At 38.4% G+C, this 230,686-nt stretch carries 206 protein-coding genes and 1 riboswitch (2 of these 207 running past the window's edge); of the genes, 100 read left to right on the top strand and 106 right to left on the bottom strand.

Annotated elements, in window-relative coordinates:
• The 3 genes in view from ACN9MR_RS25395 to ACN9MR_RS25385 are tightly spaced (at most 30 nt apart) and all read right to left on the bottom strand, a layout consistent with a single transcriptional unit that may run on beyond the window.
• On the bottom strand, nucleotides 1-963 hold the 5' portion of the coding sequence (locus ACN9MR_RS25395) for a Gfo/Idh/MocA family protein (RefSeq protein ID WP_426327243.1). 492 nt of this gene lie to the left of the window's left edge; the window shows 963 of its 1,455 coding nt (coding positions 1-963); its start codon is at nucleotides 961-963; the stop codon falls past the left edge of the window.
• Nucleotides 964-993: 30 nt separating this feature from the next.
• Nucleotides 994-4,467: a DUF1080 domain-containing protein gene (locus ACN9MR_RS25390; protein WP_426327242.1), complete on the bottom strand. Its 3,474-nt coding sequence runs from the start codon at nucleotides 4,465-4,467 to the stop codon at nucleotides 994-996.
• 22 nt (nucleotides 4,468-4,489) lie between these two features.
• Nucleotides 4,490-5,776 (bottom strand): Gfo/Idh/MocA family oxidoreductase, encoded by a 1,287-nt coding sequence (locus ACN9MR_RS25385; protein WP_426327241.1) that lies wholly within the window; start codon nucleotides 5,774-5,776, stop codon nucleotides 4,490-4,492.
• A gap of 224 nt (nucleotides 5,777-6,000) precedes the next feature.
• Here ACN9MR_RS25385 and ACN9MR_RS25380 point away from each other — a divergent pair, with 224 nt between their 5' ends.
• The 4 genes from ACN9MR_RS25380 to ACN9MR_RS25365 all read left to right on the top strand — a co-directional run bounded on the left by ACN9MR_RS25380 (nucleotide 6,001) and on the right by ACN9MR_RS25365 (nucleotide 9,207).
• A complete protein-coding gene (locus tag ACN9MR_RS25380; RefSeq protein ID WP_426327240.1) occupies nucleotides 6,001-7,254 on the top strand; it encodes an ROK family protein in 1,254 nt (417 codons plus the stop codon).
• Between the two features lie 101 nt (nucleotides 7,255-7,355).
• Nucleotides 7,356-8,138, top strand: coding sequence for an alpha/beta fold hydrolase (locus ACN9MR_RS25375; RefSeq protein WP_426327239.1), 783 nt, complete (start codon nucleotides 7,356-7,358; stop codon nucleotides 8,136-8,138).
• A 76-nt stretch (nucleotides 8,139-8,214) separates the two neighbouring features.
• Nucleotides 8,215-8,898 carry a GNAT family N-acetyltransferase gene (locus ACN9MR_RS25370; RefSeq protein ID WP_426327238.1) on the top strand — a complete coding sequence of 228 codons (684 nt, stop codon included), beginning with the start codon at nucleotides 8,215-8,217 and terminating at the stop codon, nucleotides 8,896-8,898.
• 84 nt (nucleotides 8,899-8,982) lie between these two features.
• Nucleotides 8,983-9,207 carry a CDGSH iron-sulfur domain-containing protein gene (locus ACN9MR_RS25365; protein ID WP_426327237.1) on the top strand — a complete coding sequence of 75 codons (225 nt, stop codon included), beginning with the start codon at nucleotides 8,983-8,985 and terminating at the stop codon, nucleotides 9,205-9,207.
• 189 nt (nucleotides 9,208-9,396) lie between these two features.
• Here the strand turns inward: ACN9MR_RS25365 and ACN9MR_RS25360 are convergent, their stop codons facing one another.
• Nucleotides 9,397-10,200: a helix-turn-helix domain-containing protein gene (locus ACN9MR_RS25360; protein WP_426327236.1), complete on the bottom strand. Its 804-nt coding sequence runs from the start codon at nucleotides 10,198-10,200 to the stop codon at nucleotides 9,397-9,399.
• Nucleotides 10,201-10,393: 193 nt separating this feature from the next.
• Nucleotides 10,394-11,272 (bottom strand): oxidoreductase, encoded by an 879-nt coding sequence (locus ACN9MR_RS25355; protein ID WP_426327235.1) that lies wholly within the window; start codon nucleotides 11,270-11,272, stop codon nucleotides 10,394-10,396.
• 148 nt (nucleotides 11,273-11,420) lie between these two features.
• On the opposite strand from ACN9MR_RS25355, the gene ACN9MR_RS25350 reads away from it, so the two are divergent.
• The 7 genes from ACN9MR_RS25350 (at nucleotide 11,421) to ACN9MR_RS25320 (ending at nucleotide 16,012) form a co-directional block, all read left to right on the top strand.
• Nucleotides 11,421-11,600 (top strand): hypothetical protein, encoded by a 180-nt coding sequence (locus ACN9MR_RS25350; RefSeq protein WP_426327234.1) that lies wholly within the window; start codon nucleotides 11,421-11,423, stop codon nucleotides 11,598-11,600.
• A 106-nt stretch (nucleotides 11,601-11,706) separates the two neighbouring features.
• On the top strand, nucleotides 11,707-12,105 hold the full coding sequence (locus tag ACN9MR_RS25345; RefSeq protein WP_426327233.1) for a winged helix-turn-helix transcriptional regulator: 399 nt from the start codon (nucleotides 11,707-11,709) through the stop codon (nucleotides 12,103-12,105).
• Nucleotides 12,106-12,201: 96 nt separating this feature from the next.
• Nucleotides 12,202-12,735, top strand: a complete 534-nt coding sequence (locus ACN9MR_RS25340; RefSeq protein WP_426327232.1) for a hypothetical protein — start codon at nucleotides 12,202-12,204, stop codon at nucleotides 12,733-12,735.
• Nucleotides 12,736-13,165: 430 nt separating this feature from the next.
• Nucleotides 13,166-13,468, top strand: coding sequence for an ArsR/SmtB family transcription factor (locus ACN9MR_RS25335; RefSeq protein WP_029276735.1), 303 nt, complete (start codon nucleotides 13,166-13,168; stop codon nucleotides 13,466-13,468).
• An 11-nt stretch (nucleotides 13,469-13,479) separates the two neighbouring features.
• Complete coding sequence (locus ACN9MR_RS25330) at nucleotides 13,480-14,580, top strand: NADH:flavin oxidoreductase (RefSeq protein WP_426327231.1); 1,101 nt, start codon at nucleotides 13,480-13,482, stop codon at nucleotides 14,578-14,580.
• Between the two features lie 253 nt (nucleotides 14,581-14,833).
• A complete protein-coding gene (locus tag ACN9MR_RS25325) occupies nucleotides 14,834-15,724 on the top strand; it encodes a pirin family protein (protein WP_426327230.1) in 891 nt (296 codons plus the stop codon).
• Between the two features lie 6 nt (nucleotides 15,725-15,730).
• Nucleotides 15,731-16,012: a GNAT family N-acetyltransferase gene (locus tag ACN9MR_RS25320; RefSeq protein ID WP_230142325.1), complete on the top strand. Its 282-nt coding sequence runs from the start codon at nucleotides 15,731-15,733 to the stop codon at nucleotides 16,010-16,012.
• 18 nt (nucleotides 16,013-16,030) lie between these two features.
• Here ACN9MR_RS25320 and ACN9MR_RS25315 read toward each other — a convergent pair whose 3' ends face one another.
• Nucleotides 16,031-17,224 (bottom strand): hypothetical protein, encoded by a 1,194-nt coding sequence (locus ACN9MR_RS25315; protein WP_426327229.1) that lies wholly within the window; start codon nucleotides 17,222-17,224, stop codon nucleotides 16,031-16,033.
• Complete coding sequence (locus tag ACN9MR_RS25310; RefSeq protein WP_426327228.1) at nucleotides 17,221-17,859, bottom strand: RNA polymerase sigma factor; 639 nt, start codon at nucleotides 17,857-17,859, stop codon at nucleotides 17,221-17,223. Before ACN9MR_RS25310 ends, ACN9MR_RS25315 begins: the two co-directional genes overlap by 4 nt.
• Before the next feature lie 173 nt (nucleotides 17,860-18,032).
• On the opposite strand from ACN9MR_RS25310, the gene ACN9MR_RS25305 reads away from it, so the two are divergent.
• On the top strand, nucleotides 18,033-18,896 hold the full coding sequence (locus ACN9MR_RS25305; protein WP_426327227.1) for a hypothetical protein: 864 nt from the start codon (nucleotides 18,033-18,035) through the stop codon (nucleotides 18,894-18,896).
• 58 nt (nucleotides 18,897-18,954) lie between these two features.
• Here the strand turns inward: ACN9MR_RS25305 and ACN9MR_RS25300 are convergent, their stop codons facing one another.
• Both ACN9MR_RS25300 and greA read right to left on the bottom strand, forming a co-directional pair.
• Nucleotides 18,955-19,353 carry an HIT family protein gene (locus ACN9MR_RS25300; RefSeq protein ID WP_057931477.1) on the bottom strand — a complete coding sequence of 133 codons (399 nt, stop codon included), beginning with the start codon at nucleotides 19,351-19,353 and terminating at the stop codon, nucleotides 18,955-18,957.
• 89 nt (nucleotides 19,354-19,442) lie between these two features.
• Nucleotides 19,443-19,916, bottom strand: a complete 474-nt coding sequence (gene greA / locus ACN9MR_RS25295; protein ID WP_029276724.1) for a transcription elongation factor GreA — start codon at nucleotides 19,914-19,916, stop codon at nucleotides 19,443-19,445.
• A gap of 321 nt (nucleotides 19,917-20,237) precedes the next feature.
• On the opposite strand from greA, the gene ACN9MR_RS25290 reads away from it, so the two are divergent.
• On the top strand, nucleotides 20,238-22,118 hold the full coding sequence (locus tag ACN9MR_RS25290) for a M1 family metallopeptidase (RefSeq protein ID WP_426327226.1): 1,881 nt from the start codon (nucleotides 20,238-20,240) through the stop codon (nucleotides 22,116-22,118).
• 59 nt (nucleotides 22,119-22,177) lie between these two features.
• Here ACN9MR_RS25290 and ACN9MR_RS25285 read toward each other — a convergent pair whose 3' ends face one another.
• From ACN9MR_RS25285 to ACN9MR_RS25275, 3 genes are all read right to left on the bottom strand, one after another.
• Nucleotides 22,178-22,645, bottom strand: coding sequence for an OsmC family protein (locus ACN9MR_RS25285; RefSeq protein WP_426327225.1), 468 nt, complete (start codon nucleotides 22,643-22,645; stop codon nucleotides 22,178-22,180).
• Nucleotides 22,646-22,783: 138 nt separating this feature from the next.
• The gene (locus ACN9MR_RS25280; protein ID WP_426327224.1) at nucleotides 22,784-23,242 is read right to left on the bottom strand and encodes a hypothetical protein; all 459 of its coding nucleotides are present in this window, start codon (nucleotides 23,240-23,242) and stop codon (nucleotides 22,784-22,786) included.
• A 174-nt stretch (nucleotides 23,243-23,416) separates the two neighbouring features.
• Entirely contained in the window at nucleotides 23,417-24,346 is a 930-nt protein-coding gene (locus ACN9MR_RS25275) for a 2-hydroxyacid dehydrogenase (RefSeq protein ID WP_426330243.1), read from the bottom strand.
• Between the two features lie 217 nt (nucleotides 24,347-24,563).
• Between ACN9MR_RS25275 and ACN9MR_RS25270 the strand changes: the two genes are divergently transcribed.
• From ACN9MR_RS25270 to ACN9MR_RS25260, 3 genes are all read left to right on the top strand, one after another.
• Complete coding sequence (locus ACN9MR_RS25270; RefSeq protein ID WP_426327223.1) at nucleotides 24,564-27,050, top strand: TonB-dependent receptor domain-containing protein; 2,487 nt, start codon at nucleotides 24,564-24,566, stop codon at nucleotides 27,048-27,050.
• Nucleotides 27,051-27,157: 107 nt separating this feature from the next.
• Complete coding sequence (locus tag ACN9MR_RS25265) at nucleotides 27,158-27,712, top strand: NUDIX domain-containing protein (RefSeq protein ID WP_426327222.1); 555 nt, start codon at nucleotides 27,158-27,160, stop codon at nucleotides 27,710-27,712.
• 253 nt (nucleotides 27,713-27,965) lie between these two features.
• Nucleotides 27,966-28,724, top strand: a complete 759-nt coding sequence (locus ACN9MR_RS25260) for a lysophospholipid acyltransferase family protein (protein WP_426327221.1) — start codon at nucleotides 27,966-27,968, stop codon at nucleotides 28,722-28,724.
• 444 nt (nucleotides 28,725-29,168) lie between these two features.
• On the opposite strand, the gene ACN9MR_RS25255 is transcribed toward ACN9MR_RS25260, so the two are convergent.
• Together ACN9MR_RS25255 and ACN9MR_RS25250 are read right to left on the bottom strand one after the other, a co-directional pair.
• Nucleotides 29,169-29,918: a LytR/AlgR family response regulator transcription factor gene (locus tag ACN9MR_RS25255; RefSeq protein ID WP_057931485.1), complete on the bottom strand. Its 750-nt coding sequence runs from the start codon at nucleotides 29,916-29,918 to the stop codon at nucleotides 29,169-29,171.
• 57 nt (nucleotides 29,919-29,975) lie between these two features.
• Nucleotides 29,976-31,010 carry a sensor histidine kinase gene (locus tag ACN9MR_RS25250; protein ID WP_426327220.1) on the bottom strand — a complete coding sequence of 345 codons (1,035 nt, stop codon included), beginning with the start codon at nucleotides 31,008-31,010 and terminating at the stop codon, nucleotides 29,976-29,978.
• A 259-nt stretch (nucleotides 31,011-31,269) separates the two neighbouring features.
• Between ACN9MR_RS25250 and ACN9MR_RS25245 the strand changes: the two genes are divergently transcribed.
• The 4 genes from ACN9MR_RS25245 (at nucleotide 31,270) to ACN9MR_RS25230 (ending at nucleotide 34,927) form a co-directional block, all read left to right on the top strand.
• The gene (locus ACN9MR_RS25245) at nucleotides 31,270-31,527 is read left to right on the top strand and encodes a hypothetical protein (RefSeq protein WP_426327219.1); all 258 of its coding nucleotides are present in this window, start codon (nucleotides 31,270-31,272) and stop codon (nucleotides 31,525-31,527) included.
• A gap of 4 nt (nucleotides 31,528-31,531) precedes the next feature.
• Nucleotides 31,532-32,440 carry an ABC transporter ATP-binding protein gene (locus tag ACN9MR_RS25240; RefSeq protein ID WP_426327218.1) on the top strand — a complete coding sequence of 303 codons (909 nt, stop codon included), beginning with the start codon at nucleotides 31,532-31,534 and terminating at the stop codon, nucleotides 32,438-32,440.
• A gap of 1 nt (nucleotide 32,441) precedes the next feature.
• On the top strand, nucleotides 32,442-33,239 hold the full coding sequence (locus tag ACN9MR_RS25235; RefSeq protein ID WP_426327217.1) for an ABC transporter permease: 798 nt from the start codon (nucleotides 32,442-32,444) through the stop codon (nucleotides 33,237-33,239).
• Nucleotides 33,240-33,358: 119 nt separating this feature from the next.
• Nucleotides 33,359-34,927: a M28 family metallopeptidase gene (locus ACN9MR_RS25230; protein WP_426327216.1), complete on the top strand. Its 1,569-nt coding sequence runs from the start codon at nucleotides 33,359-33,361 to the stop codon at nucleotides 34,925-34,927.
• Nucleotides 34,928-35,027: 100 nt separating this feature from the next.
• On the opposite strand, the gene ACN9MR_RS25225 is transcribed toward ACN9MR_RS25230, so the two are convergent.
• Entirely contained in the window at nucleotides 35,028-35,258 is a 231-nt protein-coding gene (locus ACN9MR_RS25225) for a response regulator transcription factor (protein WP_057931491.1), read from the bottom strand.
• A gap of 406 nt (nucleotides 35,259-35,664) precedes the next feature.
• Here ACN9MR_RS25225 and ACN9MR_RS25220 point away from each other — a divergent pair, with 406 nt between their 5' ends.
• From ACN9MR_RS25220 to ACN9MR_RS25185, 8 genes are all read left to right on the top strand, one after another.
• Entirely contained in the window at nucleotides 35,665-36,114 is a 450-nt protein-coding gene (locus ACN9MR_RS25220; RefSeq protein ID WP_426327215.1) for a hypothetical protein, read from the top strand.
• 10 nt (nucleotides 36,115-36,124) lie between these two features.
• Entirely contained in the window at nucleotides 36,125-36,820 is a 696-nt protein-coding gene (locus ACN9MR_RS25215) for a hypothetical protein (protein ID WP_426327214.1), read from the top strand.
• Between the two features lie 104 nt (nucleotides 36,821-36,924).
• Complete coding sequence (locus ACN9MR_RS25210; RefSeq protein WP_426327213.1) at nucleotides 36,925-37,578, top strand: sensor histidine kinase; 654 nt, start codon at nucleotides 36,925-36,927, stop codon at nucleotides 37,576-37,578.
• Between the two features lie 4 nt (nucleotides 37,579-37,582).
• Nucleotides 37,583-38,224 (top strand): response regulator, encoded by a 642-nt coding sequence (locus ACN9MR_RS25205; protein WP_426327212.1) that lies wholly within the window; start codon nucleotides 37,583-37,585, stop codon nucleotides 38,222-38,224.
• A gap of 219 nt (nucleotides 38,225-38,443) precedes the next feature.
• Nucleotides 38,444-38,821, top strand: a complete 378-nt coding sequence (locus ACN9MR_RS25200; RefSeq protein ID WP_029280636.1) for a BlaI/MecI/CopY family transcriptional regulator — start codon at nucleotides 38,444-38,446, stop codon at nucleotides 38,819-38,821.
• Nucleotides 38,818-40,806, top strand: a complete 1,989-nt coding sequence (locus ACN9MR_RS25195) for a TonB family protein (protein WP_426327211.1) — start codon at nucleotides 38,818-38,820, stop codon at nucleotides 40,804-40,806. The genes ACN9MR_RS25200 and ACN9MR_RS25195 overlap by 4 nt, the downstream gene beginning before the upstream one ends.
• Nucleotides 40,807-40,811: 5 nt before the next feature.
• Nucleotides 40,812-41,438, top strand: coding sequence for a TonB-dependent receptor plug domain-containing protein (locus ACN9MR_RS25190; protein WP_426327210.1), 627 nt, complete (start codon nucleotides 40,812-40,814; stop codon nucleotides 41,436-41,438).
• Nucleotides 41,439-41,464: 26 nt separating this feature from the next.
• Nucleotides 41,465-41,863: an energy transducer TonB gene (locus ACN9MR_RS25185; protein ID WP_426327209.1), complete on the top strand. Its 399-nt coding sequence runs from the start codon at nucleotides 41,465-41,467 to the stop codon at nucleotides 41,861-41,863.
• Between the two features lie 494 nt (nucleotides 41,864-42,357).
• On the opposite strand, the gene ACN9MR_RS25180 is transcribed toward ACN9MR_RS25185, so the two are convergent.
• The 3 genes from ACN9MR_RS25180 to ACN9MR_RS25170 all read right to left on the bottom strand — a co-directional run bounded on the left by ACN9MR_RS25180 (nucleotide 42,358) and on the right by ACN9MR_RS25170 (nucleotide 45,891).
• Nucleotides 42,358-43,128: a succinate dehydrogenase/fumarate reductase iron-sulfur subunit gene (locus ACN9MR_RS25180; RefSeq protein WP_029278232.1), complete on the bottom strand. Its 771-nt coding sequence runs from the start codon at nucleotides 43,126-43,128 to the stop codon at nucleotides 42,358-42,360.
• 85 nt (nucleotides 43,129-43,213) lie between these two features.
• On the bottom strand, nucleotides 43,214-45,193 hold the full coding sequence (locus ACN9MR_RS25175) for a fumarate reductase/succinate dehydrogenase flavoprotein subunit (protein ID WP_426327208.1): 1,980 nt from the start codon (nucleotides 45,191-45,193) through the stop codon (nucleotides 43,214-43,216).
• A gap of 17 nt (nucleotides 45,194-45,210) precedes the next feature.
• Entirely contained in the window at nucleotides 45,211-45,891 is a 681-nt protein-coding gene (locus ACN9MR_RS25170) for a succinate dehydrogenase cytochrome b subunit (protein ID WP_426327207.1), read from the bottom strand.
• A gap of 337 nt (nucleotides 45,892-46,228) precedes the next feature.
• Between ACN9MR_RS25170 and ACN9MR_RS25165 the strand changes: the two genes are divergently transcribed.
• On the top strand, nucleotides 46,229-47,350 hold the full coding sequence (locus ACN9MR_RS25165; protein WP_426327206.1) for a TlpA family protein disulfide reductase: 1,122 nt from the start codon (nucleotides 46,229-46,231) through the stop codon (nucleotides 47,348-47,350).
• Nucleotides 47,351-47,439: 89 nt separating this feature from the next.
• On the opposite strand, the gene ACN9MR_RS25160 is transcribed toward ACN9MR_RS25165, so the two are convergent.
• Together ACN9MR_RS25160 and ACN9MR_RS25155 are read right to left on the bottom strand one after the other, a co-directional pair.
• Nucleotides 47,440-47,631 carry a cold-shock protein gene (locus tag ACN9MR_RS25160; protein WP_010599638.1) on the bottom strand — a complete coding sequence of 64 codons (192 nt, stop codon included), beginning with the start codon at nucleotides 47,629-47,631 and terminating at the stop codon, nucleotides 47,440-47,442.
• Between the two features lie 281 nt (nucleotides 47,632-47,912).
• Entirely contained in the window at nucleotides 47,913-48,416 is a 504-nt protein-coding gene (locus ACN9MR_RS25155) for a hypothetical protein (RefSeq protein ID WP_426327205.1), read from the bottom strand.
• Between the two features lie 290 nt (nucleotides 48,417-48,706).
• Here ACN9MR_RS25155 and ACN9MR_RS25150 point away from each other — a divergent pair, with 290 nt between their 5' ends.
• The gene (locus ACN9MR_RS25150) at nucleotides 48,707-49,051 is read left to right on the top strand and encodes a four-helix bundle copper-binding protein (RefSeq protein ID WP_083505280.1); all 345 of its coding nucleotides are present in this window, start codon (nucleotides 48,707-48,709) and stop codon (nucleotides 49,049-49,051) included.
• Nucleotides 49,052-49,110: 59 nt separating this feature from the next.
• Here ACN9MR_RS25150 and ACN9MR_RS25145 read toward each other — a convergent pair whose 3' ends face one another.
• On the bottom strand, nucleotides 49,111-50,658 hold the full coding sequence (locus tag ACN9MR_RS25145) for a trypsin-like peptidase domain-containing protein (RefSeq protein ID WP_426327204.1): 1,548 nt from the start codon (nucleotides 50,656-50,658) through the stop codon (nucleotides 49,111-49,113).
• A gap of 327 nt (nucleotides 50,659-50,985) precedes the next feature.
• Here ACN9MR_RS25145 and dapF point away from each other — a divergent pair, with 327 nt between their 5' ends.
• The 9 genes from dapF to ACN9MR_RS25100 all read left to right on the top strand — a co-directional run bounded on the left by dapF (nucleotide 50,986) and on the right by ACN9MR_RS25100 (nucleotide 63,785).
• Nucleotides 50,986-51,768 carry a diaminopimelate epimerase gene (gene dapF, locus ACN9MR_RS25140; protein WP_426327203.1) on the top strand — a complete coding sequence of 261 codons (783 nt, stop codon included), beginning with the start codon at nucleotides 50,986-50,988 and terminating at the stop codon, nucleotides 51,766-51,768.
• A gap of 417 nt (nucleotides 51,769-52,185) precedes the next feature.
• Nucleotides 52,186-53,355, top strand: a complete 1,170-nt coding sequence (locus ACN9MR_RS25135) for an efflux RND transporter periplasmic adaptor subunit (RefSeq protein WP_426327202.1) — start codon at nucleotides 52,186-52,188, stop codon at nucleotides 53,353-53,355.
• Nucleotides 53,356-53,403: 48 nt separating this feature from the next.
• A complete protein-coding gene (locus ACN9MR_RS25130; RefSeq protein WP_426327201.1) occupies nucleotides 53,404-56,580 on the top strand; it encodes an efflux RND transporter permease subunit in 3,177 nt (1,058 codons plus the stop codon).
• A gap of 10 nt (nucleotides 56,581-56,590) precedes the next feature.
• Nucleotides 56,591-57,991 (top strand): efflux transporter outer membrane subunit, encoded by a 1,401-nt coding sequence (locus ACN9MR_RS25125; protein WP_426327200.1) that lies wholly within the window; start codon nucleotides 56,591-56,593, stop codon nucleotides 57,989-57,991.
• A gap of 229 nt (nucleotides 57,992-58,220) precedes the next feature.
• A complete protein-coding gene (locus ACN9MR_RS25120) occupies nucleotides 58,221-61,112 on the top strand; it encodes a DEAD/DEAH box helicase (protein WP_426327199.1) in 2,892 nt (963 codons plus the stop codon).
• A 203-nt stretch (nucleotides 61,113-61,315) separates the two neighbouring features.
• Nucleotides 61,316-61,633 carry a YgaP family membrane protein gene (locus ACN9MR_RS25115; RefSeq protein WP_029278253.1) on the top strand — a complete coding sequence of 106 codons (318 nt, stop codon included), beginning with the start codon at nucleotides 61,316-61,318 and terminating at the stop codon, nucleotides 61,631-61,633.
• 64 nt (nucleotides 61,634-61,697) lie between these two features.
• Nucleotides 61,698-62,480, top strand: coding sequence for a 3-keto-disaccharide hydrolase (locus tag ACN9MR_RS25110; RefSeq protein WP_426327198.1), 783 nt, complete (start codon nucleotides 61,698-61,700; stop codon nucleotides 62,478-62,480).
• Between the two features lie 115 nt (nucleotides 62,481-62,595).
• On the top strand, nucleotides 62,596-63,177 hold the full coding sequence (locus ACN9MR_RS25105; RefSeq protein WP_426327197.1) for a hypothetical protein: 582 nt from the start codon (nucleotides 62,596-62,598) through the stop codon (nucleotides 63,175-63,177).
• Entirely contained in the window at nucleotides 63,177-63,785 is a 609-nt protein-coding gene (locus tag ACN9MR_RS25100) for a TMEM175 family protein (protein ID WP_426327196.1), read from the top strand. The genes ACN9MR_RS25105 and ACN9MR_RS25100 overlap by 1 nt, the downstream gene beginning before the upstream one ends.
• 209 nt (nucleotides 63,786-63,994) lie before the next feature.
• Here the strand turns inward: ACN9MR_RS25100 and aat are convergent, their stop codons facing one another.
• On the bottom strand, nucleotides 63,995-64,630 hold the full coding sequence (aat, locus tag ACN9MR_RS25095; protein WP_426327195.1) for a leucyl/phenylalanyl-tRNA--protein transferase: 636 nt from the start codon (nucleotides 64,628-64,630) through the stop codon (nucleotides 63,995-63,997).
• 73 nt (nucleotides 64,631-64,703) lie between these two features.
• Here aat and ACN9MR_RS25090 point away from each other — a divergent pair, with 73 nt between their 5' ends.
• Together ACN9MR_RS25090 and ACN9MR_RS25085 are read left to right on the top strand one after the other, a co-directional pair.
• Nucleotides 64,704-66,146 carry a DUF1800 domain-containing protein gene (locus ACN9MR_RS25090; RefSeq protein WP_426327194.1) on the top strand — a complete coding sequence of 481 codons (1,443 nt, stop codon included), beginning with the start codon at nucleotides 64,704-64,706 and terminating at the stop codon, nucleotides 66,144-66,146.
• Between the two features lie 96 nt (nucleotides 66,147-66,242).
• Nucleotides 66,243-67,442, top strand: coding sequence for a DUF1501 domain-containing protein (locus ACN9MR_RS25085; protein WP_029278263.1), 1,200 nt, complete (start codon nucleotides 66,243-66,245; stop codon nucleotides 67,440-67,442).
• A 179-nt stretch (nucleotides 67,443-67,621) separates the two neighbouring features.
• On the opposite strand, the gene ACN9MR_RS25080 is transcribed toward ACN9MR_RS25085, so the two are convergent.
• On the bottom strand, nucleotides 67,622-67,975 hold the full coding sequence (locus tag ACN9MR_RS25080) for a hypothetical protein (protein ID WP_426327193.1): 354 nt from the start codon (nucleotides 67,973-67,975) through the stop codon (nucleotides 67,622-67,624).
• Nucleotides 67,976-68,081: 106 nt separating this feature from the next.
• Between ACN9MR_RS25080 and ACN9MR_RS25075 the strand changes: the two genes are divergently transcribed.
• The gene (locus ACN9MR_RS25075; protein WP_039472680.1) at nucleotides 68,082-68,450 is read left to right on the top strand and encodes a YccF domain-containing protein; all 369 of its coding nucleotides are present in this window, start codon (nucleotides 68,082-68,084) and stop codon (nucleotides 68,448-68,450) included.
• A 311-nt stretch (nucleotides 68,451-68,761) separates the two neighbouring features.
• On the opposite strand, the gene ACN9MR_RS25070 is transcribed toward ACN9MR_RS25075, so the two are convergent.
• Complete coding sequence (locus ACN9MR_RS25070) at nucleotides 68,762-69,736, bottom strand: App1 family protein (protein WP_426327192.1); 975 nt, start codon at nucleotides 69,734-69,736, stop codon at nucleotides 68,762-68,764.
• A 57-nt stretch (nucleotides 69,737-69,793) separates the two neighbouring features.
• Between ACN9MR_RS25070 and ACN9MR_RS25065 the strand changes: the two genes are divergently transcribed.
• Complete coding sequence (locus tag ACN9MR_RS25065) at nucleotides 69,794-70,681, top strand: diacylglycerol/lipid kinase family protein (RefSeq protein ID WP_426327191.1); 888 nt, start codon at nucleotides 69,794-69,796, stop codon at nucleotides 70,679-70,681.
• Here the strand turns inward: ACN9MR_RS25065 and ACN9MR_RS25060 are convergent.
• The 5 genes from ACN9MR_RS25060 to rbfA all read right to left on the bottom strand — a co-directional run bounded on the left by ACN9MR_RS25060 (nucleotide 70,655) and on the right by rbfA (nucleotide 73,563).
• Nucleotides 70,655-71,059: a hypothetical protein gene (locus tag ACN9MR_RS25060; protein WP_426327190.1), complete on the bottom strand. Its 405-nt coding sequence runs from the start codon at nucleotides 71,057-71,059 to the stop codon at nucleotides 70,655-70,657. The two genes, ACN9MR_RS25065 and ACN9MR_RS25060, sit on opposite strands and share 27 nt — an antisense overlap.
• The gene (locus tag ACN9MR_RS25055; protein WP_426327189.1) at nucleotides 71,060-71,713 is read right to left on the bottom strand and encodes an energy transducer TonB; all 654 of its coding nucleotides are present in this window, start codon (nucleotides 71,711-71,713) and stop codon (nucleotides 71,060-71,062) included.
• 143 nt (nucleotides 71,714-71,856) lie between these two features.
• The gene (locus tag ACN9MR_RS25050; protein ID WP_426327188.1) at nucleotides 71,857-72,543 is read right to left on the bottom strand and encodes a peptidoglycan DD-metalloendopeptidase family protein; all 687 of its coding nucleotides are present in this window, start codon (nucleotides 72,541-72,543) and stop codon (nucleotides 71,857-71,859) included.
• A 7-nt stretch (nucleotides 72,544-72,550) separates the two neighbouring features.
• Complete coding sequence (gene trhA, locus ACN9MR_RS25045; RefSeq protein ID WP_426327187.1) at nucleotides 72,551-73,180, bottom strand: PAQR family membrane homeostasis protein TrhA; 630 nt, start codon at nucleotides 73,178-73,180, stop codon at nucleotides 72,551-72,553.
• Nucleotides 73,181-73,185: 5 nt separating this feature from the next.
• The gene (gene rbfA, locus ACN9MR_RS25040; RefSeq protein WP_029274533.1) at nucleotides 73,186-73,563 is read right to left on the bottom strand and encodes a 30S ribosome-binding factor RbfA; all 378 of its coding nucleotides are present in this window, start codon (nucleotides 73,561-73,563) and stop codon (nucleotides 73,186-73,188) included.
• Nucleotides 73,564-73,784: 221 nt separating this feature from the next.
• On the opposite strand from rbfA, the gene ACN9MR_RS25035 reads away from it, so the two are divergent.
• Nucleotides 73,785-74,141, top strand: a complete 357-nt coding sequence (locus ACN9MR_RS25035) for a four helix bundle protein (protein WP_116249127.1) — start codon at nucleotides 73,785-73,787, stop codon at nucleotides 74,139-74,141.
• 152 nt (nucleotides 74,142-74,293) lie between these two features.
• Here the strand turns inward: ACN9MR_RS25035 and hflX are convergent, their stop codons facing one another.
• From hflX to ACN9MR_RS25010, 5 genes are all read right to left on the bottom strand, one after another.
• Nucleotides 74,294-75,484, bottom strand: coding sequence for a GTPase HflX (hflX, locus tag ACN9MR_RS25030; protein ID WP_086548764.1), 1,191 nt, complete (start codon nucleotides 75,482-75,484; stop codon nucleotides 74,294-74,296).
• A gap of 89 nt (nucleotides 75,485-75,573) precedes the next feature.
• The gene (trpC, locus tag ACN9MR_RS25025; protein WP_426327186.1) at nucleotides 75,574-76,395 is read right to left on the bottom strand and encodes an indole-3-glycerol phosphate synthase TrpC; all 822 of its coding nucleotides are present in this window, start codon (nucleotides 76,393-76,395) and stop codon (nucleotides 75,574-75,576) included.
• 94 nt (nucleotides 76,396-76,489) lie between these two features.
• The gene (locus tag ACN9MR_RS25020) at nucleotides 76,490-77,077 is read right to left on the bottom strand and encodes an anthranilate synthase component II (RefSeq protein ID WP_426327185.1); all 588 of its coding nucleotides are present in this window, start codon (nucleotides 77,075-77,077) and stop codon (nucleotides 76,490-76,492) included.
• Between the two features lie 52 nt (nucleotides 77,078-77,129).
• Nucleotides 77,130-78,527, bottom strand: a complete 1,398-nt coding sequence (locus ACN9MR_RS25015; protein WP_184465000.1) for an anthranilate synthase component I family protein — start codon at nucleotides 78,525-78,527, stop codon at nucleotides 77,130-77,132.
• Between the two features lie 374 nt (nucleotides 78,528-78,901).
• Entirely contained in the window at nucleotides 78,902-79,345 is a 444-nt protein-coding gene (locus tag ACN9MR_RS25010; RefSeq protein WP_426327184.1) for a cytochrome B, read from the bottom strand.
• A 113-nt stretch (nucleotides 79,346-79,458) separates the two neighbouring features.
• On the opposite strand from ACN9MR_RS25010, the gene ACN9MR_RS25005 reads away from it, so the two are divergent.
• The 5 genes from ACN9MR_RS25005 (at nucleotide 79,459) to ACN9MR_RS24985 (ending at nucleotide 89,314) form a co-directional block, all read left to right on the top strand.
• Nucleotides 79,459-82,479 carry an amidohydrolase family protein gene (locus ACN9MR_RS25005; protein ID WP_426327183.1) on the top strand — a complete coding sequence of 1,007 codons (3,021 nt, stop codon included), beginning with the start codon at nucleotides 79,459-79,461 and terminating at the stop codon, nucleotides 82,477-82,479.
• A complete protein-coding gene (locus ACN9MR_RS25000; protein WP_426327182.1) occupies nucleotides 82,469-83,785 on the top strand; it encodes an amidohydrolase family protein in 1,317 nt (438 codons plus the stop codon). The genes ACN9MR_RS25005 and ACN9MR_RS25000 overlap by 11 nt, the downstream gene beginning before the upstream one ends.
• Before the next feature lie 233 nt (nucleotides 83,786-84,018).
• The gene (locus ACN9MR_RS24995) at nucleotides 84,019-87,225 is read left to right on the top strand and encodes a carboxypeptidase regulatory-like domain-containing protein (RefSeq protein WP_426327181.1); all 3,207 of its coding nucleotides are present in this window, start codon (nucleotides 84,019-84,021) and stop codon (nucleotides 87,223-87,225) included.
• A gap of 103 nt (nucleotides 87,226-87,328) precedes the next feature.
• Nucleotides 87,329-89,080: an ABC transporter ATP-binding protein gene (locus tag ACN9MR_RS24990; RefSeq protein ID WP_426327180.1), complete on the top strand. Its 1,752-nt coding sequence runs from the start codon at nucleotides 87,329-87,331 to the stop codon at nucleotides 89,078-89,080.
• A gap of 18 nt (nucleotides 89,081-89,098) precedes the next feature.
• Nucleotides 89,099-89,314: a PLDc N-terminal domain-containing protein gene (locus ACN9MR_RS24985; RefSeq protein WP_426327179.1), complete on the top strand. Its 216-nt coding sequence runs from the start codon at nucleotides 89,099-89,101 to the stop codon at nucleotides 89,312-89,314.
• A gap of 381 nt (nucleotides 89,315-89,695) precedes the next feature.
• Here the strand turns inward: ACN9MR_RS24985 and ACN9MR_RS24980 are convergent, their stop codons facing one another.
• From ACN9MR_RS24980 to ACN9MR_RS24945, 8 genes are all read right to left on the bottom strand, one after another.
• On the bottom strand, nucleotides 89,696-90,982 hold the full coding sequence (locus ACN9MR_RS24980; RefSeq protein ID WP_426327178.1) for an MFS transporter: 1,287 nt from the start codon (nucleotides 90,980-90,982) through the stop codon (nucleotides 89,696-89,698).
• Between the two features lie 177 nt (nucleotides 90,983-91,159).
• Nucleotides 91,160-93,037, bottom strand: coding sequence for a RagB/SusD family nutrient uptake outer membrane protein (locus ACN9MR_RS24975; RefSeq protein WP_426327177.1), 1,878 nt, complete (start codon nucleotides 93,035-93,037; stop codon nucleotides 91,160-91,162).
• Nucleotides 93,038-93,072: 35 nt separating this feature from the next.
• Nucleotides 93,073-96,345, bottom strand: coding sequence for a SusC/RagA family TonB-linked outer membrane protein (locus ACN9MR_RS24970; RefSeq protein WP_426327176.1), 3,273 nt, complete (start codon nucleotides 96,343-96,345; stop codon nucleotides 93,073-93,075).
• Between the two features lie 473 nt (nucleotides 96,346-96,818).
• Nucleotides 96,819-98,924, bottom strand: coding sequence for an ATP-dependent DNA helicase RecG (recG, locus tag ACN9MR_RS24965; RefSeq protein ID WP_426327175.1), 2,106 nt, complete (start codon nucleotides 98,922-98,924; stop codon nucleotides 96,819-96,821).
• Between the two features lie 6 nt (nucleotides 98,925-98,930).
• Nucleotides 98,931-99,833, bottom strand: a complete 903-nt coding sequence (locus ACN9MR_RS24960) for an EamA family transporter (RefSeq protein ID WP_426327174.1) — start codon at nucleotides 99,831-99,833, stop codon at nucleotides 98,931-98,933.
• A gap of 2 nt (nucleotides 99,834-99,835) precedes the next feature.
• Nucleotides 99,836-100,216, bottom strand: a complete 381-nt coding sequence (locus ACN9MR_RS24955) for a RidA family protein (RefSeq protein ID WP_086548751.1) — start codon at nucleotides 100,214-100,216, stop codon at nucleotides 99,836-99,838.
• 10 nt (nucleotides 100,217-100,226) lie between these two features.
• Nucleotides 100,227-100,364: a DUF6728 family protein gene (locus ACN9MR_RS24950; RefSeq protein WP_317039670.1), complete on the bottom strand. Its 138-nt coding sequence runs from the start codon at nucleotides 100,362-100,364 to the stop codon at nucleotides 100,227-100,229.
• Between the two features lie 97 nt (nucleotides 100,365-100,461).
• Nucleotides 100,462-101,805: an OmpA family protein gene (locus ACN9MR_RS24945; protein ID WP_426327173.1), complete on the bottom strand. Its 1,344-nt coding sequence runs from the start codon at nucleotides 101,803-101,805 to the stop codon at nucleotides 100,462-100,464.
• A 171-nt stretch (nucleotides 101,806-101,976) separates the two neighbouring features.
• Here ACN9MR_RS24945 and ACN9MR_RS24940 point away from each other — a divergent pair, with 171 nt between their 5' ends.
• Entirely contained in the window at nucleotides 101,977-103,266 is a 1,290-nt protein-coding gene (locus ACN9MR_RS24940) for an aminopeptidase P family protein (RefSeq protein ID WP_426327172.1), read from the top strand.
• Nucleotides 103,267-103,317: 51 nt separating this feature from the next.
• Here ACN9MR_RS24940 and meaB read toward each other — a convergent pair whose 3' ends face one another.
• Nucleotides 103,318-104,217 carry a methylmalonyl Co-A mutase-associated GTPase MeaB gene (gene meaB, locus ACN9MR_RS24935; RefSeq protein WP_426327171.1) on the bottom strand — a complete coding sequence of 300 codons (900 nt, stop codon included), beginning with the start codon at nucleotides 104,215-104,217 and terminating at the stop codon, nucleotides 103,318-103,320.
• A 58-nt stretch (nucleotides 104,218-104,275) separates the two neighbouring features.
• Between meaB and ACN9MR_RS24930 the strand changes: the two genes are divergently transcribed.
• The 7 genes from ACN9MR_RS24930 to ACN9MR_RS24900 all read left to right on the top strand — a co-directional run bounded on the left by ACN9MR_RS24930 (nucleotide 104,276) and on the right by ACN9MR_RS24900 (nucleotide 111,973).
• Nucleotides 104,276-105,151 (top strand): glycosyltransferase family 2 protein, encoded by an 876-nt coding sequence (locus tag ACN9MR_RS24930; RefSeq protein ID WP_426327170.1) that lies wholly within the window; start codon nucleotides 104,276-104,278, stop codon nucleotides 105,149-105,151.
• Nucleotides 105,152-106,138, top strand: a complete 987-nt coding sequence (locus ACN9MR_RS24925; RefSeq protein WP_426327169.1) for a glycosyltransferase family 2 protein — start codon at nucleotides 105,152-105,154, stop codon at nucleotides 106,136-106,138. It begins immediately after the preceding gene.
• A 130-nt stretch (nucleotides 106,139-106,268) separates the two neighbouring features.
• Nucleotides 106,269-108,086: an ABC transporter ATP-binding protein gene (locus tag ACN9MR_RS24920; protein WP_426327168.1), complete on the top strand. Its 1,818-nt coding sequence runs from the start codon at nucleotides 106,269-106,271 to the stop codon at nucleotides 108,084-108,086.
• 4 nt (nucleotides 108,087-108,090) lie between these two features.
• The gene (locus ACN9MR_RS24915) at nucleotides 108,091-108,924 is read left to right on the top strand and encodes a hypothetical protein (protein WP_426327167.1); all 834 of its coding nucleotides are present in this window, start codon (nucleotides 108,091-108,093) and stop codon (nucleotides 108,922-108,924) included.
• On the top strand, nucleotides 108,917-109,924 hold the full coding sequence (locus ACN9MR_RS24910) for a hypothetical protein (protein ID WP_426327166.1): 1,008 nt from the start codon (nucleotides 108,917-108,919) through the stop codon (nucleotides 109,922-109,924). The genes ACN9MR_RS24915 and ACN9MR_RS24910 overlap by 8 nt, the downstream gene beginning before the upstream one ends.
• A gap of 15 nt (nucleotides 109,925-109,939) precedes the next feature.
• On the top strand, nucleotides 109,940-110,839 hold the full coding sequence (locus ACN9MR_RS24905; RefSeq protein WP_426327165.1) for a glycosyltransferase family 2 protein: 900 nt from the start codon (nucleotides 109,940-109,942) through the stop codon (nucleotides 110,837-110,839).
• A gap of 15 nt (nucleotides 110,840-110,854) precedes the next feature.
• Nucleotides 110,855-111,973, top strand: coding sequence for a glycoside hydrolase family 99-like domain-containing protein (locus tag ACN9MR_RS24900; protein ID WP_426327164.1), 1,119 nt, complete (start codon nucleotides 110,855-110,857; stop codon nucleotides 111,971-111,973).
• 49 nt (nucleotides 111,974-112,022) lie between these two features.
• Here ACN9MR_RS24900 and ACN9MR_RS24895 read toward each other — a convergent pair whose 3' ends face one another.
• Nucleotides 112,023-113,132 carry a glycosyltransferase family 4 protein gene (locus ACN9MR_RS24895; RefSeq protein ID WP_426327163.1) on the bottom strand — a complete coding sequence of 370 codons (1,110 nt, stop codon included), beginning with the start codon at nucleotides 113,130-113,132 and terminating at the stop codon, nucleotides 112,023-112,025.
• 239 nt (nucleotides 113,133-113,371) lie between these two features.
• On the opposite strand from ACN9MR_RS24895, the gene ACN9MR_RS24890 reads away from it, so the two are divergent.
• Nucleotides 113,372-114,376 carry a glycosyltransferase family 2 protein gene (locus tag ACN9MR_RS24890; protein WP_426327162.1) on the top strand — a complete coding sequence of 335 codons (1,005 nt, stop codon included), beginning with the start codon at nucleotides 113,372-113,374 and terminating at the stop codon, nucleotides 114,374-114,376.
• Nucleotides 114,377-114,379: 3 nt separating this feature from the next.
• Here the strand turns inward: ACN9MR_RS24890 and ACN9MR_RS24885 are convergent, their stop codons facing one another.
• From ACN9MR_RS24885 to ACN9MR_RS24875, 3 genes are all read right to left on the bottom strand, one after another.
• Nucleotides 114,380-115,468, bottom strand: a complete 1,089-nt coding sequence (locus ACN9MR_RS24885) for an acyltransferase family protein (protein WP_426327161.1) — start codon at nucleotides 115,466-115,468, stop codon at nucleotides 114,380-114,382.
• Between the two features lie 277 nt (nucleotides 115,469-115,745).
• On the bottom strand, nucleotides 115,746-117,206 hold the full coding sequence (locus ACN9MR_RS24880; RefSeq protein WP_426327160.1) for an MAC/perforin domain-containing protein: 1,461 nt from the start codon (nucleotides 117,204-117,206) through the stop codon (nucleotides 115,746-115,748).
• Between the two features lie 160 nt (nucleotides 117,207-117,366).
• Entirely contained in the window at nucleotides 117,367-118,596 is a 1,230-nt protein-coding gene (locus ACN9MR_RS24875) for a S41 family peptidase (RefSeq protein ID WP_426327159.1), read from the bottom strand.
• Nucleotides 118,597-118,852: 256 nt separating this feature from the next.
• On the opposite strand from ACN9MR_RS24875, the gene ACN9MR_RS24870 reads away from it, so the two are divergent.
• Nucleotides 118,853-119,086, top strand: a complete 234-nt coding sequence (locus tag ACN9MR_RS24870; protein ID WP_426327158.1) for a helix-turn-helix transcriptional regulator — start codon at nucleotides 118,853-118,855, stop codon at nucleotides 119,084-119,086.
• A gap of 54 nt (nucleotides 119,087-119,140) precedes the next feature.
• Here the strand turns inward: ACN9MR_RS24870 and ACN9MR_RS24865 are convergent, their stop codons facing one another.
• The 5 genes from ACN9MR_RS24865 to ACN9MR_RS24845 form a co-directional block, all read right to left on the bottom strand.
• Nucleotides 119,141-120,373 (bottom strand): ATP-binding protein, encoded by a 1,233-nt coding sequence (locus ACN9MR_RS24865; RefSeq protein ID WP_426327157.1) that lies wholly within the window; start codon nucleotides 120,371-120,373, stop codon nucleotides 119,141-119,143.
• Nucleotides 120,374-120,544: 171 nt separating this feature from the next.
• Nucleotides 120,545-123,646, bottom strand: coding sequence for a translation initiation factor IF-2 (infB, locus tag ACN9MR_RS24860; protein ID WP_426327156.1), 3,102 nt, complete (start codon nucleotides 123,644-123,646; stop codon nucleotides 120,545-120,547).
• A 62-nt stretch (nucleotides 123,647-123,708) separates the two neighbouring features.
• A complete protein-coding gene (gene nusA / locus ACN9MR_RS24855; protein WP_025143392.1) occupies nucleotides 123,709-124,953 on the bottom strand; it encodes a transcription termination factor NusA in 1,245 nt (414 codons plus the stop codon).
• A gap of 2 nt (nucleotides 124,954-124,955) precedes the next feature.
• Entirely contained in the window at nucleotides 124,956-125,420 is a 465-nt protein-coding gene (gene rimP, locus ACN9MR_RS24850) for a ribosome assembly cofactor RimP (RefSeq protein WP_426327155.1), read from the bottom strand.
• A gap of 121 nt (nucleotides 125,421-125,541) precedes the next feature.
• Nucleotides 125,542-125,973, bottom strand: a complete 432-nt coding sequence (locus tag ACN9MR_RS24845; protein ID WP_426327154.1) for a hypothetical protein — start codon at nucleotides 125,971-125,973, stop codon at nucleotides 125,542-125,544.
• A gap of 18 nt (nucleotides 125,974-125,991) precedes the next feature.
• Between ACN9MR_RS24845 and ACN9MR_RS24840 the strand changes: the two genes are divergently transcribed.
• Nucleotides 125,992-126,336 (top strand): phage holin family protein, encoded by a 345-nt coding sequence (locus ACN9MR_RS24840; protein ID WP_426327153.1) that lies wholly within the window; start codon nucleotides 125,992-125,994, stop codon nucleotides 126,334-126,336.
• 60 nt (nucleotides 126,337-126,396) lie between these two features.
• On the opposite strand, the gene ACN9MR_RS24835 is transcribed toward ACN9MR_RS24840, so the two are convergent.
• A complete protein-coding gene (locus ACN9MR_RS24835) occupies nucleotides 126,397-127,536 on the bottom strand; it encodes an acyl-CoA dehydrogenase (RefSeq protein ID WP_426327152.1) in 1,140 nt (379 codons plus the stop codon).
• Nucleotides 127,537-127,731: 195 nt separating this feature from the next.
• Here ACN9MR_RS24835 and ACN9MR_RS24830 point away from each other — a divergent pair, with 195 nt between their 5' ends.
• Together ACN9MR_RS24830 and ACN9MR_RS24825 are read left to right on the top strand one after the other, a co-directional pair.
• The gene (locus ACN9MR_RS24830) at nucleotides 127,732-128,805 is read left to right on the top strand and encodes a helix-turn-helix domain-containing protein (RefSeq protein ID WP_426327151.1); all 1,074 of its coding nucleotides are present in this window, start codon (nucleotides 127,732-127,734) and stop codon (nucleotides 128,803-128,805) included.
• Nucleotides 128,806-128,913: 108 nt separating this feature from the next.
• Nucleotides 128,914-131,292: an outer membrane beta-barrel protein gene (locus tag ACN9MR_RS24825; RefSeq protein ID WP_426327150.1), complete on the top strand. Its 2,379-nt coding sequence runs from the start codon at nucleotides 128,914-128,916 to the stop codon at nucleotides 131,290-131,292.
• Nucleotides 131,293-131,302: 10 nt separating this feature from the next.
• Here ACN9MR_RS24825 and ACN9MR_RS24820 read toward each other — a convergent pair whose 3' ends face one another.
• The 3 genes from ACN9MR_RS24820 to panC all read right to left on the bottom strand — a co-directional run bounded on the left by ACN9MR_RS24820 (nucleotide 131,303) and on the right by panC (nucleotide 133,593).
• Nucleotides 131,303-132,283, bottom strand: coding sequence for a lysylphosphatidylglycerol synthase transmembrane domain-containing protein (locus ACN9MR_RS24820; protein WP_426327149.1), 981 nt, complete (start codon nucleotides 132,281-132,283; stop codon nucleotides 131,303-131,305).
• 4 nt (nucleotides 132,284-132,287) lie between these two features.
• Nucleotides 132,288-132,638, bottom strand: a complete 351-nt coding sequence (panD, locus tag ACN9MR_RS24815) for an aspartate 1-decarboxylase (RefSeq protein ID WP_029274491.1) — start codon at nucleotides 132,636-132,638, stop codon at nucleotides 132,288-132,290.
• A gap of 109 nt (nucleotides 132,639-132,747) precedes the next feature.
• Nucleotides 132,748-133,593, bottom strand: a complete 846-nt coding sequence (panC, locus tag ACN9MR_RS24810) for a pantoate--beta-alanine ligase (RefSeq protein WP_426327148.1) — start codon at nucleotides 133,591-133,593, stop codon at nucleotides 132,748-132,750.
• Between the two features lie 149 nt (nucleotides 133,594-133,742).
• Here panC and ACN9MR_RS24805 point away from each other — a divergent pair, with 149 nt between their 5' ends.
• Both ACN9MR_RS24805 and ACN9MR_RS24800 read left to right on the top strand, forming a co-directional pair.
• Nucleotides 133,743-134,567 (top strand): glycogen/starch synthase, encoded by an 825-nt coding sequence (locus tag ACN9MR_RS24805; protein ID WP_426327147.1) that lies wholly within the window; start codon nucleotides 133,743-133,745, stop codon nucleotides 134,565-134,567.
• 22 nt (nucleotides 134,568-134,589) lie between these two features.
• A complete protein-coding gene (locus tag ACN9MR_RS24800; RefSeq protein WP_426327146.1) occupies nucleotides 134,590-136,017 on the top strand; it encodes a DUF4270 domain-containing protein in 1,428 nt (475 codons plus the stop codon).
• 144 nt (nucleotides 136,018-136,161) lie between these two features.
• On the opposite strand, the gene ACN9MR_RS24795 is transcribed toward ACN9MR_RS24800, so the two are convergent.
• The gene (locus ACN9MR_RS24795) at nucleotides 136,162-136,599 is read right to left on the bottom strand and encodes a single-stranded DNA-binding protein (protein WP_057931563.1); all 438 of its coding nucleotides are present in this window, start codon (nucleotides 136,597-136,599) and stop codon (nucleotides 136,162-136,164) included.
• Nucleotides 136,600-136,655: 56 nt separating this feature from the next.
• The gene (mutY, locus tag ACN9MR_RS24790; RefSeq protein ID WP_426327145.1) at nucleotides 136,656-137,717 is read right to left on the bottom strand and encodes an A/G-specific adenine glycosylase; all 1,062 of its coding nucleotides are present in this window, start codon (nucleotides 137,715-137,717) and stop codon (nucleotides 136,656-136,658) included.
• Between the two features lie 170 nt (nucleotides 137,718-137,887).
• Here mutY and ACN9MR_RS24785 point away from each other — a divergent pair, with 170 nt between their 5' ends.
• From ACN9MR_RS24785 to ACN9MR_RS24765, 5 genes are all read left to right on the top strand, one after another.
• Nucleotides 137,888-138,190 (top strand): HU family DNA-binding protein, encoded by a 303-nt coding sequence (locus tag ACN9MR_RS24785; RefSeq protein ID WP_025143406.1) that lies wholly within the window; start codon nucleotides 137,888-137,890, stop codon nucleotides 138,188-138,190.
• Nucleotides 138,191-138,199: 9 nt separating this feature from the next.
• Nucleotides 138,200-139,078: a tetratricopeptide repeat protein gene (locus ACN9MR_RS24780; RefSeq protein ID WP_426327144.1), complete on the top strand. Its 879-nt coding sequence runs from the start codon at nucleotides 138,200-138,202 to the stop codon at nucleotides 139,076-139,078.
• Between the two features lie 279 nt (nucleotides 139,079-139,357).
• Nucleotides 139,358-140,908 (top strand): Rne/Rng family ribonuclease, encoded by a 1,551-nt coding sequence (locus ACN9MR_RS24775; RefSeq protein ID WP_116249171.1) that lies wholly within the window; start codon nucleotides 139,358-139,360, stop codon nucleotides 140,906-140,908.
• Nucleotides 140,909-141,045: 137 nt separating this feature from the next.
• Nucleotides 141,046-142,422 (top strand): DNA repair protein RadA, encoded by a 1,377-nt coding sequence (radA, locus tag ACN9MR_RS24770; RefSeq protein WP_426327143.1) that lies wholly within the window; start codon nucleotides 141,046-141,048, stop codon nucleotides 142,420-142,422.
• A 322-nt stretch (nucleotides 142,423-142,744) separates the two neighbouring features.
• The gene (locus ACN9MR_RS24765) at nucleotides 142,745-143,209 is read left to right on the top strand and encodes a DUF4920 domain-containing protein (RefSeq protein ID WP_426327142.1); all 465 of its coding nucleotides are present in this window, start codon (nucleotides 142,745-142,747) and stop codon (nucleotides 143,207-143,209) included.
• A gap of 176 nt (nucleotides 143,210-143,385) precedes the next feature.
• Here ACN9MR_RS24765 and ACN9MR_RS24760 read toward each other — a convergent pair whose 3' ends face one another.
• Nucleotides 143,386-144,450 carry a branched-chain amino acid aminotransferase gene (locus ACN9MR_RS24760; protein ID WP_057931568.1) on the bottom strand — a complete coding sequence of 355 codons (1,065 nt, stop codon included), beginning with the start codon at nucleotides 144,448-144,450 and terminating at the stop codon, nucleotides 143,386-143,388.
• 145 nt (nucleotides 144,451-144,595) lie between these two features.
• On the bottom strand, nucleotides 144,596-145,561 hold the full coding sequence (locus ACN9MR_RS24755; protein WP_426327141.1) for a tryptophan 2,3-dioxygenase family protein: 966 nt from the start codon (nucleotides 145,559-145,561) through the stop codon (nucleotides 144,596-144,598).
• A gap of 64 nt (nucleotides 145,562-145,625) precedes the next feature.
• Nucleotides 145,626-145,688, top strand: a riboswitch (Fluoride riboswitch).
• A 19-nt stretch (nucleotides 145,689-145,707) separates the two neighbouring features.
• Between ACN9MR_RS24755 and ACN9MR_RS24750 the strand changes: the two genes are divergently transcribed.
• Nucleotides 145,708-146,997, top strand: coding sequence for a voltage-gated chloride channel family protein (locus ACN9MR_RS24750; protein WP_426327140.1), 1,290 nt, complete (start codon nucleotides 145,708-145,710; stop codon nucleotides 146,995-146,997).
• A 177-nt stretch (nucleotides 146,998-147,174) separates the two neighbouring features.
• On the opposite strand, the gene ACN9MR_RS24745 is transcribed toward ACN9MR_RS24750, so the two are convergent.
• Together ACN9MR_RS24745 and ACN9MR_RS24740 are read right to left on the bottom strand one after the other, a co-directional pair.
• Entirely contained in the window at nucleotides 147,175-148,476 is a 1,302-nt protein-coding gene (locus ACN9MR_RS24745) for an HAD-IB family phosphatase (RefSeq protein ID WP_426327139.1), read from the bottom strand.
• Nucleotides 148,476-149,438 carry an NAD-dependent epimerase/dehydratase family protein gene (locus ACN9MR_RS24740; protein ID WP_426327138.1) on the bottom strand — a complete coding sequence of 321 codons (963 nt, stop codon included), beginning with the start codon at nucleotides 149,436-149,438 and terminating at the stop codon, nucleotides 148,476-148,478. The genes ACN9MR_RS24745 and ACN9MR_RS24740 overlap by 1 nt, the downstream gene beginning before the upstream one ends.
• 71 nt (nucleotides 149,439-149,509) lie before the next feature.
• Here ACN9MR_RS24740 and ACN9MR_RS24735 point away from each other — a divergent pair, with 71 nt between their 5' ends.
• From ACN9MR_RS24735 to ACN9MR_RS24725, 3 genes are all read left to right on the top strand, one after another.
• Nucleotides 149,510-150,691, top strand: coding sequence for a formimidoylglutamase (locus ACN9MR_RS24735; protein ID WP_426327137.1), 1,182 nt, complete (start codon nucleotides 149,510-149,512; stop codon nucleotides 150,689-150,691).
• Nucleotides 150,692-150,808: 117 nt separating this feature from the next.
• Nucleotides 150,809-151,969 carry an ATP-binding protein gene (locus ACN9MR_RS24730; protein ID WP_426327136.1) on the top strand — a complete coding sequence of 387 codons (1,161 nt, stop codon included), beginning with the start codon at nucleotides 150,809-150,811 and terminating at the stop codon, nucleotides 151,967-151,969.
• Nucleotides 151,970-152,177: 208 nt separating this feature from the next.
• Nucleotides 152,178-153,332 (top strand): redoxin domain-containing protein, encoded by a 1,155-nt coding sequence (locus ACN9MR_RS24725; protein ID WP_426327135.1) that lies wholly within the window; start codon nucleotides 152,178-152,180, stop codon nucleotides 153,330-153,332.
• 64 nt (nucleotides 153,333-153,396) lie between these two features.
• Here the strand turns inward: ACN9MR_RS24725 and ACN9MR_RS24720 are convergent, their stop codons facing one another.
• From ACN9MR_RS24720 to dcd, 6 genes are all read right to left on the bottom strand, one after another.
• On the bottom strand, nucleotides 153,397-153,903 hold the full coding sequence (locus ACN9MR_RS24720) for an SMI1/KNR4 family protein (protein ID WP_426327134.1): 507 nt from the start codon (nucleotides 153,901-153,903) through the stop codon (nucleotides 153,397-153,399).
• 10 nt (nucleotides 153,904-153,913) lie between these two features.
• Nucleotides 153,914-155,185, bottom strand: coding sequence for a phosphoribosylamine--glycine ligase (gene purD, locus ACN9MR_RS24715; protein WP_029274471.1), 1,272 nt, complete (start codon nucleotides 155,183-155,185; stop codon nucleotides 153,914-153,916).
• A gap of 65 nt (nucleotides 155,186-155,250) precedes the next feature.
• The gene (locus tag ACN9MR_RS24710; protein ID WP_426327133.1) at nucleotides 155,251-156,132 is read right to left on the bottom strand and encodes an SDR family oxidoreductase; all 882 of its coding nucleotides are present in this window, start codon (nucleotides 156,130-156,132) and stop codon (nucleotides 155,251-155,253) included.
• An 87-nt stretch (nucleotides 156,133-156,219) separates the two neighbouring features.
• Nucleotides 156,220-156,981, bottom strand: a complete 762-nt coding sequence (locus ACN9MR_RS24705) for an enoyl-CoA hydratase/isomerase family protein (RefSeq protein ID WP_426327132.1) — start codon at nucleotides 156,979-156,981, stop codon at nucleotides 156,220-156,222.
• 98 nt (nucleotides 156,982-157,079) lie between these two features.
• A complete protein-coding gene (locus ACN9MR_RS24700; RefSeq protein WP_426327131.1) occupies nucleotides 157,080-159,770 on the bottom strand; it encodes a TonB-dependent receptor plug domain-containing protein in 2,691 nt (896 codons plus the stop codon).
• Between the two features lie 425 nt (nucleotides 159,771-160,195).
• Entirely contained in the window at nucleotides 160,196-160,732 is a 537-nt protein-coding gene (dcd, locus tag ACN9MR_RS24695; protein ID WP_108197254.1) for a dCTP deaminase, read from the bottom strand.
• A 71-nt stretch (nucleotides 160,733-160,803) separates the two neighbouring features.
• On the opposite strand from dcd, the gene ACN9MR_RS24690 reads away from it, so the two are divergent.
• The 6 genes from ACN9MR_RS24690 (at nucleotide 160,804) to ACN9MR_RS24665 (ending at nucleotide 164,932) form a co-directional block, all read left to right on the top strand.
• The gene (locus tag ACN9MR_RS24690) at nucleotides 160,804-161,451 is read left to right on the top strand and encodes a 4'-phosphopantetheinyl transferase family protein (protein ID WP_108197253.1); all 648 of its coding nucleotides are present in this window, start codon (nucleotides 160,804-160,806) and stop codon (nucleotides 161,449-161,451) included.
• 11 nt (nucleotides 161,452-161,462) lie between these two features.
• The gene (lipB, locus tag ACN9MR_RS24685; RefSeq protein WP_426327130.1) at nucleotides 161,463-162,191 is read left to right on the top strand and encodes a lipoyl(octanoyl) transferase LipB; all 729 of its coding nucleotides are present in this window, start codon (nucleotides 161,463-161,465) and stop codon (nucleotides 162,189-162,191) included.
• Nucleotides 162,191-163,249 carry a serine hydrolase gene (locus ACN9MR_RS24680; RefSeq protein ID WP_426327129.1) on the top strand — a complete coding sequence of 353 codons (1,059 nt, stop codon included), beginning with the start codon at nucleotides 162,191-162,193 and terminating at the stop codon, nucleotides 163,247-163,249. The genes lipB and ACN9MR_RS24680 overlap by 1 nt, the downstream gene beginning before the upstream one ends.
• Before the next feature lie 27 nt (nucleotides 163,250-163,276).
• Entirely contained in the window at nucleotides 163,277-164,002 is a 726-nt protein-coding gene (locus tag ACN9MR_RS24675) for an SGNH/GDSL hydrolase family protein (RefSeq protein WP_426327128.1), read from the top strand.
• A gap of 86 nt (nucleotides 164,003-164,088) precedes the next feature.
• On the top strand, nucleotides 164,089-164,598 hold the full coding sequence (locus tag ACN9MR_RS24670) for a DUF5684 domain-containing protein (protein ID WP_426327127.1): 510 nt from the start codon (nucleotides 164,089-164,091) through the stop codon (nucleotides 164,596-164,598).
• Between the two features lie 7 nt (nucleotides 164,599-164,605).
• The gene (locus ACN9MR_RS24665) at nucleotides 164,606-164,932 is read left to right on the top strand and encodes a DUF2752 domain-containing protein (RefSeq protein WP_426327126.1); all 327 of its coding nucleotides are present in this window, start codon (nucleotides 164,606-164,608) and stop codon (nucleotides 164,930-164,932) included.
• On the opposite strand, the gene ACN9MR_RS24660 is transcribed toward ACN9MR_RS24665, so the two are convergent.
• Nucleotides 164,929-165,672 carry an RDD family protein gene (locus ACN9MR_RS24660; protein WP_426327125.1) on the bottom strand — a complete coding sequence of 248 codons (744 nt, stop codon included), beginning with the start codon at nucleotides 165,670-165,672 and terminating at the stop codon, nucleotides 164,929-164,931. The two genes, ACN9MR_RS24665 and ACN9MR_RS24660, sit on opposite strands and share 4 nt — an antisense overlap.
• 200 nt (nucleotides 165,673-165,872) lie before the next feature.
• Between ACN9MR_RS24660 and ACN9MR_RS24655 the strand changes: the two genes are divergently transcribed.
• The 6 genes from ACN9MR_RS24655 (at nucleotide 165,873) to ACN9MR_RS24630 (ending at nucleotide 172,016) form a co-directional block, all read left to right on the top strand.
• Nucleotides 165,873-166,826, top strand: coding sequence for a stage II sporulation protein M (locus ACN9MR_RS24655; protein WP_426327124.1), 954 nt, complete (start codon nucleotides 165,873-165,875; stop codon nucleotides 166,824-166,826).
• Nucleotide 166,827: 1 nt separating this feature from the next.
• A complete protein-coding gene (locus ACN9MR_RS24650) occupies nucleotides 166,828-167,712 on the top strand; it encodes a hypothetical protein (protein ID WP_426327123.1) in 885 nt (294 codons plus the stop codon).
• A 1-nt stretch (nucleotide 167,713) separates the two neighbouring features.
• Entirely contained in the window at nucleotides 167,714-168,442 is a 729-nt protein-coding gene (locus tag ACN9MR_RS24645) for a DUF4129 domain-containing protein (protein WP_426327122.1), read from the top strand.
• Nucleotides 168,439-169,629 carry a DUF4350 domain-containing protein gene (locus ACN9MR_RS24640; protein ID WP_426327121.1) on the top strand — a complete coding sequence of 397 codons (1,191 nt, stop codon included), beginning with the start codon at nucleotides 168,439-168,441 and terminating at the stop codon, nucleotides 169,627-169,629. The genes ACN9MR_RS24645 and ACN9MR_RS24640 overlap by 4 nt, the downstream gene beginning before the upstream one ends.
• Nucleotides 169,610-170,587 (top strand): AAA family ATPase, encoded by a 978-nt coding sequence (locus tag ACN9MR_RS24635; protein WP_426327120.1) that lies wholly within the window; start codon nucleotides 169,610-169,612, stop codon nucleotides 170,585-170,587. Before ACN9MR_RS24640 ends, ACN9MR_RS24635 begins: the two co-directional genes overlap by 20 nt.
• Nucleotides 170,588-170,669: 82 nt before the next feature.
• Entirely contained in the window at nucleotides 170,670-172,016 is a 1,347-nt protein-coding gene (locus tag ACN9MR_RS24630; protein ID WP_426327119.1) for a DUF58 domain-containing protein, read from the top strand.
• 236 nt (nucleotides 172,017-172,252) lie between these two features.
• Here ACN9MR_RS24630 and ACN9MR_RS24625 read toward each other — a convergent pair whose 3' ends face one another.
• The 4 genes from ACN9MR_RS24625 to ACN9MR_RS24610 form a co-directional block, all read right to left on the bottom strand.
• Nucleotides 172,253-173,311, bottom strand: coding sequence for a nucleoid-associated protein (locus tag ACN9MR_RS24625; protein WP_426327118.1), 1,059 nt, complete (start codon nucleotides 173,309-173,311; stop codon nucleotides 172,253-172,255).
• A gap of 87 nt (nucleotides 173,312-173,398) precedes the next feature.
• The gene (locus tag ACN9MR_RS24620) at nucleotides 173,399-173,881 is read right to left on the bottom strand and encodes a MarR family transcriptional regulator (protein ID WP_426327117.1); all 483 of its coding nucleotides are present in this window, start codon (nucleotides 173,879-173,881) and stop codon (nucleotides 173,399-173,401) included.
• Nucleotides 173,881-174,384: a GNAT family N-acetyltransferase gene (locus tag ACN9MR_RS24615; protein WP_426327116.1), complete on the bottom strand. Its 504-nt coding sequence runs from the start codon at nucleotides 174,382-174,384 to the stop codon at nucleotides 173,881-173,883. The genes ACN9MR_RS24620 and ACN9MR_RS24615 overlap by 1 nt, the downstream gene beginning before the upstream one ends.
• Nucleotides 174,385-174,484: 100 nt before the next feature.
• On the bottom strand, nucleotides 174,485-175,066 hold the full coding sequence (locus tag ACN9MR_RS24610; RefSeq protein WP_426327115.1) for a TlpA family protein disulfide reductase: 582 nt from the start codon (nucleotides 175,064-175,066) through the stop codon (nucleotides 174,485-174,487).
• A 633-nt stretch (nucleotides 175,067-175,699) separates the two neighbouring features.
• On the opposite strand from ACN9MR_RS24610, the gene ACN9MR_RS24605 reads away from it, so the two are divergent.
• On the top strand, nucleotides 175,700-178,012 hold the full coding sequence (locus ACN9MR_RS24605) for a TonB-dependent receptor (protein ID WP_426327114.1): 2,313 nt from the start codon (nucleotides 175,700-175,702) through the stop codon (nucleotides 178,010-178,012).
• Between the two features lie 298 nt (nucleotides 178,013-178,310).
• Here ACN9MR_RS24605 and ACN9MR_RS24600 read toward each other — a convergent pair whose 3' ends face one another.
• The 3 genes from ACN9MR_RS24600 to ACN9MR_RS24590 form a co-directional block, all read right to left on the bottom strand.
• Nucleotides 178,311-179,390: an NADH:flavin oxidoreductase/NADH oxidase gene (locus ACN9MR_RS24600; protein WP_426327113.1), complete on the bottom strand. Its 1,080-nt coding sequence runs from the start codon at nucleotides 179,388-179,390 to the stop codon at nucleotides 178,311-178,313.
• A 107-nt stretch (nucleotides 179,391-179,497) separates the two neighbouring features.
• Nucleotides 179,498-180,487 (bottom strand): aldo/keto reductase, encoded by a 990-nt coding sequence (locus ACN9MR_RS24595; protein ID WP_426327112.1) that lies wholly within the window; start codon nucleotides 180,485-180,487, stop codon nucleotides 179,498-179,500.
• 2 nt (nucleotides 180,488-180,489) lie between these two features.
• Nucleotides 180,490-180,885 carry a DoxX family protein gene (locus tag ACN9MR_RS24590; RefSeq protein ID WP_426327111.1) on the bottom strand — a complete coding sequence of 132 codons (396 nt, stop codon included), beginning with the start codon at nucleotides 180,883-180,885 and terminating at the stop codon, nucleotides 180,490-180,492.
• Between the two features lie 231 nt (nucleotides 180,886-181,116).
• Here ACN9MR_RS24590 and ACN9MR_RS24585 point away from each other — a divergent pair, with 231 nt between their 5' ends.
• The 5 genes from ACN9MR_RS24585 to ACN9MR_RS24565 all read left to right on the top strand — a co-directional run bounded on the left by ACN9MR_RS24585 (nucleotide 181,117) and on the right by ACN9MR_RS24565 (nucleotide 185,109).
• On the top strand, nucleotides 181,117-181,944 hold the full coding sequence (locus ACN9MR_RS24585) for an ATP-binding cassette domain-containing protein (protein ID WP_426327110.1): 828 nt from the start codon (nucleotides 181,117-181,119) through the stop codon (nucleotides 181,942-181,944).
• A 3-nt stretch (nucleotides 181,945-181,947) separates the two neighbouring features.
• Nucleotides 181,948-182,745 (top strand): hypothetical protein, encoded by a 798-nt coding sequence (locus ACN9MR_RS24580; RefSeq protein WP_426327109.1) that lies wholly within the window; start codon nucleotides 181,948-181,950, stop codon nucleotides 182,743-182,745.
• Nucleotides 182,746-183,120, top strand: a complete 375-nt coding sequence (locus tag ACN9MR_RS24575; RefSeq protein ID WP_426327108.1) for a GntR family transcriptional regulator — start codon at nucleotides 182,746-182,748, stop codon at nucleotides 183,118-183,120.
• A gap of 3 nt (nucleotides 183,121-183,123) precedes the next feature.
• Entirely contained in the window at nucleotides 183,124-183,981 is an 858-nt protein-coding gene (locus ACN9MR_RS24570) for a hypothetical protein (RefSeq protein WP_426327107.1), read from the top strand.
• 141 nt (nucleotides 183,982-184,122) lie between these two features.
• On the top strand, nucleotides 184,123-185,109 hold the full coding sequence (locus ACN9MR_RS24565; RefSeq protein WP_426327106.1) for an alpha/beta fold hydrolase: 987 nt from the start codon (nucleotides 184,123-184,125) through the stop codon (nucleotides 185,107-185,109).
• A gap of 126 nt (nucleotides 185,110-185,235) precedes the next feature.
• Here the strand turns inward: ACN9MR_RS24565 and ACN9MR_RS24560 are convergent, their stop codons facing one another.
• The 3 genes from ACN9MR_RS24560 to ACN9MR_RS24550 are packed head-to-tail and all read right to left on the bottom strand — an operon-like array spanning nucleotide 185,236 to nucleotide 187,993.
• Nucleotides 185,236-186,126, bottom strand: a complete 891-nt coding sequence (locus tag ACN9MR_RS24560) for a DUF6263 family protein (RefSeq protein ID WP_426327105.1) — start codon at nucleotides 186,124-186,126, stop codon at nucleotides 185,236-185,238.
• 16 nt (nucleotides 186,127-186,142) lie between these two features.
• On the bottom strand, nucleotides 186,143-186,916 hold the full coding sequence (locus ACN9MR_RS24555; RefSeq protein ID WP_426327104.1) for a zinc-dependent peptidase: 774 nt from the start codon (nucleotides 186,914-186,916) through the stop codon (nucleotides 186,143-186,145).
• A gap of 51 nt (nucleotides 186,917-186,967) precedes the next feature.
• Nucleotides 186,968-187,993, bottom strand: coding sequence for a Gfo/Idh/MocA family oxidoreductase (locus ACN9MR_RS24550; RefSeq protein WP_426327103.1), 1,026 nt, complete (start codon nucleotides 187,991-187,993; stop codon nucleotides 186,968-186,970).
• 103 nt (nucleotides 187,994-188,096) lie between these two features.
• Between ACN9MR_RS24550 and ACN9MR_RS24545 the strand changes: the two genes are divergently transcribed.
• Nucleotides 188,097-188,441 carry a hypothetical protein gene (locus tag ACN9MR_RS24545; RefSeq protein ID WP_131028267.1) on the top strand — a complete coding sequence of 115 codons (345 nt, stop codon included), beginning with the start codon at nucleotides 188,097-188,099 and terminating at the stop codon, nucleotides 188,439-188,441.
• A gap of 639 nt (nucleotides 188,442-189,080) precedes the next feature.
• Here ACN9MR_RS24545 and ACN9MR_RS24540 read toward each other — a convergent pair.
• From ACN9MR_RS24540 to ACN9MR_RS24525, 4 genes are all read right to left on the bottom strand, one after another.
• A complete protein-coding gene (locus tag ACN9MR_RS24540; protein ID WP_029274435.1) occupies nucleotides 189,081-189,758 on the bottom strand; it encodes an OmpA family protein in 678 nt (225 codons plus the stop codon).
• A gap of 176 nt (nucleotides 189,759-189,934) precedes the next feature.
• Nucleotides 189,935-190,627: an ABC transporter ATP-binding protein gene (locus ACN9MR_RS24535; RefSeq protein WP_426327102.1), complete on the bottom strand. Its 693-nt coding sequence runs from the start codon at nucleotides 190,625-190,627 to the stop codon at nucleotides 189,935-189,937.
• A gap of 2 nt (nucleotides 190,628-190,629) precedes the next feature.
• A complete protein-coding gene (locus ACN9MR_RS24530; protein ID WP_426327101.1) occupies nucleotides 190,630-192,102 on the bottom strand; it encodes a DUF5687 family protein in 1,473 nt (490 codons plus the stop codon).
• 66 nt (nucleotides 192,103-192,168) lie between these two features.
• On the bottom strand, nucleotides 192,169-193,449 hold the full coding sequence (locus ACN9MR_RS24525) for a replication-associated recombination protein A (RefSeq protein ID WP_426327100.1): 1,281 nt from the start codon (nucleotides 193,447-193,449) through the stop codon (nucleotides 192,169-192,171).
• Nucleotides 193,450-193,570: 121 nt separating this feature from the next.
• On the opposite strand from ACN9MR_RS24525, the gene ACN9MR_RS24520 reads away from it, so the two are divergent.
• Nucleotides 193,571-193,951, top strand: a complete 381-nt coding sequence (locus ACN9MR_RS24520; protein WP_426327099.1) for a VOC family protein — start codon at nucleotides 193,571-193,573, stop codon at nucleotides 193,949-193,951.
• A 106-nt stretch (nucleotides 193,952-194,057) separates the two neighbouring features.
• Here ACN9MR_RS24520 and ACN9MR_RS24515 read toward each other — a convergent pair whose 3' ends face one another.
• On the bottom strand, nucleotides 194,058-195,356 hold the full coding sequence (locus ACN9MR_RS24515; protein WP_426327098.1) for an MFS transporter: 1,299 nt from the start codon (nucleotides 195,354-195,356) through the stop codon (nucleotides 194,058-194,060).
• A gap of 159 nt (nucleotides 195,357-195,515) precedes the next feature.
• Between ACN9MR_RS24515 and ACN9MR_RS24510 the strand changes: the two genes are divergently transcribed.
• Nucleotides 195,516-196,253, top strand: a complete 738-nt coding sequence (locus ACN9MR_RS24510; RefSeq protein ID WP_426327097.1) for a class I SAM-dependent methyltransferase — start codon at nucleotides 195,516-195,518, stop codon at nucleotides 196,251-196,253.
• A 106-nt stretch (nucleotides 196,254-196,359) separates the two neighbouring features.
• Here the strand turns inward: ACN9MR_RS24510 and hisS are convergent, their stop codons facing one another.
• The 6 genes from hisS to ACN9MR_RS24480 all read right to left on the bottom strand — a co-directional run bounded on the left by hisS (nucleotide 196,360) and on the right by ACN9MR_RS24480 (nucleotide 201,866).
• On the bottom strand, nucleotides 196,360-197,751 hold the full coding sequence (gene hisS, locus ACN9MR_RS24505) for a histidine--tRNA ligase (RefSeq protein ID WP_426327096.1): 1,392 nt from the start codon (nucleotides 197,749-197,751) through the stop codon (nucleotides 196,360-196,362).
• Nucleotides 197,752-197,995: 244 nt separating this feature from the next.
• On the bottom strand, nucleotides 197,996-198,739 hold the full coding sequence (locus ACN9MR_RS24500) for a LytR/AlgR family response regulator transcription factor (protein WP_426327095.1): 744 nt from the start codon (nucleotides 198,737-198,739) through the stop codon (nucleotides 197,996-197,998).
• A 1-nt stretch (nucleotide 198,740) separates the two neighbouring features.
• On the bottom strand, nucleotides 198,741-199,397 hold the full coding sequence (locus ACN9MR_RS24495) for a sensor histidine kinase (protein WP_426327094.1): 657 nt from the start codon (nucleotides 199,395-199,397) through the stop codon (nucleotides 198,741-198,743).
• A 2-nt stretch (nucleotides 199,398-199,399) separates the two neighbouring features.
• Nucleotides 199,400-200,329 carry a hypothetical protein gene (locus ACN9MR_RS24490; RefSeq protein ID WP_426327093.1) on the bottom strand — a complete coding sequence of 310 codons (930 nt, stop codon included), beginning with the start codon at nucleotides 200,327-200,329 and terminating at the stop codon, nucleotides 199,400-199,402.
• A 193-nt stretch (nucleotides 200,330-200,522) separates the two neighbouring features.
• A complete protein-coding gene (locus tag ACN9MR_RS24485) occupies nucleotides 200,523-200,873 on the bottom strand; it encodes a translation initiation factor (RefSeq protein WP_426327092.1) in 351 nt (116 codons plus the stop codon).
• Nucleotides 200,874-200,984: 111 nt separating this feature from the next.
• Nucleotides 200,985-201,866, bottom strand: coding sequence for a diacylglycerol/lipid kinase family protein (locus ACN9MR_RS24480; protein ID WP_426327091.1), 882 nt, complete (start codon nucleotides 201,864-201,866; stop codon nucleotides 200,985-200,987).
• Nucleotides 201,867-202,091: 225 nt separating this feature from the next.
• Between ACN9MR_RS24480 and metK the strand changes: the two genes are divergently transcribed.
• Nucleotides 202,092-203,342: a methionine adenosyltransferase gene (metK, locus tag ACN9MR_RS24475; protein ID WP_029277640.1), complete on the top strand. Its 1,251-nt coding sequence runs from the start codon at nucleotides 202,092-202,094 to the stop codon at nucleotides 203,340-203,342.
• 957 nt (nucleotides 203,343-204,299) lie between these two features.
• Here metK and ACN9MR_RS24470 read toward each other — a convergent pair.
• From ACN9MR_RS24470 to ACN9MR_RS24450, 5 genes are all read right to left on the bottom strand, one after another.
• Nucleotides 204,300-206,411 carry a peptidase domain-containing ABC transporter gene (locus tag ACN9MR_RS24470; protein ID WP_426327090.1) on the bottom strand — a complete coding sequence of 704 codons (2,112 nt, stop codon included), beginning with the start codon at nucleotides 206,409-206,411 and terminating at the stop codon, nucleotides 204,300-204,302.
• A 5-nt stretch (nucleotides 206,412-206,416) separates the two neighbouring features.
• Nucleotides 206,417-207,577 carry an HlyD family secretion protein gene (locus tag ACN9MR_RS24465; protein WP_426327089.1) on the bottom strand — a complete coding sequence of 387 codons (1,161 nt, stop codon included), beginning with the start codon at nucleotides 207,575-207,577 and terminating at the stop codon, nucleotides 206,417-206,419.
• A gap of 62 nt (nucleotides 207,578-207,639) precedes the next feature.
• Entirely contained in the window at nucleotides 207,640-207,846 is a 207-nt protein-coding gene (locus ACN9MR_RS24460; protein WP_057931632.1) for a bacteriocin, read from the bottom strand.
• 310 nt (nucleotides 207,847-208,156) lie between these two features.
• The gene (locus ACN9MR_RS24455; RefSeq protein ID WP_426327088.1) at nucleotides 208,157-208,690 is read right to left on the bottom strand and encodes an ExbD/TolR family protein; all 534 of its coding nucleotides are present in this window, start codon (nucleotides 208,688-208,690) and stop codon (nucleotides 208,157-208,159) included.
• A 201-nt stretch (nucleotides 208,691-208,891) separates the two neighbouring features.
• Nucleotides 208,892-209,422, bottom strand: a complete 531-nt coding sequence (locus tag ACN9MR_RS24450; protein ID WP_426327087.1) for a superoxide dismutase family protein — start codon at nucleotides 209,420-209,422, stop codon at nucleotides 208,892-208,894.
• Between the two features lie 119 nt (nucleotides 209,423-209,541).
• Between ACN9MR_RS24450 and ACN9MR_RS24445 the strand changes: the two genes are divergently transcribed.
• Entirely contained in the window at nucleotides 209,542-209,889 is a 348-nt protein-coding gene (locus tag ACN9MR_RS24445; RefSeq protein WP_426327086.1) for a hypothetical protein, read from the top strand.
• 116 nt (nucleotides 209,890-210,005) lie between these two features.
• Entirely contained in the window at nucleotides 210,006-210,857 is an 852-nt protein-coding gene (locus ACN9MR_RS24440) for an EamA family transporter (protein WP_426327085.1), read from the top strand.
• On the opposite strand, the gene ACN9MR_RS24435 is transcribed toward ACN9MR_RS24440, so the two are convergent.
• On the bottom strand, nucleotides 210,858-211,142 hold the full coding sequence (locus tag ACN9MR_RS24435; protein ID WP_426327084.1) for a putative quinol monooxygenase: 285 nt from the start codon (nucleotides 211,140-211,142) through the stop codon (nucleotides 210,858-210,860).
• On the bottom strand, nucleotides 211,114-211,743 hold the full coding sequence (locus ACN9MR_RS24430) for an NAD(P)H-dependent oxidoreductase (protein ID WP_426327083.1): 630 nt from the start codon (nucleotides 211,741-211,743) through the stop codon (nucleotides 211,114-211,116). Before ACN9MR_RS24430 ends, ACN9MR_RS24435 begins: the two co-directional genes overlap by 29 nt.
• A gap of 99 nt (nucleotides 211,744-211,842) precedes the next feature.
• Here ACN9MR_RS24430 and ACN9MR_RS24425 point away from each other — a divergent pair, with 99 nt between their 5' ends.
• Nucleotides 211,843-212,745 (top strand): LysR family transcriptional regulator, encoded by a 903-nt coding sequence (locus ACN9MR_RS24425; protein WP_426327082.1) that lies wholly within the window; start codon nucleotides 211,843-211,845, stop codon nucleotides 212,743-212,745.
• Nucleotides 212,746-212,839: 94 nt separating this feature from the next.
• The gene (locus ACN9MR_RS24420) at nucleotides 212,840-215,335 is read left to right on the top strand and encodes a PAS domain S-box protein (RefSeq protein ID WP_426327081.1); all 2,496 of its coding nucleotides are present in this window, start codon (nucleotides 212,840-212,842) and stop codon (nucleotides 215,333-215,335) included.
• 311 nt (nucleotides 215,336-215,646) lie between these two features.
• Here the strand turns inward: ACN9MR_RS24420 and ACN9MR_RS24415 are convergent, their stop codons facing one another.
• Both ACN9MR_RS24415 and hutH read right to left on the bottom strand, forming a co-directional pair.
• Nucleotides 215,647-217,653 carry a urocanate hydratase gene (locus ACN9MR_RS24415; protein WP_426327080.1) on the bottom strand — a complete coding sequence of 669 codons (2,007 nt, stop codon included), beginning with the start codon at nucleotides 217,651-217,653 and terminating at the stop codon, nucleotides 215,647-215,649.
• A gap of 19 nt (nucleotides 217,654-217,672) precedes the next feature.
• Nucleotides 217,673-219,208 (bottom strand): histidine ammonia-lyase, encoded by a 1,536-nt coding sequence (hutH, locus tag ACN9MR_RS24410; RefSeq protein WP_426327079.1) that lies wholly within the window; start codon nucleotides 219,206-219,208, stop codon nucleotides 217,673-217,675.
• A gap of 76 nt (nucleotides 219,209-219,284) precedes the next feature.
• Between hutH and ACN9MR_RS24405 the strand changes: the two genes are divergently transcribed.
• On the top strand, nucleotides 219,285-220,178 hold the full coding sequence (locus tag ACN9MR_RS24405) for a LysR family transcriptional regulator (protein ID WP_426327078.1): 894 nt from the start codon (nucleotides 219,285-219,287) through the stop codon (nucleotides 220,176-220,178).
• Between the two features lie 34 nt (nucleotides 220,179-220,212).
• Here ACN9MR_RS24405 and ACN9MR_RS24400 read toward each other — a convergent pair whose 3' ends face one another.
• From ACN9MR_RS24400 to tssD, 7 genes are all read right to left on the bottom strand, one after another.
• On the bottom strand, nucleotides 220,213-221,106 hold the full coding sequence (locus ACN9MR_RS24400; RefSeq protein ID WP_426327077.1) for a hypothetical protein: 894 nt from the start codon (nucleotides 221,104-221,106) through the stop codon (nucleotides 220,213-220,215).
• A gap of 13 nt (nucleotides 221,107-221,119) precedes the next feature.
• Nucleotides 221,120-225,751 (bottom strand): RHS repeat-associated core domain-containing protein, encoded by a 4,632-nt coding sequence (locus ACN9MR_RS24395; protein WP_426327076.1) that lies wholly within the window; start codon nucleotides 225,749-225,751, stop codon nucleotides 221,120-221,122.
• 11 nt (nucleotides 225,752-225,762) lie between these two features.
• Nucleotides 225,763-227,046: a tetratricopeptide repeat protein gene (locus ACN9MR_RS24390; RefSeq protein WP_426327075.1), complete on the bottom strand. Its 1,284-nt coding sequence runs from the start codon at nucleotides 227,044-227,046 to the stop codon at nucleotides 225,763-225,765.
• Between the two features lie 17 nt (nucleotides 227,047-227,063).
• The gene (locus ACN9MR_RS24385) at nucleotides 227,064-228,881 is read right to left on the bottom strand and encodes a type VI secretion system Vgr family protein (protein WP_426327074.1); all 1,818 of its coding nucleotides are present in this window, start codon (nucleotides 228,879-228,881) and stop codon (nucleotides 227,064-227,066) included.
• A gap of 24 nt (nucleotides 228,882-228,905) precedes the next feature.
• Nucleotides 228,906-229,751 (bottom strand): hypothetical protein, encoded by an 846-nt coding sequence (locus ACN9MR_RS24380; RefSeq protein WP_426327073.1) that lies wholly within the window; start codon nucleotides 229,749-229,751, stop codon nucleotides 228,906-228,908.
• A 1-nt stretch (nucleotide 229,752) separates the two neighbouring features.
• Entirely contained in the window at nucleotides 229,753-230,472 is a 720-nt protein-coding gene (locus tag ACN9MR_RS24375; RefSeq protein ID WP_426327072.1) for a hypothetical protein, read from the bottom strand.
• A 91-nt stretch (nucleotides 230,473-230,563) separates the two neighbouring features.
• A protein-coding gene (gene tssD / locus ACN9MR_RS24370) for a type VI secretion system tube protein TssD (protein ID WP_025141860.1) crosses the window boundary here: on the bottom strand, nucleotides 230,564-230,686 show its 3' end. 273 nt of this gene lie beyond the right edge of the window; 123 of the gene's 396 nt are visible here — the last part of the coding sequence; its start codon lies beyond the right edge, outside the window — the gene reads right to left on this strand; it ends in the stop codon at nucleotides 230,564-230,566.

Genomic DNA, 230,686 nt, shown 5'->3' with positions numbered 1-230,686 from the left:
CACCTGAACCTCATGTTTGGTTTTTGGCGTTTTAGCGAAAGTCAAAATAACATGGCTAGATGGCGGGCAGCTTTCTGGCAAATAAGCACGCTTAAATTCATCAACATATACACTGCCAACGCTGCATTCTACGCTGATCGGGGTATCCAGACCTAACACCCTAAAAGGAGGCTCTACTAAATGGCAGCCCATATCACCAATGGCACCAGTACCATAATCCCACCATCCCCTCCAGTTAAAAGGAACCAGTTTATTTACATATTCTTTATATGGAGCACTGCCTAACCACAAATCCCAATCGAGCTCTTTTGGTATTTCGGCTTTTCCGCTTGGCCACGAAATTCCTTGTGGCCATACTGGTCTGTTGGTCCAACAGTAAACGGTATGAACTTTACCTATCCTGCCTGCATCGTACCATTCCTGAAGTCTTCTTACACCATCGCCCGAAGCACCCTGATTACCCATCTGTGTAACCACTTTATAGCGGTTTGCAGCTTCGGTTAACATCCTGGCTTCGTAAATATCGTGCGTTAAAGGCTTTTGCACATATACATGTTTGCCCAATTGCATGGCCGCCATGGCAATTTGTGCGTGGGTATGATCGGGTGTAGATACTGTTACGGCATCAATATTTTTACCTTCTTTATCCAATAACTCACGGTAGTCTTTGTAATATTTTGCCTTTGGGAAATTTTTTAATGAATTTGCCGCTCTTCTATCATCTACATCGCATAAAAAAGCAACATCTGTTTTTCCTCCCCTAACAATACTGGCAATATCGCCCTCTCCTTTTCCACCTACACCTATTCCGGCCAATTGCAAACGATCGCTTGGCGCCAGAAATCCTGGCCCACCCAACACATGCCGGGGTACAATCATAAATCCAGCGGCTGCAAGCGCCGTTGTTTTAATAAAGTTTCTTCTCGAATTTTCAGTTTTCGAATTTGCCTTATCTTCTATCATTATTTAATCAGTTATAATGCTAAATTTAACTTATTTCTTTTTACCTGCAGCTTTTGTATCCGTTTCTTTTTGAGCTGGCGCTTTCTTGCTCAGGTCTTTAATCCTGATGTTGCGGAACTGAACGGGAGAACCATGACCTAAGAAGCCTATATGTCCGCTTTCGCGTGATAAACCCGGGTGTTCTTTATGGTCTGGCGTCCCGTTTTTCTTAAATGGTTCGATATCGCCATCTAAAATTACGGTGCCGTTTAAGATCACTTTAATCTTCGATCCTTTGGCAATCACTTCTTCATAGTTCCACTCGCCGGTAGGCTTTAAAAAACCTCTTTTGGCAGCGATAGTACCATAAACAGAACCATGGTACTGGTATTCTTTCAGGTCTTTATAAATCGGCGCATCGTTATCCAGTATCTGCAGTTCCATACCCACATAAGCTGCATCGCCTTCTAAAGGAGCTCTGATTCCTAAACCGTTATTTGCACCTGGAGTGAGCTGAAATTCGAAACGGTAAACAAAATCGCTGAATTCTTCTTTGGTGAATAAGTTACCGCCTGATCCTTTACCTGGTTTTGGCCGGATAGCGATGTTTCCATCTTCGATAACATAATCGGTCGTATTACCTGTCCAACTGTGCATATTGGTTCCATCGAACAATACTTTATAACCTTCTTTTTTCTCTTGTGCACTTAGCTCAAAAGGTTTTGGGCGAGGAATTTCTTTGATGTAGATATCGCGGTAGGCTACAGGCGATCCATGCGCCTGTAATTCGATCTGCTCTTCTGCGAAAATCGGCAAACTTCTGTCCCAATAATTTTCTAAAATTACATTATCGGTAACCAACTGTCCGTTCAGATAAACGGTAACACGGTCGCCTTTCATTAAAATCCTGAAGGTATTCCACTCATCTAACTTGTTATCGGCAACTTTAAGCGGCTTACTTTCGTTCGTTTGATTGTTGTACAAACCACCAGAACCAACCTGGGCACCAACTTTTGTACGGGCAAGATCCCAGATCTGCACCTGTGGCGTACCGCGCAGGTAAATACCCGCATCGCCTTCTCCTTTTTTATCATCGATGATTTTCCAGTCTACCAGCATTTCAAAATCACCATATTTTTTAACGGTAGCCAAGTTATTGCCATGACTTTGAAACTGTAGTTCGCCGTTGATTACTTTCCAGCTTTCCTTTGCTTCGGCATCAGCTTTGGTTTGCGCTTCGGCTAAGGTTTTTTCATCCATTTTTGATCTTTTGATCGGATCGGCCACAAGCCCTTTCCAGCCCGATAAATCTTTACCGTTAAAAACCTGAACGAAGCCTTCACCAGCTTTCATTTCAGAAATATACTTACGCATACCTTCTTTCTGATAACCCGCGTCGCCTCCTGTAATTACCGCAATGGTTTTATTTAACAAGCCTTTTACAATGTCGCCATTATAAGTTCCGGCCATGGTGATATTCATCACCGCGTTTGCCGCAGCCTGTTGTAAAGTAGCATCATCTAAATACTGACCTGCAAATACTATCGCATTAAAACATTTGGCCTGTTCAGTATCCTTAAGAATCTGCTGGTGTTGTGCTGGTGTTTTAGCTACAGCCATCGCATTGCGCAACAATAGTAAACGTTGCTCAGCAGGATACTTTGTATTTCTTACTAAAGTTAAGTAACCTGTAACCGCCTGGTTCAAAAGGTCTGGGTTGGTGGTAGTACGTGCAATACTGATCAATGCATCTGTTGAGCCTGCGTCTGACCATGAAGAAAGTGCTTCAATTGCAGCTTTTTTGGTGGCGTCATCGCCTGTGGCATACGCTTCCGACACCGATTTTAAAGATTGCTGGCCACCTAAACTGCCCAGCACTTTATAAAAAAGCAATTTCTTATCAGCCGGTGTATTGCTCATTTGCTGAAGAATGGCATTGGTTTGTGCCGCTTTATCTGTTGATCCTTTTACCGAAGCAATAATGGCATCCTGTACAGCAGTAAGTTCGCCAGGATCTGTGGTATTATTTAAAAGCTCAAATAATTGCGCTTTATTTTCTGCTACAGCAACATGTTGTAATGAAAGGAATGCTGCTTTTCGTACCTCAGGTTTTTTACTGTTCAATGCAGCATAAATAACTTCCGTTTGGCTTGTTGCTGCGCGGGCTGCTAAAATATTAATCAAGGCAACCTGTACTTCTGGTTTAGCCTTCGGAAGATAAGCGCCAACTTTAGTGGCTACATTTTCACCTTTTATTCTTAAAATACCTTTAGAAAGGTCCGCAATATCTGCGGTATCTCCTTTGCCCATTAACTTTAGCAGATTATCTATAACCTTTTCCTGTCCAAGTTTTACAGCAGTGTTAATTGCAGCCAGTTTTACCTGTTTATCGTCACTTTTAATTAGTTTGAGTACGGCTGGCAAGGCAGATTTTGCTTTACTATTGCCCAGCATGTCTAAAATAGAAACCTGGGTTGGGGCATCAACCTTTTTTAACTGGCTTACCCAGGCTGCACTATTGGTATCGTTTACGCCATCAGCAGCGAATTTAACCGCAGCCGCACGAAATTCGAACTGTTTATCTGCCATTGCAGCTAACAAGGCCTGTTGATCGGTTTGTGTTGCCGAAAGTAATTTTAAGGCTGCAATACGTTCGTTTACCTGATCATCAGCCGTTGCTTTTTCTAATATTGTTTTGGCTATCGTTTCTACTCCGGTTTTATCGGTTGCAATATTTTTCTGTGCATACACCAATAAAGCGGCTACGGCATTGGTTTGGTCGTATTTATAACCTGCCTGTTCAGCAGCTTTTACCAAAATTTCTTTGGCAGATGCATCGCCAATATTCGCCAGTGCATACAAACTTACCTTGGTTAATGCTTTATCTGTTCCGGTAGCCAATGGTGCAATAGCTGTTGCTGCTGCCTTAGCATTAGTATGGCCCAATGCTTCTACAATGGCAATTTTTGCTTTGCCATTTGCTTTACTCAAGCTACCAACCAATGCATTTGTAGCAGAGGCAGTACCAATTTTGGCCAGTGCTCTTGATGCTTCGTCAGCCAATTGTTCGTCAGTAAGGTAATCTGTTAAACAAGATATTGCAGCATCATTTCCAACCAGATCGAACTGACTGATGATAAATGCTTTATTCTGTTTATCAGATAATTTAGCCAATGCTTTGCAATAGGCACTGATGGCCATACTTCTTAAGTTCTGTTGACCGGTTTTGGTAACATAAGCAGTAAAACCACCTACCGCATACTCAATAAGGGCGTTATTTCCTTTTTCAGAAGCGGTTAAACCACTAATTAAGGCTGCATACCCTTCTTCACCTAAGTCGGCAACTTCTTTCATATTGCGTTCCAGTTGCGCAGCGTTTCTGGCTGGTAACTGCGCCAATAAATCGGCAATACGTGTGGTTGTTGTTCTTTCGTCTTTTTTATCTTGGGCCAGGGCCGTTAACGTAAATAACGCATTGGAAAGCATTATAATGGCTAACAGCACCAATAATATTTTTTTATTCATGATCGTCGTATTTTGGATGTTTTTAAATAGAAAATGGTGCACGCATTACAGGATTAATCAATCTGTTAGCAGCCTCATCATCTACGAATTCTTGCTTAACGGGGTCGAATTTTAACGATCTTCCCAATCTTAAGGCAGCCAAACCAATATTTACAATGTTGCATGAACGATGTCCGTTCTCTTCATTTAAAGCGAATTTTTTCCTCGATCTTACCGATTCTGAAAATTCTACAATTTCCGGATCAGGATCAGGAAACTGCGCCAGTTTACGTTCCAGATCAGGAATATCCGATTTAAACCCTGGATACAACTTACCTTTTGGCCCTTCTATATAAGGCACATTGGCATCTTTACCTTCACCATCCAGAATAATCTGGCAACCATCGGCATAAGTGTAGGTAATCCTGCGCCAAATGCCTACAGCATCGGTATGTTGTTGTGGTGCATCAACCTCTACAGAAACCGGGTTGGTATCATCCTTACCTAAAAAGTATTGTATCGGGTCGATATAATGTTGTCCCATATCGCTCAATCCGCCACCATCATAGTCCCAATAGCCTCTAAAAGTTTGGTGAACGCGGTGTGCATTGTAAGGTTTGTATGGTGCAGGGCCTAACCATGCATTATAATCTAATTCTGGTGGTACTGGCTGAGGCTCTAAATGATCTTTGCCCACCCAGTAAAATTTCCAGTCGTAACCGGTATGTTTACTTACCGTTACTTTCAATGGCCAGCCCAGCATACCACTGTCTACCAATTTTTTAATTGGTTTTACAGTAGTGCCCATTCCGTAAAAAGTATCTTTAAACCTAAACCAGGTATTTAACCTAAACATTCTACCATGCTGTTTTACCGCTTCTACCACCCTTTTGCCTTCGCCTATGGTATGGGTCATTGGTTTTTCGCACCAAATATCTTTACCTGCATTTGCGGCATCTACAGCCATTATGCCATGCCAGTGCGGTGGGGTAGCAATGTGAACAATATCTACCTCAGGTAATTGTATCAGTTCTCTATAATCACTAAATGTTTTTACACCTTTATCTAACATTGCCGCAGCTTGTTTAAGGTGGTTCTGATCAACATCACATATGGCTACTACCTGGGTACCTTCGTAGCCAAAATGGCCTCTGCCCATTCCTCCAACACCTATTACGGCTTTGGTTAATTTATCGCTTGGGGCAAGATATCCTTGTCCGCCCAATACATACCTTGGCACAATAGTAAATGCTGCCAGGCCAATTGCAGATTTCTTGATAAAATCGCGTCTGGTGTTTTGTTCATTTTGTGGTTCTTCTTTAGTTTTCATTTGTTTCTTGGTGTTGTAAAAACTTATATGATAGTTTGGTTCCGAAAGCATTAGAATGCTGGAGCATAGGATTTATCGATCTGGTTAGATTAAATTATAAGGTTAATGTTAATAAGAAATTATTATAAAGACAAAACATCGTTGATTTCTTTACGCATTAAAAAAACTTTAATAAATTTTTAATAGAAGTTATTTATATTTATCGAAATAGTGCAATTAACAATATGAATCTTAATCTATTAAATAACCTAACCTCAGAAACCAACGATAAGCACTCGATCCAAAAACACAAGCTCATAAAACACCTTTTTAATTTAGGGGCATCTTCGGTTTCTACTTTATGCGAAATCATGGAAATGAGTACGCCGAGTATTCTGAAGCTTCTGCTTAGCCTGATTAATGAAGGCTGGGTAGAAAAGAAAGGATATGGTTTATCTATTGGCGGGCGAAAACCCGACCTCTATTGTTTAAAGGATAAAAAGGTTCTGATTCTCTGTATAGACATTGAATTATTTCATACCAAAATAGCCGTTATTGACAACAATTATAATTTTGTGCTGGATGTTAAAACCATTATGGTACCCATTTCAAAAAGCAGGACTGACTTTTTCAATATTTTACATACACACCTTCAGGATATCATGAAATCGGCAGGTATTCAGCATAAGCAGTTTATTGGCTGTAGTGTTGGCATGCCTGGCTTAATTGATGCTGAAAAGGGAGAAAATTACAGTTATTTTTTAAGTGATGATGAAAATATCCCTTTAACAGCCGCATTTGAAAAAATGCTGAACATACCTGTAGTGATCCAAAATGATGTGAATGGTTCATCAATGGCAGAATTTACGCATGGAATGGCTAAGGGGAAAAAGAATGTACTCGTATTGTTAATGGATTGGGGCGTAGGTTTAGGCATTATAATGGACGGCAAACTGAGGCAAGGCACCTGCGGTTTCTCAGGCGAATTAGGCCATATGCCTTTTGTAGAGAATGGCGCACTCTGTTACTGCGGAAAACACGGCTGCCTCGAAACCGTTGCATCTGGAAACGCGCTGTCAGAAATGGCAAAAGAGGGTATTTTATTGGGCAAAAACTCCATGCTTACCAATCTCTCGAATGAAGAACTGGAAAGAATTGAGCCTGCGCTGATTATTAAGGCAGCAAATAAAGGCGATCAATACGCTATTCAGCTGCTCTCTAATGTTGGCACTCATATGGGCAAAGGAATAGCTGTTCTGATCCAGTTATTCAATCCCGAACTGATTATCCTAAGCGGCAAAATTGCCGGGGCCAAACAATACATCACACTACCCATGCAACAGGCAATAAACACCTATTGTATGACCCAAATTAGAGAAAAAACAACAATAGTTTCTTCTGAGCTGGGCGAAAACTCCAGGTTACTGGGATATGCAGCAGCAGGCATCGATCAATTTCTGGGCGCCTATATCAAAAAGGTAAAAAAGCTTAAGAAGTAAGCTTCCACTTGGCTCAAACCACCCTAAATTTGTCTGTTATCAGCACCTTATTTTCCGATAGCTTATTTAGATTTGTATGGCAAAATTTTAAACCGAGACCCATGGAAAAATATAAAAAAGCAGGACATGAAAAGGTAAATGGCATTAACATGTATTATGAAATTTACGGTGAAGGAGAAATCCCACTGGTAATGATACATGGTGGTGGTTCTACCATACAGTCTACGTTCGGCAGACTTATTCCTTTTTTGGCAAAATCTGGTCAGGTGATCGCTGTTGAACTTCAGGCACACGGGCGTACCAGCGATCGTGATCAAGCAGAATCTTTCGAGCAGGATGCAAAAGATGTGACCGCTTTATTAAATCAGCTAAAAATAACAAAAGCCAATTTTCTAGGTTTCAGCAATGGCGGAACAACAACTTTGCATATTGCAGCACACCATCCGGCCATGGCGAATAAAATCATTGTCATTTCGGCCAATTATCAACGCGAAGGCTTAATTGACGGCTTTTATAATGGCTTTGGAGATGCAACCATCGACCATATGCCGGAGCCACTGAAAACAGCTTTTTTAGCAGTAAACCCAGATCAAAATGCACTACAGACGATGTTCGAAAAGGACAAACAGCGCATGCTCGATTTTACCGACCTGAGCGATGACGATGTGAAGGGAATTACCTCCGATACGCTTTTAATGGTAGCAGACAAAGATGTTATCAAGTCCGAACATGTGGTTAAAATGTCGAGATTGATTGCAAATGCGCAACTGGTTATTTTACCTGGTATGCATGGTGCTATGATCGGCGAAAACCTTAATCCGGATGTAAGCGACAAAACAATTGAGATTACGGCACATCTGGTGGAAACTTTTTTAAATAAATAGTTGCTCAACTATGAGTGTATAGGTTAATCTGCATAAAATTACCCTCGTCTGATTTAGCATTTAATATCTTTGCCGGATGGAACACGTATTGGATAATCCAATTTATTATGCCTTAACATCCGGACATAGCCATATTGCAAAAGGCCTTGATGAGGTAAAATATTATATTGAAGATATCACCGCATTTGCCGGCTTAAAAGATAATTCACAGGAGAACCTGAACACCCTTTATCAGATCAGCCCTGCAGAAAGCCTTTTCGTATTTTTCTCTAAATTACCTGTCGAAATACCTGCACAGTGGAAGTTGCTAACCCGTATCGATATGTTTCAATTTATTTTCCGCGGCAAGGAAGTACCAATGGCAGATGCAGCGGGAATAACAGACCTTGATCTGGAACATGTTGCAGAAATGATCGATCTTGTGGAGTTAACTAAACCAGGGCCTTTTCTAGCAAAAACGATCAATCTTAGTAATTACACAGGCATATTTGTTGATGGGAAATTGGCAGCTATGGCCGGACACCGGTTCCATCCCAGCCCTTACCGCGAAGTAAGTGCAGTTTGCACCCATCCCGACCATTTAGGCAAAGGTTATGCTTTTAAGATTTTACAAGAACAGATTAAACGGATACTGCTCCGTTCGGAAATACCGTTTTTACATGTTAGAAATGATAATGAGGGGGCCATTAAACTTTATCATAAATTGGGTTTCGAGATCAGGACAGACATGATTGCCTATGTCATCAAAAAAGAGGCTTAAACCAAGAAGAGAATGTTTCTAAATAAAAAACCATTCAGAAATTACCACTTCAATGCTTTAGTTTTGCAATAAACTAACATATACATGTCTAAAACAAAACTTACCATTAACAATAACGGCTCTGTTAAAATTGAGGGCGATTTCGAAATTGTAGATAGAAACGGAAACGTTTATGGCCTACAGGGCAGAGAAGTACTTTCAATCTGCCGTTGTGGTTTATCAAAAAACAAGCCTTTTTGCGATGGTGCACATAACGGCCATTTTGAGCATGAGGCAGTAGCCTTTGATCTTCCTCCAAAAAAGGTTTAATAACGAAATTAAATTTTTAAAGAGGTTATATCATAAATATAGATTTGTCATCCTGAGCCTGCCGAAGGACCTTTTAATTTACTCCTTAAGGTATTTCGACAAGCTCTCCGTAGGAGTCCTTTGGACAACATGACAGCATCTGAGGTAAAATCATCTTCACAACCTCTTTATATTTTGAAAACAGCATAACTAAATACCTACCCTTGATGGTGCCATGCCATAAGCTTTTTTAAAGGCGAAAGAGAAATGTGACAGGTCTTTAAACCCAACTTCGAGGTACACATCTGATGATTTCCATCCTTTTTCGGTTAAGAGATAATAGGCATCATTCAAGCGTTTTTTCTGCAGCCAGCGGTTGGGTGAAAGGTTAAAAATCTTCTCAAAATCCCTTTTAAATGTGGCCAAACTCCTGCCCGTTAAATAAGCAAAACGGTTAATATCAACATTGAACTTATAATTGGCATTCATGTAGGCTTCCAGATCAATTTTTCCAGGTTCCGAAAAATCGAAAAGCACATCTTTTAATACCGGGTTGGTCTGCAATAAAATCATTACCGCTTCTTTAACCTTTAAATCGATCAAAGCCTGATTAAACTCGTTATTTCCATCTAAATATGGCCATATCGAATCGATATAATTCTTCAAAAGACCATTGGCCTCTAATGCCAGGCCTTTAATATCGTGATTCGGCTTTTGCATGTGCAGATCATATTCATTGCTGATGCGATGCAGAATATCCTGATCAATGTTAATGCTAATCGACTTAAACTCTCCTCCTGCTGGTGGGTATTTGGTATACCGGGCCAATTGATTTCGCCTGAAAAAACGAAAATCACCATCCGAAAACACGAATTTCTCTCCTCCGATAAAAATTTCGGATGTACCCGCAATAACCAGTCCTAGCGAATGATTGGGAATAAACTGTTCGCCCTCACTACTTTTCTGGGCATAGCAGGAATACAGTATCTTAGGACGTTTTTCTTGATTTGGCATCTTAATCAAATTTATGGATTTATGGCGAGACATCGTCATCCCCGTGCAGACGGGGATCTTAATGCAAATAAGCTTTGGTAATGGCATTAAGATTCCCAATCAAGTTGGGAATGACGTACCGCCAAATATGGTATGGATCTTTAATAAATTTCTCGACTGCGCTGCACTTCGCTAGAAATGACGATGCAACCAATTATTTCTTTGTAAAAGATTTACCCAGATCAGTTGCCAAAAAATCCTCAGCCTCATCATGATCTGTTGATAAACTTACCTCCATCCATTTCTCCATTTCGGCAGTCCTGGTAGCATCGGCATGTTTAAGCATTCCAATGGCTTCACTTCCAAATACCAGGTGTACCGGTGGTTCAGGGTTCTCTACCAGCGCCAGCATGGCTTTCGCTGCTTTTTGCGGATCGCCCATCGGTATAAAGTTACCGCTCTGGAAAAAATCTGAGCGTTTTTCTACAGTAGATTCGTACCCTTCAACATGAGGTGCATATGACATTGAGGCACCAGCCCAATCGGTACGAAAACCGCCAGGTTCTACACTGGTTACATAAATTCCTAAATCTGCTACTTCTTTTGCCAGGGCCTCACTAAAGCCGCTCAACCCAAACTTTGCTGCCTGGTAAATGCTTACTCCGGCATTACCTACCCGCCCGCCTATCGAGCTGATCTGAAGAATTCTACCCGAACGTTGCTTACGCATAAATGGCAATACAGCCCTCGTAATTTCGATCGGTGCATATAAATTTGTTTCCAACTGACTGCGCACCTGTTCTTCAGTAAAAGCTTCTGCCGCACCAACAATACCAAAACCGGCATTGTTAACCAAAACATCTATTTTACCAAAATGGGCCACAGCCGATTCTACTGCCAAATACACCTGGTCGTAATCGGTAACATCTAAAGTGATCGGAAAAATCTGATCAGGGTATTTTTCTACAAGATCATTTAAAGCTGCTGTATTTCTTGCTGTTGCCGCAACTAAATCGCCTTTTGCCAATACTTGTGCTGTTAGGTCACGTCCCAATCCACGGGAGCTACCTGTTATAAACCATACTTTTTTCATTTTTCTAAATTTTATAGAATCAAAGGTAGGCCGATAATCAAGGTAAAGTTTTGCTTCAAGGCTCAATTTACTTTGTTAAAAAGCTCAATTGCTTTATCAGAACTTTTAATCACAATCTGCTGTTATTTAATCATTAATACATGAAGTTATGGCGAAAGAAAAGAAAAAAGGGAAAAAGAAAAACGGAAAAAAGAATAAGCTGGGTGTTAAAAACTCGTTAGTAAACAATATTAATGCCCGAAAGAAGAAAAAAAAATCGAGATCGAAGAAGAAATCGACAATCAGTAAAAAGGCTTATAAAAAAATGCAGAAAGGATGGAAAAAGTAACCGCTTATTTTATACAATAGTCAAACCCGGGTAGTTTTACTATCTAAAAGATATTAGTATCCCAAAGGATAGTGCTATCCTTTATGAAAGGTTATACCTTTGTATTATGGGACCAAGAAAAGAACACCGTAATCTAGAAACCTGTACGGCAAGTTTAAATGCGGTAAAGGATGCGCTCTATGTGTTAAATGGTAAATGGAAGCTTCCGCTGATTATTTCTTTGCAAGAAGGACCACTGCGTTTTAATGAGATCCAAAAATCACTTGGAGAAATTACGCCCAAAATATTATCGAAAGAACTTAAAGATTTAGAATTAAATGAATTTGTAGTCAGGAGAGTATTTTCTACCACTCCGGTTACCGTAACTTACGAGCTTACCCCTTATAGTGAATCGCTTGAAAGGGTAATTGATGAATTAAGGGATTGGGGATTAAAACATCGCGAGCGCCTGGTTAAAAACAGAAGAAGTGAATTGGTTGAAGCAGCAATGGCGACCTCGCTTTAAGCCGCCAAATTTGATCTGTTAGACCATCCATTTTGCCAAAAAAAGCAAAAAACTGATAATGATAAAATTCGGCTATCTTTGTACAAAATAAAATCGATGGCGGTATTACATAAAAAAGAAGAAAAAATTCAGGCAGTGCTGGGTAGGTTGCCTAAAAAATATACAGACGAACAATTTGTAGAGATGTTTATCAGACTTTACTCTAAAGATTGGGGTAAAATCAAATCGGCTTACATTAAACAATCTCAGGATAAAGAACCTGGAACCATCATCAATATGCCGAAACCAGAGGTATATTTACGACAGATCCTGGCAAACTATCTACAACAAGACCATGCGCCGAAAGCAGTAGAGGTTAAAAAAGAAATTGTTGTTGAAGAACCGGTAACCGAAGTTAAAAAAGCGAAGGCTCCGGCTAAGAAGAAAGAAGCTATAGCTGAAGAAGTGCCTGCCGAGGTTAAAAAAGCAAAAGCACCTGCTAAAAAGAAGGCTGAAGCAATTGCAGAACCGACTGTAGAAGTTAAAAAAACCAAAGCGCCTGCAAAGAAAAAAGCCGAAGCGATTGAAGAGACTCCGGTAGCTGAAAAGAAAGCAAAAACACCTGCTAAAAAGCCGGCAGCAAAAAAATAAAAAAATATTTTATATCAAATATAATAAATCACCTTTTTGGTTGTTTATATATATGAGAGCGTTAATTTAGATGACGGGGATAGGTCGGTATGATTTATCCCCGTTCTTTTTTGACTGTTTTTTCTTTCAGGTTAATTTTAGCTAAGGAAGCACAGAAGACACTAATTATCAATTATTTTAAGGTTAAGATAAATCGTCATTTCGACCGCAGTGGAGAAATCTTTTAAATTTTAAATAATTTGCTTCAAAGATCTCTCCATTCCGTTGCACTCCAGTCGAGATGACGACGCAACTATTGTAAGCTGCAAATGGGTAGCAATGCGAAGAATCTTTCAGCACGTATTATATTTCATCCGGTAAGTTTTACATCCAATTGTAAACTTTATCCTTTTAATTGGCATATCGGGAAAAGTCGATATACATTTGTACCATGGATCAGGTAGAAATATTTAAAGCCCTTTCAAACAAAACACGTTTACAGATTTTAGGCTGGTTAAAAGCGCCTGAGCTACATTTTCCGGAACAGCCCAATGCCGATTTTGAAAATGTAGGTGTTTGCGTTGGGCAGATTCAGCTTAAAAGTGGTTTATCACAAAGTACGATCTCCGAATACCTCTCTATTTTACAACGTGCCGATTTAATTAGTTCAACGCGCTTAGGCCAATGGACTTATTATAAACGCAATAAAGAAGGCTTAGAAAAATTAAGCGAAATCATCAATACCGAATTATAATTTAGAAATATATGAACACAGATAGTTTATTTAGGCCGTTTAGCCTTAAAACGTTAAATATCAAAAACAGAATAGTAATGGCCCCAATGACGAGGTCATTTTCACCGGGTGGCGTACCAACGGCCGATGTTGCCAGCTATTATGCAAAAAGAGCAGCCGGCGAAGTGGGTTTAATTTTATCAGAAGGAACGGTAATTAACCGCCCATCTTCTTCTGCCGATCCTAACATTCCACATTTTTATGGTACCGAAGCTTTGGCTGGCTGGGAGAAAGTAATTAACGAGGTACATCAGGCTGGCGGTAAAATGGGACCACAGATCTGGCACCAGGGTATTATGGATAACCACGCATCAGGCTGGTTACCAAGCGCACCTTTCGAAGGTCCGTCAAGCTTAAACAAACCTGGTTTTGAAAACGGCGTAGCGATGACTGATGCAGCCATTGCAGATACCATTGCGGCTTTTGGCCAGGCGGCGGCTGATGCAAAAGCTTTGGGTTTCGATACCGTTGAAATACATGGCGCACACCAATATTTGATTGATCAGTTCTTTTGGGATGGTACAAATAACCGCACCGATATTTACGGCGGTAAAACCTTAGCTGAACGTACCCGCTTTGGTGTTGAAGTAATTAAAGAAGTGCGTAAAAGAGTTGGGGAAGATTTTGCATTGATTATCCGCTTATCACAATTTAAACCTGCAGCTTATGATTTCAAACTGGCTAAAAACGAGCAGGAAATGGAACAATGGTTAACACCATTGGCAGAAGCCGGAATTGATATTTTCCATTGTTCGCAACGCCGTTTCTGGGAGCCTGAATTTGAAGGTTCTGACTTAAATTTTGCGGGTTGGGCTAAAAAAGTAACCGGAAAAGCAACAATCTCAGTGGGCTCAGTTGGTTTGGATGGCGATTTCTTTGGTGCTTTCGCAGGCCAGAGTTCGCAGCCTAGCTCGTTAGACGAACTGGTACGCAGAATGGACCGTGGCGACTTCGATTTAGTAGCAGTTGGCCGTCCGCTTTTAGCAGATCCGAACTGGGTAGAAAAAATTAAATATAACCGCACAGAAGAATTGAAAGGCTTTAGTAAAGAAGCTTTAATGCAATTGGTATAATTTCCCTAATTTTTCTTTTTAAGTTTAAGAGCATCTCTAAAGGGATGCTTTTTTGTTTTCTAGTGGTGTCAGATGTTACCATCTGACACAAAATCTAATCCTCAATCTAAATTTTTAATTCAAATTTCTAAACAGACACCTTCACTTGTGATTTTAAATCCAATGGACCAGTCGGATGGTAACATCCAACCGCACACGCTCTCATTGACATTTTTTTTCCTTAAATTCACGTCATCAAAAAATTGATTGTACCATGTCGAACATTAAACTCATTATCGAAGAAAGACCAGCAAATATTGGCAATTTTATGGTTGGCAGGTTACTGCCTTTCAGAGAGAAACGCATGGTTGGGCCTTTTTCCTTTATCGACCATATGGGCCCCGCTGCAATGAGCGATCACGAAAATCTCGACGTTCCACCCCATCCGCATATCGGTTTATCTACCTTAACCTTTCTATTTGAAGGTGAAATTACACATAAAGACAGTTTAGGTTCGGATATTGTAATTAAACCCGGACAGGTAAACTGGATGACTTCGGGCAGCGGCATTGTACATTCGGAAAGAACCCCTGAATACCTTCGCCATACCGATAAAATACTCCACGGCTTACAGATTTGGGTGGCCTTACCCAAAGATTTAGAACAAATGGAACCTGAGTTTTGCCATGTAGAAGGGGCAGACATTCCAAGCTGGACAGAAGATGGTGTAAGTTTTAAATTAATCGCAGGAGAAGCTTTTGGTTATAAATCTCCGGTTCCCGTATATAGTCCCTTATATTTTCTAGAGTTAAAAAGTACCAAACAACAAAAGCTAAACATTGGCGATTACCTGTTTGGAGAAAGTGCACTCTATATTTTAGAAGGCGCAATTGAAAGTGACGGGAATATTTTTGAGCCGCGTTTAATTTTAATTGCCAACGACGCTAAATTATGCGAATTTACGATGCACGAAAACACCACGGTTTATATTTTCGGAGGCGAACCCTTTCCTGAAGAGCGTTTCATTTACTGGAACTTTGTTGCATCTGATAGGGAATTGATTGAAAAAGCCAAAATCAAGTGGCTGGAACAAAGCTTTAAACCTGTTCCCGGTGAAACAGACTTTGTGCCTTTGCCAGATCAAAATCCAAAGATCAAGAAATAAACGCTGATGGAAATACAACAGATTAACAACGAAAAGAAAGGGCAGTTCGAAGCCTTAGAAAATGGCTTACAAGCCGGCGTTATGGCATATGTTTGGGCTGGCCCAGGAAAATTCATTATTGACCATACTGAAGTAAATCAAGATTTTGCCGGCAAAGGTGTAGGAAAAAAACTAGTGCTTGCCGCCGTAAATTATGCCAGAGAAAACAAGATGAAAATTCTCCCGCTTTGTCCATTTGCAAAAAGTGTTTTCGATAAAACGCCAGAAATTCAAGACGTATTATTTTAATATCTGGTTAAAACACGATTAATTCTTCCTGCCAAATAAATTCATATTTACTGAAACCGCCACCCCTGTTGATGATAGTTTAGAGTTTCCGTAACCAATATTGGTTAAGGGTATTTTCATAAATGGTTTAGCGCTAATGCTTAAATTATTATTTATTTTGTGCTGAAACTCTACTCCTACATTGGCTATACCTAAATAATGCTGATTCTGGTTTCTGACTTCATAGCTCTGAGGGCCTTGATAAGCTCCATTATAAGAATAGCTGTATTTCTCTTTCAACATTAAATAACTAGATAAGCCTGTACTTACTGAAATCGAATTTCTACGTCCATCAAAAACCTTATAGTTCACATTAATTGGAATATCAATTACATCGCAATTGGCGTGAATATTTGCCGGATTTATCTTAAAAACATAATTGCTGTTAGGGTTATATTGGCTAAAATCTGAGTCGTAGATTTTCTTAGCGTAAGCTGCCCCGGTAGTAACACTTAATTTCTTGGTTAAGAAAAGCGTAGCTTCTACCCCAAAACCGCCGCTTAAACTGCTTTTGCCCGATTTTTGCACACTGGTTAAATCGGGTGCAGCCAGAATACTTAAAACAAACCTTGATTTTTTCTTAAAAACCGGAGGCTGAATTTTCTCTGTTTTTCTTGAGGCAAGTGTAGCAACATAATCTGGTTGTTCAAATTCTACAAGTTTAGGTTTGGCACTTATTTGCGGATTAGACAATACACTAGCTAAAAGGTTCTGATTAATATAACCGGCCTCCAAAACTTTAGGAAAATCTTTATTAAATGGACTTGTTTTAGCCGCTTTATGATCATTTGTAGCTTTACTATTCTTGTTATTCCCAACCAATGAACTTTCTTCACTATTCTCGGGCGAAGTATTATTCGCCATTGGCTTGTCGATTAAATCTCCCTTATTACCTAAAGGTTTGTTATTCTCATTTTTGTGCGCATTTGTATCTGTTTTTACCAGTGGATTATTTTTAGGTTGATCACCATTCGGCCTAACCAATAAAAACACCACCAGCAACATTGCGGCTATCCCTGCCACAGCAGTTAGCCAAATGAGCGGCACTACCCTCCTTTTAGGTGTTGGATGCAATCTCTCCTCCAGATTATCCCAATCTAAATCATTAAAAGGAAGATCGGGATTTTCCAGTCCATCCTTAAATAATTTATCTATATCTTTTCCCTCTGTCATTGCATGTTTGTATTTAACCTCACCTGTAAAAGGTTTCTATCTACCTCCGAACTCCTTACCTGGTAAGTTTTCGCTTCTGTAGCTTTTAGCATTTCCTGTAATTTCTGTCGTGCCTTAAACAAGTTCGACTTTGATGTTCCTATCGATATTCCCAGCATTTCGGCAATTTCTTCGTGGGCATACCCATCAATAGCAAAAAGGTTAAAAACCGTACGATAGGCAGGACTAAGGTTTTGAACCAATGCTAACAAATCATGATAGGCCAATTTATCGTACACAGAGTTTGTGTGTGCAATATTTTCGTGATCCTGAATATCTACATGATCGGCAAATTTTAAATTGGCACGATAATAATCAATGGCAGTATTGGTTATTATCCGGCCAAGCCAAGGCAAAAAGGCCTTCGAAGGTTCATATTTGTTTATATTTTTAAAAGCTTTAAAAAAGCCATCGTTCAGTATTCCTGCAGCATCTAGCCGATCGTTTGCATAACGCAAACAAATCCCCATAGCAAAGCTATAGAAATGTTTGTATAGTGCTTTTTGACTATCCCTTTCATTTCTAACACACCCTTGAATATACTTTTGTATAATATCTTCACTATCGCGGCTAGCGGTCACAGGTTCTCCTTTCAAAATATATTACGGTAAAAAATTACAAAAGGTTGCCTCAAAAAATATTTTCTTGATAATTATTTTATTTTGTTCGTTTTGATTAAAAATCTCATTTACACAAGCAACCATTTACAACCTGACGGCGTAATACCAGCATATTAATGATTAAAGTTAAAACTAAAAACAAAAATCTTATGCTAATCTACTTAAAAAGAAATCTATTGGCTATCGTTTGCATAGCAATGGTATTTACAGCCTGTAAGAAAAACAGTTCTGACGAACTTACAACGCCGCCTGCTACCAATAACAATAAGGGAATTCAATTGGCAACTGATGCAAAATTCGGATCGGTACTAACGGATAAAGATGGTAAAACCTTATATTTTTTCGCATCTGATGCTGCAGGTACGCCAACCTGTACCGGCGGTTGCGAAACCACCTGGCCACTTTATTATTCAGCCGATGCCAGCACCGATTTAAACCTGAACAAGGCAGAAGTTGGTGAGGTTACCCGTGCTGACGGCCGTAAACAGAGTACCTACAGGGGTTATCCGCTCTATTATTATGCAGGAGACGTTGCAAAAGGAGACATTAAGGGGGATGGTGTTGCTGGAATTTGGTTTGTGGCGAAGCCCGATTATTCGTTAATGCTGGCCAATGCACAACTGACTGCGAACAATATCAATTACACCAGTACCTATGCTGTTGGCGATGGCAAAACCATTTACTTAACCGATAGCAAAGGACGTACTTTGTATGCTTTTGCTCCAGACAAAAATGGTGTAAATACATATACCAAGGGTACTACCCAAGAAGGGATTTGGCCAGTGTATGAATCTGAAGTGCTTAATGTACCCTCGGCTGTTGCAAAAGCTGATGTTGGCGTAATTACCGTAGCCACCATTAACAAAAAACAATTAACCTATAAGGGATGGCCTTTATACTACTGGATATCAGATTTAAAAAGAGGCGATAACCTGGGCATAGTAATTGGTAAAGGACCAGGTTTAACCTGGCCGGTATTACAACTAAACGCTACAGTTGCTCCGGCACCATAAAAATAATTTGGGTTAGGCGGGTAGAATGGTCGGCTGGTGTTTTCACAGCCGGCCTTTTTTATACTTCTAGTAAGGCCTGCTTAATTTTTTCGGCAGCCTCAGCCAACTCTTCGCTGGTTGGTTTTAATTTTTCTTTACTAAAATTCATATCGCTCACATTATTCATTGGTATTAAATGAATATGCGCATGCGGAACTTCCAGTCCGATTACCGAAACGCCTACTTTTTTGCAGGGGAAAGCTATTTTTACCCCTTTAGCTACAATTTTGGCAAACATCCATAAACCAACATACAGATCTTCATCCATATCAAAGATGTAATCGGTTTCAATTTTTGGAATAACCAAAACATGCCCTGCCGTTAAAGGCTGAACATCTAAAAACGCTAAATATTCTACAGTTTCAGCAACAACATGTGCGCTGATTTCGCCTGCAACAATTTTTGAAAAAATAGTCATAAGGTGGAAGGTTGAAAGGTGTAGGGTGTAAGGTTTAGGGATTTATGGCGGAGAACAGACCTTAAGCCTTAAACCCTCCGCCTTCTACCTTATCTCGATATTTCTAGCACTTCGAACTGCATTTTACCTGCGGGCACCTCGATTTCGGCGAATTCGCCTACCGATTTACCTAACAAACCTTGTGCAATTGGCGATTTAACAGAAATTTTTCCTGTTTTTAAATCTGCTTCTGTTTCAGCTACCAACTGGTAAGTCATGGTAGCACCGTTTTTAACATTCTTTATTTTAACAATCGATAATGCAAGTACTTTCGACAAATCTAATTTAGACTCATCAATTAAACGTGCGTTTGCCAACGTATTCTTTAATTTTGAAATTTTTGCTTCATGCAAACCTTGCGCTTCTTTAGCAGCATCGTACTCTGCATTCTCCGATAAATCACCTTTATCCCTTGCTTCTGCAATTGCTTTAGATATTAGCTGACGACCGGTAGTTGTTAAATAATGAACTTCCTCTTTTAATTTATCCAACCCCTCTTGGGTGTAGTATGTTACCTCTGTCATTGCTCTATTAATTTTATTCAAACGCTATAAAAAACAAACAAGACTATATAGTTGGTTTGCTACATAGTCTTGCTTCAATTATAACGAAGATAAAATGTGGAAATTACAAAAGCAAATAAAAAATTAAGAAGTGACTAATATTTTAACCTTTTGTGACGCTCAAGGTCAATTTGAAACATTAATTACGCTTTAAAAAATAAAGACAAACATATTCGTTCCTTATTATAATTATATGCCAGAATCACCACAATGGTAACATTCATTTATACACTTATCCAAAATTCAATCATTAGTTCTATTTTTAGCTAAAATTATTCATAAATGAAAAAGTTATTCTCTATTGCCCTACTCATTTGTTTGGGTGGTTATATTGTTTCTGCCCAGGAACTTTATATGCCTAGAAATATTAAAGCAGCATATGCTAAGGGCACCCGTTCAATGAGTGGAAAGCCAGGAGCTAATTATTGGCAAAACCATGGCCATTACAACATGGATATTAAAGTTGATGCCGAAACCAAAGTAGTAAGCGGTAAGGAAGAAATTCTGTACAGCAACAACAGTACTGATACCTTAAAAACTTTGGCCATTCGCTTTGTAAACAACCTGCACAAACCAACTTCTCCCAGAGGCGGTGCAGTAAGCGAAGATTTTCTGACTACGGGTTTAAACATCATCTCCTTTTCTGTTGATGGTGAAACTTATAAAGTTGACAGTAAAGACTGGGGAACCGTAGGAAACGTAAAGCTGAACAAACCATTGTTACCGAAATCGAAAATTACCGTTAAAATAGAGTGGGATTACCCATTATCAAAAGAAAGTGGCCGCGAGGGACAGATTGATCCAAACTCTTTTTTTGTGGCTTATAGTTATCCGCGCATATCAGTATATGATGATTATAACGGCTGGGACCGCATTCCTCACACGGATAGAGCCGAGTTTTACAACGACTTCAATGATTACGAATTCTCGATCAAAGCACCTAAAAACTATGTGGTTTATGCAACCGGCGATTTCTTAAATCCGGATGAGGTATTACAACCTGAAATTTCTGCCCGTTTAAAGAAATCATACAACGGTGATGAGGTAATCCACATTGCTACCGAGCAGGAAATGAAAGATAGCAAAGTAACCCAGCAAAAAGACTGGAATACCTGGAAATTTGCAGTAAAGCACATTACGGATGTTACTTTTGCTTTGAGCAACCATTATGTTTGGGATGGCGCAAGCGTAATTGTAGATAAAAAAACCAACCGCCGTGCAAGTGCACAAGCGGCTTACAACCCAACTACGGGAACAGATTTTACCAACTCGGTTAAATACAACCTTAATGCTTTAGATTGGTTCTCGAGCAATTGGCCGGGCATCCCCTATCCTTATGCTAAAACCATTGCTTTTCAAGGTTTTGCCGATATGGAGTATCCGATGATGGTTAACGATTCGCAATTTGGTGATCCTGTATTCGCACAATTGGTTCAGGACCATGAAGTAGCACATACTTACTTTCCTTTTTACATGGGCATTAACGAAACCCGTTACGCCTATATGGACGAAGGTTGGGCCACAACATTCGAATATTTAATCGGCATTGCAGAACACGGCAAAGAGGCAGCTGATAAGTTTTACAAAAACTTTAGGGTAAATAAATATATCAATGATAAATCGACAGAAGAAGATCAGCCGGTAATTTCCATGTCTGATCAGGTTTCGGGTTCGGGTTATGGGAATAACTCCTACGGAAAGGCTTCATTATCTTATCTGGCCTTAAAAGATATGCTTGGTGATGAGCTATTTAAAAAAGCATTGCATACCTATATGAGCAACTGGAATGGCAAACACCCTATCCCATGGGATTATTTTAACTCAATGAATGCAGGATCCGGACAAAATTTAAACTGGTTTTTCCAGAATTGGTTTTTCACCAACAACTATCTTGATTTAGCCATAACCAAAGTAACGCCTGCAAAAGGAAAATCTACCGTGACCATTAAAAATATTGGTGGCTTTGTTATTCCTTTTGATGTAGTGCTTACTTATACCGATGGAAAAACTGAAACGATTCATAAAACCCCAGCGGTTTGGAAAGCAAACCAGAAAGAGGTGAATGTAACTGTTAATACAGCTAAAAAAATAAAGTCAATTGGCTTAGATAATGGCATTTATGTAGATGCTACGCCAGCGGATAATGTCTGGTCAGCTAAATAGTTGACCGTTCGCAATTTTCAGTTGGCAGTTCGATACGACTACCAACTGAAAATTGTTAACTAATAACTGAGAACCGGCTCGTGTTTAACCGGGAAATTTAATGAATTGGCAATAAAACACATTTTATTTGCCTCATGATGCAGCGAAGCTGCAAGTTCGTAATGTGCCTTATCGGCTATTAAAACCTGGGGATGAAGGGTAACCTCTCTAAAACGGCCACTTCCATCGGCCAGTTCTTCCATAGTGCCCACAGCCTCGTCCTTATAATCAATTACCACGATTTCGTTTTTAGAGCATAAGTGTAAATACCAGAGCATATGACAGCTGGATATTGAGGCCAACAACAGGTCTTCAGGATTATATTTAGATTTATCGCCCAGAAAAGCAGAATCAGACGACCCTGAAATATCGGCTTTGCCTTTTACTGAAATTACATAATCGCGATCGTACGAACGGTAATCCATTGTACCCGAGCCTCTATTGCCCGTCCAAGTAACTGTAGTTGAATATAAATGATCTTTCGGCATGATAAAATTGGTTAGATTGTATAGCCAATTTAAGAAAATATTATCAAGATTAATCTACTTTTCAACCGTTTTGACTAAGAATAATTTAAATATCTTAACCTCAAGCAACAACTTTAGCTTAAGAATAGTTCAGAAAAATTATGATCTAATTTTATGCCCTTTTGAGATTAAGAAGGACTTTAGCAAGCCGTAAGTAGATTCGTCTGCATTAATATTAATCCCTTTATCATCCTCCATGTATGAGCATTCGAAACATACATTAAGAGCAGAAACAATTTCTCCACTCTTACTATAAAATACGATTGCATCCCTGTAGATAGGTAGGCACATCCAAGAAGGTAAGTTTATAATCTCAGTTTCTAAGATGTGATTTAATTTAATCATATCCCGACCAGACCGCTGGAATGAACTAATTTTTTTTGAAGAACGATTAAGATTACCCATCAGATCAGTTATGCGGTTATCATACCAAGATGCCATAACAGTATTTCTAGTCGTTTCTGAATAGTAGGACTCCTGTTGAAAAGAGTATGTTTCAACATATTCAAAATCTATGTTTTTAATATAGTGTTTGGATTGAATCACTTTGTGCGTCATAAATATTACTTTTTAGTGCCAGGAGACTGCATCATAAGTTGTGATTTCATTCGAACTTGTCACGTTGAGCTTCCCGATGAATCGGGACAGGTAGTCGAAACGCTTTGCGAGGAATTTAAACAGGTCCTTCGACAGGCTCAGGATGACAATTCTATATCTATGCTACAGCCTTCTTTAATTAAAACTAAGCCCGCTTAACTTCTCAGCCAAAACCTCCGAAATTTTACGGTAAGAGTCAAATGTCCAGCCACCAACATGCGGCGTTAAAATTACTTTGTCGTTATTTTTAAGTTCATCGTACCAGGCCTGCTCACCCAATGCAGGGAATTTTTCTGTTTGCAGCACATCGAGTCCTGCTCCTAAAATTTTTCCGGTTTTAATGGCATTCAACACTGCTGTTGTATTTACAATTTCGCCCCTAGCTGTATTGATAAAGAATATTGGCTTTTTAAAATGAAAGAAATACTCATCATCAACCATCTGTTTAGTTTCGGCTGTTAGGGGGATATGAAGACTCAGTACATCACTGTGTTTCACAATTTCTTCCATACTTACCTCACGGGCAAAGGCATCAGAAAATCCGGTTTTGTATTTATCGTAAGCCATTACATCTACCTCAAAACCCGCCAGCTTCTTCGCAAAACTTTGCCCCATAAAGCCATAACCTACAATACCGACCTTTTTACCTTTCAATTCGTAACCACGGTTACCTTCTCTATCCCACACGCCGTTTCTAACCTCCATATCGGCCCTGCGGAAGTTGTTCATCAATGATAATAGCAAACCCGTAGCATGTTCGCCAACGGCATCACAATTGCCTTCAGGTGCATTAATCAATTCGATATTTCTTTCAAAAGCGATTTTATCATCAATATTATCTAAACCTGCCCCTGCCCTTGCCACAAACTTTAAGTTGGTTGCCGCAGCGAAAATTTCGGCATCTATCCTAAATTTCGTCCGAACAGCAATGCCTGTATAATTTTTTATTTTATCTAGTGTCTGTTGACGGGTAATCTGTGGTTCATCATCAACCTCGTAACCCATGGCAATGGCCTGCTCTTTAAAGGCAGGGTGTAAATCATCAACAATTAATATCTTATTCATCATTCACAAAAGTAATATTTTGCAGATTGTTCAATTGTAATATTCCATCATTGTTTTCGTAAAACTGAAAACTGCCAGTCGTTAACTGTCGACTGTGGATTAACCACAAAAATATTACTATAAAATGGCTGTAATAAAACAGTTACGGCTGCTTAATTAAACTTAGTTGCCGTTACTTTGTCTCCCTTTACAAAAACACACGCAATTTTATTTTTTAATGAGAATTTTACAATCGAGAACAATACAGATTACCCTTTTACTTTTAAGCTTATCTTTTAGTCTTTTCGCCCAAACAGGCGGAAAAGCAAAAATTACCGGAGTACTTAAAGACGCAAAAACACAAGAAACCATTCCCTTTGCTACCGCTGTTTTAATTGATAAAGCAACAAGCAAAAATGCAAAAATTGCCCAAACAGATGTAAATGGTGCATTTGTGATGGCAGATATACCAACCGGAACTTTTACCTTTAAAATAAGCTTTGTGGGCTACCAAACCATGGTTAGAGATAACGTGGTAATTACTGCTGCTACGGGTACATTAAACTTTGGGGAGATTAAAATGAATACAGCCAAAGGCAATGTACTGAGTGAAATTACGGTAACAGGCCAGAAAGCGGGCATGCAGATGGGGATCGATAAGAAAATATTCTCGGTAGATCAGAGTTTGGTTAGTGAAGGTGGCTCGGCGGGAGATTTATTGCAGAATGTCCCTTCTGTTTCTACCGATATGGATGGTAATGTGAGTCTGCGCGGATCTACTGGCGTAAAAGTTTTAATTGATGGGAAACCATCTTTAATTGCTGGTGGCAACGTGGCTCAGATTCTTCAGTCTATCCCTGCCAGTTCTATCGAAAGTGTTGAAGTAATTACCAACCCCTCGGCAAAATACGATGCAGAAGGTCAGTCAGGGATCATTAACATTGTGTTAAAGAAAAACACAAAACTTGGCTTTAACGGTTCAGTTGCATTAACTGCAGGTAACCGTGATAACTATAACGCCAACACTAATTTAAGTTTTCAGAATAGCAAAGTAAACCTTTACGGAAATTACGGCTATCGCTATGGCAACCGTTTGGGTGGCGGTTTTCAGGATATTACCTACAAAACACCAACCAGTTCAACAGCTTTCGCAAATCAGAATACCGTTTCTAATTCTTCAGATAGAGGACACAATGCTAAAGCTGGTTTAGATTATTATTTGGCACCAAAAAGCGTAATTAGCTTATCGGGTGGTTTTAACTCAAGAGAAAATGAGCGCAACGAGCTGCTGGATATTAGACAATTAAGTGCAAACCAGTCACCTGTTTTATTAAGCAACAGAACCAATAATAATGATGGTTATGGAAAAAGTTACGACCTTAATTTAGATTACGTACAGAAGTTTAAAAAACCGAAAGAAGAGTTAACCTTCAACTTTGGTTATTCGTATGGTACAAACAATAACGACCAAACTTACAGCACCAACACCACTAACCGAAATGGTGTGCCGATTGATGAAACCTTAAGTTTACAGCGTGTTTTTAACACGGGCAATAACACCAACTACAACATCCAGACTGACTATGCACTACCTGTTGGTAAAGCCGGTAAAATTGAAGTTGGTTACCGTAGCCAGATCCGATTAGGAAACAATGATCAATACGCAGATTCGATCCCTGCAAATACGAATATTTATGTTAGTAATAATAAGTTAATTAACGGTTTCGATAGTAAGGATCAGGTGCATGCGCTTTATTTCAATTACCAAAACCAGATTAAAGATTTTGGTTACCAAATTGGACTAAGAGGAGAAGATGCACGTTTAAACACACATTTAGAAGGTTACACTGGCAATGTATTAACCACGGCTGAAGGAAATATCCACTACAAAAGGATATATCCAAGTATTTTCTTAACGCAAAAATTTAAAGGCGACAACCAGCTTCAACTGAGTTATACACGCCGTGTAAACCGCCCCCGCCCTTGGGATACCAATCCATTTTTGGATGTTTCGGATCCTTTAAACTATAGAGGTGGTAACCCGAATTTATTGCCCGAGGATGTACACTCTTTCGAATTGGGCTACAGTAAATACTGGAAAAAAGTAACCTTAACTTCGAGTTTGTATTTCCGCCAAACCAATGATGTAATTCAACGGGTAAGAAGTACGCCAGTTAACGGAATTATTACTTCAACCCCTCAAAATTTAACGAATCAAATCAATAGTGGTTTAGAGTTAATTGGTCGTTTCGATCTGATTAAAGCTTTAAATTTTACCACTAACGTAAACTTGTATCAAGCTAAGTTTGCCGGAGATGCGAGATTTGATATTGCATCGAGCAGTGGTTTTAGCTGGAATGCCAACCTAACCGGAAATTTAACCGTTGCAAAAAATGTATCGCTACAGGTACGCGGCGATTATAGGGCACCGGAAGTGATGGCACAGGGAAAGCGTAATGCCATGTATGGAATTGACGGTGGAGCCAAATATGATTTCCCGAACAAAAAAGCATCTTTAAGTTTCAATGTTAGAGATGTATTTAACACCAGAAGATGGAGCATGACAACCGAAGATAAGGCAACTATTGTTGATTTCGAACGACAAATGCAGGGAACAATGGGCAACTTAACCTTCTCTTACCGTTTTGGAAAAACAACATTCACCGGCACCAAAAAGAAGAAAGACGATCAGCAGGAGAACCGTCCTGATGAGGGGTCATTCTAATTTTAACCAGGGTGCTTAGAAAAAATCTAAGCACCCTTTTTTTACCCTAAATTTTCTTCAATACAATTCCTTCTTCTTAAAACTATAACAAGTTGTTATCTTGCACCATGGAAGAGATCAACCCCTGGAAAACATTAGATAGCGAGGTAAAGTACGATAACAACTGGATCCGCTTAACCGAACATCAGGTGATTAACCCCTCTGGCGGGCAAGGCATTTACGGCACCGTTCATTTTAAAAATCTCGCCATCGGAATCCTCCCGCTAGATGAAAACTACAATACCTGGCTGGTTGGTCAATACCGATATGCGATTAACGCCTATAGCTGGGAAATCCCAGAGGGAGGTGGTCCATTTCACGAAGCACCACTAGAAAGCGCCAGAAGGGAGTTATTGGAAGAAACGGGCATGAGCGCCAGAAACTGGAAAGAGATCCAGAGAATGCACTTGTCTAACTCGGTGAGCGATGAACTGAGCATAATCTACATTGCCACTGGTTTAATTCAAGGTATCGCGATGCCAGAAGAAACGGAACAACTCGTGGTAAAAAAATTGCCATTTGATGAGGCCTATCAAATGGTTTTGAATGGAGAGATTACCGACTCAATGAGCGTAGCTGCAATCTTAAAAGCCAAACTGATGATATTAAATGGCGAATTGTAGAAATCTACCTAAAGATTCTCCCCATAACTACTACCGAGGTTCCGTCATTTCGAGCGAAGTGCAACGTAGTCGAGAAATCTTTCAGTTTAAATAAATTAAATCATTTTTAAAGATTCCTCCGCTACAGTCGGAATGACGACAAAAATATTTACAGTTTTAAATCTTTTGCAACTTGTTTGAGCGGCTAATCGTAATCGCATTAATTAAACCAGAATAATTTATTATTATCTTTGCCACCTATTAAATCACCCAGATGAGCAAGCTTTTCGGATATATTTTAAGCCCTATTTTTTATATTTTCTTTGGATTAACACTTTGTATCTTCCATCCTATACAGTGGATTTGTTATAAGCTTTTTGGCTATAAAGCGCATAAGGTTTCGGTAGACATCCTTAATTTTTTTCTCACCTATTGCCAGATCTTTCTATTCAATTCCATCAGCTTTAAGAATGAATACGATTTACCGACGAATAGGCCGATTATTTTTGCCGCTAACCACCAAAGTATGTACGATATCCCTTCATTAATTTGGTTTTTAAGAAAACATAGTGCAAAATTTATCTCCAAAATTGAGCTTACCAAAGGGATTCCATCCATATCCATTAACCTGCGTTTAGGCGGTGGGGCAAACATTAACCGGAAAGATAACAAACAGGCCATTTCCGAAATCATCAAACTTGGCCGTAGAATGAAAGAGAATAATTGGAGCACTGTTATTTTCCCTGAGGGAACCCGGGCGAAAGACGGTCAGTTGAAAACCTTCCAATTTGGAGGTATCGCTACCATATTAAAAGTAGTACCCAATGCTTTGGTCGTTCCCGTGGCGATAGAAAATTCGTGGAAAATTGTTCGCTTTGGTATGTTTCCACTAACCACTGGCAATGCGCTAAAATGGACGGTTTTAAAACCGATAGAACCAGAAACAAAAACGCCAAATGATATCACGCTAGAAGTAGAAAACGAAATCAGGAAAGTTTTAGGTCAACCAGTGGCACAGGCTGCTACTTTATAATTTTTATTAATCCCTTAAAGATCCTTCAACTCCGCTACCATTGACGTTATTTGCAAATCATTATTAATCAAAACTTTAGCTGCTTTAGTATTTCCATCCAGCTAGGCCATAGCACGATACCCCCGTTCTGCTTAAATCCGGCCTAACAAATTTTTCGGGCTGCACTGTCCAAGCCAACCCACTAGCTTCGAAAGAAAAATTTTCAGCCGGCAGTTTTTGTTTCTTTTTGATGCCAAAAAGAAAGAGCCCTTCGGCGGCGGCGAGCCGAGGCAAGACTGAGCAGTAGGAAAAGGGAAACGATTGTACGTCACTCATATTGATTTTTATACAATAAATTACCCCTCAGGATGACAATCGCGGCAGGATCATTCCATGGTTTCTGTGCTTCCATGGCAAATAAAAGCTTAATTGTTTGAGCTGGTTAAGCGCCTAACCCCAACCGCTCTAAATGTTCTTATTTCCGATCACCCTGAAAAATTCATCGCGGTAAGTATCGCCAACAGGGATAATTTTCTGGTTGATGGTAATGCGGCTACGCTCGATACTTTCAATTTTATCAACAGCCACAATATAAGATTTGTGCACCCGGATAAACTGGCCTTGAGGTAAAGCTTCTTCCATCTTTTTCATACTCTGTAGCGTAATTACACGCTCATCTTTAGTAAATATCGAAATGTAATCTTTTAAACCTTCGATGAATAAAATATTGTGCAGATAGATTTTTTGAATCTTATGTTCCGTTTTCACGAAAATATAATCCTGAACAGGATTTGGCGAACCAGAAAATGGTGCAGGCGTAACGATGGGCTGCGCCACACTTGCAGGAGCTTCAACCGGTTTTACCTGATTATGTACTTTTTCTACCGCTTTATAAAAACGGTCGAACGCAATTGGCTTTAACAGGTAATCAGAAACATTCAGGTCGTAACTTTCTAAAGCATACTGTGGGTAAGCGGTAGTTAAAATGTAGTGGCATTTATTGCCGGCAATTTTCAGAAACTGGATCCCCGTAAGTTCAGGCATCTGGATATCTAGAAATACAAGATCAATGCCACCGCCCTGCACAATCTGCAAAGCTTCAATTGGGTTTTCGCACCTTTTAACCATAGTTAAAAAAGGCACTTTCGATATATAATCCTGTAAAATATCAAGCGCTAAAGGCTCATCATCAACAACAATACAGTTTAAGTTCATTTTGGTTAATCTATTTAATTCATGATTTTCTTATGATCCGCTTAGGGTAATGCCGGATTATATGTCAATCATCAGTTCGCAGGTATAATGGGTAGCCGAATTTACAACATTTAATTTATATCTGTCGGGATAAACCAATTGTAACCTACGTTCTACATTGGTTAAACCCACGCCACCCTGCGCATCTTTATTCTGCTGGTTCTTTTTATTGATGACACTAAAGTGCAAAATTTTCTGGTTGGCAATAATATTGATCTTTACCGGTTCTGCGGGATCGGTTACCACGCCATGTTTAAATGCATTTTCCACAAACGAAATCAGCATTAATGGAACAATTTTCTGATTGTCTATTTCGCCGTTTAAAGTAAGCTCAATATAAGCCCCGTCTTTAAACCTTATTTTCTGCAGTTCGATATAACTCGTTAAATAATCTACTTCTTTGCTTAAAGCTACCGTTGGCGTATTGCTTTCATAAATCATATAACGCATAATTTCAGAAAGCTTCATAATGGCATCAGCAGTTTTATCCGATTTCTGATAAGCCAATGAGTAGATATTATTAAGGGAGTTGAAAAGAAAATGGGGGTTTAACTGCGATTTTAAAAACTGAAGTTCCATTTCGCGGCGTTCGCTTTCTAAATTGCGCTGGATCCTTTCACTTGCAAACCAATCGATCGTGAACTTAATAATGCAGCTCGATACCAGAAAAAAACCGAGCACAAAAACTCTGTTTAATGCGAAGTTATTTACCGACATTTCAGACTTCTTACCTTCCATATTAGTATAGTGAAGCAGTTCATCAGGGTTTAAAACGGCTATAACAGTCTTTACTAATGTTGCAACAACAATTAAAAGTAGAAATGACAAGATATACAGCCAATACTTTTTTCTCTTCTTAATTAACGATGGAATAAGGAAAATATAGTTGATATAGAATACAGAAACATTTAGGACACCAAAAACAAAAAACGACAGAAAATAATCTTTTATGGTATGTGGCTGTTTATCTAGCATACTTACTACTACGATAAAAAGAAATATCAACCCCCAAAAAATAGTGTGAAGTATTAAAGGTCCCTTACTTTGTTTCATTTGAAATGTATTAAATAGTAATGAATACTGATAGCCGTTAATTAACGCATATCGTTCAAGCCACAAAATAAATAAAGTTTTATCGATTTACTTACACAATCTACCAACGGGCGTTTTTTTTCTACCAACGGCCCAATAGGCAAATTTTATCGACAAACGCCAAAAATGTCTGTTGATCTAGAATCTTGAACACTTGGTATAATAGATTTTAGCAGGTTGTTTTTCTTGAGTTTCTTTGAATCATCAAAACGAAAACAAAATGAAAACATCATCAGCAATCAACTTAAAAAATCAAACAGTAATTACTGATGGTATTTTCGCAACCGCTCAAATAAAACTATCGATCATGAAAAAGTTATCAAACACATCACCATTTTTACTTTTATTATTACCTGTATTTATGATGATTATTTTAACACTTACGGTTAACACGAATCAGAATGATGCGGAAATAGTTGTAAAACCTGCAAAAACATCTGGTTCTATTGTGAAACAAGCAACTGCTATTTTCAAATAGAACAATGGGTAATTACGCTATCGAAACAGTAGGTTTAAACTTTAACTTCGGCAACCAGACTATTGTAAAAGATCTCTCATTACAAGTACCAAAAGGCAGCATTTATGGTTTCTTAGGCCCAAATGGGGCTGGAAAAACAACCACCATAAAAATCTTGCTTAACCTGCTCAAATCACCGTCCGACCAGGTTTTTATATTCGGTAAAGAAATAAATAGCAATCGCATTGCTACCCTTAAACGCATAGGCGCTCTAGTAGAACAGCCAGCCATTTATGGGCATTTAACGGGAAAAGAAAACCTCGTTAACCGCTGTATTCTGTTAGGCATAAAAAAATCAAAAGCTGATGAAATGCTGTCGCTAGTAGGTTTGGCAGAAGCAGCAAATAAAAAAGCCAGTAAATATTCATTAGGCATGAAACAACGGCTTGGCATTGCGCAGGCACTAATTTCAGATCCAGAATTACTCCTGCTGGATGAGCCTACAAATGGTTTAGATCCAAATGGCATCATCGAGGTCCGCAACCTTATGATCGATTTAGCCACAAAACACAACAAAACAATATTGGTTTCAAGTCACTTATTGGCAGAAATAGAAAGAACAGCAACCCATGTTGGCATTATAAACAAGGGGCAATTATTATTTCAGGGCACCATTAACGAACTTCATCTACTGAGCAAACCTGTGCTCGAAATCGAAGTCGACAAGATCGAAAGCGCAAGTTCCCTTTTAACAAAATCGGGTTATGAAATTATAGCAAAAACCGATAAGGTAATTACTGTACCATTTACTTCATCGCAAATAAGTGGAGAACTCAATACATTACTTATCCAAAATGGTTTTACGGTGAGCAGTCTTTATCAGCAACGAAAAGACCTCGAAAATTTATTCCTTGATATTACCAAAACAAACTAACATGCACGCTCTTTATATTTCCTTAGTATCAGAATTTTACAAATCCAGAAAAACCTTAGCTTTCTGGGCAGCTATACTATTACCAGTGATTATATGCGGGTTAATCAGCTTTGGTTTTTATTCCGACGCTGAGAAAATCATCGCCAACCATTATCCTCCAATGATATTATGGGCACATTACAGTGGTGCAGCGCTCGGCGTAATGGGATTTTTGATAATGCCCTTCTATGTTATATTCATGGCCTTTTCAGTCAATAATATCGAACACAAAAACGATACCTGGAAGATGTTGTTTGCCCAACCATTAAATAAATTTTCTATTTATGCGGCAAAATACCTGTATGCTGTGTTGTTAATATTTATCTGCTTATTTTTATTTGCTACACTTACCTACGCCTTTGGTCAATTATTGCAGGTATTGGTACCTAAGCTTAATTTTAATCAATACAACCCATTAAACATTTTAATCAACTCTTACGCTAAATTATTTTTAGCTTCTTTAGGCATCTTATCGCTACAGTTTATATTAAGCTTGCTTTGGGGCGATTTCCTTAAACCAATGGGCATTGGCTTTGTTGGAACTATAATGGGAATTATAACGGCGAATGTTGGCTGGAAATATGCTTATCTTAATCCTTATTCTCTACCCACACTGGCATTAAGAATTACCAAGGTGAAAAAAAATACTGATCCGCTGGATTTCCCAATCTTTACACAAGAAATATGGACAAGTTTGATTTACGCAGTCATACTTTTCATCATCGGCTATTTCATTGTCACCAAAAAGAGCATAAAGTAGTTGCAATCTGTAAATTTCAGGTCCTAAGAATGTGCTCATGTAAAAATCTCATTGGGTAGTAATTTGAAGTGGTTAAAAGTGTATTTTAGATCAAAATCAACCACCAAATTATTCATAAAATGATCAAAAGATTTACAATCACAGCATTGGCCTTTGCCCTGTGCTTTTCAGCTTTTGCACAAGATACTCCTGATGCAGCTGTAGTACAAAAAATAAGAAAGGAAGGCCTGGAAAATTCGAAGGCGATGGATATTGCTTTTAATTTAACTGATGTAAGCGGTCCACGTTTATCAAACTCTCCGGGATTAAAAAAAGCACAGGATTGGGCAGTGAAGCAACTAACCGATTGGGGATTAAAAAATGTACATCTCGAAGCCTGGGGAACTTTCGGTAAAGGCTGGCAGATTGATAAATACTATGCCGCCACCACAGTCCCGTATTACCATGCCATTATTGCCTCTCCTAAAGCATGGACACCTGGTACAAATGGCCCGATCAAATCGCAGGTAATTCTGATCAAGGCCGATAGCGTTGCTGATTTAGCAAAATATAAAGGCAAATTGGCTGGAAAAATCATCATGATGGACCAGGGTACACCACTAGCAAGCGGCCTTAAGCCCGATTTTTCGCGCTATGCCGATACTACCCTGGCGCAGATGGCCGCAGCAAAACTACAGGCTGCAGGCCCAAGGCAACGCCCAACCGGCGGACCAATTGCTGATAGAATGGCGCAAATGATGAAAATGCGTGAAATCCGTGCGGCAATGAATGCCATGCTGGTAGAAGAAAAAGTGGGTTTAATTTTAACTTATGCCCGCGGCGGACAGGGGACATTTTTTACCAGTAACGGCGCTTCTTATGCTTTAGATGCAAAACCTGTATCGCCTGAACTTGAAGTTGCAGCAGAAGATTTCTTGCATATATTGCGTCTTTTACGTGCAGGAAAGCCTGTAGAAGTTGAAGCTGACATCAAAACCTCTTTTTACGACCAGGATCCACAAGGATATAATGTAATTGCCGAAATACCTGGGACCGATAAAAAACTAAAAGACGAAGTGGTAATGATTGGCGGACACTTCGATTCGTGGCATGCGGCAACCGGTGCAACAGATAATGCAGCAGGTTCTACTGTAATGATGGAAGCCATGCGTATTTTAAAAGCAATAGATTTTAAACCAAAGCGCACCATTCGTATTGCACTTTGGAGCTCAGAAGAGCAAGGTTTATTTGGATCAAGAGGTTATGTGGCAAAACATTTTGGCGACCCGAAAACTATGGTATTAACACCAGATCAGAAAAAAATATCAGCTTATTACAACCTCGATAATGGAACAGGAAAAATCCGCGGCGTTTATTTACAGGGCAATGCAGCAGCTGGTCCGATTTTTCAAAGTTGGTTAACTCCTTTTAACGATCTTGGCGCAACCACCATCACCATTAATAACACAGGTGGTACCGATCACCAGGCATTTGATGCCGTAGGCATTCCAGGTTTCCAGTTTATTCAGGATCCTGCCGATTACAATACCCGTACCCACCATAGCAATATGGATACTTATGATAGACTTGTTGAGGATGATTTAAAACAGGCGGCAACCATCATCGCTTCTTTTGTATACAATACTTCGCAGCGTGAGGCACAGATTCCAAGAAAAGAACTACCTGCTCCACAACCGGCAAGGCCCTAAACACAAAATACAACGCATAAACACAAGCCTGCTGATTTGACTTTAGTATCAAATAGCAGGCTTTGCTGTTTAGAATGAGAGGTTATGCGTATTTTAACCCTTATAAGGATAATATTCTTTCTTTAAAGGCCCAAACAATTAATTGATAAGAATTTTTAAGATCGAGCTTTCTTACCATATTTCTTCTGTGCGTATTAACGGTATGCTCGCTGATAAAAAGCATTTCGCCAATTTCTTTACTGTTGTATCCCATCGATAACAGGTGTACAATTTCAACTTCCCTTTCGCTGATCGAACTGTGATTTTCCCGTAGCAGGATATTGTTTATCATTTTTGAAAGAATTAAATGGTTAAATGTTTTCTATATCAATCTTCACATCAAATAGACTTTTTTTGGATAAGTTCAAAATAGTTGTTTTTCTGGGATAGACAGCATTAATATGTTATAACCGCAAATTATTCAGCTGTTATTGTATACCAAAAGTAGTGGTACGGCGCAATTCGATGCTAGCGTAAAACGCCTTAAATTAAAGGGTATTTTTACGGTATCGAAAATTACAAAATAAGGCAGGCGAAAGTTTGTTTTTTTTGATAATTTTATCGTGAAGTTTAGATCCCGCCCCACTTTAACCTAAATCAAACTATATAAAAATTTTCAAACGAGTTGAAATAACGATAAGCATTTAACTAGCTTTCACTAAATCGCTTACTTAGCATTTTAAAACCAAATAAATATTATGATTCAAGATTTTTTAACTAAAGAGGGTAAAGACAATACCATCCCAGTAAGCATTGCCAGCCAAATGACAGCTGCTTTCCGCAAGAGCCAGAACGCAGAAAAGGGCACATTTACAGAAGCGGCATGGTTTTCAGCAGAGCAGATCACAACATTAACAAAAAAGATGACCGACTTAGGAGGGGATGGCATTAGGATTTATTTTGGAAGATATACCAACGATATCATCGATCAGATCAACAAGCTTGATTATGGCGATAAAATCCCTTCAACTTATTCAGAAATGAACACTTTACTCCTTGTGGTTACCAAAACAATTGACGGCAAACCCTGCACCGATTATTTTATTGACAAAGATTACGGCGATCCAATACCACAACCTACTGATCCAGAAAACAGAGCTGAGTTATGTCCACAATTTTGTGATGAAAATAGTAAACTGATGCTGTAATACATTTTCTATGATAGGAAAAATTGCTACACAAATAGACATATTTAGGGCCCTAAAATTTATTGTTCCAACTATTAACTCATATATTGAGCTGCTTTGTCTGGTTTTTGCATTATACTTTTTATCCAAAGACAAATCAACATTTTGGCGGATCACAATTTGGTATATGGCCGTTGTGATGTTGACTGAAATCGTTGGAAGGTACTTTGCGAGAACATACCACACAAATTTATGTATTTACAATATCTATACAATATTTGAAATTTCTTTTATCACTTATGGATTTTATACGTTCATAAAACAATACGCAAACATAAAGCACTGGCTAATTGCAACATATGCAGCAACAATGATAATTTATACAATATTTACTTTGATCTACGGTATAAATGTTTATAATGCTTTTACAATAAGTGTAACATCTGTGGTTTTTGTAATCTATGGCTTATTGTATTTTTATCTGCTCCTGAAAGACGAAAATTATATTGATCTAAAATTTCACCCTGCATTTTGGTGGGTGGGTGGAACATTAATATTTTATTTTGGAAGCACGCTAGCCAATTTTTTCGATGATATAATTCAACAAAAATTTTTAGGAAAATATAACACCCGCTTAATAATCTACACAACACTAAATTTATTTTTATATGGCTTTTGGGCCTATTCATTTATATGCAGAGCTCGTCAACGGAAAATATGTCCTTAATCCTATTGGCATCATTTGTTTTTCTCTTGATGCCAATATTTCTACTACTTTATATCAGGTCTTACAACCGGCATAAAAAGAACCATTTTCTGGAAAAACAGAATATGCAGCAAAAATTTGAGTCCGAAATGCTTCAAGCCAGGGTTGAAGTACAAGATCAAACGATGCAGAGTATAGCCACAGAATTACATGATAATGTTGGCCAGTTGCTCAGTCTTACCACACTCACCTTAAACTCTGTAAATTTAAATGATGGGGAAAAGGCCAGGAAAAAAATCGACAATTCGTTAGCACTCGTTAACAAATCCATTAAAGAATTAAGAGAGTTGGCAAAACTATTGCATGGCGAACAACTGGTAGAAAATGGTATTGGCCACGCCATTGATCAGGAAATTAACTGGTTGAATAAAGCCGGTTCTTACGAATTAAAAATCAATAATCAGTTAATCGATCTGCAAATTACATCGCCCAACAAAGATTTAATCCTTCTTCGTTTATTGCAGGAAATCATCAATAATATTATAAAACATGCCCAGGCTACCTATATCCAAATCGATTCATACCTAACAGGCAATGTTTTACATTTAAGGGTTGCAGAAAATGGGATTGGTTTTAACCCTGAAGAAATTAAATCAAAAAAATCGGGAATGGGATTAAATTCTATTTATAAAAGAATTGAGATGATCAATGGAAAATTAATATTAAATTCGACTCCAGGCGAAGGCACTTCCATTTCAATAGAAGTTCCATACCCTTAATTGTATGCAAGACCAAAGTATCTCTATCGCTATTGTTGATGACCACACGCTTTTCCGTTCCGGATTGGCCAGCCTATTGGAAGAATTCGACGAAATAAATGTCACGTTTGAGGCGGTAAACGGATTAGATCTCCAGTCTAAAATAAACAGCCACAAACACGTTCAACTGGTATTGATGGATATTAATATGCCGGTAATGGACGGTTTTGCAGCAACTAAATGGGTTAAAACCAATCATCCGAATGTACATGTGCTGGCATTAAGTATGCTCGAAGATGAAAAAGCGATTATCGGGATGCTTAAAGCCGGTGCCGGGGGGTATATGCTTAAAGAATCAACCCCATCCGATCTGCTAACAGCTATTAAAGTAATAGTAGACAAGGGTTTCTACGTAAACGAACTGGTATCTGGCAGACTTTTGGTGGCACTGAAAGACAGCGATCAAAAACCAGTATTCTCTGCAAGAGAACTTACATTTTTACAATATTGCAGTACCGAACTTACTTATAAGGAAATTGCAGACCTGATGAATGTTAGTCCACGCACAGTAGATAACTACCGGGAATCCCTTTTTGCGAAATTGAATATTAAATCGCGCACCGGATTAGTAGTGTATGGCATCAAAAACAACCTGATTACGATATAGCACTCATATTCGTAACAAACACACAAATACCTGATTTACAGCGGAATAAATACTTAAATCTAATTACTTTTCTTGAAGTAAAACCTTAAAAGACAGCAAAAATGCATTTTCATTAATTTTTATAATAATTTATTCAATAAAATTTGGATAACTAACTAATTAGTTTTAACTTTAGTTAAGGCAATTAATTTGCTATCATCCTTATTATTATTAACTATTATGGAAATTAAAGATTTAACCAAAGCTGAAGAACAGATTATGCAGGTTTTATGGCAATTGGAAAAAGCATTCGTCAAAGAAGTTATTGATGAGCTACCCCTCCCTAAACCTGCTTACAACACTGTATCAACCATTATTAGAATTTTAGAAACAAAAGGTTTTATTGGTCACGAAGCATTTGGCAAGGCCCACCAATATCACCCCCTCATCAGCAGAGAAGAATATAAACGCCATGCTACAGAAAAACTGTTGGGCAATTACTTCGAGAATTCGGTAGAGAGTATGTTCTCTTTCTTTGTTAAAGAAGAAAAACTGGATTTAAGTGATGTTGATGAAATTTTAAAAATGATTAATAAAATTAAACATAAGCCAAAATGAGTTTTGCCCACTACCTATTACAGGTGAACTTATACTTAATTGTTTTTTTCGGTTTTTACAAATTACTGTTAGATAAGGAGACCTATTTCACTTTAAACCGCATTTATTTAGTATCTGCGGGCGTTTTGTCGTTATGTATACCATTTATCCGTTTAGAATGGCTAACGGAGCAACGAGCGGCACAACAGGTTTATACTTCAGTTAATTGGGAAGCCGTATTGGCACAAGCAACGATTGTAACAGAGCGTAATACCGGTTTTAACTGGGGAAATGCTTTCGTTTACATCTATTGCGCAGGTATTCTGTTCTTCTTAGGTAGATTGGTATTTAACCTATTAGCGGTTAAAAAACTCATCTCAATCAGCAAGGCTGGCTCGGCTTTCTCTTTTTTTGGCAAAAAAGTAATTGATCAGGAATTGCCACAAATGGATGTGATTGATATTCATGAAGAAGCACACATCAAACAATGGCATACAGTGGATATTTTATTTTTCGAAATTTTAGGGATTATCACCTGGTTAAACCCGGTGATTTATCTTTATAAAAAAGCCATTAAAAATATCCATGAGTTTTTAGCTGATGAACTTGCTGCCGAATTTCAGGGTGATAAAGCGGAATATGCCATGTTATTGCTAAGTAAGTCGTTTGGTATTTCACCAAATGCCTTAACAAATGGCTTTTTGGAAAAGTCATTGATCAAAAAAAGAATTTTCATGCTTCATAAAGAGCGGTCTAAAAAGATCGCTATTATGAAGTATGGAATTTTTATTCCGCTATTTGCCCTTCTGATTGTGTTTTCGTCGGCTACTGTCCGCAAAAATGAAAAGTTGTTATCCATTACCGATCAAATCCCTTTGGAAAAACCGATTGAGATTGTTGAGAACATGGTTACAACACCTGAGAAGATAACTACAGCACCTAAAATTTCAGTTGATGGCAAAACAGATGCAAACTGGAAAGGATTTTATCAGTTTTTGTTAAGAAATATTAAATACCCAGGTGCAGCCAGCAGCGATGAGGTACAAGGTAATGCCCAGATAAAGTTTAATCTAAAAGGCGGCAGGGTTACCAATATTACATCGAATGTAGAACTAGGGGCAGGTTGCGATGAAGAAGTGATGAAAGCAATTTTATCGTATAAAGGATTTAAAACTGTGGCAGATGGCAAATATGCTTTAACAGTAAGTTTTAAAATCCCAGAATCTTCAGAAGAGTTTAAGAATAAGTTATTGCCTAAATCGGATGGGTATGTAGATCTGAACAAGATTAACATCATATCTTATCTTCCCAAAACCGCTGAAACAGAAACCAGTTCTATTAAATCTGAAAATACAGATAAAGTGTACGATTTCGTTTCAATCGAGAAACAACCAGAATTTCCGGGCGGTATAGCCAAGTTTTATAAATACCTGGGTAGCAGTATAAAGTATCCAAAAATAGCACAGGAGAATAATGTGCAAGGTAAAGTTTTTCTCAGCTTTGTTGTTGAAAAAGATGGCTCTTTAACAGATGTACAGATCACACGGGGTTTAGGAAGTGGTACCGATGAAGAAGCGATGAGGGTTATAAAAGAATCACCAAAATGGAACCCAGGCATCCAGAATGGCTTGGCCGTAAGGGTAAAATATAACATCAATGTTAATTTCACGCTTAATACAGATCCTCCTAAACCGCTTAGAACACTGGCACAAACTCCTACGGGCATAAGACTTAGAAACGATATCAATTTTAACGGTCTTATCATATTAGATGGAGTTAAAATGGATGAAAACACGCAGTTAAGTGCGCTCAATCCAAACAATATCGAATCTATTGAGGTTTTGAAAGATCAGGCCGCAGTTAGTCTTTATGGACCGAGGGCTAAGGCTGGTGCAATTCTAATTACAAGTAAAAGTTCAAAAAATAGTGCTTACAGGCCGCTTGATGCTCAAGACCTTACTATCGACAGAACTTATAATATTTTCGATCTTAAAAGAAAATTCTAAGCAAAATGAAAAATATAATCGCTTTAACCATAATGATGGGTATTAGTTTAGTCGGTTTTGCACAAAAGCCAGACAGCACAAAAACATCTGGATTTAGGCTTAGAGGAACGCTTATAGCTGGTATCGAACCTATAGTAGTAATTGATGGAAACAAACAGTTTGTAAGAGGAACCACATCATTAAGCGAAATTGATAAGGAAAATATTGAAGCGATTAATATTTTAAAAGATAGTTTGGCTGTTGCGAAATACGGAGCGGATGGATTTGCGGGCGTAATAGAAATTACAACCAAAAATACTACAGGCTCTAACCTGCTTAAGGGCAAACCAATAAAACCTATCGATCTTAATTTAAATGGAAAAGCATCTGGATTTCATATACTTCCACCATCCGATGACCAAACACCTGTTAAGAAGCGATACCTACTAAAAAGAGATTTTGATACCAAAGCAAAGCCACTTTATGTTGTCGATGGGAAAGAAGTCCCTGACCTTAACTTAAATGAAGAATCTATTGAATCAATAGAAGTGCTTAAAGATTCATCTGCAAGATCCTTACACGGAGATAAAGGCAAAAATGGAGTGGTGATTATTACCACCAAAAAACCAAAAGCAACGCCTAAGAAAAACTAAATAATCAACATTTTAATAAAAAAACAATGAGAAAGCTAATCTTTTTAGCCCTAATGGGCATCGCTATGTGCTTAAATCAAGCAAAAGCACAAGACAATCCAGATAAAGTTTATGATTTTACCTCCCTGGAAAAGACACCCGAATATCCTGGTGGAATTAATAAATTTTATGAATTCTTAGGTCGTGAGATTAAGTACCCCGAAGCAGCTAAGAAAAGCAGCACACAGGGCAAAGTATTTGCTTCTTTTGTAGTCGAAAAAAATGGCACTTTAACCGATGTTCAGATCACCAGAAGCCTAACACCAGAAACAGATAAAGAAGCCCTTAGGGTATTGAACAAATCGCCAAGATGGAACCCTGGATTGTTAAATGGAAGACCTGTTCGTGTGAAATACAACATCAATGTTAATTTCACGATAAAATAGATCCGAAATTAGCAATTGGTTTAAACACACAAAACCCCAGCAAAATTGCCGGGGTTTTATGTTTTCTCTCCTGTCTCGGAAGACTAAATTTAGAAAAACTTTAATGTATATGCAAATATTACAGAATAAAATTTCTAAATACGCAAAATTTTAATATGCAAACATAAGATTATTGCAACTTTCGCAAACTTTTATTTCGACCACACTTTGTTGTGCAAGGTTTCGGTTTTAAATTCTAAAGTTTCATATGTTTTCATAACGGCGGGTAAATGTTAAATGTGTATCTGTTTTAATCACGAGCTTGCTAACAAATCATTAAAATTTAATTCACTATTTATTCCTGGTCTATTAACTAGTATTAGCGTAATAATGTGCCTTCAACAGCTATTTTCATCTATTTCATGATCAGTTTGTGGTTCCCTTTAAAACTAAAAAGCCTCCACGTTGTGGAGGCTCAAGAACCCAGCGGTTAAGCTGGGTGCACAGTATACCTTTTAAACGGTTTCTTCTGAAATAAATTTTGCAGATGCAAAATCTCGGTTCATACGAGCGATGTTTTCTAAAGAGATTCCTTTAGGGCATTCGGCTTCGCAAGCACCAGTATTGGTACAGTTACCAAAACCTTCAGCATCCATCTGCGCAACCATGCTCTGCACCCTGCGGTAACGCTCTGGCTGGCCCTGTGGTAACAATGCCAACTGAGAGATCTTAGCTGATACGAATAACATTGCTGAAGCATTTTTACAGGTTGCCACACAAGCACCACAACCAATACAAGCGGCGGCTTCGAAAGCAGCATCTGCCTGCATTTTAGGGATTGGCAGGTTGTTCGCATCTTGCGCATTACCTGTGTTTACCGAAATAAAGCCACCAGCAGCAATAACTCTATCGAATGCAGAACGATCTACGGTTAAATCTTTTACTACCGGAAAAGCTGCTGCCCTCCAAGGCTCAACAACAATAGTATCGCCATCTTTGAAAGAACGCATGTGCAACTGGCAGGTAGTAACCAAGTCTTTTGGTCCGTGCGGACGGCCGTTGATAAACATCGAGCACATTCCGCAGATCCCTTCACGGCAATCGTGATCGAATACTACCGGTTCTTCACCTTTGTTAATTAATTGTTCGTTTAATACATCGAACATCTCCAAAAAAGACATATCCGGTGAAATATCGGCCAATTTATAATCTACCAAAGCACCTTTGGCATTGTTATTTTTTTGACGCCAAACTTTTAGCGTTAAGTTCATATTTCCTGTACTCATGATATTGAGATTTAAGTATCAAGTAACGAGAACCAAGTATCAAGATTTAATTCAAGTCTTGATACTTGATACTTACGTCTTGCTACTATTTATAACTTCTTTGTGCTACTTTAATATTTTCAAACTTCAGCTCTTCTTTGTGAAGTTCGAAGTTTACACCTTCTTTAAATTCCCAAGCGGCTACGTAAGCATAATTTTCATCATCACGTAGTGCTTCACCTTCTTCTGTCTGATACTCTTCACGGAAATGACCACCACAACTTTCGTTACGGTTTAAGGCATCAATACACATCAGCTCGCCCAGTTCGATAAAATCGGCAACACGGCCAGCTTTTTCCAATTCGGTATTTAACTCATCAGCTGTTCCAGGTACACGAACATCGCTCCAGAATTCAGCACGTAAAGCCCTGATTTCCTGAATTGCTTCATTTAAACCTTTTGCATTACGGGCCATACCACATTTTTCCCACATAATGTGACCTAAACGTTTGTGGAAATGATCTACCGACTTAGTTCCTTTAATATTGATCAGTTTATTTAAAATACCAACTGCTCTTTCTTCAGCCTCCACAAAGGCAGGGTGATCAGTAGGGATTGCTTTTACCGAAATCTCTTTTGATAAATAAGCACCTATGGTGTAAGGAAGAACGAAATAACCATCAGCCAGGCCTTGCATCAAAGCAGATGCACCTAAACGGTTGGCACCATGATCTGAGAAGTTAGCCTCACCAGTACAGTATAAACCAGGTACCGACGTCATTAAGTTATAATCAACCCATAAACCACCCATGGTATAGTGAACCGCAGGGTAGATACGCATTGGTGTTTCGTAAGGATTTTCGCCGGTAATCTGCGCATACATATCGAATAGGTTACCATATTTTTCCTTAATTACTGCAGTACCTAGGCGCATACAGGTTTCCTTGTCAGGATTGTGGTTACCCGCTTTAGCAGCTTCGATTTTTCCGTAACGTTCTGTATTGGCTTTAAAATCCAAGTATACTGCTAATTTAGAAGCACCTACTCCATAACCTGCATCGCAACGCTCTTTCGCAGCACGGGAGGCCACATCACGGGGAACTAAGTTACCGAAAGCAGGGTAACGGCGCTCTAAATAATAATCTCTTTCATCTTCAGGAATTTCTGAAGCTTTACGGTTATCATCTTTCTTTTTAGGAACCCAGATACGTCCATCGTTACGTAACGACTCAGACATTAGGGTTAATTTAGATTGGTGATCGCCAGAAACCGGGATACAGGTTGGGTGGATCTGCGTGTAACATGGGTTTGCAAAATAAGCACCTTGTTTGTGCGCTTTCCAGGCAGCAGTAACATTACTACCCATTGCGTTGGTAGAAAGATAGAATACGTTACCGTAACCACCTGTTCCTAGTACTACCGCATGGCCGAAATGACGCTCGATTTCTCCTGTAATTAAGTTACGGGCAATAATACCACGTGCTTTGCCATCGATTTTAACAACCTCAAGCATTTCATGGCGGGTATACATTTCTACTTTACCCATACCAATCTGACGTTCTAAAGCAGAATATGCACCTAATAATAACTGTTGACCAGTTTGACCAGCTGCATAAAAAGTACGTTGTACCTGTGTACCACCGAATGAGCGGTTATCTAACAAGCCACCGTACTCACGTGCCAAAGGCACACCCTGAGCCACACACTGATCTATAATGTTGGCACTTACTTCGGCCAAACGATGCACATTGGCTTCGCGGGCACGGTAATCGCCACCTTTAATCGTATCATAAAAAAGGCGATAAACGCTATCACCATCATTCTGATAGTTTTTTGCTGCATTGATACCACCCTGAGCAGCGATTGAGTGTGCTCTACGTGGTGAATCCTGGAAGCAGAAACATTTTACTTTGTAACCCATCTCGGCCAAAGTAGCGGCTGCTGAAGCACCTGCTAAACCCGAACCTACAATGATTACTTCAATAGTTCTTTTGTTCGATGGGTTAACCAAAGGCACAGAAGACTTATATTTTGTCCATTTGCTGGTTAATTCGCCTTCTGGAATATTTGAATTAATATCTGACATATCTTTTGTGCTAAAAATTATTGAATAAGACCAAAATAAACTGCAATCGGCATGGCTGCGAAAAGGATCGAAATAATAACCGAATACCAAACGCCAGCTCCTTTAATTATACCGTTATATTTTGAGTGGTTCCATCCTAATGTTTGGAATGCCGAAGCAAAACCATGCAATAGGTGGTAGCATAAAGAAAACATAGCCAAAATATATACAGCAACCCTTACCGGATCATGAAATTTTTCTTTCATTACCGCATAAAGATCTTCATGTCCGTTGGCATCAACCGTTGGGATTCCTGTAAAACGGGAAACTACCCAAAAATCTTTCAGGTGAACTACCAGAAAGATCAGCAAAAGCGTACCCAACAAGCCCATAGAACGGCTGTACCATTTACTGTTTGCCTTACCATCGTTTACGGCATATTTAACCGGACGCGCTTTTTGGTTTTCCAACGTTAAACGTAACGCCTGAAAAATGTGCGCAAGCAAACCAATAAACAACACAATCTCGCCAGCCCGGATAATCCAGTTAGTGGCCATAAAATGTGCACCTACGTTAAATGTTAAACCACCGTCGTTAATAAAAATTAAAGCATTAATACCGCAGTGTACAATTAAAAAAAGTATCAGGAACAAACCTGTAATACCCATGATGAATTTCTTCCCTATTGAAGAAGAAAATGCATTTCCGAAACCACTCATTTGATTAGGATTTATATCTAAATTTCTTGCAAAAGTATCTAATTATGAGTTTAATTTATAAACGAATATGACAAAACAACGATAAAACATTTATTTAGAAACATTCTAAAGCATATTCGGAAATAATTGAAAGATTATGAGATTGTTTAGGGTTTTACATACAGAATTCGTCATTGCGAGGCACGAAGCAATCTTAGAAGAAAAGCTGTAATAAGCAAAGCCTTAGGATTGCTTCGTCGTTCCTCCTCGCAATGACGATTTTTAAAAAAAATCTATTTTATTTATACAATCCTGAATAACTAATCTTTTCGTTATATTGCTCTGTCAAATTATTAACATGAAAAAACAGTTCTATTTACTTACTTTATTAGCCGGCCTCTTCACGGCTTGTGACCCAACTCCTGCTACATTTAATCTCGAAACCAAAAACTTTGGTCCAAATGCGGTAATTACCATTCAAAGCGCTGAAAATGGTGAGACACTGAAAGTTGAAAACATCACCAACAACAGCCAGACTTTTAAAATCAATATCCCAATAAAAGGATATGCCACTTTAAGAACTGAAGACGGTAATCACACCGGAGAATATTACTTTTATCTCGATAAAGGCAGTTTCAAAGGTGTTCTCGATGGAAAAAACATTAATTCATATCCTTTAAAAAGCGTTCCAGGCAAGGAGGGTGAACAATTTATAGATTTCTATAAACTAAAAGACAACATGAGTAAAAACCTACTCGACAGTTTGGATATTGCTGAATTGGAATTAGACCAAGCCACAAGAGCCAATATTATGGAACGCGCCAAAGAAGCAGACCGCTGGAGAGAGAAAAAAATCCTGCTCCAATTGGATATTATAAAAGCCTTTGCCAAAAAGTATCCCAGTTCTGCACACACGCTCTTTTTATTGGAACAACTGGGCAGGGCAGATTCGGAACCCAAAAATTATTTATCCATTTTTAACAGTTTAGATAAAGAAATTCAGGAAAGCAAAAAGGGGAAAAAACTTTTAGAAGAGCTTAAACAAGCTAACCAGATGATGGCGGGAAGTAAAATGCCTAATATTGAAGGCGAAAACCCAGATGGGAAAAAGTTCGACCCAGGTATACTTAAAAAGGTAAACTTGATTATATGCTGGACTTCTTATAGTGGTAAAAGCAGAAAAAATAACCAGGTATTAGTTAAACTCTACGAAAAGTATAAAAATAAAGATGTAGAATTTATCGGGGTATCGTTCGATAAAAAAAGAGACTGGTGGGTAAATGTGATCAAGGATGACCACCTTACCTGGCCACAATATTCAGATCTTCAGGGAGCGAAATCGCCTAATGCAAAAAATCTGAGCAATTATAATGTTACTTACTTCTTTTTAGTAGATAAAAAAGGTATTGTATTAACTAACAATGATCTTTCTTTAGATTTTGTTGACGATGAGATCAGCAAAAATTTGGCAGGCAGATAAGTGTGATAATCGGCAATCCAAAAGTTGATTCCAAAAAAAAAGTCCCGATTTGCATCGGGACTTTTTACGATTTATGTGTTTGAGTTTTCTTAAGCTACTTTAACATTTACCGCGTTTAGGCCTTTTCTACCTTCTTCTACATCGTAGTTTACGGTATCATTCTCACGAATGTTATCGATTAAGCCTGAAGCATGAACAAAAATTTCGGCATCGCCATTAGATGGAGTGATAAATCCGAAACCTTTAGTTTCATTAAAAAATTTTACTGTTCCTTGTTGCATTATATTGTATTTTAATTTGCACCAAAGATAGAGTTAAATCCCTATAAATCAATTTTTTATTTTTTATTATATAAATAATTGCTAAATATATTGATAATTTGCCCTTTAAGCCCGATTTAGCGCCCTGATTTAACCAATCATTACCCGATATATTTCCGGGTTTTATCAATAAGGCAGGTTCAAAACAGGCCTTTGCCTCCGCTTTTCTGCCTGAAAAAAGCAAAGACCAACCCGATACATAAATTGCCACCGCAATCGATACTGGCTATCGGGATTTAAATTTAGTTATAAACCAGGCTTTCGCGCTGCTCATAATTTACCACTAGATTTTCGGTAATTTTTACTACTAATGTTTCTTGTTCTTTGCCACTGTAGCTTAAGATTAACAGATCACCAATGATTTCGTGTAAAATTAATTGCGGACTGGTATAAGTGATCGATACCACATGTGCTGCTTTATTTAGCAGATCTGAAGCGTAAATATTTAATTCGGCCCAGTCGAAAAGGATCGGATGACCTTCCAAATCGCTTAAAACTGGTATTTTATGTTCTAAGGCAGCAATGCTGTTCATTACGGAGTACTGAAGTTTTTGGTGTAATGTGTTTGCCTTTTCGCTGGCTTGCTGCATCTGAGAAAAAGTATGCAGGTGCTGATCTAAGCTGTATATTTTTGATCTTTTTTGAAATTCTTTATAAGTATCGTGAAATACCCGTCTTTCAAAATCTGTTCTGCACATGAAATTGAAATATTGTTTTACGCTGAGGTTAATGCTAGCTAAAGCCATAATATTCGGTTTTTGTTGCTGATTCAAATATGGGACAATAAAAAAATTTAATTTATAGCGCATCGGTAAACGCTGATTATCAATCGGTAAATAGCGAAACTAAATCTTGATTATGAAAAACGGATGAATATTGTTTTGAGTACGGAGATTTGGCTGAACAGCCCGTTATTTAAGATATTTTAACATTTCAAGATTTCCTAGAACGAGTCGCCAATTTCATTTTTTTAAAACACTTTAATTTACAGCAGGTTATTAATATACGAAATAGATATAACCAAAACTTTTACGATATGGAAACGAGAAACAACCATGGTTTAATCCAGGCTTTACTAGATTGCGCGCTGGCTTGCGAGCATTGTGCATCGTCATGCTTAAAAGAAGAAGACATCAACATGATGATTGACTGCATTAAACTAGATAGGGATTGCGCAGATATCTGTACCCAAGCGGCCAGGTTATTGCAAAGAGATTCAATTATCGGGCATCAATATTTATTGCTCTGTGAAGAAATATGCAGGCTTTGTGCAGCCGAATGTAGCAAACACGATCATGAACATTGCAGACAATGTGCTGTTGCATGCGAGGAATGTGCAGATGCCTGCCATGCCAATCACGAACCGATTCATCAGGATTAAAAAAAAAGCGTCCCGATTTAAAATCGGGACGCTTTTAAAACTATTTTTTATCAGATCAATTACTGCGCCGGGAAGCTATAGTTATAAGAACCCTGCTCGCCAACACCAGAAATACTCACCATGTTGTTTCTGCCTAAAGGCAATGCTTTTTGAACATCAGCTACAGAATTTACAGGCTGACCATTCACTTTAGTAATGATTAACCCCTTTTCAACACCAATATTATCAAATGCTTTTCCTGTGGTTACAGAGGTTACTACAACGCCACTATTAATACCATATTTCGATTTCTGTGCTTGAGTAGCAGGAGCAAAAGTTGCACCTAATTTCGAAACTTCAGCGCCTTTGCCCGTTGCATTTTTAGCAGTTAAACCAACACTGGCTTCGCCTTTTAACGTTACGGTATAATCTTTAAGTGCTCCATCTCTCAATACCGTTAACTTAACCTTATCACCTGGATTTAAACGGCCAACTCTTTCCTGAAGATCTGGAGAATCGTTGATCACAACTCCATCAACTTTTTTGATTACATCACCTGATTTAATGCCCGCTGCTGCAGCACCGCCGCCGGCAACTACATCATTCACATATAAACCGCTTATTTCGTTAGTCTTAATACCTTCAGGTTTTTCCTCACCGCTTAAGGGTACAAAGTTAACGCCAATATAACCACGTTTAACTGAGCCATATTTCATAAAATCATCAACAATTTTACGGGCAAGATTAACTGGAATTGCAAATCCATAACCTTGGTTGTATCCGCTTTGCGATGCGATTGCCGAATTGATACCTACCAATTCGCCATTTGCGTTTACAAGGGCACCACCACTGTTACCTGGATTAATGGCAGCATCGGTTTGGATAAATGATTCGATACTGGTATTTGCCGGACGATCTGGTCTTTTACCAGTACGTTGGTACTCGCGATATTCCTCTTCTGTAATTTCATTGCCTTGTTGCTCGCGGCCAATAATACCAATACTGCGGTTTTTCGCACTTACAATACCTGCTGTTACTGTAGTATTCAGATCTAATGGGAAACCAACCGCTAAAACCCATTCGCCAACCTGTACATTATCTGAGTTACCCATTTTCACTACAGGTAAGCCAGTTGCACTTACTTTAATTAAAGCTAAATCGGTATTCGGATCGCGGCCAATTACTTTTGCCTCTACTTTACGCCTGTCTGTTAAAACCACCTCTACCTTCTCTGCATTTTCTACCACGTGGTTATTGGTTACGATATAACCATCCTGACTGATAATTACACCGGAACCCGATGCCGCTCTAGGCTGACGTTGCATTTGACGGCCACCGCCACCAAAGAAATCTTCCATCATATCAAATGGAGAAGAACTTCTGCCACCGCTTTGTGCCGCATATGTAGTTTTAATGTGAACTACACCAGGCGCAACAGCTGCTGCCGCCTGCGTAAAATCTGCTGTTCCCGCTGATGAAATTTTAAGTGGATTATTTGCGAAGTACAAGTTCTGTTTTTCAGTAATGGTGCTGCCAGTCTGGTTACGTTCAAATATCTTGTAACCTCCTATTGCTGCTGCCCCACCTATAAAAGCAGCCAACACGGTAATTCCTAATATCTTTTTCATGTGTTATATGTGTTTATATTTATATGTATTTTAAAGCCATGATTATTATAAGCTGATTTGCTAGCTAATTGTTTGGTTAGCTTATAATATTCATTTGTTAAATATTATTATTTGCTAGAACATTTTTCACTTTGATTTAAGCAGAATGCTCAGGCAGTTTTTATCTGCTCAAATTTTCTTTCGTAAGTTTATTCAAATTTAATACCATATAAACGATATTTGTATCCTCAAAGCACTTAGTTTTGTGTTAAAAAATGTTAAATTAAAAAACACAAATTGCTAATTACCTTTTGCAACTCAAATATTGCATTAAAAAATGAAGCTTTCATGAAAATTAATTTCTTTAAATACCAAGGCGCAGGCAATGATTTTATTTTAATAGACCACACCATGAGTCCGTTAAAAAATATTGATAATCAATTAGTTGAACAACTATGCCATAGAAGATTTGGCATTGGTGCCGATGGATTAATGTTTATAACCAAACATGAAGATTATGATTTCGAGATGCATTATTTTAACGCTGATGGCAAGCTGGGCAGCATGTGCGGAAACGGTGGCAGATGCATTGTTGCTTTTGCCAAACAGCTCGGAATTATCGACCGCGAAACAAACTTTTTGGCAGTAGATGGCCCACATTATGCCAGAATTTCAGAAAATGGCGAATGGGTTGACTTACAAATGATTGATGTAGACACCATTACCAAAGATGGCGAGGCTTATGTATTGAACACTGGCTCGCCGCATTATGTTGCTCTGCAAAGTGATTTAAAAGACTTTGATGTTTTTACTGAAGGGAAAAACATTCGCTACAATGGAACTTATGCAGAAAAAGGTATAAATGTAAACTTTGTAGAAGATAAAGGCGATCATTTATTTGTGCGTACCTACGAGCGCGGTGTTGAAGATGAAACTTATGCCTGTGGTACCGGGGTAACAGCGGTAGCCATGGCCATGGCAAAACACAAAGAACAAACCGGTCATATTAAAACCGCCATTAAAGTTTTAGGTGGCGATATTAAAATAGAATTCGATTACGATGGTAAAAAATTTACCAATGTATTTTTATGTGGCCCGGCCAAATTGGTTTTTGAGGGCGAAGTAGAGTAATCTTCTTTTTTAACCTCATAGATTTTAAAACCTGCGAGGTTTAAATCCTATCTGAACATCTCGTGTAAAACAGACACCATCCATGTGTTTTGTTTACTCAAATACGCAACATTTATTCTAAAAAATCGTATATTTCCTTTGAATTTAACAGCTTTTAACATCTGTCGCAAGATATTTACACACTGTTTTTCATGCTAAAAATTACGATAATACAATATATAACAGTACTTTAAAGGAAGTCAGACATGTTTTCAACCGTAAAATAAATCAATCGATTGATTAAATGACAGAATTCGGACAGACTTATTTTTTTTTAGGCTCTATTTTTGGGCATTTATCGGCGAAAATCGAAGTCCTGTATTTTTTTGACAACGCCCTTAATTCCGGAAATTTAAATTTAAACACACAGAAATACCCATGAGAAAAGTAACAACTCTCTTTTTTAGCGTGAGCATTGGTATGCTTTTAGCGTCCTGCGGAAATAACGATGCAGCAAAAAAAGCTGCCGCTGCAGCAGCAGCTGGTCCACAAGCTTACCCTGTTTTTACAGTAAACACACAAAATACAACATTAGATTCTGATTACCCAGCAACAATTGAAGGTATTCAAAACATCGATATCCGTCCGAAAGTTGATGGTTTTATCGAAAAAATATTGGTGGATGAAGGTGCGGTAGTTAAAAAAGGTCAATTGCTTTTCACCATTAATGCACCACAGTACGAGCAACAGGTTAGAACAGCAAGAGCAGCAATTAGCAGTGCTGAAGCTGATGTAAATGCTGCTCAGCTAACGGTAAACAAAACCAAACCTCTTGTAGAGAAAGATATTATCAGCAAATACGATCTGGATGCAGCGCAGCTAACGCTTCAAAGCAGGAAAGCTGCATTGGCACAAGCAAAAGCAGAATTGGTAAATGCACAGGTTAATTTAGGTTATACTTCAATTACCAGTCCTGTTGATGGTGTAGTTGGCAGTATCCCTTTTAGGAATGGAAGTTTGGTAAGCAGCAGCAGCACACAGCCATTAACTACTGTTTCTAATACCTCTAAAGTTTATGCATACTTTTCGTTAAACGAGAAACAGCTTTTAGATTTTTCTAATACCTACAAAGGCAATACACTTGCACAGCAAATGAAAAACATTCCTCCGGTGAGTTTAGTTCTTGCCGATGGAACAATCTATGCTCAGAACGGCAAAATTGAATCGATCAATGGACAGATAAACACCAGTACCGGATCGGCAAGTTTAAGGGCAACATTTCCAAACCCGGTTTTCTTATTAAAAAACGGGGCAAGTGCATCAGTCAGAATTCCTCAGCATGTTGAAAATGCAATTTTAGTCCCTCAAAAATCAACTATCGATTTACAGGGCAAGAAATTCGTCTACGTTTTAGGCGATTCGGCTAAGGTAATCAATACCCAAATTGAAGTGATGGAATTAGCCAAAGGTAATTTTTACGTGGTTACCAAAGGACTTAAAGCAGGTGATAAAGTTATTTTAGAAGGCTTTCAATCATTAAAAGACGGGACTAAAATTAAGCCTGAGGTAAAAAATACCGATTCAGTTTATGCTGAAATAAAAAAATAACAATATAGTCAGTGCAATCACACTATAGCAGTGTAATCCATATTAATTATGTTTAAGAAATTTATAGACAGGCCCGTTTTATCAACAGTTATATCGATTATAATTGTAATATTAGGTGTATTAGGCCTCGTAACTTTACCCATCTCGCAATATCCGGAAATTGCACCGCCAACCGTTCAGGTATCGGCGTCGTACCAGGGGGCAAATGCCGACGTGGTAATGAGTAGTGTTGTTGTTCCGCTGGAAGAGCAGATAAACGGTGTGGAAGACATGACTTACATGACTTCTAGCGCAAGTAACGATGGTACCGCAACCATTACCGTTAACTTTAAATTGGGCACAAATGCCGATTTAGCTGCGGTTAACGTACAAAACCGTGTAGCCAGGGCTACCAGTTTATTACCTGCAGAGGTAACCAGATCGGGTGTAATTACAGCAAAAAGACAAGCGAGTAACTTACTTATTTTTGCCATTTACAGTGATGATCCATCATACGATCAGAAGTTTTTACAGAATTATGCCAACATTAACATCATACCCGAAATTAAAAGGATTAGCGGTGTGGGTGATGCAAGTGCATTTGGTACTTTAGATTATACCATGCGTATCTGGCTTAAGCCAGAAGTAATGGCTGTTTATGGGCTGGTACCGAACGATGTAAGTGTAGCCTTGGCAGAGCAAAACATCGAAGCTGCACCAGGTCAGTTTGGTGAGCAGGGAAATCAGGCTTTTCAATACACGTTAAAATATAGTGGCCGTTTAAAAACGGAAACTGAATTTAGCAACATCATTATTAAGGCGGATGCAAACGGACAGATTCTCCGCTTAAAAGATGTGGCCAGGATAGAACTTGGTGCACAAAGTTATGCCAGTTATGTAAAGTTTAACGGTAAACCGGCTTTAGGTATCGCCATTAGCCAAACAGCGGGCTCGAATGCGAAAGAAGTAATCGAAAATTCGATCAAAACTTTAGATAAAGCAGCAACTTCGTTCCCTAAAGGCATTCATTACGAAACGGTTGTTAACGTAAATAACTTCCTGGATGCCTCAATCGAAAAGGTAATCCATACCTTGATCGAAGCATTTATTTTAGTGTTCCTGGTGGTATTTATTTTCTTACAGGATTTCCGTTCAACTTTAATTCCGGCAATCAGTGTTCCGGTGGCTATTATCGGTACCTTCTTCTTCCTGAGTCTGTTCGGTTTTACCATTAACCTGTTAACCTTATTTGCATTGGTACTGGCCATTGGTATTGTGGTAGATGATGCCATTGTGGTGGTTGAGGCCGTTCATGCCAAGCTCGATGCCGGTTACAAAGACCCTAAAAAGGCAACGAAAGATGCGATGGATGATATTAGTGGTGCGATTATTTCGATTACTCTGGTAATGGCAGCGGTATTTATCCCGGTAAGTTTTATCCAGGGTTCGTCTGGTGTATTTTATAAACAATTCGGTTTAACACTTGCCATCGCGATTATTTTATCAGCAATCAACGCCTTAACATTAAGTCCGGCACTATGTGCAATGTTCTTAAAACCACACGCAGAAGATCACGAAAAAAGTAAAAATTTCTTACAACGTTTTTATACTGCTTTCAATACTTCGTTTGATGCCGTAACGCAAAAATATAAACGCTCTGTTGGTTTCCTGGGTAAAAAAAGATGGCTTGCGGGTTTAGGAATTGCCGTTTTCGCAGTGGTGTTAGTGTGGATTATGAATACTACGCCTAAAGGTTTCGTGCCAAACGAAGATTTAGGAACAGTTTTCTCTGATATTTCACTACCACCTTCTACTTCACAGGAAGAAACCGATAAAATTATTGTAAAAATTAATGATATTGTAAGCAAGGTACCAGAGGTAGAGGCTACATTTCGGGTTGTTGGCCGAAGTTTGATCAGTGGTTCGGGTAGTTCTTACGGTATGGTTATCGCAAGGCTAAAACCATGGGATCAACGTAAGCGCGATGTTAAAGCCATTATTGGTGAATTATTTGCAAAAGCATCCAGCATTAAGGGCGCGAAGGTAATTTTCTTTGCTCCGCCCACTATTCAGGGTTTTGGTACCGGTGGTGGTTTCGAATTCCAGTTGCAGGATAAAACTGGTGGCGACATTAAAAAGTTCAACGAAGTGGGTAATGCATTTTTGGCCGCATTGAGTAAACGTCCTGAAATTCAATATGCTTCAACCTCCTTCAACCCAAATTTCCCGCAATATCAGATTGATGTAAATGTGGCAAAAGTTAAGCAAGCTGGCTTAACGGTTAGCGATGTGCTGGGTGTTTTGCAAGGTTATTATGGTGGTGTTTATGCCTCAAACTTTAATAAATTTGGTAAGCAGTACAGGGTAATGTACCAGGCAGATGCCAAGTACCGTGCTAATCAGCAAAGTTTAACCAGCATTTATGTGCGTAACTCGAGCGGTACAATGGCTCCTATTTCTGAGTTCATTACTTTAGAAAAAGTTTACGGGCCACAGGCCATTTCACGTTTCAACTTGTACACCTCAATTGCGGTTACGGGTAACCCGAATGCAGGATTTAGTTCTGGCGACGCCATTAAGGCCATTCAGGAAGAAGCAGCAATCCACCTTCCAACAGGTTATGGATATGAGTTCTCTGGTCTATCGCGTGAAGAAGTAAGCAGTGGCAGTCAGACAATTTTTATCTTCCTGCTTTGCGTAATCTTTGTGTACTTCCTGCTTTCGGCTCAGTACGAAAGTTACATCTTACCATTAGCGGTATTGTTTTCACTACCGATCGGTTTAGCTGGGGTATTTATCTTCGATAAAATCTTTGGTGTAGATAATAATATTTATACACAGATTACCTTGATCATGCTTGTGGGGCTACTTGCAAAGAATGCCATTTTAATTGTAGAGTATGCGGTAGACAGGCGACGAAAGGGAATGAGTATTATTAACTCGGCTATTGATGGTGCAACTGCCCGTTTACGTCCGATCTTGATGACCTCTTTTGCTTTTATCCTTGGTTTATTACCTCTAATGTTGTCATCAGGTGTTGGTGCAGCAGGTAATACCTCAATTGGTACAGGAGCTGTAGGCGGTATGTTAATCGGTACTATATTCGGCGTATTTGTAATCCCTGCTTTGTTCATTATTTTCCAAACCTTACAGGAAAAAATAAGTAACAAATCTCCTTTTGAGGAAGGCATTGATCGCGAACAAACAGAAGAAGAGTATGAGCTAGCGGTTAACCGTCCACATTAATTTTAAAACCATGAAATTTAGATATAAGCATTCCATTTTAATCGGTGTAGCCATCCTCAGCCTAAGCGCCTGCGTAACTAAAAAATACGAGCGTCCACAGCTTAAGAGCGAAGGTTTATACCGTGATAACAATACAACAGACACCACTACTATTGCAGATCTGCAATGGAAAACGTTGTTTTCAGATACCACTTTAAAATCGCTGATCCAGCAGGGGATAAATGAGAATTTAGATTTGAAACAAGCGATTGAGCGCATTAAAATTGCAGAAGCCACTTTAATTCAAAGCCGTGGGGCATTATTGCCAAGCTTACAGGCAGATGTAAACGTAACGGATAATAAACAATCGCAGGCCTCCTTAAACTTTCCTCCTGGGATTAATATTAATTTAGAAACCCAAACCTATAAAGCACAGTTGAGCACCAGTTGGGAAGCTGACATTTGGGGAAAATTAAGCAGTGCAAAACGCGGCGCTTATGCTACTTTATTACAAAGTGATGCGGCAAAACGCGCTGTTCAAACACAGTTAATTGCAACCATTGCCAACAATTATTATACTTTGCTGGCGCTTGACAAACAATTGGCCATTACCGAGGAAACCATTAAAGTGAGGACCAAGGATGTGGAAACCATGAAAGAGCTTAAACAAGGTGCTGTAGTTAATGGCGCAGCAGTTGTACAAAGCGAGGCCAATTTATATGCTGCACAAGTTACCTTGCCTGATTTAAAAAGAAGCATTAAAGAGGCTGAAAATGCACTAAGTGTCTTGGTTGCTAAAGCGCCAAATGCGATTAACCGCACTACCTTAGATCAGCAGACCCCTTATGCTAACCTACAAACCGGCGTTTCTGCACAATTGTTAAAAAACCGCCCGGATGTGATCGCTGCTGAATTTGGCTTCAGATCGGCTTTCGAAAACACCAACGTAGCTAAAGCTTATTTTTATCCTGCCTTAACCATTACCGCAACAGGTGGCTTATCAAGTTTACAATTACAGGATTTCTTTAGCAAATCTATCTTCTATAATCTGGTAGGCGGTTTAACGCAGCCAATTTTTGCAAAAGGGGCAAACAAAGCACGCTTAAAAACTGCTGAAGCAAATCAACAGATTGCTTTTTACAACTTTCAACAAACGCTGTTAACCGGCGGACAGGAAGTATCGAATGCTTTGTACGCTTATCAAACAGCTTCAGAAAAAGAAGCAACACGAGCAAAACAGATCGCCTCGTTAACCAAAGCAGTAGATTTTACCAAAGAATTGTTGCGCTACAGTTCGGCAACAAACTATACTGACGTTTTGACTTCAGAACAAAGTTTGTTAACGGCACAATTAAGTGGCATTAACGATCGATTACAAAAACTACAATCGGTGGTAAACCTATACCGTGCATTAGGCGGTGGCTGGAAATAAACAATAATTAACAAGTTTTTAAGGCATTCTGATTTTCAGGATGCCTTCTTTGTTTTAGGCTGATTCATTTTCACTCATACAATCAAACAGTTAACCACCCTTTTAAATTCCGATAAAAAACTGATAATTTTTATCTCAAAAACCGCTACTTCTTTTTGATGTAACCTCAAAATATTGTAAGTTTAAAGTTTTTTAAGCGCTTAGCTTAGAAAAAATTTTAAACCAATCAATGTTACGTGTCGATAGTTCTAAAACCTGTAAAGTGGTGTACTCTTTGTGCAAACATGAGTACTTGGGCTATTTAATTGAACCTCACGTTGTTCAGCTCAATCCGCAAGGAGATTTTTCTTTTACTTATCAACGGATTTTTACGCATACCGCAGAAGAATTTAATGCCTGTTTAAGTGATATTGATTATAAACTGATCAAGATCTTAGATGACATTGAGCAAGACTCGCTGATTAAAAAATATTATAAAAAACTAATCAGACCAACTGAGTTTTTCACTAAAATTTTCGACAATAAATTTTATGAAAATGTCCGTCCTAAAATCGAAAAGAAACTTGCCGAAGCTTTAGAGCTTTTGAAGGTAAAAAACGAGCTTTATGTAATGGACAAAGATGGCTGGCCGGTAGAACGTAAAATCGAACTGGCTGATGAGCCTGCATCTATCCTTTTCCATTTTCGAAGGAATGAAACTGAAACGCGCTATTTTCCGACCATCAAATATCAGAATCTGCGTATCGAATTTATGTTTAAAGAAGCGCAGATCATCAGCAATAAACCTGCGTGGTTATTGCTGAATGATGTATTATACTTTTTTGATCAGGATATTGAGGGGAAAAAATTGCAGCCCTTTCTAAATAAACGTTTTATTGCCATACCCAAAACAACCGAAGCCACTTATTTTGAAAAATTTGTTGCCCCTTTAATAGAAAAACACCATGTGTATGCCGAAGGTTTCGAAATCAGAACCGAACAGTTTGAGGCAATACCGGTAATTAAAGTTTTATATGTTGATGGCGGCCTTTCTCAAATTCAGCTATATTTTAAATACGGCGAATATACCTTCCCAGTAGAGAATGCACACAAAGTAACTGTACGCTTAGAAAAAACTGCCGATAATTATATTTTCCACCGCATCAAACGTTCGGCGGAATGGGAAAAAAAGCAGTTTAATTTACTGCTGTCGTTAGGACTAAAAAAAACGAGTTCTTTATTCAGCAACCTGGAAGTAGCTTCTGCCGACGAAAATCCAAGTTACGGGGCTATAAATTGGGTAAACGAGCATATTGAAATCTTACAGGCTTCGGGTTTTGAAATTGAACAGGCCACAGGACAGAAAAAATTTGTTTTCGGTGCCAGCAAAATAGATCTTGAAGTTAAAGAAGGAAACGATTGGTTCGATATCCATGCCGTGGTATGGTTCGGAAAATACCAGATTCCTTTTCTTTCACTAAAGCAACATATTCTACACAAAAAGCGTGAGTTTTTATTGCCCGATGGCGAAGTGGCTATTATCCCGGATAAATGGTTTACGCAATACGGTAGTTTGTTCAGTTTGGCCGAGGCCGGAAAAACACTAAAATTAAAGAAACACCATATTGGCCTCATCAATGATTTGGCTGAAGATAGCCTGGCGAATGTTACGCTTGAACGCAAGTTGCAGCGATTATCAGACTTTGAGGATATTGCCGATACGCAGATGCCTGTTCATTTTAAAGGCAGTTTGCGCGATTACCAGAAAGCCGGTTATAACTGGTTCAGCTTTTTACGCGAATATAATTTCGGTGGGTGTCTGGCCGATGATATGGGTTTGGGTAAAACCATCCAAACATTGGCCATGCTGCAAAAGGTGAAGGAAGATGACCAATTGCTTGAAACGCAGACGACCTCCCTCATCATCATGCCTACCTCTTTAATTTACAACTGGTTAACGGAGGCTAAAAAGTTTACACCAAAGCTTAAAATACTGGCACATACAGGCACCAACCGAAATAAAGATGTTGCCAATTTTGCCAATTACGATATTATCATTACCACTTACGGTGTTACCAGAGTAGATGTAGATGAACTGAAAAACTTTTATTTCAACTACATTATTCTCGATGAAAGTCAGAACATTAAAAACCCGGCATCAAAATCGTTCAAAGCCGTTAGAAGCTTAAAATCTAAACATAAACTGATTCTGAGCGGTACGCCTGTAGAAAATTCAGTAAGCGATTTATGGTCGCAGTTGACCTTTTTAAACCCTGGTTTATTGGGCACTCAGGCATTCTTCTACGAAGAATATGTGCAGGCGATAGAAAAGAAAAAGGACGAAGAAAAAGCGCGCAAACTGCAATCGATTATAAAGCCTTTTGTACTCCGTAGAACGAAAGAGCAAGTAGCAGCGGAATTACCACCTAAAACGGAACAGGTAATTTATTGTGATATGAGCGAAGATCAGGCTGCCTATTACGAAAAAACAAAATCTGCCTATCGTAACGATTTATTGCAGAGCATGGACGATGGAACTTTCGCACAGAAACAGGTACAGCTTTTACAAGGGTTAACCGCCTTACGTCAACTGGCTAACCACCCTGTGATGATTGATGGTGCCTATGTTTCAGATTCCGGAAAATTCGAAAACGTAATCCATACTTTAGATAATGTACTTAAAGGCGGGCATAAGGTTTTGGTATTTTCTCAGTTTGTAAAACACCTGGATATCTTCAAAAAACATTTCGAAGCGGAGCATATTCCATTTGCTTATTTAGATGGTGCAACCCGTAACCGCGGCGAAATTGTTTCCGAGTTTCAGCAGAATACCGAACTGAAGGTCTTCTTAATCTCTATAAAAGCAGGTGGTGTAGGTTTAAACTTAACACAAGCTGATTATGTTTTTATCCTCGATCCATGGTGGAACCCGGCAGTAGAACAACAAGCCATCGACAGAACGCACCGTATCGGTCAGGATAAAAAGGTTTTCATTTACAAATTCATTGCAAAAGACACCGTTGAAGAGAAAATATTGGCCTTACAGAACCGTAAAAAATCATTGGCAAACTCCTTAATTACAACTGAAGAAAGTTTCTTTAAATCGCTGAGCAAGGACGATATACGCGATATATTGAATTAGGCATTCAATATTAACTCGTCATCTCGACTGAAACGCAGTGGAATGGAGAGATCTATCTTAATAGATTTCTCGCCTGCGTTGCACCCGATAGCTATCGGGTCCGCTCGAAATGACGATAAATCTTATGGGCCACACATTTAATTTTCTTTTCAAAACTCATTCCCTCTTAACTTGTTATACAGTAGAACATAAATTTAACCATCATGACAAATCAAGATTTTAATACCGCTGTAAACAACGTTAAGGAAGCCTGGAAGTACCCAGAATTGTTCGAAAACGTTTCAAAATCTGAGCGTTGGTTATCTGGCGCTGCAGGAACATATTTACTCTTTAAAGGTATCACCAGTATTTTTTCGCATCCGGTAATTGGTTTAACCGGTGCAGCAATTGGTGCTGGATTACTGTATCGCGGCATAACGGGTTATTGCCCAATGCGCGATTTGGCAGAACAGCGTAAAGAAGACATTGCCCCTGACGAAGTAATTATAAGTGAAACCTATGTTGTTGACGATTTGGGGTAAAATTTTAAATACGAAATTTCCTTTTCTTAATAAACTGGTTAACTTTAAAAGTTAAACCACAATCATGAACAAGTACACACTATTATTTATTCCTGCACTTTTTGCAGGGCAAGCTATGGCACAAGATAAAAAACCAGATCCTGCCAAAGACCCAAAAACAACTGAGGTTTGGGAGCCTGTTCCTAAAATTGTTACACCAGGCAAATTGCCTCAGGATGCACCATCTGATGCTACCATTCTTTTCAACGGCAGAAATTTAGATGCATGGCATTCGGTTAAAGATCCGTCTAAACCAGCTGCATGGACTATCGACGATGGTTTTTTCACGGTAAAAAAAGGCACTGGTAATATCGAAACCAATAAAAAGTTTACCGATTACCAATTGCACATGGAATGGAAAATCCCTGAAAACATAACTGGCGAAGGTCAGGCACGTGGGAACAGTGGCGTGTTTTTAGCATCAACAGGTGGCGGTGATGATGGTTACGAAATCCAGATTATGGATGCATACAACAACAAAACCTATGTTAACGGACAAACGGGTAGTGTTTATAAACAAGCGATTCCATTAGCTAATGCCAACAAAAAACCAGGCGAGTGGCAATACTACGATATCATCTGGAACGCGCCACGTTTTAATGAAGATGGAACAGTACAAAAACCAGCAAGTGTTACCGTATTTTTAAATGGAGTGCTTTTACAGAATGGATTTGTATTAAAAGGGGAAACCAGATATATCGGTGCACCAGAATATAAAAAACATGGCCCGGCTTCAATTAAATTACAAGATCACGGTGATCCAAGTCCTGCTATCAGCTACAGGAACATCTGGGTAAGAGAATTATAATTTCAACAAAACAACAATAAGAAACCTGCAGATCAAAAGTTTGCGGGTTTTGTTTTTATAAATAAATTAACAGATAATTGTAGTCAAACTAAATACGATTTAACGCCTTCAAAAAATGAAAAGAAATTTGCTTTATGTGATTACATTATTGTTTCTGTTTTCTTGCAAACCTCCGGAAAAGGGTTTAATACAAATTGTATTAAAAAAAGCAGATGATGGCTTTATTGATGTGATGTTAAATATTGTGGGCAAAAAAGAAACGGATTCTACTGTAATTTTTAAAGCACAAGGACTAGACAATACCGATACAGTTGGCCTCGAAATTTCATTGAAAAAAAACATTAAAGCTGGCATTGTCAATGGAGATATGAAAAACACATTTTTATCTAATGGAATTTCATTTCGATCCTTAGGTAACGAGAGTGATAGATTCTTAACTTCACTTGCATCTCTATATAACTTGAAATCAAATAGTAAAATGCGTACCGATAAGATGATTTTTGAGGTAGCAAACTTAAATGAAACAGATGTAGATTATAATTCTGGGCAATATCGATTTAAAGCATTTCTACAGACAGATACGGATGTTCCTGAACTTTTTATAAATTTCGACTTCACCAATCAGCTTATAGCTTTAAACGAAAAAGATTCAGAATATAGAGCAGGTGTAATTAGCTACCTAACAAAAAAACAATAATGAACAAAGGCAGATTAGAAGCATTTAGTGATGGAGTAATTGCAATTATCATCACCATTATGGTTTTAGAAATTAAAGTTCCTGAGCATGGCGAAACTTTAGCAAGCTTAAAACCGCTTATTCCAAAATTCATCAGTTATGTTTTAAGTTTTATCTACGTAGGTATTTACTGGAACAATCACCACCATTTACTGCATGCGGTTAAAAAAGTAAACGGATCAATGCTTTGGGCAAATCTTAATTTTTTATTCTGGCTCTCGTTATTCCCGGTAGCAGCCGGATGGATGGGTGAACACCATTTTGCCTTATGGCCGGTTATAGTGTATGGTGCTGTGCTCCTCCTTGCCGCTGTTTCCTACACCCTGTTAGTAATCGTCATCAAAAGAACAGAAGGTCAGCATTCACTTGTGGTACATGCTATTGGGAATGATGCAAAAGGGAAATTCTCATTACTTTTTTATATCGGAGGCATTGCACTAAGTTTTATAAACCCATGGATTGGCGTTGCACTCTATTTCATTGTAGCCTGCATCTGGTTTATTCCAGATAAACGGATAGAAAATGCAATGCGCGAACAGGGTTTAATTGACGGGAATAGCGGACAATAACATTAATGCTGACTTAGATTTACAAAAGCCACCAAAAATTAATCTCTTAGGCATAAATGCTTCAACAATAATTTTAATGCCAGTCCTGGCCACCTAGCCCCGATTGCAGTGAACATCCCGATCCTTTCATCGGGATAAAACGTAAAGCGGGAAGAAACCTGAATAGTTGTACTCAAATGCGCTCCAAATAAACCTCAAACGCAAGGATATTAGTAAGGAGCCTGAAGCAGTTCCATATACAATTCCCGATCGATCATTTCAGCGCCTAAACTCATTAAATGATCGTTCGGCAACTGACAGTCAATTAAATCTATATTCATTTTGCTTAAAAAAATCAATGCTGCTTTTGAGGCATTGCTTACATGGCTAAACATACTTTCGCCACAAAAAACACGGTTTACTTTTAGACCATATAAGCCCCCCACCAGCCGATCAGCCAACCAAACCTCTACACTGTGTGCATAACCCTGTTGATGAAGGTTAATGTAAGCATCTTGCATTTCGTTGGTAATCCAGGTACCATCCTGTCCTTTCCTTTCTGTAGTTGCGCAATTGCGGATCACTTCGGCAAAAGCCTGATTAAAGGTGATTTTGAAAACTTTCTGGTTTAAAATTTTCTGCATGCTTTTACTGATCTTAATTTTATCGGGATAAATCACACAGCGTTCGTGTGGCGAATACCAGAGGATGGGTTCGCCTTCGCTAAACCATGGGAAAATCCCATTCGAATAAGCGATTAATAACCGCTCCGTACTTAAATCGCCCCCAATGGCCAATAAACCATCCTCTTCTGCTAAAGCCGGATCTGGAAAGCCTGGATCATCATCTAGTAACTGAAAAAACATTAACAAAAATAAGAAAGAAAACAAAGATTAAACCCTGGCGTTTTAAATAAGTCATACTGTAAAACAGTCCATTATGAGCGCAAAAGATAATTTCTTAAAAGTAAAACATCTTTACAACCGGGCAGGCTTCGGGGTTTCTTATACCGACTTACAAAAATTAAGCAAAAAAAATCTCGATAAAGTGGTAGATAACATGCTTAAAGATTCCCAAAAAGACGATCCAATCAATTTAGTGAATGATTTTGAATCAAAACGACAGCTTTTGGTGCAGGCAGGTTTATATGCTAAAAAAGATCTGAATGATGATGAAAAAAAAATGCGTCAGCAAATTATACGCGAGCAAAACGAAGTAAGCCGCGACCTGAATATTGCCTTCATTACCAGGATGATAAACACAGATGCTCCATTGAGGGAAAAGATGACGCTTTTTTGGCATGGCCATTTTGCTTGCCGCAGCAACAACCCGTTTTTTGCACAACAGTTAAATAATATTCAAAGAACAAATGCCCTCGGCAGCTTTAAAACTTTATTGGTTGAAGTTTCCAAGTCGCCTGCAATGCTGCAATACCTGAATAACCAGCAGAACAGAAAAGGTAAGCCAAATGAGAACTTCGCGCGTGAACTCATGGAACTTTTCACTTTGGGAAGAGGAAATTATACCGAGCAGGACATTAAAGAATCTGCCCGCGCATTTACCGGCTGGATGTACGACAAAGATGGTTCGTTCATTTTCAGACAAAACCTGCACGATCCCGGAACAAAAACCTTTTTCGGTAAAATCGGGAATTTTGAAGGCGAAAACATTATCGATATTATTCTAGAAAAACCAGAAACTGCACAGTTTATCGCCAGGAAAGTATATAAATTCTTCGTAAACGATAACCCGAACGAGGATCATATTAAAGAACTTGCCACACATTTTTACAACTCGAAATACGACATTGCCTCGATGATGAAAAAAATGTTTACATCTGAGTGGTTCTATAGCCCTGAAAATGTAGGCACAAAAATTAAATCACCCACTGAATTTTTGGTAGGCTTAAGTCGCGAGTTTTATGTTACCTATAACAAACCACAGGTTTTAATTCAGCTACAAAGCAGTTTAGGACAATATTTATTTAACCCACCTAATGTTGCAGGTTGGCCTGGCGGACAAAGTTGGATTGATAGTTCATCGTTAATGTTAAGGATGCGGATTCCTTCGCTTGTTTTAAATGATGGTGAAATCGATTTCAGTGGCAAAGCCGATCCGGAAGATGAAGCCGTAATTGCGTTAAGCAGAACAGCTACCACCAATGCAAACGCCAACATGAAACCAAAATCGTACATAAACGCAAATGCAGACTGGCCTAAATTTTTAGATACTTTACCAAAAGGATTAACGCCTTTAGCGCTAACCGAGTTTTTATTGCAACCGAAATTAAACGCCAAAATTACAGCAATGGTAAGCGATAATAAAGGATTGCGGAGTACAGCAGTTGAAATTACCAGCATGCCCGAGTATCAGCTGTGCTAGAGAACAGTTAATAGTCAATGGTCAATAGCCGATTAGCTAAGCACCCAAGCCATAAACCATTGATCATAAAACCATTGACCATCAAAGACTAACAAGATGAACAGAAGAAATTTTTTAAGAAATACAGGATTTGTTGCAGCAGGTTCACTATTTGTTCCTGCTTTTATGAAACCGCTTGAGGCCATGGCGCTTGATGAGCTGAGCCTATACAAAAACTTGGTTGTGGTACAGCTTTCTGGTGGAAATGACGGCTTAAACACCGTTATTCCCTTTGGAAACGATATTTATTACCAAAAAAGAAAAAGTATAGCCATTAAGCCTGAAGAGGTAATTAAGTTGAACGACATGCAAGGGCTAAACCCTAACATGGCCGCCTTACAAGAAATTTATGATCAAGGCTGGATGACTATCATTAACGATGTGGGCTACCCTAACCCCGACCGCTCGCATTTCCGTTCGATGGATATCTGGCAAACGGGTAGCGATAGCAATCAGTTCTTATCAACCGGATGGATTGGCCGTTATTTAGATAGCAATTGCCAAACCTGCAAATTCCCTTACACCGCGATAGAAGTTGACGACTCACTTTCTCTGGCCATGAAAGGGCAAACCAAAAAAGGAATTGCATTAAAAGATCCTGCAGCTTTGTTCCGTAATACGAACGATCCGTTTTTTAAGGCCATGTTGCAGAATGATAAGGAACATTTAGACGAAGACAATTTAGGCTATTTGTATAAAACGATGATCGAAACTTCATCCTCTGCCAGTTATATACAGAATACCTCCAAAATTTATCAGTCGAAATCTACTTATCCTACCTCGGGTTTTGCAAACCAATTGAAAACGGTTTCTAAATTTATTTCTTCGGGATTAAAAACAAGGGTTTATTATGTATCGTTAAGTGGTTTTGATACTCACGTAAATCAAATTGGACAACAGGGAAATCTGCTTAAACAATATAGTGAGGGCATGGCTGCTTTCTTAAAGGATCTAAAATCGAACAATAAGCTTGAAGATACCTTGGTGATTACCTTCTCCGAATTTGGCCGCAGGGTAGAACAAAATGCCAGTAACGGCACCGACCACGGAACGGCAAATAATATGTTTGTTTTTGGCGGAAAATTAAAGAAACAAGGGATTTTTAATGCTGCACCAAACCTAAGTGATCTGGATACCGGCGACTTAAAATATCAACTGGATTTCAGACAGGTTTACGGTACGATTTTAGATAAATGGCTGGATGTAAATAATGCTGATATCCTGAATAAAAAATTTAATACGCTCGACTTTATATAAGTTGAGCACTAAAAAGAAGAAGCTGTCTTATACGAATCTGTCACGTTGAGCTTCCCGAAGAATCGGAACAAGTAGTCGAAACGCCTTGCTCTACATTTAGTAAGTCCTTCGACAGGCGCAGGATGACAAATTGATATTAATGATATAGCTTCTTCTTATTTTGCATCAAAACTAAATCTTTACTTCCTTTTCAGCACATATACTGGCCGGTTTGATGACTGGTCTACCTGCTCTGTATAAACACTAAACAACTCGTAGCCATAGGCTTTCATTTTGTTCACGGCATCAATTGCTGAATTAAATTCGATTTTTTTATCATTATCATCTCTGATGTACAGTTCGCTATAATCGCCTACCTTTTGGCCATGCTCCAGCGCAATCCATTGTTTATCTGCTAAAAAACTTTTTACTGCACGGATCTGGATATAATCCACATGGATATCGGTTAATTTTACGCCATTTACATTTTGGGCTTTGGCACGCGACAGCCCAAAGCAAGCGACGAATGTCGCTGCAAGAATTAATTTTTTCATGTTGTGTTTCTTTTGTGTGTGATTCTAAATTACGAAGAATATAAGCACAATGCATTAGCGAACTGTAACAAAATACCCATTATTAAATCTTAAACTAAAAAACATAATGAACTTTTTAGGCAATATTATCTGGATTATTTTTGGCGGTATCTTTATTTTCTTCGAATATATTATTGGAGGTCTAATCCTTTGTCTAACCATTGTGGGGATTCCTTTTGGTATCCAATGTTTTAAGTTCGCTATTGTGGGCCTTGCTCCTTTTGGCGTTAAAATAACTGATACTTCATCAAATACAGGTTGCCTTTCTACCATCATGAACCTGATCTGGATTTTTTGTGGCGGTTTCTGGATTGCTTTAACGCATTTGTTTTTTGGTATCCTGCTTTGCATTACCATTGTAGGTATACCATTTGGGCGCCAACATTTTAAGCTGATGAATTTAGCCTTTACGCCGTTCGGAAAATCGATTTCTTGATTTGGATAAATCTTTGTAGTTCCATCATTTCGACCGTAGTGTTCCAAAGGAACTCCTACGGAGGAGAAATCTGTGATTTTTTTTTTGAAAAGCAGGGTTCAGTATTTATCGGATCCGACAGTCCTGCCATCCGCTTTACCTCTCTGCATTCGGTGCCCGCTCCTGTCAGGTTTATTGAACTGGGGCCTGTTTCCATTAGCGAAAAACACTGTACCTAGCCCCGATTGAATGGATGCCCACGATACTTCATCGGGGCAGGAAGGAAAGCGGGACAGTTGAACCCGATGAGCACACCCTTTGCGCTCCAAAAACTACTGGATCAATCCTATTGATTTAGAATGTTCAATTGCTTCCTCGCTATTAATAAACAAACACGCCCTCACCCCTTTATCTTCAATTTTTTTAAGCAATTCCCTCGTTTCTATTTCTTTTTCAGGACGAATATTACGGATGTATACCGCTTCGATATTTTTTGGATACTTCTCCACTATTGTGGAATAAATTTCGGGATCATGCTGGGAGTTGTCGCCAAAGAAAACAAACTTCTGGTTGGGAAAAGCATCTAAAATTCGCATTACCCTCAATAATTTCCCTTCATGTCCTGTTTTACCTGTTCTGACTAAATCTTTCCACCGTTTTAATGTATTTAAAAGAAAGGCACCGTCAGGCAACTTGTTAAACCTAAAAGTCTCGACCAAATAATCATAAAGGTTCCATTCACTGCTGCTTACATAAAAAAAAGGATTGGGCTGGTTTGCTTCAGTATGCGACATGGCCAATTGCTGATAATGGCTAGCTGCGTCAGGAAAGGTTTTACGCGTATGCGGATTCTTGATAAACAGCTCTCTCAATCGCCGTCCAATAGTTGCCGAATGAGAAATCATTACCGTATCATCCACATCCGAAATAAAGGCATATTGCGTAATGTGCGGTACATATACCTGACCCTCGCCCGCACTTAAAACTTTCCCGTTTTTATCAACAGCTTCTACTTTAACAAAGTGCCAGCCTGCAGGCACATCATGTTCGGCTTTCCATTCGAACTTAAAAAAGCCATCCCCTTCGGTTTTATTGTAAATCGTTTGATCAAAAAACTGCAAACGCACCTCAACAAAGGCAAAAGGTTTTAAGATGAAGAGCTTTAAAAGGTGTGCGATATTAACAAACAAATTATTACTGTAAACCTGCCGTGTTTTTGCCTTTCGTTTAAAAACATGGCCATAAACAACCAAATTGTGTGCGTGGCCATAGCCATGATATACCTTAACACTAACAGATTTATTCATCTGTATTAAAACAGAGTTTATTAAAAGTTGTTTGTGATGTAAACCATAAGGTAACACATGAAATTATTATTCATTATCAACCCAGGCTCAGGCAGTCATGACATTAACTTAAAGGAAGTAATTTCTACCCATTTCGATACAAAAAAAACAGCGATCGATCTTTTCGAATTACCACAAAACTGCTCTTTAGAGCAGATAAAAGAAAGGATTAAAAGTGCAAAGGCTGATCGTGTGGTGGCCGTTGGTGGCGATGGCACCTTAAAACTGGTTGCCGAATGTCTGTTGCATACCGAAACCCCTATTGGCATAATCCCTGCCGGTTCTGCAAATGGAATGGCGAAAGAATTAGGTATTCCAACTGATATTGCACTGGCTTTAGCCATACTGGATAAAGGTAAGCTCCAGAAGATCCATGTAGTCAAACTTAATAATGAAATCTGCATCCATTTATCCGATTTAGGTTTTAATGCTTACCTGGTAAAGAAATTTGACGCCCTGCCCCAGCGGGGGATGTGGGGTTATGCAAGAGCTACCTGGCATGCCTTATGGAACCATAGCAGAATGGAAGTACAACTGAAACTTAAAAACGAAACAATCACTTCCAAAGCGGCAATGGTGGCTATTGCGAATGCAACCATGTACGGCTCTGGATTAAAGATAAACCCAGACGGAAAATTAGACGACGATCTGTTTGAAGTAGTTTTGGTAAAAGATTACTCCTACCTTGAAATCTTAAAAATATGGATCACCAAATTGCCTTTCAACCCTAAAAAAATAGAAGTATTTCAAACTGCTGAGGTTAAGATTTCTTCGAAGCACAAAGCACACTTCCAGGTTGATGGAGAATACATTGGCAGGGTGAATACCGTTGAAGCAAAAATTCTGCCTGCCGCCATAACAGTGGTTTTACCTGAGGTATCAGACCCGATAGCTACTGGGCGATGAGCGGTGAATTTTAATGGTAAAATATAATCTGAAAAATTCGGCGATAAAACAGATGCGGAATAAAATATCAAACCACCGTTCGCCAAGGTTTAACACTTCTGGTAAATAAGTAATAAAACCGATAGAAAATATCCATACCACCAAACGGAAAGGAAACTGAATATAATAGGTAATAAAGCCGAATTTCTTAAATAAAATTAAACCTGCTGCTGATACAAAAAGCGATACAAATAAGGGCAACAATAAAACAACCTTGGCCTGCGAAAGTACCTGATCGGGGATTTCGTCCAGGTGTGTTAAAATCTGCCAAAACTGTTTAGCAAGCAATATGATACTGATAATATCCAATAAGGCAAAAAATCTGCTGGTGTTCTTCATTTACTTACAATACTTTGCTAAATAATCATCAGCCATTTTACTCCCCATATATTTAACAAATAAAAAATCCTCACAGGCACCTTGTTTATCGCCCTGTTTTATTTTCTTTAGGCCCATTTTTATCCGGTCATCCAAATATTCATCATCAATGCCCAACTGGTTTTTAATGGCAATAATCTGAACCTCTTGTCCGGGTTTTGCCTGGTCGATGTTTTTATAGAAATTAATTACAGAATTGGTTAAACCTTCTTCAGCCAGATAAGTACGGATTGCTTCTTGAATGGCCTCATTTGATTTTCCTTCGCAATTATAGCCCGAAAGTTTGAAATTAACCGGCGCAACAATAGAAACCGTTGTATCGTATCCTGCCGGAACTTGCCATTTACCGCTGCTTAAACGCACCAGGCGCAGGGCTTCTTCATCGAGATCAGATAATATCCCTTTAGTCACTTTCGAAAAATAAACCTTCCCTTGTGCATCAAGTTTAAAGCTCACATTTACCGTACCCTGAATACAATTATCTTTAGAGAACTGCGGATAAATGGTGTTTTCCCTTAAGAAGTTTGTAAAACCACTTTTACCCGATTTAAACTGAACCTGGGCCATGGCCAACGAACAGCAGAAAAGCAAAGAAAGGGTGAGCAGGTTTTTCATGATACTAATTTACGGTTTATTCAGGTTTAACCGCAGAGAACGCAAAGTTTTTCGCAGAGAACAGAGGAGTTGTTTTGCCACGGAAGCACAGAATCACGGAAAAACTACGGCTAAACTTTGCGCATTCCTTATTTTCTTTGCGGTTAAAAGAATGTGGCCTTCAAAATCAAATTCGGGTCGGGGCAGTTTGCCAGATATTTTTCTCGTTCACTAAACCTGCAAACGCCTGGGTAATCGCCTTTTAATCCTTCCATATTTTCGATCAATTGAAAATGAAGGTGTGGCGGCCAGTAACCGTTCTCTTCTTTTGAGCCTAAAGCTGCAATTTTGGCCCCTGTAGGAATAAATTTATCCTCTTCAAGGCCATTTAACGAGGCCAGACTTAAATGCCCGTATAAGGCATTAAATTTAAAACCAGTTATTTCATAAGCGAGGATAATGGTTGCGCCGTAATCGCCAAAGTTGTTGTTATTGGCAAAGCTTTGCACAGTGGCATCATAAAAATTGTAGATTGGTGTTCCTACCGGCCCCCAGATATCTACACCTAAATGTAACCTGCGGGCTTCTTCTCCGGCATCAAAATGCGCACTTCGAGAATATATGGTACGATGTTCACCATAGCCACCAATTCCATAACGGGCATTATTATTAATTAATTTTCCATTTACCCAGGCAGAAAATAAATCAGTATTATCCAGAATTTCATCCGTTAATTCAGTATTTGCTGCTGTAAAATCTAAAGGTAAAAGCTGATCCCGTTCTACATCAAAATCAACCACCTTATGGATCAATGATGTATTTGTTTGAATAATCTGCTCAAAAGTTTGCATCTATAATCTATTTAAAAATATAAATGAAGTTATAAACATAGTGAGATAAGGCTCCTCCGATTACAAACAGGTGCCAAAGTTCGTGACTGTGCATCCACCTGAACATCTGTTTATCCTTTGCATAATAATAGGTTCCGGCAATGTAAAAAACGCCACCAAACAGTAACCAGCAAATTGCGCCAAAAGGTAATGTGCCTAGCATTTTCTGCAGCAAAGGCACAATCAAACAGCCCATTAAAATATAAATAGACAGCGAAATAGCGGTGCTTTTTAACCGGTTAAAGATTTTAAGCAGGCAGCCAACAATGGCGATAATCCATACAATGGCAAACAAACTCCAACGTAACCAACCATCAAAAACCAGCAAAGCAGTTGGTGTATAAGAACCTGCTATCATCAGATAAATGCAGCAATGATCGAATTTTTGCCAGAAACGCACGCCATAATCAGTAGCCGGATAACCATGATACATGGCACTTACGCCAAAAAGGATAAAAGTGCCAATGCTATAAATCCAGGCAGCAGTATATTCAATAGGTGTATTGCATTTTTGGAGCAATATATAAGCAGCCGGAATTGCAATTAATGCCGGTATAAAATGAGTGAAGAAATTAACGGGTTCCCTTAGCTTCCTCACAAAGATTATTCGCTGTCTTCGTCTTTTTGCCTAGGCTCTTTTGCAATCTTATCGAAAAGATGGTCCATACGCTCTACATACTCGTTTGTATCATCTACAAAGAAAGTAAGCTCTGGCACTACCCTAACCTGATGGCGGATTCTGCTTCCCAGTTTATACCTGATTTCGCCTGAATGTGCATTAACTGTATTGATAGAAAGCGTGGTGTTATTGGTATTAAAAAAGCTCAGGTAAACTTTAGCCACTGCCAAATCTGGCGAAACCCGAACACGGGTGATGGTTACCAATGTATTAGGCAAAAATGCAGCACCTTCACGCTGAAAAACCTGTGCTAACTCCTCTTGTAATACTCCTGCAAATTTCTGCTGACGTTTACTTTCCATAATGTTATAATTATCAATTACCAATAATCAATTATCAGACCATGCAGGGCCTAAAATTAAATTGATAAGGTTTTAAAATCATCAATCCAATAGTCAATTATCAGACCATAACTAATCTGCTAATATTAAATGGGAAAGACAATAAAATTTAAAAACGAATTATTAAACTGCTAGCCAGTTGCTAGCCTTTAGTTTTTTGTAAAAATACTTATATTTAATTAATGAACAACGGAACAAATTTTAATCTTGAAGAAAGAACTTTTCTATTTGCTCAATCTGTTAGGTCATATTGTAAAAAGGTTACACATAGCATTATCAATATTCAAGATATTAAGCAGGTTGTTCGATCTTCTGGCTCCGTTTCTGCAAATTATATCGAAGCCAATGAATCGTTAAGCAAAGCTGATTTTATTTATCGGATAAAAGTCTGCCGAAAAGAAGCTAAAGAAACTAAACTTTGGCTTAATCTGATCGACATTGATGATAAAAAAGAACTGGAACCAACAAAGATAATTCTCGTAAGTGAAGCCAATCAACTCATGCTAATCTTTAATGCAATAATTAAAAAATCGCAATAGCCAGAAACCAATGGTCAAATCACAATAACCAAATTACAATCGAAAAAGACAATTTTGGTTATTTATATACCGATCTTTCTAAGCTCATCGCTACGGTTTGATCATTGAAAATTGGTGATTGATTATTAATCTACCGGTTTTTTTCCTAACGATTAATACAAGAGGTTACTATCATACGGGTATCTGGCCACATGCGCAGCTTTAACCTTATCGTACAATAATGTTTTAAACTCTTCTAAGTTTTCTTTTTCTGTAGCCGATATAAACAATACAGGTACTTTATCGTGGCTCATCCAGCTTTTCTTAAAGTCTTCTAAAGTAAGCTTGCCATCATCCTCTTCATCATCAACCTCAGGCGAAACATAAGCATCAATTTTATTAAAAACTAAAATCATGTCTTTATCAATCGCGCCAATATCTTTCAAGGTTTCGTTAACGGTATTAATCTGATCTTCGAAATTAGGATGTGAAACATCAACCACGTGGATCAACAGATCAGCTTCCCGTACTTCATCTAAAGTAGATTTAAAACATTCTACCAAATGGTGAGGTAGCTTGCGGATAAACCCAACGGTATCAGAAAGCAAGAAAGGCAAATTCTCGATCACCACTTTACGAACTGTTGTATCTAAAGTTGCAAACAATTTATTTTCTGCAAATACTTCCGATTTCGATAACATATTCATGATGGTCGATTTACCCACATTGGTGTAGCCCACCAAAGCTACCCGAATTAACTGACCACGGTTTTTGCGCTGTGTTTCGTTCTGCCGGTCTATATTTCTTAAACGCTCTTTTAGCAAAGAGATTTTATTTAAAATAATACGTCTATCACTTTCAATCTGCGTCTCACCCGGACCACGCATCCCAATACCACCTTTCTGGCGCTCTAAGTGCGTCCACATACCGGTTAGGCGTGGCAAAACATATTGTAATTGTGCCAGTTCTACCTGTGTTTTTGCCTGTGCAGTTTGGGCTCTGTTGGCAAAAATATCCAGGATTAGATTGCTTCTATCTAAAACCTTAACTCCAAGTTCACGATCGATGTTACGTAGTTGCGACGGCGATAATTCATCGTCGAAAACCACCACATCAATTTCTTCTGATTTTACATAAGCTTTAATCTCTTCCAGTTTTCCGGTGCCCACAAATGTAGCACGCTCTGGCTTAAGCATTTTCTGTGTAAAAACCTTCTCTACCTTCCCTCCCGCAGTATCTACCAAAAAGGCCAGCTCATCTAAATATTCTTTTGTTTGGGCTTCTTTTTCGCCAGGTGTAACCACTCCAACTAAAATCGCCCGCTCCTGCACAATGGCAGTATCATAAAATTTTTGTTTTCCCATGTATTTGAGGCAAATATACGAAATTTGCGAACGTGTAAATCTTTTGTTCAAACCTTATAGGGCTTTAATACCTATAAGGTTTATAGAGACTATATCTGCCCTACAAATTCCTTTATTGCAACACCCGGATTATCAGTCTTCATAAAATTCTCGCCAATTAAAAATCCGTTAAAGCCTGCGGCCTTTAGATCTTTAATCGTTTGTGGATTACTGATTGCACTTTCCGAAATTTTTAAAAATTCGACCGGGATTTTATTTACCAAATCGAACGAGGTTTGGATATCTACTGTAAAATCGCCCAGGTTTCTGTTGTTTACCCCAATAGCATCCAGATTCGGGCAGATGCTCCGCTCCAACTCTTCCAGGTTGTGCACTTCTAACAACACATTTAAACCTAAGTCTTTTGCAAACCTTCCGAAATCGTTGATCTGCTGAGGGGTTAATATTGAGGCAATCAACAAAATAATATCAGCACCCCAGGCTTTCGCTTCCAGGATCTGATACTCATCGATCATAAAATCTTTTCTCAAGATCGGAATATGGTTTGCCGCTCTTGCTGCCAGAATATCGTCGGTTTTACCGCCAAAGAAATCTACATCCGTTAATACCGAAAGTGCGGATGCACCTGCCGCATTATAAGCCTGCGTTACCTCAGCAACATCGGCAATGCCATTAATTAACCCTTTTGACGGCGAACGGCGCTTAAACTCAGCAATAATACCGGTACGGTCTTCGGCCAATAGAAACTCCTTAAAAGAATAAGGTGTTCTCTTAAAATGCAATGAATTTTCTAAATCCTGTACAGAAACCAAAGCTTTGGCAGCCGCAACTTCTTCTTTTTTACGTAATACGATTTTATCTAATATAGACCCCCCACCCCCTAAAGGGGGCTTTTCAGCGCTATCGTTCATGCTACTTATAATTAAGTTAAATCTTTAGTTATTTTAATGAGTTTTAAGTGGCTTTTGCTATTTCCAACCAGCCTTTAATTCCCCCTTCAGGGGGCTAGGGGGTCGTTAACCAGTTTTCCATCATCTGTTTACCATACTCTGTAAGCACACTTTCAGGATGAAACTGTACACCGCGAACATCTAACGTTTCATGTCTTAACGCCATGATCTCATTCTTATGATCTCTTGCTGTAATTTTTAAACATGAAGGGAAGTTATCTTTACTCACTACCCAACTGTGGTAACGGCCAACATTTATAGTTTGTGGACATTCCCAGAACAAAGGCTCATCACCATCTACAACAGTTACCGGTGTAGCAATTCCGTGCATTGGCCTGCCCAAGTTCAATAAAGTGCCACCAAAAACTTCGGCTATGGCTTGTTGACCTAAACATACCCCAAAAATACTCTTCGTTGGCGCATAGGTTTTGATCACATCCAGCAACAAACCAGCCTCTTCCGGAATACCTGGCCCTGGGGAAAGTAATATTTTATCATACTTTTCTACATCGGCCAGATCGAATTTATCATTTCTCCAAACTTCTGCTTCATAACCAACTTCGTTAATTAAATGCACCAGATTGTAGGTAAAACTATCATAGTTATCGATTACTAAGACGGTTTTTTTATCTATATTTTCCATTTTATTTCCTGTTAACGGATTTTACTCCAAGCTAAAAACTCCTCACTCCCAACTATATTCCCTCTGCCATTTGCACCGCTTTACGCAACGCTGCAATTTTATTGTTCACTTCCTGCATTTCAGTTTCGGGAACAGAATCGGCCACAATACCTGCACCTGCACGGTAATGCAGTTCGTTATTCTTGCTCATAAACGTCCTGATCATTATGGCATGGTTAAAATCTTCATTGAAACCCATAAAACCAATTGCACCGGCATAAAAATTCCTGCCCAACTTTTCGTTTTCGTCAATCAACTGCATGGCTTTATATTTTGGTGCACCACTTAAGGTACCTGCCGGATAGGTATCGGCGACTACTTTAAAAGCACTTACATTTTCCTGCAAATGACCGCTCACTTTACTTACCAGGTGGATCAGGTGTGAATAGTATTGAACCTCTTTAAAAGATTTCACTTCTACACGGTTACAGTGCCTGCTTAAATCGTTTCTGGCCAGATCAACCAGCATCACATGTTCCGCACTTTCTTTCGGGTCTTGCTCTAATTTACGTGCCTGTTCAGCGTCTTCAATGTCGTTTCCGCTGCGCTTAAAAGTCCCTGCGATTGGAAAAATGTTGGCCGAATTGTTTTTGATGGTAATCTGTGCCTCTGGCGAAGAACCGAACAATTTAAAATTTCCGTAATCAAAATAAAACAGGTAAGGTGATGGGTTTATCGAACGCAGGCAACGGTATACATTAAATTCATCACCAGAAAATGCTTGCTTAAATGCCCTTGAAGGCACAATCTGAAAAACATCTCCACGGTAAATATGCTTTTGTAGTTTTTCTACCAGATCCATAAAACCCTGATCGGTTAGGTTCGAACTTTCCTCACCACGAAGTTGAAACTTATATTCAGGGTAATTTTTATTCTGGATCAGGTACTCCATTTTTTCAAGCCCCCCCTCTTCTTCTCCTTCGAAAGTATTTTTGAAAAGGGTAATTTCATTTTTGAAGTGATCGATGGCGATGATATAGCGATACAGATGGTACTGCATTTCCGGAATTTCTTCACCTTCAGGTGTTTCAGAAGTAAACTTTATATCTTCAAAATGTTGTACTGCATTCCAGGTAAAATAGCCAAACAGACCGCTCGAAATAAATTTGATTTCTGGCAATTCAGTTTCTCTGAACTTATCTTTAAAATCGGTAATTTCTTCGATCAGGTTTTTACTTTCGGTAATCTCTACGGCACCATCAGGGAAATAAGTCTCTAATCGCGATCCCTTTAAAATAATTCCCGCTACCGGATCGGCACAAACAAAACTCATCGAGTTTTCTCTGCTGTGGTAGTCAGAACTTTCTAACAGGATACTGTTGGGATACACATCACGTAAGCGTAAATAAATGCTCACTGGTGTTGTGGTATCGGCAAGCATTTTTTTGTAAGTCGTATTAATTTTATACATGATAAAGGTAAATGGTATAAGCTATAGGGCTTAAGGTTTGCATTTCGTATTTTTTAACAATAAAAAGCCCGGCGTGTGGTTCTACGCCGGGCTTTAATGGTTCTTTAATAAGGTTTAGATTGATAAACTATATTTTGTTCATACGCAGCCAGCGCAATCCGTTCGAATTACTTTGCCAAAGCCATGTATGTATATTGTTGATCATGAGCAACAAAAATATAAAGAATTTCCAAAAATGGAAATAATTATGAAAATAAATATCCGTTAACCGCAAAGGACACAGAGTGAAAGCACAAAGTACACAAAGATTAATATCCGAATAAACGCTTCTGCGCCTCTTTGCGAAAAACTTAGTGTGCTTTGCGGTTAACCACTTAAGACACCCCAAAAAACGATCTTCCAGGCACAGCTTTAACCATCAGCAGAATGGCAACAATGATCAGGATCAATGCCAATCCAAAGAATACGGCAATAGTACGGTGTTTTGCTACAGCTTCTGTTACCTTTTTCGATTTTGCATTACCAATGGTAATCAGAATAATGGCAATAAGCATCATTGAAGTATGCTCAGCCTTAAAGTAACGACCTATGGCATCGCTCATCGGCAATTTTGTTAATGGACTTAAGAAAAAAAGCACCAAACCTATCAGGAATTGAATGTGTGCACTGATCAGCGTAAATACATTCAGCTTACGGTTACCTTCCGTGTAAGTTTTATTACCAAACCAGCCCGACAAAGCATTGATTACAGCAATAACCAATAGAATTAATACGATGTAGCGCCATCCAGAGTGCGCAGATTTTAAGATGTTGTACATTTTTATCAAATATGTTTAGTCAAAAATAGACATTAATTGTAAAAAATAGGATATTGAAGAGATTGAACGCTAATTTATATTAGTTTTAAACAAATTAAAACCCTAAACTTATTATGAAGAAAATTTTACTCGCCATTGGGCTGGTAATTTCTACTACATTTCTGTTTGCACAGCAAACCTCCTTCCCTGTTAACGGTTCTTTTGATACCAGACCTGGAATGTTTGCTTTTACCAATGCAACTATAGTAGTTAATGCCAACCAAACCCTAACAAATGCAACACTTTTAATCAAAGGACAAACCATTCAAGGTGTTGGTGCCGGTTTAGCCGTACCTAAAGGTTATGTAGTAATCGACCTTAAAGGAAAATTTGTTTATCCCTCCTTAATTGATGCCTTTACCAGTTATGGTCTTAGCGAAACACCTGTACAACAGCGCGGTTTCGGTGGTCAGCGTCAGTCTATTTTCGTTTCGACCAAAAAAGGTGCTTATGGCTGGAACGAATCAATCAGGCCGGAAACTTATGTAAAAAGCATCTTTTCTACCGACAGCAAAAAAGCGGATGAACTGCGTAAGGTAGGCTTTGGTAGTGTAAATGTCATCAACCGCGATGGTATAGCACGTGGTGTTTCTGCGGCTGTAACTTTAAACGAAGGTGCAGATAACAGTGTATTTTTAAAAGATCAAACCGCAGCAAACTATTCCTTTAACAAAGGAACATCATCAAACGATTACCCGACTTCGTTAATGGGTTCGATTGCTTTATTGCGCCAAACCTATTACGATGCACAATGGTATGGCAAACAAAAAGATGAGTATAACATCTCGCTAGACGAATTTGGCAAACAACAAACCATTCCACAGATTTTTGAGGTAGATGGATGGCAGAACATTCTGCGTGCTGATAAAATCGGAAAAGAATTTGGCAAAAAATACATCATTAAATCAACAGGTGATGAATACCAACGCATAAACGAGGTTAAAGCTACCGGAGCTAGTTTAATTATTCCATTAACTTTCCCTAAAGCTTATGATGTTGAAGATCCGGCAGAAGCCAGGAACGTAACTTTATCACAAATGAAAGGCTGGGAACTGGCACCAACCAATCCGGCCAGCCTGGAAAAAGCAGGAATTAAATTTGCACTTACCGCTTTCGGATTAGAAAATAGTCGCGATTTTTGGGCAAACATCCGCACAGCGATAGAAAATGGCTTAACTGAAAAACAGGCTCTACAATCGGTTACCGAAATCCCTGCTTCACTTTTGGGTATCAGCGATAAGGTAGGCTCATTGGAAAAAGGAAAAGTAGCCAACTTTTTAATCTCATCTGATAACCTGTTCAAAAATGGGAACATTATTTTCGAAAACTGGGTACAAGGCAAACGTTTCATTGTTAACAAAATGGATGTGAGTGATTTACGTGGCACTTATAATTTAAACGTTGATGGTATTGGTGCTTTAATCCTAAAAATTACCGGAACAGGTGGCGGATCAACAGCTGCTATTGAAAGAACTGGTGTAGATAGTGTTAAAACCACAGCAACCTTTACCAGAAACGGCGATTGGGTAAGCATCAATTTCAACTTAAAGAAAAACCCTAAGGGTGATGTCCGTTTAAGCGGCTACATTACCTCGGCAAATCCCGTAACTATAAAAGGCGAATCGGCTCTGGCTGATGGCACTACGGGAAAATTTACAGCAACTTATAAAGAAGCTGCAAAAGAAATGCCTAAAAAAGAAGAGCCAAAAAGCACTTTGGCCATGGGTCCGGTAATTTATCCTTTCTCGGCTTTCGGTAATACTGAACTGCCCAAACAAGAAACGGTTTTAATTAAAAATGGTACCGTTTGGACGAATGAAAAAGAGGGAATCCTTCAAAATGCTGATGTACTTTTAGAAAACGGAAAAATTAAAGCAGTTGGCAAAAACCTTTCGGCAAGCGGCGCTAAAGTGATCGATGCTACCGGCAAACATGTAACCGCTGGTATTATTGATGAGCACTCGCATATTGCAGGCGCAGGTGGTATTAATGAAGGTGCACAATCGGTTTCTGCAGAAGTACGCGTTGCCGACATCCTCAACTCCGAAGATGTAAACATTTACCGCCAGCTGGCCGGTGGTGTAACTACTTCACAAATCCTGCACGGGTCGGCCAATCCGATCGGTGGCCAATCGCAATTGATTAAACTGCGCTGGGGCAAATCGCCAGAGGAACTGAAATTTGCAGGTGCCGATGGCTTCATTAAATTTGCTTTGGGCGAAAACGTGAAACAAAGTAATTTCGGTACGGGCGCCCGTTTCCCGGTTACACGTATGGGTGTTGAGCAAACTTTTGTGGATGAGTTTACCCGTGCAAAAGAATATGAGAAAGCTCTATCAGTAAAAGGTAACAGTGTACGTAAAGATTTAGAATTGGATGCTATTGTTGAGATTCTGAACAACAAACGTTTCATTACCTGCCATTCTTATGTGCAGAGCGAGATCAATATGTTAATTCATGTAGCTGATAGCTTAGGATTCAAGATCAATACCTTTACGCACATTTTAGAAGGCTATAAGGTAGCCGATAAAATGAAGGCGCATGGCATTGCAGGCTCTACCTTCTCCGATTGGTGGGCGTATAAAAATGAAGTGGCCGAAGCCATCCCTTACAATGGAAAAATCATGCATAATGTTGGTGTAACTACGGCTTTCAACTCTGATGATGCAGAAATGGCCCGTCACTTAAACCAGGAAGCAGGAAAATCTGTTTTATACGGTAACGTTCCGGAAGAAGATGCTTTTAAGTTTGTAACCTTAAACCCGGCAAAAATGCTGCACATTGATGATAAGGTGGGCAGTTTAAAAACAGGTAAAGATGCCGATGTGGTAATCTGGACTGCCAATCCACTTTCTATCTATGCCAGGGCAGAGAAAACTTTTGTGGATGGCATTGCTTATTGGGATATCGAGAAAGATGCTCAGGTAATCAAAACCCAGCAGACAGAAAAAGCACGTCTGATCCAAAAGATGTTAGAGAGTAAAAGCAAAGGTGGACGTACACAACGTCCATTAGGTGATGCACCACGCCTGTACAATTGCGAAACTTTAGAAAACTATTCAGCAGAATTAACCGAGAAAGAACATGCACACTAAACAATATTTATTCAGTCTGGCTTTATCGGCAACAAGCCTGATGTGTTTTGCGCAGGCAAACATATCGCCAGCTAAAAAACAAAGCAAAACCATCGCCATAACAGGTGCAACCGTACATGTTGGCAATGGAACAGTGATCGAAAACGGCACCATACTTTTTGGCAATGGAAAAATTATTTCAGTTACTGCCAACGGCCAGGTACCACAGGATGATGTAATGCGCATTGTAGCTACAGCCAAACACATTTACCCTGGCTTTATTGCCGCAACTACCAATTTGGGATTAACTGAAATTGAAGCCGTGAAAGCAACCTTAGATTTTCAGGAAATAGGCGATTTTAATTCACACATCCGCTCAATCGTTGCTTACAATACCGATTCGAAAGTTCCGGCCACTTTGCGTAGTAACGGTATATTAATCGCACAACCAACACCTCAGGGCGGTACGGTTTCGGGCAGTTCGTCTGTTGTTCAGCTCGACGCCTGGAACTGGGAAGATGCAGCACTTAAAACCGACGATGCCATGCACATGACCTGGCCGGTTACACCGCGTTTTAGAGGTGGATTTGGTGGTTTCGGCAGGCCTCAGCAATCGCCAGAAAGCTTAGCCGAACGTACACAAGCGGCCATTGCACAGTTAACTTCTTTCTTTGCTGAGGCAAAAGCCTATTCTGAAATGGGCAAACCAGAAGTAATTAATACCCGATTCGAAGCGATGAAAAAAGTATTCGCTGGCAACGAAAAATTATTCATCGCAGCCGATAGTCAGAAGGATATTGTTGCAGCAGTTAATTTCGCTAAGAAATTTGGCATCACCCCGGTAATTACAGGTGCTGATGAAGCTTACCTGATTATCGATTTCCTTAAAGAAAACAACATTACCCTGGTGGTGAAACAGCCACATGCCTTACCCAACAACAATGATGACGATGTAAATATGCCTTATAAAAATGCTGCAGTATTGGCCAATGCAGGCTTAAATGTGGTATTGAGTATTGATGGTTACTGGCAACAGCGCAACCTGCCTTTTATGGCGGGTACGGTTACGGCCTGGGGCCTGGATAAAGAAAAAGCAATATCAACCATCACCCTAAATGCGGCCAAAGCGATGGGTGTTGATAAAACCACAGGTAGTATTGAGACTGGCAAAGATGCTACTTTCTTTATTTCAGCTGGCGATGCATTAGATATGCGCACCAACAAAGTGGAGCAGGCATTTATTCAAGGGAGAGACATTAACCTGGATAATTTACATAAACAGTTGGATAAAAAATTCAGCGATAAATATACTGCCGAGAAGAAATAAGTTAACACTAGTTTAACACAAACGGCCAATATTAATTTATTGGCCGTTTTTTATTTTAACATCAGGCTTAAAAACCATCAATTACTAAACTTATTATTAATATTAAATCAGAATTCAGTTAACAGCACATTAACATCTTTGTCATCATAAAAAATCAGAAAACTAATCATAATGAAACCTGCTAGGGTACACACAAAACCTCAGGCAGGCTTCATAATCCTTTAAAAAAACAAATGATGATGAAAAATTTACTTATTGCGGTATTGTTGCTGTTTTGCTTTGCCAACGATTCGGCAATTGCACAAACAACCCAGGCATCAATTTCGGGTGTAATCACCGATCAACAAAAGAAACCTATTCCCGGGGTTTCCGTGCAGATCAGAAACAATTCAACAGGTTTCACGACTAAAACATCTACCAATGCCCAGGGCGAGTATACTTTTAAAGAGCTTCCTTTGGGTGGCCCTTACTCGGTAAAAGCCCTATATGTAGGCTTTGGCGAGCAGACCAGAAATGGTTATATGTTAAACCTTGGCGATGTAGTTAAGGTAAACATTGCCATGCAGGAAGCCTCGCAGGATTTAGACGCGGTACAGGTTGTGGCTTCGGGTTTGAGGAACAAAGTTCAAAACTTTGGCGCTTCTACAGAAATTTCGGCTAAAACAATGAACCAGTTACCTGTAAACGGGCGTAATTTTTCCAACTTAATGGATTTATCTCCTTTAAGCCGTGGCGGAAATATTTCGGGGCAGTTAGGTTCTTCTACGAATTATACCATTGATGGAATGAATGCTAAAAACCCCACATCAGCTGGTAGTACTACGAGTCGTAGTGGTGCGCCATATTCTATTTCTATTGAGGCAGTTCGCGAGTTTAAGGTAGTAACCAATCAATATGATGTTACATTAGGCAGAGCCGGAGGCGGTACAGTAACCGCTGTAACCAAATCGGGTACAAATACATTAAGCGGAAGTGCTTTTGGTTATGGCCGTGCAGATTGGTTAGCCAGCCGTTATGATATTAGAGGAGTAAAACGTGACAACGATTTCTCTACGTATCAATACGGTTTTACTTTAGGTGGCCCAATTATTAAGGATAAATTACATTATTTTGTTGGTTTAGATCATCAGAAAGATGCTCGCCCGTTAATTATTGCCGATGTTAATGGCCCCGCTGATGAAGCACGTTTCAGAATCACTAATAGTACTTTAGCACAGTTTTTAGATGTTGCCCGTACTAAATATGGAGTAGCAAATACACCTCAATATGGTTCTTTCGACAAAAAGCGTGGTTCGGATGCTGCATTTGCCCGTATAGATTGGCAAATTAATGATAGAAATTTATTAACCATTCGTGATAATTATACAAACGATAGAAATCCATTAGGTTTGGCAGATAATACAGCGATAAATTTCTACGAAAGCTATGGTAACGATAAAAATGTTGACAATAATTTATTGGCAACTTTACGTTCAACCATAAGCAGCAAAATCACTAACGAATTAAAAATACAACATTTATATACTTTCCAGGCGAGTACGCAAAATGATGAATTAACAGGTGCCATTCCAAGAGCAATTGTAGGAAATATAAAATCCGACCTTGCTGATGGCACAAAGGGGATCTCTACTGCAATACAAATTGGCGGTCACCGTTTCGGACAGGAAGGTTTTACCAATAATGTTTTTCAATTGGTAGATAATTTTTATTATAATACGGATAAAGTTAAATATACGTTTGGTGTTGACGTGATGTATACTAATGCAAAATCTCTTTATGGCAGTGAAGTTAATGGTCGTTTCGAGTATTCTACTTCTCAGATTCAAGATCCTGCTTTTCCAAATGACCCTACAAAAAAGATCGAAGTTCCGGCGATTACAAACTTTAATAACCTTGCTCCAAACAGATTTTATCGTGAAGTACCTTTAGTTGCAGACCCAACTGTTAAAGCAGACATTTGGAACGCCGCTATTTACGGCCAAATGCAGACTAAATTAGCAAAAGGTTTAGATTTTATAGGTGGTTTACGCATTGATTACAGTACTTATCCAAAATCACCACTTAATCAGCAACTATTTGACGCTATTGGTGTAAGAACAGACCATGAGTTAAAACAATTTTTAATTCAGCCAAGAATTCAATTTAATTGGGATATTAATGAAAACCGAACAGACTTTGTTCGTTTCGGAGCAGGTATTTTCGGCTCGGATATTAACAATTATGTAACCATTAATAACTTAACCTTTGACGGTAAACATTTAGCAACAGTTGACGTTTTTGGCACAGATGTACCAAAACCAGACTTTATAGGTTATAGAAATGGTACTGTTGCTACACCTTCATTAAGTGCTTTACAGGTACCAACTATCAATACTTATGCAGAAGATGCAAAAATCCCAGTGGTTTATAAAGCCAACTTATCATACAGTAAATTAATTACCGATAAATTTAAGGTTGGGATTACGGGTTACGCAACATTCGGACGTAACAACTACATGTATGTTGACAAAAATATGGCGGCAAATCCATTCTTTACCCTTCCTAATGAAGGTAACCGTGGTGTATTTGTACCAACTTCAAGTATCACAGCAAGTAATGGCGTTGCCGATTGGAAAGGTGGTCGTTTAACTAATCAGTTTGGCCGTGTGTTAGAATTAAATAGTAAAGGTAAGGTAAATCAATTCGCTATAGTTTTAGATGCGACCTGGAATTATTTTAAAGATGGAGAAATCTCTGCAAGTTATACTTATAACGACACAAAAGATAATACATCGTATAATGGCAACGTGGCAAACTCTGCTACTTTATCTCTACCTGTTAAAGATGATCCAAGAGATTTGAGCAAAATGTCTTACTCAGATAATCAATTCCGCAATAAGGTTGTTATTTACGGAACGTCCCCAAGTTTTTATGGCTTTAGATTAGGTGTTCGTTACTCTGGTATTGGTGGAACACGATATAGCTTATTAGCTGGCGGCAATATTAATGGAGATTTTGTGGCCACAAATGATTTAGCTTTTGTATTCGATAGAAACAATCAGAATATTCCTGCAAATATTCGGACAGGCTTACAGGCATTATTAGATAATCCAGCTGCAAGCCAAAGTTTAAAAGATTATATCAATAAATATTCTGGTCAGATAGCAGAGCGAAATGGCGGAGTAAATGACTTTTTTGGTATTGTTGATTTAAAATTAAGCTATCAACTACAATTGAATAAAAAGCATAGTATTGAATTCTCAGGCGATGTGTTTAATTTTGCAAACCTACTTAACAAAAAATGGGGTGTAAATGAAACTTTGGGCAACCAGGCTTTATATGCCGTTAGCGCATTCGATGCTACAAACAAAGCTTATACTTACCGCGTAAATAACACTGGTATTGTTACGCCATCGGGTAACCCTTGGCAGATACAAATTGGTTTACGTTACGGATTCTAAAATAAGATTTAGCTAAGTTTCTTAGCTTAAAGTCATAAAAAAAGGGAATGGATTTTTATCCGTTCCCTTTTTTTATGTTTGCATTAACAAACAACAAAACTTAATGGGATTATTACTTAACTACCTGAAAAACCACAAGTGGATTGTGGCCTTAGCGTTATTGCTGGCAGGCATAAATATTGGTTTTTCACTTTTAGATCCATACATCACTGGTCGGATTTTAGACCGTTTTATCAATAAAAAAGATACACTCACCTACGCCCAATACCTTTGGGGTTCGCTGGGTTTAATCGGGTTGGCTATTGGGGCAGCCATGGTTTCGCGTATCGCTAAAAACTTTCAGGATTATTTCACCAGTGTGATTGTTCAAAAAGTTGGTGCAAAAATGTATGCCGATGGTTTGCAACATTCTCTAAAACTGCCTTATCAGGTTTTCGAAGATCAACGTAGCGGAGAAACCCTGGGTATTTTACAAAAAGTACGTCTGGATTCGGAGAAATTTATTACTGCCTTTATCAGTATCCTTTTTGTGAGTTTAATTGGAATGATTTTCGTTATCGTGTATTCGGTTTCGGTAAGCTACAAAGTTACCTTAGTTTATTTTTCAGCTATCCCGATCATCAGTTTCGTAAGCTGGTTTTTAAGTCGCAAAATTAAAACCATCCAACGTTCTATCGTTGGCGAAACCACAGCTTTGGCAGGTTCTACCACCGAATCGTTAAGGAACATCGAACTGGTTAAGAGTTTAGGTTTGGCCGATCAGGAAATTGACCGGCTGAACAAAACCACATACAAAATTTTGGGCTTAGAACTTAAAAAAGTGAAATATGTGCGCAGTATGAGTTTCGTTCAGGGTACTACAGTTAACCTTGTGCGTAGCACGATGGTACTGGTTTTACTGCTCCTTATTTTCGACAATACAATTTCTGCCGGGCAGTATTTCTCATTCCTTTTTTACTCGTTCTTCCTTTTCGGACCGTTACAAGAGCTGGGCAATGTGATTTTAACCTGGCGTGAGGCAGAAGTTTCATTAGGTAACTTTAAAAAGATTTTAAGTACACCAATTGATAAAAAACCTGAGAATCCAACTTCTATAGCAAAAATTAAGGATTTAACCTTTAATAATGTGGGCTTCAAACACCTAACAGCCAATAGAAATGCATTGGAGAATATTTCCTTCAAAACCCATCACGGGCAAACCATTGCATTTGTTGGTCCATCGGGTTCTGGAAAAAGCACACTGGTAAAACTATTGGTGGGTTTATATCCGGCAAAAGACGGTGAGATTTTATACAATGGTATTCCAAGTAACGATATCGATCTTGATGCCTTACGGGAGAAAATCGGTTTCGTAACGCAAGACACACAATTGTTCTCTGGTACGATAAGAGAAAACCTGCTGTTTGTTAACCCCAATGCAACCGACGAAGAGTGTTATAAAGTGTTGAACCAGGCAGCCTGTCAAACTTTGCTGGCCCGCGCGGATAAAGGTTTGGATTCGTTAATTGGCGAGGGTGGCGTTAAAGTCTCGGGAGGAGAAAAACAACGTTTATCAATTGCGAGGGCATTACTTCGCCGTCCAGATATTTTGGTTTTTGATGAGGCTACCTCATCGCTAGATTCGATTACGGAAGAAGAAATAACCAAAACCATCCGTTCAGTATCAGATTTAACCGATCACATTACCATTTTGATTGCCCACCGTTTATCGACCATAAAACATGCCGATAAAATTTATGTTTTAGAGAAAGGCCATATCATTGAGCAGGGAAGACATGAAGAGCTAATTGCACAAAATGGTTTATATCAGGCCATGTGGCGCCAACAAATTGGCGAAAGAGTTGTTGAAGCTTAAAGGAACAACATCTTTATTATGTTACTAGCACAAGTAGAAAGCAACCAGATCGCAATTATCATTATTATTGCAGCCATATTATGGCTGGCCCTAATATTAACCGCATTGTACCATATATCGAGAAACAACAGCATTGGTTTCACAGTAAAAGTACTTTGGTTTATCATTATCCTGCTTGCCCCCTTTTTAGGTTCCATTATTTATCTAATCTGGGGTAAGAATAAGAAGTTTTAATTTTCGCCGTGGTTCGTGTCTTCACGAACCTTTTTTCACACCAAGACGCAAAGGCACAATAAATAGTTAATTTATCATTGAATTCAAGAGTTGTCAACTTTCTGGCAAACTGATTTTTAAAGTTGACAACTCCACATAGCGATTTTTTATTGCTATGGGTTTTGCATGAGGGATAGCAGTGGAAATCCTTTTTTGATTTTTCTTCAAAAAGATTGCAGCGAATAGCCCGACCCTTTCCCGATTCATCGGGATTAGGGGCATGTCCAAATATTCTAAAAAACGCGTTTGTTGGTCGTTAAATACCTTAATATCAAAGCCATTTTTACAGCATGATAGACGCTGAACTAAAATGATAGCTGTCAGATCAAGATGACGAAACGACTAAAGGGTTTTAGTGGTCTGCTCATTAATATCCTGTAAACTTAACTTAGTTAATGATCGTGTTTTAAGCCAGGTAATACCCGCAATGGCGATCGTCATACTCCCTCCAAATACAACCGCCGGAACCAGGTTCATCAGCTTAGCCGTTAAACCCGACTCGAATTCGCCAATCTCATTTGATGAACCAATGAACATGCTGTTTACTGCTGAAACTCGTCCGCGCATATCATCAGGGGTAAGTAATTGCATAATTGTTTGTCTGATGATTACACTTACACTATCAAATGATCCTTCCAGGAATAAAAAGAATAATGTTAAATAGAAATTTTTAGATAAACCGTAGCAAATTATGCTGAGGCCAAATCCAGTTACGGCTATTAACAGGTTGCGCCAGGGTTTTCCCATTGGCGAAAAGCGGGTCATGGCCAACATGGTAATGACGGCGCCCGAAGATGCTGCACCACGCATCATGCCTAGTCCAAAAGATCCTAAGTGAAAAATATCTTTAGCAAACATGGGCAACAAAGCTACAGCACCACCAAAAAAAACTGAAAACAGATCTAAACTCATGGCCCATACCATCATTTTGGTTTTAAAAACAAACTGGATTCCTTCTTTTAAACTATGGAATATATTTTGGGTTGGCACATAGGTGGCGGGGTGCTTTTTAAAGGTAAATATGCAGATTAAGGATATGGTAACGAGACCTACAATTACGCTGTATGCGGCCGTAATTCCCCATAACCAATTTACCAAGCCCCCAGCTAAGGGACCAATAATGGTGGCCAGTTGCCAGCTGCTACTGTTCCAGGTACTCGAGTTTGGATACAACTCTTTAGGTACGATTTTGGCCATTAAAGAAAATGTGGCCGGGCCAAAAAAACCTCTGGCTAAGCCAATGCAAAAAACCAAACCATACATGATAAGTACAACGAGGTCTTCTTTAAGGTGAAGATATCTACTGGTAATAATCAGCATTAAAACAGAGGCCAACCAAACACCTGAAAATATCTTAATTAACAACCCGCGTTTTTCGCTTTTATCGGCAATATAACCACCGTATAGTGCGATCCCAATAGCTGGAATAGCTTCACACAAACCAACCAAACCTAGTTTTAACGGATCGTGTGTTAAATCGTAAATATGATAGCCAATAACAACAGCCTGCATTTGGTAAGCAAGCGTAAAAAAGAACCGCATGCCTAAGAATGATCTAAATTCTTTATATCGCAGGGCTGCGAATGGATCTGGTTTTACAATAACGGTGTTGGGGTCTGAATCTGCCACAGAAAAAAGTTTATTTACAAAACTACACTTTGAAAATTAAATATGGGAATAGCTAAAGGCTTAAGCTTACCTGTTTTTCTATTGAAAAGTAAAAATTTGAGATCGGTGATCCTAAATATTATTGCATAAAAAACCCGATGAATAATATTATCCATCGGGTTTTTAGAAATGGTTAGCTTAGTAACCGGGGTTTTGTTCTAGTAAATTATTTTTGTTTACTTCATCGCGGCTAAATGGCCTGAAATAAAGTTTATCGTTCCAGCTCCTGTTCTCTTGGGCATTCTCCTCTACCGGACTATAAGTGTAATCGTAAATGGTATTATCGTAATGGTAAGGAGCAGACATCGTTTTGCCTGGTTTAAATTTACCGGTAACTTTAATATAAGTAACCTTTCTGCCCAGCGTTTCGCCAGCAATTAACCACCTGCGTGTATCGTGATAACGTTGTTCTTCATAGGCCATTTCTATACGGCGCTCATGACGGTATACCTCTCTAAGCCCAGCCTGATCTGTTGCGGTAACCGCAGGCATACCTGCCCTAAAACGGATTTTATTTAACCAGTTTGTAGCATTGCCCAGTTCGCCAAGCTCAATACTCGCTTCGATATAATTAAATACCGCTTCGGTATACCTAAAGAAAGGCCAAGGCACATTTTGCGACATGGAGGCATCTACAATAGCTGGATCTGGATCGATAAATTTATGATAGTAATAGCCTGTCCAGCTGCCGTTCCAGTTTTCAATAGAGCTTGCCCTTGTATCAAGGCCTTTAAAATCAAACTTATTGTTTTTGTCATCCAACAGATCATATACCCCCGTTTGAATCTGACTAGCTGGATCAACGTTACCTGAAACTTTATCGCGGGGTTTCCAACCGGCACCATCATATAAAATAGTCGCGTAAAAGCGTGGATCTCTATTTTGATAAGGTTCAGCTTTTTGTGCTGGGTTTGTCCAACTAAACTTAGAGCCATCTTTCATTTCATAATCATCAACCAATAAACCTATTGGCGTGTTACCGGCCCAGTTATGGTACCCGTTAGGGCCATTTTGCTGTGCATGCTTAATATTGTTCTGAACAATGAAATAACGTGCAAAAATTAATTCTGAAGCCGCAGTAGCATCAACACCAGGGGCTTTACTGGCACCACCCATTGCAATACTTTTATAGTTTAACCTTCCCTCTTCAGAAGTAGCCGGTGCAGAAAGATTTAATTTATAACCTGTAGCCAAATCAATAACTGCTTTTGCAGCAGTTTGAGCTAATCTGTATCGATCTGCCTGATTGCCACTCGCATAGCTCAGGAAGTCTAATTTTTGAGGAGTTATTCCGCTAATTTTAGCATTTAGTTTAGCCCTGTCATGCAAATCGCTAGCGGCATAAATTAACACCCTGGATTTTAATGCCAGTGCTGCTAATGCAGTTGTACGACCCTTCTCCATGTTTTTACCGGTTAATAATCTATTGGATTCATCGCAATCTTTTACGATAAAATTTACACACTCCTCATAGGTGTTGCGCTTTATGTTATAGTTATCATCGAGCACATAAATTTTTGTTACAATCGGAACGGCTCCATAGTAACGCAATAATTGCTGATAAAAATAAGCACGTAAAAAATATGCTTCGCCCAATAACTGATCTTTTAATGATTGGCTGGTAAGGTCATTATCGCCACTGGTTATTTTTTCAATAGTGATGTTACAGGCTCTGATGCGGTTATACATCTGTTTATAAGCCCAGGTATCATTTACCCAGCCCAAAGTGGAAGGATTAATGGTAGCATTGTTAACCAGATCTATCCCCCTGGTAGGATGCGTAAACAAAGCCTCATCAGAAACCGATGCGAGCATTTCCTCAGAAAACCCACCATTACCCAATCCGTTGTAAATATCGTTCACAAATGCCTGCGCCGTTGCGGGATCTTTCCATACCGACTCGGCAGGCACCTGGCTCGGCGAATCTACATTTAAAAAGTCTTTTTTACACCCAAATGCAAAAAAGGTGATAAAAACCAAAAGATATAGATTTTTATTTTGAATTATTGTTTTCATATTCTTCTTTGTAATTGATAAACAGCTATACATTGTTAAAAAGTGGCTTTAATACCCATATTAATTACCCTAGCTTGTGGATAGTATTGTCCACTTGTATTGGTAGATTCCGGGTCCCATATCTTGATTTTATCAAGCGTAGCCAAATTGAGGCCATTTGTATATACCCTTACACTATTTAACCCAACTTTTTCAACCCATGTGGTTGGTAATGTATAACCTAACTCTACATTCTTAAGCCTGATGTAGTTATTGCTTCTTAACCAATAGGTATTGTTTAATGCATTATTGCTATCGGTATAATAGGTAGCACCCCTGTTTGATAAGCGTGGGTTTACCGAACTTGGATTATCGATACTCCAGCGGTTCAGGTATGACCACTCCAGGAAGTTACCAATATCTCCCGATTCTGTTAAACCAACAATCTGCATCCCGCCGGTTGCTCCTTGAATAAGTACTGATAAGTCAAATCCTTTGTATTGAACATTAAAATTTACACCGCCCGTAAAGGTTGGTGTACCGTTTTTATCTAAGCGGATTTTATCATCTGCATTAATTTTACCGTCGCCGTTAATATCTTTAAATTTCATATCGCCCGGACGCAGGTTGTTGGTAAGCGCACTATAATTAAGTTTATTGGCACTAATTTCTGCCTGATCTTTAAAAACACCATCATAATCGTACACCAACCACGAGTTAGTTACCCTACCTGTAGAACGCTGCCATTCTGGAGCGCCAGGGGTTTCATCCCAGAAGATGATTTTATTCTTGGCATAGCCACCGTTTACACTCACACCAAAATTTAAATCGCCAACCTGGTCGTTATAACTTAATTTAAATTCGAAACCCTTGTTGTTTACTTTCCCTAAGTTAACTGGTGGTAAGCGATCGGTAATACCAGAACTTTCTGGCACTGAACTCCCTCTACTGATCAGAATATTTGTACGCTTATTATAGAAGTAATCGAACTCTAACGACAATTTATTATTTAAAAAGGATGCATCTAAACCAATATTGGTATTATTTGCTACTTCCCATCCAAAATCAAAATTAGGCACCTTACCTTCAGTTAAGGTTTTGGTTACCAGATCATTAAAGGTATAAGTACCAAAATTCATTAAACTAAGGTATTGATATTCTTGCAAAGCATCTCCGAAATAGGCTTCAGCTCCCATTTGCCCCCATGAAGCCCTTAGCTTCAAATTGTTGACGAATTTAACATTGTCTTTAAAAAACGGTTCTTCAGATAAGCGCCAACCTACTGATACCCCTGGGAAGAAACCGAAACGTCTATCTGTTGGAAAGATATAAGATCCATCTACCCTCCACAAAAATTCGGCAAGGTATTTTTCTTTATAATTATAGCCCGCCCTACCAAAATAGCTTAACCGTGCTCTTTTAAATAAATTATTCGGATCACCAGGATTATTGCCTAATGATTGCTCTCTTTCATCACCTGCAAGTAATTCTTGAACAGATGATGATATAAAGTACCTTCTAAACGCAGTAAAACCGTCATTGTTAACCGTTTCGCGCGTTACACCGGCCATTAAACCGATAGTATGATCGCTAATCTTTTTATCATAGTTAACCATTCCGGTTAAGTTTATGGCCAATTGTCCACCTGCAGTTTCCCTAAGCCTTGGATCGGTGTATTGAGAGCGCACCGTACCTGCAAGCACTGGTGTTACACCATCGGCTGCAAACGTTTTCTTGTCCCAATCGTAAAGTGTCCAGGGCAATTGCCAGTTTTTTTGCCTGCCGGAATATTTATCAATTGCAGCTGTACCGGTTACCTTTAATCCATCAACACCGGGAATTTTAATTTCTACTTTACCTGTAGTTTGAAAGTAATCCCTTACATCTTTATTAGTTCCCGTTAAGTCTGTAGTAGAAACCACCGGATTATAGCCATATTCAATATCCCTACCAGGCAACCCGTTAGGCCATATGGCTATCTCATTAGGCCTTCCCCGCATTAAGAATCTAAAGATATCACCTGCTGAAACCGTTGGGAAATTACGATCTTCCTCTCTCGCACTTACCCCCAATGTTGTAGTAATATACTTACTTAATTTTGCTTCCAGGTTAAAACGCATATCATACTGCTGATAACCTGTGGCAGAGTTTTTATAATAGCCATCCTGATCGAGATAGCCTAGTGAAAGCAAATATTTCACATTTTCGCTACCTCCATTAATCTGAACGTTATGTCTTTGCTGAGGAGACCAATTTTGGAAAGTAGTTTTAAACCAATCCGTATTGGGATACCTTAAAGGATCTGAGCCATCTCCGAATTTCCGGATTTCATCTGGCTTGTAAGCTGCATTAATCGTTTTACCGCCGGTAGATAAATAAGTCCCTGTTGTTTTGAAACTATTCCATGCTGCCGCCCATTCATTTGGATTAAGATCAGAGCCGAAAATATTCAGTTCATTTAAAATCTCAGCATATTGAGTGGAATTGGCCATTTTAGGTATGCGTGTAGGCTGTTGTAGGCCATAACTAAAATCGTAAGAAAATTGTGGTTTCCCCGATTTTCCTAATTTAGTAGTGATGAGGATTACTCCATTTGCAGCCTGTGAGCCATAAATAGCTGCAGATGCATCCTTTAGCACCGATACACTTTCTATATCGTTCGGATTTAGCCGCTCGATCCCGCCTGCCCGGTTAGGTATTCCATCGATTACAATTAAGGCATTATTATTACCAAGTGAATTTATACCGCGAATCCGGATCGTCGAGCCATCGTATCCCGGCTCCCCGCTTCCTTGCAGTGCCGTAACGCCGGGCAAACGACCAGCCAACGAATTGGTTAAGTTTACCGAAGATGATTTGGCCAGTTCTGTACCTTTAACCGATGCTACAGCACCAGACACAACTGCCTTTTTTTGGGTTCCATAGCCTACTACTACTACTTCAGATAAGTTTTGGTTGTTTTCTAATAAACGGACATTAATATTGGTTTGGTTCTTTACCTGGATCTCCTGATCTACATAACCTACATAGGTAAATACTAAAGTAGCATCTTCGGGTACTTTTATGCTAAATTTTCCGGAAGCATCTGTTACTGTAGTTGCAGCCCCTCCTTTTAATTTAACACTTACTCCAGGGATTGGTCCTTTAGCATCGGTAACCTGTCCCTTCACAATAATATCCTCAAGCGGAGGTCTGTAAAAATCAAAGGGTTCTTTTTCGTGCAATGATGCTTTAGCAGACATGCTGGTAAACGGGGAAAAAACGAGACAACCACCGCAAACAAGAAACATGCTACTTCTGGCAAAAGTCTTCCATAGATTTTTTTTCATAGTTTTCAATTTATTTTTGGTTAGATAATAATTGTATTATAATTTAATACTCATAAGTAATATCGAACTGTCATTACACAAATCAATTAAATATGACTTATCGACATAATTGCTTACACCACTTAACATCAAAAAAATTAAGGCTCCCTTCTAATTACGCTAATATATCATTGTTAACCATGTGAAATCGGCTTTAATTAGTTCAAAATTCATTTTTTGAATTGAAAACTATAAGGTACGGTGTACCTAATTTTGGACTTGCCGACGTTACGGTTCACATTTGGTTACACGCAAGATAGAAATATTAGGAGTTAAAAAAAAGGGGGTATAATAATAATTATAAGGGGCTGACTCGTAAAAAAACAATTACAAACGACACAAAGTAGCACTAATAATACAGCACTAAATATTATTGCGGAGTATGGGAAGAAGGAAGTTCAAATGATTAGAAACAAATTTAACTCCATACAAGATTAGCTTATCTTGTCGAAAGAAATGCCTCTTTCTAATTTTTGCAGGTAAGCTTTTAAGATTGCATTTTCGGGCTTTGCCAGCTGCGGATCGTCTTCAAAAAGTGCGATTACTGTATTACGTGCTTCAGACAAAATAATCTGGTCTTTGGCCAGGTCGGCAAGCTTCAGATCTAAAACACCGCTTTGCTGAGTTCCTGTAATATCGCCAGGGCCGCGTAACTGTAAATCTATTTCTGATATTTCAAAGCCGTTGTTGGTTCTTACCATTGTTTCCAAACGAATCTTACCTTCTTTACTCAGTTTATTCCCGCTCATTAATATACAGAAAGACTGTTCTGCACCACGACCTACTCTACCACGCAACTGATGGAGTTGTGAAAGTCCAAACCGTTCGGCATTTTCAATCACCATTACCGAGGCATTAGGTACGTTTACACCCACCTCTATTACGGTAGTGGCTACCATAATCTGGCTTTTACCATCAATAAACTGCTGCATTTCGAATTGTTTATCAACATTGGGCATTTGTCCATGTACAATACTCATTTGGTAATCGGGTCTTGGAAACTGATAACTCAGTTGCTCAATTCCAGCCTCAAGATGCAAAAGATCTAATTTCTCGCTTTCTTTAATTAAAGGATAAACAATATAAACCTGTCTGCCTTTAGCAATTTCCTGCTTCATAAAACCGAACATCCTAAGGCGTTGACCTTCAAAAAGGTGTTTGGTTTCTATAGGCTTTCTTCCGGCAGGTAATTCGTCAATGATCGAAACATCAAGATCGCCATATAAGGTCATGGCCAAAGTGCGCGGAATTGGTGTAGCGGTCATTACCAGGATATGTGGAGGAATGATATTTTTTCGCCAAAGCTTAGCCCGTTGTTCCACACCAAAGCGATGTTGCTCATCAATCACAACCAGTCCTAAATTTTTAAACTGAACCTTATCTTCAATCAGGGCATGTGTTCCGATCAGAATATCGATTTCTCCATTCTCCAATTGCTCATGCAAAACAGTACGCTCCTTTTTTTTGGTATTTCCTGTAAGGATAGCAACACGCACCAGGTCGTTGGTTACAAGTTCTGTAATAGAGGCATAGTGCTGACGGGCTAAAATTTCCGTTGGAGCCATCATACAAGCCTGGTAGCCGTTATCATTTGCCAAAAGCATACTCATCAATGCAACCGCAGTTTTACCGCTTCCTACGTCACCCTGAACAAGCCGGTTCATTTGCACACCACGTTGTGTATCTATCCTAATTTCTTTGATCACCCGCTTTTGTGCATTGGTTAATTCGAAAGGCAAAAACTCATTATAAAAGCGGTTTACTTTTTCGCCAACCTTTTCAAAAGTTACACCTTTAAATTTTAACTGGCGTAAGTGCTTATTGTGCAAAAGCTGTAACTGAATAAAGAATAATTCTTCAAATTTAAGGCGTCTTTCTGCAGCGTTTAAATCCTTCTGATTTTTAGGGAAATGAATATTCAGCAAAGCTAATCTTTTATCTGGCAGCTGATACTTGTCAATGATGTATTGTGGTAAATTCTCTGGAACCTGGGGAATAATCTGATCCAATAAGCCGGCAATTAAACGTTGTAAGCCTTTTGAATCGAAATTAAACTTTTTAAGTTTCTCTGTTGAGTTATAAACCGGCTGTAAGGTTAGATTCCCACGCCCCACTTGTTTGCGCTGATACAACTCCATTTCTGGGTGCGAGATGCTAAAGGTTCCGTTAAAGATGGTTGGTTTCCCAAAGGCCACGTAAGCAGTGCCAACAGTGATATTATCATCAACCCATTTTAGGCTCTGGAACCAAACCAATTCCATAATGCCTGTTTCATCTTTAAAAACAGCAACTATACGTTTTGCTCTTTTATCTCCAATTACTTTTTTGCTGATCACACGCCCGATAATCTGGATATACTGCGAATCAGTGTTGATCTGGTTAATCTTGAAGTATTTTGTACGGTCGATATACCTGAAGGGATAATGCGCCAGCATATCCTGATAAGTGAACAGGCCGAGATCCTTTTTTAAAACATCAGCACGGCTAGGCCCAACGCCTTTTAAAAACTCAACAGGTGTATCTAATACCGAATTAAACAAAATATTTTACTGTTTCTTGTAAACAACACTCTTTAGCAATTGTGCATTAAAAATAACGATCGATAGCAGCAAAAGCAAATAGGCGAAAAGTTGGTGCAGATCTATTTTCTCCTTAAAGTAAAAAAATGCAACGGTAAAAGCAACTATGGGGTTTAAATAGATCAAAATACCCAAGGCCGACGAAGGCATGCCCAACAGCGCATATGAATTTAGGAAGAGTGGAATAATGGTAAATACAATGGCAATCAAAAATATATGCGCCCAAAAGAAGGTTTCGGTGGGAAAAGGCGCAGCATTAAGAAAATACAACGGCAGCATCATTAATCCTGATAAAATTAACTGAACGCCCAAAAAGTTAAACTTATCTACATCTTTAATTACTTTTAGCACAATAACATATATGGCATAAAAAGATGCGATGATAACGGCCCAAAGTACTTCATGTAAAGAGCCCGTTGCCAATAGGATAATGCTTATAAATGCAATGATCAGGGCGATAATTTTAGCCTTGGTTAACTGCTCTTTTAAAATGATAAATCCACAGAGTGCAGTTAACAGTGGGCACACCATATAAGCAAATGCTGCTGCTTTTAAACTCACGCTATTTACGGCATAAATATAGGTAAACCAGTTTCCCGTAATCAGAAACGACGATACTAGGGTAAGCAGCAATAGTTTGGTTTTATTTCTGGCGCTTAATGATTTTAAGAAACTCAAATCATTTTTTAATGCTTTCCTTCTGAATAAAAGAATGGTTGCCCAAACTACGATATTGGAAATAAATATCCTGTAGTATAAAATTTCATGGGGCGGAAAACCTTTTATGTTACGCAAAGGGATAGACATTGTTCCCCAGATAATGTAAGGAACAATGCCTGCTATAAAATATTTGCTTTTACTATCTGTCAAAATTAGCCTACAATGGCAATTACAGAGATTTCTACGTTAACATTTTTAGGTAATACCGAAACCTGAACCGTTTCGCGAGCCGGGAAATCAGCAGTAAAGTATTGTCCGTAAACTTCGTTTACCTGAGCAAAGGTACCCATATCGCTTAAAAAGATGGTAGACTTTACTACGTTATCGAAAGTTAAACCTGCTTCAAGCAAAACAGCTTTAAGGTTGCGCATTACCTGGTGCGTCTCTTCTTCGATATTACCAATATTTAATTCTCCGCTTTCTGGATTAATGGCTACCTGGCCCGATACGAATAAAAAGTTTCCAGCTTGTACAGCTTGGCTATATGGTCCAATTGGAGCTGGAGCATTGGTTGTTTTAATAATTTGTTTCATACAATTGGGGTTATTTAGCAAGCCATTGGATTAGCTTGTAGATGATGCCTGCAAGAAAAATTAAGATGGCCAATGCATTTATAAAATGCATAATTCTCAGGTTGATGTTATTTGGCCTGTTCGGATCCTTTTTTCTAAAGAAGTACATAACACAAACTTAGCTAAAAAGCTTAACACAGAAAATTAAAAGGCATAAAAAAAGTCCTGACTTTCATCAGGACTTTTTTAAATCTTATATTGAAATACTAGTTTCTAGCAGTTTCAACACGACGGTTTTGGATACGACCTTCTTCAGTATCGTTAGAAGCAATTGGATTAGCTTCGCCATTACCTTTAGTAGCAACTTGACTAGCGTTAACGCCAGAGTTTACTAAGTAAGTTTTAACAGAGTTAGCTCTGTCTTTAGATAATTTCAAGTTATATGCAGCAGTACCTTCGCTTGAAGCGTAACCGTTTACAGTTACTTTACCACCGTTTTCACGTAACACTGAAGATAATTTATCTAAAGTAGGGTAAGACTCAGTTTTTAAAACTGAAGAGTTGAAATCGAAACCGATTTTTTCGAAACCAGTTACATTTGAAGGAATTGAATCAACTGGAGCTGGTTTTGGAAGAGGACAACCTGAACCATCAACAGCAGTACCTGCAGGAGTTCCTGGGCATTTATCGAATTGATCAGCAACACCGTCACCGTCAGTATCTTTTTTCAAATCTTCAACAGATTTCTCAACAGCAGAAACACGGTTTTTCAATGCTTCAACTTCTTGACGTAAAGTTGGATCTTTTAACTCATCGTACATAGTAGCTAATGGGTTAGTCCACTCTAAACTTGGTTTAGCAGAAGAACCTAAAGAGAATTCTAAACCAGCATAACCGTAAGAGAATTTATCTTTAGTTTGACCTTTTGCATAAACTCCATCTAAGTTATCAGCATCAACAAAGTTCATTGTGTAACCTAAGTTAAAGTTAACACGCTCAGAAACTTTGAATTTAACACCAGCACCAACTGGAATGTAGAAACCTTTTACGTAGTCTTTAGCATCATGTCTGTCATCTGCAGGACCAACAGCTTTACCTTTCCAATCAATAACACCATTTTGTGTTGTAATTTTTGGAGCATAAGCCATATAACCAGCACCAGCAGTTAAGAAGAAACCTACTGAGTTCTCACGACGTAAGAAATCGATAGAACCTACATTTACAACACCACGTAAATCTACAGCATATTGTAATTCAGTTTCGAAGTCTTTTACAGCTGGGTTAGAAATACCTTCGTTAGTACCTGAAAGTTTACCACGAGTTCCGTTTAATTCTAAACCGAATGAGTGACCTAATTGTTTACGGATGTTTAAACCGTAACCTAAGTTAGCATCCCATTTGTTAAAGTCATTTGAACCACCGATAGCAACAACTGGCATTAAAACACCACCATGTACACCGATAGACCAAGTTCTGTACTGACCTCTACCGCCAAATACCTTGACAGCAGAAGTTGTTGCAGGTGCATCTTGAGCGACAGCAAGAGAAGCAACTCCTGTTAATGCCACTAAAGAAAGCGCAACACTTTTCTTTAAAGTAGAATAATTCATAATCTTTTTCTTTTTTAAGGGTTAAACAATTTAATTGATTAATTTTTTAGTAATGCCAAAATTAAACAAAATTTTAAATTTTCAAACTTTTATACAAACTCCGTTCCAAACTTCACAGTAATTAATCATTTTATTACATTTGGCCATTGCCCATATAAAAATACCATTTTCATGAAATATCCTACTATTGATCAATCATTATTTATTTTAAACAGAAATAAATTCACTAAACACCTAAAAAACAATTCATTAGCTATATTCAATTCAAGTGATGAATTTCCTAGAAGTGGCGATCAGAACTTTATTTTTAAGCAAAATCCTGATTTATTTTATTTATCAGGAATTGATCAAGAACAAACAATATTGCTATTATTTCCTGATTGTCCTAATCCATTGTACAGAGAAGTCCTGTTTTTAAGACAGACTAACGATTACATTAAGGTTTGGGAAGGATACAAATACACTAAAGAGCAGGCTAAAGCTGCATCGGGTATTCAAGCAGTATATTGGCTAGAAGATTTTGATAACATATTGCATAGCATAATTAACTATGCTGAGCATATTTATTTAAATACAAATGAAAATGATAGGTATGCCCATGAAGTTCCTTATCGTGATATCCGTTTCATTGAGAAAATGCGGGCGAAATATCCATTACATCATTATGAACGTTCGGCACCAATTATGCGAAATTTACGTGCCGTTAAATCTGATGTTGAAATCGAACTGACCAAAAAGGCTTCAGCAATAACACGCGATGCCTTTATCAGGGTATTAAAATTTACCAAGCCCGGTGTTAAAGAATATGAAATTGAAGCGGAAATTATCCACGAATTTATCCGCCAGGGTGGAACAGGTCACGCCTACACCCCTATTATTGCTTCCGGTCACAACGCCAATATTCTTCATTACAATGATAATAACCAAGAATGTAAAGATGGGGACGTGATCCTTTTTGATTTTGGTGCCGAATATGCCAACTACAATGCAGATATGAGCCGCTCCATCCCTGTTAATGGTCGTTTTACGCAAAGACAAAAGGATGTATACAATGCAGTATTGCATGTAATGAAAGAGTCGATTAAATTAATTGGCGAAGGAACCATATGGAATACCTACCACGAACAGGTTGGCGAAATTATGACTGAGCAGCTGGTTAAGCTTGGACTTATTTCTACAACAGACGTGAAGAACCAAACAGCAGCGTGGCCGGCTTATAAAAAATACTTTATGCATGGCAATTCACACCATTTAGGTCTTGATGTACACGACTTTGCCGGAAGATACACGCCATTTGCAGTGGGCAATATTTTAACTGTTGAACCAGGAATCTATATTCCAGAAGAAGGCTTGGGTATCCGCTTAGAAAATAATATTCTGATCACTGCAAGCGGAAATGTAGATTTAATGGCCGATATCCCACTAGAAGCTGAAGAAATTGAGAACATTATGAACAGTTAATCAGATTTACAGTTGATTGTTTTCAGTTAACCGGCTTCAACAATTTAGAGGTTAACCATTACTGATAAATTCATCGGCAAAACGATAAATATTAAAATCATCTTGCTTTAAGGCTGCCTGAACTTTTTCTAGCAGCCTTTTTTTATCAATAATCTTCATTTTTTCATGCTGAATGAGTCTCCAGGCTTTCTCTGCAAACAGAAAAGCCCTCCGGTTACGATCAGCGGTAAGCGGCTTGATTATCCAAGCACAGAGTTCATCAATACCTGTATTTTTATCGGCGATTGTTTTTAATATTGGGATAGTCTTTGAGCCTTGATGAACAATTTTCTTTAAATTATTGGCAAAAACATCTGCACCTTCTCTATCAGCCTTGTTTATCACAAAGCAATCGGCAATCTCCATCAAACCAGATTTGATATTCTGCACCTCATCACCCGATTCGGGAACCAGCACCACGATGGTTTTATCTGCTAATCCGGCAATTTCTACCTCCGATTGCCCAACACCAACAGTTTCTACAATAATCAGATCAAAATCAGCAGCTTTTAAAACATCAACCATTTCGATAGTTTTCGCTGAAATACCCCCCAGAGCGCCCCGGGTAGCTAACGAACGGATAAAAACATTTGGATTGTTAAACTGACCAGCCATACGGATACGATCACCCAGCAAAGAACCAAAATTAAATGGAGACGTAGGATCTATCGCCAATATAGCAATGCGCATTCCTTTCGTAACAAGATGACCAACAATTGCATTTACCAGGGTGCTTTTACCGGCACCTGGAGGTCCGGTAATGCCTAAAACCGGCACATTAACCCGACTATCTAAATCTCTTAAAATCGAGTCAGCCGGTGTAATGTTATTTTCAACAAGAGTTAATGTTCTTGCCAAAACCTTGTAATTCCCGGCTTTTACTTCGCTTAAAATGGATAGATGCGTATTCATCAATAAAACTATCTTTGTACAAATAAACAAAAATTATCAGCTACAAAGCATCCCCATAATGAAAGTTACCGGTTTTACCTTTTTAAGAAATGCAATTGTAAACGATTATCCAGCAAAAGAAGCCATACTTTCAGTATTACCTTTGTGCGATGATTTTATAGTTGCACTGGGCAACTCATCTGATGAAACTTCTGAAATGGTTAAAAGTATCGATCCTAAAATCAGGACCATCGATACCGTTTGGGATGACAACATAAGGGAAGGCGGTCGTGTTTTTGCTGATGAAACCAACAAAGCTTTAGCAGAAATAGGCAAAGATACCGATTGGATGATCTATATTCAAGGTGATGAAGCCATACATGAAGATTATCTCCCCCTGATCAAAAAAGAAATGGAGCTAGAGCTTAACAACAGCAATGTAGAGGCCTTACTTTTAAAATACAAACATTTTTATGCTTCTTATGACTATCTGGCTGAATCCAGACGGTGGTATAGAAGAGAGGTTCGGATTATAAAAAATTTACCAGGGGTAAAATCTTACCGCGATGCGCAGGGCTTCAGAATTAACGACAGAAAGCTTAGGGTTAAGCTAATTGATGCTTACATTTATCATTATGGCTGGGTTAAACCACCAAAAGGATTACAAGGTAAAGTGCGGAACTTTAATCAGTTTTATCAAACAGAAGAATGGATTGAAGAGCATTATCCCGTGCAGGAAACCTATGATATGCACAATGCCGATCGTTTAGTTCATTTTAAAGGCAGCCATCCAAAAGTAATGCAGGCAAGAATTGCTGCTGCAAACTGGAAATTTGAAAAAGATTTAACTCAGGAAACTCCAAAAATGAATTTTCGCAGGAGAGTTTTGCAAAAAATTGAAGATTTAACAGGAATACGTTTGTTCGAATATCGGAATTATAAAATTGTAAAGTAGATGCAGAAAAGTGTTTCTATCATAATACCCAACTATAATGGCAAGCATCTGCTAGAAAAATACCTGCCTTCTGTTTTTATTGCTGCTCAAAACGCGGATACAGAATTTGAAATCATTGTCATTGATGACGGCTCAAAGGATGATAGTATTTCGTTTATCAAAGAAAACTATCAGCAGGTAAAATTATTGATTAATGATCAGAACCGTGGCTTTTCTTACACCTGCAATCATGGCATCCGCGAAGCCAAACATGAATTAATTTTACTCTTAAACTCTGATGTAAAGCTCACACCCGATTATTTTGAGCATCAGTGGAAATATTTCAGCAAACCAGATACGTTTGGTGTAATGGCTCGTATTATGAGTGTTGATGAAAGCCGGATTGAAGATGCTGCACGATTTTTATACTATGGTGGTTGCCGCATTAAAGCAAACAAATTCTATTATAGCGAAAATCCTGAGGATGAAAATGTTTATACTGCTTACCTTTCTGGCGCAAATGCTTTGGTTGACGCTCAAAAATTAAAGGAACTAGGTGGTTTTGACGAAATCTACTCCCCTTTTTCATCAGAAGATTTCGACTTAAGTTTACGTGCTTGGCAATTGGGCTGGAAATGTTATTACGAACACCGTTCATCTTGTTTTCACCATGTAAGTGGTAGTACTAAAACCCAGATTAAATCTAAATTTATTAAAAAGATTTATTATCGAAACCGCTACATCCTTCAGGGTGTCCATTTGCATGGATTAAGAAAGATTCTTTACCCACTTCAGCAGATTTTTACCGAACTTATTCCAAAATTGCTTACGGGTAAAACCTGGGTCCTTGAAAGCTACAAAGATTATTTAGCACATCAGCACCGTATTAGCACCAGTAGATCGCAGCTTGATATGCTGAAACAGAAATATCATTCAAACCTAAACGTCTCGAATGTAATGACCATTATTAATCAATCTGTTAGTACTAAGAAAATTAACCGATTGTAATTTTAAACCCATTGGGTTTTGAAAGCCGGCAAGGTTTATTTGAAAACCGTACATTTGCCAAGTTTTAATTAGATTTTTTTAGAGCTGTTTTAATACATTTCTCTATTTTACATATTCCATTTTACACAAAATGAAGACCTATTTTCGTTTATTATCGTTTGCCAAACCGATTGAGAAATTTGCAATACCTTACATTATTGCAACATTATTCGCCATAGTTTTTAACACCTTCTTATTTACACTATTAGGCCCTTTGTTAGAAACACTTTTTATAAAAGACGCTCCTACAACACTATCAAAAGTTAGCTCATCAATCGATTTTATGGGCAGATTTAGTCAATATATACAACACGCTATTGATACATACGGTAAAACCGAAACTTTAAAATTGGTATGTATTGTTATTGTGGTTACGGTGATATTAGCAAATCTTTTCCGTTACCTCTCGCAGAGATTCATGGAAGATTTAAGGGTGCACACTTTATTAAATCTTCGCAGAACGGTTTTCAATAACGTAATGAACCTACATGTTGGGTTCTTTAACAATGAACGTAAAGGAGATATCATTTCTAAAGTAGCATCGGATGTTCAGGTGGTACAATTTACCGTTACCAACACCTTACAAGTGGTTTTTAAAGAGCCACTTCAGTTGTTATTCTATGTAGGGGTGCTCATTTCGATATCGGTTAAACTTACACTATTCTCTCTCCTGGTTATCCCTATATCAGGTTTTATCATTAGTAAAATTGTAAAACGCCTAAAACACCAAGCGAAAGAATCTCATGAATCGTTCGCAAAAATGATAGGATTCTTGGACGAATCTTTAAGCGGAATTAAAATCATAAAAGCTTTTAATGCAACCCCAAGGATTAAAGACAAATTTGACCAGGAGAATAAATTCTATTCTTACCTGAATAGAAAGATGGCAAGAAGGCAACAGCTTGCTTCACCTGTTTCACAGACCTTAGGAGTATTTGTTGTCGTTTTTATTGTGCTTTATGGCGGAACGATGATCTTAACTGGTCAGGGAGATTTAACGCCCGCAAAATTCTTGGTTTATATCGCCACTTTCTCGCAGGTGATGCAGCCCGTAAAGGCACTTACCGATTCATTTAGTGGAATCCATTCGGGTATCGCGGCAGGTGAAAGGGTCTTAGACTTAATGGATACTAAACCATTATTGGTGAATGAACCAGATGCTAAAGTGCTAGAGGGTTTTAACAGCGCAATCAGTTTGCAGAATGTATCATTCAGTTATGGAGAAAAACAAATCCTTAACTCGATAACCTTCGACATTGAAAAAGGAAAAACTGTAGCCCTAGTTGGTCCATCAGGTGGTGGAAAAAGCACATTAATGGATTTACTTCCCCGTTTCCACGATCCAAAATCGGGAACTATTAAAATTGATGGTCATGATTACAGGGATCTTACTGTAGAAAGTATCAGGGCGCAAATGGGAACTGTTAATCAGGAGTCTTTTCTATTTAACGATACCATTTTTAATAACATTGCCTTTGCCAAGCCTAATGCTACAATGGAAGAGGTTGTTGCCGCTGCGAAAATTGCAAATGCACACGATTTTATAGAGAACACAGAGAACGGTTACCAATCTTTTGTTGGCGATCGGGGTAATAAGCTTTCGGGTGGGCAAAAACAGCGTGTTTGTATTGCAAGAGCTGTATTGGCCAATCCTCCAATTATGTTATTAGATGAGGCAACTTCAGCTTTAGATACCGAATCAGAAAAGTTAGTTCAGGATGCCTTAAACAACTTGATGAAAAACCGTACCTCAATTGTAATCGCTCACCGTTTGAGCACCATTCAACATGCTGATAAAATTGTAGTGATTGACAAAGGTAGCGTTGTAGAAACTGGTAGCCATAGCGAATTAATAGCCATTAACGGTTTATACAAACGTTTAATTGATATGCAGGCTTTTACAGATTAATTTTATGGATACAGCTTTAAATTTAGCCAAATCAATTTCTTCACCTGTGTACGAATATGAGTATTCGATATGTACACTCGTAACCAGAAAGGTAGAATATGAAGAAATGCTGGATTCGTTTCTTCTCAAAGGGTTTGACGAAAAAAGCTGTGAATATTTATTTATTGATAATTCGAGTTCCTGTAGTTTCGAAGCCTATAAAGGACTAAATCAATTTCTTCAACAGGCAAAAGGGAAATATATCATATTATGTCATCAAGATATTATCATACATGATCATGATCGAAACCATTTATCGGAAAGGATTTCGGAAATTGAAAAAAAAGACCCAAACTGGGCTATCCTGGCCAATGCTGGTGGTGTAAATTTTAAGTGGATTGCCACTAATTTAACGCAAGGATCGGGTAATATTATTAAAGAAAAAAGATTGCCATTAAGAACAAAAACCGTTGATGAAAACTTCATGATTGTTAAAAACAGTGCGAATTTGGCACTCTCACACAATCTGTCTGGATTTCATCTTTACGGACCTGATTTATGCCTAATTGCAGATGTATTAGGTTTCAATGCCTATGTAATCGACTTTAATATTATTCATAAAAGCAATGGTAATCCCGATGCATCTTTTTATAGATTAAGGAAAGAATTTATTAAAAAATATAATTATGCGTTTAGAAGTCGATTCATGACGACCACCATTACCCGCTATTATATTTCTGGCAATTGGTTTACAGCTTGGTTTTGCAACCTGCAGCCCATTAAGTTCTTGGTTAGGCAATACTACAAAGCTTTTAAGCCTAAAAAATTATATGTATTAGATATTAAACAAGATGCTTAAGATAAATAAAGATTCTATCATCTATATTTTATGTGCACCAAATTTCGCAACCGGTGGCCCAGAAGCATTACACCAATTGGCTCACCAGTTGATCAGCATGGGCATGGATGCCAAGATGTATTATTTTCCGATTAATGATAGCAGTGTTGACCCCATACATCCATTTTACAAAAGCTATCATGTTCCTTACGTAACTACACTGGAGAATTCAAAGTTGAACTTCTTAATTATACCGGAAACTTCTCCTGAAATTATATTTAAAAAGGAATTTAACAATATAAAGAAAATAATCTGGTGGTTAAGCGTAACCAATTATTACAAAATGCTAGCACCTGTTATCAGAAGAACGAAGCGCAAACCATCCTATTGGATAAGGAAATTATATAATCCCATTCAGTTTGCAACCTTAGAGAAAATCAAGCAAATGGATGTTGCAAATATTGGTCACTCTTATTTTTCGATGGACCATCTAACTAAAGCCGGGATAAAACCGATCGGGCAGATATCCGATTACATGAATCATCAATTTTTCAATCGGGTAAATAATCAGATCGAAAAAGAAAACATCATCATTTATAACCCGGTAAAAAACGGCGAATATTTACAAAAGATCATTGCAAAAACGCCATCACTAAACTGGGTAGCACTAAAAGGCTTAACACCCGAAGAGGTAGCCGACAGAATGAATAGGGCAAAGCTTTATGTAGATTTTGGCTATCACCCTGGTAAAGAAAGAATGCCCAGGGAAGCCTGTATTATGCGTTGTTGTATGATTATTGGTAAAGAGGGATCAGCTGCTTTTGATGAAGATATGCCTATTTTGGATAAATATCGTTTTGATAAAACCGATAATAATATCAATGCAATTGTAAAAATGATCAACACTTGTTTAGATCATTACGAGGATGAAATTAAAAATTTCATCCCTTACCGTGATGTGCTTTACCAGGAAGAGCAAAAATTTGAAGATGCGGTTAAAGCCGTTTTTGTGAATGCATAAATCTTTTTTCTACTGATGATGCAACCTCTAATTTCTATAGCCCTGTGCACATACAACGGAGCAAAGTATTTGCAGGAACAGTTAATGAGTATAGTTCACCAAACCTATAAAAATATTGAGGTGGTTATTGTTGACGACTGTTCTACTGATAATACAATAGAGATTGTTAAAAACCTTCAAAAAACATTTCCTCAGATCAAATTACATCAAAACGAAAAAAATTTGGGATTCAACAAGAATTTCGAAAAAGCTATCGGGCTTTGTACAGGAGATTACATCGCAATTAGCGATCAGGATGATATCTGGGAGCCTAGCAAGCTTGAACTTTTACTCAATCATATTAATGATAACTGGCTCATATTCTCCAATTCGATATTTGTTGATGAACAAAACAACGAATTAGGTAAAACCCTTCTTCAGCCATCATTTAAGCTTGGTGAAAGAGATTTCAGGAGTTTACTTTTTTATAATTTCGTCACAGGCCATACTACCCTATTTGCCCGCGCATTTATTCCTTATATTTTCCCTATTCCAAATTCAGGCTATTACGATTGGTGGATGGGATTTATTGCGCTTTACCACAAGAAAATCGCTTATTTAAACAAGAATTTAACCAGACACCGTATTCACGGTAGTTCTGTAATGAACAAGGAAGAACAAGCTACTTCAAGCAACCCAAAAGAGGCCCGGTTTTTAGAAAAAACAAAGAATTTAGAAATCTTAAAAGATTACCTTAACCTAGGTCCTGAAGATAAACAGCTTATCTCAGATTTATTTAAAAGTTACTCAAAAAAGAAAAAATACAATCTATTTCTGATCATACAAATGATCAAAAATTATCCCGACTTTTTCCCAGATTTAAAAAAACGGAATTTCATCAGCCGATTTAATTTTGCTTTAAAAATGGGGTACTAATATAAAAACAGTTTTATGCACAATTCGAACAGCAAAAACGAGCTTAAGGCTATTGCGCTTTATCTACCACAATTCCACCCTTTTAAAGAGAATGATGAATGGTGGGGCAAAGGATTTACAGAGTGGACAAACGTTACCAAATCAAGGCCAAAGTTTAAGGGGCACTATCAGCCACATTTACCGACAGATTTAGGTTTTTATGACCTTAGGTTGTTAGATACTATGGTTGAACAAGCTACTTTAGCCAAAGCATACGGCGTTCATGGTTTTTGCTTTTACCATTATTGGTTTAACGGGAAGCTTTTAATGGAAACACCTGTAGAACAGATGTTAAAGTCTAAAAAACCTGATTTCCCTTTTTGCCTCTGTTGGGCAAATGAAAACTGGACAAGGCGATGGGATGGACTAGAAACTGATGTTTTAATTAAGCAAGAGTATGACCTAAGTGACGATCTTGACCATATTCGATACCTCATGCCATTCTTTAAGGATGAAAGATATATAAAAATAGATGGGAAACCTGTTTATTTAATGTACAGATCTGAGCTTCATCCTAACATCAACGAGGCCGTAAAGATTTGGCGCGAAGAAGCAAAAAAAGCTGGGTTTGATGATCTTTATCTCATTAGGGTCGAAAATTTTAAAAGAGATTTTGATCCTAAACACCATAATTTTGATGCAAGCATGGAGTTTGCGCCAGATTTCTCTATCAACCTTCAAAAATATAGCAAAAAAAAACCGCTTAACCATTTCTTCAGAAAGTTACTACATAAGAGCACTGTAAAAGAAAGTGGATTACTAGCAAACAAAGTATTCGACTACGAAGAAATGGCCAACAAAATGGCCGAAAAGGAACCAAAAGGTTATAAATACTTCCGATCTGTTTTTCCAAGTTGGGACAACTCTGCAAGAAGAGCTAAAGATGCCACAGTATTCGTTAACTCAAGCCCTGAAAAATTTAAAGAATGGGTTGCAAAAACCGCTGAATACACCTATAAGAATTTCAGCGGCGAAGAGCGCTTAATGTTTGTAAACGCATGGAACGAATGGGCAGAGGGTTGCCATTTAGAACCAGATCAACAATATGGCCATCGCTATTTACAGGCACTAAAAGATGGGTTAGAATCTAAATGATCAAAACCCGAATGATGTAAAAGAGGAAGCGTTCGAATAATAAAGAGACTTAATTTATACTATCCAATATGTTTTCTAAAATCGAAACTTGCTTTTTTACCTCATAACGGGAGGCTTGCATTTTTATCTCATTAATATTAAATCTCTCGGGATTATTTTCAACTTCCATCATTGCTATTGCCAGATCTTTCGTCCTCCAAGAGTCTACAACTATTCCTGTATTCTCTTTCAAAAACTCACTGATCCCCCCAGAGTTAAATCCTACAATCGGTTTGCCCAATGCTGCGGCCTCTAACATTACCAGCGGAAATGAATCTTCCCTAGACAATAACAAGAAGGCATCTCCAGCGTTAAGACAATTATAATATTCTTTGCTTTGTGCTCCTAGAAACCTCACCCGTCCTGGGAATTTATTCTCCACTGTTTTCTTAGTATAGTAATATATACCCGTATCCTCTTCGCCACCAATCCAAATAATTTTAACATTTTCTGGAAGCTCTTTAAGCAACGAAACTAAAAAATCAATTCCTTTTATTAATGATGTTTTGCCAGAAATTGCCCAAACAAAATCGTGGTTATTAAAGCCGATATCCGCCTTTACTTCTGCAGCTGATTTTGTACAGGTTATTTTATTAATATCGATAAAGCCATATAACAAATTCACATCAGGCCGCCCCATATCGCTGATCTTATCACATACTGCTTCAGAACAACCAATCAGTGCTGAAGATGATGAAATAATTGTTTCTAAACCGGTATAAGAAACAAAGTTATATGCCAAAGGTAGCTCATGCGCATGAGTTATAACCTTCACTCCCAATTTCTTAGCAATGGGATAAACTTCTGGAATCACAATGGTATTTACATACCAAAAATCGACCTTGTTTTTTTTATGAATCTGGCTTAATTGATATTCCAATGAATCGATCTTAAAAATTTTTAAAATTGACCTTAAAAGTCTCAAAGATCTTTTTGGATTCTTTTTATAGGGTAAGAAATGTTTAATTTCACTTGGTAGATCATCAATTAGTACGCCCTTATCTTTCGTAAATAAAAGCGGCAAAAACTTCTCCTTGTTTAAGTTAGTTAAAGAATACCAAAGTAGCATTTCGGATCCTGTTCTACCTAAGTTGTGGGTTATAAACAATATTTTCTTCATCTAATCTTTGATATAAAAACAACGGTTATTTTCGGTTTAAATTGGCTGCAAAGTAAAGAATAAATAATGTATTAACTTTTATTTAATTGCATTTACAATCCGCATTTAGTTTGTTACTATATTTGCGATTAATCGCTTTTTAGCAGAAAGGTATATGCTTTGCAGGTATAACAATGCCGAAAAACTTCAAAAATAAAAAGACATAAAGTGCTAAAAATTTCAAAAACAAGCGAATCATAATGAGACAACCAAAAATAACTGTTTTTATGGCTGCTTACAATCAGGCAGATTTTATTGGGAAGTCCATAGATAGTATATTAACCCAAAGTTTTTCAGATTTTGAATTGGTTGTTGTAAATGACGGCTCTACAGATAATACTGCTACTATTGTTGAATCTTTTAATGACAATAGGATCAGATTAGTACACAATGATGGTAACAAGGGCCTGGTTTATACACGAAACCGCTTATTAACGCTTGCACAAGGCGAGTATATTGCTATATTGGACGCCGATGATATTGCTTATCCCGATCGCCTCAAACTTCAGCACAATTTTCTTTTGGCTAACCCAGAAATTGCACTATGCGGAGGCCATGCAGCAATTATTGATGAACACAATCATAAAACAGGAGGTAAGCTAATTGTACCAGTAGATAATGTTGACTTATTTATGTTATTTGGCAACCCATTTGTAAATTCAACAACCATGTTTAAAACCAGTGTTTTTATTGAACTCAATGGTTATCAAAACTACTCTATATCAGAAGATTTTGATCTTTTTATAAGGATGGCCGAAAAATATAAAGTAACCAACCTTAACGAAATCTTTGTCGATTATCGCGTTCACGGCAACAACACCTCTACGCTAAATCTTGATACAAGGCTGGCAAACGAAAGAAAAATCATAAGGCATCTGCAAGAGCGTATAGGCTTACCTTACAATGAAAGGTGGCTAAGTCTACATATCGAATTATTTAATTGGACCCTCGTTAAAAAACATCTAAACAATTATTTGCTTTTGTTCCACGAACTTAAATTGGCCAATAATATTTCCAAAAGATATAATCAAGAGACAGTTAACCGATTCTTCTTCAATAAGTGGATGGAGGTTTTAATATCTAATCAAATTAATGCACTTACCCTAAAATGGTATTTTAAACACGAACTATTCCAAAGTGCTTATTTCAACTTTAAAAAATTCAGAAAGGCGCTCAAAAATAGCATTAAACAATTGCTAAGCTAAATCTTATTGACCAACAGACCATTTCATCTTAGTTTTGATAATCAATGCCGATAGCAAATAGCTTATTGAATATGCTATTATAAACCTTACGATTAACAACGCGGTGTTTTCCCACACATTATAATGCTGAAAGTCCAATTTTAATGGCTGAAAAATAAGGGGTAAAAACCTTTCTATTACTATGCTGTGCAATAAATAAATCCCAAAAGTCGTTTCGCGGGGCTTAAGGCGATCGAGTATTTTAATACTTCCTATTTTTAGCAGAACACCAAATGCAATAAAAGAATAGATAATATTGGATACTCTTAGTGTATTATAAGCATCTTTACTTCCTAATTCAATCAGGTGTACCGATTCCCAAATTCCTAGTGCAAAGGTCAGAACCAAGAAAAAGATCCATGTTATCCATCGGGTATCTTTTACAAACTTCATTACCGCCGCATAATATTTGTTTAAATATACGCCAAGCCACAGGTAAAAAACAAAACCGAATAATGCAGAGGTATGTGTAGTTTCGAACCAGTTAAAATATAGATTTACACTATATACAAGTGAAATAAGTCCAAAAAATATGCCTAACCAATAATTATAGAGGTATTTTTTAAACACCAACAACAGCGTAATGCAGATCAAAAAATTAAGGATAAACCAGTAAGGACTAAAAAACAGTACCCGGTATACTAAATCAGAAATGTAAGCCCCAAAGTTGGTAAACATTAATCCTCCGTCACTCCCTTTGCTATGCGCTATCCATCTATCCAGCATGGTAACTGCAATGAAAATGAACATCCAAAAAAGCCAGGGCCTTACAGTATTCTTAAATCTGTTTTTTAGATATTGACCTGCGGAATATTCCTGAAATTTGTGATTTATCAAGAAACCACCTATCAAGAAAAATGCTACTGTAGAGAATTTAAAAAACTGTATTACCCCAGCTTCTGTTATGGTAGCTCCCATTGTATTATACATCGGTGCCTGTACAATGTGGCTGTGCTCAAATACAATACCCATCATCGAAATACACCGAATGGTGTTAACAAAATCAAAATTCTTCTTTACCGGTATTGTTTCTTTCTTTAATTCGATGTCCATTAATAGTTTTGGTAGTTGAACTGGTAAATATCTACAAAAAAAAGTGCCTCAATTAATTATTGAGGCGCTTTTAACATTTATGTATATAAAATATTACACGATCACCTTTTGGGGAATAAAACCAATATTTCTCTCAAGGATCCAACCATCTCTTCCGATCCAAATTCGCCGAAACTCGTAGAGTAAAGATGTGGCACCTTATTATATAAATCTAAAAATGAAAATGCGGCAAATTCCAATATGGAAATTACCGCATTTAAATGTTAGATAACCTTAATTATTGTGGGGGATAAGCATAAAAAACCACACCTTCATTTGTCCACTCATTCTGTGGATATGGCCGACCTGGATCTGCCCCTAAGAAATGTGATCTTCCTGATCTGTGATGATAATATCTATATATTGGCACAGTGCCTGGTTGTTGCGTCGCATACGCATAGAATTTTACCCCACCGAAGTGCCAATACGGATCACTTGATATGTTTCCACTCCGATCCCAAAGACAATCGTTTGTTGTAGGAGCCCAATACTCATAAACAGGAACTGTACCAGTGGCTTGCACCTTGAAAGCAGAAAAATAAGTTTGCTTATACTGCCAGCTTCCGTCACGGAGATATGGAATATTATCAATATTAAATTCATATCTCCAGACATTTAAGCCCTGACTGTAATAAACTCCAAGTGGAGATGGAATATATTTTTCAGGTACAAGAACCATCTGTCTATCAATAATATATTGTTCAACGGCAGCTTTTACCTGTTGTTTCTTAACCGGATCACTTACTAAATCTTCTAATGGTATTAACCCATCCCCGTCCGTACCAATATTAATCAAGGCGGCATTATCTTTAGTACACGAACTTTGCCAATTAGCAATATTTACTTTAATAGTACTATTGTCTAATGCTAACTCTCCAATCAAACCTTTAGTTCCATCCCCCCCAACAGAATTATAATATAATTTCTGATTATAATTTGAGCTCGCATCAACACTATTGGTTGTCCAATCTGCTGTTACGTTAAAATATTTGCCAACAGAAATACTTGCACCTGCTGTTGCTGCCGATTCTCTTTTACTAGTATTAGTTTGGGATTCATAATTCATATCCAATCTAGCTCCTAATTCAATATTAGTTAATACATGTGTTCCATAACGTTTAACCAAATCAACAGCCGATAATGATGCCAGATCAGTTTTAAATTGTTCACTTAAGTAATTATTGATAAGATTTTCTCTTGTAAAAAAAATCTTCATGCTCCTTTGCTTAATCATTTTTCTAATGGTGGCATAAATATATTTTGCTGAAACACTATCTTTCTTAGCAAAAGAGGCATTTAATTCCCCTCTGAATAATTTTGGTACTTTAAGCAGAGGTAAATCTAAAACCAGGTGATATTTCTCAGTCATTCTTCTAGAGTAGCTTTCAACATTGTCACCGTATGAATATTCAAAATATTCATTCACATCATCATTTGTTCTAAAGAGGCCGGGATTTTCAGTAACAAACTTTTCAATATTTAATACAGGTATTGTTGATGATTCTGCATTAGCCAATCTTCCAGTTACATCGTAACCATATCCCAAAACATGATAGATCGGATGTCCAGTAAAAGCAAAGTTGTGGTGATTATTAGCCAACCCTTTTTCTTTTGCAAGTTCATTTTTCTTGCAACTACTAAATGCAGCGGTAACCACGCACAGTAGGCAAATAATTTTTAATTTGTAATTGTTTTTCATCAGTATCTATCTGTTATTTTTTACAAAACTACCGACAATAAAAATTAATTATGATAAAGCAAGGTTATCAATATATAATTAATAATAGATATTAGTATAATTAAACTGATAAATTAACAAAATATAGAATACAAAAAATATGATTTTAAATGATTCGGAACTAATGCTTTAACCTCAACCTATTTTCGATCACTCCAATCGAATCATTATGGAGCACTAATGGCATCGTATTTAAATTTAGCTTTGAAATACTGGCACTTTTTTTTGGCTGCAATTGAATTTTACCATCAATTGCAGCAAGAGTAGCTTTTAAACATATTTCTTCAGGATCACCTAATATTGGATTAGTAGATCCAACAACATTCAATTCAGGTTCCATTCCATTAAAGTAATCAGACCATCCTTTTGCATTTTTAATGAGGAAACTACTTAAGTAAATACTATACTGATCGATATTAATTCCGAAGAAACCAACCGGTTTTCCATAAGTCTTTTCACCTATCAACTTCACATTGAAATAAGGTTTCAAACAGCTGATCAATAATTCGCTGGCAGATGCAGTTTCGCGAGATACTATCACATAGATATCTTTAATGCTTTCCAGTCCTCCTTTTTTATTAAATCTAAAAGTATTGCCATTTTCGGTATAATCAACATCGGCCAATGTAGCCAAACGTCCGTTATAAATTACAGTTTTTCCATTCTCGTCCAGATAGGGTTGATGACGCAAAATTGTCGCCTTACCATTTTGAAGCGTAGGGTTAAATTGTTCTGAATACATTACTTTACCATTTAATGTACTGGGAGCAATTAAATTAGCAACATATTCTGCAGTTTCTACATAGCCTCCACCATTAGTACGCAGATCTAAAACGAGATAGGTAGGCTTATCAGTCAGCATTTCATCAAAAACCTGATCGAGCTTTGATTGAGCATTACTTAAAGGAGGGAAAGCACCCAAAGCTATATAAGCAATAACTTTTTCGTCAGAATGGATAATGCGGTTAGCCAAAACGGCTGTACCGTTTATTATCCCAGCACGGGTACCACCTCCATTTCCTCCCACTTGTAGATACGAATATTTAGGTACACCATCGTAGTTCGAAATTTCGAATGGTTTGCCTGTCGCCTTGTTAATTTTAAGTTGGGAAATATCAAAAATTTCATTTCTTAATGTACTTATTTCAGACAAGCCATAGCTATATTTTTCCCTTGGTTTAAAAGTGCTATAGCTTGGTAAAACATCGTTCCATAAATATACCTGCCTGGCATATAAAAAAATAGAATCGATTGTAAACTCAGTCCTTGTACCTGTGGTAGGCGAAACAATTTCATCTTGGTGTATATCAGTTGATCGTTCTTTTTTGCAAGATGAATAAACTGATATCATTGATAGATAGATTACCAATTTTATTAATATCTTAAATAGAATAGTTTTATTGTTATAAGTTTTCAATTTTATAAGTTCAAGATTTAACTAAATAAAAACCATTACAAGGAATCATTATTTTTTTTCTATAAATTAAACACACAACAAATAAACATATTTAATTTGTTAACTTTGACAATCCTATATTATCACAATGTACGTATTAAAATACAATAAGTAAAACAAAGAAAATACATGGTTATTAACGCCTCTCAAAATGTTAGATATAGGTAATACTTTAAGAAAGTATAGAAATAAACATAATTATACACAGCAATATGCCGCTGATGTGATCGGAATAAGCAGGGTTGCTTACAGAAAGTGGGAAAATAATGAAGTAGATTTTTCACTTTCGCAGCTAGGTAAAATTGCTGAACTCTACGAAATTCCCATTCAGGATATTATTATTCAATCTCATTTTAGGCAGAGCAAGACAGTCTCTCTTCAATAAAAAGGCCACAAATATTTTGATACCCCATGTAATGTTTATCTTCTGGTCAGCGAGCTAGAACCTAATGGCTTCTATTGCTCCCTCTTTGGTGCTTACCTTACAGATACATTTCAAATCAAAATTAGGATAGGCTTCCAGAAATTTTTTATACTTGGTTGGCTTAAACTGAACATCATTATATTTCACCTCGTAAGCAATTCCTTTTTTCAAGTGTTTTTCTACAATAAAATCTACTTCATTACCATCGGCAGTACGCCAAAAGTGCAGATTATCTGTATCAAATAACTGCCTTAACCTACAATAGGTATAATTTTCTAACAATTCTCCTTTGTCTGCTCTATCATTCAGCCTAGAAAAGTTATTTAACAGTGCATTACGAAGGCCATTATCGCTAAAATAAATCTTTTGCATTTTGGTTAATTCTTTCCGAACATTGCCGTAAAAAGGAGAAAGCAATTGTACAATAAAGGTTTTCTGCATTAAATAAATGTAATTTTCTACCGTAGAACTGGCCATTTGCAGGGTATTTCCCAGCTCATGATTATTCACCAGATTGCCTGTTTGATCGGCCAATAACCTTGCCAGCTGAAAAAACTTTAATTCTTCTTTAATGCCCGCTTCTAAAGCATCCTTTTTCATGTAGCTATTTACAAGTTCTTTAAGCATTTCCTGCTTTTCCTGTTCAGTATCGGCCAAAACTACGGCAGGATAACCGCCATAAACTAAATATTCGTCAAAAAGTGAATTTATACGGTTACGTTGAAGCCCCTGGTACGCAGCCCTTTTCTTCATTTGCTCCCACTCTGAAATTAAATTATCCTCACCCTTAAAGTGCAGGAACTCATCGAAAGCCAAAGGGAAAAATTCAAATATCTTTTTTCTTCCCGCTAAACTATCCTTAAAGCTTTTATCAATATAAAATGCGCTACTCCCTGTTGCAATAATTTTTAACTTTGGGGCATACTTATCATACAAAAGCTTTAAAAAATTACTGGGATCTTTTGCATATTGAACTTCATCAATAATAATATATAAGCGCTTACCTTCCTCAACATTGGCAGGCAATATAGTATAGTTAAATATGTTTTCGGCATGATGATTTACAGCCTCTAAAATAGCAGGATCTTCAAAAGTCAGATAATAAACCAACTCATGAGCTTGATTTAACTCTTCAGCCAATTGTTTAACCAGTGTGGTTTTACCGATCTGTCTTGGCCCTATCACTATAGTATGCTGAGGCTTACTCAAATGGCCCTTTAAAGATTTTAGTGCTTCTGATCTTTCCATGACTACAAATATCAAATGCAAATATCGATATTTTTAAGATACAAACTTAATATTATCCGATATTTTTAAGATATGAACTAAATATTATCCGATATTTTTAAGATTAAAATATTTTTAGCATAAAAAAAGTGGCCTTATGAGCCACTTTAATTTTATGGGATACTGTAAGAATTACAATTTTCTGGCTACTTCTACCTGTTCGTAAGCTTCTACGATATCGCCAACTTCGATGTTATTAAAGTTCTGAATGTTTAAACCACACTCGTAACCTTTATTCACTTCTTTCACATCATCCTTAAAGCGTTTTAACGATGCCAGTTCACCTGTATATACTACAACACCATCCCTAACGATACGAATTTTGCTGTTACGGGTAATCTTACCATCCAATACCATACAACCTGCAATGGTACCCACTTTAGTGATTTTGAAAGTCTCACGAATCTCAACGTTAGCCACAATTTTCTCTTCAAATTCTGGATCCAACATACCTTCCATCGCCGATTTAATCTCATTGATTGCATCATAGATGATAGAATATAAACGGATATCGATCTGCTCAGCTTCTGCAAGTTTACGTGCTCCTGTTGATGGACGAACCTGGAAACCAATAATAATCGCATCAGAAGCCGAAGCTAACAATACATCAGACTCTGAAATCTGACCAACACCTTTACTGATGATATTGATCTGGATCTGCTCAGTTGATAGTTTCAATAATGAATCGGCTAATGCCTCGATTGAACCATCCACGTCACCTTTAACAATGATGTTAAGCTCTTTAAAGTTACCGATAGCCAAACGACGACCGATCTCATCCAATGTAATGTGTTTCTGTGTACGTAATCCCTGCTCACGTTGTAACTGCATACGTTTGTTTGCAATATCACGTGCCTCGGTTTCACTTTCTAAAGCATTAAACCTATCACCTGCTGTAGGTGCACCTTGCATACCCAAAACCTGTACCGGTTGCGATGGACCTGCTGATTCTACTTTAGCACCACGCTCGTTGGTTAATGCTTTTACACGTCCGCTATAACTACCCGCTAAGATTGGATCTCCCACTCTTAACGTACCGGCTTGAACCAATACTGTAGTTACGATACCACGTCCTTTATCTAATGCCGACTCAATTACAGTACCTGTAGCTCTCTTATTCGGATTTGCCTTCAGTTCTAATAATTCGGCTTCTAATAATACTTTATCTAAAAGTAAATCAACATTTAAGCCGCTTTTACTTGAAATTTCCTGTGACTGATATTTACCACCCCAATCTTCAACCAAGATATTCATTACTGATAATTGCTCACGTACCTTATCGGCATTTGCACCTGGTTTATCTACTTTAGTGAAAGCAAACACCAATGGTACGCCCGCAGCCTGTGCGTGGTTAATCGCCTCTTTTGTTTGAGGCATCACCGCATCATCAGCCGCGATAACAATAATGGCAATATCAGCAGCCTTAGCACCACGTGCACGCATTGCTGTAAAGGCTTCGTGACCTGGAGTATCTAAGAAGGTTACTTTTTTACCTGTTGGTGTAGTTACCATGTAAGCACCAATGTGCTGGGTAATACCACCTGCCTCGCCAGCTACCACGTTTGCTTTACGGATATAATCCAGTAATGAGGTTTTACCGTGATCGACGTGACCCATAATTGTAACAACCGGAGCTCTTTCGATTAAATCAGCCTCGTTATCTTCTTCCTCAATTACATTTTCTTCATCTTCATCTGGTTTAACGAATTGAATTTCGTAACCAAACTCATCAGCAACAATGGTTAAAGTTTCAGCATCTAAACGTTGGTTAATGGAAACGAACATACCAAGACTCATACAGGTACCAATAATTTTGGTAACCGGCACATCCATCATGCTCGCTAACTCATTAGCCGTAACAAATTCAGTTACTTTTAATATTTTCGATTGCGATTCAAGCTCATTTGCAGCCTCTTCTGCGTTCGATGCTACATCATCACGTTTTTGACGACGTAATTTAGCACGTTGTGCAAATTTACCTGATTTACCAGCACCACTTAAACGGGCAAGTGTTGCTTTGATCTGATCTTGAATTTCTTTCTCAGTAGGTTCTTCTTTAGGTCCGCTTGGTGTAGCATTTCTATTTTGGAAACCTGGTCTGTTGTTGTTATTTCTATTTCCTTGATATGGAGTTCCGCCTTGTCCCGCTGGTCTGTTACCTTGGTATGGAGTTCCACCGCCTGGTCTGTTACCCTGATAAGGTGTACGAGGTTGCCCTGGCGTACCACTTTGACCATGGCCCTGGCCTTGACCTGCAGGATTATTTTGTCCTTGCTGGCCTTGACCACCATGTTGACCTGGTTGACCCGGTGCTCCTGGAGTTTTTTTGCGTTTACGCTTACGTTTAGCGGCTTCACTATCGCTAGATGATGCCACTGGACCGTTTCTTCTATCCGGTGTTGTTGGTAAAACAATTTTACCAATAATATTCGGACCGGTTAATTTAACGGTACGTGCTTTAATTACTTCAGGCTCGTTGCTTACGGGCTTTGTTTCAGCTGGTTTTTCTTCCACTTTAGGCTGTTCAACTGGTTTTACTGGCTCAGGTGCTTTAACCACTGGCTGCTCTACAACAGGTGCTGGTGCAGCAGGTGTTTCTTCCTTTTTAACCTCAACCGGTTTTTCTTCAACTTTAGGTTGTTCAACTGGTTTTGCTGGCTCAGGTGCTTTAGCCGCTAGCTGTTCTACAACAGGTGCTGGTGCAGCAGATGTTTCGTCTTTTTTAGCCGGACGTGTTTTTGAGTTAAGATCGTTTAAATCGATCTTTCCTACAATTTTAACTCCTGGCAATCCAGTTTCTTCAACCTTATCTTCTGCCTTAGTTTCTTTTACTGGCTCTACTGCTGCCGCAGGTGCTGGTGTTGGCGTTTCTACCTTAGGTGTTTCTACAACCTTTGGTTTCTCTACCGGAGGGGTAAATGATTGAGCATTTTTAATTAAAATCTCTTCATTTTTCTCAAAATCGGTATTCTTCTTCGGCGCTTCTACTGGCTTTTCAGTCTCAGGCTCGTCACGACGTATTTTACCAATCACTATTTGTTTGGCTTCTTCTCTTACGATCTTATCTCCCTGATACTCTTTCAATAAGGCATTATACATGTCTCCCGTAAGTTTAAACATAGGGCTCTTCTCGGCAGAGAATCCCTTTTTGTTTAAAAACTCAACGGCCGTACCCATGCCTATATTAAGTTCTTTAATAGCTTTAATTAAAATGATTGGTTTGTCGTCTGACATTTAGCTCCTGTTATTGTTTTTTATTTAATACAAAAGTAGTGTTTATTTGGCAATTACACCACTTATTCAAATTCTGACTTCAAAATTTGAACCACTTCTTTAATGGTTTCCTCTTCAAGGTCGGTGCGTTTTACCAAATCTTCCACTGTAAGTGCTAACACACTCTTAGCAGTATCGCAACCGATGGCCTTTAATTCATCAATGATCCAGCTATCAATCTCATCTGAGAATTCTTCTAAATCAACATCCTCATCGCTTTCTTCTCCAGCTTCACGGTACACATCAATTTCGTAACCGGTTAATTTACCAGCTAGTTTAATATTGTGTCCGCCACGTCCAATTGCCAATGAAACCTGATCTGGTTTTAAGTAAACCGATGCATGTTTGGTTTCATCATCCAATTTAATAGAGGTGATTTTTGCCGGGCTTAAAGCACGGGTAATATATAATGAAATATTATTAGTGAAATTAATCACATCAATGTTTTCGTTTTTCAATTCGCGAACGATACCATGGATACGTGACCCTTTCATACCTACACATGCTCCAACCGGATCGATACGGTCATCATACGATTCAACAGCAACTTTAGCACGTTCTCCCGGCTCACGAACAATTTTCTTAACGGTAATTAAACCATCGAAAATTTCTGGAACTTCCTGTTCGAACAGGCGTTGCAAAAATTCTGGCGCTGTTCTCGAAATGATAATTTTAGGATTAGCGTTGATCATTTCTACTTTAGAGATTACTGCTCTTACCGAATCACCTTTTTTGAAATAATCAGCTGGGATCTGCTCTGTTTTAGGCATTAAAAGTTCGTTACCTTCATCATCTAAAACCAAAGTTTCTTTCTTCCAAACCTGATAAACCTCACCAGTTACGATTTCGCCTACTCTATCTTTATATTTCTTGAAGATCTCGTCTTTCTCTAATTCCAATACTTTAGATACCAAAGTCTGGCGGGCAGCTAAAATTGCCCTACGGCCAAAACTTTCTAAAGTAATCTGCTCGATATAATCATCGCCAACTTCTAAAGTACTGTCTAATTTAGAAACTTCGGCAAGCTCGATCTCTAAATCATCATCCTCAGAAAATCCATCTTCCATTACTTTTCTCGTTCTCCAGATCTCCAAATCTCCGTTATCCGGATTCACGATAACATCACAGTTTTCGTCTGTTCCGTATTTTTTACGCAACATGCTACGAAAAACTTCTTCCAGCACACTGATCACCGTTGGGCGATCTATATTTTTGAAATCTTTAAACTCTTGAAAAGAGTCGATCAAATTAATTGTTGTAGTACTCATTTTTACTTAAATGAAATTAACACACTTGTTTCTAATATATCATTAAACGGAATAGCTGTTTGAATTGCTACCGCCTTTTTCCCTTTTTCTTTAATCGATTCTTCAATCAGCAGGTTATTTTCTGTAACCGCCAGCAGTTTCCCTTCTTTTTTTAATCCTTCTTTCAGCTTAATGCTTACCGTACGGCCAATATTTTTATTGTACTGACGGATTAATTTTAAAGGCTCACCAACACCTGGCGAAGAAACTTCTAAATTATAAGCCTGTTCTATTGCATTTTCTTCTTCGAGATGAAAACCAACATGCCTGCTTATGGCCACACAATCCTGTATGCTAATACCTTCGTCGCCATCAACATGGATAATTAGTTTATTGTTTGGCAACATTTTTACTTCAACCAGAAAGAGTTCTGGCCGATCTGCTATTTTTTCCTCAACGAGGGCTGCAACTCTCTTTTCTACCTGCATATTTTAACCTGATTTCATAGAAAAAGGGGACACTGTCCCCTTCTCTTTTCTTCGATTACGATGCAAATGTAGTAATTTTTTAGAAAAAATCAAACACTTGCGCTAATTATTATGCTGATTATTACCGTTTAAGTGTTTGTCGCTGTGCTTTTAAATTCTGCTTACCCTTCCCCATAATCAGATCGCCCACCGTCGCAAATTTTATTCCGATGTAACTCTCAACCAGATATCCCTTACCCTTAAGAAATGGCTGATCGGGATTAAATACGAGTGAATCGCCAAGTATCTTAATCTTGCCGGGCACTTCAAGCTCATCCTGGATACTGTCCAGATCGCCCGGTTTTATTAAAACAGAAACCAAATTAAGTGTGTCTGCACTAGTCTGATAGGCATTTTTAACCTGTAAAAGACTCGCCTCATCAATATTTTTAATTATTATTGATGAACTATCCCCAGAAAACTTAATTATTGGCCTGTTGTTTGTATTCGAACATGAAAGTGCAAATATAGCAACAGCAATTACGGCCTGGTATTTAAAAAAGCATTTAAACATTTACAAAAATAAACAATTATGAGATTTATTATCGAAATCCTTTTGATGGGATTAGCCTTTTTTATTGGCGCAAGAATAGTACCTGGCGTACATGTTGATAGTTACGCAACATCTATTATTGCTGCAGTACTGGTAGCACTTGCAAACTCAACCATCGGGTTCATTTTAAGGCTATTAACATTCCCTGTTAATTTTTTAACGCTCGGACTGGTATCATTCATCATTACCGTTTTAATGATTTTATTGGTTGATAACATGATGACCTCTTTTAACACTTCAGGTTTTATCGCTGCTGCATTCCTGGCTATAGTTGTAGCCTTAATTAAAGCAATATTTAGCGCTGTAGTTGGGGAGAAGGAATAGTTCAGTTTTGAGTTGGCGGTTTTCAATTCGAACTGCCAACTCAAAACTGATAACTGGAAACTACCGAATAACTTCTCTCGATATCACCATTTTCTGAATCTCAGAAGTTCCTTCGTAAATCTGGGTAATTTTAGCATCGCGCATTAAACGTTCTACATGATATTCTTTTACGAAACCGTAACCGCCGTGCACCTGTACCGCTTCAATGGTTACATCCATGGCAACTTTCGAGGCAAACAACTTGGCCATAGAACCAGCCTGTGTGTAAGGCAATCCCTGATCTTTTAACCAGGCAGCTTTATAAACCAATAACCTGGCGGCTTCGATCTGAGTGGCCATATCGGCCAGTTTAAAGGCAATGGCCTGATGTTCAGAAATTGGTTTGCCAAATGATTTACGCTCCTTAGCATACTGTGTGGCCAGCTCGAAAGCACCCTGTGCAATACCTAAAGCCTGGGCCGCAATACCGATCCTCCCTCCTTCTAAAGTTTTCATGGCAAACTTAAAACCGAAGCCATCTTCACCAATCCTATTTTCTTTTGGCACCTTAACATCGTTAAACATCAAAGAATGTGTATCAGACCCACGAATGCCCAGTTTATTTTCTTTTGGTCCAACGGTAAAACCTTCCATTCCTTTCTCTACAATAAAAGCGTTGATGCCTTTATGCCTTAACTCAGGATGGGTTTGTGCAATAACCAGATAAGTTGATGCAGTACTTCCGTTGGTAATCCAGTTTTTTGTACCATTCAGCAGATAATAATCGCCTTTATCCTCGGCGGTGGTACGTTGCGAGGTGGCATCAGATCCGGCTTCGGGCTCCGATAAACAAAAAGCACCTATTTTTTCTCCAGCTGCAAGCGGCTTTAAATATTTTTCTTTTTGGGCTTCGCTGCCATAGGCCTCTAATCCATAACAAACTAATGAATTGTTTACCGAAACCACTACCGATGCAGAGGCATCTATTTTAGATAACTCTTCCATTACCAAAACGTAAGAAATGGCATCAAGGCCACTTCCGTTATATTTTTCGCTCACCATCATCCCCAAAAAACCAAGTTCACCAAGTTTTTTCACCTGCTCGGCCGGAAATTTCTGATGTTCGTCTCGTTCGATTACGCCAAGCTTTAATTCCTGCTGCGCGAAATCGCGGGCAGCCTGCTGAATCATTAATTGTTCTTCACTTAATTCAAAATGCATAACATTTATGTATAAAAGGTTAGTAAATCAAATGTAGCATTTCTGATCGAAATTACTATGGCTGCATAGTAATTTATTTTATCTCATGGTACTTTTATAATTTATTAAACAATCCTAAAAAATATTATCATATTTAGAATGAAAGTATTAGCTAGAGTACACTCTGTGTTAATGTAAGATTATTATTTTTGTTAAATGAACCTAGAGCAACAAATATTATTTTTCTTTAGTGCCCTGGGCGCATTTAATGGCTTTATCATTAGTGCGTATTTGTTATTCTTCAAAAAACCAAAATCCACATCTTCTTTTTTTCTTGGGCTTTTGCTTGTATCTCTTTGTTTAAAGATCAGCAAGTCGCTTCTTTTTTATTTCTATCCGGCCTTACCTGGCATTTATATTCAAATTGGCATTTTAGGAAGTTCATTGGTTGGTCCATCTCTCTTTTATTTTGTTCAATCGGCTTTGGGGCAAGATTCAAAGCATAAAACGACAATGACGGGAACATATCTCTTTTGGTTTTTTGCAATTGTAATTGCCAGTATCATTGCGCCGTATGACAGTAAGTCTGATGTATGGGAAAATTATATCGGAAGAATAATTTCAATACAATTTACCGTTTATATTGTATTATCTGCCTGGTTGCTCAGAAATGTTTTCGGCAAAATTTTCAAAGGGGGCAAGATTTCTACAACAGAGACACTATTGCAATCTGTACTTATTGGAAATATAATAGTTCCTGTGGCATTTAAGTTACCTATCTTCTCATTTTTTAATGGTCCTTGCATAAGCGGGGCTTTATTTTTCTCGGCCGTTCTTTACTTAAACACTTTCTTGTTTATTAGCAGAAGAAAAAACAAGAATCTTTTTTCGGGCAGCCAGAATTTGGTTCGTTATGCCAACAAGAAGATAACCGAAGAACAGGCTGTGACACTAACTGACAGACTACAGAAGATTATTTTGGAAGAAGAGCTGTATAAGAACTCTGATCTTAAGTTAAATGATTTAGCAAAAAAAATTAACATTTCGGGTCATCAGCTTTCGCAATTGCTCAACGACAATTTAGGCAAAAGCTTTGCTGCTTACATTAACGAATTTAGAATAAACGAAGCTTGCGAACTAATTGTTAACGATAGAGGCATTAAGCTCGAAGCCATTGGATACGAAGTGGGATTTAATTCCAAATCTACTTTTTACACCGCTTTTAAAAAACACAAACAAACAACCCCGATGCATTATAAGGAACAACTATTAGTTGTTTCATCAAACTAAATTTGGTCTCGTTTTATAATTCCGAACGCCTAAATCTGAGATTCAAAACCCCTTATCTACCCTTCTCTTCTAGTTTTGGAGCATTCCGCAAAATCCAAATACACGAAGATGAAACCGACATTGTTATTCTGCTTATTCTTATTTATACCTCTATTTCTAAATGCACAAACGATTAAAGGCAAACTGGTTGATCACAGAAGCAAACAAGCTATACCTTTAGCCAATTTGGCTTTGACCAATAAAGACCATCCAACAGTGATCAAACATACCAATAGCGATACCACCGGATTTTTCGAATTTAGAAACCTGCCAAATGGAAAATACATTTTATCGGTTACTTTAGTCGGTTACCAAAAAACACAAAAAGAGTTATTGATAAATGCGAACAGCCTGAAAACAATTGATGTGGGCGACATTTTAATAAAAGAAGACACTAACCTACTCCAAGAAGTAACCATAACAGGGGGAGTACCAAATTTTAGCACAAAAAATGGTCAGATTAAAATCGGTATTGCCAACAATGTATTTTTCAAGTCTGCCTCTAATTTGTTAGATGTATTTAAGAAACTACCTGGCTTGCAGGTTAACGAGGACGGAACAATCTTAATGGCAAGCAGGGCAACTCCAACCTTATTTGTTGATGGCAAGCCGGCAAACATGAACAATAATGAAATCATTTCCTACCTCAGCAGCTTGTCGCCAGATATGGTTGAATCGATTGAAATGATTAACCAGCCTTCATCAAAATATGATGGAGAATATCAGGGAATTATCGACGTAAAACTGAAGCGAAACCAGTCTTTAGGCTTGAGAGGCACCTATAATGCTCGTTTTCAACGAAACAATTACAGTTTATTGGACAATAATTTATCTCTGGTGCTTAAAACAACCCGGTTTGTATACGACTTAAGGCTAGGCCATACCGGCGGTAGCACGTTTTATAAGTATTATTCCCTGCAGTATTTAGCCAATACAAACGCCATGACTACCGATACCAGAACCATTACCTCCAACCAGAACTTTAATGTGCAGGCAAAAGTAACTTATGAGGTAAAAAAAGGGCAAAACCTAGAGGCTTTTTTACGCACTTACCAAATGGACAGAAATGCAGTCTCTGGCAATCAGTTGCTTACCCAAACCATTAATTTAGATCATACCATTGCACTCGTTAAAAGCGATAATAATGCCTTTCCTAAGCAACATAATTATTCAGCCGGGATCAATTATGATGCGCAATTTAAGAATAGCGAACTTCACGTAATTACCTCTTTGGCCCAAATTGACAATCGACAAACCGAAGATATCCGGAACCGTAACGTACTTAACAATCAATTGTTAAATTACTGGAAAACAGGCTCCAGAAATAATATAATGATTCATGCCGCACAAACTGACTACAGCCAAAAAATAGGTAAAGGAAAATTAGAATTCGGCGGAAAATTTGCATATACAACTACCGAGAACGACCTCCGTTATGATACATTAGCCAATGATGTTTTTAACTTAGATCCTAACCGGAGTAACCAGTTCCACTACCAAGAGTATATTGGCGCAGGCTACATTTCTTATATTGGTCAATGGAGTAAGTTTAGTTACAGTTTAAGTTTAAGAGCAGAACATACGCACACCATAGCCAATTCGATTACTACTGGCAGTATTACAGAAAAAAAGTATATAAAATGCCTCCCGAGCTTGAACATTACTTATGATATTAACGAAAGCGAACAGCTCGATTTCAGTTATACCAGACGATTAACAAGGCCAACCTTTGCCATGTTAAATCCTTTTCGTTTTTATTACAGTCCACGGCATTATTGGATCGGTAATCCCAACCTACAACCCTCTACAACTAGTCTTTTCGCTTTGTCTTATAGTAGAAAAAGCCTTAATATTTCGCTAAATGCGGGAAAGGAAACAGATCCAATGGGGCGTTATCCCGAATACAATCCAGTAACTAATGAGTTGATTTTTCTGGGTAGAAACCTACCCTACCGAAAATTTGCAAACCTGCAAATAAGTTCTCCTCTTACTGTAAACAAATGGTGGCGAATGAACAACAACATTGCCTTCTATTACAATAAAGAACTAACGCCTTACTTTGGAGCTACCTACGAAATACCCATATATAATTATATAATTAATGGCAGTCAGGTTTTTACCTTAAAAAATTGGATTTTAGATGTAAGTTATACCTATGAATCGAAAAGTGGTAATGGACTTTATATTATGGCTCCAGTTTATGGAATTGATTTTGGTGCGCAAAAAGCCTGGTTAAAAAACAGGATCAATACTAAACTTACGCTTTACGATGCATTTGATAACATTAAAAGAAGGCTTATTTTTAGAGAGAAAAGTATTATCAACAACGATTTCTACCACTATTTCGCTTCGCAAAGACTAGTTTTTAGTTTAACTTTTAATTTCGGAAATTCGACTTACAAGGCTAGGGAAAACAAAAAAAGTGATGAAGAGAATAGAGCCAATTAAAAGAAATCGACTATCCGCTGTGTTTCTTAAACAAAATTAGCATTAGGCTCAAACAGCCCAATATCAATATAAGCAAAACCTGTGAAGAATGAATAATGGTTGAGTATGCTAACCCATCTTTAAAAGAAATGGAATAAAGTACCAGTGACTGGGCAACCATCCAGTGGAAAACACCAATACCACCCTGAACAGGGGCTGCCATAGCAAACCCGGAGAAAACAATTGCGGTAAATGCAGCGTTAAAATGTAATTCTGAAGTAGCTTGAATCGAAGAAAAAGCGAAATACATGGAAAGTGAATAGAAAAGCCATATTCCTAGCGTATAAGTTAAAAATAATCCTTTTTGTTTTAACTTGCTATATGAGCCAAATCCCTGGCGCAGACTTACAAAAATGCGCAAGAATTTTTTACTGAATTTTTGACGGAGAAAATATATTGCAACAGCAATGAGCAACAAAATAATGATACCCAAACCAACCAACCACAAATAGTTAATCGCACTTAATTTTTTAACAAGATTGAGATATATGGTTTGATAAAGAAAATCGGCTACAATATCATACTGAAAAATTAGCATTGCCAAACTGGTGAGAAAAAGCATCAGCACATCAAATAGCCGTTCGGTAATTACGGTACCTATAGAAGCAAACATGGGTACCTTTTCGGCTTTGTGGATAACTGAACAACGGCCAATCTCTCCGAAGCGCGGTAAAGCAAGGTTAGCCAGATAGCCGATCATTACGGCATGGTAGGCATTCCAGAAACTTACTTTGTAATGGATAGACTGATAGAGCATCTGCCAGCGCAAAGCCCTTAACACATGGGCAATTAAAACAGTGATAGCAGAAACGACTACCCAAAAGTAATTTGCAGTTTTAATTTCCTGCCAAATCTTTTCTAAATCCTGGCCTCTAAAAGCTAAATATAAAACCCCCATCCCGATTAAAAACAGGATGATATATTTTAGCGCTGTTTTGAGGTCGAATATCACAAGGTTATTTTAGCAAGTGGTTGTTATCGTCAGGAAAAACCAATATTGGATTGTACTTTTTGGCTTCTTCTATTGGTAATGAGCCGTAAGACATAATGATGAGAATGTCGCCAAGTTGAGCCAAACGGGCTGTTGCGCCATTTAAACAGATGGTTCCGGTACCTCGTTCACCTTTAATTACATAAGTTTCGAAACGTGCGCCGTTATTATTATTTACAATCTGCACCTTTTCATTAGCGATAATGTTAGCTGCATCCATCAAATCTTCATCTATCGTAATACTGCCAACGTAGTTTAACTCGGCCTGTGTTACCCTAACACGGTGTATTTTCGATTTTAATATTGTGATAACCATTCGGCAAAGTTAGTAATCAGTTTGGAGTTTCACTAACGGAAGATGTAATATGGAAAATGGATGATGGTTGACAGGCCTACATCATCCATCTTACCTCATCCATTTCCCATCACTTAATAATCATATTATCAATCAGCCTGGTAGATCCTACTTTCGCAGCCACCAGGGCAACTAAGTTACTTTCATCTTTTGATTTGGCTGGCTCAAGGGTATTGCCGTTGGCAATTGTAAAATAATCGAGTTCTACACCATCTATATTCCGGTAGAATGATTTGGCCTTATCCACCAATTCTATTAGTGAATATTCATTAAAATGATCGATAACGAACTGCAGCGATTTACTCAACACGAGCGAATGCTTGCGATCATCGGAAGATAAATGGATATTCCGGCTGCTCATGGCTAAACCATCATCTTCGCGGATAATCGGACAGGTAATAATGGTAATAGGCAGCTTAAAATAAGCGAGCATATTCTTGATCATTAATACCTGCTGGAAATCTTTTTGCCCGAACATGGCGATGTCTGGTTCAACGGCATCAAACAGTTTTTTTACAATCTGCGTTACACCCTGATAATGGCCTTTTCTGAATTCACCTTCTAATAGAAATTCGGCATTACCCAAATCAATGTGCCAAGCCTCATCAGCTCCAGTCGGATACATTTCATCTACACTAGGCATAAATACTCCGTTGCAGCCAGCATCGGCCAGCATGGCTAAATCATGTTCTATAGGGCGCGGGTATTTCTCTAAATCTTTAGGATCTGTAAACTGCGTTGGATTTACAAATATGCTACAGATAATGATATCGGCATTTTGTTGGGCCAGCTTTATCAACGATATATGGCCATTGTGCAAGGCACCCATGGTAGGCACGAGGGCTATTTTTTTACCTGACGCTTTTAAGGGTTGTAAAAAAGCCTTAAGCGCTGCTTTGGTTTTAAATATTTCCAATTTGGACAAACTAAATTAAAGCCGTAAAGGTGTAAATTAATCTAAACGAAACCAAACAAATGCTTGCTATATTGATAAATAGTATTATTATGCTTACCTTTGCAGCTCATTATCTTTTATTTAACTTAATATTTTCTTAGAATATGGAGATGGCAAAAACGAAGCTGCTGATTGTTACACACGAGATGTCGCCTTTCCTCGAGCTTACTAAAATTTCTGAAATCACGCGCCAATTACCACAAGCAATGCAAGAAAAAGGATTCGAAATCCGCATCTTAATGCCTAAATTTGGTAACATCAACGAAAGAAGAAATCGTTTACACGAAGTAATCCGCTTATCAGGAATGAACATCATTATCGATGACAACGATAATCCTTTAATCATTAAAGTAGCCTCCATCCCAGCTGCACGCATGCAGGTTTATTTCTTAGACAACGAAGAATATTTCCAACGCAAACAAGTATTTAGAGATGCGAGCGGGAAATTCTTCGACGACAATGATGAACGCACAATTTTCTTTTGCAAAGGGGCATTGGAAACCGTTAAAAAATTAGGCTGGGCACCAGATATCGTTCACTGTCATGGATGGATGAGTGCATTAGTTCCTGCTTATATCAAAACAACTTATAAAAATGATCCTACTTTTAAAAATTCCAAAGTAGTATATTCTGTTTATGAGGATGGCTTTACAGAGAAATTAAATGCTAATTTCGCGAATAAAGCAGTGATGGCAAACATGACGGAAGATGACACTAAGGCATTCTTACCATCTGATTGCGATAGCATGCACATTGGTGCGATAACACACTCTGATGCAGTAGTTTTAGCAGATGAAAACCTAAATAAAGATGTGTTAAAATTTGTTAAAGATTCCAATAAGCCAACATTAGCTTTTAACTTAACCGAGAATTTCGAAAACTTCTATACTTTTTATGAGGAAATTTCGAATGACGAACTGGTTTCACTTGCTTAATTAAGGTATTATTATTTTAAATATGAAATTTACAAAACAAGACTTATTAACCCTGTTGATAGGTCTTTTTCTTTTTGCATCATGCAAAAACCCTGATGGTGTTGGTTTAGATGTTGATCCGAACGCTGCAATAACCGGAACGCTGGTGGTATCGCCGGTTAAGTCTCAACTTGTAGAAGAAGATCCTGCCAACACCTACGGATTAAACCGCTATCCATTGGGATACATGACAGACCCTACCTTTGGAAAAACCGAGGCAGCTTTAGCATTAACGGTTTACCCAGTAAGTACAAGTTATGATTTCGGTACTGCTCCAGTATTAGATTCGGCGGTTTTGGTATTAAAATTAGATACAACTTCTACATTGACCAAATTTTACGGCGACACCACTAATTCTAAATACAGCATTGATGTTTATCAGTTAGCCAATAAGGTTACGAATTATAAAAGTTCTGATGTACAAGCAATTAACAACACGCTTTTAGGCAATTTTACAGGCAAACTGGCACCGAATACTAAAAGAAAAATATCTGTTATTGTTCCAGGCAAAGCCGATACTTTAAAAACTGTACCTGCGCAGATCAGGATTCCTTTAAACAAGGCATTTATACAAAACGCCATATTAAACCTCGGTACAGCAGGAACATCCTCAAATGCAAAATTTATAGACGCATTTAAAGGTTTGTATGCCCAGGTAAATAAAGCATCATCAACAGGCGTTGGAGGCATTGCCTTCTTCAATTTCACAGGCACTGATTCATATTTACAACTGGTTTGGAAAAAAACCAATTCATCAAGCGGAATAGACACCACAAGTGTTAACTTTCCAATTGGAGCGCTGGTTCAAAATAGCAATGGAGGTAGTTCAATTTCCGGAATAGCTGCAAATATTAAGCACGATTATACAGGTACAGAAGTGCAAACACAAATTGGTGCTCCTAATCCTACTACTCCATACAGCGTTACTTACCTACAAGGCTTGGCCGGTGTAAAAACCAAGCTAACTTTCCCAGAATTGACAAGTTTTAAGAATACATACGGGAAAGCAATTATCAATAAGGCAGAACTAGTTGTAGAGATTGGAGAGAATGCACCAGCATACCCTTTTAATGCTGCTCAACGACTTTCTTTATATCGTTGGGATATTGCACAGCAACCGGCCGATATACCCGATTATACAACATTTTCTAGTAGCGCCTCTGGCGGTGCAGCACTTTTTGGTGGTTATTTCGATTCGTTAAAGAAACGCTACATCTTTATCGTAACTAGTTACGTTCAGGGCTTGATTGATAAAAATATCGAAGATGGGGGCACATTCCTAGCCCCTACCTCTTATACTGATTTCCAGAAAACATCTACTGCTACATCTGCAGAAAGATCTATTATAGGCGCTAGCAGCTCAACTACGAATAAGATAAAGTTAAATATTTACTATACTAAAATTAATTAACCATTTTAGTATTGTATAAGAACCTCCTGCTAGCAAAACTGGCAGGATTTTTTTTTGCATCATTATTTTAAAGCTACGAAATAAAAAGCACATAAAAAAAGCTACCTCTCATCAGATAGCTTTTTTATGTGTTTTAACCCTTAATTAAAACGGAAGATCTCCATTTTCATCTGATGGGCCAATTGTAAATTCATCTTCAATTTTAGTTTCAGAACTTTGATGCGTTGGTGCAGTTGGACTTTGCTCGAAATCGCTTTTTCTGCCTAACATGGTAAAGTTTTCGGCCACAATTTCTGTTACATATTTTTTAACCTTTTCTTTATCTTCAAAGGATCTTGTTCTTAATTTGCCTTCTATGTAAACCAGTTTGCCTTTCTGAAGGTATTTAGAAGCAACTTCTGCTAAGCCACGCCATAACACAATATTGTGCCATTCCGTTTGTTCTACTCTTTTACCGTCTTTGTTGTATGTTTCCGATGTAGCTAATGGAAAACTGGCTACTGTTACGCCACCGTCTAAATGTCGCACTTCAGGGTCTTTGCCTAAATGGCCTACTAAAATAACTTTGTTAATCCCAGACATAAATATTTTTGGTTAGTTGTTTCGTTTTATAAATGCGCAGCGGATAAGATGGTTAGTTACTCCATTTTGTCCTTATAAAAATATTCCAGGACAAAATCATGGATTACTTTTGGTTGCGGTAACTCATCTAATTTACTTAAAGAAACCCAATTAAGTTCCTTTTGTTTATTAAAGTTAAATATATAATTTTTTAATGCAAAAAATTGCACATGGATTATTTGGTGAGTTAATATGTGCTTTTTGGCTCTAACAAATGTAAAATCGGCCTTGCTTCCGAATACAGATTTTATCCGATCGATAAATAACGGATCACTCCACATGTATTCTTCTGTAGTTTCCACGCTAGGGAAATCATATAAATGCTGCCATATATCTCCCGCTTGCCTTTCCCTGATCAATACTTTTTCATCTTCAAAACAAACAAAATAATTAATATACCGATGTTTCTGTTCGGCTTTTCGGATTTTAACCGGCAGCAAACCTACCTGGCCATGATTAAAGGCATAACACTCCTGACTAAGCGGGCAAACGCTGCAATCGGGCGATTTTGGCTTACACTGCATGGCCCCAAACTCCATAATAGCCTGGTTATATAGGGCAGGGTCTTCTTTATAGAGCAAATCATTTGCTAACGCATAAAACTCTTTTTTGCCTCCTGGGCTATTTATCGGCGTAGCTAAACCATAGAACCTGGAGAGTACCCGAAATACGTTTCCATCTACCACAGCCCGTGCTTCTCCAGCCGAGAATGAGGAAATGGCAGCAGCTGTATATTCACCAATTCCTTTTAATTTTATGAGTTCATCATGTAGACTTGGGAAGATTCCATGGTAATCTTTCACCACAATTTGAGCAGTTGCATGCATATTCCTACCCCTCGAGTAATAACCCAGTCCTTGCCAAAGCTTTAAAACTTTGGCTTCGGTAGCATTGGCAAAATCGGCAACCGTAGGAAAATTCTCCAAAAATCTATTAAAGTACGGAAGCCCTTGTTCTACTCGTGTTTGTTGTAATATAACCTCTGATAACCAGATGGTATAGGCATCATTGGTATGCCTCCAGGGCAAATCTCTCTTGTTAATCAGGTACCAATTGATGAGTTCATTTTGAAATGTCATTACTGCAAATTACGCTCTATTTATCCGATTAAAAAAAAACTTGCAATTGCCTGATAAGTCTAGTGATAAAAAAATCATCTTTTATTTCCCTATCTCATTAAAAAGCAATACTTTTGCAACCCCAAAACAGTAGTAATATTAAAACATAATAATATAATAAATAATAAAATATGACTAAGGCAGATATTATTTCAGAAATATCAACAAAAACCGGAATTGAGAAGGTTGATGTACAGGAAACAGTTGAGGCATTTTTCAAGGTTATCAAAACCAGCATGATTGGCGGTGAAAATGTATACGTTAGAGGCTTCGGAAGCTTTGTTGTTAAAAAGAGAGCGCAAAAAACTGCGAGAAATATCTCAAAAAACACTGCAATAATTATCCCAGAACACTTCGTTCCTAGCTTTAAACCAGCAAAAGTATTTGTTGATAAAGTAAAAAGCAATTCAAAAAAAATTAACGTAGAAGCCTAAGTCTTATATATGAATAGCAACATCAGATCAAAACAAACCATTGTTATTGGAGCGATTGTATTGCTTGTTGCATTCTTATTTACAAGAGACATTAAGGGTTTGGTTAAGCCAACGGAAGAAAATGGAAAAATGCCTTCAAGTGGCCCAATGGCCGGAGCAGCTTCTCCATCAACTACATCGGTACTAAACCTCGAAACTTCGTCTACCGCTGCAAAGAATGTAATCAACAAGAATTTGGCTACAGATATTACAGCTTTAGAAAACAGCTACAAAGGTGCAAATGGCGCAGAGAAGATTGAACTTGCTAAACAACTGGCTCAGAAATGGGATGATGTTGAACAAATTACTCCATCTGCACTGTATTTAGAAGTTGTAGCCGAAGGCGAACCATCAACAAAATCGTGGCTAGCTGCAGGTAATCAATTTATAAAAGCTTTTGAAAGCACACAAGATAGCATAGCACAACCTGCTTTATTGCAGAAAGCCAATGTGTCTTACAAAAATGCATTAGAGAAAGACTCTACAAACATTGAAGCTAAAACAGGCTTAGGTGTAACGATAGTAAACGGTTTAGGTGCACCAATGCAAGGTATTGCAATGTTGTTAGAAGTTGTTGCTAAAGAACCTAAAAATGTAAAGGCGAATATGAATTTAGGATTGTTCTCCATAAAATCAGGCCAGTTTGATAAAGCAATTCCTCGTTTTAACACCGTAATTGCCACTGCTCCAACCCCTGAAGCCTATTTTTATTTAGGAACAGCTTTAGAAAATTTAGGTAGAAATAAAGAAGCAGTAAATGCTTACTTATCAAGCAAAAAATTAGCGGCTAATCCAACCTTATCTTCATTCATCGATAAGAAGGTGGCTGAACTAAAGAATAAAAATTAATTAACAGATTAATAAAAACATTTAAAACTTAAAACTATGCCAAGCGGTAAAAAAAGAAAGAGACATAAAATGGCTACCCACAAACGTAAAAAACGTTTAAGAAAAAACAGACATAAGAAAAAATAGTTTTCTTATTTGATAAAGCCAGTTAAACCTCATAGTAAACACTATGAGGTTTAAGCAATTTATATGATTTTTTTATTGTATATCTTTTTGGCTACATCATTGTTTTATTTACTATCCATTTGTTAATAGGCGAAAGCCTTAAATCTGTAGCTGTTGGTAAAAGAATTAATTATCAATTCGACTCCTGCCGGAGTTACCATAGCGTTGATTGAAGACAAACAACTTGTTGAGCTTCACAAAGAACAAATCAATATTAACTACGCTGTAGGCGATATTTATTTAGGCCGCATTAAAAAAATTATGCCTGGTCTGAATGCTGCTTTCGTGGATGTTGGTTATGAAAAAGATGCTTTTTTGCATTACTTTGATTTAGGCCCTCAGGTGCAATCTTTAATTAAGCTAACGAAGATCAAGCGTAATGGCTCGGTTACAGGCACATTATTAGATAATTTAAAGCTAGAAGCCGATATTAACAAGGCGGGCAAAATTTCTGATGTGCTCAGTAAAAACATGCTCCTACCTGTACAAATTGCCAAAGAGCCAATTTCTACAAAAGGACCACGTTTAAGTTCCGACATTTCGATTGCCGGCAGGTATGTGGTACTGGTGCCATTCTCCAATACCATATCTGTATCAAAAAAAATTAAAAGTAATACCGAACGTAATCGTTTAAAAAAGATTATTGAAAGTATTAAACCTCAAAATTTTGGGGTCATTATCAGAACCGTTTCTGAAGGCAGAGGAGTTGCCGAAATGCAAAAAGATCTTTTAGATTTAATTGCTAAATGGGAAAACTTCATTAAAAAAATACCCTCTACCGAACCTTCAAAAAGAGTTTGGGGAGAAATGGACAGATCATCAACGTTAATCCGCGATATTCTGAACCCTGATTTTACAAACGTTTATGTAAGTACACCAGAGCTGTACGATGATATCCGTTCTTATGTTCACGACATCTCTCCCGAAATGGAAAAGATCGTTAAACTATACAAACAGAAAGAACCTATTTTCGATCATTTCGGTGTAGAAAAGCAGATTAAAAACGCTTTCGGAAAAACAGTAAACTTACCAGGTGGTGCTTACCTTGTTGTAGAGCACACTGAAGCACTCCACGTTATAGACGTGAACAGTGGAAACCGTACTGCCAGTAAAGAAAATCAAGAAGAAAATGCTTTACAGGTAAACAAAGAGGCGGCCAAAGAAATTGCCCGTCAATTGCGTTTGCGCGATATGGGCGGTATTGTGGTAATCGATTTTATCGATATGCACAAACCAACAAACCGTAAAATGCTATTCGATTATTTGCGTGAGCTGATGTTATTGGATAGAGCCAAACACACTATTTTGCCTCCAAGCAAATTTGGTTTGGTACAGATTACCAGACAACGTGTTCGTCCGGAAATGAATATTGTTACGGTAGAAAAATGCCCGGCCTGCGATGGGACTGGAGAAATTAAAGCGAGTATCGTTTTAATGGATGATATTGAGAACAACCTTAATTATATTTTAAGAGAGCAGAATGAAAAGGGCGTAACTCTTTGCGTGCACCCATATATTGAAGCTTATATTACAAAAGGCATTTTCAACCTTCAACGCCGCTGGTTCTTTAAATACGGCCAATGGATTAAAGTTAAGGCACAATCATCGTATCATTTAACCGAGTTTCACTTCATCTCTGCAAAAGATGAAGAGATTAAATTATAACTCAAAACACTTAACAGAAAGCCCGGATTTAAAAAATCCGGGCTTTCTTATTTTGCGATTAAAACCTCACAGGTTTCAAAAACCTGTGAGGTTTATCAATCTGAAAGGTTAAATTCGTAATCTAAAATTTTAATCAATTGGCAAAATCAAAAAGTGCATTTTTCTGTCAGAGCTGTGGCTACGAATCGGCAAAATGGTTGGGTAAATGTCCGTCATGTAACCAATGGAATACCTTCGTAGAAGAAATTGTAGAAAAAAGCTCCGCTTCTGTTCCAACCTGGAAAAGCGATACGGCTAGCCGTAAATTAAGCAAACCAAGTAAGGTTGATGAAATACAATCATCAACTGAACGTAGAATATTAACCGGCGATAAAGAATTAGATCGTGTATTGGGTGGTGGATTGGTAGAAGGATCGCTCGTGCTCATTGGTGGTGAACCTGGTATCGGCAAATCGACCTTGATGTTGCAACTGGCTTTAAATTTAAAGGGCAAAAAACTGCTCTATATCTCTGGCGAAGAAAGCGAACAGCAGATTAAAATGCGGGCGGAAAGGATTCAGGAAAGCCCATCATCTAACTGTTACATTTTAACAGAAACTTCTACACAGAATATATTTAAACAGATCGAAATCCTGGAACCTGAAATTTTAGTTGTAGATTCTATTCAGACTTTGCACTCTGCCCATATCGATTCAACTCCAGGCAGCGTATCGCAGGTAAGGGAATGTACTGCCGAATTATTGCGTTTTGCAAAAGAAACCGGCGTACCAGTTTTCCTTATCGGGCACATCACCAAAGATGGCGCCATTGCAGGCCCTAAAATACTCGAACACATGGTTGATACGGTTTTGCAGTTTGAGGGCGACAGGCATCACGTTTATCGTATCCTAAGATCCATCAAAAACCGATTTGGTGCAGCAGCAGAACTCGGGATCTACGAAATGCAAGGCAGTGGTTTAAGAGAAGTTTCCAATCCTTCAGAGATTTTGTTATCACAGCGCGACGAAGAACTGAGCGGAATCGCTATAGCTGCAACCTTAGAAGGCGCCAGGCCGATGTTGATCGAAACACAGGCCTTAGTGAGTTCAGCAGCATACGGAACCCCTCAACGTTCTGCAACAGGCTTCGATACCAAAAGGATGAATATGCTCTTAGCTGTTTTAGAAAAACGCTGTGGCTTTAGGTTAAGTACACAAGATGTCTTCTTAAATATTGCCGGCGGAATTAGAGTAGAAGACCCTGCAATTGACCTGGCTGTATTAATTGCCATTATATCATCGCATCAGGATATTTCAGTTTCTTCAAAAAACTGTTTCGCCGCAGAAGTAGGTCTATCAGGAGAAATTAGGGCAGTAAACAGAATTGAGCAACGTATTGCCGAAGCAGATAAATTGGGTTTCGAAACGATTTACATCTCTAAATACAATTTGAAAGGAATTGCCATAGACAAATACAACCTCGAGATTAAAGCAGTAAGTAAAATAGAAGAAGTGTTCAGTCTTGTTTTTGGTTAGATAAAGATGGGGAAACCGCTCAACAAATTTCCACAGAAAGAAGATAATATTCTACATTTCTACAACATCATTAAATATTAATAAACCAGTAAAAAAAACAACAACTATCTGGATATAAACACATTAACTACAACCAAGACAAAAATTAAACTTTTGGATTCTAGTTTGCCTATAACAATTTAATGTACATCATAAAATGTGATTTGCAATTATAGGGATGATTTTCCCCGTTAATGGATGTTAACGGGGATTTTTTGTTTTCATTATTTAGAAAAATTTTAAATAACTTTGATCAGATCATTAACCGGATAATTATAAAATCATGAAAAAAATCATTCTAGGCTTAAGCTTTTGCCTGTTTACGGCATTTTCATTTGCTCAAACCACATATACTGGTCAAAAATTTGGAGAAGAAATTAAACCAGGCGATGTAAAACCAGCTGCAAAAATGGAAGCTGCTATGGGGGATAAAAAAATTGTTGATATGAAAATCGAAGGCAAGGTGGTAGATGTATGTAAGAAAAAGGGCTGCTGGATGACTTTAGAGATGCCTAACGGCGATCCAATGCGGGTAACTTTTAAAGATTATGCGTTCTTTATGCCAATGGATATTGTTGGCAAAAAAGTAGTTTTGGATGGATTAGCAAAGAAACAAACCATTTCGGTAGAAACTTTACGCCACTATGCAGAAGACGCTAAAAAATCTCCCGAAGAAGTAGCTAAAATTACCGACCCTAAAAAAGAATTGGCTTTCGAAGCTAAAGGTGTAGTGATTTTGGATAAATAATCCCAGAATCAAACATGGTCGTATTGGTCACCCTGATCCGATAGCTATCAGATTTATTTCAGGGTCTTAATAGCGGCAAAGAAAGATGCTGAATAAATTCAGCATGACGATATTATAAAATAATAAACCCCGATACATATGCTGTATCGGGGTTTATTATTTTATGGATGGTGATCTTAGATTACCCAGTTCCAACCAAATTCATCAGGTGCTAAACCGTAACGGATATCGTTTAATTTTTTAGCAATGCCATTAGAAATATGTCTTGTAGATGGGTCAGTCAATTTATAGATCTGCCCATTATAGCCCATTTCGCCTACATGCGTTACCGTAGCTGCAGTTCCCGCAGCAAAAGCCTCTGTTAAGCTTCCGTTTTCGATTCCTTCAATTACTTCTTTAACAGAAACCCTGCGTTCTTCAACTTCTACTCCGGCATCTTTAGCCAGTTTAATAATAGTATCTCGCGTTACACCATCCAAAACCGTACTACGTACTGATGGCGTAACCAATTTGCCATTAATAACAAAAAGTAAGTTAGCAGTTCCGGCTTCTTCAATAAATTCATGCGTTACCGAATCAGTCCAGATCAATTGATCGTAACCTTCTTTTTTAGCTTGCTCGAAAGGATATAATGAACGTGCGTAATTTCCAGCAGTTTTGGCAAAACCCACACCACCTTCATCTGCACGTGTAAATTCAGTTTCGATTTTAACTTTCAACGCACTACTGTAATAAGGACCAGTTGGTGTAGTTAACAAAGCAAATTTATAGGTATCAGATGCCTTAACACCCAAATAAGGATCCATTGCAAACATTACCGGACGAATGTATAAAGCATAATCTTCCTGATTAGGCACCCATTTCTCATCAACATTGATCAATGCAGCCAAACCTTGCATAAAAATTTCTTCAGGAATACCCGGCATCGACATTCTTGCCGCCGATTTGTTAAAGCGTTCGAAGTTTTTATCTGCACGGAAAACACTAATTTTACCATCTGGCTGGCGGTAAGCTTTTAACCCTTCGAAAATTGCCTGCCCATAATGTAGTGCGGAAATTGCCGGGCTCATCGGAATTGGGCCATAAGGAAGAATCTGTAAATTTTTCCATTCGCCATCTTCATAGTCGGCAGTAAACATGTGATCGGTAAAAACTTTACCGAACGGTAATTGCGAAAAATCAGTAACAGCTAAACGTGTTTGGTCTGCTTTGGTGATTTTTATATCTAATGTCTCGGTCATTGTATTTGAATTTTGAATGGGTGAAGGATCGAATGGTTGAGTATTTTACGCACTCATTCTCTAATTCAATAACTCACTCATTCTGTCATTAATTATTTCGCGCAAATTAAGAAAAAACAGGCTTTTTTAATAGCTTTTTGCAATATTAATCTTTGTTTTTGAGTGTTTTAAGTACACTAAGCACCCATCCTTTACCCCACTCTTCCATTTGCTCATTGGTCCATAAGAACGGATAAAAGATTCTCTTCTGAAAGCGCGGAGGCAGATACTTTTGCCAGTTGGTTCCGCCTGTTGCAGCAATATCAACCGGATCTTTCTCCAAATAACGTACAGCCGATTTGTAGTGCGATAAAGGCCATTCTACATTTACATATAAATCTAACTTACGCAACTCCTCTGCAAGGGCAGAAACATCGGCTCCATTCGTTTGCAATTGATGGTATAAAGCTGAAAAGTTGGTTAAAGTGCGATCTTTGGCCAGTTGCAGAAACTGAGCCGCATACTTTTTAATAAATTGCTTTAAAGTTAAAGTCTGTTTACCCGAAGCCAGTTCTGTTGCACCGAATTTCCAGTAAATATTTTCGAATTGTTCTTCTATTGTTGCGGTACTTAGTTCTTCTCGTTTGCTTTTATCCACCAATCGGATAAAATCTGTAGCACAGATCTCGATCATCCGGTACTGGCCCGATTGGAATCCACTGGCAGGTAATAACGACATGCGGAATTTTAGAAACTGCTCTTTCTCCATACCATCCACCATCACCTCGAAAGAAGTAGTTAAGGCATTGAAATAAGCGTTGATCCGTTTTACACGCGCAGTAAAAAATTCGACGGTTAAATTTTCATGCTCAGCAATCTGCCTGCATTCGTGCAGTGCCAGCTTAAAATAAAGTTCCGTGATTTGATGGTACATGATGAAAATCTCTTCATCAGGAATTGGTGTTTTAGGATTCTGTAAGCTCAGCAAAGTATCCAAATGAATGTAGTCCCAATAGGTTAAGAAATCGGCATATAAAAGCCCATCGAGGTACGATGCCATATCTTGCCCCATTGCTGTATACTTTTCCTGCAGTTGATGTAGTTTGTCTTTTATTTCGGGTGTGAAATCCATGATTTAAAGTTAGCTGCACAAAGGTGATAAAGATTTTGCAACAAATAACTAAATTTTATACATTTGAGACAATGGCGATGGAGTACCGCCAAAACCGCCCAAACAGGCTGATGACTCCTACGATTTTTATTTAAAATTGAATTCAAATGCCTGTTAAAAAACTAACAGAAGGATTTCTTCTGTCTATTAAACATTTTATTAAACTCGACTTCGGATTACTCTTCATTAGTACTTTAAAGTGGCTATTGATTTCTGCAGTATTAGGTGGGATAATTGGCTCTGCCTCTGCCCTGTTTTTAGAAACTTTAAACTGGGCAACCGATTACCGTGAACAACACCTATGGATTATCGGATTTTTACCCATCGCGGGTATAATTATTGGCCTGGCTTACCATTATTGGGGTGCAGCCGTTGTAAAGGGCAACAACCTCTTGATCGAGGAATTACAATCACCCAAAAATGTGATTCCGCTAATCATGGCGCCACTCATTTTTGCAGGCACTATTATTACTCATTTATTTGGTGGATCGGCTGGAAGAGAGGGTACGGCTGTTCAAATTGGAGGAGCCTTCGCCGACCAGTTTACCAAGCTGTTTAAACTTAAAGCCAGAGACAGAAAAGTGATCCTTATCTGCGGGATTAGTGCTGGATTTGCCTCTGTTTTCGGCACGCCATTAGCAGGCGCAGTATTCGGATTGGAAGTTTTCGTTATTGGAAGTTTAACTTATGGTTCCATTCTTCCTTCATTTATTACAGCAATTATTGCCGACTATGCCTGCAAGGTTTGGGGTGTTGGGCATACCCATTATTCCATTTCCCTGGTACCGGAAATGAATTCGATCAATTTATTGTTATCATTAGGTGCAGGAATATTATTTGGACTTGTGGCAAGATCTTTCTCGGCCTTAAACCATGGTTTATCAAACCTTTTCAGTAAAATCAAATACCCACCATTAAGGCCATTTATTGGTGGACTAGTTTTAATTGGCCTTATTTACTTAATCGGAAATACACGATATATCGGCTTGGGTATTCCGGTTATTTCAGAATCATTTGTTCAACAAGAAGCGTATTATACATTTGCGATCAAATTATTTTTAACTGCATTTACCTTGAGTGCAGGGTTTAAGGGCGGCGAGGTTACCCCACTTTTCTTTATTGGGGCCACTTTGGGCAGCTTTTTGAGTTTCTTTATTCCCTTACCTCTTGGACTGTTAGCAGGAATGGGCTTTGTGGCTGTTTTTGCAGGGGCAGCGAACACCCCTTTGGCTTGTATTTTTATGGGCGTAGAGTTATTTGGTGTATCATCGGGAATTTACATCGCATTAGCCTGTATTACTGCTTACTTATTTTCAGGCCATACGGGGATTTACCGGTCACAAACGATAGGCGCACCTAAGCATTTGTTGTTGAAGAGGCATCAGTTTTTGAGGTAGTTGTTAGGATAATAATCTTTTGAAGTACTTTATACACGCCCGTTTGGAAACGAGCCCGAGCCGTGGAAAGATCGTCATCTCGACTGAAGCACAGTCCCGAACTTTCGGAAGAGAGATCTTTTAATAAAGATTTCTCGACTGCGCTGCACTCCGCTCGAAATGACGATACTATTATTATTAATACAATACCCTAAACTTTATCGTTTGCTCGATCTTTTTAAGTGATTTAAACAATTGTTTATCATATTGTGCATTGATATCGGTAATGGCATAGCCAATCTCAGGATTGGTCATTAAAAACTGGCTCACGATGTTGATGTCGTGTTTGGCAAAAACGGTATTGATTTTCGCCATAATACCTGGAACGTTTTTGTGTATGTGAATTAAGCGGTGCGATTTCTCAATTTTTGGCAATTGTAAGTTAGGGAAATTGCTGCTCAGATAAGTTGCTCCTGTATTCATAAAATCGGCAACCCGTTTCGGGATAAAATCGATATTACGTGGATTATTTTTAGGGTCATCGAAAACAACAATACCTTGTTTGGTACATAAATCGAGGTCTATTTTATTTTTTGCATTACCTAAATAACCAATAGTTTTTAGCTTAGCTGCGTTTTTTAATTGTTCCGCATTTATTTTTTCACCATTACCTAAAAGGATAATCCCCACATCCTTCACATATTTTTCTTCAAAAGAAGTTTTATGTCTGATCGATAAACCATCATTTTTAAGGATAGAAATCGTTAAGGGATCAACTTCACCAATTACCAGGCAAAGGATTCTGTTTTTAGGATAAGAAATTGCACGCGGCAGATCATTTACGTACAAAAACTCGTCGAAGCTTGGTGTTACATGGTCAGCTTTCGAAACAATGCTTTCACGGGCTATATTCTCTGTAAATGCAAAAAACTTATTAATGATACCGCTTTCGCGCAGCTGGAAATCAGAATATCCATCGCCGATGCCAAATAGTTCTCCTTCGAGCTTTAAATGCTGAAGTAATTTTACTTTACCACCTTCTTCACTTAAAGGATTGGCATGATCGTAATCTATAATTTTACCATCACCCGTGGTTACAAAGGTATTGGCATAAATATTTTCCTTTTTAATGTGGTACTGGCTCACTACAGGGGTAATAAACTCTTTAAATCCACCAGATACAATTAGAACTTCATCGGCATGTTTCTTAAAAAACTCAGCATTACGCGAAAAGGAAGTAGATACTTTCTTTTTCAAATGTTTGATAAGTTGTTTTAAATGATCTTCGTTAGCCTCAAGAAGCTTAACACGTTGGGCTAAACTTTCGGAGAAGGAGAGTTTTCCTTCCATTGCCAAATTGGTATAATCTTCAATTTTTTGGAAAATTGCCTCTTTATCTGGGTGGTTCTTTAGCGAAATTCGGGCAAGTTCATCAAGTGCTTCTACCTGTGTAAAGGTACTATCAAAATCGATGATGTAATAGGCTTTTTGTTTGGGCATTATCTTAAATGTTGGGTAATTTCTTTTATGCTATTGGCAACTGGCTTAAAGGCGATGCCTGTTGCCGTTCTTATTTTATTGTTATTGTAATAACTTAAGGTTAAACTGCTCTTTGCTGCGTCTTTAGTGATAGAAGGCTGTTTACCAGTGAATATGGATGCAAATTTTAGCGCCCGCCAGGCTATTCCGAGCATCCATGGTTTTGCTTCTCTTTTTGGCGCTTTAACACCAAAACCCTGTGCAATTTCGCTGAACAGATCTTTATAATGATAATCATCGGCAGAAATGATATAACGTTCTCCTGAAACTTCCGCATCCATTAACAGGATCATCGCTTTGGCTACATCTTCAACATCAACAAAACCCGAAGCACCGTTGGTGTAAAAGGGGAAACCACCTTTTACCAATTTAAAAATTGCCCCACTTCCTTCAAAGCCCGCATTTTTACCGATAATTACCGATGGGTTGACAATAATAGCGTCTAAACCTTCAGTAATGCCCCGCCAAACTTCCATCTCACCCTCATATTTTGATAAACCATAGGCGTGTGCTCTGGCATCATATTCCCAAAAGTCTTTCTCAGTAATTTTATTGCCCTTTTTAGCATTTCCTAACGCAGCTACTGAGCTTACATGCAATAAACGGCAATTATTTTCGGCGCAAAGATTTACAATGTTCGAGGTTCCTTCTATGTTTACGTGAAAAAGTTGCTTTTTATCTTTGGGGTTAAAGGATACAAATGCCGCACAATGATAAACTTTGGTAATCCCGATAAAGGCATCTTCCAATGCAGAAGGTTCGTTAATATCGGCCTCAAACCATTCGATAAGTGGGATATTTCGAATTAGCAAAGGGATTTTAGATTTCTCCCGCCTCAAGGCCCGAACAGCTAAACCCCTATCGGTTAACTGCTTAATTAATTCAGATCCTAAAAATCCAGTTCCTCCGGTTACCAGTATCATTTTATTTTTTTCGAGCTATATGTGGAAATACGCATTCAAAAATAGATATTTGAGCCGAGAGTTTTAAATATATGTCATTAACGGATTTCTTTTCCCCTATAAACCCCGATAGTTTTACCCCCAAGCAAGGATTTTTTACAAGTCAGCTAGGGTTAAAAGCGCAGATTTACACCGAATCATTCCCCGATTTTGAGGAGCATACCTACGATTTGGCGATTTTTGGGGTACTTGATGGAAGAGGTGCCGTTAATAATGAAGGCTCTGCCCTGGCACCGGATTATTTTAGAGAGAAATTTTATAAACTCAACGAAGGTGCTTTTAATAGCCGGATTGTCGATTTAGGGAATATTAAACACGGCGCAACCATTGCCGATACTTATATTGCCATCAAAATGGTGGTTTCGGAACTGATTAAAAAAGACATTATTCCAATCATTATCGGTGGCGGACAAGATTTAACCTATGGCCAATACCTGGGTTACGAAGATTTAGAGCAAAAAGTAGATCTGGTGGTTATTGATAACCAATTTGACATTGGCGATGACGACCATGAAGGAATTGCTACCCGATCGGACTGTTACCTGAACAAAATTTTCCTGCATCAGCCCAATTACCTTTTCAATTTTAGCAATGTGGGGTATCAAACTTATTTTGTAAACCAGGAGAGCTTGAGCGTAATGGATAAATTGTATTTTGATGTACACCGTTTGGGCGAGTTTGCTCAGGATATTACCTTAACAGAGCCCATAATCCGCAATGCAAACATGATTAGTTTTGATATGGGCGCTATCCGTTCTGCAGATGCTGCAGCAAATGCGAATACCACGCCAAATGGTTTTGATGGCGAGGAAGCCTGTCGCATTGCCCGTTATGCTGGTATGAATGATAAGTTAACCTCAATTGGTTTTTACGAGTTTAATCCGGCCTATGACAATAACGGACAAACAGCTTTCTTACTTGCTCAGATGGTATGGTATTTTGTAGATGGATTTTATGCCCGCAAAAAGGATTTCCCACTTACACCGAAATCGCAGTTCATGATCTATAGAACCAGTTTAAAAGATGGCTCGGGAGAGATGATGTTTGTGAAAAGCAAAAAATCAGACCGCTGGTGGATGCAGGTTCCTTACCCATCGGGTCAATCTAAAAATGAACGCTACCATCTGGTGCCTTGCAGGTACGACGATTACCAAACAGCTGTTAATGGCGAAATGCCCGATTTATGGTGGAGAACCTACCAAAAACTGAACTAAAAACTCGTGTAATTTCAAATCAGAAGTTGTGTAATTTCAAAGTTGTATCCGTGTAATTTCAAAGTTGTGTTGCATACCCTTATATTTTTTTGGTATATTCGAGCCAAATAAATAACTATGCAAGAACTAGTTAAAAGAAATATCACAAAACATATCGAAGATCAAAAAAGTAAGTTTCCAATTATCGCGGTTACAGGCCCCAGGCAATCAGGAAAAACTACCTTACTAAAAACCATATTTTCGGATTACAGATACATTTCACTGGAAAACCCTGATGTCAGGGCATTTGCGACTGAAGATCCAAATGGCTTTTTAAACGAATATGATAATAAGGTAATTTTTGATGAGGTACAAAGGGCTCCACTGCTTTTTTCTTATCTGCAAAACATTGTTGATGAATCAAAGATTATGGGCCAGTTTATTCTATCCGGCTCACAGAATTTTCATTTAATGCAGGGTATCACACAGAGTCTTGCAGGAAGAGTAGCACTATTTAAACTTTTACCTTTCGATTTATCTGAGCTTAAAGCTAATGATCTACTTGAAGATTCATTTGCTGAAGCTTGCGTTAAGGGCTTTTATCCTGCCATTTACGACCGTGATATAGAACCTAATGTCTATTTTTCCAATTATATACAAACCTATGTGGAAAAAGATGTTACCGAACTTCTAAATATTAAAGATTTAAAGACATTCAGAACTTTTATTGGAATATGCGCTAACCAGGCAGGGCAATTACTTAACCTGAGCGCGCTGGCAAATGCCTGCAATGTATCACAGCCAACAGCAAAAAACTGGCTTTCAGTTTTAGAAAGCAGTTATATTATATATCTTTTGCAGCCATATTACGAAAATTTCAATAAACGTTTGGTAAAAACGCCGAAACTTTACTTTTACGACACAGGCCTCTTGTGCCATCTTTTAAAAATTAAAAATGGCAAGGCTTTAACAGGGAATAGACTGAAAGGAAATATCTTCGAGAACATGGTAATTGCAGAATTCCAAAAGCAAAACTACCATAACTATTTAAATAATGAATATTACTTTTGGCAAGATAGCCATGCCAATGAGGTGGATTTACTTAAACAAACGGATGAGGGTTTCGCAGTATTTGAAATCAAAGCTACTCAAACCATTACTTCCGATTTATTCAAAAATCTGGATAAATTTGAGTTGAATGCCAGCCCTCAAAAAGTGGAAAAAACATTAATTTATGGAGGCTTGGAGAACCAAAAACGCAGCCAGCATAAAATATTAAGCTGGAAATCTATAGTATAACAGACTAAAATTGTATAATAATCATGAAAGTAATATTCTGATACATAATCTATCATAATTTTACACAGGTATTTACGTTTTAGCGGTACAGATTTCTATATTTGGATGGAATTAAACTAACCTCATGAAACCATCATGATTTTCAAAATCACAAAGTAAAATCAATAAATCATGATAGCTTTATCACCAATGAAAACAATTTTATAAGATGAAAAAAATATTATTATCTGCAATGGCACTATTGCCTCTTGCAGCTTTGGCACAAAAGCCATTTACAGTTAGTGGCGACATAAAAGGATTGAAAACCGGAGACAAGGTTTATCTGATCTATCAAGGTGACGACAAAAATGTCACCGATTCTGCAACAGTAACAAATGGTGCCTTTACATTTAAAGGAACATTGTTAAATCCTGCACAGGGAAGTCTTTTCTTAAACAAAAACCCTTATGTAAACCGCCCGGCACAGGGTGAAAAATTAGATGCTTTATCGCTATATGTAGAGCCAGGAAATATAAAACTGGCTGCGGCAGATTCTTTAAAGAAAGCAACAATTACTGGCTCTCCAGTTAATGATGATGCAAAGAAATTAAAAGCATTAACTAAACCTGTAGCAGATAAACTTGCTGCAATTAATGCAGAATATGCAGCCTATACACCCGAGCAAAAACAAGATAAAGCTGTTATGGGCGCTTTAGGTGCCCGTTATGAAAAAGAAGCCGCTGGAATGGCTCCATTATTATTACAATATGCAAACGGCAATCCAAAATCATTTATCAGCTTAAGCGCAATTAGCCAATTGGCTGCAGATCCTGATCAGGCAACAGCAGCAGAAAAAGCTTTTGTTGCATTATCGCCAGAATTGAAGGCAACTACGACAGGTAAAAAAATTGCTCAAATATTCGATGCTGGAAGAAAGACCGCTGTAGGTGCTATGGCTATGGACTTTACTCAAGTTGATACTGCGGGTAAACCTGTTAAATTATCCGATTTTAAAGGTAAATATGTACTGGTAGATTTTTGGGCTTCATGGTGTGGCCCATGCCGTCAGGAAAACCCAAATGTGGTAACAGCTTACAACAAATTTAAAGATAAGGGCTTTACTGTTTTAGGCGTTTCTTTAGATGGAGGAAATACCAGAACAACTAAAGCGGCCTGGCAAAAAGCGATTGAGGCCGACAAGTTAACCTGGACACATGTATCAGACTTAAAAGGCTGGAGCAATGAAGTGGCTCAAATGTATGGCATCCAATCGATCCCGGCTAATTTCTTAATTGATCCAACAGGCAAAATTATTGCAAAAGGTTTAAGAGAACAAGCTTTACAAGATAAACTTCAAGAATTATTAGGAAGCAAATCGAAATAAAAAAGCATTCAAACAAAGAAAGCCCCAATCGATTTGGGGCTTTCTTTGTTTATACGAAAACGTATTATGCAGATTTTAAGAAATCCAATACGTTAATGAAATAATTTTCGAGTCCTTCGTAAGGATCTTCTCCTGGAATCCATGATGCAAACTTCCAGTATTCCCATTCTCCATTTTCAATTATAGGCGGAACTAAAAGAAAGTATTGCTCCTCTCCTAAGCCAGCAATAATAATGCTTCTGGCCAGCTTAATGGCTACTTCTAACAACTCATCATTTTCTGTCCAAATTTCGATCAGCTGTGGATCAACATCCTTTAGAAATGCGATATCGCTTGCTTTTGAAAACGATGGATCAACGTGTTCATTTGGAGTAGTAAATCCATTGGTAATCAACAGAAATTCTTTATAATCCGTTGGAAGCGTTACCCCCAGCCTTGTTTCAGCTTCTTGTATTTCGGCTGAGGTAGCAGGTTGATTACCTAGCCATTTTGTTTCAATCTGCTCGGTTGTAAAACTAAACTCTCCTTGTTTAATTGCGGTTTCGGAAATCTTTTTGAGTACTTTTTTCAACCTATATCTTTTAAATTAAGTCAAAACCGATGTCTTCCCTGAAATATTTTCCGTCGAAATAAATTCTGCCGGCATCAGCAGTTGCTGATTGTAAGGCCGTAAACAAATCTTTTTGCAAACTGGTAATTGCAATTACCCTTCCACCATTTGTTTTCACCACATCATTTTCTAACAATGTCCCAGCATGGAATGCATTAGAATGACGCAGGTTTTCAATTCCGGTAATGGCTTTACCCTTTAGGTAATCACCTGGGTAACCACCTGCCACAATCATTACAGTAGCAGCTGTTTGCTCAGAAATAACCAAACTCACCTGGTTTAATTGTTTGTTGGCGGTAGCTAAAAACAGTTCTACCAAGTCGTTTTCAACTCTAGGGATTACACTCTCTGTTTCAGGATCGCCCATACGCGCATTGTATTCGATTACAAATGGTTCTTCTCCTACTTTTATCAGTCCGAAGAATATGAAACCTGTATAATCGATATTATCTTTCTTTAAACCCTCAACCGTTGGCTTAATAATCCGCTCTTCTACTTTAGCCAAAAATTCTGGTGTGGCAAAAGGAACCGGCGAAACTGAACCCATACCACCAGTATTTAAACCTGTATCGCCCTGGCCAATCCGTTTATAATCTTTAGCAGAAGGCAACGTGATATAATTTTCGCCATCGGTTAAAATAAATACTGAAAGTTCTATCCCGCTTAAAAATTCTTCAATTACTACAGTGGCTCCGGCAGCACCAAATTTACCACCAAGCATCAGTTTTAATTCTTCCTGAGCTTCGATGGTTTCGGTACAGATTAATACACCTTTACCCGCTGCCAAACCATCGGCCTTTAAAACAACCGGCAAAGCATGGTTCTGAAGATAAGCCAAGCCATCTTCTAAAGTTTCGGGTGTGAAAGATTTTGAGGCCGCAGTAGGAATACCATGACGCTCCATAAATTGTTTAGAGAAATCTTTACTTCCTTCTAAAATAGCTCCTTCTTTTTTAGGTCCGATAACCGGAATGTGTGCGATGGCTTTGTCGGCAAGGAAAAAATCGTGAATACCGTTTACCAAAGGTTCTTCAGGACCTACTACAACGAGTTCGATGTTTTCGGTAAGCACTACTTTTTTAATGGCATCAAAATCATTTACATTGATATTGATGTTTGTACCATAAGCCCCTGTACCACCGTTACCTGGAGCAATAATTAGTTTATCGCAGTGCGAAGACTGGCTCATTTTCCAAGCGAATGCGCTTTCTCTGCCGCCTGAACCTAAAAGTAAGATATTCATATCGGCAAAGATAATATTTTAGTAACAAGTAGCGAGTATCAAGTAATAAGACTTGTCATCAAATACTAGCTTCCCTTAGCGCTTCTTGTCATTTGTTCGAGCATATCCCACATTTCGTTCGGGATTGCTTCCAGACCATTCATCTGGCCCGCACCCTGCAACCATTCACCACCATCAATGGTAATTACTTCGCCATTAATGTATCCTGAAAAATCGCTCACCAGAAATGCAGCTAAATTGGCGAGTTCCTGATGATCACCAACTCTTTTCAAAGGTACACGGTTTTTGAAATCGAATTTTTTGGCTAAATCGCCAGGTAGTAAACGCTCCCATGCGCCTTTAGTTGGGAATGGGCCAGGCGCAATCGCATTGGTACGAATACCATATTTACCCCATTCAACAGCTAAAGATCTTGTTAGCGCTAAAACGCCACCTTTTGCACAAGCTGAGGGAACAACATAGGCTGAGCCTGTAAAAGCGTAAGTGGTAATTATATTTAAAACTGTTGCTGCTTGTTTCTCCTTAATCCAATGTTTACCAAAGGTAAGCGTGCAGTTAACCGTCCCTTTTAAAACGATATCGATAATAGATGAAAATGCATTGGCCGATAACCGCTCTGTTGGAGAGATGAAATTACCTGCAGCATTGTTCAATAGTACATCAACCGAGCCAAATCTTTCTAAAGTTTTGGCCAATACGTTTTCTACCTGTGCTACTTCTCTAACATCACAGGCAACTGCCAATACTTTGCCACCTGTTTTTTCTTCCATTTCATCGGCAGTTTTTTGCAGTACATCCTGTTTTCTGCTCGTAATTACCAGGTTGGCTCCCAACTTCAAGAAATACACGCCCATCGCTTTCCCCAATCCTGTTCCACCGCCTGTAATTACAATGGTTTTTCCTTTTAAAGCGTCTTCTCTGAGCATTGGTGCATTATAACTGAACATAGTATATTGGTTAACTGGTTAATTATTGTAATTGGTTAACTATAGCGTTGGTTAATCCTTAACTGAAAACCAACAACTGCAAACTGATTACTTTCTCTGCAGGTTAGCTAAAATTGTTTTTAAAATATGGCGTGTTGTTGGTGACCACCACTGTGCTAGCATTTTTTCTAAAGTAGCCGATTGATCTGCAGTTACGGCAGCAATTAATTCCTCACGGATATTTAATTTGCTTTGCGACCAAGTATTGCTTTCGAGCTCCATGTATTTCTTAATCTTACGCTCGGCAGCTGTTAACAAACTTTCATTTTTCACCAGTTCATCAACCAAACCGACTTTTAAAGCTTCTTCGGGACTGTAAAGTTTACCTGAAAGCAAACTACGGCTTGCTTCGGCCTTACCTAGCCAAAATGCATACAATTGAAAAATGCTATTTGGCACAATAATACCTACCGGCACCTCATTAAGTCCAATAATGTATTGTCCTTCTGCCATTACCCGGTAATCGCAGGCTAATGCCATTACGCACCCACCGGCCGGGCTATGGCCACTAATTGCGGCTACCATCGGTTTTTTAAATGAAACCATATTGGCGGTAAACCCCAAAAACAACTGCCAGAAAGATTTAGCTTCTTCTTCGTTATAGTTATAAAGTTCTACCAAATCCAATCCGGCAGAAAAGAAAGGTGCTGTACCAGTTAAAATTACACCGCCAATGTTGTCATCGGCGGTAATATTTTTAAGCATATCGTCTAGCTCGGTAATCAACTCACGGTTTAAGGCATTCGATTTACCTCTATCTAATGTAATGGTTGCCAGGCGATCTTTAACACTTACTTTTATTGTATTCATATTTTAAATAGTATCAAGATTTAAGAATCTAGTATCAAGACAAATATACCGCAGCATAAACTATGCATGCATACTAATTCAAATTTATCTATTTTTCTCTATTTAACATCATAAGTGTAAACTTTTCTTGCCAAATGCCCTATAGCGTCTATTCCTTCTATTACTACACGGTAGGTTCCTGGCTCGTCTGCATTATAAAATTCGAATTGTGCTTTTCCATCCTTATCGGTAACAACCTGTGGATTCCAATAAATAGTTGTTCTTAAATCGGGCCTGCTACTTGAACTTGCGGCATCGTATTTTGGTGAATAAAACTCTCTTGAAATCGTAAATCCTTTTGGATTAAAGGTTACAATTCCCGGCGCATAACGAGCAGTACTTCTTCCCCCATCACCACGTTTAGTAGTGATAATAATTACACCCCCTCCGCCTCGCGAACCATAAATAGCTGTATTTCCTATACTTTTTAAAAGCTCGATAGATTCTACGTCGCTTGGAACAACATTATCCAGAAAATCAGCTTCCATCTGCATACCATCAACAATAATTTGTATAGGCGTATCCTGACTACGCATGAGGTAAGGTATATTGCCCCTAAATATTACTCCTGGTAACCGCCCTTGCAAACATTGCGAAAGGGTAACACAGGTAGAGAGCTGATCGGCTGTCATCACGAAATCGGCTCTTCCTGCACCATTCAGGTTTGATGAGTTCTTCGCTGGGTTTTTCTTTTCGGTAATGGTTACTTCTTCGAGTTTAATGGTCCGCTCTAGCAGGCCTAAACGGGTCATCTCATTAAAATAGTTATCGCTTTCTTTAATATACTTCATCAAAGTATTATTCACATTGATATCGATATCGGCTCCATTTTTATTCTTGGTTACAATCTGCCCTGGAACGATATCAAGATTAATATCTACAAACTTCCTTTCTGTTTTAGTTCTAGCCTGAACAACAAATTTTGTACTATCGCCAAAACTTAAATTATCGAAAACAAATTTTCCTTCGGCATTGGTTACCGTATCCAAAATATACACCGTTCCTTTTGTAGCCATTAGCATTACCTTGCCACCAGGCACAGGTTTATTGCCCTTCATTACCGTTCCGCTAATGGTAATAGACTGCTCGGGTTTATAGGTAATATTCGGACCAACATTATTGATGATGTTTTTCCAAAGAAATCTTCTCCAGCCCTGGGTAAGCATTAGGTTATCGAGTTCCTTTTGTGTTTGAAGATCATCCTTTAAAAAATAATGGTTGGGTTTCTCTACATAGCCGCTCAAATCAGAGGTAAGCAATAACGAGGTGAGGATGTTCGACTCATTATTTTCATCAGGTGTTACTTTTGCTGCGTTGGTTACAGCAACCGAAAAACTACCTAAAACGGGTTTATTATCATTAGTAGCACCGAAAGTAAAGGCTGCTTTTCCTCTTTTTGAACTAGAAACTCCTGATGCATTAATCGATACGTCAATTAATTCGGCCTTGTTATTAATAAAAACTAACCGCTCTGCCAAAGGTTGATTACTGCTTGAAAATAAAGTAAACTGTACAATACCAGTTGGCAGGTTCTTTTTCGGAATATTGGCTACTAGTACCTGTTTATCCATTTTAGCTTTCGAGCCATAATATACATTGCCACCATGCTGTGCCACAACTTTTAGTTCATCGCCATTCACAAGATCGGCACTGGCCATGATTTTAACCACCACTTTACCTGTATCTAAAGCATTTACAGAAAGTGCATAACCACTTTTAACGGCCACAGGTAATTTCAACGTTTTTTCCGATCCATCCTTAAATTTAACCTTTGCCGAATATGACTTACCAGCCTGATTGTTAAACACAAAGTTACCCATACCTAGATAATTGGTGGCAAAACTGGTTACTTCATTTCCCCCTTCATCTACTATACTTCCCTCTACATCTTCACCGCGACCATCGGCATTAACAGCTTTAATGGCAACTTTTTGCGGCAATTCTTCAACAAGCGTTCCCCCCTCCGGCATAAACTGTACATCGACATTGTTAGACGTGGAAGTGATCGGGATAGATTTGATTACTTTTTGTTTATTATCCAGCGTAATGGCAGCAATAATCTTTCCTGACTTATTTTGGAAAGATTGATTGTTTGTGAAGCTGATTACAGCATCGCCGGTTAAACTTGTTTTAACTTTACCTTTTGTAACGGTACGGTAATCTAACTGAACCTCGTAACTTACTTCATTTTCACTATAGGCGACACCATTTTTATCTTCAAAATGAACTGTTGCCGTTACTTTATCCGCATTGTTCTCTTTGGTAAAACTGTAAGAAGTTTTTGTAAAAACTTTGTTAGCCCAGCTATTTCCGATCTTAATTGTCTTATCGTAAAAAAACTCGGTGCCAAAATTCCGCATGTAATTGGTATAGGCCCTGATTCTGTAATTGCCCTCGCCGAGCGAATCTGTTAATTTAAAATCGCCCCATGTAATCCCTCCCATAATGGGTAGCTTAACCAGTTTTTTTAGCGAATCTTTTTCATTTATCAGCTCCACATACAGGATCTTACTAATGCCCGAAGGGGCCGAAGTCTTGGTATTTACAACATAGGCTTTGAACCAAATATCATCGCCAATGGCATAATAAGGCTTATCTAAGTGAAGGTGAACTTTTTCTTGTGGATATTTACTGGTGTAATCTTCGAGTTTTTGTAAGAGCTGACTAAATGGATCATCATCCATTTTAAATGCGGCAAAAACAATAAGTAGAGATAGAAAACTGATTGCGAGAGTAATTTTGAGTTTCATGTGGTTGGTTAACAAATAAATATGTGTCAAGGTACAAAACCTAAGGCATATTTTCATGAAGATACCATGAAATTTAGTTTGACTTCTAAGTTTTTAGTTGATACTTATAGAAACATATTAATTCATCAATACAGACCGCCAAAGTACTGCCCGCTCATTTCCATAAAAGAATATACTTCCATGCTAAGTGATTTGGAAATGAGGGGTTCGGAGCGTTTGGCAGCCACAGTCCCGCTTTCCGCTTTATCCCGATGAAAAATCGGGATGTTCACTTTAATCGGGTTTAGGAACAATGTTTAGTGCCAAGAGAACAAAACCGCCGATCATAACCCGTAAGCAGCCACAGCGTACTGACTTCCATTTCAAAAAAGAAAAAGATGTCAGCTTTCAATTGGCTGTTGGCTAATAACCAATTAAGCAACTAGTTAAAACTTATTCTTCCACATCATGCTTTCTACCGGCCTGGTGGTTTTGTTGTTGTACTTGGCATTACCTTTTGAATTGTACATCGTTTCGATCTTACCTTCAACCACAAAATAAATCAATTGACCAATAGGCATTCCGGCATAAATTTTTACAGGTTGTGCTACTGATATTTCTAATGTCCATGTATTACAAAAACCAACATCACCTTTACCTGCTGTTGCATGGATATCGATACCTAAACGGCCGGTACTGCTTTTACCCTCTAAAAAGGGCACATGCCCATGCGTTTCGGTATATTCTACCGTAACACCAAGATATAGTGTGCCTGGATAAAGAACATAACCATCTTTAGGAATTTCGAAATGTTCGATTTCATTGTGCGCCTTCGCATCAAGCACACGGCTTTTATAAGTAGCCAGGTATTTTCCCAAATGCACATCATACGAGTTGGTTCCTAAACATTCGCGTTTAAAAGGCTCAATGATGATTGTTCCCTTCTCAATTTCTTCTAATATCCTGCTATCAGATAATATCATTTTTATACGTATTTTTGGCCTAAATTATCATTTATTTAAGATAATTTTGCATGTAATCTCCAATTTAATCAATGCCAATAATTTACAATAAAAATATTGATCAGCATTCTGTTTTAGCAATTTGGAAAATTGAGGAAACGGAGGAAGAATTGTTGGCCGGATTGCAGCTTAAGCAGCATGAACATGATATTATTTCGTCGTTAAACAGTGGCAAGCGGCTGCTACACTGGTTAAGCACCAGATTGCTATTAAGAACGATGCTTAATACAACCGAGTATATCGACTGTCAGTTTGATGAACATGGCAAACCCTATCTGGTTAACTTCGACTATCATATTTCGTTAAGCCATTCTTATGATTATGCTGCCGTAATGATTAGCAAAGATCATGCTGTAGGTGTAGATATCGAACTGATTAAGCACAAAATAAAAAGCATTAAACACAAATTTTTAAGCGATGTAGAGCTTGCCCAGAAACAGATTGGCGATAATACGGATGGTTTGTATGTTGCGTGGTGTGCTAAAGAGGCCATTTACAAGTGGCATGGCAAAAAAGGTTTAGAGTTTAAACAGCATATCCATATAAAACCTTTTAAGCTAAAAAACGAAGGCTCACTAAATGCGCTGGTAGAACTGCCAACAGGAACAAGGGAGCTGACTGTTAATTACTTTAAAACCAAAGACAGTTACATGTTGGGCTATGTAGCCAGCAATTCTTAAAATAAATAGAGATGAACGAGACAGCGGAAAAAGCAATTGCAACAGATTTAAAGCCAACTATTTTTACAGACTGGGGCTTAACAGACTATCAGGAAGCCTGGGATAAACAGGAAGATTTGCTAAATAAAACGGTGGCCATTAAAACAGAAAACCGCGTAAACAATAGCAATAAGCCTACCCCAAACCATCTTGTATTTTGCGAGCACCCCCACGTTTACACCTTAGGTAAAAGCGGGCATCCCGAAAATTTATTGTTGGACGAGCAGGGATTAAAAGATAAGAAAGCAACCTATTATAAAATAAACCGAGGCGGCGATATTACCTATCATGGCCCTGGGCAGATAGTGGGCTACCCTATTCTTGACCTTGATAATTTCTTTACTGATATCCATCTATATTTACGCACGCTAGAAGAAGCCGTTATCCTCACCCTAAAAGATTATGGGATAGAAGCGGGCCGTTATCCTGGTTTTACAGGGGTTTGGTTAGATGCCGATAACGAAAAGGCCCGTAAAATATGCGCCATGGGCGTTCGTTGCAGCCGTTGGGTTACCATGCATGGTTTTGCCTTTAATGTAAATGTAGATCTGGATTACTTTAAAAATATTGTGCCATGCGGCATTGATGATAAGGCCGTAACTTCTTTAGCCAAAGAGCTGGGGTATCATCCTGATATGGAAGAGGTAAAAGGAAAATTAAAGAATCATATTGCCCAACTCTTTAAAATGAAGCTCGTTTAATGATCAGGCTTATCTTTATTTTAGCGCTAATTACCACTCGTATTTCTGCACAAAACCTGGATGGGATAATTAAATTTATAAAGGATAATCCTAAAAAAGCTTCGATTGTACTTATTGAGAATAGCAAGGAAGTACTCAATTTTAACGGCAATCAATCGATGCCATTGGCCAGTGCTGCCAAAACCATTATTGCCATCGAATTTTCCAATCAGGTTGTCGCCAAAAAAATTGACGCAAACCAAAGTATAGCAATAAGCGACCTAAGCAAATACTATATTCCTTTTACCGATGGCGGTGCACATTCAGCATGGCTTAAATCCTTACAAAAGAAAAAGACTGACAGTGTTTCTTTACTACAGATTGCTCAAGGCATGATTAGATTTAGCTCAAATGCCAATACTGAATATCTTGAAGATTTATTAGGCTTGGCAAACATTAACCGGAACATCAGAACACTAAAACTTCAGCAGCATAGTCCCTACTATTACTTCACTGCGGGAGCATTAACGACTTGCCTCAAACCTGATAACCTCGCTGAAAGTATATGGGCAAAACAATTGGAAGCAATGCCAATGAATGAATATATAAAACGATGCGAAACCAATCATATCAAATTAAAAACAGATTCTACATTTATCAAAACTTTCAGCACCATAAACTTGCCATTCGCAATACAAAAAATATGGTCTGATCGATTAGTCGCTTCAAATGCTACAGACTACGCAAGCATAATGCAGAAAATTAACAGTAGAAATTACTTTAAGCCTGAAATCCAAAAAATCATAGATCAGATTATGGAATGGCCTATGGAGTATCCAGGCAACCAAGCAGCTTTTAAACATTTAGGGCAAAAAGGTGGATCAACGGCTTTTATTTTAACAGACGCTTTTTATGCCACCGAAAAAAGCGGAACCAGTTTAGCCTGTGCGTTTTTCTTTAACAACCTTACTGAAAAAGAAAAGCTGATGATTCAAGGCAATTTCGCAAATTTTGAGGCAGGCATTATCACTGATGCCGCTTTTAGACAAAAACTCATTGCTGCCCTAAAACAAAACTAAACGGAACGCTAATTCGTAGATTAAGCTATGAAGATTTTATTAAGCGCCATTTTATTTTCTTTCTTAACTTCGGGCTGTACAAAACAAGCGCCCATGATTAACGAGCCAGCAATCAATCAAGCTACAAATCCATCAAACGGAAAAGGTAATTTCACTTATTTAGCCCTTGGCGATTCTTATACGATTGGTGAAGCCGTTAAACAAACAGAATCTTTTCCTTATCAGCTTCAAAGTTTATTAAAAACTCAAGGCATTAACGTAACAGATCCAAAAATTATTGCAGTTACCGGTTGGACTACAGATGAGCTGCTGGCCGCGATAAAAAAGGAGAATTTAACGGCAACATATAGTTTTGTTACGCTTTTGATTGGTGTAAATAACCAATACCGCGGTTATCCGATAAATACCTACAAAAAAGAGTTCTCAGAATTGTTACAAACGGCAATTACCCGCGCAGGTGGTAACAAAAGTAAAGTTTTTGTGGTTTCTATACCAGATTGGGGTGCGACTCCTTTTGGCAAAAACTCAGGAAGAGCCTCTCAAACTATTGCGAGTGAAATTGATAGTTTTAACACCGTAAACCAGGAAATAACGCTTGCAGCCGGAGTGAGCTACACAAATATTACCCCTGCATCGAGAAATGCAGCGACTGATCTATCTTTAGTAGCAAGCGATGGATTGCACCCGAGTGGTAAAATGTACGCCGAATGGGCAACCGCTTTATTAACAAAAGTTAGTACGGTGTTGAAATAATTAACCGTTTATTTATGCTGTTTTTAAATTAAAAAATATATTTTAGTTCAACTATTTAAATTAATCACCTTTAAAAACAGTAAATTATGAATGAGTATGAATCAAGCGGGGTAGCCGCAGGTATTGGTCTGGTAGGCGGAATTATTTACCTGGCGATAATTGTTTTGTTAATTGTCGGCATGTGGAAAGTATTCGAAAAAGCCGGCAAACCTGGTTGGGCCGCAATTATTCCTATCTACAATTTGATCATTTTATTAGAAATTGTTGGCAAGCCAATGATCTGGATTTTATGGCTAATCATCCCTTGTGTAAACATTGTATTTGCAATTTGGCTTTATAATTTAGTAAGTAAAAGTTTTGGCAAATCAGAAGGTTTTACTGTAGGTCTGGTTATCTTTCCATACATTTTTTGGCCGATCTTAGGTTTTGGAGATGCTAAATATTTAGGTCCATCGGCAGCAGAAGCACAAAATGGCGGTTTTGGAAACAATCCTTTCAACAATCCAAATAACCCGTTTAACAGCCCAAACAATCCTTTTAACAAACCATCTGGAAATCAAGATACTCCAAACGACACCCCTCCACCGGTAGTTTAATTCACGGATGTTTACCATATTTATATTTTGCAGCTTAATCAACCTGGTTGATTGGCTGCAAAATCATTTAATCACCTGTCCGTTTAAAGCTTTAACAGGCATAGATTGTCCAGGTTGTGGTTTTCAAAGATCTTTTATCGCCCTTATTCAAGGTGATTTATCGAAAAGCTGGTCGCTTTATCCACCAACCATCCCCTTGTTGTTTTTATTTGTCTCGGCTGGTCTATTGTATAAGTTCCAGGTCAAACAACGTTCCTTTATTTTTAGAGTAATGGTTATCGTAATCGGTAATTTTGTGATGATCACTTATTTACACAAAATGTTTTTTAGCTAAACACTTATATTAGCGGTAAGGTGATTATAATCTTTTAATACTGTCTCTAAAAACTGTAACTCGTTCATCCCACTCGGAACAGTTACAAAAATGTGCTCCTTGGTTTTGGCTGCCATGGCATAAATCAGATCGGCATTCCCAGTCTGGTAATAACCTGTTAGCACTTCATGAATAAGTTCTATATCCCTATCATTCAAGTGCAGAACTTCCTTAAACTGCGGTTCATATTCTTCAGGTAAATTAAAACTGAAGGCCACATTAGAAAATTCAGTTCTTGGTTTAGTTTTAATCAGCGTTGTTTTAGCCAGTATATCGCCCAATCGCTGGTGATTTTTTGTTACCGCTACTGTAACCAATGCAACAACGCCCCAGCCAAAGGGGAAGCCGAAATCGATCATCCGAAACAACCACCTAAAAATATACTGCCCAATAGTTGGCTGCGTGCCATCAATGCTAATTACTTTTATCTTTAACACCTTCTTTCCCAAAGTTTGGCCATCCATGGTAATTTCGAAAACCAGATCGTAGAAAGCAAAAATTGCCAAGAAAATAAAAAAAACAACCATTGCAGCACTTCCTGACATCGCCATTTGTGCTGCTCCCATTACCACCAAAGTAATTACAGCGAGAATTAGAAATCCAGCCAGATCGATACACCTTGCAGCTATACGCTCTCCAAGGCCAGCAATTTCATAATCAATATCAATATTTTGAGCAGTGCTAATTCTGATACTATCCATATTCAAACATAATTTTTTTTAAAGACAATAGCGCTAGGCCGGTCCTTTATTTTTTTAAACTAAAGTTTTCTTATATTTTCATCTTTAGATTGTTCAGCTATGTATATTTGTTCTGCTTGGTTAATTGATTTGAAAATAATGTTGGTTTCATTTCCATAAAAAATTAGCTATTTTAAGCCGAGATTTGATAAAGCCTTTAAATGAGAGAAGCATTATTTGTTAAACAGAATTCGAAGAAGTGGCAACATTATGATTCCATGCAACAGGCAAATCCTGATGAAGTGGCCAATCAGTTTATCGAAATTACTAACGATTTGGCTTATTCAAAAACGTTTTATCCAAATTCGAAAACAACAGCTTATCTCAATGGCTTAGCCTCTAAATTACATCAATCTGTTTACAAAAACAAAAAGGAAAAATCGAACCGGTTTATCCTTTTCTGGAAAACAGAACTCCCCTTAATATTCCTGCAGCACAGAAAACAGGTATTTTACGCATTGGCATTTTTCTTGGCTTCCTGTGCCATTGGTGCTTTATCGGCCAAATACGACGACACTTTTGTACGATTGATTATGGGCGATGGTTATGTAAACATGACAAATGAAAACATTGCCAAAGGTGATCCGTTTGGGGTTTATAAACAAAGTAATGAGTTTATGATGTTTATGCAAATTGGGGTTAATAATATTTATGTTGCACTATATACCTTTGTTTTGGGTATTATATTTTCATTTGGGTCTGTCGTTTCGCTATTTAGAAATGGAGTAATGCTGGGCTCCTTCCAGTATTTCTTTTTTAGCAAAGGATTAGGCTTTCAATCGGTTCTGGTTATCTGGATTCACGGAACATTAGAAATATCGGCAATTGTTTTGGCAGGTGCAGCAGGTTTGATTTTGGGCAACAGCCTTTTATTCCCTAAAACCTATACCCGAATGGCATCTGTATTAAAAGGTGCAAAGGACGGATTAAAGATTGTGATCGGCCTGATACCAATTTTTATAGTTGCAGCTTTTTTTGAAAGTTTTGTTACACGACATACTGAAATGCCTATGTGGTTAAGTATGTTTATATTATTATTTTCTGCAGCTTTCATTATTTGGTATGTATTTATATACCCCATAAAAATCTACAATAAACAAGCAACACTAAATTAACATGCTAGGGAAAATTGAATTTAAGAAAAGAAGAGATTTCGGACAGGTGATCAACGACACCTTTACCTTCATGCGTCAAAATTTTAAGCCCCTTATTAAAATATATTTCACGTTTTGCGGCTTATTTGTACTGGCCAGTATGTTAACCATGTTATTGCAACAATACAAAATGGTTAATATCATCAATACCATCGGTAATGGAAGAAATACCAAAGGTTTAGGTTTTTCTGCTTTATATGGATTAGAGTATTTCTTATCTATTTTATTCTCTTTAGCAACATATGCCAGTATGAGTGTCGCCATGCTTTCTTATATCGCCATATACGTGCAGAAAGGGAACCGAACGCCAACTACCGATGAGGTATGGGGATACTTTAAATATTATTTTTTCAGGATTTTTGGCAGTTCTATCCTATTAATTATCCTGTTATGTATTGCCTTTATGTTTTGCCTTGTACCTGGCTTCTGGCTATTCCCCTATGTTGCTATGATGTTCCCGATAATGGTAATCGAAAATGGTTCATTAGGTTATTCATTTAATAGAAGCTTCAAAATTATTAAAGATAATTTCTGGATTACTTTTGGTACGCTGATCGTAGTATGGATTATTGTTTATGCCTGTATGAGCATGATTGTTTTACCTACAAGTTTATTTAATATGATTGGTATGTTTACGCATAAAACCCCGCACATGTCTCTAACACTTACCATGATTACAACTGTTTTGCAGTCGTTATGCCAGGTATTTACCATTATCCCCATCATTACCATTTCATTGGCCTATTTCAGTTTGGTTGAACAAAAAGAAAGCACTGGTTTAATGGAAAGGATTTCTAATTTTGGCAATACCGAAAAACCTATAGATACCAGACCAGAAGAATATTAAAATGCAGCGTGCACTATTCCGATATCTTCTTGTTTCTGTTTTGTTTTTTATTCCGGTAATCAACAAAGCACAGACGGCTAAACCTAAGCCTGTTACTACTATAATTAAAACAGATAGCAGTAAGATTGTGGCCTCAAAATTTGATAAAGAGGCCATAAGCAATTATAAAGAACAAAAGGAGTTTCAATACGATGAAATAGGTCAACAGCAATTATCGTTATGGGACAAATTTTGGCTATGGTTTTGGGATGTAATCGGCGAGCTGTTTCAGGGAGCGGCATCCAACATTTTTTCCAGGTATATTTTTATCGGACTTGGCGTAGCGCTGATCATATTTATTGTGGTTAAAGTTATTGGTGCAGAAAAAATCTTCACTAAAAAATCGAAAGAAACAATCCTTCCATACGATGTAATTACCGAAAACATCCATGAGATAGATTATGAACAGGAATTACAAAGATTAGTTGCCGAAAGAAAATTCCGCTTGGCAGTTAGGCTTTTGTACCTGAGGGCGCTAAAAAAATTGAGCGATGCCGAAATTATCCAATGGCAGCCCGATAAAACCAATCATAATTATTTAATGGAAATCAGTAAGCCAGAGCTGAGAAACAATTTTAGCCAGCTTACCCTACAGTTCGATTACATCTGGTATGGCGATTTCCCTATCGATGAAGTGAAATTCGACCCTATTAAGCAATCGTTTAACCAGTTTAACAACCAGATTAAATGAAAGGCTACAAATTATATCTGATTATCGGTTCCATTCTAATTCTGGGTTATTTAATTGCGCAGTATAATAAGCCTACGCCAACAAACTGGGCGCCAACATATGCCACTAAAGATAAAATCCCTTACGGAACATATATTTTATACAATAGAATCAAAGATATTTTGCCATCGGCAAATATTCAACAGTCAAAAACTGCCGTTTATACAACGCTAAAATCTAAAAAATTCTATAAAACTGCTTACATAATTGTTGCGCAAAAGACAGACATTAGTAAAACTGATCTTGAACAGCTGATAAAATATATGCAAGCTGGGAATGATGTATTTATAGCCACTTATGATTTAGGAAAAATAAGGAAGGAACTTAAGGTGCAAACTGCTACCGCAATGTCTTCCGAACGAAGTACCTTAAATTTCACCAATCCAGAACTAAAAACTGATGCAAACTATGGTTTTGAAAGAGGCATCGGCAGCCAGTATTTTAGTAAGCTTGACACGGGTAAAACCACAATACTTGGAGTAAACGCCGATAACAAACCTAATTTTATCCGCTACAGCTACGGCAAAGGCAATCTTTACCTCATTGCCGAGCCAGGTTTTTACACTAATTTTAATCTGCTGAATAAATATGGCGCAGAGTATGCCGCCAAAACCCTGAGTTATTTACACGGAAATAAGCAGCTCATTTTTGATGAATATTTTTCGGCACAAAAGAACACCACCACCGACATGCTCAGGGTATTCTTTAAGCATCCTGAACTGGAGTTTGCATACTATCTGGCAATATTTAGTCTGATAATTTTTGTCTTGTACGACATTAAGCGCAGACAAAGAATTATCCCAATCGCAGATCCGCTTACTAATTCTTCATTGGCCTTTGTTAACGTGGTTGGCAGTGTTTATTACCACGAGCGGAACAACCTCGATATAGCCTTAAAAAAGATCAATTACTTTATGGAGTACTTAAGGGCAAGGTATTATATAAAGACCAACGATATCGACAGCAAATTTGCTCAGGTGCTAATAGAGAAAACAGGCATTAACGAAGCCCTGGCCAAAACCCTCACCAAACATTTTATCCAAACGCCAACAATGGGCGACTTAAGCGATACCCAATTGATCAATTTAAACGAAAGCATAGAACAGTTTTATAAAAATACGCAAAGCAATGGAACAAGAACAGTTTAACCCACGTACCGATTTAAGCGCCTTAAATGAAGCTGTAAATCAAATCAGAAATGTACTTGGAAATATCATTATCGGCCAAAAACAGGTTATTGATTTCTTAATTGTTGGTTTGCTTGCCGATGGGCATATCTTAATTGAGGGCGTACCGGGAGTAGCCAAAACACTTAGTGCAAAACTGTTGGCAAAATCGATAGATGCACAGTTTTCGCGCGTTCAGTTCACCCCCGATTTAATGCCATCTGATGTTTTAGGAACCCCGATATTTAACACTAAAACAGGAGATTTCGAATTTAGGAAAGGCCCTATCTTTGGTAATATTATTCTGGTTGATGAGATTAACCGTGCACCGGCAAAAACCCAATCGGCCTTGTTCGAGGTGATGGAAGAACGCCAGGTAACCATTGATGGCCACACCTATACCATGGACGAACCTTTTATGGTATTGGCCACACAGAACCCGATTGAGCAGGAAGGAACATATCGCCTGCCTGAAGCACAATTGGATAGGTTTTTATTCAAGATAGAGGTTAAATACCCTTCACTAGAGGAGGAAACTGCGATTTTAATGGCTCAGCATACCTTGGTTAATAAAACATTATTAAACGAAGTAAAACCAGTATTGTCTGTTAAACAGATACAAGAGGCTAGGACAATCATCCGCAATTTGTTTGTAGAACCAAAATTATTGGAGTTTATCGCTAAAATCGTAAATGAAACCCGTAACAATTCATCACTTTATCTGGGTGCTTCGCCAAGGGCATCTTTAGCAATTGCACACAGTGCAAAAGCTTTCGCTGCTATTCAAAACCGCGATTTTGTTACACCTGAAGATATTATTGCTGTTGCAGGCCCGGTATTAGCGCACAGGATATTGTTATCACCTGAAAAAGAAATGGAAGGATTAACCACAAGCGACATTGTTAACCAGATTATTAAAAAAATTGAAGTACCAAGGTAGGTCTGTTCTCAGTCGCCAATTTTCAGCTTACAGTTGGCTACTAACAGTTAACCAGTTTAAACACTTAACCGATTAAACAACATTGAAAAAATTCTTTCAGCAATATTATAACAATCTATTCCTAAGCGATCGCTTATTTGCAGCTTTAGGCCTCTGCATTGTGCTTTTTTTGTTGAAGTTCTTTTTTGCCTGGCTGGGCGATATCCCTGAAATTGCCACTGGAGGCGTATTTGTTTTATTTTTCATTGATATTTTTATTCTATACCGAAATACCCAAGGGATTGACGCCAAAAGAATTACCTCGAAACGTTTGAGCAATGGCGATGAAAATCCGATACAAATCGAAATCAGGAATAGTTATGGTTTTGGGATAAATGCCAGGGTGATTGATGAAGTACCTTTTCAGTTTCAACTTCGGGATAAAGATTTTAAACTTCATCTAAAATCTGCCGAAGTAAAATCGATCCACTACAACCTTCGACCAACGAAACGTGGTGAATATGATTTTGGTTTTATTAGGGCGTACATCAGTTCACCTCTTGGCTTAATCAACCGCCGTTATAATTTTGATGGCGCCAAGATCCTGCCTGTTTTTCCTTCTTTTATTAATCTTGGTCAATACGAATTGATGGCCGCTTCACGCTATCTAACAGAATTCGGGATTAAAAAGATCAGGAAAGTTGGACAAAGCAGCGAATTTGACCAGATTAAAAACTATGTTGGTGGCGACGATATCCGTACCATTAACTGGAAAGCTACCGCCAGAAAAGGTGGCTTAATGGTGAATACCTATACAGATGAAAAATCGCAGAATATTTATTGCGTTATTGATAAATCGCGTGTAATGCGCATGCCTTTTGAAGGATTAAGCCTGCTCGATTATGCTATAAATGCAACCGTTGCACTTTCGAAAGTGGCCATGCTTAAAGAAGATAAAGCAGGCTTAATTACGATATCTGAAAATATCGGCGCTGTTGTACCAGCAGATCGTAAAGCTTCTCAGCTTGGCAGTATCATGAATGTGCTTTACAAAGAAAAAACGAGATACCTGGAGAGTAACCTTGAGGCACTATATTCCGCGGTACGATCAGTAGTGAAACAAAGGGGCCTTTTGGTTTTCTTTACCAATTTCGAAAGTTTATCGGCGCTACAAAGACAGTTGCCTTACTTAAAAAGAATAGCAAAATATCACCTGCTGGTTGTCGTGTTTTTCGAAAATACAGAACTAAAAGAATTAAGTACAGCACCTGCAAAAGATGTAGAAGGCATTTATCATAAAACCATTGCCGAGAAATTTATCTACGAGAAAAAATTAATGGTTAAGGAACTTAACAAGCATGGTATTTTAGCCATCCTTACCCCACCCCAAAAACTCACAGTTAATGTCATTAACCAGTATTTGGCATTAAAGGCACAACAGCGAATTTAGTCATGAGTTCTTAGTCTGTAGTCTGTCCAAAAATATACTTCATTCAAAAGCATCTTTGAGTTGCGATCTTGTTTGAAAATATTATTGTCCATTATTAAAAATAGAAAATAAAATTTAGTTTCGGTCTGTGAGGACACAGACCAAGGAATTGGCACAACAAAGGATTTAGCCCTCAGTCTTGAGTCCGTAGTTTAAAATTGACTCATGACTGAAGACTCTGGGCTTAGGACTAACCCCTACTCCTCTTCCCTAAAATACACCTTGTAAAAGTTCATCGATTTATCATCGTCGTAACCTTTTTCGATCATGTCTTTATTGCCATGAATATAGATGTGGAAGTTCTTATCCAGCTTTAATACGCTTTTGTAGGCACGGGCCTGTTTTTTAACTGCAGATTCGGCGATTTCAAAGTTATCAGCAATCGGACTTTCAAACTCCTGCTCGTAATTCTTCTTATAGTTTTTGAATGATTCAATCCCTTCGGCATTACCAATTACTTCATTACCGAATTCCTCAATATCAAAGGTTTCTTTTTCTTTGAAATACTTCATCGAGCGGTTTAGGAGATCGATTTTGTCCGCTTTGCTGATTTCGTAATCATCATCAAGTTTCTGCGTAACGAAGTTTTTGTAAACCCCTAAAACATTATTGGTTTGGTTATAACTGTCGTTCCTGATTTTCAGCTTCAAAAATTCATCTTTCCAGTAAACAGCAGAATCGTTGCTACTTTTCGATTGATCCAACACCACAACTTTGTAACCTTCTTCTTTATCAACATTAAAGATCAGGCAGCCTTTATCCAATTTATTAATACTGATGGCTTCTTGCTCGTAACTTACATTAAAACCATCCTGCTCAGGGTAAACTTTTAGGTAAGTATCTTTTGTTTCGGATTTAAAAATGCCAACCACATCCAATTGCTCGCCTTCTATCTGCACCTTTTCAAAATAAGCGACATACAGCTCGCCAGATTTAATTTTTGGGTGGTTAGCTACATCGTACAAATGTTTGGCAAGCTGCTGCGAATCTTCGTGAAAAAGTTCGTTGTTTTCGAAAATTTCATGAACGAAATGGAATACTTCGTTCAATTCTAAATTATCGTTGGGGTGATAAAACCGGTAGACTTCATTTACCTTTTCGAAAGGTTTTAAGAAATACTGCATTAGCAGGTTTCCCAATACTTCATCATCAATTTTTAAAGGCGCATCAGATAATTTATAATACTCTTCAAGCAATTTATTGCCTGTATGGTGGATGGAAAGTTGCTTAAGTGAAGCCTCGAAAAATGAAATCATGGGGGCAAAAATAGTAAAATCATTGGTTAACCTTCTCGGTCATTCAATCATTTTCCCATTCCATCACCCAGTCATTCTATCCTTCACTCATTTCTTAATATAAGCCTCTGCTCTTTCTAAAAAGCTTTTTTCCTTTAACGATGCCTCTACCTCATTTATAGCTTTCATTAAGTTGTTTTGAGTGTTTGTAATTTCTGCTGTAGCTTTAATAATTACGTCCCAAACAGGCTCCATAGTAGAAAGAAGTGCTGTACCCTTTTCTGTGAGTTCGACCAAACGTTTACGGGTATCTACTTTATCTTTTTTAGAACGGATCAGTTTCTCCTTCTCCAACTCTTTTAACAAACTGATGGTAGAAGGATGTGCATAACCAATTTCATCTGACAGCGAAACCACATTCATGGTCGATTTTTTATATAAAGTATAAAGCACAGGGAACCATTTGGGTTGAAAATCAATTCCAAATGCCTTATAAATTAACAAGCCATCTTTACGGATCTGGTCGCTGAGCCTTTGCAAACGGGTAGAAATGGCTAATAAACCAGAAGCATCAATTACATTTTGTTCCATTAAACAGATTTTAAATCCAGGCCATAAAACACATTATCGACAGCCATGCGAGGAAAATGAGCTGGCAAATCTTTCATTGCTACTTGCTTAAATCCGTTACGTTCGTAGAAGCGACACGCGGCCTGCAATATGTCTTTGGTACCCAAATATACCTCATCCAGGTTATTATTTGCACAGTAGGCTAAAAGCGTTTTCAATAAAGCTTGCGCAACCCCCAAATCTTTCCCGCGGAATTCTTTTTTAACAAACATTTTTCTGATTGCCCCAGATTGATGCTCAGGTGCGGCAATTAAAGCAATAGTTCCTATCAATTCACCATTTAATTTTGCACCCCAGAATCCGCCACCAGAACCATCGTAATTTTTTTCTATATCCAACAAATCTGGCTGTGCTGCCAAATCGATATCTACATTAAATTCTATTTGTTGGATGGGCAGAATTAACCCAATAATCGCATCACAGAATTGATTATCTAACCGTTCAATTTCAAAGTCGTTTCGCATCGTTAAATATTATTCAACAAATATATGTAGTCAACTACATATATTGCAAATAAAAATATCATTTGAACCTCAAATTTTAGGATGATCAGGAATGTCTTGGTTATTGAAAGTTATTTGCGTTCTTTAATTTATTGAGAAAGTCTAGAATCTTTTTATCCGCATAATTGGCCACACCTTCATGCCTGAAAGACAATCTGCCCTGTTTATCAAAAATAACAGTTGTTGGTAAAGCGCCAGCAAATATCTGTTCTGGAATATTACGCTCTGCTTTATAAATAGGCATTGCATATTTACGGTCGGCCATAAACTTGCCTGATTTGGCAAAATCGCCATCGGCATCGGCAAAAATGAAAACGATATTTTTATCGTTTTTAAACTGACTGTATAATTTGTTGATCGAAGGCATTTCTGCTCTACATGGCGGACACCAGGTTGCCCAAAAATTAAGAAAAATAACTTTTCCTTTTAGATCGCCCAGATCAATCACATTTCCTTTTATATCCTTAAACTGGATTCCGTTAAGGCTCGTTGTGATCTCTTTTGGGTTTTCAACTTTTGGCGAATAAAAACCGATTTCCATTAAGCCTTTAATTAAAAATGCTTTTGCATCAGGGACCAAAACAATTATCAAAAGGATAATGATAAATAATGCGTTGAATATATTTTTCCTGATAAATTTCATTAGCTACCCGCTTTTCTTATGTAAATAATAACGAGAATAGATTCACAATTGATATTGCAATGATTTATTAGAAGGTTTATACCATTCTTATCTTAAACCATTGATTAAATCGCACGTCATAACAGTATAAATACAATGTTACTTTGTAAATATATATAATTGCTGAGGAATTACTACTTTTGGCCTGTTGAAAAAGCATAGACAAAACATTAAGAAATATTTATCAGCATTTATGCTGATCGTATTTGCTATTGCTTTAACTCCCTGGAGTGTACTTCACCACCATAACCCTCTTCCTATTATACAGAAAGAGGTCAACTGTAAACATGTTAGCCACGTGCAGGCCCATGGCGATACCTGTTTAATCTGTAATGCGAGTTTTGAAAAAAATTATGTGCAGACGCATCACATTTACAGAATCTTCTTATCAGCCAAAATTTTTAGCCAAACCGAACCGACCTTAAAGAATGCCTTTACCGAAATAAAGCGCACTTGCTTACGAGGTCCTCCTTTAGCATAATTTTTTCTTTTCAAGCGCATCCGTGCTTAATCAAATTATTTATATGAGAAACTAAAACTAGCTTCATTACGCTATTGCTTTGGTTTTTCTATCATTTTTATTTACTACAACACATGAAAAAATTACAGCTTATTGGCTTAGTAATTCTATATACATTATTAAGCAGCACCGTTTTTGCTGCCGCTTTAAAGAATATAACAGGTAAGGTTATTGATGCCAGCACCAAACAAACGCTGCCAGGTGCAACCATTTTTATCCCTGATTTAAAAGTTTCGGCAGTAACCAACAATGACGGAGAATTTACGTTGAATAACCTTCCTTCAAAAGGAAGTTACCTGGTTGAGGTACATTATGTAGGCTATAAAACCGCTACGCAAGTGGTAAACTTTGCCAGCGCAGCTGGATTAGCGTTTTCTTTACAACCTACTGCAATAGAAACAAAAGAGATTGTAATCACCGGAAGCTTGATCAGCAGTACCAGCAAAAGAAATAGTGCTTCTTCTGCAGTAATTGGCAAGGATCAGCTTTTGCAGCCTTCTACCAATTTAATTGATGCATTGACCAAAATACCAGGGGTATCGCAGATCACAACCGGACCATCTATCTCTAAACCGGTAATCAGAGGTTTAGGCTACAATAGAATTGTCACTTTAGATGATGGGATAAAACAGCAAGGCCAGCAATGGGGCGATGAGCACGGTATTGAAATCGATCAGTTTAAATCAGACCGCGTTGAAGTTTTACGTGGCGCAGCATCGTTAATGTACGGTTCTGATGCACTCGGCGGTGTAATTAACCTATTAGAGCCAAGTACTGTACCGGAAGGGCAGATTAAAGGTGAATTTATTACCAATTATTCTACAAACAATGGCCTTACCGCTAACTCGTTAATGTTAAATGGCAACGAAAACGGGTTTGTTTGGAGGGCCCGTGGAACGTATAAAAATGCTTATTCTTTTAAAACACCAACAGGTTACTTTCCTAATTCGGGCTTTAATGAAACCGATTTAAGTGGCATGGTAGGTTTAAATAAAAGCTGGGGTTATACCCACTTAAATGTTTCGAACTTTCATAACAATATTGGTTTTTATGAGCCGACTTTAGATGACAATGGAAATTTTGTAAAAGAAGATGGTAGTGCTTTTACCAAAGATGATTATAAAAACCGTACTTTAGAATACCCTCGCCAGGATATCCGACACTTTAAAATCGCCTTAAATAACAATTTCATTATCGGTAACGGTAATTTGAAAGCTGATTTTGGCTATCAACAAAACCAACGCCGTGAGTTAGATGGACCAGATCCTGCCCTATTTTTCGATCTTAAAACCTACAATGCAGACCTAAAATACTATATGCACGAAACCAATGGATGGCAGCCTGTTTTTGGTGTAAGTGTAGATGATGCACATAGCCAAAATAAAGGAACAGAATTTTTAATCCCAGCATATGATACTTTTGGTGTAGGCGCTTTTGCTTATGCGAAGAAAAACTGGGAAAATAGCACCTTTAGTATTGGTGCCCGTTACGATTTTAGAAAAAATAACGGCAAACAGTTGTTTGATGATGGAGAAGAGCTTTTTGCACCTTTCAAAAATAAGTTTTCCAATGTAAGCGGTGCATTGGGTTTTACCCATCAGTTTAATGATGAGCTGAATTTTAAAGCCAATGCAGGTTCCGCATTCCGTGCGCCAAACCCAGCAGAGCTAGGCTCGAACGGTGTACACGAAGGTACATTTAGATATGAAATCGGTAACTCCGGCTTAAGTCCTGAGCGCAGTTACCAGGTAGATGCGGCGTTGGAATATGAAGGAAAAATTGTAAGTGCAAGTGCAAGTGTTTATAACAACTACATCCACAATTATATTTATGCTTCCAACAATGGCGAACAAAGAGTAGCTGACGGTACACTTTATGATGTTTACCGTTACGGACAGGTAAACGCGAATCTTTACGGTGCTGAAGCAAGCTTAACCATCCACCCTGTTCCGTTTATCCACTTCGAGAATACCTTTGGATACGTTCATGCGCAGAATAACACTTTAAACAGGCCGCTTTCATTTATTCCTGCAGGAACTTTGAGAAACGAGCTGCGTTTCGAGCCTAAACTTAAAGGAACAAATGATGCCTACCTATCTGTGGGTATCAATTCTGCATTTAAACAAACGCGTGTAGATGATGTTTTCGAAACGCCAACCAGTGGTTATACACTATTAAACGCAGGTATTGGTGCTACATTTAATTTAGGCAAACAGCCAATCAAACTATCTGTTTCGGCCAACAACTTGTTAGATCAGAAATATTATGATGCTTTAAGTAGATTTAAACCAGGCCGTTTTGATCAGGAGAATCCTAATTTAGGTGTTTACAATACCGGTAGAAATATCACTTTCGGATTGTATGTTCCTTTTACGCTGGTAAAATAACAAACAAATCCGTCATTGCTCAAGCACGAAGCAGGCTAATAAAGGCATATGCTAAATAGATTTGCTTTGTGCTTTGCATTTAATACCATATTATTTGTTTGGAAAGCAATGACAGTAGCATTTAGGATGGCTCCGGTCCCGCTAATGTTCCTGCCCCGATAGAAAAAATCGGGGGCATCCACTTATATCGGGTTTAGGTGGATTGGATTGAGGTACTATGTGCCAGCCACATCATAATTAATTTAAAATGGAAAAAGCCGACAAATGCCGGCTTTTTCCATTTTTTGGAAACCTATGATCATTTTTTAAACGTTTCTCTTTTAGCCCTAACGTATTGGTTTGGCCATTCGGTATCGTCGCCAAGCACTTGTGCCGCATGTGTAGGGAAATAAGCATCACGTAACGATTCGCGTGCAATAAAAATCAAATCGGCTTTGCCCTGTTCTAAAATTTCTTCCGCCTGCTGCGCCTCTACAATCACGCCTACTGCACCTGTATAAATGCCAATTTCATTTCTGATCTTATCAGCAAAAGGAACCTGGTAATTTGGGCCTGCAGGGATAAATGCATCAGGAACATTACCACCTGATGAGGTATCGATTAAATCTACACCGCGATCTTTTAACACCGCAGCCAATTGTAGCGAGTCATTCTCATTCCAGCCACCTTCCGTCCAATCCGTTGCAGAAATGCGAACAAATAAAGGCAGGTTTTCTGGCCATACCGATTGTACGGCTTCAACCACATCGATCACTAAACGAATACGGTTTTCGAAACTTCCGCCGTAAACATCTGTACGTTTATTGCTCAATGGACTAAAAAACTGATGCAACAAATAACCATGTGCAGCATGTATTTCTACAACTTTATAGCCTGCAGCCAATGCACGTTTAGCAGCCGCCCTGAAAGCAAAAACAATATCCTGAATTTCTGAAATCGTTAATTCATGTGGTTCAACCTGTCCTGGCTTAAAAGAAATTGGAGATGGTGCAACTGGTTTCCAGCTATTTTCACCTGCTGCTAGCTGCTCACCGCCATTCCAAGGCACCTCACAACTGGCTTTTCTACCTGCATGTGCCAATTGGATGCCTGCAATTGCTCCATTATCATGGATAAACGAAACAATCTGTTTTAATTTAGCTACATGTTCATCTTTCCAGATGCCCAAATCGGCATAGGTAATTCTTCCATCTGCAGTTACTGCAGAAGCTTCCTGGATAATTAAACCCACACCACCAACAGCACGGCTTCCTAAATGCACCAAATGCCAATCGGTGGCAAAACCATCAATAGCCGAATACTGGCACATCGGGGAGATGACAATTCTATTTTTTAAGGTTACATCCTTTATGGTAAAAGGAGAAAATAATTTAGACATATCTTGTTTAATTTAACCGCAAAGGACGCAAAGCTTTTTCGCAACGAAATCGAAGACCTTAACCTCTTTGTTCTTTGCGTATTCCTTCTTTTCTTTGCAGTTGAAGTTTAAAAGCCAGCGTTCTTTAATGCTGTATTAATAAACTGAATTTCTTCAGCGTTTAATTTTACGTTTATAGCTTCTGCATTTTGTACAGCTTGCTTTTCATTCCTTGCGCCAGCCAAAGCAATGGTAATGCCTGGGCGTTCAACCGTCCAATGCAAAACCAATTGAGATAGGGTAGCATTTTTCTCGTCGGCCAATGGCTTTATTTCAGCCAAAAATGCATTTGTTTTTTCGATACTTTCCGGTGAGAAAAATTTATTCCCCTTACGGTGATCACCTTCCTCAAACTTATAATCGGCGGTCATTTTTCCGGTTAACAAACCGCGTTCCATCGGGCTATAAGCCAGAACCGATTTATTTTTTTCGATGCAATATGGCACAGTTTCCTCCTCAATACCGCGGTTTACCATGCTAAATGGAACCTGGTTAGAAATAATTTCTAGCGTTTGATCTGCCTCTTTTAATTGTGCTATATTATAATTGCATACGCCGGCATAACGCACTTTACCCTGTTCAATTAACCTGGTCACCGCTTCGAAAGTTTCGCTGATCGGCGTGGTTATATCTGGCCAGTGGATCTGGTAAAGGTCGATATAATCGGTACCGAGGCGTTTTAAGGATTGTTCACATTCATAAATCACACTTTCTTTTCCAGCATATTTATAAATATCAATCTCTTTTCCGTCGTTATTTTTACTCTTAAAGCCGAAATCGCCTTTGGCCAGATCCCAACGCATCCCGAATTTGGTTACGAGTTGTAACTTATCGCGAGAGATGCCTTTTATCGCATCGCCCACAATTTCTTCGCTATCGCCCTGACCGTAAATTGGAGCGGTATCGATTGATGTAACCCCTAAATCGTAACCTGCTTTTATTGCATCAATCGCATCGTTTCTATCTGTGCTTCCCCACATCCATCCGCCGGCTGCCCAGGCACCAAAAGTGATTACTGAAAGTTCTAAATCTGAATTTCCAATTTTTCTGTATTCCATAATTATTTTTTAATGATTTTATCAACCGCATAACTGTTATGTGGCAAGTAAGCGAGTAGTACCGATAAAAATGCCACATGGACGAGTTGAGAAGGCAGTGCCTCCCAATTCTCAATTACTGTTGTTCCGAAAATAAGCGCTAAAGAAATTACTCCCGCAAATAATAATCCTTGCCTTGTAAACAATCCCAATATAATCATTAGCCCTGCTATAAATTCGGCAAATGGCAAAATATAACTGAAGGGGATAACCAATGCATCCGGTAAAAACGATTTAGAAAATTGCCCTACCATCCAATGGCTAAAACCTGAAAGTTTTGGTAAGCGTACCAAACCATGTCCGAAAGAACTTAAACCAATTGCTAAGCGGCCAAGTAAATATGCCCATTTTGTATCCATACTATATCGATATACTACAAACATACAATCTCCACATTAAGGATGTTTTAATGCAACAATTATTAGACTGATATTTTACCTTTCCGTGGCGTAGACGAGGGCGGAATGCGCGGAGTGATGGGCGTGAAAACGCTAACCCCTATTCGCTTACCGCTAAACTTTTTTCAAAATAATTTGGAGATTATCAAACAACATCATACATTAGTGTATTATTTAACTAATACAGTAGATATGATCAACATTAACAATCTTAATTTTGGCTACAGCAAGCATAAGCCATTATTTAAAAATATGAGCATGCGGTTAAGCAATGGTCATATTTACGGTTTGCTTGGGAAAAATGGGGCCGGTAAATCGACCTTATTAAAAAATCTCGCCGGTTTGGTATATGCACAAAGCGGCACATTGGATGTAATGGGCTTTAACCCTGCCAAAAGACAGCCTGCACTATTAGAACAGATCTGTTTTATACCTGAAGAGTTTTATTTGCCTTCTGTAAAAATAGATGCCTATTTAAAAGCAAACGCTCCATTTTACAAAAATTTCGATCATGATTATTTTACAGATCTGATTAAGGAATTTGATATTCCTGTTGAACAGAAACTCATTAACATGAGTTATGGCCAGAAGAAAAAAGTAATTATCGCCTTTGGCCTGGCTACACAGGCGAAACTGGTGATTATGGATGAGCCTACTAACGGCTTAGACATTCCATCTAAAGCGCAGTTTAGAAAAATTATGGCTTCTGCGATGACGGATGAACGCTGCATCATCATCTCTACCCACCAGGTTAGAGATTTGGACAACCTGATCGACACTGTAATCATGCTTGACGAAAATGATGTTGCGCTTAAAGCTACGGTAGAAGAAATTACAGCAAAGTTAACCTTCAAGAAAGTTAAAGAAATCGATGATAGTATTATTTATGCGGAGCCTTCACTTTCAGGCTATAACGCCGTCATGCCGAACTACCATCAGGAAGAAAGCAAATTAGACATGGAACTTCTTTTTAACGCCATACTTGCAGAAAAAATCAAATTTAAACCTTTATTCAGTTAAGCGATGAACAACACATTTAATATTAATCGATTTGGCTTATTGCTTAAAAGACAATGGTTAGATTTTGGGAAAATTTACCTGATCAGTTTTGGCGTATTGATTGGAATTTTGGCTCTATTTTATAGCATCAGTTTAACAGATAATAGTTTAAAAAACCTATCATCTAACACACTAAATTTTAGATATCCCTTATTTCTAATTACGGGTTTTCTCTTTGCCAGTATTATCGCGAACAGTTATTTTATGCACTTAGGGCAAAACCCCAAAGCAGTTATCAACATTCTAATCCCGGCATCTAGTACTGAAAAATTCTTAAGTGCTATATTCTACACAGTCATTATTGCAATTCCAAGTTACTTGTTGTGCTTTTACGTTATTGATCTTGCCTTTGTTTCTTCAGTAAGGACGACACATACACTAATAACAAGCTACAATGATTACCAGGGCAAAAAAGTAGTTATAGATAATTTAGCTTATTTTTTTTCAACCGAAACCGTTAGAGATTTTTATCCATTTTATTATGTGCCCCTATTAATTAATGGTGTTTTCCTGTTGGGCTCTATATTTTTCAAGAGCTTTCATTATGTTAAAACAGCAATTTCGTTGATGGCATTTGGGGTACTTTGGGTTGCTTCTACAATTTTTGTAATGAAAGAACTGACCAACAATACCGTTTGGGTTGGAAACCACTACTGGCAAGACGAAAAAAATATTGTTTTCTTAATGAGTTTAATTGGCATATTATTAACACTGGCATTCTGGTTCATCTCATTCATACGTTTAAAAGAAAAGGAGGCCTAAATGGAATTTAATAACAACAAGGCAATTTACCTACAGATAGCTGAATATGTTTGCGAACAGATACTATTGGGTAAATGGAAAACAGAAGAAAAAATCCCGTCGGTAAGGGAAATGGCAGTAGAACTGGAAGTAAACCCAAACACGGTGATGCGCACTTATGAGTTGTTGCAAAACAAAAATATCCTTAACAACAAAAGGGGAATTGGCTTTTTCCTGGCTGATGATACCATCGATCAGGTAAAACAATACCGGAAAACAAGTTTCGTCGAAGATGAACTGCCAAACTTATTTAGAAACCTCTATCTATTGGAAATTGATTTCGATGAGCTAAAATCCCGCTACCAAACTTTTGTATCACAAAACTTTAACGCCTAAAAAATGAAAACAAGCAGTAAACTTTTAATAGGGTTAGCACTTACCCTTCTTATTGTTCCCTTAACAGTAATGATTTTGATTGCCAGAGCAAACCGCATCGACAATAAAACCTATGATAAAATGTTAATGGGAGCCGAGACAACAGATGGTGCAGCAGATCGGTATATCAAAAAATATCCTGTTCAGGCATTTCAAAATGTGGTAATTAATGGCTCAGAATCATCTTATCTAAATGTAAAAATAATTGCCAATGATAAGTTTTTGTTTAAAGCAACAAACGATATTGCTCCTTACATTGGTTATAAGGTAGATAAAGAAGGGAAACTTCATATATCCTTAAAAGCAGAACGTAATTACCAGCATGGAACACTGCTGATTTTTTCGCCAAACTTGAAAGGAATTACTTTTAACAATGTATCTATTGAAGCATTATCGGCTAATACTGATAGCTTAAATGTAGAGATCACAAGAGGTATAAACTTCAGGTTTGGTGAGGGTATGAAAGTCAAAAATTTGAGTTTGACCAAGAAAACTACATATGATCCACAATATGTTGTGATACCTGACATAACCATCGAAGACGCAAAAATTGAAAACCTTCGCGTCGACATCAATTCAGGGTTCTTAACCATAAATAACACGCCGCTCCGAAACGTTGATCTAAAATTGAAGTATGCCCAAGCTGAAATTAAAAATGAAGAAAATAAGAACATAGGCCCAATAGAAACACTCTCGCTAAATAGCGTTGGTAAGAATGATGTGAATTTTCAGCATATCAAAATTAATGCTGCGAAAGGAAATCTTTCCGATGAAACGACCATTCAGATCCCTACTGTTAACTTAAAGCAATTGATCAAATAGCATTTAATGCAGTCAAAACCACACATATAATTTCTCTAAATATTATAGATTTTGCAAAAAGGGCATGATTTTTAAGCTAACTAATTGGCAAAAGTTTAACTTGGGCCAATTAGCTTTTTAGTTTTTTACATCAATACCATCATGAAGAGATATTTTCTTTTATTTGCCCTCAGCCTGTTCGTTTTTAGCCATGTACATGCACAAAAAATAGACACCCTATCTATCACCCTTGATAACGTTAAATACCCATATCCGGTTAAATATTTTCCTATCAATACCGAAGGGCAGGATATTAAAATGGCCTATATGGATGTTGCACCAACTGCAGCTGCTAATGGAAAAACGGCCATCCTTTTCCATGGGAAAAATTTTGGAGGTTATTACTGGGGCAATGTAATTAAAGCCCTAACCAACATCGGTTACCGGGTTATTGTACCCGATCAAATTGGTTTTGGTAAATCATCTAAAGCATTTATCCATTACAGTTTCCACCAAATGGCTACCTGGAATAAAAGACTTCTGGATACACTGGGCATTCGAAAAACCATAGTTTTAGGCCATAGCATGGGCGGCATGCTGGCTACGCGTTTTGCTTTGATGTACCCCGAGACAACCGAAAAACTCCTGCTCGAAAATCCAATCGGACTCGAAGATTATAAAACTTTTATTCCTTACATCACCACGGCACAACAGTACCAAACGGAACTTAAAACCACAGCTGAGAGCGTACGAAAGTATTACCAGGGCTCTTACTTTACGTATTGGAAACCTGAATACGAATACCTGGTAAGCATTGCGGGAGGGGTAACCAATAGTTCCGACTACCCGCGCTGGGCTAAAGTAGCCGCACTAACTTATACCATGATTTATGAACAACCTGTGGTATATGAATTTCAGAACTTAAAGGTACCTACTGTTTTATTTATCGGTAAGGAAGACAAAACCATCGTGGGCAAAGGGCTGCTTACGCCAGATCAACAGGCTTTACATGGTCAATACAAACTTTTAGGAAAGCAAACTGCAGCCAAAATTATCGGCGCTAAAATTATCGAATTTGATGCCTGCGGACATATTCCACACATCGAAATTCCGACGGAATTTCTGGTGGCATTAACAGGTAGTTTGTAATGCGGAGAAGTCAAATCAAAAAAGATGTCATCCTGAGCTTGTCGAAGGAAATTTTTTTTTGATTTCTTTTAAGAATAAGGGTCTTCGACAGGCTCAGACTGACAGTAGGAATAGCGAACTTAATTTCTAATTAACCTCTTTTCCTACAATTTTATTAATGCCCTGCATTTCGAAATCGATATCTTGCCCCATCGATTTCATTTTACCATAGAGCTCAACGCGAAGGTGGCTGTTAAGTACAATTCCGGTTTTCATATCAACTGAGGTTTCTCCAGAGTTGGTTCCTTGTAAATCCGTTTCCATTTTGTTGCCCATCACTTCAAAATTCCCTTTAGATACGAGGGTACCTTTTACGCCCAGTATGGCAACACCATCTTTCACTTCCTTCAACGTGTATTGCGTAATCGTTTCAATGGGCATACTCATCTGCATTTTGGTATCAACCGTCCAGCTATCGCCTATTTTAACAGGTTTATCAGGGTAAATTTTAAATGACGATTCCATGGTTTGTTTCACCACCTCATTACTAAATTGTTTACTTAAAGCATTTTTAATCTGTTTAACCTGACTGGTATCCTTAGTCATTCTTGCCGCCATATTATCGAGCATTTTATCTATACCAGCAACTGTTTTAATCCCACCATTTGGGGTTACCGTCATATAAAAAGACGCCCCTTTTAAGCCGCTAAAAGGATTCTTTTTGGTACTATCCTGCTCATCTGAATTGAGCGTCATAGTATTACCCATCGCAACCGATTTCATAGAAATTCTGTTGTAAGTTACTTTCACATCTTTTTCGCCACTATGGCCTTCTGTAATATCAAAAGTATAATCTGTTCCAATGCTTTGGGTTAAATGTACATCGCGACCAGCAATTTTCTGGTTAATAATCTGTTCGGAAGTAAGCGTGAAATCGTACTTATAACCCGTTGGATAATTTTGTTTTAACACATAGGTTTTCTGTGCAAAGACACTTATAGAGACCAAACTCCAGATAATTGTCGCAAATGTTTTCATTCGAGGATTGATCATTTTAACCTGCAGGCTGTTGCGCAAAAATGCGGCTTAACTGAAAATATAATTCCGGATGTTTATCCCTTAGCTGTTCAGGCTTTTCAAAGAAATATTCAGAAACTACAGCAAAAAACTCTGCCTGATTGGTGATGGCATAAGGATTAATATCCGATTTATTGTCTTCAATTTTTTCCATTTCCTCATGCATCATCTTAATCCATGGCAAAGTATATTCATGTGCAATTAAATTCTCCGGAACACCGTCTGTTGCACCGTCAGATTTATCTAAAAGGTGTACAAATTCGTGTATAGCCGTATTTTCTTTCCCTGCACTTTTAGAAAAACCATGTCGCAAGGCCGATCGTGATAAAATCATCTGCCCATTCATATAACCCGTACCTACCATGCCCATAATATTCCTTTCACCGCCTTCAAACTGAAAATCTTTATTAAAGGTATCAGGATACAATAAAACGCTGGTCAAGTTTTTGTATTGCCAATCGTCGAAACCAAAAATGGGGATAACTGCGCTCGAGGCAATCAGCAGTTCGTCTAATGTTGTCATTTCTAAACCTACCCCTTCTATCTTAACCGTGCTGAAAAACGCGGCCACTTTCTGCTCAAACCTCAGCTTATCGGTCGAATCAAGGTTATGGTAATACCCTACATAATCATCCAGTATCTTTTTGTCTACATCCGTTAAAGGATCAATAGCCACCTTCTTTTTTTTAAGGATGAGGTAAAGAGCGATAAGAAAAATAGGAATTAAGTAGGCAAGTGGCAGCGAGTTCATAAATGGGATTACACAGATTAGGGAATTACACAGATTGGATGATGGTTTATATTAGCTTTCGATAATTTCTAATTGGATCAAAACATCTTCGCGCGTAACCGGATAAGGTTTATTGTTGTTTATTGCTTGATAAACGGCTTCGAAAAGCGGTAAATAACTTCCTACTTCTGATGGAATTGACTCCTCAGTTTTATGGCCTTCAGCATCAATGGTTGTTAATAAACCATCTTTACTTGCGGGCTCAACGCCGTAGCCTGGATCGGTTAATTTCATACCCGCCAGCAACTGTTCTTCCTGAATATCGGTTCTTTGTTTAATAAAACTTCCATTTACGCCATGTAAAACAAACCCTGCCTGTGGGTTTACCACCAACATGCTCGAGGTTACAAAAACATACAAACTATTAGGGTAACTCAGCTGAATCGAGAAATAATCATCCACCAATGTGCCTACCCTGTTTTTACCGAGAACTTTATGGAAACTTAACGGCTTGCCAAACAGGCAGATTACCTGATCTAACAAGTGCGGACCTAAATCGTATAAAAGTCCGCTGGCCTCTACTGGGTTTTCTTTAAATGCCTTCGGTCCAATTACATTTCGATAGCGATCGTAACGCAGGTGCATTTCGTTCAATTTACCTAATTTTCCGCTTTCAATCACCTTTTTAACCGAGGTAAAATCACTGTCCCAACGGCGGTTCTGGTAAAAAAAGATTTGTTTCCCTACACTGTCAGCAAGTTCAAAAAGTTCCTTTGCCTGTGCTGCTGTAGCCGTAAATGGTTTCTCAACCAAAATATGTTTATGCTTGGTTAATGCTGCTTTGGAATGTTCATAGTGAAGATTATTGGGTGTATTAATAACAACCAATTCTATTTCCGTATCATTTAAAAGCTCATCAACGCTATTATAACTTGTAATATTAGGGTAATCATTAACCGCATTTTTATGACTGCGTTCTACTATAGCCTTTAAATTGAATCCACTATGTGCCTGTAAAAAAGGAGCATGAAAAACCTTCCCCGACATGCCATAAGCTAATAAACCGGCATTAATTGTTTTATTGATATTCGTATCCATAGGTTATAAATGTAGCTAAAAATACAATTACGATTCAAGCTTTAATGTTAAAACTGCAAAGCTTTTACCTAGGCCTTACACCTTTTTACCTTATCTTTGCAATATGAAGCCGTCGGAGATTAATGCCAAGTGGAAAGTTTTACAGGAAAAGATTTCAAAGGAATTTGATTCTGATTTTCCTGATTTAAAAGTAATGCTTTTTTTAATCGGTGTTCAGGAATTGGGCAAAGGACCAAAGAAATACAGTAAACGCCAAAAAGAAGAGCTGATGCACATTGCCACCTGCCGTTTATTGAGCGAAATGGGCTTTTATGAGCTTGAAGGCCTAGATCAGGATGGCTGGCCACATTGGAAGTTAATAAAAGCCATTCCACCTTATACCATGCTCGAGCAGGAAATGCTAATGAAATCGCTCGTGGTGAGTTATTTCGAGGATATTTATTCTTAGAACCTATCGTGGTGTCGGATATTTCTATTCGGCATCAATCTACTCCATCAGATGGTAACATCTGACGGCACAATATCTTATCATGGTGTTGGATGTTGCCATCCGACACGATCATTTATAGGTTTTGGAAAGCAAGGCCATTCACATCTATTTAAGTTAGTCGGGCTTTTCGCTATATCTCCCAATCCGATGAAGAATCGGGATTGGGAGGATGCCGCTTCAATTCCGTTTAAATTCAGCGGTCGGTGCAACTATTTGGGGTTGCAGGTGCACTAGAAAAACTTACGAAGCTGGCCTCGACCGTAGCCTAAGTGAAACTTCGGAAGTTTGGCCCTGCCCAGCACCAAACCCAAGTTAACTAAACCTGATAGAAACGGAAAGCCCGTAACGAAGTGGAGGCTTGAAGTGATAGCAGGGCTTTCGGAACCGATGTGCACAGGAACCTGATTTTCAAAAAACAACAAAATAATTTTATCACCCTCGAGTTAATCTTTTACCGTTTGGTCAGCCACTAAACGCGGAACACAAAAACGCTCATTTCCTGTCAGATGGTAACATCTGACTCCACAAAAAAACCCCGGTGGATGTACACCGGGGCTGGATTTATAATGACCTCATAGGTAGAGGGAAATTGCAATTTTATCCTTGTTTTTGTGCTGTGGCTTTTAATGCATCGTTAGCAACGATTACAATCTCTACACGACGGTTAGCTGCACGGCCAGCATCAGTTTCGTTATCTGCAATTGGCTCAGCAAAACCTTTACCAATGGTAACTAACCTTGATGATGGAACACCTTGAGAAACGGCATAAGCTTTAACTGCTGCTGCTCTTCTTTCTGATAGGCCCATATTATATTGCTCGGTACCACGGCTATCGGTATGACCGATAATTTTGATATCTGTATCAGGATATTGATTTAATGAAGAAGCTAAACTCTGGATATTTGTTTTAGCCGCATCTTTCAAAGCTGTTTTATCGAAATCGAATAAAATACCACTGTCGAATTTTACAATAATTCCTTCACCTTCACGAATAACTTCTGCGTTAGGAATAGCTTTCTGGATTTCAGCTGCCTGTCTGTCCATTCTACGGCCGATAAAAGCTCCGGCTGTACCGCCAATAGCACCACCAATCAAGGCTCCAACTGCTGTATTACCGGCTTTTTTACCGATCAATGCACCAATAACACCCCCGGCTGCAGCGCCAATACCAGCTCCTTTTTGTGTTTTAGTTAAACTATCACAACTTTGGAATGCCATCGAACCTACTGCTAACCCTATACTTAATGTTGCTATTCTTACTTTTGAAATACTCATAATAATCTAGATTTATAATTTCTACTCCTTATATTCAAACACAATGCCAAAAAGCAACCGAACTGTATTTTCAGTCTATTTTGCCCAAATTTCCCTACAAATAAGAATTATATGCATAAAAAAAGAGTCCCTAATAATGGAGACTCTTAGATAATGTATCATTCTTAGTACAAAAACTAAGCAGAGAAATAACTCTCCAACTCTTTCAGTGTATTTTCATCCGTTTTAAAATCTTTAATTACCTGCCCTTTTTCAACCAAAATGATCCGGTTACAAACATCGGTAACGTGATTTAAATCGTGACTGGAGATAAAGGTAGTCATGTTGCCTGTTTGCTCTTTCAATAGTTTCTTCAATCTGATCTGCGTGGTTGGATCGAGGTTGGCAAAAGGCTCATCCAAAATCAAGATTTCTGGCTTCTGCATCAGGGCAGCCGCAATTCCTACTTTATTCTGATTCCCTTTACTAAAATCGCGGATGTATTTCCCACTGTTTAATATTTCTCCGTTAAAGAACTCACCGTACTGGCTCAGATAGGCAGAAACATCAGCCACACTTAAGTTATTCAAACTGCCAATAAAAATAAAATACTCCTCAGGGGTTAAGTAATCAATCAGAAAACCTTCATCCAAAAATGATGCAGTATAATTCTTCCAGTTATCGTTGTGCATTACATTTTCGCCTTTTGATAAAACCTCGCCATTAGTTGGACGGATTAAATCTAAAAGCATTCGGAAGAAAGTGGTTTTACCAGCGCCGTTATTTCCAACTAAGCCAACGGTTTCGCCAGCACCAATCTGCAAATCTTCGATGTTTACAACGGTTTTATCGCCATAAACTTTTTGTAAATTCTTAACTTCTAAAATCATAATTATTCTCTAAAGCCTTCGGCTATTTTATAACGTTGTAATTCTAATCTTTTTGCAATGTAATTAACCCAAAAACCCCTTAACAATAACATGGCCAGGCCAAAAACAGATACGGCTACCAACCCCCAGTAAGGTTTGTTGAGCATGCCAAACGGCACATAAATTAATATAGGTGTAAGTGCATATGGAAACATTAACAACCATTGGGTAGCGCCAGTACCCTGATAGTTGAAGCTTGCCGCTTTAGTAATATCCAGTCTTTTATAGTTTAATGTAGCAAGATAGAGCACCACTACCGTACCAAAACCAATGTTGTATAAATAGGCTGCCAGGTGCAAGAGTAATAGCTTTGGACTTAAAAAGCCATAAAAACTCGCCAATAGGGTAATAATAGTACAGCCGATGGTAAATAGTAGAAATTTAGCCTTGATGTAATCTTTAAAATTGATTTTATTGGCTAATATCCCGTCAAAATGGGCACTTTGCCATCCAAACATAAACTGGCCATAAATAATGATCGAAACACCAGTCATAAAAATAGCACCAAACATCATTTGCCCGAAAGCATCGCGATCTATTGCTTTTTCTTTATAAAAGATAAACCCGTAAAACAGGAAGAAGAAACCAAGGATAACCGAAGAACGCGGGCGCTTGTGGCGAAGGATTAATTTCAGCTCTAAAGCTGCCAGTTCGCCTACTTTGCCAAAGCGGTTAAGAAAAGCATAATCGGTGCTCCCTTTCTTCTCTTGCTTTGTACTTAATTCCTCTACGTATAAATTTTTACGCAGGAAATTAGAATTGAAGTAAAATATGGCAATCGCAGCAATTGTAAATGCAAAACCAAATAAAGGCTGCGCAGCGATGGCCCTGAATACCACGTCAGAGCCGGCCATGATTGAAATAACCTTATAATATTCTAAAGCAGCAAAGGCAGCAATAACCACTAGACCTAAAAAGGTATAAAGTGTATTGGTGATCGATTTCCGTTTGATGTACAACACCATGTAGTTGTTAAAAATCATGATCGAAAATATCGAAATGATGTACATGATGGTGGTAACTGCACCAAGGCTTGGGGCAATTTTGATGAAACAGAACGGAAGAAAAATAAAAAATGGCCAAAGGTTAAATGCAGAGAACAGTGCTTTAACATTTAAAAACTTAATGATCTTACTCTTCTGGATTTTGAGATGCAGGTAAGGAATGATACTTAATGTTGGCAACTCCTGAAACTGCATGCGCATGATAAAATCGAATGCAAAATAATAGAGGATAATTCCGTTGAAGCTTTTAATTACATCTTGATCTGGAAAAAAGTAGGCCAGTAAATGAGACATGCCTAAGCCGGCTCCAAGTGCCAATGTAAAAAAATACAGCATAAAAAAGCCCAAAACAATTTGGCCGGCAATGCTGCTGCCCCTGTTTCGCGAACGCCAGAAAGATTTTCTTTGATGGCTTAAAAAAGTACTCAGCATATTTAGTTTAGGTGTTTGATTTTAGTCAATATATCTATTAGTATGCATTCAGCAAAAAATGTTACACTAATACTTGTATTTGTCTTTCCAGTTCTGTTTAAGCTTTTCACGTAACTTCTCTTCTGCAGGGTTTTTCCCCGGATCGTAAAGTTTAGTACTGCTTAATTCTTCTGGAAAATATTCTTGTGGCGAAAAATTGCCTTCATATCCGTGCGAGTATTGGTAATCTTTTCCATAACCGATATTTTTCATCAATTTGGTTGGTGCATTACGGATATGCAAAGGCACGGGCAAATTTCCTGTTTGCTTAACCAAGGCCTGCGCTTTGTTAATGGCCTCATAAGATGCGTTACTTTTAGGCGAACTGGCCAGATAGGTTACACACTGCGATAAGATGATCCTCGCCTCCGGATAACCGATTACATTCACCGCAGTGAAACAGTTATTGGCCAAAAGCAGGGCATTAGGGTTGGCATTGCCAATATCTTCTGAAGACAAGATCAGTAACCTGCGGGCAATGAACAAGGGATCTTCACCTCCCTCTATCATTCGGGCCAGCCAATAAACGGCAGCATTCGGGTCGCTGCCACGGATAGATTTAATAAAGGCCGAAATGATATCGTAGTGTTGCTCTCCGGCTTTATCGTATAACGCAAGGTTCTGTTGCGCATGTGCCAGCACATTTTCGTTGGTGAGTACAATTTTATTTCCGCCGATGCCATTAATGGCAATTTCGAGCACGTTTAACAATTTTCGTGCATCACCGCCCGATAAACGAATTAAAGCTTCATGTTCTTTTATGGAAATGTTCTTCTCTGATAGAATGCTATCTTTTTTAATGGCTGTTTCCAATAAACCCGCTAACTCTGTTTCGGTTAACGATTTTAAAATGTAAACCTGGCAACGGGAAAGTAAAGCGGAGATCACCTCGAAAGATGGATTTTCGGTTGTTGCGCCAATTAAGGTAACCAAACCTCTTTCTACTGCGCCCAACAGACTATCTTGTTGCGATTTGCTAAAACGGTGAATCTCATCAATAAACAAAATGGGTAGGCCCAAAAAACTATCCTTCAGCTGTGCGGCCCGATCGATAACTTCCCTAATATCTTTCACACCGCTGTTAATGGCGCTTAAGTTAAAAAACGGACGATCTAGTGCCTGCGAAATGATATAGGCCAAAGTTGTTTTACCCACACCGGGTGGCCCCCAAAAAATCATGGAGGGGAGCTGACTGCTTTCGATCGCTTTGCGTAAAACTGCACCTTCTCCAACTAAATGCTGTTGACCAACATATTCATCGAGATTTTGAGGGCGCATACGTTCGGCTAAAGGAGGCAGGTTTTGCATAACGGTAAATATATAAAAATTGAGTATTTTGTTTGTCGATAATTTACTAACCAAATATTGAAAGCATAAATCCCTGGTTGTTAAAACAAAAGGACGGATGCTTTAGTTCTAATTTAATACGATGGACATTAAAAACTTAGATCACCTTGTACTAACGGTTGCCAATTTAGAAAGCACCTGCAGGTTTTACAGCCTTGCCCTGGGAATGGAAATTATTGAATTTGGCGAAAACAGAAAGGCTTTGAAATTTGGGAATCAGAAAATTAACCTGCACCAATATGGAAGTGAGTTTGAACCAAAGGCTTTCAAACCTATGCCCGGAACTGCCGATCTATGTTTTATTACCGATTTCCCCTTACGCGAAGTGATGCAGGAACTTAAACAAAAATGCATCGAAATTGAAGAAGGACCTGTAGAACGCACTGGCGCCAATGGGAAAATCATATCTATTTACCTCCGCGATCCGGATATGAATTTAGTTGAAGTGAGTAATTACCTATAATTTGACGTCACCCTGAATTCATTTCAGGGTCTTATCTTTCCATGGTAGAAGCTGATCCCGAAATTTCGGGACATCATGAAGGCAGTTCTTCACTCCCGCTCGCAAATTAATCCTCAATCTTCGAGTGGTGTTTCGTATCTTTCATGGTGGTGTACAAAATCAGGGAGATTAAAATGCATCCGGTTACATACCAGTAGAAATAATTTTCGTGACCGATATTTTTAAACCATAGCGCAAAATATTCTGCAGTTCCACCAAAAATGGCAACAGTTAAAGCATAAGGTAGGCCTACACCCAAAGCCCTGATTTCGGCGGGGAACAGTTCTGCCTTAACCACGGCATTAATGCTCGTGTAACCGCTCACAATAATCAAGGCACCAATCATCAGCAAGAATATGATAGTAGTATTGGTTTCTTCAGCCAAACCGGTTAAAATGGGATAAGTACATAAAGTACCTAACACACCAAAACCAATTAATAAAGGTTTACGGCCAATTTTATCAGATAACAGGCCAAACAGCGGCTGCATAATGGCAAAAACCAACAGCGAAACGAATGATAAAGTTGTGGAGGTTTCTTTACTCAGGTGAACCGTATTCACCAAAAATTTCTGCATATAGGTACTAAACGTATAAAAGGCAATCGTTCCCCCCAAAGTTAAGCCTACTACGGTAAAAACTTCCTTTGGATACTTCATCAGTATGACAATGCCACCTTTTTTGTCTACCGAGCTTTTGCGTTTAAAGGCCGAGGTTTCGTCGATATGTCTGCGTAGGTACAGCGCGATGAAAGAAAGTATGGCGCCGATAAAAAATGGAATCCGCCAGCCCCATTCATGCAGTTCGGGAGGTGTAAGCAACCAGTTTTGCAAGATTAATTGAATGCCCAAAGCCAATAACTGCCCACCGATCAGGGTTACATACTGAAAACTTGAATAAAATCCACGATGCTTTTTGGTTGCCATTTCGCTGAGATAAGTGGCAGAAGTTCCATATTCGCCGCCAGTACTCAGGCCCTGGATCAGCCTTGCAAAGATCAGTAATAAGGGAGCTGCTATGCCGATCTGTTTGTAACCTGGGGTTAAACCGATAATTAATGATCCTATGGCCATGATGAGTACAGAAAGTGTCATCGAACGTTTTCGTCCTAACTTATCTGCAATGCTGCCAAACAACCAGCCACCGATAGGCCGCATTAAAAAGCCTACTGCAAAAATCCCTGCGGTATCTAACAATTGTGCGGTTGGATTACTATTGGGGAAAAAGGCTGGAGAAAAATAAAGTGCAAAGGCAGAATAGGTATACCAATCGTACCATTCCACAAGATTACCAACCGAACCACCAAATATAGATTTTAAACGATATTCCACATCCTTAATTTCGTTCTGTTGTATTGTCTTTTCCATAGTAGAGAATGAGTGATGGAGTGGATTTTGAATGATTGAATGAAACTTAACTTTAACACCTTTGTTATTCAAAAATATAATAATTTTATAAAGAAAGCGCGGAGTTATTTTCATTCTGATAGCATTCGCTCCTTCTATCATTCAGCACTCATTAATAAAATGAAAGATAATTTTTCTACCCAATCTGCCGATTACGCTATTTATCGGCCAACTTATCCGCAGGAACTGTATGATTATCTGTTTAGCCTAATAAAAAACAAAGAAACCGCCTGGGATTGCGCCACGGGGAACGGTCAGGTTGCACGCGTATTGGCCCAACATTTTGATGCGGTTTATGCAACGGATATCAGCGAGAATCAATTAAAGAATGCTTTACAGCTGCCTAATATTACGTATAAGGTTGAATCTGCAGAAAAGACTTCCTTTGAGGATAAAAGTTTTGATTTAATTACGGTGGCACAGGCCATCCATTGGTTTAATTTCGAAGCATTTTACGCTGAGGTAAAAAGAACACTAAAAGCAAATGGTCTTTTTGCGGTGATTGGTTATGGCCTAATGTTTATCGATAAAAAAGTAGATAAAGCTGTACATAAACTCTACGAAGATATTTTGGGCAAATATTGGGATAGCGAACGTCGTTATATTGAAGAAGGTTATAAAACCATCCCCTTTCCTTTTGAAGAGATTATTGCTCCTCATTTTCAGATTAAAACCACATGGAATTTTAACCAACTGATCGGCTATTTAAATACCTGGTCTTCTTTGCAGCATTATAAAAAGGTGAATGAACGCAACCCATTAGAGTATATGTTTACCGAATTAAAAGAAGCCTGGGGGGATGATGCTGAGAAAGGTGTCCATTTCCCGATTTTACTGCGAATTGGCAGGCTGGCTTAACCGCAAAGGTAAAGAAGGCAAGCGCAAAGTGCACAGAGCAGAGGACCTAACAGATCCTCTGCGTTTCTTTGCGAAAACCTTTGTGTACTTTGCGGTGAAACCGATGTTATTTCAGTAATTCCAGAATACCTAAAACAGTCAGCTTTTTCTGCTCTCCGCTTTGCATATCTTTCAATGTAAGTTCTCCGCTTGCAATTTCATCACCACCTATTAAAATTACATAAGGGATGTTCTTCGCATCGGCATAGGCCATTTGTTTTTTTAGTTTCGCCGAAATTGGGTATAACTCTGCTGAAATCCCTGCATTTCTGAATTGCTGAACAATTGGCAAAGCATATTTTTCAGCGTCTGCATCAAAGTTGCTGATCAACACTTTTGTTCCGACTTCTGCTGAGGCAGGGAAAAGGTTCAGCTCTTCCAATACATCGTAAATACGATCTGCACCGAAAGAAACACCAACTCCGGTTAAATCTTTTAAACCGAACATGCCAGTTAAGTCATCGTAACGACCCCCGCCACCGATGCTCCCCATGGCCACTTCGTTGGTTTTAACTTCGAAAATACAGCCTGTATAATAGTTTAACCCACGGGCTAAAGTAATATCTAACTCTAATTTAGCCGTTAACGGTAAACCATAAGAAACCAGGCTTTCTACATATTCAAAAACCTGTTCTATTTCAGCAATGCCTTTTAACCCGGTTTCTGACTGCGCCAAAACTTCTTTCAAGCTAGCTAGTTTTTCTTCGTTAGTGCCTTCTAGCAAAATCACTGGGCGAAGTTTTTCTAAATCCGCTTCGGTAAAACCACGTTCTAACAATTCTTTACTTACACCATCTAAACCGATTTTATCTAATTTATCGATGGCTACGGTCATATCTATAATTAAATCTGGTTTACCAATAATTTTAGCAATACCCGATAAAATTTTTCTGTTGTTGATTTTTATGCTGAAATCTTTCAAACCCAGTTTGCTCAAAGCTTCATTGTAGATTAAAATAAATTCAGCTTCGTTCAATAAACTGTCAGATCCCACCACATCCACATCGCATTGATAAAACTCACGGTACCTGCCTTTTTGCGGACGGTCTGCACGCCAAACAGGCTGAACCTGAAAACGTTTGAAAGGCAAGGTGATTTCGTGCTGGTGCATTACTACATAACGTGCAAATGGCACTGTTAAATCGTAACGCAAGGCTTTTTCAGAGATTAACGGAATCAGTTTATTGCTATTATCTTCATCTGCAAAATTGAAAGATTTCTTTTTTGGATCTTTAAGAAACTCGCCACTGTTTAAAATTTTAAAAATCAGTTTATCGCCTTCATCACCATATTTCCCTGTCAAAGTAGAAAGGTTTTCGAAACTTGGGGTCTGGATTTCGGCGTAACCATATTTTCTGAAAACCGTTTTAATGGTATCGTAAATAAAGTTGCGTTTTACCATTTCAACCGGAGAAAAATCGCGGGTACCTTTTGCTAATGAGGGTTTAATAACTGACATAGCCGCAAAAGTACAAAAATGTAAGGTTTAAACCTCGCAGGTTTTTAATGGTCTGCTTAAAAATTCTGAGTTATTAAATCTACAAATGCTAATTGGCAGCTTAAAATTGCCAATTGGTTTGGGCGTTTCCCAAGCTGCGCAAGGGCCGGGCTTTCCAGGGCTGCGCTTCGCTCCGGTACCAATGAAGGATCGGTACTGAACCCTTACAATCCCTAACGCGAACTTGCCGCTTTGTTCATGAGGCCTACTTCCCCAGCACCTCTTTTACCATTTCTCTATTCGGTTTAGATACCGGGATTTTATCGCCATTGTTCATCAGCAACATACCACCATCTTCTTTAAGCCAGCTTTTTACAAATTTCGGGTTAACCAGATGGCTTTGGTGTGCCCGCACAAAACCGTGCGGTTTGAGCAGATCAGAATATTCTTTTAATGGTTTTGAAATCAGAATTTTATCGCCATTGCTTAAAAAGAAAAAAGTGTAAGTGTTATCGGCCACACAACGCATAATATCATCCACTGAAACATAACGGATTTCGTGCTGCTGTGGCAAGGCAATTTTTGGTGTACTTGGCTCATTCTTCTTGATCTGACTCAGTAAAAAATTGAGCTGCTCCCCATGTATTTTTTTTTTGATCCTGATTTCGGCTTTTTCAACAGCCACTTTTAATTCATCAGGATCTACAGGCTTTAGTAGATAATCCAGGGCCGCAAATTTTACAGCCTGGATTCCATAATTATCATGGGCCGTTACAAAAACCACTTCAAAAGTTTTCTCCGCAAGTTGGTTCAACAAATCAAAACCGGTTGTTTTAGCCATTTGGATGTCTAAAAAAAGTAGATCGGGATGGTGAAGATTAACCTGGGCAAAGGCATCGTTAATATTACTTGCAATAGCAACCACCTTAATGTTTGGGCAATGCTTATCCAGTAGAATCCTGAGATTTTCTAAATTGGCCGCTTCGTCATCTACTAAAATTGCACGCATCTTATAACCATTGACTTAATTTGATCTTAATTACTGCCCCATTTGCATCTGCTTTCATATCTAATAAAAACTGATTTTCCTTATAAATAGAATTGAGTAAAGATATCCTGTTTTTAGTCAAAGCCAAACCCAATCCTTCGTAATTTTGGGCTACATCAAAACCACTTCCATTATCTTTTATACTTAAAATCAGGTCCGTTAATTGTGCAGTAAAACCAATTTCGATCTTACCATCATTTCCTTTCTCGGCAATACCATGTTTTACGGCATTTTCTACAAACGGTTGCAAAAGCATTGCTGGTATTTCTATATTCTCTACATCTAAATCAGGGGAGGCGGTGATCTGGTATTGAAAACCAAATCGCAGTTGCTCCATCTGCAGGTAATCATCGAGCAAGGTTTTCTCAGAAGTTAAACTGATGAGTTCTTTATGATCTAAAACATTGCGTGTTAAGCGGGCAAACTTAATTAGGTAACGGTTGGCATTGTCTGTATCGTTTTTGTTCATTAGATTTTGAATGCCAGCAAGTGCATTGAACAAAAAATGTGGGTTTAATTGTGAGCGGACAGATTCTAAACGGAGTTTGGCGATTTCTTTTTCCTGAGATTTCTGAGCAAGTATCTTAGCAGCCTTTTTTTTTCGATTATTAAGGATCAAAACTAATATAAGACCACAAAGGCCACCTGTAATCCCCCCCTTACCAGGTCTTTAGATGTAAAAAAACTTTCTTTTGGTTTCTCTACTGTAAAATGAAAAGTTCTAGCCAACGAGTTATCTATCAAATAAGTAAATGTTTGAGTTTTTGGGTATACCGAAACTTTATACCTACCCGGCTTAACAAATGCACTAACATCGATATCTCCAACTACACTACCAGTCGCTTTAATCGATTTCCATTTAGGTTCTAACATGGCCACCGAACGAGCATCAACATTATCAACAACTACAGTGTAAAGAATATTAATATCTGTATTTTTCATGCCAACTCTTATACCTTTCACTTTTTCGTCAACAATTAAATTGGTTTTATTCTTGATATTCTGAATTGTGTTCTTACCTAATAACTGAAATGATAGCGACCGTGGCGCCAAAAGTGGCTTATTGTATATAATTACTGAGGTGACTTTTTTTTCACGATCAGTTCTGAATATTTGAACTTCTATTTTTTTATTTACCACATTAAACGCACCTAAATCTACAGCTACATAATTTGGGAGTACGCTCCCTCTGCCCCATTTATATTTTATTTTCTGTGGAATCGCATCCTTTTTAAGTATTACAGAGTCGTTCTCTATAATGGAATACCTGTAAAAACTTAAACTATCTTTTTGTATCCGGGTCTCAAGTTCGATTGATGTGGCCCCTTTCAATAAAACGATATTTCCAAAAGGAAAGTTATTTACATATTCGAATGGGGTGACTTGTTTTGTCCCGCTATCCACTAAAAGAAAAATGTTGGATTTTGAATATTTTCTTTCGACTGAGTAATGTTTAGTATTACCATACTCATCAACCAAATATTTATTTTTCTGTGCATTTGCACCGAAAGCAAAAAGCAGTAAGGAAATAGAAAGGAATATCTTTTTCATGCGTTTAATTTTTCATAAACATCTTGCGAAAAATCTGCTTAAGAAACATTAAAACAGGATATGAACTAGATAAACTAGTAAATAGAACTATTGCGATAGTATTTAGATTTAAGAGCAACTAATTTAATGATAATGGTGTAATACGTAAAAGCAATACAACAGTGATTTAGTCCTAGAATAATCGCATTGAATATTATCCCCCAGCTTTTTTCACTTTATAGCCATCTTTCTGAAGGATGCCCATTACTTTATCGCGCACATCGCCCTGGATCATGATTTCCCCATCTTTAACCGAGCCACCTACACCACATTTGGTTTTAAGCATCTTGCCCAATACTTCTAAATCTTCAGAGCGGCCTTTAAAGCCTGTAATTAAGGTTACCGCCTTACCACCACGGTTCTTTTTATCGAGCATTACCCTTAAATCCTGTTGATTGTTTGGCGAAGTAACGGCATCATCAACTTCTTCTTCGTATTCGAATTCTGGATTGGTAGAATACATAATTCCGCCAAGATCACTTAAACTATTTTTCTTTGGTTTCATGTTTTATAAAAGTTCATTGGTTCACCGGCCATTGGTTCTTTGGGGTTAACCGGTTAATTGCCTAAATCGGTTAATCGACGCCAAACCCCAAACGCTCAACTCCAAACTTAACTAGGGCACAATCACTTTTAACGAGAGTGGATTTACTACCGCCTCAATTTCTGTTCCCATTTGTAAGGGCTCGCCATCCACATGCACTGCGCTAGCTTTTTCTCTGGTAATTTTAATGTTTTTTCCTTTAATAATTTCGATCATATCTGATGTCTCGGCCTTCCCTCTTAACATTACATAACCCAATAATGGCAATTTTATTATCGGAAAAGGTTTAATAATGCAAACATCAAGCAAGCCATCTTTTACCGAAGCGTTAGGTGCGATATAAACATCGTTGCCATACTGCGATGAATTGGCTATGCTAATGGCAAAAGCTTTTCTGGTATATGCAGCGCCATCAATGTTTAGCAAATAAGTTTGTGCTTTATAGTTAAAAACTTCTTTAAAGCCCAGCTTTACATAGCCTGATAGGCCCCGCTTTTTATCTTTCGAAAAAACAGCACTCAAATGGGCATCGAACCCCATACCAGCCAAGTTGAAAAAACATTTGTTATTAAACTCGGCCGTATCAATTTCATCAACCTTAAAATTATTGATCAGGGAAAGTGCATACCTTAAATTTTTCGATATTCTTAAAAACCTGGCGAGGCCGTTTCCTGATCCAAGCGGTAAAATCCCTAAAATCTTTTTGTGTTTTAATACTTTACTGGCCACCTCATTAATGGTACCATCGCCACCTGCAGCAACAATGACGTCGAAATTTTTAGTCGCGGCTTCGTCTGCCAATTCGCCGGCATGACCAACATATTCGCTAAAAACAAAGTTTGGGCTAAATTTTTCCTTATCCAGATATTGATCAATAAAATCAGGGATGCGTAACTTCCCTCGCCCACCAGAGATAGGGTTTATAATAAAGAGGATATTGATCTTTGTGTGCAAAGTGTAAGAATGAATGCACAAAATAATCTATAATTTTTGAAATAAAGAAAATATGCTAATTTTGCACCAGTAAAAAAGTGGATTGATTTGCTATCCCGACACATCGGGACCGGATTGCAACCACTTAAAAAAATTGCTAATGCCTCCTTTCAATCATTTAAACACCTGTTTCCAAGGGGTTTGGCAAGTATTAATTTGTTTATTTACCATTAATTTATTTAATAAATGTCATATTTATTTACATCAGAATCTGTTTCTGAAGGCCACCCAGATAAAATCGCCGATCAAATTTCGGATGCATTAATTGATAACTTCTTAGCATTCGATCCAGAATCAAAGGTTGCTTGCGAAACTTTGGTAACTACGGGTCAGGTTATTTTGGCTGGTGAGGTAAAATCTAAAACATATTTAGATGTACAACAGATTGCCCGCGATGTAATCAAGAAAATTGGTTACACCAAAAGCGAATATATGTTTGAGGCCAACTCTTGCGGAATTTTATCGGCAATACACGAGCAATCTCAGGATATTAACCAAGGTGTAGATAGAAGCAATAAAGAAGAACAAGGTGCTGGCGATCAGGGTATGATGTTCGGTTACGCCACCAACGAAACTGAAGATTATATGCCTTTGGCATTAAACCTTTCTCATAAATTATTACAGGAACTTGCTGTTCTCCGCCGCGAAAATAACGAAATCACTTATTTACGTCCAGATGCTAAAAGCCAGGTTACTTTAGAGTACGACGATAACAATAAACCAGTGCGTATCGATGCGATTGTAATTTCTACACAGCACGATGATTTTGATGAAGAGGCAACAATGTTGGCTAAAATCAAAACTGATTTAGTGAATATCCTGATCCCAAGAATTATAAAAAGTAATCCTGCCTACGCACATTTATTTAATGATAAAATTGAATACCACATTAACCCAACCGGCAAATTTGTAATTGGTGGCCCGCATGGCGATACTGGTTTAACCGGAAGAAAAATTATTGTCGATACTTACGGCGGTAAAGGTGCACATGGTGGTGGTGCTTTCTCGGGCAAAGATCCAAGTAAAGTAGATAGAAGTGCGGCTTATGCCACACGCCATATTGCTAAAAACTTAGTGGCAGCTGGCGTGGCCGACGAAATTTTGGTTCAGGTATCATACGCTATCGGTGTTGCAAAACCAATGGGTATCTACATCAATACTTACGGCACAGGTAAGGTGGGTAAAACGGATGGCGAGATTGCTAAAATTGTAGAATCGATTTTCGATATGCGTCCTTACTTTATTGAGCAACGCTTGAAATTAAGAAACCCAATTTATAGCGAAACTGCTGCTTATGGGCACATGGGCCGCACCCCAGAAACGGTTACCAAAACTTTCAGAACACCAAACGGTGAAGAAAAAACAGTTACGGTAGATTTATTTACCTGGGAAAAATTAGATTACGTAGATCAGGTTAAAGCTGCTTTCGGTATTTAATACTTGGAATAAATTTATAGAAAAAGGCGTTGCAACATTGCAGAACGCCTTTTTTTTTGTCGTGCAGTCAGATATTGCCATCTGACTGGATAGATTTGTGTCAGGTGGTAACACCTGACACCACTAAAACAGCAGAAAAATATTGATCGCTTTTTGAAAAGCAGGGTTCTGAGTGCATCGGTTTCGAAAGCCCTGCCATCCGCTTTACCGCTCTGCGTTCGGTGCTCGCTCCTGTCAGGTTTAGTTAACCTGGGCTGGTGGTTCTTGGGGTGATAATCCGCCTAAGAAATAAATACACTGAAACTGTGCTATTTTCCAGTAATATTGGTAAAACCTTTTTTTTAAAGACCCTGAAATAAATTACCTGCGGTGAGCTCGCTTAAGGCTCGGTTTACTGCGTATCTTTCCGCTACGCTCCAGGTCAGGGTGACGCAAAGAGAGCTAAATCTGATTGACGCGGGTAGTTCCCTCGTCTAAAATCAGAATTTGTTGTCGTGCAGTCAGATGTTACCATCTGACTGGATAGATTTGTGTCAGGTGGTAACACCTTACACCACCAAAAAAATCATTGATAACTTTTTTGAAAAGCAGGGTTCTGCGCACATCGGTTCCGAGAGCCCCGCCATCCGCTTTACCGCTCTGCGTTCGGTGTCCGCTCCTGTCGGGTTTAGTTAACCTGGGCTGGTGGTTCTTCAGAAAGGTAATACTCTTAAAAATAAATATTTTGAAACTGTGCAGACTTCCGGTAATAGTAGCAAAGGCCTAACTACCCAAACCTGATTGACACGGGTAGCTCCCGATTTTTTTCTAATCGGGACTACAAGCAAAAAGCAGGACGGACATTAAAAAGACTTACTGCAATTGCTTTCCAAAAACCAATATTAAATATTTAGGCTTTCTCCCTCCGCTGAACTTACGAAGTTTGCACACACTCATCCCCTAATAAACTTCGTGAGTTTAGGCCAAATGGTATTTCAGTTCCTGGTGACTACCCTGCTCAACTACTAAACCTTTATCTAATACAATAATTTTATCAGCATTGTTAAGCGTACTCGATCGGTGTGTGATTACTATTATGGTTTTCTGTTCTGCTTTTAAAAGTTCGATCATGCGTTGTACGTGTTGCTCCGAAACCGAATCGAGCGATGAAGTAGCTTCATCTAAGATCAGAATTTCCGGATCGCGGTATAAAGCCCTTGCGATGGCAATCCGCTGCCTTTGACCGCCTGATAAAGATGTTCCGTTTTCACCAAGATATGTCTGAAAGCCTTTAGGTAAAGCCTCAATAAAGCCAATTAAGCCAAGTTTAGTGGCAATATCAATAATCCTTTGCATATCGGGTTCTTCTTCACCAATGGCAATATTGTCGATTACATTACCAGCAAATAAATCAATCTGCTGGGGCACAACTGATACCATTCTACGGAGCGAAGAATTGGTAATGTATTTCAGATCATATTTACCTATGCGCACATTGCCTCCCTGTATCGGATAAATATTCTGCAGAATAGACATCAAAGTCGATTTCCCTGACCCACTCTCGCCCACGATGGCCGTAAATTTCCCTTGTGGAATGGTTAAATTCAGGTTTTCGAAAACGGGCAGCCTTGCCCCATAGCGGAAAGAAACATTTTCGAAATGAATATCTCCAATTTTATCAGTACTCAGTTCAATCTGGTTCTCATCACTTTCGCGTTCCAGATCCATAATTTCGAATAACCTGTCGGCCGCAATTACCGCATCCTGTACGGTTTTATTCATTCCGATTAAAGATGACACTGGCCCTGTAAAATAACCGATCAAAGTATAAAACGACAATAATTCTCCAGGGGTGATTGAATTGCTTAATACATAACCCGCTCCCACCCAAAGTAATACAATGGTAATCATACGCGAAATAAACTCGGTAGAAGTTCCTGATACAACAGCATTTATATTCGATTTAAAGCCTGCCTGGAGCAACTTGATGAAACGGGTTTCGGTTTTATCGTTAGCATGATCTTCTAAGCCGAAACGTTTAATGGTACCTACTGCATTTAAGCTCTCTACCAATTGCGATTCGAGCTCGGCAGCATCTTCCATTAACCTACGCTGTGTACGTTTATTAAATTTATCGGTAATTGCATAGATTATTAGGTATAACGGGATAACAGTAAGCGTGATGAGTGCTAGTTTCCAGTAGTAGGTAAACATCATGATAAATGAGAAGAAAACAATAAAAATGTTGACTACAAAATTTACGCATACATCATTTAAAAATGTTCTGATTTTTACGGCATCATTAATCCTCGAAATAATTTCGCCCACCCGCATGGTATCAAAAAACTGCTGTGGTAAACGGAGCAGGTGTTTGTAATAGCCTAAAATAAGCTGCGAATCGATTAACTGGCCTGTTTTTAAGGTAAAAATTGTTTTGGCCGAGCCAATAAACAGCTGTACCAGAAGAATAACCATCATGGCTATACTCATAAGGTTTAGCAGATTATGGTTACCATCTACCAGCACAAAATCAACTAATTTCTGAACAAAAATAGAGGTGGATAAACCCAGTACAGTATAAACAATAGCACCAAATAAAACTTGCGTCAGAATGCCTTTGTGCGGTTTAATCAAACTCCAAAATCTCCCCTGGATTGATTTTTTTTCATTGCCGGCCTGAAAATCTTCTGACGGCAACAATAATACTAAAGCACCAGTCCATTCCTTTTTGAATTCATCATGCGTTTTACGGTGCACTTTCCCATCTATAGGGTCCATCACCTCTATAAACTTGCTGTTTACTTTGTAAATCACTACATAATGCTGAAGGATATCATTCACAATGATATGTGCTATAGCGGGCGTAGGTATTTTAAATAAACTATCAAAAGGTGCCTTAACACCTTTCGCTTCAAATCCTAGTTTTTGGGCCGCTTCTACAAGTCCTAAAACGGTTGTACCTTTTTTGTCAGTTCCGGCAAGCTGCCTGATGCGGGCAACGGCCAAATCTAATTTATAATGAGCAGCAATTGAAGCCAGACAAGCCGCACCACAATCTGTTATATCTCGTTGCTTAACTTTTGTACTCATTGCTTCTATGTTTTTTGGATTAAATTCGGATTAACCCAATCATCTACCTTATCGTAAAGTAATTGATATAAACTACGGTCGGTTACTTTAAAGCGAGCTGTAAAATTCATTCCTTTTTTGAGGTATCCTTTGTAACCGTTTTTTAGCATCAAAAAATTTTTATCCATTAAACACTTTACCTTAAAAGCAGGCTGGTTACCATTTAAGATCACAATATCGTCCGAAATATCGATCACTTTACCCACAGCCAAACCCCATTGGTTATAATTATAGGCATTGATCTGAAAGTGTACTTCCTGCCCTTTTCTAATCAGGCCAATATCTGAAGGATTGATATAACAGTAGGCAGCTAAACCCGCATCTGGAGAAACCTCTCCTACTTTTTGGTTGGCAAATACATATGCGCCATTCTGCAAGCCAATTAAGCTCTGTACAGAACCATCAATCGGCGCGCGTAATACATATTGTTTTTTCTGTTCGTTAAGTTCTGCCTGCTGCCCGGAAAGCTGGCGCAGTTCGTTGCGGTAACCATTGGCTTCGGTTTGCCATTGGGTTTTATATTTGGTACGCACCATTAAGTAAACCGATTCGGCCTGCTCAAGTTCGTATTTGTATTTTTCGTATTCAGATTGCGTTAGCACTTTATTTTGATAAAGTTTATTGTAACGCGCAAAGGTGCTGGTGGCCTGTCGTTTCGCAATACCTGCATTTTTTAATTCTTGCACATATTGCTGCCAGGATGCTACATATTGCCCGGTTTGCAGGCTTGATGAGCCGCCATTAAATGAAAGTAGCGTACGGATATCCTGCAAAAACTGGGTGATCTGGTTTTTACGCGTTTCTACCAAAGCATCTTGCTGTTTCGGTAAACCTGCATCAATAGCCAAAAGCGTATCACCTTGTTTAAGCCTTTTATTATCCGAAAGTCTATACTGGATTAACCGGCCATTTACCGGTACAATAAGTTCTGTTTTTTCGATGGTCGATTGTAAAATACCTGTACCATTTATACTAATTGGTATTTTAACGAAAGGAAGGGCAATCAAAACAATTAAAATGGCTGCCACGGCAACGATATAAATTAACTGGCTTGATTTACTAATTTGGGAACGGTAAACGAGAGCGGTATTTGAAATTCTTTCTGTAGAGTAGTTGGTTAACGCCATAGTGTCGAAATCGTAAAGCATCCGCTATTCTGAAAACCAGAACAGCGGATACAATAAATTGCTTATAGACTCCAAACAAGTTTCAAAACATTGGTTACTGTTTTGCTTAAAAATGCTGAAGTATCTGCACCAACTGCATTTAAAGTTCCTGCAAGAGAAGTTAAAAGTTCGTTTAATGTATTGTTAATAATACCACCACCTTCAACTTGTGACATTTCAGTTGTGTTCATTTCTTTAACACCAAGATTTTTTAATTCTAAACTTTTCATACTAGATTTTTTTTGAGTTTTAAGACCCCTACTCTTTTAAAGGCTTTTCGGGATGCGCCTGATGCTTGGCCAAACACTTCGACGAATGTAACATTATTAGCTATATGGATGTAGTATTAAGCATCTAACATAAACCTAACGATTCGTTAATAATCTCAAAAAAATGCTCTCCAACACACAAAAAACGCAATCACTACCAAAAAACTAGGGTATTAGTTTTCATATTCAATTTATTCATTAGTCTCAAGCCGTTTTATATTCTTTTTATTCGCTGTTTTTTTAAGTAGCCTGCTTTAAAAAAACAGCTTGATTAGATGCCGTTCATTTTCATAAATACAGTCTCCTTTTCTGCAATATGATCGTCGTCAATGGCATACGATTTAATATTGGCAATTTTCATTTCATCAATTACATCTACAAAATTCTGGAACTTAGCCGTTTTAGCTGGCTTGATAATGACGATCATGTATTTGGCTGGATTATGTTGATGGGTTTCAGCAACCAGTTTTTCATTTTTACTGATTTCTTTTTGAATGTTTGCCACAGGTATAACGTGCATATCTGCCTTTTCTATTGTTCCCATGTAGCAAACTGCCTTGTTGTTTTTGCCGAGCAGAATGGTCATGGTACGCGATTCCGGATAATTTTCTACAACATCGGTATCCGTTTTATCCGGCTTGGCAATATCTGCTGCATTTAAACTGCCCAATGAAGTGGTGAGCATAAAAAACGCAGTCAATAAAAACATCAGATCAACCATCGCGGTGAGATCTACTCTTGGTGCTGATTTTTTGGTTCTTCCTTTTACAGCCTTGCCGCTTTGAGAATCGTTTAGTGTTGCCATAATAATTTAGGTTTTTAATGATGATGACAAGCCTTATCAAATTGCATAAAAAAAGCGGTTAAAAATTTAACCGCTTAAGAAAAGTCGTCATTGCTAGGAGGAACGACGAAGCAATCTTACAACTGTGGGTTTATGACTACCGCATTAAGATTGCTTCGTCGGCTGAAAAGCCTTCTCGCAATGACGATCATATTAATATAATTACTTCACCACTTCAATTACACCGCAACCTACCCGTGGCCCTGAGTTACCAGTTGGCTGTGTAGTATAATCGTCGGTACCGCCATGCACAATAATTCCACGACCGATAATATTTTTAATATCGCCATCTTTAATGCTCCATCTATCGGTAGTAACCGAAAGCGTGGCATGACCTTTACTATCTAACATAATGTTGCCAATGTCACCGCTGTGATAAGCGGCAGATCCCCATTTGCCGTGAGCTTCTTTAGTTGGGTTCCAGTGGCCGTGTGTATTTTCACCCATATTGCCGCAATCGCCATGTTCGTGAAAGTGGACCGCAACATTACTGTCTGCACGCGCAGCAAAATTCATCTCAATGTCCATCTTAATTTTTCCATCGCTTAATTCGTAAAACTTTGCTGTTCCAATGGTTTTCGTATTATCAGCCGTTTCGGTCAAAGTGGCCTGGGCAATTTCTTTGTCGGTTTTGGCACAAGCACTGATAAGTGCAACGCCTGCAATAGCTAAGCTTAAAAGATATTTTTTCATTTTATAAAAATTTAGTTTACATAAGAAACAGATTGACAATCATTTAGTTTGATTTAAAAAGAAGGATAGCAAAACCATTTCGAATGCCACTTGTTTAAACAGTATAAAATCGTATAACTATGGAACAGCCAATTGCAATGAACACTTTAAGTCAAATTTTGGAGAAATTGAGGCTGAAAGGAAAAGATAACGAATTAAAAATGTCTGATCATGGTAAGATGCAAAGTAAATCGCTCGGAAAAATTTATAGTCCCGAAGATTTAACCATTGTTAAAACTTACCGCTTTGAAGGAGACTCAGACCCTGCAGATAACTCTGTACTTTACCTACTGGAAGATCAGGATAAAAATATTGGATATATATTAGATGCTTATGGCATTTATTCAGACAATGAAGGACCGGCATTTGATGATTTCCTAAAAAAAATCCCTACAGAAAATAGAGACGAACAGGAACTTTTTTGTTAATAACCTAAAAATTTTATTTAGGGGGAGAATTAGCGTAATCTGATTCTCCCTTTTTCTATTTTAAAATATTAGCAGGTTATAATTCCGTAATTTTGCGCCTCATTTACGAGCAACGAATGAAAAGCAAAATTAATATCCCACCCATACCAGCCGTTTTACTGTCTATTATCAGTGTGCAGTGTGGGGCGGCAATTGCAAAAGGGCTTTTCCCACAGATTGGCGCTGCTGCTACAGCATCGTTGCGGATCGGTTTATCAGCGGCCATCTTATTAATTGCTTTCAGGCCAAACCTGTTTAAACTAAATGCCAAACAATGGAAATATGTTACCCTATATGGTGTTTGTTTAGGGGTAATGAATATGGTATTTTATATGGCTATAGCAAGAATTCCGATCGGTTTAGGCGTAACTTTAGAATTTGTTGGCCCCTTAGGCCTGGCTATTTTTGGATCTAAAAAACCTGTAGATTTCCTTTGGGTAATACTGGCTGCAACTGGCATTGCACTAATTGCCCCATGGACCAGTACAGGGCTAAATGTTTTCGGTGTATTGCTGGCACTTTTAGCTGGTATTTTTTGGGCGGCCTATATTATATTGGGTGGTAGGATCTCAAAAATAATGAAGGGCGGTGATGCTGTTGCCATTGGAATGTTATTCGCTACCCTGGTCATTTTACCATTTGGTGTTTTTAGCGGTGGTTTAAGTGGCCTGAATCCGAAATTACTGGGTTTAGGATCAGCGCTTGCTCTACTATCAAGCGCTATTCCGTTTACCCTCGAAATGAGAGCCCTTAAGCAGCTCCCTGCACGGACTTTCAGTATTTTAATGAGCCTCGAACCCGCCATGGCTTCATTAGCTGCACTCGTTTTTTTGCAAGAATACCTCACTTTAAAAGAGTGTTTTGCCGTGGCTTTCGTTGTTATTGCTTCTGCGGGTTCTTCGTTAACAGCCCGGCGTGCAAAACTGTAATTAGGCGAGTTTTTTTGTTTTATAGATCGCAATATCATCCGTCAACGTATCCGCTTGCGCTACAAAGGCTAAAATATAAGGCTGCTGATCGTGGAGATCCAAACCTGCCTGGTCTTTCCACTCCTCCTGAAAAATAAAAGTATTATCAACGGCAGATTCATGCAGATCGTACTGGATGCACGCTTTTTCTTTACGGGAATTTACAACCATATCCAACAGCATCGTTCTTAATGCCACTGTGGTTTCTTTTTTACTTTTAACAATTGCTGTTAGATAAATGCTCATATATTTTTGTATTTAAAAAATTTTGGGTTAAATGTTCATGGTGCAATTTAAGCGCACTCCTAATATCTGCATTCTTTTCTACATCGTGAAAATGGATACCATCTATGCGTTCCATTCCGGTAAAAGCATTCATTCTATGAAAACCAAACAATACACCATCGTCTACGCTGGTTTCCATAAAAAATTCTTCAGGTAAGGTAAATGCTTCTTTTGGTGCATTCCACGATGATGTTACCATGTATTTGCGACCATGCAGCATCCCGCCGGTACCATAGTTTCTTGTCGGATTATCTGCTTTACGGCCATCACTTACATAGATTCCTTTTTTATGCCCTTCAGTAAACACAACATCGATATATTGTTTAAAGCCATGTGGTAACTGAAACCACCAGATGGGCGTATGATAGATTACAACATCTGCCCAAACATATTTTTCTACTTCCTCTTTCGGATCGTAATCATGATTGATGTTAGTTGTCTTTACTTCGAAATCTGCTAATGAGGAAAAGAAACCTGCTGTAGCATCAGCTATTGTTTCGTTAAATCTTCCGCCAGAGTGACCAAACTTTTGTCCTCCATTGATGATGAATATTTTTGTCATTTCGTTTTTTTATTTTGATAAGACAAAATTACAGCGCCGGAATCTATTATTAAAACAAGTTAATTCATAGCTTTGTATCAGAATTATAATACTATTATCATGGTTAATTTAGAGTGGTACAGAAGTTTTAAGGCAATTTATAAAACAGGAACCTTAACCGGTGCGGCAGAGAACCTGTTTATTTCACAACCTGGGGTAAGTTTACATTTAAGTTCTTTAGAAAGTTATGTTGGATATAAATTGTTCGAACGTACGGGCAGGAAAATGATCCCGACCGAAAAAGGGAAAGTGCTCTATAATTTCATTGTAGAGCCACTTACAAAACTTGAGGATGCCGAAAAACATTTTCAAAAAAGCACGGAGAAACATACACCAACCATTAGCGTAGGGATGTGTTTTGAAACTTTTCAGATTACGCTCGAACAGTATATTTCTACACTTCCTTTTAATGTAATTATCCGTTTTGGTGAATATCCGGAGATGTTAGATCAATTGGATAAAGGTATTTTAGACCTGATTATCACCCCACAAAAAGGCAATTCGGCCAATGTAGAACACGAGGCTTTTTCTTCCGAAACCATTGTTTTAGTAGGCGGAATAGAAACTGACGGGCAAACTTTTGATTCGTTGGTTAAAAAGAAAGATTTGGCCGGAATGGAAACCTGGTTAAAACAGCAAAAATGGTATGGAACAGCTGGCGATATGGAGCACCTTCTACGTTTCTGGCAGCTTAACTTTGGCAAGCATGCCGATTTTCGTCCTAACTACATTGTACCTAACCTCAATTCGATTGTGCGCTGTTTATCTGGAGGAAAAGGCTTGGCTATTATACCCGATTTTCTTTGTAAAAAAGAAGTTGAAGGGGGAAAGGTAAAAGTAATTTGGGAAGGTATATCAAAACTGACAAACACTTTATATTTTGGTTGTAGGAAAAACACACAGTATGCATCAGAAATTCACATCATTAAAAAACTTTTTAAAGAGGTTATGGTTAGTATATAGTTTATATCGAAAATGATCATGGTTATATCCCTGATTTAATTTTGTTTGGACAATAGATAAATAGTTATTTCAGATAATACTTTAAGCTTCCATAATGAGTTATCCTAATCACCTGTTAAGTAGCGATCAATTATTAGAAGTGTTTAACTTGACCCATACGGCCACAGCTGTTCATGTTGGCGAAACGGCCGTAATTCAAGCGGCTAATGATGCCATGCTCAGAATCTGGGGGAAAGACAGAAGCATAATCGGAAAATCACTGGAAGAAGCCTTACCGGAGTTAAAAGGACAGCCTTTTATTGAGATGTTTAGGAAAGTTTGGCTAGAAGGCTTAGTTATCTCAGGAAAAGATACCGCAGCGGATTTGATAGTCGACGGTAAACTGCAAACATTTTATTTTGATTTTGAATACCGGGCTGTAAAAAACGATGCGGGTAAAACCATTTGCATTTTACATACGGCAATTGATGTAAGCGAGCGGGTACTTAGACAGCAGGCTGTAGAACAGGCGCTTGAAAGAGAAGAGGCGCTACAACGAGAGCAAACTTTAAATGAAGAACTGGCGGCAACAGTAGAAGAACTTGCCACAACCAATGAAGAGCTTGTAGCCACAAATGAAGAACTACAGGAAACACAAGAAAGGTTGCACGTTTTAAACAACGAACTGGAATTAAGGGTTATTGAGCGCTTTAACCAGCTTTCGGAAAGCGAAAAGCGCTTCAGAACCATGGCAGAAGGAACCGATATTTTTATTGCTGTTGCTGATGAAAGTGGAAATGCCATTTATTTTAATAAATCATGGGTAAAACTCACGGGCCGATCGGTTAAGGACCTGCTCGATTTTGGCTGGGCAGATTTAATTCATCCGGAAGACCGGGATAGATACGTAGATATATACCTTGCGGCCCTTGCCGAAAAGAAACCTTTTACCGGCGAATTTAGAATACTCACCAAAAAAGGCGATTACAGATGGTTGCTGGCGAGTGGTCCGCCACGGTTTCATGCCGATGGCTCATTTGCCGGTTATATTAGCTCTTGCATCGACATTACAGAACGAAAGCTAATTGAAATAGAGCGACTTAACCTAAACAAACTTATAGAGGCCAGTTCAGAATTTATAGGTATTGCAGAATTAGATATGTCAATACAATACCTAAATCCTGCCGCATTACAAAAATTAGGTTGGTCTGGCATTTCGAAAAGAACAATATTAGATTGTGTTTTTCCTGAAGATCGATTAATGGCGGAGGAAATTCTACCAGGGATTTTAAAGAATAATACCTTCACGCAGGAGATTCGATTCTGGAATGAAAAAACAGGCATTCCTTTTTGGATTGAATGGAATGGCTTTGCCATTCGAAATGAAGAAACCGGTCAAATAATTGCCATCGCTACAGTAAGCCCTGATATTACAGAGCGAAAACTTTATCAAGAAGAACTGCAAGGTATAAATATGGAAATGGCAGCAGCAAACGAAGAGCTGGCCACTACAAATGAAGAACTTGCTAAAACGCATGATGACCTTATCAAGTACACCAATAAACTATCAGACAGTGAGGAAAAACTCAGACAGGCTATAGAAACGGGCAGAATGGGTACCTGGAGCATCAATCCGAAAACACTTGAAATTACCATGTCTAGCTTTGTTAAGGAATTGCTGGGATTGCCTTTGGATAAACCTGCAGAAATGGATATGATTATGAAGGCCGTAAATCCGGATTACCATAAAATGCTTTTTTCGGCGCTTGATAATGCCATGAAAAACCATTTACCCAGTGATACGGAATACCCGATTAACAATTTAATCAATGGACAGGAAAAATGGGTTAGGGCAACCGGGCGTGTATTTTTAGACCAACAAGGAAACCCAACAGAGTATTCTGGTCTTTTCATTGATATTACGGAACAAAAATTAGATGAGCTTCGAAAAAACGACTTCATCGGAATGGTCAGTCACGAGTTAAAAACACCGCTAACCGCAATTAATGGTTTTGTGCAGGTTTTGCAGCGCAAAGCGAAAAAAGATGAAGACAGTTATGCCATTATTGCTTTGGATAAAGCGCACAGCCAGATCAGAAAAATGACCACTATGATTAATGGCTTCTTAAATGTATCGCGCTTAGAATCGGGCAAGCTGCTAATCGAAAAAACAAACTTTAGCTTAAGTGAACTGTTGAAAGAAACCATAGAAGAAACTTATGTGTCACAATCTTCGCATCAAATTATATTAAACCCTACATGCGAGGTCAACATTAATGCCGATAGGAATAAAATCGGGAATGTGATTTCTAACCTGATCAGCAACGGCTTAAAATACTCAGATAATGGCACAAGCATTGAGATTACCTGCAAATTGTACGATACTGAGGTTGAAATTCAGATTAAAGATGAGGGAATAGGCATAAAGCCCGAAGATATTGATAAACTTTTTGAACGTTATTACCGCGTGCAGGGTAATCACACCATTTCTGGTTTTGGAATTGGGCTTTACTTAAGCGCAGAAATTATTGAAAGACATGGTGGCCGGATATGGGCAGAAAGCGAAGAAGGTAAGGGATCTGTTTTTCATTTTACTTTACCACTGAATTAGCACATTTTTTACCGCAAAGAACACAAAGGTTTTCGCAATTGCGCTAAGTTTTTCTGGAAATTCGTCATTTCCAAGCTCGAACGCCATTGTAATGCATCGTCATTCCCCCTGCGCGGGAATCTTAGCGCATTGCATTACGATTATCTCCGATGAGCAATCGTGGTTCCCAATCAAGTTGGGAATGACGAAAATTTCCTAGTGCTTCCCTGGCTAAACTATTCATCAAAAACGCTTCGACTCCGCTCAGCATGACAACCGCAGGGAATACGTTCCAAGCTTTGGGTATTTCTCACTTTCTCTCTGGTAAAAACTTAGCCTATCTTCAATCCATCCAACACCTCGTCATCAACCAAATTTGGCAGTGTAATTTTTAAGGTACCAGTCCGTTCCATTTCGCGTTCGATAGCAAAGCGGGCTTCTTTATTACGTGCCCAGCTTCTTCTGGCAATGCCATTGTTTACATCATAAAAAAGCATGTTTTGTAATTTTTCAGCAGCTTGTTCACTTCCATCCAATACCATTCCGAAACCGCCGTTTATTACTTCTCCCCAACCAACGCCACCACCATTGTGGACCGAAACCCACGTAGCGCCCCTAAAACTATCACCAATTACATTATGAATAGCCATGTCTGCGGTAAATCTGCTTCCATCGTAAATATTGCTCGTTTCCCTGAAAGGAGAATCTGTTCCGCTTACATCATGATGGTCTCTGCCCAGAATAACTGGCGCAGATAATTCGCCTGTTTTGATGGCCTGATTGAAACGTAAGGCAATCTTTGCCCTTCCTTCTGCATCAGCATATAAAATCCGGGCTTTTGAGCCGACCACCAATTTATTCTCTTTTGCCGCGCTGATCCAATTGATATTATCCTGCAATTGCTGCTGTATTTCTGCTGGGGCACTAGCTTTAATCTCTTCCATTACCTCTTTAGCAATGTGATCAGTTAAATCGAGATCCTTTTCGTTACCTGAGGCACAAACCCACCTAAATGGGCCAAAACCGTAATCGAAACACAATGGGCCTAAAATGTCTTCTACATAAGATGGGTATCTAAAATCTACCCCATTTGGCGACATTACATCGGCACCTGCCCTACTACATTCCAACAAAAAGGCATTTCCATAATCGAAAAAATAAGTTCCCTTTGCTGTATGTTTGTTAATGCTTGTTGCTTGCCTTTTTAGCGAATCCTGAACATAAACTTTAAACCGATCAGCTGCATTGGCCATCATTTCATTTGCTTCAACAAAACTTAAACCTACCGGATAATAGCCTCCAGAATATGGATTATGCAGTGAGGTTTGATCAGAACCAATGGCCACTTCAATATCTTCTTGATCAAACCGCTCCCAAACATCAACAATATTGCCAATGTACGCCAGAGATACCGTTTCTTTTCCTTTTTGGGCAACGATCACACGGTTAACCAATTCATCCAAATTATCGATCAGTTCATCTACCCAGCCTTGTTGATGCCTTTTGGTTGCAGCCTTAGAATTTACCTCAGCACACACCGTAATACAGCCTACAATATTGCCCGCCTTGGTTTGTGCGCCGCTCATACCACCTAATCCTGCAGTAAGAAAAACTTTACCTGCAGTATCCTTTCCATAAAAACCCTTTTTACGGAAAGCATTCATTAAGGTAATGGCCGTGCCATGAACAATACCCTGTGGCCCTATATACATGTACGAACCTGCCGTCATCTGCCCGTATTGGGTTACACCTAAAGCGTTAAACTTTTCCAGGTCTTCAGGCGAAGAATAATTCGGCACCATCATCCCATTGGTTACCACTACCCGAGGTGCAGCGGTACTTGATGGAAATAATCCCTGCGGATGCCCGCTATAAATATTCAGCGTTTGCTGATCGGTCATTGTAGCCAGGTATTGCATCGTTAAAAGATACTGTGCCCAGTTTTGGAATACGCTTCCGTTTCCACCATAAGTAATCAGCTCCTCAGGGTGCTGCGCAATGGCCGGATCTAAATTATTCTGGATCATAAGCATAATTGCCGCAGCATGAATGGTACAACACGGATATGCCTTTATATCTCTTGCATAAATGGCATAATCGGGCATAAAACGGTACATATAAATGTGTCCATAGTTTTCCAGTTCAGCTAAAAATTCTTGCGCTAGTGTTTGGTGCCATTCTTTTGGGAAATAACGCAAAGCATTTTTAATACTCAGTTTTTTTTCATCTGCATTTAAAACATCCTTTCTTACAGGCGCATGGCTTAGTGCTGTATTTCTGTTTTTGTGTGCAGGCAATGTTGCAGGAATACCTGCCAGTATCTGTACTTTAAAATCCATGTTTTGCAATTTTAAACGCTTAATCCAATGTTGATTCTGCCTCGTTTGCAACGGCGACAATTTGACCTTTTTGTACCATTTTAATGGCATTCTCCATCCTATCGTACATAATCTGATCTTCTTCAAAATGATCAATTCCAGTGCGCACAAAATCGTGTACCGCAGCCAATATTTTGCCTGGTTTTAATGGTTGATGATAATCAATGGCCTGTGCGGCACAAAACAGTTCAATCCCCAGGATTTTTTCTACGTTTTCGATCACCTGAAGGGCTTTACGTCCACTGATCGAACCCATACTCACATGATCTTCCTGACCTAAAGAAGTTGGAATACTATCCGCACTCGCTGGGAAACAAAGCCCCTTATTTTCGCTGGCCAAAGCCGCTGAGGTATATTGAACGATCATAAAACCCGAATTTAATCCAGTTTCTTTCATCAGGAGCTTAGGTACACCTGGCGTATTTCCTTCCAGAGAAAGGTAAATCCTACGATCGCTGATGTTCCCGATTTCCGAGGCAGCTAAACAGGCATAATCAAGCGGTAAGGCCAATGGTTGACCGTGAAAATTACCACCACTGATCGTTAAATCGTCATTAAATATTACAGGATTATCGGTTACCGAATTCAGTTCGATTTCTAAAGCTTCTTTTAAGTGTATCCACGCCGTTCTGGAAGCGCCGTGTACCTGCGGAATACACCTTAGCGAATACGGATCCTGTACTTTGGCACAATCGGCATGCGATTTCATAATTTCAGAACCCTGCAACAGTTTACGTATTTGCTCCGCCACCGCAATATTTGCCGGATAAGGCCTAAGCTGATGAAGCTGCGCATGAAAAGGTTTTTCAGAGCCTTGTAATCCTTCTATCATCATCGCCGAAATGATATTAGCCGAAGCCAGCACATTTTCTAATCGCTGTACTACTTTAACGGCATGCGCAGCAATAAACTGGGTACCGTTAATGAGGGCCAAACCTTCTTTTGGACCTAACTGCAGCGGACTCATCTGATATTCTTGTAAAAGCTGAGCTGTTGCAAGAATTTCGCCTTTGTAATGAACCTTTCCTAAGCCAATTAAAGGCAAAAAGAGGTGAGATAAAGGAGCAAGGTCGCCAGAAGCGCCAACAGAACCTTGTTTAGGTACTACCGGGGTTGCGCCGATTTCTAAAAACCAGATCATTCGATCGAGCGTTTCGATTTTAATACCTGAATATCCCTGAGCTAAGGCCTGTAGTTTTAAAACCAACATCAGTTTCGATATTTCACTATCAATCGGCTCGCCTACACCAACAGCATGGCTTTTCAGAATATTTTCTTGTAATTTACGGGTATCAACCGCCGAAATCATCGAAGTACACAGCGGTCCGAAACCGGTATTAATCCCATACACGGCTTTACCTGAAACCGCTATTCGTTCAACAACCTTACTACTTTCCAGCACTTTATCGCGGGTGCTCTGGCTTAATACACCTTTTATCTCGCCGTTGCTAATGGCCAGAGCCAATTTAGCGGTTAAATGATCCGTTCCGTAATTAAAAATCTGTTGCTCGCTCATGTTAAAAAGGTTTTAAGCAAAAATAAGCCCTATATTTGATACCTATAAATACCAATTACATCATCATGTAATAACCATGGGTTATCAGATAGAGCTTAGGCATTTAAAATATTTTCAGGTTTTGGCCGAGGAGTTGAAGTTTAGAAAGGCTGCAGACCGCCTGTTTATTTCTCAACCAGGACTAAGCCGGCAGATTAAACAGATGGAGGAAATTTTTAATGTCCCGTTGTTCGATCGTAATAAGAAAAAGGTAGAACTTACTGAAGCAGGCCTGTACCTAAAAGATGAGGTAGATTTTCTGTTCAGCCATATCGAAAACATTAAAAAACAGATCAGCAATATTAATGAGGGCAAACAGGGTGAACTCCGCATCGGTTTTTTAGGTTCAGCGGCACAAAAAATCGTACCAGAGGTTATTTTTAAACTGAACAAAGATTTTCCGGAAATCAGAACCAATCTGGATGAAATGCCCAATAAGTTACAAATCGAACTATTGGAAAAAGACATGCTCGACCTGGGCTTTGTGAGGATGCAACAGTTTAAACCCGGTATTTCTAAACACATGATCCATCAGGATACTTTTTCGCTGGTATTGCCTAAAAACCATCCTATGAAAAAGGCCTCATTTGAAGCGGTAAAAGAATTAGGGGATGAACCTTTTATCTTTTTCTCGAGCGATGACAGCCCCTTTTATTATGATGTGATGATGAGCATTTGCGAGGATCACGGCTTTAAACCCAAAACCTACCACAAATCAGTCAATGCGCTCACCATTTACAAACTGGTAGAAGAAGGTTTGGGCATTGCCATTGTACCAACTGCCCTGCAATATGGCTATCAGGAAAACGTAAAGTTTGTAAAGCTTACCCATATTCCGCAAAGAACAGAACTTTACATGATCTGGAAAGAATCTAACCGAAACCCGGCATTGAAAAATGTGATCAAGCTGTTGTTGCAGGATAAAGTTTAGGTTGCAGCCACTATGGCAATTTCTCACATCATTTCTATTTTTCCAAAATGCGTTTTTCCAGCTGTTGGGTTGTTTCATCCAATGGAATAGGGAGTTGCTGTGCTATAAACGGAAGAAAGTCTTTTAACAATGGATGTGTAATAAAATCAATTGGCAGGCCTTTTTGTGAACGCAATTGTAGTAGTGCTATAATTTCTATAGGGAAGTATTGCCATCTTTCGCGATTAAAAGGTAGAGTTAAATCGTCCTTACAATTCGTTATATGAAAGTCAGCTAATCCATCAATCCATTTGTTTACTACTTGTGGGTCTGTTGAGTACAGATTTTTGCCTGCAAGCTCATATACCTCATTAGTTGGCTTTAGATAATGGGTGATCTTTTCAGAAATAGCTGGGTGACCAGCGTTATTAAGTAAAACGGAGGTCAAATATAAGGTGCTTTTAAAACCAAAATCTAGGTTTTGAGGATAAATCTCCAATCTGGTTTTATTGGACTCTAAAAAATTCAACAAATGCTTAGCTAAAGACTCGACCTTATCCGGAAAATAACTCAATGAGAGGAGTGTACTTAATGCCAAATCGGTATGTAAAACACCATTAACAAATTGATTGGTTTTGTAAGCATAGGTTTGAAGCAACAGATCAGTAAAATACGCCCTTAATAAGGTTAAAAATGCATCGTCATTATTGTTCTCGATAAAATTTAACACTCCCTCTGGAATTTTAAATCGATATGAATAAGCAGAGAGTACATATAATAAATCATAATCTACTATTTCTTCTTCATCCCAAACAACCATTTTATTTTGAAAAGCTCTGGTGTTTTTATGAAGAAAATCTTCGATAAATTCTTTAATGAATGGTTCTTCATCCTGTGATGACTTGAGTACTTTCTGAAAAAAATTTTTGAATCCTTTTGTGCTATACATAAACTTTTTTTTATTAACGGCATGTGCCTCTAGCTTTTTGAGTGCGAGAAACTTCATCCCAGTCAGATACCAATGCACTTTTCACTTTGAATCTACCCTTCGCTCCTCGGCCAACAAATACATCAACAACTCTTTTATCTCCAATATTATTCATTATTCTATTAGCTTGTTGCCGAGACAATCCAAAATCAGCAATATTATCTTTCTCGAGTATGTCTTTTATAAAGTAGTCAGAATCTAACTGCCTGCTTGATAAATCACCTACATTTCCTGAGATATTGGTTTTTACTTCAAAAATATCAAATTTTCCATCATGGCGCATACCCACCACATCAATACCGTGACCAGAAGCATTTTGAACTTGAAATACACGGGAATACTTATTCGAATTTTGTAAAGCTTCCTTCACCCATTTTTCGCCATAATCACCCAATGCCTGTTGAAAGGTTTTTAAGCCGAATACATCTAATTCATAATTACTATCAAATACATACCCATAAACGGTAGGATTACCGCCAATCAATCCAATAGGGTCCTGACTTATATACCCCCCAACTTCCGGGTCATAATACCTAAACCTATTATAATAAAGCCCGCTTTCTACATCCTCATATTGGCCCTGATACCTAAACGGCACAAATCCCCTATCACCGCTAAGCTTACGTATTTTTCCATAAATATCAAGTTCGCAATCCCATACTTTTTTACCTGCTTCATTAAAAGCCTGAACAGGTGTACCCAAATAATCGCTAATAATGGAGTAGTATTGGCCATTAACAATTTTGGCACTTGGTGTAAATTTATTCTGATCGTATATCCAGGTAATTAAATCGTCGCCCAGCGGTTCTGTTTTATCATAACTAAGCAAGCCATCTTCGTTAACTACCAAATTTGGCCGTTCGCTTAAGGGGTAATTCCATTCGTGCAACAGTAAATTACCATCCCACAGATACCGGTAAACTGTATTTTTAACAATTTTGGCTTTCCTCCTGCCTAAGGCATCGTATTCAAAACTGATCATCTCACCATTTGGATTTTTAACGGCCTTCATCATGCCATTAGCAGCCCAGGCATAAGCCCAGTCGCCTTCCTTCCACTCTGGTAAATCGGGTTCGGCATCTGCCAAAATATCCATTATTTCAGCTTTGGGAATATCAGGATCAGCCATTCCCCAGCTTAATTTTTTACCAAATAAGCTATTGTCTTCTGGTTTAGCAACCTCCTCTTTTGCCAGACCGATAATATTACGTTTACTTTTTTGTACCAGGTTGCCTCTGGCATCGTAACGGTAATACCATTGGTCATCTTTAAGTAGTTTACCGCCTTTATCGTAACGCCTGTCGCTGCGATCGGCTGTTTTATATAAATTCCCGGTTTCATCTGGATTTTTATAGATCACTTTGCCATCATCAGTATAACTTGCCGAAGACAGGCTTCCAAAAGTATCATACCTATAATTGATGCTTGCACCTGTAATGCTATTTAAGCAGCTATTCAGTTTATCGTTCGGTCCCCAGGCATATTGCTTAAAAGCGGTGATGGAATGACTGGCTTCAACCTTCTGACTGATTGGATGACCTTCATGATCATAATCGAATGTTGCTCTAATCCCGCCGCTTAAACTGCGACTGGTTTCTTGCCCGTTTTTATTACGGCCAATGGTTGCAGTCCACTCTGCTGATGCGCCATTTTTTGCTGCAATACCACTCAGATAGCCTATTTCATCATAATCGTATTTAATATCGGCCCCTAATGAACTTTTTAAACTGGTCAGATTGCCAAAAACATCATATTGGTAATTGATCTGGTAGCCATCCTGTATTTCCTGGGTAACCATGCCCAAAGGATTCCGCTTAAAATTAACTGAAGAAAGTTCGTTTTCTGCAGTAACGAGCAAGCCGAGTTTGTTGTACTGGAACGCTTCATAAGTGCCATCCTCATAGCTGCTATATACCAACCGGCCACTTAAGTCGTAATTGTGATAAATGGCTTGGCCGTCGGCCTGTATGGTTTTGATAACCTGTCCATCCTGATTACGGATGTATTGTTGCTCTTGCCCATCAAAACCGATTTCTTTCACCACATTATCATTGGCATCCCTTAAAAAGATATACTCTTCTCCTTTTTCGTTGGTAATGGCTTTTAAATTCTCCCACCTATCATAAGCAAAATGAAGGGTCTGGCTATTTTGACCGGATGATTGACTGCTTCTTGTTTGTGTTTTAAGGCTACCCATGGGTGTATAGGTCATACGCCATTCTTCGCGGCCATCGGTGGCATACACCGGGAGATCGTAGGCATCATATTCGAAGCGTAAGGCCTCTTCCCCAAAATCTTTCACCGAGATTACACGCCCCATTTCATCACGTTCCCAAATGGTGGTTTGGTAATTATCTGGACTAAAACGAATCAAGCGACCATAGTCATCATACGTCCAGCGGCGGCTGTTGCCTTCACTAGAAACCGATTCGATCAGTTGGTTTAAACCGTTATAGGTCCAATGGATTTCGTGACCATCATTATCACGGCAAAACACAGGTAATTTTTGCCCTTCTTTATAATAAAAATCGACTATGCGATCGTCTTTTTGTACATGCTTAAGCAATTGGTTCTGCTCGTTATACAGCCAGGTTTCATTTGATCCCGCCGGATCGCTGCGCAATATCAGGTTATTATTTTCATCATACGCATATTGATACTGCTCGCCATCTGCGGTATGATATGTAATAATGTTTCCACGATCGTCGTATTCATATCCGATTACCTTACCCTCTGGGCTGGAAACCATTTTTTCTTCGTTGTAGCGATCGTGCTCAAACCAGGTTTCGCCCCCCATGCCATCAACCTTTTTGTAAACAAGATCATTTTCATCATAATAATAACGCTCTACTTTACCATCGCGATAGTATATTTCGTTATAACCTTCCTCTGGGAAATAACGTAACGATCCGCTCATAAAGCCATCTCTGCCTTCGGTATGGGTTACACGGCCTTCTTCGTCATATTGCCAAAAATAAGCCATTCCATTCCGGTTGATCCGTTTTATTACCCGGTTAAACTCATCATATTCAAAGCTAATGGCTTTACCTGTCTGATCGTATACTTTGATCATGTTGCCACGCTGGTCGTAATCGTAACTCACCAACAGATCGCTTGTGTTTTTATATTGATAGTAAACCGCTTTAATGGCATTACCTGCTTCGTTATGCTGCATTTCGAGCACCCGTCCAGAATTTTCTACAATACGAGATAAAAGCTGTTTTTGATAATAAAATGTAAGGCTGTTACCGTTTGTATATTCGATATGGCTTATGCGATAGATATCTCCATCAGCCCCACCACTAAAAAGGGTATAGGTATAAATATCCCGATCGATGGTTAGCACCCAGGTATTTTCGTCAGGTCTTTCCATCCAGATTTTCTGTGCACGATCGTATTGTTTTCCCGAATATGCCTCAATATATGGCAAAGGCATCACCATATTTTCGCTGGGATGGCTAAAACCTATAATTCCAGCTTCGGGATCTGGATAAATATATAAATCGTAATTATTGTAAACCTGATTGCCTAACATACCTGAATAGGGTTTATCGCTGCGCCATACATTATTCCAGGCAAGTGCCTTGCCCGCTGGCAGTTCGAAATCGGTCCATTCGAAAAACATAGCCCCGGTAACAAAATTTACAGGCTCCAAACCCCAATGGCAAAGTTTTTTTGATAGCGGGTTTGTTTTACCCAACATCCGCTGGAGGAGTTTATTCACCCCTTTTAACGCCCCCTTTGCTAAGGCTCCTCCTAACTTGGTGAGCCCCCTCATAATGCCAATGGCTGCAAAACGCATTAGATATTCTTTCAGTGTGTAATTATGAGGTGCAAATGTACCGCCAACCAATACAGGCTTACCAGTATTGATCTGTACATACATACTCAATAAATCGCTATAAAAAGCGAAATAAGCCAATGGATTTTTCTTAAGTTTTCCTGGCACAGTAGGCAGCGGTTTTAGGCCCATTGGCGGACACCAGCAGGTAAGCACCTGCCCTGGATTAGACCCGCTCATTTCGGAACCTTGCCCTTTTACTGTGGTAGAGCCCCAATACACTTCTCCTTCATGTGGCGAACCAGGTATATTTACTATAAAATATACGGGAATAGAACTGATGTGCCGAAACGGGAGCAAAACTCCCATCACCGTAGTGGTGGTAGTGGCTTTATGCCTGCCATGTACATAAATAGAGCCACCCATTGGGATACTGGCCGCACCAATCAAACCCTGCGCAAATTTAGGAATAGGGATACTAAAATGCAGGTAATCCATTGGATCGAACACCATGCCGATAAACGGATGCGGTAAAGGCAACGGAATAAAACCGAAAGACGGAGGAATGGGAATGGTTGTCCAGTGAAAATCGATAGCGAGTACCACATCAAAATGCTTGCTTACATGTTGTACTGCTGTATTGGCCATTGCAGGTTTTTTGGCTTTTAAAAGCTTTAACGTACTTTTTGCTCCAGGAGGGTTACTTCCTGGGGTAATGCCAGCGCCGCCACCAACAGCTTTAGGTTCGGCTTTGGTTAAGCTGGCAGATAGGCTGATTGACCTATCGGTTGACATGTTCGGTTTACTTGCTTTTACTTTTTTCATCCGTATATTTTTTATGATAATGGATTGGCGTGATTTTTTGGTACTTCGGCCATTGATTTCCAGTCTTCGCCATAATCCTGCTGCATATCCATATCTAATTTTTTACCTTCTGGACTTTCTTCTCCATATTTTTTTAACATGATCGATGCGGTATAAGCCATCGAACTTTGCCGTCGTTTTTCAATCGGCATTTTCCGGGCAATTTCTAAACACTTCAAATAATAACCCATGGCCTTTGCCGAACCTGTTATTTTACTTTCCGAAAGCTGCCCGAGCAATCGGGTACATTCCATTGCTATAAAATCGTTCTCTATAATTTCGGCGATTTTAATTGCCTTTTCGAAGTACTTTTTAGCTTCATCTTTACCCGAGTGTGCCAGTAAGAAACTGCCATAGCTCATGTGGATATGCGCACTCAATAGTGTGTTTTCTCCGGCACGGGCCAAAGCAAGTTCGTATTGTTGGCGTGCTTCGTTTTTTTTGTTTTTTACAGCTAAACTCTGTGCCAGCATAATCCTAGCGGCCACTACTGCCTCGTGCAGTCCTTGCTTTTGGGCGATAACAATTGCCCGTTCCAAAACTGCATTAGCCTGCTCGTGCTTACCTTTGCTCAAATAATTACTGGCAATCAGTATCTGTTGCTGGTAATCAGCTTCAGGATCGTTCTTCTCACGGTTGGTATGCGCCGCGGCATTTTGCATCAACTGGCTAACGTCGATATGGAGTTTAAACTCCATTCCCTGTTTTAATTTTTTTAAAGTGCGGTGTATGTGATGTTCGGTAAAAACCAGTTTAATATTGTGAATATCGAATGCTTTAACACCACTGCACCATTCGTTAATCCATTCGGATAGCCCAGCTACATCATGAATGGTAGTTGGTGCCAGCTGAACATATATCTTCTTTAATTTTAAATCGGGGTAAAGGTTGCACAACCGTACTAAAGCCCTAACTGGGAAATATGCATCGGTTTTATAATTTTTATCACCCTCACCTGTTTCAACGTCCCAAACAATACCTGCCCCTGTATCCTTCTGCCATAAATCAAAAATCTCTTTCCATTCTTTAACCAAACTTTTACCGTAATCATTTTTGTTCTGAAACTCCTGATAATGGAGCAGGAATATATCGTTGGTCCTGCTTTCTTCCGTTAATTGGTATTTAAAATACGATTCGAATAAATTCACCTCATGCCGCTCACCAAGGCAAAGGAACAGGGTTTCTGATGGATGTCGCCTTACTACTTGCTGCCATTGTTTATCTATTTTAAACAGTTCCAGTTGTATCGGATTCATTAACTTTAAAGTCGAAATTAGTTTAGATTAATCTTGCCACTGCTGATATTTGTTTCGCTTTCGCCACCCACATTAATCTTTTTCGAAGCCAGATTGGCCTCTGTTTCGCCGCTCATCGAAAGCGTTTTTGTACCAATATCTAAGGTTTGTGATTCTATACCAATACCAGAGGTTGGTGTGCCGTCTTCTGGTCCTACACCAATACCAATACTGGTTGTCGCAGAATTTCCAATGTTTTCTCCCAGCGTTAAGATATCCTTTCCCTTAATGATGATCTTTCCGGTTTTATCCATGAAAATGCTGCTCTCTCCACATTTAATCAGGATCGATTCTTTTGTTTCGAAAACGGCTTTTCCTGCTCCATCAAGCTCGATAAAATTGCTATCCTTATCCCGCATAATCATACCCGCGCCATCATCCATACTTAAAGTATGTCCACTTTTAGAAGTTAAACTTTTGCTGTTATTGCTGGCACTACCTCCGCTACCACTTTTGCCATGAAATACCGACCCCAATACAATTGGCCTTGCAATATTGCCTTCCTCGAATGTTAAAGCTACCTGGTCGCCAATTTCGGGGATAAAAACAAAGCCTCTGTTTTTACTCACTTTATCGCTGCTTCCTGCGTCTGGTGTAATTACCCGTAGCCACTCGGTTACGTCGTTGGTTTTACATTCCCATTTAAACTTTACTTTAATGCGTCCCTGTCCTTGTGGATCAGCATTATCAATTACATCTGCCAATTGCATATCAGGACTGGGCTTACCGTAATTTTTTACTGAAAGACGCTCGGTTGTTGACACTACTCCTTCGAAAGTGTTGTAATATTTACCTGTCCCATCGATATTGTGATTAATAGTGGTGACAAGGAATTTGCCAAGACTTTCTGTAGAAAAGGATAGTTCTTTTCTGATACTCATCGTAATTTCGGCAATACTCCCTATGCCCAGAGCAGCGTTATCGCCACTGGCATTTACCTTTAAGAGATCGCTGATGTGTGCTTTCTCCTCGTTCTGCACATGGTTTTTAATGTCGTTGCTATTATCTACGCGGATGAGTGATGGTTGATTAAAAGTTTTGCTGTACATGGCATTCGATACCTGTATGGCATGTGCTAAATCTGGTGATCCATCACTTTGCCCACTGCTTTCGCTCTGAAGCATCTCATCCTGTTTGGGATTATAGGCGAAACGTTTATTCTTGATCGGTGCAATTTCCATGGCGTACTGCAGGTTTTGCACGTCGCGTCCATAAATCAATGCAATTTCTTTTTGATTGTCTGGTTTGCCAAAATTTAGCTGTTTGCCATCATAATAAAACCATTCGTAGTACTCACCCGATAACCTGTTCAGAAAATCGAAATCACTTTCCCGGTATTGGATCAAATAGTCAATTGGTTCTTTTCTGGCTGCATTGGCCACAATTTTAATATCGTTTGAAGGAACATCCGATGTAGCAAGATTTACGATCGTATTTAAATCTTTGTCGAGATAAGAACCCAGATCGGGTCCGCGATCGATCAGAATGGTTGGACTGTAACCACTTACAATCAGTACACCGTGATATCCATGGCTTTGCGCGAGTTCTACCTTGGTTACCAAACCAGCAAAACCCTGTAAACTACCAGAATCATAGCCAAATGATGCTGTTAAGGTTTTACCCACAAAATCGCGACTGTCGTTTAGACTGATCATCCCCGGCGAACCCATCTGATCATGATTAAACCGCAGCTCGAAATAATGATGTGCATTAAAAGCTTGTTTTAAGCTAAATGAGGCAAAATGGGTAATTGCCTTATCTTCTATATTAATTTCGGTGATCAATTTCTTTTCCATGCGAGCTAAATAATAGGTTGATTATTACTTGAACATTCCATCCCGAAAGGTTAAAACATTTCTTTTTCCACTGAAAACAGATCCGTTTTTAGTCTCATTAACCTCTGGATAGCTGATGGTTTTATCCTGAGGGTTATAAATCATGGCCAATTGTGCCATAAGTTTCTCTTTATCCTGATCCTCTTTAAGGATGGCAGATGCAAACAATTGAGTTTTGCTCGCTTTCGCCAATTTAAATAAGGGTTTGTTAATGCTAAATTTTGAATGGTTAATGATTAGCGTATGGCATACACTATACGGCTCGGTGCCGCCCATTTGCCCATAACCCGTAAGCAGATATGTTTTCTGAGGTGATGTATTTAAGCTAAATATATGCTCAAAAAAAGGCGTAGGGCTACCTTCATCATTTTTATCTTCGTAAAGACTATTAAATAAAACCGCGGTTAAAGTGTTATCTTCACCCTGGTACTGAACAATATTCTGCACATGCCACATCGTACCAGAATAGGGAGAAAGCCAATAAAACAGCCTAAGTTTGTTATCATTGGCAGTTAATACATTAATCTCGTATTTCTTCAGGTTAGCAAAATCTGCCTCAAAAGCTTTTGGTTGTTTTAAGGCCTCGATAAATGCCTTTATAAATACTTCTTCGGCTTCAGTTTTTCCATCATTTAGATAACTTTCTCTGGAGGCTACCATTTTTGCAGCCAATTTCTCAAGAGAACTTGCCTGGGCAGAATCAGCATTTTTCTTCTTCTTTACAGCTATATCAGCATGATCTATTCCATTTGGTTGCTGATCACCATGCTTTGCACCGCAAGAAAACAGCAGGAATACCATAGAAAAAAATAAAATGCTCGTTGTTTTCATGCTATTGCCTGGGTATATTAATTAATCCTCTATTTTCCATAACTTTTAAGATTACAGCTGTTCCAATTTGTTTATTTACATAATCGAGACTAAAAAAATGATCCCGAGGAAAACCACCTTTAGTATAAAGATTAGAACCGCCCCACAGATAAGGCGAGTTGATATTATTGTTCTGATAGGCTTTTGCTATGCCATTGTATTGTTCTAAACGCAACAAAACTTTTGGCAGCGACCAAACCGTTTCTTTATCCAGGCCACGTAATTTTAAGGCATCAACCGCACTTTCTTCAAAAGTAAATGGTGGTCCGTGGTTAATTTTTGGCCTGTTAGCAGGATGCTGCCTGGTAAAGCCACTGAGCGGATCGCCATTATGCAGGTGTTTGGTAAAGTCAGCATTACTTTCTCTATAGTGTACACAGGCGATAAAGTACCAGGGAATACCCGTATTTTCAGAGAAAACACTATGATCTAAAAATGTTCTGCTAAAAAAACTATTGCCGATTTTTGGATTTCTTTTGAGGAAAAAATCATCGGGTTCGTTTACGAAACAGGCATTGCGGTAAGTATACTCGGTTAAATTGAGCAGTTTATTTCTTACTGCCTGATATCTTGATTTATTGCTTATTATTTTATCGTCAATAATCCGATTGATCTCAACCGATTTTATCGGAGAAACTGTGCAGGCATTAAATAGCTTAATGTATTCTAAATCAGTAGCCATAATTAGCTCTTTATATCACACCTCTAAAAGCACAAAAACCGTTACCAGCACCAGCCTTTTTAGCAGGTAACCCGTAACGGCTTTATTACGATTAAGCTTTAGGCCAATCGTTTTCGTGTTCTGCATTGCCCAGCTTTAGCTTACGGGCCGATACCACAAAACTTAAAGTCATTGGTGTATTGTCGTTTACCGCAATACCCTCGTTATACTGGAT

The sequence above is a fragment of the Pedobacter sp. R-06 genome (genome assembly GCF_049913135.1).
Lineage (GTDB): Bacteria > Bacteroidota > Bacteroidia > Sphingobacteriales > Sphingobacteriaceae > Pedobacter.
Note: the sequence above shows the minus strand (reverse complement) of the source record. Positions and strands in the feature narration are given on the sequence as shown.

Bases quoted from the DNA above. Each gene is read 5' to 3' on its own strand.
- ACN9MR_RS25390 (WP_426327242.1), bottom strand. From the start codon at position 4,467: ATGAATAAAAAAATATTATTGGTGCTGTTAGCCATTATAATGCTTTCC.
- ACN9MR_RS25385 (WP_426327241.1), bottom strand. From the start codon at position 5,776: ATGAAAACTAAAGAAGAACCACAAAATGAACAAAACACCAGACGCGAT.
- ACN9MR_RS25380 (WP_426327240.1), top strand. From the start codon at position 6,001: ATGAATCTTAATCTATTAAATAACCTAACCTCAGAAACCAACGATAAG.
- ACN9MR_RS25375 (WP_426327239.1), top strand. From the start codon at position 7,356: ATGGAAAAATATAAAAAAGCAGGACATGAAAAGGTAAATGGCATTAAC.
- ACN9MR_RS25370 (WP_426327238.1), top strand. From the start codon at position 8,215: ATGGAACACGTATTGGATAATCCAATTTATTATGCCTTAACATCCGGA.
- ACN9MR_RS25365 (WP_426327237.1), top strand. From the start codon at position 8,983: ATGTCTAAAACAAAACTTACCATTAACAATAACGGCTCTGTTAAAATT.
- ACN9MR_RS25360 (WP_426327236.1), bottom strand. From the start codon at position 10,200: ATGCCAAATCAAGAAAAACGTCCTAAGATACTGTATTCCTGCTATGCC.
- ACN9MR_RS25355 (WP_426327235.1), bottom strand. From the start codon at position 11,272: ATGAAAAAAGTATGGTTTATAACAGGTAGCTCCCGTGGATTGGGACGT.
- ACN9MR_RS25350 (WP_426327234.1), top strand. From the start codon at position 11,421: ATGGCGAAAGAAAAGAAAAAAGGGAAAAAGAAAAACGGAAAAAAGAAT.
- ACN9MR_RS25345 (WP_426327233.1), top strand. From the start codon at position 11,707: ATGGGACCAAGAAAAGAACACCGTAATCTAGAAACCTGTACGGCAAGT.
- ACN9MR_RS25340 (WP_426327232.1), top strand. From the start codon at position 12,202: ATGGCGGTATTACATAAAAAAGAAGAAAAAATTCAGGCAGTGCTGGGT.
- ACN9MR_RS25335 (WP_029276735.1), top strand. From the start codon at position 13,166: ATGGATCAGGTAGAAATATTTAAAGCCCTTTCAAACAAAACACGTTTA.
- ACN9MR_RS25330 (WP_426327231.1), top strand. From the start codon at position 13,480: ATGAACACAGATAGTTTATTTAGGCCGTTTAGCCTTAAAACGTTAAAT.
- ACN9MR_RS25325 (WP_426327230.1), top strand. From the start codon at position 14,834: ATGTCGAACATTAAACTCATTATCGAAGAAAGACCAGCAAATATTGGC.
- ACN9MR_RS25320 (WP_230142325.1), top strand. From the start codon at position 15,731: ATGGAAATACAACAGATTAACAACGAAAAGAAAGGGCAGTTCGAAGCC.
- ACN9MR_RS25315 (WP_426327229.1), bottom strand. From the start codon at position 17,224: ATGACAGAGGGAAAAGATATAGATAAATTATTTAAGGATGGACTGGAA.
- ACN9MR_RS25305 (WP_426327227.1), top strand. From the start codon at position 18,033: ATGCTAATCTACTTAAAAAGAAATCTATTGGCTATCGTTTGCATAGCA.
- ACN9MR_RS25300 (WP_057931477.1), bottom strand. From the start codon at position 19,353: ATGACTATTTTTTCAAAAATTGTTGCAGGCGAAATCAGCGCACATGTT.
- greA (WP_029276724.1), bottom strand. From the start codon at position 19,916: ATGACAGAGGTAACATACTACACCCAAGAGGGGTTGGATAAATTAAAA.
- ACN9MR_RS25290 (WP_426327226.1), top strand. From the start codon at position 20,238: ATGAAAAAGTTATTCTCTATTGCCCTACTCATTTGTTTGGGTGGTTAT.
- ACN9MR_RS25285 (WP_426327225.1), bottom strand. From the start codon at position 22,645: ATGCCGAAAGATCATTTATATTCAACTACAGTTACTTGGACGGGCAAT.
- ACN9MR_RS25280 (WP_426327224.1), bottom strand. From the start codon at position 23,242: ATGACGCACAAAGTGATTCAATCCAAACACTATATTAAAAACATAGAT.
- ACN9MR_RS25275 (WP_426330243.1), bottom strand. From the start codon at position 24,346: ATGAATAAGATATTAATTGTTGATGATTTACACCCTGCCTTTAAAGAG.
- ACN9MR_RS25270 (WP_426327223.1), top strand. From the start codon at position 24,564: ATGAGAATTTTACAATCGAGAACAATACAGATTACCCTTTTACTTTTA.
- ACN9MR_RS25265 (WP_426327222.1), top strand. From the start codon at position 27,158: ATGGAAGAGATCAACCCCTGGAAAACATTAGATAGCGAGGTAAAGTAC.
- ACN9MR_RS25260 (WP_426327221.1), top strand. From the start codon at position 27,966: ATGAGCAAGCTTTTCGGATATATTTTAAGCCCTATTTTTTATATTTTC.
- ACN9MR_RS25255 (WP_057931485.1), bottom strand. From the start codon at position 29,918: ATGAACTTAAACTGTATTGTTGTTGATGATGAGCCTTTAGCGCTTGAT.
- ACN9MR_RS25250 (WP_426327220.1), bottom strand. From the start codon at position 31,010: ATGAAACAAAGTAAGGGACCTTTAATACTTCACACTATTTTTTGGGGG.
- ACN9MR_RS25245 (WP_426327219.1), top strand. From the start codon at position 31,270: ATGAAAACATCATCAGCAATCAACTTAAAAAATCAAACAGTAATTACT.
- ACN9MR_RS25240 (WP_426327218.1), top strand. From the start codon at position 31,532: ATGGGTAATTACGCTATCGAAACAGTAGGTTTAAACTTTAACTTCGGC.
- ACN9MR_RS25235 (WP_426327217.1), top strand. From the start codon at position 32,442: ATGCACGCTCTTTATATTTCCTTAGTATCAGAATTTTACAAATCCAGA.
- ACN9MR_RS25230 (WP_426327216.1), top strand. From the start codon at position 33,359: ATGATCAAAAGATTTACAATCACAGCATTGGCCTTTGCCCTGTGCTTT.
- ACN9MR_RS25225 (WP_057931491.1), bottom strand. From the start codon at position 35,258: ATGATAAACAATATCCTGCTACGGGAAAATCACAGTTCGATCAGCGAA.
- ACN9MR_RS25220 (WP_426327215.1), top strand. From the start codon at position 35,665: ATGATTCAAGATTTTTTAACTAAAGAGGGTAAAGACAATACCATCCCA.
- ACN9MR_RS25215 (WP_426327214.1), top strand. From the start codon at position 36,125: ATGATAGGAAAAATTGCTACACAAATAGACATATTTAGGGCCCTAAAA.
- ACN9MR_RS25210 (WP_426327213.1), top strand. From the start codon at position 36,925: ATGCAGCAAAAATTTGAGTCCGAAATGCTTCAAGCCAGGGTTGAAGTA.
- ACN9MR_RS25205 (WP_426327212.1), top strand. From the start codon at position 37,583: ATGCAAGACCAAAGTATCTCTATCGCTATTGTTGATGACCACACGCTT.
- ACN9MR_RS25200 (WP_029280636.1), top strand. From the start codon at position 38,444: ATGGAAATTAAAGATTTAACCAAAGCTGAAGAACAGATTATGCAGGTT.
- ACN9MR_RS25195 (WP_426327211.1), top strand. From the start codon at position 38,818: ATGAGTTTTGCCCACTACCTATTACAGGTGAACTTATACTTAATTGTT.
- ACN9MR_RS25190 (WP_426327210.1), top strand. From the start codon at position 40,812: ATGAAAAATATAATCGCTTTAACCATAATGATGGGTATTAGTTTAGTC.
- ACN9MR_RS25185 (WP_426327209.1), top strand. From the start codon at position 41,465: ATGAGAAAGCTAATCTTTTTAGCCCTAATGGGCATCGCTATGTGCTTA.
- ACN9MR_RS25180 (WP_029278232.1), bottom strand. From the start codon at position 43,128: ATGAGTACAGGAAATATGAACTTAACGCTAAAAGTTTGGCGTCAAAAA.
- ACN9MR_RS25175 (WP_426327208.1), bottom strand. From the start codon at position 45,193: ATGTCAGATATTAATTCAAATATTCCAGAAGGCGAATTAACCAGCAAA.
- ACN9MR_RS25170 (WP_426327207.1), bottom strand. From the start codon at position 45,891: ATGAGTGGTTTCGGAAATGCATTTTCTTCTTCAATAGGGAAGAAATTC.
- ACN9MR_RS25165 (WP_426327206.1), top strand. From the start codon at position 46,229: ATGAAAAAACAGTTCTATTTACTTACTTTATTAGCCGGCCTCTTCACG.
- ACN9MR_RS25160 (WP_010599638.1), bottom strand. From the start codon at position 47,631: ATGCAACAAGGAACAGTAAAATTTTTTAATGAAACTAAAGGTTTCGGA.
- ACN9MR_RS25155 (WP_426327205.1), bottom strand. From the start codon at position 48,416: ATGGCTTTAGCTAGCATTAACCTCAGCGTAAAACAATATTTCAATTTC.
- ACN9MR_RS25150 (WP_083505280.1), top strand. From the start codon at position 48,707: ATGGAAACGAGAAACAACCATGGTTTAATCCAGGCTTTACTAGATTGC.
- ACN9MR_RS25145 (WP_426327204.1), bottom strand. From the start codon at position 50,658: ATGAAAAAGATATTAGGAATTACCGTGTTGGCTGCTTTTATAGGTGGG.
- dapF (WP_426327203.1), top strand. From the start codon at position 50,986: ATGAAAATTAATTTCTTTAAATACCAAGGCGCAGGCAATGATTTTATT.
- ACN9MR_RS25135 (WP_426327202.1), top strand. From the start codon at position 52,186: ATGAGAAAAGTAACAACTCTCTTTTTTAGCGTGAGCATTGGTATGCTT.
- ACN9MR_RS25130 (WP_426327201.1), top strand. From the start codon at position 53,404: ATGTTTAAGAAATTTATAGACAGGCCCGTTTTATCAACAGTTATATCG.
- ACN9MR_RS25125 (WP_426327200.1), top strand. From the start codon at position 56,591: ATGAAATTTAGATATAAGCATTCCATTTTAATCGGTGTAGCCATCCTC.
- ACN9MR_RS25120 (WP_426327199.1), top strand. From the start codon at position 58,221: ATGTTACGTGTCGATAGTTCTAAAACCTGTAAAGTGGTGTACTCTTTG.
- ACN9MR_RS25115 (WP_029278253.1), top strand. From the start codon at position 61,316: ATGACAAATCAAGATTTTAATACCGCTGTAAACAACGTTAAGGAAGCC.
- ACN9MR_RS25110 (WP_426327198.1), top strand. From the start codon at position 61,698: ATGAACAAGTACACACTATTATTTATTCCTGCACTTTTTGCAGGGCAA.
- ACN9MR_RS25105 (WP_426327197.1), top strand. From the start codon at position 62,596: ATGAAAAGAAATTTGCTTTATGTGATTACATTATTGTTTCTGTTTTCT.
- ACN9MR_RS25100 (WP_426327196.1), top strand. From the start codon at position 63,177: ATGAACAAAGGCAGATTAGAAGCATTTAGTGATGGAGTAATTGCAATT.
- aat (WP_426327195.1), bottom strand. From the start codon at position 64,630: ATGTTTTTTCAGTTACTAGATGATGATCCAGGCTTTCCAGATCCGGCT.
- ACN9MR_RS25090 (WP_426327194.1), top strand. From the start codon at position 64,704: ATGAGCGCAAAAGATAATTTCTTAAAAGTAAAACATCTTTACAACCGG.
- ACN9MR_RS25085 (WP_029278263.1), top strand. From the start codon at position 66,243: ATGAACAGAAGAAATTTTTTAAGAAATACAGGATTTGTTGCAGCAGGT.
- ACN9MR_RS25080 (WP_426327193.1), bottom strand. From the start codon at position 67,975: ATGAAAAAATTAATTCTTGCAGCGACATTCGTCGCTTGCTTTGGGCTG.
- ACN9MR_RS25075 (WP_039472680.1), top strand. From the start codon at position 68,082: ATGAACTTTTTAGGCAATATTATCTGGATTATTTTTGGCGGTATCTTT.
- ACN9MR_RS25070 (WP_426327192.1), bottom strand. From the start codon at position 69,736: ATGAATAAATCTGTTAGTGTTAAGGTATATCATGGCTATGGCCACGCA.
- ACN9MR_RS25065 (WP_426327191.1), top strand. From the start codon at position 69,794: ATGAAATTATTATTCATTATCAACCCAGGCTCAGGCAGTCATGACATT.
- ACN9MR_RS25060 (WP_426327190.1), bottom strand. From the start codon at position 71,059: ATGAAGAACACCAGCAGATTTTTTGCCTTATTGGATATTATCAGTATC.
- ACN9MR_RS25055 (WP_426327189.1), bottom strand. From the start codon at position 71,713: ATGAAAAACCTGCTCACCCTTTCTTTGCTTTTCTGCTGTTCGTTGGCC.
- ACN9MR_RS25050 (WP_426327188.1), bottom strand. From the start codon at position 72,543: ATGCAAACTTTTGAGCAGATTATTCAAACAAATACATCATTGATCCAT.
- rbfA (WP_029274533.1), bottom strand. From the start codon at position 73,563: ATGGAAAGTAAACGTCAGCAGAAATTTGCAGGAGTATTACAAGAGGAG.
- ACN9MR_RS25035 (WP_116249127.1), top strand. From the start codon at position 73,785: ATGAACAACGGAACAAATTTTAATCTTGAAGAAAGAACTTTTCTATTT.
- hflX (WP_086548764.1), bottom strand. From the start codon at position 75,484: ATGGGAAAACAAAAATTTTATGATACTGCCATTGTGCAGGAGCGGGCG.
- trpC (WP_426327186.1), bottom strand. From the start codon at position 76,395: ATGAACGATAGCGCTGAAAAGCCCCCTTTAGGGGGTGGGGGGTCTATA.
- ACN9MR_RS25020 (WP_426327185.1), bottom strand. From the start codon at position 77,077: ATGGAAAATATAGATAAAAAAACCGTCTTAGTAATCGATAACTATGAT.
- ACN9MR_RS25015 (WP_184465000.1), bottom strand. From the start codon at position 78,527: ATGTATAAAATTAATACGACTTACAAAAAAATGCTTGCCGATACCACA.
- ACN9MR_RS25010 (WP_426327184.1), bottom strand. From the start codon at position 79,345: ATGTACAACATCTTAAAATCTGCGCACTCTGGATGGCGCTACATCGTA.
- ACN9MR_RS25005 (WP_426327183.1), top strand. From the start codon at position 79,459: ATGAAGAAAATTTTACTCGCCATTGGGCTGGTAATTTCTACTACATTT.
- ACN9MR_RS25000 (WP_426327182.1), top strand. From the start codon at position 82,469: ATGCACACTAAACAATATTTATTCAGTCTGGCTTTATCGGCAACAAGC.
- ACN9MR_RS24995 (WP_426327181.1), top strand. From the start codon at position 84,019: ATGATGATGAAAAATTTACTTATTGCGGTATTGTTGCTGTTTTGCTTT.
- ACN9MR_RS24990 (WP_426327180.1), top strand. From the start codon at position 87,329: ATGGGATTATTACTTAACTACCTGAAAAACCACAAGTGGATTGTGGCC.
- ACN9MR_RS24985 (WP_426327179.1), top strand. From the start codon at position 89,099: ATGTTACTAGCACAAGTAGAAAGCAACCAGATCGCAATTATCATTATT.
- ACN9MR_RS24975 (WP_426327177.1), bottom strand. From the start codon at position 93,037: ATGAAAACAATAATTCAAAATAAAAATCTATATCTTTTGGTTTTTATC.
- ACN9MR_RS24970 (WP_426327176.1), bottom strand. From the start codon at position 96,345: ATGAAAAAAAATCTATGGAAGACTTTTGCCAGAAGTAGCATGTTTCTT.
- ACN9MR_RS24955 (WP_086548751.1), bottom strand. From the start codon at position 100,216: ATGAAACAAATTATTAAAACAACCAATGCTCCAGCTCCAATTGGACCA.
- ACN9MR_RS24950 (WP_317039670.1), bottom strand. From the start codon at position 100,364: ATGTACTTCTTTAGAAAAAAGGATCCGAACAGGCCAAATAACATCAAC.
- ACN9MR_RS24945 (WP_426327173.1), bottom strand. From the start codon at position 101,805: ATGAATTATTCTACTTTAAAGAAAAGTGTTGCGCTTTCTTTAGTGGCA.
- ACN9MR_RS24940 (WP_426327172.1), top strand. From the start codon at position 101,977: ATGAAATATCCTACTATTGATCAATCATTATTTATTTTAAACAGAAAT.
- meaB (WP_426327171.1), bottom strand. From the start codon at position 104,217: ATGAATACGCATCTATCCATTTTAAGCGAAGTAAAAGCCGGGAATTAC.
- ACN9MR_RS24930 (WP_426327170.1), top strand. From the start codon at position 104,276: ATGAAAGTTACCGGTTTTACCTTTTTAAGAAATGCAATTGTAAACGAT.
- ACN9MR_RS24925 (WP_426327169.1), top strand. From the start codon at position 105,152: ATGCAGAAAAGTGTTTCTATCATAATACCCAACTATAATGGCAAGCAT.
- ACN9MR_RS24920 (WP_426327168.1), top strand. From the start codon at position 106,269: ATGAAGACCTATTTTCGTTTATTATCGTTTGCCAAACCGATTGAGAAA.
- ACN9MR_RS24915 (WP_426327167.1), top strand. From the start codon at position 108,091: ATGGATACAGCTTTAAATTTAGCCAAATCAATTTCTTCACCTGTGTAC.
- ACN9MR_RS24910 (WP_426327166.1), top strand. From the start codon at position 108,917: ATGCTTAAGATAAATAAAGATTCTATCATCTATATTTTATGTGCACCA.
- ACN9MR_RS24905 (WP_426327165.1), top strand. From the start codon at position 109,940: ATGATGCAACCTCTAATTTCTATAGCCCTGTGCACATACAACGGAGCA.
- ACN9MR_RS24900 (WP_426327164.1), top strand. From the start codon at position 110,855: ATGCACAATTCGAACAGCAAAAACGAGCTTAAGGCTATTGCGCTTTAT.
- ACN9MR_RS24895 (WP_426327163.1), bottom strand. From the start codon at position 113,132: ATGAAGAAAATATTGTTTATAACCCACAACTTAGGTAGAACAGGATCC.
- ACN9MR_RS24890 (WP_426327162.1), top strand. From the start codon at position 113,372: ATGAGACAACCAAAAATAACTGTTTTTATGGCTGCTTACAATCAGGCA.
- ACN9MR_RS24885 (WP_426327161.1), bottom strand. From the start codon at position 115,468: ATGGACATCGAATTAAAGAAAGAAACAATACCGGTAAAGAAGAATTTT.
- ACN9MR_RS24880 (WP_426327160.1), bottom strand. From the start codon at position 117,206: ATGAAAAACAATTACAAATTAAAAATTATTTGCCTACTGTGCGTGGTT.
- ACN9MR_RS24875 (WP_426327159.1), bottom strand. From the start codon at position 118,596: ATGATATCAGTTTATTCATCTTGCAAAAAAGAACGATCAACTGATATA.
- ACN9MR_RS24870 (WP_426327158.1), top strand. From the start codon at position 118,853: ATGTTAGATATAGGTAATACTTTAAGAAAGTATAGAAATAAACATAAT.
- ACN9MR_RS24865 (WP_426327157.1), bottom strand. From the start codon at position 120,373: ATGGAAAGATCAGAAGCACTAAAATCTTTAAAGGGCCATTTGAGTAAG.
- infB (WP_426327156.1), bottom strand. From the start codon at position 123,646: ATGTCAGACGACAAACCAATCATTTTAATTAAAGCTATTAAAGAACTT.
- nusA (WP_025143392.1), bottom strand. From the start codon at position 124,953: ATGAGTACTACAACAATTAATTTGATCGACTCTTTTCAAGAGTTTAAA.
- rimP (WP_426327155.1), bottom strand. From the start codon at position 125,420: ATGCAGGTAGAAAAGAGAGTTGCAGCCCTCGTTGAGGAAAAAATAGCA.
- ACN9MR_RS24845 (WP_426327154.1), bottom strand. From the start codon at position 125,973: ATGTTTAAATGCTTTTTTAAATACCAGGCCGTAATTGCTGTTGCTATA.
- ACN9MR_RS24840 (WP_426327153.1), top strand. From the start codon at position 125,992: ATGAGATTTATTATCGAAATCCTTTTGATGGGATTAGCCTTTTTTATT.
- ACN9MR_RS24835 (WP_426327152.1), bottom strand. From the start codon at position 127,536: ATGCATTTTGAATTAAGTGAAGAACAATTAATGATTCAGCAGGCTGCC.
- ACN9MR_RS24830 (WP_426327151.1), top strand. From the start codon at position 127,732: ATGAACCTAGAGCAACAAATATTATTTTTCTTTAGTGCCCTGGGCGCA.
- ACN9MR_RS24825 (WP_426327150.1), top strand. From the start codon at position 128,914: ATGAAACCGACATTGTTATTCTGCTTATTCTTATTTATACCTCTATTT.
- panD (WP_029274491.1), bottom strand. From the start codon at position 132,638: ATGGTTATCACAATATTAAAATCGAAAATACACCGTGTTAGGGTAACA.
- ACN9MR_RS24805 (WP_426327147.1), top strand. From the start codon at position 133,743: ATGGCAAAAACGAAGCTGCTGATTGTTACACACGAGATGTCGCCTTTC.
- ACN9MR_RS24800 (WP_426327146.1), top strand. From the start codon at position 134,590: ATGAAATTTACAAAACAAGACTTATTAACCCTGTTGATAGGTCTTTTT.
- ACN9MR_RS24795 (WP_057931563.1), bottom strand. From the start codon at position 136,599: ATGTCTGGGATTAACAAAGTTATTTTAGTAGGCCATTTAGGCAAAGAC.
- mutY (WP_426327145.1), bottom strand. From the start codon at position 137,717: ATGACATTTCAAAATGAACTCATCAATTGGTACCTGATTAACAAGAGA.
- ACN9MR_RS24785 (WP_025143406.1), top strand. From the start codon at position 137,888: ATGACTAAGGCAGATATTATTTCAGAAATATCAACAAAAACCGGAATT.
- ACN9MR_RS24780 (WP_426327144.1), top strand. From the start codon at position 138,200: ATGAATAGCAACATCAGATCAAAACAAACCATTGTTATTGGAGCGATT.
- ACN9MR_RS24765 (WP_426327142.1), top strand. From the start codon at position 142,745: ATGAAAAAAATCATTCTAGGCTTAAGCTTTTGCCTGTTTACGGCATTT.
- ACN9MR_RS24760 (WP_057931568.1), bottom strand. From the start codon at position 144,450: ATGACCGAGACATTAGATATAAAAATCACCAAAGCAGACCAAACACGT.
- ACN9MR_RS24755 (WP_426327141.1), bottom strand. From the start codon at position 145,561: ATGGATTTCACACCCGAAATAAAAGACAAACTACATCAACTGCAGGAA.
- ACN9MR_RS24750 (WP_426327140.1), top strand. From the start codon at position 145,708: ATGCCTGTTAAAAAACTAACAGAAGGATTTCTTCTGTCTATTAAACAT.
- ACN9MR_RS24745 (WP_426327139.1), bottom strand. From the start codon at position 148,476: ATGCCCAAACAAAAAGCCTATTACATCATCGATTTTGATAGTACCTTT.
- ACN9MR_RS24740 (WP_426327138.1), bottom strand. From the start codon at position 149,438: ATGATACTGGTAACCGGAGGAACTGGATTTTTAGGATCTGAATTAATT.
- ACN9MR_RS24735 (WP_426327137.1), top strand. From the start codon at position 149,510: ATGTCATTAACGGATTTCTTTTCCCCTATAAACCCCGATAGTTTTACC.
- ACN9MR_RS24730 (WP_426327136.1), top strand. From the start codon at position 150,809: ATGCAAGAACTAGTTAAAAGAAATATCACAAAACATATCGAAGATCAA.
- ACN9MR_RS24725 (WP_426327135.1), top strand. From the start codon at position 152,178: ATGAAAAAAATATTATTATCTGCAATGGCACTATTGCCTCTTGCAGCT.
- purD (WP_029274471.1), bottom strand. From the start codon at position 155,185: ATGAATATCTTACTTTTAGGTTCAGGCGGCAGAGAAAGCGCATTCGCT.
- ACN9MR_RS24710 (WP_426327133.1), bottom strand. From the start codon at position 156,132: ATGTTCAGTTATAATGCACCAATGCTCAGAGAAGACGCTTTAAAAGGA.
- ACN9MR_RS24705 (WP_426327132.1), bottom strand. From the start codon at position 156,981: ATGAATACAATAAAAGTAAGTGTTAAAGATCGCCTGGCAACCATTACA.
- ACN9MR_RS24700 (WP_426327131.1), bottom strand. From the start codon at position 159,770: ATGAAACTCAAAATTACTCTCGCAATCAGTTTTCTATCTCTACTTATT.
- dcd (WP_108197254.1), bottom strand. From the start codon at position 160,732: ATGATATTATCTGATAGCAGGATATTAGAAGAAATTGAGAAGGGAACA.
- ACN9MR_RS24690 (WP_108197253.1), top strand. From the start codon at position 160,804: ATGCCAATAATTTACAATAAAAATATTGATCAGCATTCTGTTTTAGCA.
- lipB (WP_426327130.1), top strand. From the start codon at position 161,463: ATGAACGAGACAGCGGAAAAAGCAATTGCAACAGATTTAAAGCCAACT.
- ACN9MR_RS24680 (WP_426327129.1), top strand. From the start codon at position 162,191: ATGATCAGGCTTATCTTTATTTTAGCGCTAATTACCACTCGTATTTCT.
- ACN9MR_RS24675 (WP_426327128.1), top strand. From the start codon at position 163,277: ATGAAGATTTTATTAAGCGCCATTTTATTTTCTTTCTTAACTTCGGGC.
- ACN9MR_RS24670 (WP_426327127.1), top strand. From the start codon at position 164,089: ATGAATGAGTATGAATCAAGCGGGGTAGCCGCAGGTATTGGTCTGGTA.
- ACN9MR_RS24665 (WP_426327126.1), top strand. From the start codon at position 164,606: ATGTTTACCATATTTATATTTTGCAGCTTAATCAACCTGGTTGATTGG.
- ACN9MR_RS24660 (WP_426327125.1), bottom strand. From the start codon at position 165,672: ATGGATAGTATCAGAATTAGCACTGCTCAAAATATTGATATTGATTAT.
- ACN9MR_RS24655 (WP_426327124.1), top strand. From the start codon at position 165,873: ATGAGAGAAGCATTATTTGTTAAACAGAATTCGAAGAAGTGGCAACAT.
- ACN9MR_RS24650 (WP_426327123.1), top strand. From the start codon at position 166,828: ATGCTAGGGAAAATTGAATTTAAGAAAAGAAGAGATTTCGGACAGGTG.
- ACN9MR_RS24645 (WP_426327122.1), top strand. From the start codon at position 167,714: ATGCAGCGTGCACTATTCCGATATCTTCTTGTTTCTGTTTTGTTTTTT.
- ACN9MR_RS24640 (WP_426327121.1), top strand. From the start codon at position 168,439: ATGAAAGGCTACAAATTATATCTGATTATCGGTTCCATTCTAATTCTG.
- ACN9MR_RS24635 (WP_426327120.1), top strand. From the start codon at position 169,610: ATGGAACAAGAACAGTTTAACCCACGTACCGATTTAAGCGCCTTAAAT.
- ACN9MR_RS24625 (WP_426327118.1), bottom strand. From the start codon at position 173,311: ATGATTTCATTTTTCGAGGCTTCACTTAAGCAACTTTCCATCCACCAT.
- ACN9MR_RS24620 (WP_426327117.1), bottom strand. From the start codon at position 173,881: ATGGAACAAAATGTAATTGATGCTTCTGGTTTATTAGCCATTTCTACC.
- ACN9MR_RS24615 (WP_426327116.1), bottom strand. From the start codon at position 174,384: ATGCGAAACGACTTTGAAATTGAACGGTTAGATAATCAATTCTGTGAT.
- ACN9MR_RS24610 (WP_426327115.1), bottom strand. From the start codon at position 175,066: ATGAAATTTATCAGGAAAAATATATTCAACGCATTATTTATCATTATC.
- ACN9MR_RS24605 (WP_426327114.1), top strand. From the start codon at position 175,700: ATGAAAAAATTACAGCTTATTGGCTTAGTAATTCTATATACATTATTA.
- ACN9MR_RS24600 (WP_426327113.1), bottom strand. From the start codon at position 179,390: ATGTCTAAATTATTTTCTCCTTTTACCATAAAGGATGTAACCTTAAAA.
- ACN9MR_RS24595 (WP_426327112.1), bottom strand. From the start codon at position 180,487: ATGGAATACAGAAAAATTGGAAATTCAGATTTAGAACTTTCAGTAATC.
- ACN9MR_RS24590 (WP_426327111.1), bottom strand. From the start codon at position 180,885: ATGGATACAAAATGGGCATATTTACTTGGCCGCTTAGCAATTGGTTTA.
- ACN9MR_RS24585 (WP_426327110.1), top strand. From the start codon at position 181,117: ATGATCAACATTAACAATCTTAATTTTGGCTACAGCAAGCATAAGCCA.
- ACN9MR_RS24580 (WP_426327109.1), top strand. From the start codon at position 181,948: ATGAACAACACATTTAATATTAATCGATTTGGCTTATTGCTTAAAAGA.
- ACN9MR_RS24575 (WP_426327108.1), top strand. From the start codon at position 182,746: ATGGAATTTAATAACAACAAGGCAATTTACCTACAGATAGCTGAATAT.
- ACN9MR_RS24570 (WP_426327107.1), top strand. From the start codon at position 183,124: ATGAAAACAAGCAGTAAACTTTTAATAGGGTTAGCACTTACCCTTCTT.
- ACN9MR_RS24565 (WP_426327106.1), top strand. From the start codon at position 184,123: ATGAAGAGATATTTTCTTTTATTTGCCCTCAGCCTGTTCGTTTTTAGC.
- ACN9MR_RS24560 (WP_426327105.1), bottom strand. From the start codon at position 186,126: ATGAAAACATTTGCGACAATTATCTGGAGTTTGGTCTCTATAAGTGTC.
- ACN9MR_RS24555 (WP_426327104.1), bottom strand. From the start codon at position 186,916: ATGAACTCGCTGCCACTTGCCTACTTAATTCCTATTTTTCTTATCGCT.
- ACN9MR_RS24550 (WP_426327103.1), bottom strand. From the start codon at position 187,993: ATGGATACGAATATCAATAAAACAATTAATGCCGGTTTATTAGCTTAT.
- ACN9MR_RS24545 (WP_131028267.1), top strand. From the start codon at position 188,097: ATGAAGCCGTCGGAGATTAATGCCAAGTGGAAAGTTTTACAGGAAAAG.
- ACN9MR_RS24540 (WP_029274435.1), bottom strand. From the start codon at position 189,758: ATGAGTATTTCAAAAGTAAGAATAGCAACATTAAGTATAGGGTTAGCA.
- ACN9MR_RS24535 (WP_426327102.1), bottom strand. From the start codon at position 190,627: ATGATTTTAGAAGTTAAGAATTTACAAAAAGTTTATGGCGATAAAACC.
- ACN9MR_RS24530 (WP_426327101.1), bottom strand. From the start codon at position 192,102: ATGCTGAGTACTTTTTTAAGCCATCAAAGAAAATCTTTCTGGCGTTCG.
- ACN9MR_RS24525 (WP_426327100.1), bottom strand. From the start codon at position 193,449: ATGCAAAACCTGCCTCCTTTAGCCGAACGTATGCGCCCTCAAAATCTC.
- ACN9MR_RS24520 (WP_426327099.1), top strand. From the start codon at position 193,571: ATGGACATTAAAAACTTAGATCACCTTGTACTAACGGTTGCCAATTTA.
- ACN9MR_RS24515 (WP_426327098.1), bottom strand. From the start codon at position 195,356: ATGGAAAAGACAATACAACAGAACGAAATTAAGGATGTGGAATATCGT.
- ACN9MR_RS24510 (WP_426327097.1), top strand. From the start codon at position 195,516: ATGAAAGATAATTTTTCTACCCAATCTGCCGATTACGCTATTTATCGG.
- hisS (WP_426327096.1), bottom strand. From the start codon at position 197,751: ATGTCAGTTATTAAACCCTCATTAGCAAAAGGTACCCGCGATTTTTCT.
- ACN9MR_RS24500 (WP_426327095.1), bottom strand. From the start codon at position 198,739: ATGCGTGCAATTTTAGTAGATGACGAAGCGGCCAATTTAGAAAATCTC.
- ACN9MR_RS24490 (WP_426327093.1), bottom strand. From the start codon at position 200,329: ATGAAAAAGATATTCCTTTCTATTTCCTTACTGCTTTTTGCTTTCGGT.
- ACN9MR_RS24485 (WP_426327092.1), bottom strand. From the start codon at position 200,873: ATGAAACCAAAGAAAAATAGTTTAAGTGATCTTGGCGGAATTATGTAT.
- metK (WP_029277640.1), top strand. From the start codon at position 202,092: ATGTCATATTTATTTACATCAGAATCTGTTTCTGAAGGCCACCCAGAT.
- ACN9MR_RS24470 (WP_426327090.1), bottom strand. From the start codon at position 206,411: ATGAGTACAAAAGTTAAGCAACGAGATATAACAGATTGTGGTGCGGCT.
- ACN9MR_RS24465 (WP_426327089.1), bottom strand. From the start codon at position 207,577: ATGGCGTTAACCAACTACTCTACAGAAAGAATTTCAAATACCGCTCTC.
- ACN9MR_RS24460 (WP_057931632.1), bottom strand. From the start codon at position 207,846: ATGAAAAGTTTAGAATTAAAAAATCTTGGTGTTAAAGAAATGAACACA.
- ACN9MR_RS24455 (WP_426327088.1), bottom strand. From the start codon at position 208,690: ATGGCAACACTAAACGATTCTCAAAGCGGCAAGGCTGTAAAAGGAAGA.
- ACN9MR_RS24450 (WP_426327087.1), bottom strand. From the start codon at position 209,422: ATGAAAAAATATCTTTTAAGCTTAGCTATTGCAGGCGTTGCACTTATC.
- ACN9MR_RS24445 (WP_426327086.1), top strand. From the start codon at position 209,542: ATGGAACAGCCAATTGCAATGAACACTTTAAGTCAAATTTTGGAGAAA.
- ACN9MR_RS24440 (WP_426327085.1), top strand. From the start codon at position 210,006: ATGAAAAGCAAAATTAATATCCCACCCATACCAGCCGTTTTACTGTCT.
- ACN9MR_RS24435 (WP_426327084.1), bottom strand. From the start codon at position 211,142: ATGAGCATTTATCTAACAGCAATTGTTAAAAGTAAAAAAGAAACCACA.
- ACN9MR_RS24430 (WP_426327083.1), bottom strand. From the start codon at position 211,743: ATGACAAAAATATTCATCATCAATGGAGGACAAAAGTTTGGTCACTCT.
- ACN9MR_RS24425 (WP_426327082.1), top strand. From the start codon at position 211,843: ATGGTTAATTTAGAGTGGTACAGAAGTTTTAAGGCAATTTATAAAACA.
- ACN9MR_RS24420 (WP_426327081.1), top strand. From the start codon at position 212,840: ATGAGTTATCCTAATCACCTGTTAAGTAGCGATCAATTATTAGAAGTG.
- ACN9MR_RS24415 (WP_426327080.1), bottom strand. From the start codon at position 217,653: ATGGATTTTAAAGTACAGATACTGGCAGGTATTCCTGCAACATTGCCT.
- hutH (WP_426327079.1), bottom strand. From the start codon at position 219,208: ATGAGCGAGCAACAGATTTTTAATTACGGAACGGATCATTTAACCGCT.
- ACN9MR_RS24405 (WP_426327078.1), top strand. From the start codon at position 219,285: ATGGGTTATCAGATAGAGCTTAGGCATTTAAAATATTTTCAGGTTTTG.
- ACN9MR_RS24400 (WP_426327077.1), bottom strand. From the start codon at position 221,106: ATGTATAGCACAAAAGGATTCAAAAATTTTTTTCAGAAAGTACTCAAG.
- ACN9MR_RS24395 (WP_426327076.1), bottom strand. From the start codon at position 225,751: ATGAAAAAAGTAAAAGCAAGTAAACCGAACATGTCAACCGATAGGTCA.
- ACN9MR_RS24390 (WP_426327075.1), bottom strand. From the start codon at position 227,046: ATGAATCCGATACAACTGGAACTGTTTAAAATAGATAAACAATGGCAG.
- ACN9MR_RS24385 (WP_426327074.1), bottom strand. From the start codon at position 228,881: ATGGAAAAGAAATTGATCACCGAAATTAATATAGAAGATAAGGCAATT.
- ACN9MR_RS24380 (WP_426327073.1), bottom strand. From the start codon at position 229,751: ATGAAAACAACGAGCATTTTATTTTTTTCTATGGTATTCCTGCTGTTT.
- ACN9MR_RS24375 (WP_426327072.1), bottom strand. From the start codon at position 230,472: ATGGCTACTGATTTAGAATACATTAAGCTATTTAATGCCTGCACAGTT.